This is a genomic window from Actinomycetospora sp. CA-053990, from assembly GCF_050948445.1.
GTDB lineage: Bacteria > Actinomycetota > Actinomycetes > Mycobacteriales > Pseudonocardiaceae > Actinomycetospora > Actinomycetospora callitridis.
Window position 1 is genome coordinate 2739715 of sequence record NZ_CP192043.1, and the last position, 217917, is coordinate 2957631.

The 217917-nt window shown below is 73.9% G+C and carries 245 protein-coding genes and 6 pseudogenes (2 of these 251 cut by a window edge); 120 read left to right on the plus strand and 131 right to left on the minus strand.

The genetic code is table 11. The features are described 5' to 3' along the window. Positions 1-675: the 5' end (the start) of a sulfatase-like hydrolase/transferase gene (locus ACQPYN_RS14015; protein WP_433037817.1), read on the minus strand. It extends 1692 nt beyond the left edge of the window; the window shows 675 of its 2367 coding nt (coding positions 1-675); it begins with the start codon at positions 673-675; its stop codon lies beyond the left edge, outside the window. Between the two features lie 226 nt (positions 676-901). Between ACQPYN_RS14015 and ACQPYN_RS14020 the strand changes: the two genes are divergently transcribed. After that, positions 902-1378, plus strand: coding sequence for a DUF7144 family membrane protein (locus ACQPYN_RS14020; RefSeq protein WP_433037819.1), 477 nt, complete (start codon positions 902-904; stop codon positions 1376-1378). Positions 1379-1460: 82 nt separating this feature from the next. On the opposite strand, the gene ACQPYN_RS14025 is transcribed toward ACQPYN_RS14020, so the two are convergent. Both ACQPYN_RS14025 and ACQPYN_RS14030 read right to left on the minus strand, forming a co-directional pair. Beyond that, complete coding sequence (locus ACQPYN_RS14025) at positions 1461-1793, minus strand: hypothetical protein (protein WP_433037821.1); 333 nt, start codon at positions 1791-1793, stop codon at positions 1461-1463. Between the two features lie 329 nt (positions 1794-2122). Next, a complete protein-coding gene (locus ACQPYN_RS14030; protein WP_433037823.1) occupies positions 2123-2971 on the minus strand; it encodes a hypothetical protein in 849 nt (282 codons plus the stop codon). Positions 2972-3271: 300 nt separating this feature from the next. On the opposite strand from ACQPYN_RS14030, the gene ACQPYN_RS14035 reads away from it, so the two are divergent. Both ACQPYN_RS14035 and ACQPYN_RS14040 read left to right on the plus strand, forming a co-directional pair. Further along, positions 3272-4384 carry an AI-2E family transporter gene (locus ACQPYN_RS14035; protein WP_433037825.1) on the plus strand — a complete coding sequence of 371 codons (1113 nt, stop codon included), beginning with the start codon at positions 3272-3274 and terminating at the stop codon, positions 4382-4384. Between the two features lie 22 nt (positions 4385-4406). Continuing rightward, positions 4407-4934 carry a potassium channel family protein gene (locus tag ACQPYN_RS14040; RefSeq protein ID WP_433037827.1) on the plus strand — a complete coding sequence of 176 codons (528 nt, stop codon included), beginning with the start codon at positions 4407-4409 and terminating at the stop codon, positions 4932-4934. Positions 4935-4938: 4 nt separating this feature from the next. On the opposite strand, the gene ACQPYN_RS14045 is transcribed toward ACQPYN_RS14040, so the two are convergent. After that, entirely contained in the window at positions 4939-5919 is a 981-nt protein-coding gene (locus ACQPYN_RS14045) for a DUF389 domain-containing protein (RefSeq protein ID WP_433037829.1), read from the minus strand. A gap of 187 nt (positions 5920-6106) precedes the next feature. On the opposite strand from ACQPYN_RS14045, the gene ACQPYN_RS14050 reads away from it, so the two are divergent. The 6 genes from ACQPYN_RS14050 to ACQPYN_RS14075 all read left to right on the plus strand — a co-directional run bounded on the left by ACQPYN_RS14050 (position 6107) and on the right by ACQPYN_RS14075 (position 9635). Further along, positions 6107-6604, plus strand: coding sequence for a DUF1269 domain-containing protein (locus tag ACQPYN_RS14050; RefSeq protein WP_433037831.1), 498 nt, complete (start codon positions 6107-6109; stop codon positions 6602-6604). Positions 6605-6656: 52 nt separating this feature from the next. Then, entirely contained in the window at positions 6657-7187 is a 531-nt protein-coding gene (locus tag ACQPYN_RS14055) for a hypothetical protein (RefSeq protein ID WP_433037833.1), read from the plus strand. Next, positions 7184-8002 (plus strand): chloride channel protein, encoded by an 819-nt coding sequence (locus ACQPYN_RS14060; protein WP_433037835.1) that lies wholly within the window; start codon positions 7184-7186, stop codon positions 8000-8002. The genes ACQPYN_RS14055 and ACQPYN_RS14060 overlap by 4 nt, the downstream gene beginning before the upstream one ends. A gap of 104 nt (positions 8003-8106) precedes the next feature. Then, on the plus strand, positions 8107-8427 hold the full coding sequence (locus tag ACQPYN_RS14065; RefSeq protein ID WP_433037836.1) for a DUF3040 domain-containing protein: 321 nt from the start codon (positions 8107-8109) through the stop codon (positions 8425-8427). A gap of 24 nt (positions 8428-8451) precedes the next feature. Continuing rightward, positions 8452-8721: a YrhK family protein gene (locus ACQPYN_RS14070; protein ID WP_433037838.1), complete on the plus strand. Its 270-nt coding sequence runs from the start codon at positions 8452-8454 to the stop codon at positions 8719-8721. Beyond that, the gene (locus ACQPYN_RS14075; RefSeq protein ID WP_433037840.1) at positions 8718-9635 is read left to right on the plus strand and encodes a YhjD/YihY/BrkB family envelope integrity protein; all 918 of its coding nucleotides are present in this window, start codon (positions 8718-8720) and stop codon (positions 9633-9635) included. The genes ACQPYN_RS14070 and ACQPYN_RS14075 overlap by 4 nt, the downstream gene beginning before the upstream one ends. A gap of 71 nt (positions 9636-9706) precedes the next feature. Here ACQPYN_RS14075 and ACQPYN_RS14080 read toward each other — a convergent pair whose 3' ends face one another. The 5 genes and pseudogenes from ACQPYN_RS14080 to ACQPYN_RS14100 all read right to left on the minus strand — a co-directional run. Continuing rightward, positions 9707-11560: an MFS transporter gene (locus ACQPYN_RS14080; protein ID WP_433037842.1), complete on the minus strand. Its 1854-nt coding sequence runs from the start codon at positions 11558-11560 to the stop codon at positions 9707-9709. Positions 11561-11617: 57 nt separating this feature from the next. Next, a complete protein-coding gene (locus tag ACQPYN_RS14085; RefSeq protein ID WP_433039194.1) occupies positions 11618-12184 on the minus strand; it encodes a ferric reductase-like transmembrane domain-containing protein in 567 nt (188 codons plus the stop codon). Further along, a complete protein-coding gene (locus ACQPYN_RS14090) occupies positions 12181-12729 on the minus strand; it encodes a hypothetical protein (RefSeq protein WP_433037844.1) in 549 nt (182 codons plus the stop codon). Before ACQPYN_RS14090 ends, ACQPYN_RS14085 begins: the two co-directional genes overlap by 4 nt. A gap of 33 nt (positions 12730-12762) precedes the next feature. Next, entirely contained in the window at positions 12763-12945 is a 183-nt protein-coding gene (locus ACQPYN_RS14095; protein WP_433037846.1) for a nicotianamine synthase family protein, read from the minus strand. A gap of 88 nt (positions 12946-13033) precedes the next feature. Further along, positions 13034-13792, minus strand: a pseudogene (locus ACQPYN_RS14100) (nicotianamine synthase family protein); the annotation flags it as partial. A 92-nt stretch (positions 13793-13884) separates the two neighbouring features. Between ACQPYN_RS14100 and ACQPYN_RS14105 the strand changes: the two are divergent. The 3 genes from ACQPYN_RS14105 to ACQPYN_RS14115 are packed head-to-tail and all read left to right on the plus strand — an operon-like array spanning position 13885 to position 15918. Next, complete coding sequence (locus ACQPYN_RS14105) at positions 13885-14250, plus strand: ArsR/SmtB family transcription factor (RefSeq protein ID WP_433037848.1); 366 nt, start codon at positions 13885-13887, stop codon at positions 14248-14250. 11 nt (positions 14251-14261) lie between these two features. After that, positions 14262-15377 carry an adenylate/guanylate cyclase domain-containing protein gene (locus tag ACQPYN_RS14110; protein ID WP_433037850.1) on the plus strand — a complete coding sequence of 372 codons (1116 nt, stop codon included), beginning with the start codon at positions 14262-14264 and terminating at the stop codon, positions 15375-15377. A gap of 19 nt (positions 15378-15396) precedes the next feature. Next, the gene (locus ACQPYN_RS14115) at positions 15397-15918 is read left to right on the plus strand and encodes a VOC family protein (protein WP_433037852.1); all 522 of its coding nucleotides are present in this window, start codon (positions 15397-15399) and stop codon (positions 15916-15918) included. Between the two features lie 119 nt (positions 15919-16037). On the opposite strand, the gene ACQPYN_RS14120 is transcribed toward ACQPYN_RS14115, so the two are convergent. The 4 genes from ACQPYN_RS14120 to ACQPYN_RS14135 form a co-directional block, all read right to left on the minus strand. Then, entirely contained in the window at positions 16038-16799 is a 762-nt protein-coding gene (locus ACQPYN_RS14120) for a hypothetical protein (protein ID WP_433037854.1), read from the minus strand. Positions 16800-17770: 971 nt separating this feature from the next. Continuing rightward, complete coding sequence (locus ACQPYN_RS14125; protein WP_433037856.1) at positions 17771-18547, minus strand: crotonase/enoyl-CoA hydratase family protein; 777 nt, start codon at positions 18545-18547, stop codon at positions 17771-17773. Further along, a complete protein-coding gene (locus ACQPYN_RS14130; protein WP_433037858.1) occupies positions 18544-19302 on the minus strand; it encodes an SDR family NAD(P)-dependent oxidoreductase in 759 nt (252 codons plus the stop codon). Before ACQPYN_RS14130 ends, ACQPYN_RS14125 begins: the two co-directional genes overlap by 4 nt. A 65-nt stretch (positions 19303-19367) precedes the next feature. Continuing rightward, complete coding sequence (locus ACQPYN_RS14135; RefSeq protein WP_433037860.1) at positions 19368-20549, minus strand: MFS transporter; 1182 nt, start codon at positions 20547-20549, stop codon at positions 19368-19370. An 88-nt stretch (positions 20550-20637) separates the two neighbouring features. Between ACQPYN_RS14135 and ACQPYN_RS14140 the strand changes: the two genes are divergently transcribed. The 5 genes from ACQPYN_RS14140 (at position 20638) to ACQPYN_RS14160 (ending at position 23840) form a co-directional block, all read left to right on the plus strand. Beyond that, complete coding sequence (locus ACQPYN_RS14140; RefSeq protein ID WP_433037862.1) at positions 20638-21522, plus strand: SDR family oxidoreductase; 885 nt, start codon at positions 20638-20640, stop codon at positions 21520-21522. A 22-nt stretch (positions 21523-21544) separates the two neighbouring features. After that, positions 21545-22000 (plus strand): MaoC family dehydratase, encoded by a 456-nt coding sequence (locus ACQPYN_RS14145; RefSeq protein WP_433037864.1) that lies wholly within the window; start codon positions 21545-21547, stop codon positions 21998-22000. A 113-nt stretch (positions 22001-22113) separates the two neighbouring features. Further along, positions 22114-22974, plus strand: a complete 861-nt coding sequence (locus tag ACQPYN_RS14150) for an esterase/lipase family protein (protein ID WP_433037866.1) — start codon at positions 22114-22116, stop codon at positions 22972-22974. A 114-nt stretch (positions 22975-23088) separates the two neighbouring features. After that, complete coding sequence (locus ACQPYN_RS14155) at positions 23089-23385, plus strand: WhiB family transcriptional regulator (protein WP_433037868.1); 297 nt, start codon at positions 23089-23091, stop codon at positions 23383-23385. 38 nt (positions 23386-23423) lie between these two features. Next, entirely contained in the window at positions 23424-23840 is a 417-nt protein-coding gene (locus tag ACQPYN_RS14160) for an OsmC family protein (RefSeq protein WP_433037870.1), read from the plus strand. Between the two features lie 44 nt (positions 23841-23884). Here ACQPYN_RS14160 and ACQPYN_RS14165 read toward each other — a convergent pair whose 3' ends face one another. The 3 genes from ACQPYN_RS14165 to ACQPYN_RS14175 form a co-directional block, all read right to left on the minus strand. Next, a complete protein-coding gene (locus ACQPYN_RS14165; protein ID WP_433038883.1) occupies positions 23885-25060 on the minus strand; it encodes an alkaline phosphatase family protein in 1176 nt (391 codons plus the stop codon). A gap of 181 nt (positions 25061-25241) precedes the next feature. Further along, the gene (locus ACQPYN_RS14170; RefSeq protein ID WP_433037872.1) at positions 25242-25778 is read right to left on the minus strand and encodes an adenylyltransferase/cytidyltransferase family protein; all 537 of its coding nucleotides are present in this window, start codon (positions 25776-25778) and stop codon (positions 25242-25244) included. Then, entirely contained in the window at positions 25775-27019 is a 1245-nt protein-coding gene (locus tag ACQPYN_RS14175) for an acyl-CoA dehydrogenase family protein (protein ID WP_433037874.1), read from the minus strand. Before ACQPYN_RS14175 ends, ACQPYN_RS14170 begins: the two co-directional genes overlap by 4 nt. A 54-nt stretch (positions 27020-27073) precedes the next feature. Here ACQPYN_RS14175 and ACQPYN_RS14180 point away from each other — a divergent pair, with 54 nt between their 5' ends. Further along, positions 27074-27589 (plus strand): isochorismatase family protein, encoded by a 516-nt coding sequence (locus ACQPYN_RS14180; RefSeq protein WP_433037876.1) that lies wholly within the window; start codon positions 27074-27076, stop codon positions 27587-27589. Position 27590: 1 nt separating this feature from the next. Here ACQPYN_RS14180 and ACQPYN_RS14185 read toward each other — a convergent pair whose 3' ends face one another. The 5 genes from ACQPYN_RS14185 to ACQPYN_RS14205 all read right to left on the minus strand — a co-directional run bounded on the left by ACQPYN_RS14185 (position 27591) and on the right by ACQPYN_RS14205 (position 35482). After that, a complete protein-coding gene (locus tag ACQPYN_RS14185; RefSeq protein WP_433037878.1) occupies positions 27591-28979 on the minus strand; it encodes a PP2C family protein-serine/threonine phosphatase in 1389 nt (462 codons plus the stop codon). A 129-nt stretch (positions 28980-29108) separates the two neighbouring features. Further along, positions 29109-30470: an LLM class flavin-dependent oxidoreductase gene (locus ACQPYN_RS14190; RefSeq protein WP_433037880.1), complete on the minus strand. Its 1362-nt coding sequence runs from the start codon at positions 30468-30470 to the stop codon at positions 29109-29111. 7 nt (positions 30471-30477) lie between these two features. After that, positions 30478-31785: an MFS transporter gene (locus ACQPYN_RS14195; protein WP_433037883.1), complete on the minus strand. Its 1308-nt coding sequence runs from the start codon at positions 31783-31785 to the stop codon at positions 30478-30480. 191 nt (positions 31786-31976) lie between these two features. Then, on the minus strand, positions 31977-34619 hold the full coding sequence (locus ACQPYN_RS14200) for a LuxR C-terminal-related transcriptional regulator (RefSeq protein ID WP_433037887.1): 2643 nt from the start codon (positions 34617-34619) through the stop codon (positions 31977-31979). 188 nt (positions 34620-34807) lie between these two features. Continuing rightward, complete coding sequence (locus ACQPYN_RS14205) at positions 34808-35482, minus strand: GAP family protein (RefSeq protein WP_433037889.1); 675 nt, start codon at positions 35480-35482, stop codon at positions 34808-34810. A 279-nt stretch (positions 35483-35761) separates the two neighbouring features. Here ACQPYN_RS14205 and ACQPYN_RS14210 point away from each other — a divergent pair, with 279 nt between their 5' ends. Genes ACQPYN_RS14210 through ACQPYN_RS14235 form a run of 6 tightly spaced genes read left to right on the plus strand, consistent with a single transcriptional unit; the run spans position 35762 to position 42019 of the window. Next, positions 35762-35968 (plus strand): hypothetical protein, encoded by a 207-nt coding sequence (locus ACQPYN_RS14210; RefSeq protein WP_433037891.1) that lies wholly within the window; start codon positions 35762-35764, stop codon positions 35966-35968. Positions 35969-35986: 18 nt separating this feature from the next. Further along, on the plus strand, positions 35987-37525 hold the full coding sequence (locus tag ACQPYN_RS14215; protein WP_433037893.1) for an arylsulfatase: 1539 nt from the start codon (positions 35987-35989) through the stop codon (positions 37523-37525). Between the two features lie 2 nt (positions 37526-37527). After that, positions 37528-38457, plus strand: a complete 930-nt coding sequence (locus ACQPYN_RS14220; protein ID WP_433037895.1) for a haloacid dehalogenase-like hydrolase — start codon at positions 37528-37530, stop codon at positions 38455-38457. Further along, positions 38454-39401 carry a formylglycine-generating enzyme family protein gene (locus ACQPYN_RS14225; RefSeq protein ID WP_433037897.1) on the plus strand — a complete coding sequence of 316 codons (948 nt, stop codon included), beginning with the start codon at positions 38454-38456 and terminating at the stop codon, positions 39399-39401. Before ACQPYN_RS14220 ends, ACQPYN_RS14225 begins: the two co-directional genes overlap by 4 nt. After that, positions 39398-40597, plus strand: a complete 1200-nt coding sequence (gene serA / locus ACQPYN_RS14230; protein WP_433037899.1) for a phosphoglycerate dehydrogenase — start codon at positions 39398-39400, stop codon at positions 40595-40597. Before ACQPYN_RS14225 ends, serA begins: the two co-directional genes overlap by 4 nt. 45 nt (positions 40598-40642) lie before the next feature. Then, entirely contained in the window at positions 40643-42019 is a 1377-nt protein-coding gene (locus tag ACQPYN_RS14235; protein ID WP_433037901.1) for an APC family permease, read from the plus strand. Here the strand turns inward: ACQPYN_RS14235 and ACQPYN_RS14240 are convergent. Together ACQPYN_RS14240 and ACQPYN_RS14245 are read right to left on the minus strand one after the other, a co-directional pair. Then, positions 42007-42573 carry an NUDIX hydrolase gene (locus ACQPYN_RS14240; protein ID WP_433037902.1) on the minus strand — a complete coding sequence of 189 codons (567 nt, stop codon included), beginning with the start codon at positions 42571-42573 and terminating at the stop codon, positions 42007-42009. The two genes, ACQPYN_RS14235 and ACQPYN_RS14240, sit on opposite strands and share 13 nt — an antisense overlap. A gap of 76 nt (positions 42574-42649) precedes the next feature. Continuing rightward, the gene (locus tag ACQPYN_RS14245; protein ID WP_433037903.1) at positions 42650-43096 is read right to left on the minus strand and encodes a hypothetical protein; all 447 of its coding nucleotides are present in this window, start codon (positions 43094-43096) and stop codon (positions 42650-42652) included. 68 nt (positions 43097-43164) lie between these two features. Here ACQPYN_RS14245 and ACQPYN_RS14250 point away from each other — a divergent pair, with 68 nt between their 5' ends. Together ACQPYN_RS14250 and ACQPYN_RS14255 are read left to right on the plus strand one after the other, a co-directional pair. Further along, positions 43165-43716, plus strand: a complete 552-nt coding sequence (locus ACQPYN_RS14250; protein ID WP_433037905.1) for an alpha/beta fold hydrolase — start codon at positions 43165-43167, stop codon at positions 43714-43716. After that, entirely contained in the window at positions 43713-44396 is a 684-nt protein-coding gene (locus tag ACQPYN_RS14255) for a LysR substrate-binding domain-containing protein (protein ID WP_433037907.1), read from the plus strand. The genes ACQPYN_RS14250 and ACQPYN_RS14255 overlap by 4 nt, the downstream gene beginning before the upstream one ends. A 3-nt stretch (positions 44397-44399) precedes the next feature. Here ACQPYN_RS14255 and ACQPYN_RS14260 read toward each other — a convergent pair whose 3' ends face one another. From ACQPYN_RS14260 to ACQPYN_RS14275, 4 genes are all read right to left on the minus strand, one after another. Next, on the minus strand, positions 44400-45404 hold the full coding sequence (locus tag ACQPYN_RS14260) for a DivIVA domain-containing protein (RefSeq protein WP_433037909.1): 1005 nt from the start codon (positions 45402-45404) through the stop codon (positions 44400-44402). A 115-nt stretch (positions 45405-45519) separates the two neighbouring features. Continuing rightward, the gene (locus ACQPYN_RS14265) at positions 45520-46053 is read right to left on the minus strand and encodes a glutathione peroxidase (RefSeq protein WP_433037911.1); all 534 of its coding nucleotides are present in this window, start codon (positions 46051-46053) and stop codon (positions 45520-45522) included. 53 nt (positions 46054-46106) lie between these two features. Next, positions 46107-46787, minus strand: coding sequence for a DUF3159 domain-containing protein (locus tag ACQPYN_RS14270; RefSeq protein ID WP_433037913.1), 681 nt, complete (start codon positions 46785-46787; stop codon positions 46107-46109). A 92-nt stretch (positions 46788-46879) separates the two neighbouring features. Next, positions 46880-47878 (minus strand): aldo/keto reductase, encoded by a 999-nt coding sequence (locus ACQPYN_RS14275; protein WP_433037915.1) that lies wholly within the window; start codon positions 47876-47878, stop codon positions 46880-46882. Here ACQPYN_RS14275 and ACQPYN_RS14280 point away from each other — a divergent pair. The 7 genes and pseudogenes from ACQPYN_RS14280 to ACQPYN_RS14310 all read left to right on the plus strand — a co-directional run. Next, positions 47877-48173, plus strand: a pseudogene (locus tag ACQPYN_RS14280) (helix-turn-helix domain-containing protein); the annotation flags it as partial. The gene ACQPYN_RS14275 and the pseudogene ACQPYN_RS14280 sit on opposite strands and share 2 nt — an antisense overlap. Positions 48174-48179: 6 nt before the next feature. Continuing rightward, a complete protein-coding gene (locus tag ACQPYN_RS14285; RefSeq protein ID WP_433038885.1) occupies positions 48180-48827 on the plus strand; it encodes a transcriptional regulator in 648 nt (215 codons plus the stop codon). Between the two features lie 43 nt (positions 48828-48870). After that, positions 48871-49716 (plus strand): helix-turn-helix domain-containing protein, encoded by an 846-nt coding sequence (locus tag ACQPYN_RS14290; protein ID WP_433037917.1) that lies wholly within the window; start codon positions 48871-48873, stop codon positions 49714-49716. A 10-nt stretch (positions 49717-49726) separates the two neighbouring features. Further along, positions 49727-50677, plus strand: a complete 951-nt coding sequence (locus ACQPYN_RS14295; RefSeq protein WP_433037919.1) for an NAD-dependent epimerase/dehydratase family protein — start codon at positions 49727-49729, stop codon at positions 50675-50677. Positions 50678-50687: 10 nt separating this feature from the next. Further along, entirely contained in the window at positions 50688-51296 is a 609-nt protein-coding gene (locus ACQPYN_RS14300; protein WP_433037921.1) for a dihydrofolate reductase family protein, read from the plus strand. Between the two features lie 146 nt (positions 51297-51442). Beyond that, positions 51443-51604 carry a hypothetical protein gene (locus ACQPYN_RS14305; protein WP_433037923.1) on the plus strand — a complete coding sequence of 54 codons (162 nt, stop codon included), beginning with the start codon at positions 51443-51445 and terminating at the stop codon, positions 51602-51604. A gap of 132 nt (positions 51605-51736) precedes the next feature. After that, entirely contained in the window at positions 51737-51892 is a 156-nt protein-coding gene (locus ACQPYN_RS14310; RefSeq protein WP_274187030.1) for a DUF6131 family protein, read from the plus strand. 69 nt (positions 51893-51961) lie between these two features. Here the strand turns inward: ACQPYN_RS14310 and ACQPYN_RS14315 are convergent, their stop codons facing one another. Beyond that, on the minus strand, positions 51962-52852 hold the full coding sequence (locus tag ACQPYN_RS14315; RefSeq protein WP_433037925.1) for a DUF2188 domain-containing protein: 891 nt from the start codon (positions 52850-52852) through the stop codon (positions 51962-51964). 205 nt (positions 52853-53057) lie between these two features. Between ACQPYN_RS14315 and oxdA the strand changes: the two genes are divergently transcribed. Then, the gene (gene oxdA / locus ACQPYN_RS14320) at positions 53058-54116 is read left to right on the plus strand and encodes an aliphatic aldoxime dehydratase (protein WP_433037927.1); all 1059 of its coding nucleotides are present in this window, start codon (positions 53058-53060) and stop codon (positions 54114-54116) included. 8 nt (positions 54117-54124) lie between these two features. Here the strand turns inward: oxdA and ACQPYN_RS14325 are convergent, their stop codons facing one another. From ACQPYN_RS14325 to ACQPYN_RS14365, 9 genes are all read right to left on the minus strand, one after another. Further along, entirely contained in the window at positions 54125-56062 is a 1938-nt protein-coding gene (locus ACQPYN_RS14325) for an acetoacetate--CoA ligase (protein WP_433037929.1), read from the minus strand. A gap of 28 nt (positions 56063-56090) precedes the next feature. Then, on the minus strand, positions 56091-56498 hold the full coding sequence (locus tag ACQPYN_RS14330) for an ester cyclase (RefSeq protein WP_433037931.1): 408 nt from the start codon (positions 56496-56498) through the stop codon (positions 56091-56093). Then, the gene (locus ACQPYN_RS14335) at positions 56495-56905 is read right to left on the minus strand and encodes an NUDIX domain-containing protein (protein ID WP_433037933.1); all 411 of its coding nucleotides are present in this window, start codon (positions 56903-56905) and stop codon (positions 56495-56497) included. Before ACQPYN_RS14335 ends, ACQPYN_RS14330 begins: the two co-directional genes overlap by 4 nt. Next, complete coding sequence (locus ACQPYN_RS14340) at positions 56902-57294, minus strand: hypothetical protein (protein WP_433037935.1); 393 nt, start codon at positions 57292-57294, stop codon at positions 56902-56904. Before ACQPYN_RS14340 ends, ACQPYN_RS14335 begins: the two co-directional genes overlap by 4 nt. Further along, positions 57291-57974: a hypothetical protein gene (locus tag ACQPYN_RS14345; protein WP_433037937.1), complete on the minus strand. Its 684-nt coding sequence runs from the start codon at positions 57972-57974 to the stop codon at positions 57291-57293. The genes ACQPYN_RS14340 and ACQPYN_RS14345 overlap by 4 nt, the downstream gene beginning before the upstream one ends. Then, the gene (locus ACQPYN_RS14350; protein ID WP_433037939.1) at positions 57971-58390 is read right to left on the minus strand and encodes a nuclear transport factor 2 family protein; all 420 of its coding nucleotides are present in this window, start codon (positions 58388-58390) and stop codon (positions 57971-57973) included. The genes ACQPYN_RS14345 and ACQPYN_RS14350 overlap by 4 nt, the downstream gene beginning before the upstream one ends. 77 nt (positions 58391-58467) lie before the next feature. Then, positions 58468-59058 carry a TetR/AcrR family transcriptional regulator gene (locus ACQPYN_RS14355; RefSeq protein WP_433037941.1) on the minus strand — a complete coding sequence of 197 codons (591 nt, stop codon included), beginning with the start codon at positions 59056-59058 and terminating at the stop codon, positions 58468-58470. A gap of 19 nt (positions 59059-59077) precedes the next feature. Then, positions 59078-59713, minus strand: a complete 636-nt coding sequence (locus ACQPYN_RS14360; RefSeq protein WP_433037943.1) for an MSMEG_1061 family FMN-dependent PPOX-type flavoprotein — start codon at positions 59711-59713, stop codon at positions 59078-59080. Continuing rightward, on the minus strand, positions 59710-60318 hold the full coding sequence (locus ACQPYN_RS14365) for a TetR/AcrR family transcriptional regulator (RefSeq protein ID WP_433037945.1): 609 nt from the start codon (positions 60316-60318) through the stop codon (positions 59710-59712). The genes ACQPYN_RS14360 and ACQPYN_RS14365 overlap by 4 nt, the downstream gene beginning before the upstream one ends. A gap of 97 nt (positions 60319-60415) precedes the next feature. Between ACQPYN_RS14365 and ACQPYN_RS14370 the strand changes: the two genes are divergently transcribed. From ACQPYN_RS14370 to ACQPYN_RS14380, 3 genes are all read left to right on the plus strand, one after another. After that, positions 60416-61120 carry a molybdopterin-dependent oxidoreductase gene (locus ACQPYN_RS14370; protein WP_433037947.1) on the plus strand — a complete coding sequence of 235 codons (705 nt, stop codon included), beginning with the start codon at positions 60416-60418 and terminating at the stop codon, positions 61118-61120. A gap of 97 nt (positions 61121-61217) precedes the next feature. Next, positions 61218-61424: a hypothetical protein gene (locus ACQPYN_RS14375; RefSeq protein ID WP_433037949.1), complete on the plus strand. Its 207-nt coding sequence runs from the start codon at positions 61218-61220 to the stop codon at positions 61422-61424. A 29-nt stretch (positions 61425-61453) separates the two neighbouring features. Next, complete coding sequence (locus ACQPYN_RS14380; RefSeq protein WP_433037951.1) at positions 61454-62845, plus strand: NAD(P)/FAD-dependent oxidoreductase; 1392 nt, start codon at positions 61454-61456, stop codon at positions 62843-62845. 26 nt (positions 62846-62871) lie between these two features. Here ACQPYN_RS14380 and ACQPYN_RS14385 read toward each other — a convergent pair whose 3' ends face one another. Next, positions 62872-63870 (minus strand): RNA polymerase subunit sigma-70, encoded by a 999-nt coding sequence (locus ACQPYN_RS14385; protein WP_433037953.1) that lies wholly within the window; start codon positions 63868-63870, stop codon positions 62872-62874. 20 nt (positions 63871-63890) lie between these two features. After that, a complete protein-coding gene (locus ACQPYN_RS14390) occupies positions 63891-64883 on the minus strand; it encodes a zinc-binding dehydrogenase (RefSeq protein ID WP_433037955.1) in 993 nt (330 codons plus the stop codon). A gap of 180 nt (positions 64884-65063) precedes the next feature. Here ACQPYN_RS14390 and ACQPYN_RS14395 point away from each other — a divergent pair, with 180 nt between their 5' ends. From ACQPYN_RS14395 to ACQPYN_RS14410, 4 genes are read left to right on the plus strand one after another with little or no spacing between them, the layout of a single operon-like run. Continuing rightward, positions 65064-65894 (plus strand): DUF4397 domain-containing protein, encoded by an 831-nt coding sequence (locus ACQPYN_RS14395; RefSeq protein ID WP_433037957.1) that lies wholly within the window; start codon positions 65064-65066, stop codon positions 65892-65894. Between the two features lie 43 nt (positions 65895-65937). After that, positions 65938-66555, plus strand: a complete 618-nt coding sequence (locus ACQPYN_RS14400) for a class F sortase (RefSeq protein ID WP_433037959.1) — start codon at positions 65938-65940, stop codon at positions 66553-66555. Further along, positions 66552-67109 (plus strand): RNA polymerase sigma factor, encoded by a 558-nt coding sequence (locus tag ACQPYN_RS14405; protein WP_433037961.1) that lies wholly within the window; start codon positions 66552-66554, stop codon positions 67107-67109. The genes ACQPYN_RS14400 and ACQPYN_RS14405 overlap by 4 nt, the downstream gene beginning before the upstream one ends. Further along, entirely contained in the window at positions 67090-67797 is a 708-nt protein-coding gene (locus tag ACQPYN_RS14410; RefSeq protein WP_433037963.1) for an anti-sigma factor domain-containing protein, read from the plus strand. Before ACQPYN_RS14405 ends, ACQPYN_RS14410 begins: the two co-directional genes overlap by 20 nt. Before the next feature lie 15 nt (positions 67798-67812). Here ACQPYN_RS14410 and ACQPYN_RS14415 read toward each other — a convergent pair whose 3' ends face one another. Continuing rightward, complete coding sequence (locus ACQPYN_RS14415; protein WP_433037965.1) at positions 67813-69486, minus strand: GAF domain-containing sensor histidine kinase; 1674 nt, start codon at positions 69484-69486, stop codon at positions 67813-67815. A 99-nt stretch (positions 69487-69585) separates the two neighbouring features. Beyond that, positions 69586-70593: an ROK family glucokinase gene (locus ACQPYN_RS14420; RefSeq protein ID WP_433037967.1), complete on the minus strand. Its 1008-nt coding sequence runs from the start codon at positions 70591-70593 to the stop codon at positions 69586-69588. Positions 70594-70792: 199 nt separating this feature from the next. Here ACQPYN_RS14420 and ACQPYN_RS14425 point away from each other — a divergent pair, with 199 nt between their 5' ends. Then, positions 70793-71851, plus strand: coding sequence for a histidine kinase (locus ACQPYN_RS14425; RefSeq protein WP_433037969.1), 1059 nt, complete (start codon positions 70793-70795; stop codon positions 71849-71851). Between the two features lie 25 nt (positions 71852-71876). Here the strand turns inward: ACQPYN_RS14425 and ACQPYN_RS14430 are convergent, their stop codons facing one another. Then, entirely contained in the window at positions 71877-72632 is a 756-nt protein-coding gene (locus ACQPYN_RS14430) for an SDR family NAD(P)-dependent oxidoreductase (protein WP_433037971.1), read from the minus strand. A 161-nt stretch (positions 72633-72793) separates the two neighbouring features. Further along, a complete protein-coding gene (locus ACQPYN_RS14435) occupies positions 72794-73117 on the minus strand; it encodes a WhiB family transcriptional regulator (protein ID WP_433037973.1) in 324 nt (107 codons plus the stop codon). A gap of 228 nt (positions 73118-73345) precedes the next feature. Between ACQPYN_RS14435 and ACQPYN_RS14440 the strand changes: the two genes are divergently transcribed. The 7 genes from ACQPYN_RS14440 to nthA are packed head-to-tail and all read left to right on the plus strand — an operon-like array spanning position 73346 to position 78492. Further along, positions 73346-74194 (plus strand): alpha/beta fold hydrolase, encoded by an 849-nt coding sequence (locus ACQPYN_RS14440; RefSeq protein WP_433037975.1) that lies wholly within the window; start codon positions 73346-73348, stop codon positions 74192-74194. Then, a complete protein-coding gene (locus ACQPYN_RS14445; protein WP_433037977.1) occupies positions 74191-75150 on the plus strand; it encodes an alpha/beta hydrolase in 960 nt (319 codons plus the stop codon). Before ACQPYN_RS14440 ends, ACQPYN_RS14445 begins: the two co-directional genes overlap by 4 nt. Before the next feature lie 26 nt (positions 75151-75176). Further along, complete coding sequence (locus ACQPYN_RS14450) at positions 75177-76841, plus strand: alpha/beta fold hydrolase (protein WP_433037979.1); 1665 nt, start codon at positions 75177-75179, stop codon at positions 76839-76841. A 4-nt stretch (positions 76842-76845) separates the two neighbouring features. Further along, positions 76846-77256: a DUF302 domain-containing protein gene (locus ACQPYN_RS14455; RefSeq protein WP_433037981.1), complete on the plus strand. Its 411-nt coding sequence runs from the start codon at positions 76846-76848 to the stop codon at positions 77254-77256. Further along, a complete protein-coding gene (locus ACQPYN_RS14460) occupies positions 77253-77588 on the plus strand; it encodes a hypothetical protein (protein WP_433037983.1) in 336 nt (111 codons plus the stop codon). The genes ACQPYN_RS14455 and ACQPYN_RS14460 overlap by 4 nt, the downstream gene beginning before the upstream one ends. Then, entirely contained in the window at positions 77585-77884 is a 300-nt protein-coding gene (locus ACQPYN_RS14465) for an SH3-like domain-containing protein (protein ID WP_433037985.1), read from the plus strand. Before ACQPYN_RS14460 ends, ACQPYN_RS14465 begins: the two co-directional genes overlap by 4 nt. After that, positions 77881-78492, plus strand: coding sequence for a nitrile hydratase subunit alpha (nthA, locus tag ACQPYN_RS14470; RefSeq protein WP_433037987.1), 612 nt, complete (start codon positions 77881-77883; stop codon positions 78490-78492). The genes ACQPYN_RS14465 and nthA overlap by 4 nt, the downstream gene beginning before the upstream one ends. Here nthA and ACQPYN_RS14475 read toward each other — a convergent pair. From ACQPYN_RS14475 to ACQPYN_RS14505, 7 genes are all read right to left on the minus strand, one after another. Beyond that, entirely contained in the window at positions 78470-79153 is a 684-nt protein-coding gene (locus ACQPYN_RS14475) for a DNA-3-methyladenine glycosylase family protein (protein ID WP_433037989.1), read from the minus strand. The two genes, nthA and ACQPYN_RS14475, sit on opposite strands and share 23 nt — an antisense overlap. Beyond that, the gene (locus ACQPYN_RS14480; protein ID WP_433037991.1) at positions 79143-79748 is read right to left on the minus strand and encodes a pyridoxamine 5'-phosphate oxidase family protein; all 606 of its coding nucleotides are present in this window, start codon (positions 79746-79748) and stop codon (positions 79143-79145) included. Before ACQPYN_RS14480 ends, ACQPYN_RS14475 begins: the two co-directional genes overlap by 11 nt. Beyond that, positions 79748-80140, minus strand: a complete 393-nt coding sequence (locus ACQPYN_RS14485; RefSeq protein ID WP_433037993.1) for a cupin domain-containing protein — start codon at positions 80138-80140, stop codon at positions 79748-79750. The genes ACQPYN_RS14480 and ACQPYN_RS14485 overlap by 1 nt, the downstream gene beginning before the upstream one ends. An 18-nt stretch (positions 80141-80158) precedes the next feature. Next, positions 80159-81853: a helix-turn-helix transcriptional regulator gene (locus tag ACQPYN_RS14490; protein ID WP_433037995.1), complete on the minus strand. Its 1695-nt coding sequence runs from the start codon at positions 81851-81853 to the stop codon at positions 80159-80161. 71 nt (positions 81854-81924) lie between these two features. After that, on the minus strand, positions 81925-82794 hold the full coding sequence (locus ACQPYN_RS14495; RefSeq protein ID WP_433037996.1) for a helix-turn-helix transcriptional regulator: 870 nt from the start codon (positions 82792-82794) through the stop codon (positions 81925-81927). A gap of 582 nt (positions 82795-83376) precedes the next feature. Beyond that, a complete protein-coding gene (locus tag ACQPYN_RS14500) occupies positions 83377-84024 on the minus strand; it encodes a response regulator transcription factor (protein ID WP_433038887.1) in 648 nt (215 codons plus the stop codon). Positions 84025-84107: 83 nt separating this feature from the next. After that, complete coding sequence (locus tag ACQPYN_RS14505; protein ID WP_433037998.1) at positions 84108-86411, minus strand: sensor histidine kinase; 2304 nt, start codon at positions 86409-86411, stop codon at positions 84108-84110. A gap of 162 nt (positions 86412-86573) precedes the next feature. On the opposite strand from ACQPYN_RS14505, the gene ACQPYN_RS14510 reads away from it, so the two are divergent. Both ACQPYN_RS14510 and ACQPYN_RS14515 read left to right on the plus strand, forming a co-directional pair. Further along, positions 86574-86915: a response regulator gene (locus tag ACQPYN_RS14510; protein WP_433038000.1), complete on the plus strand. Its 342-nt coding sequence runs from the start codon at positions 86574-86576 to the stop codon at positions 86913-86915. Positions 86916-87030: 115 nt separating this feature from the next. Further along, positions 87031-88452 (plus strand): MFS transporter, encoded by a 1422-nt coding sequence (locus ACQPYN_RS14515; protein ID WP_433038002.1) that lies wholly within the window; start codon positions 87031-87033, stop codon positions 88450-88452. Here the strand turns inward: ACQPYN_RS14515 and ACQPYN_RS14520 are convergent. Together ACQPYN_RS14520 and ACQPYN_RS14525 are read right to left on the minus strand one after the other, a co-directional pair. Continuing rightward, positions 88433-89179 carry a ZIP family metal transporter gene (locus ACQPYN_RS14520; RefSeq protein ID WP_433038004.1) on the minus strand — a complete coding sequence of 249 codons (747 nt, stop codon included), beginning with the start codon at positions 89177-89179 and terminating at the stop codon, positions 88433-88435. The two genes, ACQPYN_RS14515 and ACQPYN_RS14520, sit on opposite strands and share 20 nt — an antisense overlap. Before the next feature lie 21 nt (positions 89180-89200). Further along, positions 89201-89965 carry an FAD-binding oxidoreductase gene (locus ACQPYN_RS14525; protein WP_433038006.1) on the minus strand — a complete coding sequence of 255 codons (765 nt, stop codon included), beginning with the start codon at positions 89963-89965 and terminating at the stop codon, positions 89201-89203. 221 nt (positions 89966-90186) lie between these two features. Between ACQPYN_RS14525 and ACQPYN_RS14530 the strand changes: the two genes are divergently transcribed. Then, positions 90187-90543: a hypothetical protein gene (locus ACQPYN_RS14530; protein ID WP_433038008.1), complete on the plus strand. Its 357-nt coding sequence runs from the start codon at positions 90187-90189 to the stop codon at positions 90541-90543. Here the strand turns inward: ACQPYN_RS14530 and ACQPYN_RS14535 are convergent. Beyond that, complete coding sequence (locus tag ACQPYN_RS14535; protein ID WP_433038010.1) at positions 90528-91136, minus strand: sulfite oxidase-like oxidoreductase; 609 nt, start codon at positions 91134-91136, stop codon at positions 90528-90530. The genes ACQPYN_RS14530 and ACQPYN_RS14535 overlap by 16 nt on opposite strands. A 158-nt stretch (positions 91137-91294) precedes the next feature. On the opposite strand from ACQPYN_RS14535, the gene ACQPYN_RS14540 reads away from it, so the two are divergent. Continuing rightward, complete coding sequence (locus tag ACQPYN_RS14540) at positions 91295-92320, plus strand: 6-phosphofructokinase (RefSeq protein ID WP_433038012.1); 1026 nt, start codon at positions 91295-91297, stop codon at positions 92318-92320. A gap of 28 nt (positions 92321-92348) precedes the next feature. Continuing rightward, a complete protein-coding gene (locus tag ACQPYN_RS14545) occupies positions 92349-92699 on the plus strand; it encodes a cupin (RefSeq protein ID WP_433038014.1) in 351 nt (116 codons plus the stop codon). Between the two features lie 15 nt (positions 92700-92714). Here ACQPYN_RS14545 and ACQPYN_RS14550 read toward each other — a convergent pair whose 3' ends face one another. From ACQPYN_RS14550 to ACQPYN_RS14590, 9 genes and pseudogenes are all read right to left on the minus strand, one after another. Continuing rightward, on the minus strand, positions 92715-92969 hold the full coding sequence (locus tag ACQPYN_RS14550; RefSeq protein WP_433039196.1) for an alpha/beta fold hydrolase: 255 nt from the start codon (positions 92967-92969) through the stop codon (positions 92715-92717). 278 nt (positions 92970-93247) lie between these two features. Then, a pseudogene (locus ACQPYN_RS14555) lies at positions 93248-93580 on the minus strand (alpha/beta fold hydrolase); the annotation flags it as partial. Continuing rightward, positions 93577-95058 (minus strand): class I adenylate-forming enzyme family protein, encoded by a 1482-nt coding sequence (locus ACQPYN_RS14560; protein ID WP_433038016.1) that lies wholly within the window; start codon positions 95056-95058, stop codon positions 93577-93579. The gene ACQPYN_RS14560 and the pseudogene ACQPYN_RS14555, both read right to left, overlap by 4 nt. Positions 95059-95060: 2 nt before the next feature. Then, a complete protein-coding gene (locus ACQPYN_RS14565; protein WP_433038018.1) occupies positions 95061-95543 on the minus strand; it encodes a (2Fe-2S)-binding protein in 483 nt (160 codons plus the stop codon). Between the two features lie 10 nt (positions 95544-95553). Further along, entirely contained in the window at positions 95554-96417 is an 864-nt protein-coding gene (locus tag ACQPYN_RS14570) for an FAD binding domain-containing protein (RefSeq protein ID WP_433038020.1), read from the minus strand. A 61-nt stretch (positions 96418-96478) separates the two neighbouring features. Beyond that, complete coding sequence (locus tag ACQPYN_RS14575) at positions 96479-98842, minus strand: xanthine dehydrogenase family protein molybdopterin-binding subunit (protein WP_433038022.1); 2364 nt, start codon at positions 98840-98842, stop codon at positions 96479-96481. A gap of 41 nt (positions 98843-98883) precedes the next feature. Further along, positions 98884-99648, minus strand: a complete 765-nt coding sequence (locus ACQPYN_RS14580) for an SDR family NAD(P)-dependent oxidoreductase (protein WP_433038023.1) — start codon at positions 99646-99648, stop codon at positions 98884-98886. A gap of 10 nt (positions 99649-99658) precedes the next feature. Beyond that, positions 99659-100450, minus strand: a complete 792-nt coding sequence (locus ACQPYN_RS14585; RefSeq protein WP_433038025.1) for an MBL fold metallo-hydrolase — start codon at positions 100448-100450, stop codon at positions 99659-99661. Positions 100451-100499: 49 nt separating this feature from the next. After that, on the minus strand, positions 100500-102110 hold the full coding sequence (locus tag ACQPYN_RS14590; protein WP_433038027.1) for a class I adenylate-forming enzyme family protein: 1611 nt from the start codon (positions 102108-102110) through the stop codon (positions 100500-100502). A gap of 100 nt (positions 102111-102210) precedes the next feature. On the opposite strand from ACQPYN_RS14590, the gene ACQPYN_RS14595 reads away from it, so the two are divergent. The 3 genes from ACQPYN_RS14595 (at position 102211) to ACQPYN_RS14605 (ending at position 104273) form a co-directional block, all read left to right on the plus strand. Further along, a complete protein-coding gene (locus ACQPYN_RS14595; protein ID WP_433038029.1) occupies positions 102211-102846 on the plus strand; it encodes a TetR family transcriptional regulator in 636 nt (211 codons plus the stop codon). 13 nt (positions 102847-102859) lie between these two features. Next, entirely contained in the window at positions 102860-103468 is a 609-nt protein-coding gene (locus ACQPYN_RS14600; protein ID WP_433038031.1) for a TetR/AcrR family transcriptional regulator, read from the plus strand. Positions 103469-103574: 106 nt separating this feature from the next. Then, the gene (locus ACQPYN_RS14605) at positions 103575-104273 is read left to right on the plus strand and encodes a Pr6Pr family membrane protein (protein ID WP_433038033.1); all 699 of its coding nucleotides are present in this window, start codon (positions 103575-103577) and stop codon (positions 104271-104273) included. A 5-nt stretch (positions 104274-104278) separates the two neighbouring features. On the opposite strand, the gene ACQPYN_RS14610 is transcribed toward ACQPYN_RS14605, so the two are convergent. The 8 genes from ACQPYN_RS14610 to ACQPYN_RS14645 form a co-directional block, all read right to left on the minus strand. Beyond that, a complete protein-coding gene (locus ACQPYN_RS14610; protein WP_433038035.1) occupies positions 104279-105349 on the minus strand; it encodes a homocysteine S-methyltransferase family protein in 1071 nt (356 codons plus the stop codon). Between the two features lie 165 nt (positions 105350-105514). Continuing rightward, a complete protein-coding gene (locus tag ACQPYN_RS14615) occupies positions 105515-105964 on the minus strand; it encodes an STAS domain-containing protein (protein WP_433038037.1) in 450 nt (149 codons plus the stop codon). A gap of 210 nt (positions 105965-106174) precedes the next feature. Then, a complete protein-coding gene (locus tag ACQPYN_RS14620) occupies positions 106175-106954 on the minus strand; it encodes a DUF4386 domain-containing protein (RefSeq protein WP_433038039.1) in 780 nt (259 codons plus the stop codon). Then, positions 106951-107715 (minus strand): DUF4386 domain-containing protein, encoded by a 765-nt coding sequence (locus tag ACQPYN_RS14625; protein WP_433038041.1) that lies wholly within the window; start codon positions 107713-107715, stop codon positions 106951-106953. Before ACQPYN_RS14625 ends, ACQPYN_RS14620 begins: the two co-directional genes overlap by 4 nt. Before the next feature lie 69 nt (positions 107716-107784). Beyond that, positions 107785-108813 carry an NAD(P)-dependent alcohol dehydrogenase gene (locus tag ACQPYN_RS14630; RefSeq protein WP_433038043.1) on the minus strand — a complete coding sequence of 343 codons (1029 nt, stop codon included), beginning with the start codon at positions 108811-108813 and terminating at the stop codon, positions 107785-107787. An 82-nt stretch (positions 108814-108895) separates the two neighbouring features. Continuing rightward, positions 108896-109516 carry a hypothetical protein gene (locus ACQPYN_RS14635; RefSeq protein WP_433038045.1) on the minus strand — a complete coding sequence of 207 codons (621 nt, stop codon included), beginning with the start codon at positions 109514-109516 and terminating at the stop codon, positions 108896-108898. Beyond that, positions 109513-110007: a hypothetical protein gene (locus tag ACQPYN_RS14640; protein WP_433038047.1), complete on the minus strand. Its 495-nt coding sequence runs from the start codon at positions 110005-110007 to the stop codon at positions 109513-109515. The genes ACQPYN_RS14635 and ACQPYN_RS14640 overlap by 4 nt, the downstream gene beginning before the upstream one ends. 49 nt (positions 110008-110056) lie before the next feature. Continuing rightward, on the minus strand, positions 110057-110539 hold the full coding sequence (locus ACQPYN_RS14645; RefSeq protein WP_433038049.1) for a hypothetical protein: 483 nt from the start codon (positions 110537-110539) through the stop codon (positions 110057-110059). Between the two features lie 118 nt (positions 110540-110657). Between ACQPYN_RS14645 and ACQPYN_RS14650 the strand changes: the two genes are divergently transcribed. After that, positions 110658-111398 carry a TetR/AcrR family transcriptional regulator gene (locus ACQPYN_RS14650; protein WP_433038051.1) on the plus strand — a complete coding sequence of 247 codons (741 nt, stop codon included), beginning with the start codon at positions 110658-110660 and terminating at the stop codon, positions 111396-111398. Positions 111399-111467: 69 nt separating this feature from the next. After that, positions 111468-111662 (plus strand): hypothetical protein, encoded by a 195-nt coding sequence (locus ACQPYN_RS14655; RefSeq protein ID WP_433038053.1) that lies wholly within the window; start codon positions 111468-111470, stop codon positions 111660-111662. A gap of 49 nt (positions 111663-111711) precedes the next feature. On the opposite strand, the gene ACQPYN_RS14660 is transcribed toward ACQPYN_RS14655, so the two are convergent. From ACQPYN_RS14660 to ACQPYN_RS14685, 6 genes are all read right to left on the minus strand, one after another. After that, a complete protein-coding gene (locus ACQPYN_RS14660; protein ID WP_433038055.1) occupies positions 111712-112296 on the minus strand; it encodes a hypothetical protein in 585 nt (194 codons plus the stop codon). A 71-nt stretch (positions 112297-112367) separates the two neighbouring features. Next, positions 112368-113132 carry an SDR family NAD(P)-dependent oxidoreductase gene (locus ACQPYN_RS14665; RefSeq protein ID WP_433038057.1) on the minus strand — a complete coding sequence of 255 codons (765 nt, stop codon included), beginning with the start codon at positions 113130-113132 and terminating at the stop codon, positions 112368-112370. Positions 113133-113144: 12 nt separating this feature from the next. Further along, positions 113145-113312: a hypothetical protein gene (locus ACQPYN_RS14670; RefSeq protein ID WP_433038059.1), complete on the minus strand. Its 168-nt coding sequence runs from the start codon at positions 113310-113312 to the stop codon at positions 113145-113147. Positions 113313-113342: 30 nt separating this feature from the next. Further along, positions 113343-114101 (minus strand): glucose 1-dehydrogenase, encoded by a 759-nt coding sequence (locus ACQPYN_RS14675; protein ID WP_433038061.1) that lies wholly within the window; start codon positions 114099-114101, stop codon positions 113343-113345. Then, the gene (locus ACQPYN_RS14680) at positions 114098-114499 is read right to left on the minus strand and encodes a (R)-mandelonitrile lyase (RefSeq protein ID WP_433038063.1); all 402 of its coding nucleotides are present in this window, start codon (positions 114497-114499) and stop codon (positions 114098-114100) included. The genes ACQPYN_RS14675 and ACQPYN_RS14680 overlap by 4 nt, the downstream gene beginning before the upstream one ends. 48 nt (positions 114500-114547) lie before the next feature. Then, positions 114548-115570, minus strand: a complete 1023-nt coding sequence (locus tag ACQPYN_RS14685; RefSeq protein ID WP_433038065.1) for a zinc-dependent alcohol dehydrogenase family protein — start codon at positions 115568-115570, stop codon at positions 114548-114550. A 188-nt stretch (positions 115571-115758) separates the two neighbouring features. Between ACQPYN_RS14685 and ACQPYN_RS14690 the strand changes: the two genes are divergently transcribed. Beyond that, positions 115759-116670 (plus strand): helix-turn-helix transcriptional regulator, encoded by a 912-nt coding sequence (locus tag ACQPYN_RS14690; RefSeq protein WP_433038067.1) that lies wholly within the window; start codon positions 115759-115761, stop codon positions 116668-116670. Between the two features lie 73 nt (positions 116671-116743). On the opposite strand, the gene ACQPYN_RS14695 is transcribed toward ACQPYN_RS14690, so the two are convergent. The 4 genes from ACQPYN_RS14695 to ACQPYN_RS14710 all read right to left on the minus strand — a co-directional run bounded on the left by ACQPYN_RS14695 (position 116744) and on the right by ACQPYN_RS14710 (position 119645). After that, the gene (locus ACQPYN_RS14695) at positions 116744-116980 is read right to left on the minus strand and encodes a hypothetical protein (RefSeq protein ID WP_433038069.1); all 237 of its coding nucleotides are present in this window, start codon (positions 116978-116980) and stop codon (positions 116744-116746) included. 169 nt (positions 116981-117149) lie between these two features. Then, a complete protein-coding gene (locus tag ACQPYN_RS14700; protein WP_433038071.1) occupies positions 117150-117947 on the minus strand; it encodes a DUF6544 family protein in 798 nt (265 codons plus the stop codon). Positions 117948-118525: 578 nt separating this feature from the next. Next, positions 118526-118759: a MerR family transcriptional regulator gene (locus ACQPYN_RS14705; RefSeq protein ID WP_433038889.1), complete on the minus strand. Its 234-nt coding sequence runs from the start codon at positions 118757-118759 to the stop codon at positions 118526-118528. A gap of 499 nt (positions 118760-119258) precedes the next feature. Continuing rightward, complete coding sequence (locus ACQPYN_RS14710) at positions 119259-119645, minus strand: YchJ family protein (RefSeq protein WP_433038073.1); 387 nt, start codon at positions 119643-119645, stop codon at positions 119259-119261. A gap of 127 nt (positions 119646-119772) precedes the next feature. Between ACQPYN_RS14710 and ACQPYN_RS14715 the strand changes: the two genes are divergently transcribed. After that, positions 119773-120264, plus strand: coding sequence for an SRPBCC family protein (locus tag ACQPYN_RS14715; RefSeq protein ID WP_433038074.1), 492 nt, complete (start codon positions 119773-119775; stop codon positions 120262-120264). Between the two features lie 596 nt (positions 120265-120860). Next, positions 120861-121331 (plus strand): DUF4396 domain-containing protein, encoded by a 471-nt coding sequence (locus ACQPYN_RS14720; protein ID WP_433038075.1) that lies wholly within the window; start codon positions 120861-120863, stop codon positions 121329-121331. Here ACQPYN_RS14720 and ACQPYN_RS14725 read toward each other — a convergent pair. Then, the gene (locus tag ACQPYN_RS14725; protein ID WP_433038077.1) at positions 121288-122082 is read right to left on the minus strand and encodes a methyltransferase domain-containing protein; all 795 of its coding nucleotides are present in this window, start codon (positions 122080-122082) and stop codon (positions 121288-121290) included. The two genes, ACQPYN_RS14720 and ACQPYN_RS14725, sit on opposite strands and share 44 nt — an antisense overlap. After that, positions 122079-122624: an ArsI/CadI family heavy metal resistance metalloenzyme gene (locus ACQPYN_RS14730; RefSeq protein WP_433038079.1), complete on the minus strand. Its 546-nt coding sequence runs from the start codon at positions 122622-122624 to the stop codon at positions 122079-122081. Before ACQPYN_RS14730 ends, ACQPYN_RS14725 begins: the two co-directional genes overlap by 4 nt. An 89-nt stretch (positions 122625-122713) precedes the next feature. On the opposite strand from ACQPYN_RS14730, the gene ACQPYN_RS14735 reads away from it, so the two are divergent. From ACQPYN_RS14735 to ACQPYN_RS14755, 5 genes are all read left to right on the plus strand, one after another. After that, complete coding sequence (locus tag ACQPYN_RS14735; protein ID WP_433038081.1) at positions 122714-123112, plus strand: ArsR/SmtB family transcription factor; 399 nt, start codon at positions 122714-122716, stop codon at positions 123110-123112. Next, a complete protein-coding gene (arsB, locus tag ACQPYN_RS14740; protein ID WP_433038083.1) occupies positions 123109-124227 on the plus strand; it encodes an ACR3 family arsenite efflux transporter in 1119 nt (372 codons plus the stop codon). The genes ACQPYN_RS14735 and arsB overlap by 4 nt, the downstream gene beginning before the upstream one ends. Then, positions 124220-124639, plus strand: coding sequence for an arsenate reductase ArsC (locus ACQPYN_RS14745; protein WP_433038085.1), 420 nt, complete (start codon positions 124220-124222; stop codon positions 124637-124639). The genes arsB and ACQPYN_RS14745 overlap by 8 nt, the downstream gene beginning before the upstream one ends. Before the next feature lie 91 nt (positions 124640-124730). Beyond that, complete coding sequence (locus ACQPYN_RS14750) at positions 124731-126089, plus strand: TrkH family potassium uptake protein (RefSeq protein ID WP_433038087.1); 1359 nt, start codon at positions 124731-124733, stop codon at positions 126087-126089. After that, a complete protein-coding gene (locus tag ACQPYN_RS14755; protein ID WP_433038089.1) occupies positions 126082-126744 on the plus strand; it encodes a potassium channel family protein in 663 nt (220 codons plus the stop codon). The genes ACQPYN_RS14750 and ACQPYN_RS14755 overlap by 8 nt, the downstream gene beginning before the upstream one ends. A 45-nt stretch (positions 126745-126789) precedes the next feature. Here ACQPYN_RS14755 and ACQPYN_RS14760 read toward each other — a convergent pair whose 3' ends face one another. Next, positions 126790-128049, minus strand: a complete 1260-nt coding sequence (locus tag ACQPYN_RS14760; RefSeq protein WP_433038091.1) for an FAD-dependent monooxygenase — start codon at positions 128047-128049, stop codon at positions 126790-126792. Between the two features lie 114 nt (positions 128050-128163). Further along, positions 128164-128619 carry a galactose oxidase early set domain-containing protein gene (locus ACQPYN_RS14765; RefSeq protein WP_433038093.1) on the minus strand — a complete coding sequence of 152 codons (456 nt, stop codon included), beginning with the start codon at positions 128617-128619 and terminating at the stop codon, positions 128164-128166. A 52-nt stretch (positions 128620-128671) separates the two neighbouring features. Between ACQPYN_RS14765 and ACQPYN_RS14770 the strand changes: the two genes are divergently transcribed. Genes ACQPYN_RS14770 through ACQPYN_RS14780 form a run of 3 tightly spaced genes read left to right on the plus strand, consistent with a single transcriptional unit; the run spans position 128672 to position 131284 of the window. Further along, positions 128672-129055, plus strand: a complete 384-nt coding sequence (locus ACQPYN_RS14770) for a hypothetical protein (protein WP_433038095.1) — start codon at positions 128672-128674, stop codon at positions 129053-129055. Next, the gene (locus tag ACQPYN_RS14775) at positions 129052-129483 is read left to right on the plus strand and encodes a hypothetical protein (RefSeq protein WP_433038097.1); all 432 of its coding nucleotides are present in this window, start codon (positions 129052-129054) and stop codon (positions 129481-129483) included. The genes ACQPYN_RS14770 and ACQPYN_RS14775 overlap by 4 nt, the downstream gene beginning before the upstream one ends. Next, a complete protein-coding gene (locus ACQPYN_RS14780) occupies positions 129452-131284 on the plus strand; it encodes a hypothetical protein (RefSeq protein WP_433038099.1) in 1833 nt (610 codons plus the stop codon). Before ACQPYN_RS14775 ends, ACQPYN_RS14780 begins: the two co-directional genes overlap by 32 nt. 629 nt (positions 131285-131913) lie before the next feature. Here ACQPYN_RS14780 and ACQPYN_RS14785 read toward each other — a convergent pair. The 5 genes from ACQPYN_RS14785 to ACQPYN_RS14805 all read right to left on the minus strand — a co-directional run bounded on the left by ACQPYN_RS14785 (position 131914) and on the right by ACQPYN_RS14805 (position 139629). Further along, positions 131914-133254 (minus strand): DUF1996 domain-containing protein, encoded by a 1341-nt coding sequence (locus ACQPYN_RS14785; protein WP_433038101.1) that lies wholly within the window; start codon positions 133252-133254, stop codon positions 131914-131916. Positions 133255-133813: 559 nt separating this feature from the next. Beyond that, positions 133814-135673 (minus strand): chloride channel protein, encoded by a 1860-nt coding sequence (locus ACQPYN_RS14790; protein WP_433038103.1) that lies wholly within the window; start codon positions 135671-135673, stop codon positions 133814-133816. Continuing rightward, positions 135670-136287, minus strand: coding sequence for a TetR/AcrR family transcriptional regulator (locus ACQPYN_RS14795; protein WP_433038105.1), 618 nt, complete (start codon positions 136285-136287; stop codon positions 135670-135672). Before ACQPYN_RS14795 ends, ACQPYN_RS14790 begins: the two co-directional genes overlap by 4 nt. Positions 136288-136291: 4 nt before the next feature. Then, the gene (locus ACQPYN_RS14800; RefSeq protein ID WP_433038107.1) at positions 136292-137482 is read right to left on the minus strand and encodes an FAD-binding domain; all 1191 of its coding nucleotides are present in this window, start codon (positions 137480-137482) and stop codon (positions 136292-136294) included. A gap of 188 nt (positions 137483-137670) precedes the next feature. After that, on the minus strand, positions 137671-139629 hold the full coding sequence (locus tag ACQPYN_RS14805) for a galactose oxidase-like domain-containing protein (RefSeq protein ID WP_433038109.1): 1959 nt from the start codon (positions 139627-139629) through the stop codon (positions 137671-137673). A 269-nt stretch (positions 139630-139898) separates the two neighbouring features. On the opposite strand from ACQPYN_RS14805, the gene ACQPYN_RS14810 reads away from it, so the two are divergent. Then, positions 139899-140408, plus strand: coding sequence for a nitroreductase family deazaflavin-dependent oxidoreductase (locus ACQPYN_RS14810; protein WP_433038111.1), 510 nt, complete (start codon positions 139899-139901; stop codon positions 140406-140408). 34 nt (positions 140409-140442) lie between these two features. Then, positions 140443-142227, plus strand: coding sequence for a BCCT family transporter (locus ACQPYN_RS14815; protein ID WP_433038113.1), 1785 nt, complete (start codon positions 140443-140445; stop codon positions 142225-142227). Between the two features lie 294 nt (positions 142228-142521). Here the strand turns inward: ACQPYN_RS14815 and ACQPYN_RS14820 are convergent, their stop codons facing one another. Next, on the minus strand, positions 142522-142995 hold the full coding sequence (locus tag ACQPYN_RS14820) for a MarR family winged helix-turn-helix transcriptional regulator (RefSeq protein ID WP_433038115.1): 474 nt from the start codon (positions 142993-142995) through the stop codon (positions 142522-142524). A 65-nt stretch (positions 142996-143060) separates the two neighbouring features. Here ACQPYN_RS14820 and ACQPYN_RS14825 point away from each other — a divergent pair, with 65 nt between their 5' ends. Beyond that, the gene (locus ACQPYN_RS14825) at positions 143061-143270 is read left to right on the plus strand and encodes a hypothetical protein (RefSeq protein ID WP_433038117.1); all 210 of its coding nucleotides are present in this window, start codon (positions 143061-143063) and stop codon (positions 143268-143270) included. Between the two features lie 381 nt (positions 143271-143651). Here the strand turns inward: ACQPYN_RS14825 and ACQPYN_RS14830 are convergent, their stop codons facing one another. From ACQPYN_RS14830 to ACQPYN_RS14840, 3 genes and pseudogenes are all read right to left on the minus strand, one after another. Next, positions 143652-144509, minus strand: coding sequence for a YhjD/YihY/BrkB family envelope integrity protein (locus ACQPYN_RS14830; protein ID WP_433038119.1), 858 nt, complete (start codon positions 144507-144509; stop codon positions 143652-143654). A 27-nt stretch (positions 144510-144536) separates the two neighbouring features. After that, positions 144537-145628, minus strand: coding sequence for a penicillin-binding transpeptidase domain-containing protein (locus ACQPYN_RS14835; protein ID WP_433038121.1), 1092 nt, complete (start codon positions 145626-145628; stop codon positions 144537-144539). A 257-nt stretch (positions 145629-145885) separates the two neighbouring features. Next, a pseudogene (locus tag ACQPYN_RS14840) lies at positions 145886-146626 on the minus strand (transglycosylase domain-containing protein); the annotation flags it as partial. A 123-nt stretch (positions 146627-146749) separates the two neighbouring features. Here ACQPYN_RS14840 and ACQPYN_RS14845 point away from each other — a divergent pair. Beyond that, positions 146750-147319 (plus strand): hypothetical protein, encoded by a 570-nt coding sequence (locus tag ACQPYN_RS14845; RefSeq protein ID WP_433038123.1) that lies wholly within the window; start codon positions 146750-146752, stop codon positions 147317-147319. A gap of 6 nt (positions 147320-147325) precedes the next feature. Here the strand turns inward: ACQPYN_RS14845 and ACQPYN_RS14850 are convergent, their stop codons facing one another. The 7 genes from ACQPYN_RS14850 to ACQPYN_RS14880 all read right to left on the minus strand — a co-directional run bounded on the left by ACQPYN_RS14850 (position 147326) and on the right by ACQPYN_RS14880 (position 152607). After that, positions 147326-147538: a hypothetical protein gene (locus ACQPYN_RS14850; RefSeq protein ID WP_433038125.1), complete on the minus strand. Its 213-nt coding sequence runs from the start codon at positions 147536-147538 to the stop codon at positions 147326-147328. Then, positions 147535-148908, minus strand: coding sequence for a sensor histidine kinase (locus ACQPYN_RS14855; RefSeq protein ID WP_433038127.1), 1374 nt, complete (start codon positions 148906-148908; stop codon positions 147535-147537). The genes ACQPYN_RS14850 and ACQPYN_RS14855 overlap by 4 nt, the downstream gene beginning before the upstream one ends. Further along, complete coding sequence (locus tag ACQPYN_RS14860; protein WP_433038129.1) at positions 148905-149600, minus strand: response regulator; 696 nt, start codon at positions 149598-149600, stop codon at positions 148905-148907. Before ACQPYN_RS14860 ends, ACQPYN_RS14855 begins: the two co-directional genes overlap by 4 nt. A gap of 99 nt (positions 149601-149699) precedes the next feature. Further along, the gene (locus ACQPYN_RS14865; RefSeq protein WP_433038131.1) at positions 149700-151292 is read right to left on the minus strand and encodes an alanine/glycine:cation symporter family protein; all 1593 of its coding nucleotides are present in this window, start codon (positions 151290-151292) and stop codon (positions 149700-149702) included. Positions 151293-151398: 106 nt separating this feature from the next. Next, complete coding sequence (locus ACQPYN_RS14870) at positions 151399-151734, minus strand: hypothetical protein (RefSeq protein WP_433038133.1); 336 nt, start codon at positions 151732-151734, stop codon at positions 151399-151401. Positions 151735-151871: 137 nt separating this feature from the next. After that, positions 151872-152276 (minus strand): hypothetical protein, encoded by a 405-nt coding sequence (locus ACQPYN_RS14875; RefSeq protein ID WP_433038135.1) that lies wholly within the window; start codon positions 152274-152276, stop codon positions 151872-151874. Beyond that, on the minus strand, positions 152269-152607 hold the full coding sequence (locus tag ACQPYN_RS14880) for a hypothetical protein (protein ID WP_433038137.1): 339 nt from the start codon (positions 152605-152607) through the stop codon (positions 152269-152271). The genes ACQPYN_RS14875 and ACQPYN_RS14880 overlap by 8 nt, the downstream gene beginning before the upstream one ends. Positions 152608-153200: 593 nt before the next feature. Between ACQPYN_RS14880 and ACQPYN_RS14885 the strand changes: the two genes are divergently transcribed. Both ACQPYN_RS14885 and ACQPYN_RS14890 read left to right on the plus strand, forming a co-directional pair. Then, positions 153201-154469, plus strand: a complete 1269-nt coding sequence (locus ACQPYN_RS14885) for a GAF domain-containing protein (protein ID WP_433038139.1) — start codon at positions 153201-153203, stop codon at positions 154467-154469. A 385-nt stretch (positions 154470-154854) separates the two neighbouring features. Then, a complete protein-coding gene (locus tag ACQPYN_RS14890) occupies positions 154855-155322 on the plus strand; it encodes a VOC family protein (RefSeq protein WP_433038891.1) in 468 nt (155 codons plus the stop codon). A 23-nt stretch (positions 155323-155345) separates the two neighbouring features. Here the strand turns inward: ACQPYN_RS14890 and ACQPYN_RS14895 are convergent, their stop codons facing one another. Next, entirely contained in the window at positions 155346-156599 is a 1254-nt protein-coding gene (locus ACQPYN_RS14895) for an APC family permease (protein ID WP_433038141.1), read from the minus strand. Between the two features lie 120 nt (positions 156600-156719). Between ACQPYN_RS14895 and ACQPYN_RS14900 the strand changes: the two genes are divergently transcribed. From ACQPYN_RS14900 to ACQPYN_RS14920, 5 genes and pseudogenes are all read left to right on the plus strand, one after another. After that, a complete protein-coding gene (locus ACQPYN_RS14900; RefSeq protein ID WP_433038143.1) occupies positions 156720-157460 on the plus strand; it encodes a helix-turn-helix domain-containing protein in 741 nt (246 codons plus the stop codon). Positions 157461-157463: 3 nt separating this feature from the next. Then, a pseudogene (locus ACQPYN_RS14905) lies at positions 157464-157878 on the plus strand (VOC family protein). 170 nt (positions 157879-158048) lie between these two features. Beyond that, on the plus strand, positions 158049-158981 hold the full coding sequence (locus tag ACQPYN_RS14910; protein WP_433038145.1) for a hypothetical protein: 933 nt from the start codon (positions 158049-158051) through the stop codon (positions 158979-158981). After that, a complete protein-coding gene (locus ACQPYN_RS14915; protein WP_433038147.1) occupies positions 158978-159205 on the plus strand; it encodes a hypothetical protein in 228 nt (75 codons plus the stop codon). The genes ACQPYN_RS14910 and ACQPYN_RS14915 overlap by 4 nt, the downstream gene beginning before the upstream one ends. Before the next feature lie 103 nt (positions 159206-159308). Continuing rightward, on the plus strand, positions 159309-161276 hold the full coding sequence (locus ACQPYN_RS14920) for a 3-oxoacyl-[acyl-carrier-protein] synthase III C-terminal domain-containing protein (RefSeq protein WP_433038149.1): 1968 nt from the start codon (positions 159309-159311) through the stop codon (positions 161274-161276). Positions 161277-161317: 41 nt separating this feature from the next. On the opposite strand, the gene ACQPYN_RS14925 is transcribed toward ACQPYN_RS14920, so the two are convergent. Continuing rightward, complete coding sequence (locus ACQPYN_RS14925; protein WP_433038151.1) at positions 161318-162064, minus strand: GAF and ANTAR domain-containing protein; 747 nt, start codon at positions 162062-162064, stop codon at positions 161318-161320. Positions 162065-162160: 96 nt separating this feature from the next. After that, positions 162161-162370: a hypothetical protein gene (locus tag ACQPYN_RS14930; protein WP_433038153.1), complete on the minus strand. Its 210-nt coding sequence runs from the start codon at positions 162368-162370 to the stop codon at positions 162161-162163. A 230-nt stretch (positions 162371-162600) separates the two neighbouring features. Between ACQPYN_RS14930 and ACQPYN_RS14935 the strand changes: the two genes are divergently transcribed. The 4 genes from ACQPYN_RS14935 to ACQPYN_RS14950 all read left to right on the plus strand — a co-directional run bounded on the left by ACQPYN_RS14935 (position 162601) and on the right by ACQPYN_RS14950 (position 165343). After that, positions 162601-163137 (plus strand): DUF308 domain-containing protein, encoded by a 537-nt coding sequence (locus ACQPYN_RS14935; RefSeq protein WP_433038154.1) that lies wholly within the window; start codon positions 162601-162603, stop codon positions 163135-163137. Between the two features lie 30 nt (positions 163138-163167). Beyond that, a complete protein-coding gene (locus ACQPYN_RS14940; RefSeq protein WP_433038156.1) occupies positions 163168-163998 on the plus strand; it encodes an STAS/SEC14 domain-containing protein in 831 nt (276 codons plus the stop codon). 75 nt (positions 163999-164073) lie between these two features. Beyond that, positions 164074-164487 carry an STAS/SEC14 domain-containing protein gene (locus ACQPYN_RS14945; protein ID WP_433038158.1) on the plus strand — a complete coding sequence of 138 codons (414 nt, stop codon included), beginning with the start codon at positions 164074-164076 and terminating at the stop codon, positions 164485-164487. Positions 164488-164536: 49 nt separating this feature from the next. Next, positions 164537-165343: a DUF6544 family protein gene (locus ACQPYN_RS14950; RefSeq protein WP_433038160.1), complete on the plus strand. Its 807-nt coding sequence runs from the start codon at positions 164537-164539 to the stop codon at positions 165341-165343. 40 nt (positions 165344-165383) lie between these two features. Here ACQPYN_RS14950 and ACQPYN_RS14955 read toward each other — a convergent pair whose 3' ends face one another. From ACQPYN_RS14955 to ACQPYN_RS14965, 3 genes are all read right to left on the minus strand, one after another. Next, positions 165384-166013 (minus strand): Hsp20/alpha crystallin family protein, encoded by a 630-nt coding sequence (locus ACQPYN_RS14955; protein WP_433038162.1) that lies wholly within the window; start codon positions 166011-166013, stop codon positions 165384-165386. A 219-nt stretch (positions 166014-166232) separates the two neighbouring features. Continuing rightward, complete coding sequence (locus tag ACQPYN_RS14960) at positions 166233-167189, minus strand: ion channel (RefSeq protein WP_433038164.1); 957 nt, start codon at positions 167187-167189, stop codon at positions 166233-166235. Next, a complete protein-coding gene (locus ACQPYN_RS14965) occupies positions 167186-167416 on the minus strand; it encodes a hypothetical protein (protein WP_433038166.1) in 231 nt (76 codons plus the stop codon). The genes ACQPYN_RS14960 and ACQPYN_RS14965 overlap by 4 nt, the downstream gene beginning before the upstream one ends. Positions 167417-167688: 272 nt before the next feature. Here ACQPYN_RS14965 and ACQPYN_RS14970 point away from each other — a divergent pair, with 272 nt between their 5' ends. Then, complete coding sequence (locus tag ACQPYN_RS14970) at positions 167689-169107, plus strand: M23 family metallopeptidase (RefSeq protein WP_433038168.1); 1419 nt, start codon at positions 167689-167691, stop codon at positions 169105-169107. 25 nt (positions 169108-169132) lie between these two features. On the opposite strand, the gene ACQPYN_RS14975 is transcribed toward ACQPYN_RS14970, so the two are convergent. The 6 genes from ACQPYN_RS14975 to ACQPYN_RS15000 all read right to left on the minus strand — a co-directional run bounded on the left by ACQPYN_RS14975 (position 169133) and on the right by ACQPYN_RS15000 (position 173027). After that, positions 169133-169453 carry a rhodanese-like domain-containing protein gene (locus tag ACQPYN_RS14975; protein WP_433038170.1) on the minus strand — a complete coding sequence of 107 codons (321 nt, stop codon included), beginning with the start codon at positions 169451-169453 and terminating at the stop codon, positions 169133-169135. A gap of 41 nt (positions 169454-169494) precedes the next feature. Beyond that, positions 169495-170280 (minus strand): sulfite exporter TauE/SafE family protein, encoded by a 786-nt coding sequence (locus ACQPYN_RS14980; protein ID WP_433038172.1) that lies wholly within the window; start codon positions 170278-170280, stop codon positions 169495-169497. Between the two features lie 117 nt (positions 170281-170397). Continuing rightward, entirely contained in the window at positions 170398-171795 is a 1398-nt protein-coding gene (locus ACQPYN_RS14985) for an MBL fold metallo-hydrolase (protein ID WP_433038174.1), read from the minus strand. A gap of 66 nt (positions 171796-171861) precedes the next feature. Further along, complete coding sequence (locus ACQPYN_RS14990; protein ID WP_433038176.1) at positions 171862-172128, minus strand: metal-sensitive transcriptional regulator; 267 nt, start codon at positions 172126-172128, stop codon at positions 171862-171864. 194 nt (positions 172129-172322) lie between these two features. Beyond that, positions 172323-172637: a hypothetical protein gene (locus tag ACQPYN_RS14995; RefSeq protein ID WP_433038178.1), complete on the minus strand. Its 315-nt coding sequence runs from the start codon at positions 172635-172637 to the stop codon at positions 172323-172325. Positions 172638-172724: 87 nt separating this feature from the next. Then, positions 172725-173027, minus strand: coding sequence for a hypothetical protein (locus ACQPYN_RS15000; protein WP_433038180.1), 303 nt, complete (start codon positions 173025-173027; stop codon positions 172725-172727). A 203-nt stretch (positions 173028-173230) separates the two neighbouring features. On the opposite strand from ACQPYN_RS15000, the gene trxA reads away from it, so the two are divergent. From trxA to ACQPYN_RS15020, 4 genes are all read left to right on the plus strand, one after another. Continuing rightward, positions 173231-173674: a thioredoxin gene (trxA, locus tag ACQPYN_RS15005; protein ID WP_433038182.1), complete on the plus strand. Its 444-nt coding sequence runs from the start codon at positions 173231-173233 to the stop codon at positions 173672-173674. 42 nt (positions 173675-173716) lie between these two features. Then, a complete protein-coding gene (locus ACQPYN_RS15010; RefSeq protein ID WP_433038184.1) occupies positions 173717-174127 on the plus strand; it encodes a DUF302 domain-containing protein in 411 nt (136 codons plus the stop codon). A 279-nt stretch (positions 174128-174406) separates the two neighbouring features. Next, complete coding sequence (locus tag ACQPYN_RS15015) at positions 174407-175135, plus strand: hypothetical protein (RefSeq protein WP_433038186.1); 729 nt, start codon at positions 174407-174409, stop codon at positions 175133-175135. 31 nt (positions 175136-175166) lie between these two features. Further along, positions 175167-177620 (plus strand): glycoside hydrolase family 65 protein, encoded by a 2454-nt coding sequence (locus ACQPYN_RS15020; protein WP_433038188.1) that lies wholly within the window; start codon positions 175167-175169, stop codon positions 177618-177620. Between the two features lie 18 nt (positions 177621-177638). Here the strand turns inward: ACQPYN_RS15020 and ACQPYN_RS15025 are convergent, their stop codons facing one another. Beyond that, a complete protein-coding gene (locus ACQPYN_RS15025; protein ID WP_433038190.1) occupies positions 177639-178304 on the minus strand; it encodes a DUF305 domain-containing protein in 666 nt (221 codons plus the stop codon). A 669-nt stretch (positions 178305-178973) separates the two neighbouring features. Between ACQPYN_RS15025 and ACQPYN_RS15030 the strand changes: the two genes are divergently transcribed. Next, the gene (locus ACQPYN_RS15030) at positions 178974-179285 is read left to right on the plus strand and encodes a hypothetical protein (protein WP_433038192.1); all 312 of its coding nucleotides are present in this window, start codon (positions 178974-178976) and stop codon (positions 179283-179285) included. Here ACQPYN_RS15030 and ACQPYN_RS15035 read toward each other — a convergent pair. From ACQPYN_RS15035 to ACQPYN_RS15045, 3 genes are all read right to left on the minus strand, one after another. Further along, positions 179272-180537, minus strand: coding sequence for an NRAMP family divalent metal transporter (locus tag ACQPYN_RS15035; RefSeq protein WP_433038193.1), 1266 nt, complete (start codon positions 180535-180537; stop codon positions 179272-179274). The two genes, ACQPYN_RS15030 and ACQPYN_RS15035, sit on opposite strands and share 14 nt — an antisense overlap. Continuing rightward, positions 180521-181411 (minus strand): hypothetical protein, encoded by an 891-nt coding sequence (locus tag ACQPYN_RS15040; RefSeq protein WP_433038195.1) that lies wholly within the window; start codon positions 181409-181411, stop codon positions 180521-180523. The genes ACQPYN_RS15035 and ACQPYN_RS15040 overlap by 17 nt, the downstream gene beginning before the upstream one ends. 66 nt (positions 181412-181477) lie before the next feature. Further along, a complete protein-coding gene (locus tag ACQPYN_RS15045) occupies positions 181478-183964 on the minus strand; it encodes a cation-translocating P-type ATPase (protein ID WP_433038197.1) in 2487 nt (828 codons plus the stop codon). Positions 183965-184164: 200 nt separating this feature from the next. Between ACQPYN_RS15045 and ACQPYN_RS15050 the strand changes: the two genes are divergently transcribed. The 10 genes from ACQPYN_RS15050 to ACQPYN_RS15095 all read left to right on the plus strand — a co-directional run bounded on the left by ACQPYN_RS15050 (position 184165) and on the right by ACQPYN_RS15095 (position 189755). Continuing rightward, on the plus strand, positions 184165-184893 hold the full coding sequence (locus ACQPYN_RS15050; protein ID WP_433038199.1) for a hypothetical protein: 729 nt from the start codon (positions 184165-184167) through the stop codon (positions 184891-184893). Continuing rightward, positions 184890-185399 carry a universal stress protein gene (locus ACQPYN_RS15055; RefSeq protein WP_433038201.1) on the plus strand — a complete coding sequence of 170 codons (510 nt, stop codon included), beginning with the start codon at positions 184890-184892 and terminating at the stop codon, positions 185397-185399. Before ACQPYN_RS15050 ends, ACQPYN_RS15055 begins: the two co-directional genes overlap by 4 nt. 133 nt (positions 185400-185532) lie before the next feature. Continuing rightward, entirely contained in the window at positions 185533-186171 is a 639-nt protein-coding gene (locus ACQPYN_RS15060) for a response regulator transcription factor (protein WP_433038893.1), read from the plus strand. Between the two features lie 76 nt (positions 186172-186247). Beyond that, a complete protein-coding gene (locus ACQPYN_RS15065) occupies positions 186248-186571 on the plus strand; it encodes a hypothetical protein (RefSeq protein WP_433038203.1) in 324 nt (107 codons plus the stop codon). Further along, entirely contained in the window at positions 186568-187104 is a 537-nt protein-coding gene (locus ACQPYN_RS15070) for a universal stress protein (protein ID WP_433038205.1), read from the plus strand. Before ACQPYN_RS15065 ends, ACQPYN_RS15070 begins: the two co-directional genes overlap by 4 nt. Positions 187105-187244: 140 nt before the next feature. Then, complete coding sequence (locus ACQPYN_RS15075; RefSeq protein WP_433038895.1) at positions 187245-187478, plus strand: universal stress protein; 234 nt, start codon at positions 187245-187247, stop codon at positions 187476-187478. After that, the gene (locus ACQPYN_RS15080; protein WP_433038207.1) at positions 187478-187744 is read left to right on the plus strand and encodes a universal stress protein; all 267 of its coding nucleotides are present in this window, start codon (positions 187478-187480) and stop codon (positions 187742-187744) included. The genes ACQPYN_RS15075 and ACQPYN_RS15080 overlap by 1 nt, the downstream gene beginning before the upstream one ends. Further along, positions 187741-188091 (plus strand): hypothetical protein, encoded by a 351-nt coding sequence (locus ACQPYN_RS15085; RefSeq protein ID WP_433038209.1) that lies wholly within the window; start codon positions 187741-187743, stop codon positions 188089-188091. The genes ACQPYN_RS15080 and ACQPYN_RS15085 overlap by 4 nt, the downstream gene beginning before the upstream one ends. A gap of 174 nt (positions 188092-188265) precedes the next feature. Continuing rightward, positions 188266-189177 (plus strand): universal stress protein, encoded by a 912-nt coding sequence (locus ACQPYN_RS15090; protein ID WP_433038211.1) that lies wholly within the window; start codon positions 188266-188268, stop codon positions 189175-189177. A gap of 59 nt (positions 189178-189236) precedes the next feature. Further along, positions 189237-189755: a MarR family winged helix-turn-helix transcriptional regulator gene (locus tag ACQPYN_RS15095; RefSeq protein WP_433038213.1), complete on the plus strand. Its 519-nt coding sequence runs from the start codon at positions 189237-189239 to the stop codon at positions 189753-189755. A 51-nt stretch (positions 189756-189806) separates the two neighbouring features. Here ACQPYN_RS15095 and ACQPYN_RS15100 read toward each other — a convergent pair whose 3' ends face one another. Further along, positions 189807-190367, minus strand: coding sequence for a universal stress protein (locus ACQPYN_RS15100; RefSeq protein ID WP_433038215.1), 561 nt, complete (start codon positions 190365-190367; stop codon positions 189807-189809). A gap of 194 nt (positions 190368-190561) precedes the next feature. On the opposite strand from ACQPYN_RS15100, the gene ACQPYN_RS15105 reads away from it, so the two are divergent. From ACQPYN_RS15105 to ACQPYN_RS15145, 9 genes are all read left to right on the plus strand, one after another. Next, a complete protein-coding gene (locus tag ACQPYN_RS15105) occupies positions 190562-191239 on the plus strand; it encodes a universal stress protein (protein ID WP_433038217.1) in 678 nt (225 codons plus the stop codon). Positions 191240-191476: 237 nt separating this feature from the next. Next, positions 191477-191845 (plus strand): Hsp20/alpha crystallin family protein, encoded by a 369-nt coding sequence (locus ACQPYN_RS15110; protein ID WP_433038219.1) that lies wholly within the window; start codon positions 191477-191479, stop codon positions 191843-191845. Between the two features lie 180 nt (positions 191846-192025). Then, the gene (locus tag ACQPYN_RS15115) at positions 192026-192220 is read left to right on the plus strand and encodes a hypothetical protein (RefSeq protein WP_433038221.1); all 195 of its coding nucleotides are present in this window, start codon (positions 192026-192028) and stop codon (positions 192218-192220) included. Between the two features lie 8 nt (positions 192221-192228). Further along, complete coding sequence (locus ACQPYN_RS15120) at positions 192229-193161, plus strand: universal stress protein (RefSeq protein ID WP_433038223.1); 933 nt, start codon at positions 192229-192231, stop codon at positions 193159-193161. Positions 193162-193926: 765 nt separating this feature from the next. Continuing rightward, positions 193927-194394, plus strand: a complete 468-nt coding sequence (locus tag ACQPYN_RS15125; protein ID WP_433038225.1) for a DUF7144 family membrane protein — start codon at positions 193927-193929, stop codon at positions 194392-194394. Between the two features lie 170 nt (positions 194395-194564). Further along, positions 194565-194813 carry a DUF1918 domain-containing protein gene (locus tag ACQPYN_RS15130; RefSeq protein WP_433038227.1) on the plus strand — a complete coding sequence of 83 codons (249 nt, stop codon included), beginning with the start codon at positions 194565-194567 and terminating at the stop codon, positions 194811-194813. Positions 194814-194931: 118 nt separating this feature from the next. Beyond that, the gene (locus tag ACQPYN_RS15135) at positions 194932-195819 is read left to right on the plus strand and encodes a universal stress protein (RefSeq protein WP_433038229.1); all 888 of its coding nucleotides are present in this window, start codon (positions 194932-194934) and stop codon (positions 195817-195819) included. 14 nt (positions 195820-195833) lie between these two features. After that, positions 195834-196739, plus strand: coding sequence for a universal stress protein (locus ACQPYN_RS15140; protein ID WP_433038231.1), 906 nt, complete (start codon positions 195834-195836; stop codon positions 196737-196739). After that, positions 196736-198262, plus strand: coding sequence for an AAA family ATPase (locus ACQPYN_RS15145; protein ID WP_433038233.1), 1527 nt, complete (start codon positions 196736-196738; stop codon positions 198260-198262). Before ACQPYN_RS15140 ends, ACQPYN_RS15145 begins: the two co-directional genes overlap by 4 nt. Before the next feature lie 17 nt (positions 198263-198279). Here ACQPYN_RS15145 and ACQPYN_RS15150 read toward each other — a convergent pair whose 3' ends face one another. Further along, a complete protein-coding gene (locus ACQPYN_RS15150; RefSeq protein WP_433038235.1) occupies positions 198280-198522 on the minus strand; it encodes an SHOCT domain-containing protein in 243 nt (80 codons plus the stop codon). A 215-nt stretch (positions 198523-198737) separates the two neighbouring features. Here ACQPYN_RS15150 and ACQPYN_RS15155 point away from each other — a divergent pair, with 215 nt between their 5' ends. Then, positions 198738-199736 (plus strand): zinc-binding alcohol dehydrogenase family protein, encoded by a 999-nt coding sequence (locus ACQPYN_RS15155; RefSeq protein ID WP_433038237.1) that lies wholly within the window; start codon positions 198738-198740, stop codon positions 199734-199736. On the opposite strand, the gene ACQPYN_RS15160 is transcribed toward ACQPYN_RS15155, so the two are convergent. Continuing rightward, positions 199708-200289: a hypothetical protein gene (locus ACQPYN_RS15160; protein WP_433038239.1), complete on the minus strand. Its 582-nt coding sequence runs from the start codon at positions 200287-200289 to the stop codon at positions 199708-199710. The genes ACQPYN_RS15155 and ACQPYN_RS15160 overlap by 29 nt on opposite strands. Further along, the gene (locus ACQPYN_RS15165) at positions 200286-200726 is read right to left on the minus strand and encodes a hypothetical protein (protein WP_433038241.1); all 441 of its coding nucleotides are present in this window, start codon (positions 200724-200726) and stop codon (positions 200286-200288) included. Before ACQPYN_RS15165 ends, ACQPYN_RS15160 begins: the two co-directional genes overlap by 4 nt. A gap of 152 nt (positions 200727-200878) precedes the next feature. On the opposite strand from ACQPYN_RS15165, the gene ACQPYN_RS15170 reads away from it, so the two are divergent. From ACQPYN_RS15170 to ACQPYN_RS15190, 5 genes are all read left to right on the plus strand, one after another. Then, a complete protein-coding gene (locus tag ACQPYN_RS15170; RefSeq protein ID WP_433038243.1) occupies positions 200879-201436 on the plus strand; it encodes a universal stress protein in 558 nt (185 codons plus the stop codon). 31 nt (positions 201437-201467) lie between these two features. Next, complete coding sequence (locus ACQPYN_RS15175; protein WP_433038245.1) at positions 201468-202367, plus strand: universal stress protein; 900 nt, start codon at positions 201468-201470, stop codon at positions 202365-202367. Positions 202368-202446: 79 nt separating this feature from the next. Continuing rightward, positions 202447-202929, plus strand: coding sequence for a universal stress protein (locus ACQPYN_RS15180; RefSeq protein ID WP_433038247.1), 483 nt, complete (start codon positions 202447-202449; stop codon positions 202927-202929). 10 nt (positions 202930-202939) lie between these two features. Further along, positions 202940-203386, plus strand: a complete 447-nt coding sequence (locus ACQPYN_RS15185; RefSeq protein ID WP_433038249.1) for a hypothetical protein — start codon at positions 202940-202942, stop codon at positions 203384-203386. Next, on the plus strand, positions 203383-204300 hold the full coding sequence (locus tag ACQPYN_RS15190) for a universal stress protein (RefSeq protein WP_433038251.1): 918 nt from the start codon (positions 203383-203385) through the stop codon (positions 204298-204300). Before ACQPYN_RS15185 ends, ACQPYN_RS15190 begins: the two co-directional genes overlap by 4 nt. Positions 204301-204347: 47 nt before the next feature. Here ACQPYN_RS15190 and ACQPYN_RS15195 read toward each other — a convergent pair whose 3' ends face one another. Both ACQPYN_RS15195 and ACQPYN_RS15200 read right to left on the minus strand, forming a co-directional pair. Then, the gene (locus tag ACQPYN_RS15195) at positions 204348-205352 is read right to left on the minus strand and encodes an Acg family FMN-binding oxidoreductase (RefSeq protein WP_433038253.1); all 1005 of its coding nucleotides are present in this window, start codon (positions 205350-205352) and stop codon (positions 204348-204350) included. After that, the gene (locus ACQPYN_RS15200) at positions 205349-205627 is read right to left on the minus strand and encodes a hypothetical protein (protein WP_433038255.1); all 279 of its coding nucleotides are present in this window, start codon (positions 205625-205627) and stop codon (positions 205349-205351) included. The genes ACQPYN_RS15195 and ACQPYN_RS15200 overlap by 4 nt, the downstream gene beginning before the upstream one ends. A 206-nt stretch (positions 205628-205833) precedes the next feature. Between ACQPYN_RS15200 and ACQPYN_RS15205 the strand changes: the two genes are divergently transcribed. The 3 genes from ACQPYN_RS15205 (at position 205834) to ACQPYN_RS15215 (ending at position 207218) form a co-directional block, all read left to right on the plus strand. Beyond that, the gene (locus ACQPYN_RS15205) at positions 205834-206052 is read left to right on the plus strand and encodes a hypothetical protein (RefSeq protein ID WP_433038257.1); all 219 of its coding nucleotides are present in this window, start codon (positions 205834-205836) and stop codon (positions 206050-206052) included. Continuing rightward, entirely contained in the window at positions 206049-206819 is a 771-nt protein-coding gene (locus tag ACQPYN_RS15210) for a universal stress protein (protein WP_433038259.1), read from the plus strand. The genes ACQPYN_RS15205 and ACQPYN_RS15210 overlap by 4 nt, the downstream gene beginning before the upstream one ends. Positions 206820-206945: 126 nt before the next feature. After that, positions 206946-207218, plus strand: a complete 273-nt coding sequence (locus ACQPYN_RS15215; RefSeq protein ID WP_433038261.1) for a hypothetical protein — start codon at positions 206946-206948, stop codon at positions 207216-207218. A 48-nt stretch (positions 207219-207266) separates the two neighbouring features. On the opposite strand, the gene ACQPYN_RS15220 is transcribed toward ACQPYN_RS15215, so the two are convergent. From ACQPYN_RS15220 to ACQPYN_RS15235, 4 genes are all read right to left on the minus strand, one after another. Then, positions 207267-208205 carry an amino acid ABC transporter ATP-binding/permease protein gene (locus ACQPYN_RS15220; RefSeq protein ID WP_433038263.1) on the minus strand — a complete coding sequence of 313 codons (939 nt, stop codon included), beginning with the start codon at positions 208203-208205 and terminating at the stop codon, positions 207267-207269. Beyond that, positions 208202-210508, minus strand: a complete 2307-nt coding sequence (cydD, locus tag ACQPYN_RS15225) for a thiol reductant ABC exporter subunit CydD (RefSeq protein WP_433038265.1) — start codon at positions 210506-210508, stop codon at positions 208202-208204. Before cydD ends, ACQPYN_RS15220 begins: the two co-directional genes overlap by 4 nt. A gap of 193 nt (positions 210509-210701) precedes the next feature. Next, positions 210702-211820, minus strand: coding sequence for a cytochrome d ubiquinol oxidase subunit II (cydB, locus tag ACQPYN_RS15230; protein WP_433038267.1), 1119 nt, complete (start codon positions 211818-211820; stop codon positions 210702-210704). A gap of 31 nt (positions 211821-211851) precedes the next feature. Continuing rightward, positions 211852-213252 (minus strand): cytochrome ubiquinol oxidase subunit I, encoded by a 1401-nt coding sequence (locus ACQPYN_RS15235; RefSeq protein WP_433038269.1) that lies wholly within the window; start codon positions 213250-213252, stop codon positions 211852-211854. 215 nt (positions 213253-213467) lie between these two features. Here ACQPYN_RS15235 and ACQPYN_RS15240 point away from each other — a divergent pair, with 215 nt between their 5' ends. Next, a complete protein-coding gene (locus tag ACQPYN_RS15240; protein WP_433038271.1) occupies positions 213468-214067 on the plus strand; it encodes an Rv1733c family protein in 600 nt (199 codons plus the stop codon). A 9-nt stretch (positions 214068-214076) separates the two neighbouring features. Here the strand turns inward: ACQPYN_RS15240 and ACQPYN_RS15245 are convergent, their stop codons facing one another. The 5 genes and pseudogenes from ACQPYN_RS15245 to ACQPYN_RS15265 form a co-directional block, all read right to left on the minus strand. Further along, the gene (locus ACQPYN_RS15245; protein WP_433038273.1) at positions 214077-215357 is read right to left on the minus strand and encodes a GAF domain-containing protein; all 1281 of its coding nucleotides are present in this window, start codon (positions 215355-215357) and stop codon (positions 214077-214079) included. 151 nt (positions 215358-215508) lie between these two features. Beyond that, entirely contained in the window at positions 215509-215682 is a 174-nt protein-coding gene (locus ACQPYN_RS15250) for a CBS domain-containing protein (protein WP_433038275.1), read from the minus strand. Between the two features lie 41 nt (positions 215683-215723). Next, positions 215724-215906: pseudogene (locus tag ACQPYN_RS15255) on the minus strand (CBS domain-containing protein); the annotation flags it as partial. Next, complete coding sequence (locus ACQPYN_RS15260; RefSeq protein ID WP_433038277.1) at positions 215903-216901, minus strand: acetate--CoA ligase family protein; 999 nt, start codon at positions 216899-216901, stop codon at positions 215903-215905. The pseudogene ACQPYN_RS15255 and the gene ACQPYN_RS15260, both read right to left, overlap by 4 nt. After that, positions 216819-217917, minus strand: the 3' portion of a protein-coding gene (locus ACQPYN_RS15265; protein WP_433038279.1) for a GNAT family N-acetyltransferase. Its footprint extends 698 nt past the window's final position; the window shows 1099 of its 1797 coding nt (coding positions 699-1797); the start codon falls outside the window, past its right edge; the stop codon is at positions 216819-216821. The genes ACQPYN_RS15260 and ACQPYN_RS15265 overlap by 83 nt, the downstream gene beginning before the upstream one ends.

The following is a 217917-nucleotide window of genomic DNA, read 5'->3' on the forward strand; positions in this document are numbered from 1 at the left end:
CACCCAGTCGATGGCGCGATCGGCCAGGTCCTCCGTGAGGTGGTAGCCCTCCTCCGGGGACTTCTCCGGCTCGATCGGCGTCGTGCCCTCGTAGAGAGCGGGGTAGTACTGGTTGTTCTCCCCGCCGATGAAGCCGTAGAAGTACTCGAAGCCACCCCCGCCCGTGGGCCAGGCGTCGAAGGGGCCGATCGGCGACGTCTGCCAGGGCGGTACCTCGTGGCACTTGCCGAACTGCGCGGTCGAGTAGCCGTTGAGCTTGAGCGTCGTGGGCACCGCCGCCTTCGTGTTCGGGCGCAGTCCGCTCGAACCGGGCGCGGAGGTCGCGGTCTCGGTGATCATCCCCATGCCCACGGAGTGGTGGTTGCGGCCGCTGAGCAGGGCGGCCCGCGTCGGGGCGCAGAGCGCGGTGGTGTGGAAGCGGTTGTAGGTCAGGCCGCCGCGCTGCAGCCGCTCCGCGGTCGGCATGCGCACGGGACCCCCGAAGGGGCTCCCGGCGCCGAAGCCCACGTCGTCGACCAGGACGACCAGGACGTTCGGCGCGCCGGCCGGGGGGAGCAGCGGTTGGATGGGCGGGAACGCGGTGTCGGGGTCCTTCGCGTCATAGGTGAGGACCCCGAGGTGCGGGCGGTCGGGGATCGGCAGAACCCCGCGACGTGCGCCCCGCTCGTCCACCATGTCGCTCTCCCTCGCCTCGGTCGGCCGTGTCGACCGGCCTCCAGGACAGCGGGAGGGTGGCGGCCGGGCATCCCCCGCTGAGGATGAGCGGTCCGCGCGCGCCGAGTCATCTTCCGTGGGTGACGCGCGCAGGTCGCCGCGGTACGACAGTGGCCTCCTCGCCCCCGCCACCCGACGGGAGCACGACGGAGCCGGCCCCGGGGCCGAAGCCGATGAGGAGTACGACATGACCGACGTGGACGGAGTGCAGAAGGAGGACCGGACCCCCACCTTCGGGGCACAGGCCGCGTATCTGAGGGAGCCGGCCCACTACGGGCACGACACCAACGACTTCAGCGGATGGGTTTCGTTCGCCGGGATCATGATGATCCTGCTGGGGGCCTTCCAGATCGTCGAGGGCCTCGTGGCGCTCTTCAGCCCGACCTACTTCCTCGTGGGCGAAGAGGGCCTGGTGCTCTCGCTGTCGTTCGCCGGCTGGGGCTGGGTGCACCTGCTCCTCGGCATCCTCATCCTGGCCGCCGGGTTCGCGGTGCTGGCGGGGAAGGCGTGGGGACGGTTCACCGGGATCGTGCTGGCGGGCCTGAGCGCGCTCGCCAACCTCGTGTTCATCGCCGCCTACCCGATGTGGTCGATCATCATCATCGCCGTCGACATCGCCGTCATCTACGCGCTGGCGACCGACCGCCGAGGCCAGCAGGCCTGACCGCGGTCACTTCGACCCACCCCCGGCTGCACCAGCGGCCGGGGGTGGGCGCGTTCGGGTCCCGCCGCGCCGACCGGTGGCCTCACCAGTCCGTGCGGCGCCGGACCGAGCTCGTCCGCCGCGTCTCGGGGGCGACCTCGCTGCGGACCGTGTCGTAGACCAGGAAGACCTCGTCGAGCGGGGCGTCGGACAGCGCGGCGAGGAACTCCGGCAGGGCCACGCCGACCACGTGCAGGGAACCGCCGTCGTGGGCGAGCTCGGCGCGGGCGCGCGCGAGCACCGGGAGCAGAACGGCGCCGTCCCACGAGGCGGTGAGGTCGACGGTCAGGACCCGGACGCCCACGGCGACCAGTCCCCGCACGATGCCCGACACCTCGGTGACCTTCGCGCGGTCCACCCGACCCGTCACGGTCACCGAGGGACGGTCACCGGAGTATTCGACCACGACGCCGGCGATCGCCGTGTCGTGCGGAGGAGGTGCCGGCTCGTCGGCCTGGGCACCGAATCGTTCGTGAACACGTTGCGCCATGGTCAGCCCCCGAGACTGTCCGCTCTTCGATGCGAGTGCGACGCGGGGTCCGGGCGTGGGCTCGGCCACAGACTATGCCTCGGACTCGGACGTCGCCAATCCACTCGGGACGGCGCGCACCATTCGAGGGAATGAGCGTTCATTCGGCTCCATCGGGCACGCCGTCACGCTCGACGATTCCCGAGAACCCCCGGGGATCCCTTCGGAAAGAGGGGTCACGACGTCGCTCTCACGTCGTCGTCCCGTTCGTGACCCGTCCCGGCGCCCGCTGACCCACCTCTGACCGACCCACCTGTGACCGACCCACCTCGGACCAGTTCGGCGCCGAGGACGGCGGACAGCACCAGCAGCCACCCGAGGACGACCAGCCACGAGATCACGGGGACGGCGACACCGATCAGCCCGTACTCGGCCGCCGCGCCGGAGATGGCCGGCGGCAGATAGGTCGCGGAGAGGGCGAACACCACGGCCTGACCGCACCCGTTGAGCGCGGCACCCGGCAGCAGGGCCCGCCATCCGATCCGACCGCCGACCAGGACCTGGAGGACGGGCCACCACAGCAGCGTGGCCACGACCGCGTTGACGATCACCGCGACCACGACGTGGCCGTCGAGGACGGCGAGCAGCGGTCCGACCGCCACGAGCGCCGCGAACACGAGGATCAGCGCCGCGGCGGCCAGGAACCCGCGCCCCAGGCCCCGGAGTCCGCTCGGCGGGAGCTCCCACGCCGAGACGTAGGTGCGCTGCAGCGCCCGGGTGAAGCCCAGGACCGACAGCACGAGCAGGGCACTGCCGATGATCGTCAACGGCTGGACCGCCGGTGGGCGCGTGACCAGCGACGTCAGCGCGCTGGCCGCGTCGCCGGTCAGCCCCAGGGCGGCGATCACCGCGGGCCCCACCGAGGCGCGGATCGGGCGCGGCGACAGCGCGGACACGGCGACCAGCACCGGGATGAGCCCGGCGAAGGCCTGCGCCGCCAGCGCCAGCGCCCGGTCGTACCCGTTGATCGCCATCATGCGGCGCCACACGCGCAGGACCAGCGCGCCCTCGTGGCGCGCGACCACGACGCCGACCCGTTGGCGGGTCCTGCCGACTCCGGTGTGCACGCGCCCCCCGTCCGGGACCTCGTCCCCCTGCCCCGGGCAGCGTGGCCCCCGGTCCCGAGGCCCGGCGTCACCCGCAACAGATGAAACCCGGTCGGGGCGGAATCATCTGTTGGAGGTGATGTGAGGGCGCGTCACCTGCCCACACTGAGGGGCATGACCACACCGCTGGAAGGCGTGGGGCCCTCAGCGGACCCACTCGAACCCGCTCACACGCCGCCGACCAACGGTCGGCACCGCCCGAAGCGGGAGTCCGCGCCCGTGTCGCCCGGGGGCTTCCCCCGCGGGTTGACCCTGTTGCTGGGCATCGCCGCCGCCGTGATCGCGGTCGCCGGCATGCGGGCCGCCGCGTGGCTGATCGGGCCGTTGTTCCTCGCCCTGATGATCGTCGTCGCGGCGCACCCGGTGCAGAGGTGGGCGCGGCGCAAGGGTTGGCCCACGTGGGCCGCCACGCTGGCGCTGATCGTGGTGGTCTACGCCGGCCTGCTCGCCCTGGCCGCGGTGCTGGCCGTCTCGGTCGGCCAGCTCGCGACCGTGCTGCCCCAGTACAGCAACCAGTTCGACGCGATGCTGGACGGGCTGAAGAAGACACTCGCCGGGTTCGGGGTCGGGCCGGCCCAGATCCAGTCGGCCACCCAGGGCATCAGCCTCAACTCCGTCGCCGCCTACGTCGGCGACGTCCTCGCCGGGTTGTCGGGCCTGGCCAGCGTGATCATCCTCGTCCTCGCGCTGCTGCTGTTCTTCATCGCCGACGCCGCCACCTTCGACAAGCGGCTCGACAGCATCGCCGGGGACCGCCCGCACATCGTCGGGGCCCTCGACACCTTCGCCCGCGGCACCCGCAGCTACCTCTTCGTCACCACCGTGTTCGGGTTCATCGTCGCGGTCCTCGACACCATCGCCCTCGAGATCATGGGCGTGCCGCTCGCGATCCTCTGGGGCGTGCTGGCGTTCATCACCAACTACATCCCGAACATCGGCTTCATCTTCGGGCTGATCCCGCCGGCGATCCTCGCGCTGCTCACCGGCGGCTGGTCGTTGTTCGTCATCGTCATCGTCGTCTACAGCCTGCTCAACGTGATCATCCAGTCGCTGATCCAGCCGCGGTTCATCGGCGACTCGGTCGGTCTCTCGGCGACCGTCACGTTCGTGACGCTGCTGTTCTGGGCCTGGGTCCTGGGTGGGCTCGGGGCGCTGCTGGCGGTCCCGCTGACCCTGCTGGCCAAGGCCCTGCTCGTCGACATCGACCCGGGTGCCCGGTGGGCGGATGCCCTGCTCCGGTCCGATCCGGGGGACCCGGAGGAGGACGGTGACGAGGAACCCGCCGAGGCCGCCGACGAGGTCGTGCCTCCCCCCGAGAAGGTCGCCCCGTGAGGGGTGACGTGGGGATGCGGAGGTGACCACCGCCCAGGCGCTCCCGCGCGGGCGGACCGCGGTCGCGCTCGTCCGGGCGCTGATCTACGCGGTCCTGATCGTCGTGGTCTTCTACGTCGTCCCGCTGCGGATGGCCGTCGACGTCGGGACCCTCGTCCGGCTGGTCGTCGGGCTGGCCGTCCTGGGCGCGCTCATCGGCTGGCAGGTCCGGGGGATCGCCCGGTCGCCCTACCCGTCGCTGCGGGCCCTCGAGACCCTGGCGGTGGCGCTTCCGCTGTTCCTGATGCTGTTCGCGGGGACCTACACCGTCCTGTCCCAGGTGGACCCCGCGTCGTTCTCCGAGCCGATGGCGCGCACCGACGCGGTCTACTTCACCGTCACGGTGTTCGCGACCGTCGGCTTCGGGGACATCTCGCCGGTGTCGACGGCCGCCCGCGTCGTGGTGACCGTCCAGATGCTCGCCAACCTGCTCCTGCTGGGCTACGTCGTGCGGGCGATCCTCAGCGCCGTCGACCGCGGGCGGGGCCGCCTGAGCTCGGCGACCGACTGACGCCTCATCCGGCGGGCAGGCTCCGGGTGCCGCCGAGGACGAGCGAGACCTCGACCGGCACGTCGGCGTAGCCCGCCGCGTCGAGCGCGCGGCGCAGCGGGGCGACGTCGGGACCCGGGGGCGGGCCGAGGGCCTCGATCCGGATCGCCGCCGCGGTCCCCGTGACGGACACGATCTGCGCGGAGGCCCCGGCCGCCCACTGCTCGGCCACCGGGCGCACGCCCGCGATCGTGGAGGCGTCGCGGTAGACCTGGTAGCTGCCCGCCGCGAGCGGCACGGCGACGAGCACCACGAAGCCCGCGACCACCGCGATCGTCCCCCGACCGAGCCGGCCGACCGGGCGGCCGGCCGCCTCCGCCGCCGGCCGGAGCCGATAGGCGAGGAGCAGCCCGGTGCCCGTGGCGACGATCGCCGCCACGTTCGACGCGAACAGCAGCAGGGCGCCGAGGGCCTGGCCGGGCTCGCCGGACTCGAGCGTCAGCCCGACGACGGCCAGGGGCGGCACGAGCGAGATCGCGATGGCGACGCCCGGCAGCGTGTCCGAGACGTCGTCGCGGACCAGGGCGAACGCGCCCACCAGGCCCGTGGCCAGCGAGGCGACCAGGTCGATGAGGTCGGGGCTGACCCGGGAGGCGACCTCGGAGTTGGTGGCGGCGACCACCGGTTCCGGCACGAGCAGCCCCAGCAGGAACCCGAGCGCCACGACGAGGGCGGCCCCCGTGAGGACGGTGGTGACGCCCCGCAGGATCCGTGCCCGGTCGGCGAGGACGACGGCGAGGGCCGTGCCCAGGATCGGGGTCATCAGCGGCGCGACGATCATCGCGCCGATCACCGTGGCGTCGGAGTCGGCGACGACCCCGGCGCCGGCGATGATCGCCGCCAGCGTCAGCAGCACCCAGAAGGCCGACTGCTGGCGCCGTCCCTCGAGGAAGAGCCGGTCGGCCATGCGATCGATGTCCGCACCCGACACCGCCACCACGCGCATCGGCCCAGCGTCGCGGGCGTCGACCGCCGACCGCCTCCCCCGCCGCGGGGGAGACGCGATCTCCGGTGCCCCGACATCCCCCGACTCATCCCGATGAGGTGATGCCAGGCGGCGGGTCCCGGCCGAGAGTCGCTGTCGGACGGCGGCGCCCTCGGGGCTCCGCACGGCACGGACGAGAGGTAGATCGATGGCGACTCTGACCGCGGTGAAGTTCCCGACGGCCGTGGGGGCGGACGAGGCCCTCCAGATCCTGGAGCGCCTGCAGCGAGAAGAGGCGATCAGGATCCACGACGGCGCCGTCGTCTCGTGGGTGGACGGGGCGAAGAAGCCGAAGACCCGCCAGCTGAACCACCTCGCCGGATCGGGCGCCCTCGGCGGCGGCTTCTGGGGCCTGCTCTTCGGGCTGATCTTCTTCGTCCCGATCCTGGGGCTGCTCGTGGGTGCCGCGATGGGCGCGGCGTCCGCCTCGCTGGCCGACGTGGGGATCGACGACGACTTCATCAAGGAGGTGCGGGAGAAGGTGACGCCCGGGACCTCCGCGCTGTTCGCGCTGACCTCCGACGGGGTGCCGGACAAGGTGGCCGAGGCCTTCCGGGGCGTCGACGGCGAGCTCCTGCACACCAACCTCTCGAGCGAGCAGGAGGCCCAGCTCCGCGAGGTGTTCTCCGACGCGCACGCCGTCTGACGGGTCGGGACGGAGTCGGGGGACAGCAGAGCCAGGGGAGAGGACGTGCGAGGTGACCGCTGAGGTCGCGCCGCCGGCGAGCACGGACGCGCCCGTCGCGCCGATGGACGTCCTGCGGTCGCGGCGCTATCTCGGCCTGCTGGGCCTGGCCGCCGTGCTCGGGGTCCCGATCTCGGCGCTCGCCTACGGGTTCCTCCTCCTGACGGCGGCGCTCCAGACCTGGGCCTTCACCTCGGCGCCGCTCGCGCTGGGGTACGCCACACCGCCGTTGTGGTGGCCGCTCATCCCGCTCGGGGTGGCGGGCCTGCTCGTCGCCCCCGTGATCCGGTACCTGCCGGGCCACGGGGGCGAGTCCCCGGCCGACGGCTTCCACGCCGGCGGTTTCCCGGCCGGGCGCGAGCTCGGCGGGATCGCCGCCGCGGCGCTCGCGAGCATCGGGCTCGGCGTGGTCGTCGGGCCGGAGGCGCCGCTGATCGCCCTCGGCGGCGGGCTCGCCGTGCTGGCCGTCCGCCTCGCCCGCGGGGGAACGTGCCGGCCGGCGTCGCCTCGGTGGTCGCGGCGACCGGGAGCTTCGCCGCCGTGAGCACGCTGTTCGGCTCCCCGCTGGCCGCGGCGTTCCTCATGATGGAGGCGGCGGGCCTCGGCGGCGCCACGGCGACGATGGTGCTGGTCCCCGGGCTGCTCGGGGCGGGGATCGGGTCGCTGGTCTTCGTCGGCCTCGGCTCCTGGACGGGCTTCGGGACCTTCTCGCTCGCCGTCTCCGGCCTACCGCCCGCGGACGACCCGACGCTCGGTGCGCTCGGGTGGGCCGTGGCGGCCGGTGTCGTGGCGGCCCTGCTCTGCTGGCTGATCCGCTCCGCCGCGCTCTGGGTGCGGCCGATGGTCGTGCGGCGCGCGCTGGTCCTGATCCCCGTGCTGGGACTCGGTATCGCGGCGCTCGCGATCCTCTACGCCGGGGTCACCGGCCACGACGTCGCCGAGGTGCTCTTCTCCGGGCAGAACGCCCTCGGCCCGCTGCTGAGGGACCCCGCCGCCTACGGCGTCGGCGCGCTCCTGCTCCTCATCGCGTGCAAGGGACTGGCGTACGCGGGGGCGCTCGCCGGCTTCCGCGGCGGGCCCACGTTCCCGGCGATGTTCATCGGGGCCGCCGGCGGCACCGCGCTCGCCCACCTGCCCGGACTCGACGCCCTCTCCGGCGCCGCGATCGGCATGGGCGCGATGACCGTAGGGATGCTCCGCCTGCCGCTGACCTCGGTCCTGCTGGCCACGCTCTTCCTGGGTGCCGACGGCCTGACCGTGATGCCGCTCGTGATCCTCGGCGTGGTCGTCGCCTACGTGGTGACGTTACGGCTGCCCGACCCCGGTCCCCGCGTCGCTCCCGCCCCGGAGGCGGCCTGATTCATCCCCGCCGGGTGACCCACCCGCGGGCGCGGGGCGCGACGCTCGTGGAGCGTCGGACCTCTCGGCGCGGGACCCGGGTGACGCCGGGAGAGGAGTCGACGATGCCGCTCGACGACGCGGAACGGTCGGTGCTCGCGGAGACCGAACGGTCCCTGGCCGCGGACGACCCCTCCTTCGCGCGCCGATGGCACCGCGCGTCCGGCCGCGGCGGCCGCGCGACGCGGATCCGGCTCGTCGTCGTGGTCGTCGGGCTGCTGCTGATCGTCGGCCTGTTCTGGCTGGGGCTCCCGGGCCAGGCGCTGCTCATCGTGCTCCTGACGGTCGGGGTGCTGCTCGGGGTCGGCTGGCGCCCCCGGCTGCCCCAGTCCCTCCGGGACGAGCTCACACCCCCCGCGCCCCGAGCCCCGGACCCCGGTGCCTGAGCGCACGGCCAGCGAGAGGCGATCATGCTGCTCTTCATCTACGTCCGGCACATCCGCCGCTACGCCCACGACATCCCGTGGGTCCACATGGGCGTCGCCCTGTTCGGCAACGTCGCGTTCGTCATCGGCAGCATCTTCTTCCTGTATCCCGCCCTGACCCGGGCCGGCACGTGGCTCTTCGTCGTCGCGTCGTGGGGCCTGCTCGTCGGCGTGATCGGCGAGATCTTCGCGCGGTACGAGGCCCGGCAGCGTGCCCAGGCGGTCGTCTCGGCGGTCGCCGACCGCGTCGAGTGACGACCGGGGACGCCGGCCCCTCGCCGCCGGCGCGCGGCGCGGAGCACGATCACGAGCTCCTGGGTCTGGGGCGGCTCCGACGCCACGCGTGGATCGACCACCTCGTCCGGGCCGCCGCGCAGTACCTCGAGCGCCACGGCGACCACTACGCCGCCGCCATCACCTACTTCAGCGTCGTCGCGCTCGTCCCGCTGCTGATGGTCGCCTTCGCCGTGGCCGGGTACGTCCTGCTCGGCGACCCCGAGCTGCTGGAGGATTTCCACCGGGCGGTGGTCGCGACGGTGGGGCCCGGACTCGCCGAGACGGTCGACCAGCTCGTGGCGGAGGCCCTGCGCCAGAGCGAGACCGTGGGCGTGCTCGGTCTGGTGCTGGGTGTGTACACGGGACTCGTCTGGATGTACCGGGTCCGCGAGGCCCTGTCCGCCCAGTGGGGTCAGCGCACCGCGGGCCCGCCCTACCTCGCGGGGGCCCTGTCCGACACCGTCGCCCTCCTCGGCCTGGCCGCGGTGCTGGCCGTCGCGGTCGGCCTGACCACGCTCGGCGACCTCCTCACCGGGGCGGTGGCCGGCGACGAGGGCGCCGGCGGGGTCCGGACGGTCGCCGCGGCGACGATGACGCTGGCGCTGTCGCTCGCCGCGAACCTGGTGGTCCTGCTCTGGGTGATCGCGCGCCTGCCCCGGGAACGGCTGCCCCTGCGGGTTGCCGTCCGACCCGCGCTCCTGGCCGCGGTCGGCTTCGAGGTGATCCAGCGGATCGGGACCGTCTACCTCGGCTGGGTCACCGGTTCCCCGGCCGGCCTCGTGTTCGGCCCGGTCCTCGGCCTGCTGGTGGCGATCTACCTGAGCGCGCGCCTCGTCCTCTTCGCCACGGCGTGGGCGGCGACCCGCCCCGGCGCGCCGCCGGCCGTCATCTGATGCGGGTGATGCGGGGGCCCCGGGGTCGGTCGACGGTGGGTGGACCGAATGCACTGGAGGTTCCCTTGTCCTCACATCCGGAACACCTCGTCAACACCCGCCTGCTGATGGGCGGGGCCGTGCTCACCGGCATCGGCGGCACGATCGCGACACTCGGCCTGGCGCTCGGGAGCGCGGCCGTGATCGGCGCCGGCCGGCGCTGGCAGCAGCGCACGGAGATGACCCCCGCCCAGCTCGCGAAGCACGCGATCGGCGCGGCGCAGGCCGCGACGAACGCCGGCTACGGCGCGTGGCGCGGACCGGCGCCGATCCCGGCGCAGCGTTCGTCGTCCGACCGGGTCGCGACGCCGGTGTCGTGAGGGCCGGCGCGCCCCGTCAGCGGGGCGCGCCGTCGGGCCGCGGGGAGCGGCCGCGACCAGGTCCCCGACCTCCTGCACCGGCACGGTGTGGGTGGTCGCGGCGGCCGCCGCCGCGTACTCCACGACGGCCGGCCCGCGCCGGGCGCGGCGGCGGGCGAGGACGGCGAGGACGATCCCGGTGGCCGAGAAGATCGCCAGGGCCAGCGACGCGGCCGCGAATCCGCTCGCGAGCGCGTCCTCCGGCGACTCGCCGACGCCCTGGCGGGCCAGGCCGACGTTGCCGTAGATCCCGGCGGCCACGGCGGTCATCACCGCGCCGCCGACGTAGCGGGCCATGTTCGAGATCCCGGACGCGGCCCCGACGTCGGCGGGGGAGACGCAGGACGTCGAGATCGCGGAGGCCGGCCCGTTGGACAGCCCCAGCCCGACGGCGATCGCGAGGAGCGGCAGGACGAACGTCGCGTAGGTCCAGCTCGGCTGCACGAACACGAGCGCGGCGAAGCCGCCCGTGAGGAGCAGGAACCCGGCCGAGATGATCGGGCGGGTGCCGAAGCGGCCCGTCAGGGGCGTGATCGCGGGGGCGACGAGAATGACGAGCGCCGCCACCGGCAGCGAGGCCAGACCGGCCGCGAGGCTCGACATGCCGAGGCCGGCCGGGTCCTGGAAGTACAGGCTCATCAGCAGCCCGAGGGCGGCGATCGCGCCGGCGCCGATGAGGATCGCAAGGGTCGAGCCGACCAGCGCCAGGTTCCGGAGCAGCCGCAGGTCGACCAGCGGGGCGGTCACCCGTCCCTCGACGACGACGAAGCCGACGGTGGCCGCCACCGAGACGACCAGGCAGGTCAGGGTCGGTACCGAGACCCAGCCCCAGTCGGCGCCCTTGGTCATGGCGAACACGAACGGCACGAGGATCCCCGCGATGAGGGCCGTCCCCGCGAAGTCGATCGTGCGGGGCCGGTTCGGGTCGGACGACTCCTGCACGGTGCGCAGGGTGAGCGGCACGCAGACGAGGGCGATGGCGGCGTCGATCCAGAACAGGCCCTGCCACCCGGTGGCCTCGTCGAGGAGACCGCCGACCAGCGGGCCGGCGGCCGCGCCGGCCGCGGCGGCGGCGCCCCAGAGCGCGACCGCGCGCATCTGCTGGGCCCCGGACGAGGCGACCGAGAGCAGACTCAGGCCACAGGCCAGGATCGTCGCGCCCGCGGCTCCCTGGATGACACGGCCGACCACCACCAGCGCGCCCGATCCGGCCAGGGCGATCAGCGCGCAGGACGCGATGAAGAGGGCCAGCCCGGCGAGGAACACCCGCCGTCGCCCCAGGATGTCCCCGAGCGCCCCGGACGTGACGATCACCGCGGCCCCCACCAGCAGGTAGCCGGTGACGGCCCACTGGAGCAGCTCGATGGAGGTGTCGAGGTCCGCCGCGATCGACGGCAGCAGGATGCTCACGGCCGACGTGTTCGCGTTCACCACGAACGTCGAGACGCAGGCGACGGCGAGCACACCTCGCCCTGCGCGCAGTCCGCCGACGGGGGCGGCCCCGGATCCGGCTTGGCCCTCGGTCATGGGTGCACTCTTCCGCCGGGCACGGGCGCGTTCCTCACCCGTAGGGGATGAGGTGGGTCAGGACGCCCGGCGCAGGACCGCGGTCAGTCGCCCCACCGCGCCGACCGCCCCGAGGCCGCCGAGCACGAGCAGCACGGCAGTACCCCACCCGTCGAGCGCGCCCTGGATGAGGACCGCGTGGCCGACGCCGAGCACGACGACGAGCGCGGCGAGGCTGCCGTGGAGGAACCGCCAGGTGGCCGGTGACCAGCGCAGACGCCGCCGCAGCACCCCGAGCAGGGTCACGACGGCGAGCAGGACGGTCGCGAACAGGGCCATGCGCGCCCGGGTCGGCCCGTCGGGCGACATCGAGAACAGGGCGTCGTCCGGGTCCTCCACGAACAGGGCGACGACGTGCAGGGCGACCAGGACCGCGACGATCCCGCCGACGCGGACGTGGACCCCGACGCGACGCCGGGTCAGCCAGGGCTGCACCGCGAGCGCGGCGACGGCGAGGCACGCCGCCAGCGTCGACACCACGAGCAGCACCGGTGCCCCCGCGAGGTGGGGACCCGCGAGGGCGAGGACGACGAGGAACGCCCCGCCGAGCGCCGCCGCGGCCCCGACGACCCGGACCGCGCTCACGACGACGGCACCAGCGTGAGGTCGACGACGGCCAGGGTGTCCTCGGAGTCGACGACGTGGCGCTGGAAGACGGCGCGCCACGGGCCGCTCACGTCGTGGGCCACGTGGACGTTCGGCTCGCCGAACTGGGCGACGGCCGGGTCGGTGTCCACGCGGTAGCGCCCGTCGGGCCCGGTGAGCACCGTCGTCCGGTTCTCGCGCTCGCTGCCCAGCGCGGTCTGCAGCCACACCTGCACCGGCACGCCGGGCAGCGGACGGCACGCCGTGTCGCGCACGATCCCGGTGATCACCAGGCCCCGTCCCAGCGGCACGTCCAGCGGGGCGTCGTCGTCGTAGTTGTTGCGTCCGCCGGGGTTGGTCACCGTGGGGGCGCAGGTCGCGCCGGGCGGCGCGGCGATCGGGGCGGGGGCCGCCTCCGTGCTGCCGACGTTCCGCGCCCCGGTCCCCGAGGCGTCGGAGTTCCACAGCGCCGCGGCGATCATCGCGGCCAGCAGCAGGACGGCCCCGACCGCCACGGGGTGCGGGCCGGTGCGGGTGGTGGGCACGGGTCCAGCCTGCCCTGCCCGGGTCGCGACGGCTCAGGCCGGGACGCGGGCCAGCACCACCGAGTTGACCACGTCGGTGTGGGGGTGCAGCACGGCCACCGGGTCGAGGCCGCCGAGGTCGCCGCCGGCCACCTCGAGCACGGGGTAGAGCAGGCCGCGCAACGAGTGGGCGCTGCGGGCGAGCACGAGGGCGCCGGGCCGCATGCGGGCGCGCACGTGGGCCAGGGCCGCGGCCTTCGCCGGGGTCGAGCCCGACGAGGGCGGCCACGCAGACGAGGTCGTAGTCGGCGAGGTCGTGGTCGGCGAGGTCGCCGAGGTCGCCGAGGTACAGGACGTCGCCGGCGGCGACGCGCACGTCGTCGCCGAGCGCCGCGGCGAGCCGGCCGCCGAGATACACGGCCTCCGGGTCGATGTCGACGGCGTCGACCTGCACGCCGTGGCGGGCGAGCAGCAGCGCCGAGAGCGGCAGCGGCCCCGAGCCGACGAACAGGGCACGACGCGGCGCGCGCGGGGCGTGACCGGCGACGGCGTGGTACTCGATGCGGGTGAGGTCGCGGTAGTTCTGCAGGTACGGGAACGCCTCGAGGGCGGCGTGCGGGTCGTCCGCGGCGAGCACCCGGTGGGCCCAGGCGCGCTCGAGGGCGTACTCGCCGGCGGCGCAGCGGGCGCGCAGGTCGGGGAGGCGCTCGGTGAGCCGCGGGTCGGCGAGCACCGCGTCCACCTCCTCCGGCGCGCGCGGCGCGACGGCGAGCTCGACGAGCGCGGTGAACAGCGCGTCGGTGCGCGGGCCCGGCTCGAGCGAGGGCTCGGCGGCCAGGGCGTCGTGGAGGGCGAGGATGTCGGCGAGGAGACCGGAGGGGCCGAGCTGTCCGCCGGGGCCGAGCTGTCCGTCGGGGCTGACCGGGCCCTCCTGGCTGTCGTGGCTGCGCTCCGTCCCGCAGGCCCGCACCGCGAGGCGCGACGGCAGGTCGAGCGCCCGCTCGCCGCCGGGCCGGGCGGACCCGCCCCCGGAGAACGGACGCGTCGCGGTCCGGGGGACCGGGCGGTCGAGCGGGCTGCTCATGTCGATGTCCTCCACCGGGGCGGGCGGTCGTCGTCGGGCCGGCGTCCGAAGGGATGCCAACACGGCTCCGCCCTCTGGCACAATACGTAAGCGTGTGCGCACACGACAACGTGCAACGGGGTGGGAGCTGGGCCGAGCTCCCACCCGCCGAGCACGTCGACGTGGCCGTCGAGGGCCTGCGGATGCTGGCCGACCCCACGCGTCTGCGGATGTTGTGGCTGCTCTGCGGCGATGAGCTGGACGTCTCCACCCTCGCGGGTCGCCTGGGGGCGACCCGCCCGGCCGTGTCGCAGCACCTCGCCAAGCTCCGCCTCGCCGGCCTGATCACCCAGCGCCGTGCGGGACGTCACGTCCTCTCGCGTGCGCGTGATCACCACGTCGGCGAGCTCCTCGGGGTGCTCGTCCACGACGCGGAGCACCGCCGGTCGATGACGGGTCACCCGTTCGGTGGTCCGTAGGCTCCCGCGCCGTGGGGGGACCCGAGGGACCGCTGGGTGAGGTCGCCACCGCCCTGGCCGCGGGGCGGACGGCCGCTCAGGTGATCGACGCGCACGGGCGTCTGGCCTGGGTGTCGGAGCAGATGCTGATGCTCGCCGGCGCGGACCACGACACCGACGTGGGCTACGGCGAGCACGTCGACGAGGTGCTCGAGCGCCCGCTGTGGCGTGACCTCCTCACCCCCGAGGCCGTCGAGACGCTGCGCCACGACCTGCACCCACGGCTCGACGACCAGAACGGCCCCGCGGCGCCGCTGTGGGTGCTGCCGCTGGACCTGCAGGTCGGGTCCCGCCGGCGGTCGGTGGGCATGCTCGGGGTCGGCCTGCGCCACGCCGACGGCTCGCCGATGGGCGCCGCGCTGATCTACGCGCCGCTGCTCCCGGCCCGGGTGCTCGCCCTGGTCAGCGAGGGCGACGAGGCCATGTTCACGCGGATGGCCGACCTGTCGGAACCGGCGCAGCGCCCGGCGGCCATCGTCTTCGCCGACGTCGACTCCTCCGGCCCGCTGTCCCGCCGCCTGCCGACGCCCGTCTACTTCGAGCTCATCCGCGGGATCACGACGGCGTTCGACGCCCTCGTCGCGCGGCACGGCGGCATCGTCGGCAAGCACGCCGGGGACGGGGCGAGCGCCTACTTCCTCACCGAGGGCCACGGCTCGGACTCCGACGCGGCGTCGGCGGCGCTGCGGGTCGTGCAGGGCCTGCCGAGCGCGGTGGCCGAGGTCGTCGCCGACCTCGCCGAGACCGGCGTCGAGGTCTCCCGTGAGGACTGCCGGCTCAACGTCGGCGCGCACTGGGGCGCGGACCTGTTCATCGGCCAGGTCGTGACCGGCGGGCGCCTCGAGGTGACGGCGCTGGGCGACGAGGTCAACGAGTGCGCCCGCGTCGAGCAGGTGGCGACCGGCGGGCAGCGGCTGGTCTCGAAGACGCTGGTCGAACGGCTCGACGAGGAGGCCGCGGCGGACCTCGGGCTGCGCCCGCGCAGCCTGACCTACCGCATGCTCGCCGAGCTCACCCGCGACGGCGGCGCGGCGGGCGGCAAGGCGGAGCGCGACGCGGGATCGTTGGCGGTCCACGATCTCGGTTGAACGGTCTACGGTTTGCGCCATGAGCGCGGACAAGTCGTCGTTGATCAGCGAAGAGGAGCGGCAGCGGCTGACGGCCGCCCGCGATCGGATCCGCGAGGAGTTCCTCGTCCCGACCGATCACCGTCCGCCGTCGACGGGCAAGGGCATCCACCACACCGCCCTGGTGTGCCGCGACGTGCGCACGACGGTGGAGTGGTACCAGAACGTGGCCGGCTTCCCGGTCACCGTGCTGTTCGAGAACCGCGACCTCGCGGGCTCGACGCACTTCTTCTTCGACGTCGGGAACGGCAACAACCTGGCGTTCTTCGACCTGCCCGGCGTCGACCCGAGCCCCTACGCCGAAGTGCTCGGCGGGCTGCACCACATCGCGATCTCGGTGCCCGGCAGCCAGTGGTACGGGATCAAGCGCCGCCTCGACGAACTCGGGATCGAGTACATGGTCGAGTCCGACGTCTCGATCTACACGCACGACCCCGACGGCGCCCGCGTCGAGTTCATCATGGATCCGCTCGGCGAGATGTACGGCGAGGACACCCTCTGAGGTGTGCGCTCCGCGCACCTCGAAGTGCTCACATGCGCGGAGCGCACCTAGCGGCCCTCAGTAGACGAGCAGGACGAAGCCGTCGCCGGGGTCGGTGCTCGGGGTGATCCGGGCGCCGGTCACCGCGGCGTCGGCGCAGGAGTCGCCCGCGCCCCCGCCGCCGCCCCCGCCGAACTCGCCGCCGTGGCTCCCGCCGTCGCCGCCGCGCAGGCAGCCGCCACCGCCTCCGCCGCCGCCCCCGCCGGTCCTCGAGGTGCCGCCGTCGCCGCCGGTGGGGCCGGGCCGACGGGCACCGGGTCCTCCACCGCCACCGTCACCGAAATCGCCCTCGCCGCGGGACCCGCCCCGGGCGCCCGCCGGACCCGGGCCGTCGCCCGCCTGCCCGCCGGCGCCACCGGCGTAGCGCGACCCGTTCGGTGCGCCGGTCGCGGTGCTGCCCCGGCGCCGCCCCCGCCGCCGGCGACGAGCAGCGACCGGTCGCCGGCGCGGATCGCGCTGGCGCCGCCGCCCCCACCTCCGTCGTCGGAGTCCGCGGGGCGGGCCGTGCCCCGGGAGCCGCCCCGGCCCAGGCCGTAGCCCGGTCCGCGGTTGCCGTCGCACCCGGTGGTGACGTCGAGGCGCCGCGTCGCGCCGGTGTCGAGGTCGCCGGCCACCCGCGCCCCGTGGCCCGGGGCGTGCCCCGCGGTGACGCCCGTCGGACGGCCGCCCTCGGCGCCGACGGCGATCGCGAAGACGCGTCCGACACCCGCGGGCACCGCCCACGGGACCGACCTGCGCTCGCAGTCGAAGCGGGTGCTCCCGGTGTAGCGCCGCAGCGTGACCGTGCCGTCCCCGTTGCCCGCGACCCCGCTGAAGGCCAGCGCTCGAGCTCCGCCGGCCACCGACGACCGTCCCCCGCCGCCCCCGCCGGCACCGCCGCACACCCCGTGCCCGGGGTGCCACCGCCACCACCACGCGCGTGGCCGCCTCCGCCGCCGCCTCCGCCAGGGCCCAGGAAGCCGGTCCGGCCCGCCTCGCCGCGCGTCGAGCGTGCTCCACCGCCGGGGCCACCGTCGCCGTGGAAGCCGACCTGGACGCCGCGGGTCCCGACGTAGCAGGCCCCGCTCCCGTCGTCCCCGTCGTCCGCGGGCGAGCCCCCCGAGCCGCCGTCACCGCCGCGGGTGCCGTTGTTCCCGCCACCACCGCCGCCCCCGCCCGCGACGACCAACGGGGTCGTGCCGGCCAGCACCGCGCTCGCCGCCCCGCCCGCCGCGCCGTCGTTCGCGGTGTAGCCCCGGCCCCGCGAACCGCCGTCGGCGAAGCCCTCGCCGACGGTCGCGGCGCCTCCACGGCGTCCCGGCCACACCGTGAGCACCTGCCCCCGTCGGACGGAGAACTCGGCGATGGTCTCGCCGCCCCCGCCGCCGGAACCGCCGCGGTCGGCGCCGGGGGACCCTCCTTCGCCGCCGGTCACGAAGGCGACGAGGCGGTCGACCCCGGCCGGGATCGTCACGGGGACCCGGCCGCTCGCGGCGGTGAAGGTGCAGCCCGCCGGTGCGGTCAGGTCGCACGGCGCGGCGCCGGGTGGTGTCGTCATCGGGAGGGTGCTCGCCGCTCCGTCGGCGACCCCACCCGCGGACAGCAGCGCCACCGCGACCCCCACCACCCCCAGGCGGGCCCGGCGCCCGACCGGACGCCGGGGCGGGCGGAGCCGATGGCGGGCGGGATCTGACGTGACCATGGAGAGCACCCATCACGAAGCGGTCGGCGCGGCTTCGTGATCACCGGAGCCGTCGACGCGCTCAACGAGCGCGGCCGCAGGGCCTCCCGGAGATCCACCCGGACGGGTGGATTCGTCTCTCTCGTGAGCTGGTCAGCGGCCCTTCCACTCCGGGGCGCGCTTCTCGGCGAAGGCGGCGGCGCCCTCGCGGGCGTCCTCGCTGTCCAGCACCGGGCCGAGGATCTCGCCCTGACGGCGCCACATGTCCTGCGCGCTCCAGTCGGGGGACTCGACGATCACCTGCTTGCTCGCCCGCACCGCCAGCGGTCCGTTCGCCCCGATCCGGGCGGCGAGCTCGCGGGCGCCCTCGAGGGCCCCGCCGGCGGGCGTGAGGTGGTTGACCAGCCCCCACCGGTGCGCATCGGCGGCACTCATCGGGTCGCCGGTGAGCGCGAGCTCCATGGCGACGGTGCGCGGGATGCGGGCGGGCAGGCGCATCAGGCCGCCGGCCGCGGCGGCGAGGCCCCGCTTGACCTCCGGGATCCCGAACGTCGCCTCCTCCGAGGCCACCACGAGGTCGCAGGACAGCACGAGCTCGCACCCTCCGGCCAGCGCCGGCCCCTCGACCGCGGCGATCAGCGGCTTCGACGGCGGGCGCTGGGTGATGCCGGCGAACCCGCGGTCGCCGACGTGCGGGCGCTCGCCCCGCAGGAAGGCCTTGAGGTCCATGCCGGCGCTGAAGAACCCGCCGGCCCCGGTGAGGATGCCGGCGACCAGCGCGTCGTCGCCGTCGAGCTCGTCGAGCGCCGCCGCGATCCCCTCCGCGACCGCAGTGTTCACCGAGTTCCGCGCCTTCGGCCGGTCGATGGTGATGACCAGCGTGGTGCCGTCGCGCTCGGTGCGGAGGACGGGCTCCTCGCCGGAGCTCATCGGGGAGCCATCCGGATCGCGCCGTCGAGCCGGATCGTCTCGCCGTTGAGCATCGGGTTCTGCAGCATCGAGACCGCCATCTGCCCGTACTCGGCGGGGTCACCGAGGCGGCGCGGGTTGGGCACCGACTCGCCGAGGGTCTTGCGGACGTCGTCGGAGAGCGTCGCGAACAGCGGGGTGTCGAACAGCCCCGGCGCGATGGTGTTGACGCGGACCAGCTTCGACGCGAGGTCGCGCGCGGCGCACAGCGTCATCGACACGACGCCGCCCTTCGACGCCGAGTAGGCCATCTGCCCGATCTGGCCCTCGAACGCCGCCACGGAGGCCGTCATGATCATCGCGCCGCGCTCGCCGTTCACCGGCTCGGTGCGCGCGATCGCCGCGCCGGCGAGGCGCAGCGCGTTGAACGAGCCGAACAGGTTGACGCGGATGACCCGCTCGAAGGACTCCATGTCACCCGGGTCGCCGTTCTTCTCGACGACGCGGGTGAGGCTGCCGATGCCCGCACAGTGCACGAGCGCGCGGAACGGGCCGGCGGCCTCGGCCGCGGCGACCGCGGAGCCCAGGGCGTCGGCGTCGGTGACGTCGGCGGCGACGAACTCGCCGCCGAGGTCCGCGGCGACCTCCTTGCCCTTCGACGACGGGAGGTCGGCGACGACCACCCGCCCGCCCGCGGCGGTGATCGCCTGCGCGGTGGCCAGGCCGAGGCCGGACGCGCCGCCGGTGACGAGGGCCGAGACGCCCTGGAGATCCATGATCGGGTTCCTCCCGTGGTCGACGAGGTGCTCCTGCGCACCATAAACAGTCGGAACTGACTGTGTCACCGGGTGCGGGCGCGCGTGACCGCGGCCGCGGCGGTCGCCACCGCGAGGGTGACCGCCGCCGCCGCGGCGATCGCGGCGGCCGGGGCGACGGTGTCGATCAGGACGCCGGACAGCGGCGAGGCGATCGCCGCGCCCGCCATGAGCGCGGAGCTGTGCAGCCCGATCGCCACGCCGCGTGCGCCGTCGGGGGCCAGGCGCCCCACGGTCTCGGTGGCCGACGCCAGCGCCGGCGCGCAGAAGGCGCCGGCGGGGATCAGCAGGAGCGTCACGGTCCACCAGGGCCCGCCCAGCGCGACCGGCAGCGACCCGAGCGCGAGCAGGGCCAGCAGCACCGCGGTCGGGGGCGGGCGCCGGGCCCCGCCGTAGATCCAGCCCCCCGTGAGCGACGCGGCGCACCACACGGCGTTGGCCAGGGCGAACCAGGCCGTCTCCCCACGGGCGGTGAGGCCGGCGACGACGGCGAGCTCGGTGGCCGTGAGCATGAGGATCGCCGCCCCCGTCGAGGCCAGGGCGACGAGCATCGGGCCGCGCAACCACGAGCGCACCGGGGGCGCGGCCCGGTCCTCGCCGGACGTGCCCGCCAGGCGCAGCGGCGGGTCCAGCCGGGCCAGCGCGGCCGAGGCGAGGACGAACGCCCCGCCCACGGCCCACAGACCGGGACGGCCGGGCAAGGCGATCGCCACGAGGGTGCCGAGCGCCGGGCCCACCGCGTAGGCGACCTCGGTGGACATCGCGTCGAGGGCGAACGCGGGGCGCTGGTGCTCGTCGGGCACCGAGGCGGCGAGGGACTGGCGCACCGCCGAGAACGCGGGCGGCATGAGCATCCCGGCCACGAACGCCGTGGGGGCGAGCGCCGTCACCGGCAGCAGGGACGCGACGCCCCAGAACGCGGCCTGCGCGAGCCCGCAGATCAGCAGGACGGGACGCAGCCCTCGGCGGTCCATCAGCCGGCCCAGCAGCGGGGCCCCGAGCGCGACGCCGGCCGTCACCGCCCCGCCGACCAGGCCCGCGGCGGCGAACCCGGCGTCGAGACCGACCGCGACGTGCAGCGTGAGCACCACGGCCGTCGCGGTGGCGGGGATGCGGGCCGCGAACCCGACCGTCACGAGCGGGGTGAGACCCGGGAGGCGCAGCACCGCTCCGTAGGTGGCGACGCCGCCCCCCGTCGCCACCCTCATCACCTCCATGGTGCCCGCCGCGTCGCGACTCCTACCCCTCGTGGACCGTGACGTCTGGACGACGAGCCGCACGGGCACACTGGCGCCCATGAGCGAGGCACCCGTCCTTCCCACCGCCACGTACGCCGTCACCGGCGCGACCGGTCACCTCGGCCGCCTCGCCGTCGACGCCCTGCTGCGCCACGGCGTCCCGGCCCGCAACGTGTTCGCGCTGGTCCGCGACACCGCCAGGGCCGACGAGCTGGCCGCCCTCGGCGTCGGCGTCCGCGAGGCCGACTACGACCGTCCGGAGACGCTCGACGCCGCCCTCGAGGGGATCGAGCGCCTGCTGCTGGTCTCCAGCCCCACGGTCGGCGAGCGCCTCACGCAGCACGGCAACGTCATCCGCGCCGCGGACGCCGCCGACGTCGGCTTCGTCGTCTACACGAGCGTGCTCCACGCCGACGAGACCGAGCTCGCGCTGGCGCCCGAGCACGCCGGCACCGAGGACCTCCTCCAGGCGTCCGGCCTGCCGTTCGCGGTGGCCCGCAACGGCTGGTACGTCGAGAACTACACCGGCCGGCTCGACGAGTACCTCGAGCGCGGCGAGATCGTCGGCGCCGCGGGCGACGGACGCGTCTCGGCCGCCACGCGCGCCGACTACGCCGAGGCCGCGGTCTCGCTGCTCCTCGGCGACATCGCCGACCAGCAGGGCTACTGGGAGCTCGGCGGGCCGGCGTTCTCCATGAGCGAGCTCGCCGAGGCGATCACCGAGACCACGGGCACGAAGGTCGTCTACCGCGACGTGTCGGCCGACGAGTACACCGACATCCTGCGCGCCGCAGGCGTGGACGAGGACACGGCGGGCTTCGTGACGTCCCTCGAGCTCTCGACCGCACGCGGGGAGCTGGAGACCGACAGCCCGGCGCTCGAGAACCTGCTGGGGCGTGCGCCGACCTCGCTCGTCGACGCGATCCGTGCGGCGCGCGTGTAGCCCTGCGCGGTAGGAATGCCGCATGGAGACCTTCCACGGGCGTGACGAGCTCGTCGCCTCACTGGGCCGCGAGCTGGGGCCGGGGGAGTGGCTGGAGATCGGCCAGGACCGCATCGACGGCTTCGCCGACGTCACCGGCGATCACCAGTGGATCCACGTCGACGCCGACCGGTCCGCCACCGGGCCGTACGGCGCGACGGTCGCGCACGGTTTCCTGACGCTCTCGCTCCTCCCGTTGCTGCTCGACGGCCTGCGCCGCGTCGAGGGCACGCGGATGGGCCTGAACTACGGGCTCGAGCGCGTGCGCTTCCCGAACGTCGTGCGGTCCGGGACGCGGGTGCGGGCGCGCTCGACGCTCGTGGACGCCACCGACGTCGGGGACGACGGGTTGCAGCTGGTCACGCGCGTGACCATCGAGGTCGAGGGCTCGACCAAGCCGGCCTGCGTCGCCGATCTCGTCACCCGCGCGTACTTCTGACGGGTCGCTCGATCGGGGTAGCCGGGTTCCGCCGGGCGTGTACGGGACCACGAAGGGGTACTAGACGGCCACACGGAGTCGCGTCGTGGCGACCCCGCGAGGAGGTGGTCGTGATGGACGCCCCCCGATCGACGTCGACGACGCGGCGTCCCGAGGCCGGCCCTGCCGGTGCATTCCTTCCCTTCCCCGCCTGGTGGCTCACGGTCACCGATCTCGGACGTGCGTCGGTCGAGACCGCCGCGTGGCACGCGGTCCGGCACGTCCTGCCCGGCAGCGGCCGCGGTAACGGACAGCCCGTGCTCGTGCTGCCCGGGTTCCTCACCAGCGACATCGCCACGGGCGCGCTGCGGGCGCACCTGCGCAACCGTGGCTTCCACACCCACCGGTGGACCCTCGGCCTCAACCAGGGCTTCACCGACACGATCCTCGACGGGCTGCTCGCGCGCTTCGACGAGCTGCACGCTCGCCACGAGCGCCCGATCGCGATCGTGGGCTGGAGCCTCGGGGGGCTCATGGCCCGGTGGCTCGCGCACGTCCGGCCGGACGCCGTCGAGCGCATCGTCTGCCTCGGGTCGCCCTGGCGGGCCGAGGCCGAGGAGAACCGGGTGACCGCCGCCTTCCGCCTCGCCGAGCAGCACTGGGGCTTCTCGGACCGCACGGGCGAGGTCGTCGACCTGGTCCGGCGCCCGGTGCCGGTGCGCTCGGTGGCGATCTACTCGACGTGGGACGGCCTCCTGCACGGCGACGGCTGCCGGCAGGACGACGGCGAGCTCTGCGAGAACGTGGTCGTCCCGAGCAGCCACTGCGGGCTCACCCACAACCCGGCCGCGCTGGTCGCGGTGGTCGACCGCCTCGAGGTGCGCCTGGAGGACTGGCGCCCGTTCGCCTGGGCGCACGCGCTCTCGACGGGCGTCGTCGGGCGCCGTCGGGACCGCCGCCGGACCCCCGAACCGACGGTCGCCGTCGCCGCCTGAACCTCGCCGGTTGCCCACGACCGGTCCGTCGCAGACGCCTCGGCGCGCGAGACGTGGATTACAGCGCCACGGTCGCCGCCGAGGTGTACGACGGTCGGTAGGAGGTGTGCATCAATGGCTGATGTCTCCCGGCTGCCGTGGGCGATCAACGACCACTGGGACTGGCAGCTCCACGCGGCGTGCCGCGGTATGAACTCCGAGGTCTTCTTCCATCCCGACGGCGAACGCGACCCCCGGCGCAGCCAACGCGTCGCCGCGGCCGCGAGCATCTGCTCGGGCTGCCCGGTGCGCGAACCCTGCCGGGACTGGGCCCGGCGCGTCGAGGAGCCCTACGGCGTCTGGGGCGGGGAGAGCGAGCAGGAGCGGCGCGAGCACCTCGCCCGTGCCCGTCACCACGATCGCTCCGCCTGAGCGATCTCCCGCCGCCGACCCGTGGAAAGGTGGGGTCCATGGACGCGCCGGCGGCGTGGGCCCGGGGTCGCCTCCCGGAGGGTGACGGACGTGTGGTGTCGCTCGACGTGAACGGGCTCGCGCTCGACTGCGTCGTGCCGACCGGGGACGGCGAGCCCGAGGGCGCGACGGCGTTCGGGCTGCTCGCGGCGTCGCTGTCGTCGTGCACCGCGATGTCGGTGCGCACGTTCCTGCAGCGCCACGACGTCGAGGCGTGCGACGTGGAGGTCGACGTCGCGCTCGAGGCCGGGCACCCGCCGACGGTGCACCGGCGCGTCGGCCTGCTCGCCGACCTCGACCACGACCTGCGCACCCAGCTCGCCGCGGTGGTCGACTCCACCCCGGTGACGGTCCTGCTCCAGGACGCCCTCGTGATCGTCACGCGCCTGGATGTGGGGCCCGAGCCGCGGGCATGACCGGCCCCCTACGTGAGTGATTTTCCCGGCTATAGCCGGGAAAATCACTCACGGGTCGGGGCGGGGTCGATCATCGGCTCCGGGTCGTCGGGCAGGGCGACGGTGCGCCGGGGGCCGGCGCGGTGCCCCAGGAACGCCGCCCGGTTCGCGTGGCCCATCAGCAGCGGGAGCAGCTCCCGGGCCGTGACGACGCCGTACCAGCCGGCGTGGGCAGCGGCCTCGCCGAACGCCGTCACCGCGTCGGGGCGCACCGTCGGGCCGGCGACGACGAGCGGCGTCGGGTCGCCGGTGTGCAGTACGCCGCCGGTGGACGGGGTGGCGTGGTCGCCGGTGACCGCGACGACGGCACGATCAGCGAGCTCGTGCAGGCCGGCGAGCCCGGTGTCGGCGGCCTCGAGGACGTCGAGCTTGGCCCGCGGGCGCTTGGTGTGCCCGGCGTCGTCGGTGGCCTTGATGTGGACGTGCACGACGCGCGCACCGGCGTCGATCAGGTCGTCGGCGGCGGCCAGGCGGGCCCGGAGATCGGCGGCGACGTCGTCGGAGGGCCGCAGGTGCCGCGACGCCATCCCGAGCACGGCGGCGAGGCCCCGGTAGAGCCCGGTGCTCGTCACCGCGGCGCCGGCGACGCCGTTGTGCTCCGTGAACGACGGGATCGGCGACCGCACGCCCGACCACTTCGTCGTCAGCACCTCCAGCGCGGGGAGGCCGCGGTCGGTGCGGGCGCGGTTGACGGGGTGGGCGCGCAGGGCGGCCCGGGCGTCGCGCAGCAGCGTCTCCAGGGCGGAGGCTGTCGGCGCGGCCCCAGGCTCCTCGGCCAGTGGCAGCACCCGCAGCCACGGATGGCGGTCCTCGAAGAACGGGTCGGAGTCGGTGACGGCGCCGCTCGCGTGCCCGGTGAGCGCGAGCAGCGCCTCGCCCCGGCGGGGGAGCGGGGTGAGCTGCGCGTCGTGCCTCCGGGCGAGCCCCGCCAGGTCGTCGAGCAACCGCGACGCGTCGTCGGTGTCGTCGGGCCCGACCCGCCCGGTGATCCACACCCGCCCCGCCTCGTCGGTCTGCGCCGTCCGCAGCGCCGCGTGGGTGATCGCGACCCCGGCCGGTACGTCGACCCCCGCCCCCAGGGCCTCCAGCACCGCGCGGCCGGGGAAGGGGACGTCGGCGAACCCGAACATCGCCCAGTGCGCGAGCTCGGACGACGGCGCGCGCCCCCAGCCGAAGGGCAGGTGCCAGCCGGACGCCCCCGGGCCGCCAGCGCGTCGAGGACGGGCGTGGCCGCGGCCTCGGACGGCGTGCGACCGCCGAGCTCGGGCACGGGGCGGTCGCCCAGCCCGTCGAGGACGACGAGCACCACGGGCAGCTGGTCGTCGTCGAGACGCGGCTGGGTCTCGCCGTACCCGGGCGGCCTCACGGCCGCGTCCCCAGGAGCTCCCGCAGCACCGGCACCGTGGACGGGAGCACCATCGCCTCCCACGTCCCGTCGGCGAAGCCGTCGCGGATGGCGGCGGCGTCGAGCTTGGTCGCGGGGTCGCCGTCGACGACGGTCACCGCGTAGCCGCCGTCGGCGAGCCGTCCCGCCTTGTCCTCCTCCCACGCCGAGAACGCGCGCACGAAGTGGCGGGCCCCCAGCGGGACGTACTCCGACCACAGCTGCGGGCGGGTGAGGTCGAACGGCACGACCGAGGCGCGGTCGGCCAGGCCCGCCCCCTCGAGCGCCGCGCGCAGCAGCCGCAGGCGCTCGAAGTAGGTGAACGGGTTGGCGGCGTCGGTGTGGCGGTGGGTCGAGGTCGCCGCCTCGTGGCGCGCCCCGGAGTCGGGGTTGGTGACGGCGACGACGAGGTGGTCGTGCTCGGCGAGCGCCAGCGCGAACAGCTCGAGGTGCTGGTGGTGGACGGGCTGGAAGCGTCCGGTGACCGCGGCCAGACCTCGGGGGCAGAGCGTCACTGCCCGCGCCGGAGCAGCCCGCGCGCGATCGCGTTGCGCTGGATCTCCACCGTGCCTGCGGGGATCTTCAGGTTGCGGGCGAGGCGGAAGAGCTTCTCCTCGGGTGAGCCCAGCCGCAGACCGGTGCCGCCGTGCACCTGGACGGCGCGGTCGGCGACGCGGAAGAACGCCTCGTCGTTGATCACCTTCACGAGGCTCATGAGACGCGGCGCGTCCGCGTGCAGCGGGATCCCGAAGGCGCCGCCCGGCATCGCGTCGAGCTCGGCCTGCGCCTGCAGCGACGCCGCGCGGGCCGCGTACACGTCGGCGTCCATGTCGGCGAGCATGTGCTGCACCGCCTGCAGCTCGGCGATCGGCCGCCCGCCCGAGGTCCGCTCCCGGGCGCGATCGACGGCCCGCGCCAGCAGCCACCCGCCCCAGCCCGCGCACATCCCGCCGCGGCAGAGGCGTCGCCAGTTGATCCAGGCCATGGCCAGCACGAACCCGTCGCCCACCTCGCCGACGACGTTCTCGGCGGGTACCCGCACCCCGTCGAGGTGGAGCTCGCCGGTGAGGCCGTCGTCGAGCATCGTCGGGATGTCGCGGCCGCGGGAGAACCCGGGGGCGGTCGCGTCGACGAGGAACATCGACAGCGATCGGGTGCCGGCGCCGGGCTCGGTGACCGCGGTGACCTGGACGACGTCGGCGAAGTGGGCGTTGGTGATCCAGGCCTTGGTGCCGTCGAGGATCCAGTCGGAGCCGTCGCGGCGTGCGCGGGTCTCCATCGCCAGGACGTCGGTGCCGACGGAGATCTCGGTGTTGGCGAACGCCGCGGTGATCTCACCGGCGATCAGCGGCTCGAGCCACTGCTCCCGGGCCGCGTCGGAGCAGTGCTCGATCGCCGGGTTCGCGCCCTCGGTCCAGCCCAGCGCGGCCAGGCCCAGGCCGAGCCCGGAGTGCCGGTACACGTACTCCTCGACGTGCTGCATCTCCGCGCGGGCGAAGCCCCCGCCGCCGACGGCCGCGCCGACGTGGGGGTTGTAGAGCCCGGCCGCGGCCGAGCGGCGCTGGACCTCCCGGCGCGCCTCCCAGACGGCGGGGTGCATGCGCCCGGCCTCGTCGAGGCGCGGGTTCCAGGGCGAGCCGACGTCCTGGCGGGCGAGGTCGGCCTCGAGGGGCTCGACCTCCGCGGTGAGGAAGGCGGCGAACCGCTCGGTGTACTCGGCGACGCGGTCGGTGGCGCCGGCGGGGGAGATCGTCACGGTCATGCCCTACGGCCGCTGGGGGTGCCGCGTCAACCGTCCTAGGGTCGGGGCATGCCGCTGCTGTCCGCCGAGTCCTCGGTCCTGCTCGTCGTCGACCTGCAGGAACGCCTGATGCCGGCCATCAGCGCGGGGGCGGAGGTGCTGCAGAACGCCGTGCGGCTCGTGCGCGGCGCCGATCTGACCGGCGTCGACGTCCACGCCACCGAGCAGAACCCGGCGGGCCTCGGCCCCACCGTCGGCGAGATCGCCGACCTCCTGCCCCGTCCCGCGCAGGCGAAGACGTCCTTCGCGGCGGACGTCGACCCCGGGCCGGGCACGATCGTCGTCGCGGGCTGCGAGGCCCACGTCTGCGTGCTCCAGACCGTCCTCGCCCTGCGCGCCCAGGGCCGGGACGTCGCCGTGGTCGCCGACGCCGTCGGCAGCCGCGCCCCGGCGAACCACGGCCGGGCCCTCGAGCGCCTGCGCGCTCATGGCGTCGACGTCGTCACCACCGAGATGGTGCTGTTCGAGTGGCTGCACGACAGCGACCACGCCGCGTTCCGCGACGTCCAGAAGCTGATCCGCTGACTCAGGCGCCGGGGGAGCGGACCACGAGCAGGAGCGTGTCGTCGTCGCGGTGCCCGTCGGTGTGCACGTCGACGGCCGCGAGGACGGCGTCGGCGACGGCGTCCGCGTGGGCCCCGGCCGGCAGCGCCTCGAGGGCCCGACGCAGCCGGTCCTCCCCGAACTGCTCCCGGCTGCCCGCCGCACGGGCCTCGGTGACCCCGTCGGTGTGGAGCACGAGCGCCGCGCCCGGCGGCAGCGTGATCGTCTGGGCGGCGACGTCGGCCTCGGCGCGGATACCGAGCACGCGACCGCCGCCGTCGAGCTCGGTGACCGCACCCCCGGGATGCCAGACGACGCCCGGGGGGTGCCCGGCGGCGGCGATCTGGACGGTCAGGCCGGCGGGCTCGGGGGCGTCGTGGTCGGTGATCTGGGCGTAGACGGCGGTGACGAAGCTCCGCGCGGTGTCGAACCAGTCGTGCAGGACGCCGTTGACGGCGGTGAGCACGAGGGCCGGGTCGGGCTCGCTGTGCCCGAGGGCGCGGGCGGTGGAGCGGGCGAGCGCCGTGGTGCGGGCGGCGTCGGCGCCGTGCCCGCAGACGTCGCCGACGACGACGCCCCAGCCCGTGGGCGTGGCGAACACGTCGTAGAAGTCGCCGAGGACCTCCCCGCTGTACGAGTGGCCGTCGGTGGGGCCGCGGTGCCGCGCGGCGATCTCCATGCCGGGGACGCGCGGGGGGTGCTGGGGGGTCAGGGACTGCTGCAGCGTCTCGGCGAGCTCGACCGCGGCACCCGCCTGCCGGCGCGCGGCGGTGGCGAGGGCGTCCGCGCGCTCGGCGCGGTCGTAGGCACGGCGGGCGTCCCGGTCGGAGGCGCGGGCGGCGCGGTCGGAGGCCTGCAGCCGGTGCGCGAGCTCGTCGGCCGAGCGCTGCGAGATGTCGAGGTCGGCACGCAGGGCCATCTCGTCCCCGGCCGCCCGGGCGATCCCCGCGAGCCGGCGGACCTGCTCGTCGGTCCAGGGCCGCGACCGGGTGTCGACGACCGTGAGCGAGCCCAGGACAGCGCCGTCGGTGTCCCGGATCGGGAACCCCGCCCACGCGCGGATGCCGACGGCGAGCACGGCCGCGGACTCCCCGTCGCGGGAGATCCCGTCGGCGTCGGGGACGACGACGGGATGTTGCGCGTCGGCGACGAGACGGCAGAGGGTCTCGGCGACCGGCACCTCCCGGTCGATGGGGTCCGCGCCGGGGGCCGCGTGCCACACCCGGACGCCGTCGTCGCCGAGCCGGCTCACCAGGGCGATCGGGGCGGACGCGACGTCGCAGGCCAGCTCGGTCAGGCGGTCGAACGGCTCCGCGGGGCCGGGCGGCGGGGTCGGGACGGGGGACCGGTGCTCCTCGACGTCACCACTCACCCGGCTCCACCTCCCTCACGACGACACCTGCGCGGTACCCACCCGACGACGGTCGCGCACAATCATTCCAGGCCTCCGCCGCGTCTGCCGACCCGTACGGGCGCTCGGCGCGGCGTTGCTCCCTGTGGATCAGCGCCGGTACGCAGCCGCCGGATGGGACGCGGCGACCCGAGGGCCCGCCCCGCCGAGGACCTCGCGCAGCGTCCCGGCCGCCGGGGTGGCGGGCATCCGCCCGCGGCGCCGCAGCTCGGGCACGACCAGCTCCGCGACGTCGACGAACGTGCCTGGCGTGACCGCGTAGGCGAGGTTGAAGCCGTCGGCGCCGGTCTCGTCGACCCAGCGCTCCATCTCGTCGGCGACCTCGCCCGGCGACCCCACCGCCACCGGACCACGGCCCCCGACGGCGAGGTGCGCGGTGACCTCGGCCAGGGTCCACTCCCGATCCGGGTCGTCGGTGGTGAACGACGCGAGCGCCGAGCGGCCCGCGTCGGTCTCGACGTGGCGCAGGGGCTCGTGCGGATCGACGCCCGAGAGGTCGAGGCCCGTCCAGCCGCCGAAGAGCGCGAGCGCGCCCTCGGTCGAGGCCACCGCGAGGTACTCCTCGTACTGCGCCCGCGCCGCCTCCGAGGTCTCGGCCACCACCGGCGCGAGCTGCACGAACACCGTCACCGACTCCGGGTCGCGCCCGGCCTCCGCCGCCGCCGCGCGGATGCCGGCCACCGACTTCGCGACCACCGTCGTCGACGGCCCCGAGACGAACACCGCCTCGGCGTGCCGCCCGGCGAACGCCAGGCCTCGCGGGGACGCCCCGGCCTGGAAGATCGCCGGGGTGCGCTGGGCCGAGGGCTCGCAGAGGAAGGGGCCCGGCACGTCGAACCAGGTGCCGTGGTGGCCGATGTCGTGGACCTTCGCCGGGTCGGTGTAGACGCCGCGCTCGGCGTCGCGCACGACGGCGTCGTCCTCCCAGGAGCCCTCCCACAGCTTGTAGCAGACCTCGAGGTACTCCTCGGCCATCTCGTAGCGCTGGTCGTGGGCGAGCTGCTCGCCCAGGCCGAGGTTCGCCGCCGCGCTCGCCAGGTAGCCGGTGACGACGTTCCAGGCCACCCGCCCCTTCGTCAGGTGGTCGAGCGTCGTGAAGCGGCGGGCCAGGGCGTAGGGGTGCTCGTAGCTCACCGAGACCGTGATGCCGAACCCCAGCCGCGACGTCGCCGCGGCCATCGCCGGCACGGGCAGCATCGGGTCGCCGAGCGGGACCTGGGTGCCGGCGCGCAGCGCGCCGTCCCGCGAGCCGCCGTAGACGTCGTAGATCCCCAGCACGTCGGCCAGGAACAGCGCGTCGAACCCGGCGTCCTCGAGCACCCGGGCCAGATCCACCCAGTGCTCGACGTCGGTGTAGCGGAACCCCTCGTCGCGCGGGTGGCGCCACAGCCCCGCCGACTGGTGGCCGGCGCAGTTCATGGCGAACGCGTTGAGGTGGATGCGGCGGGACACGTGCCTCCTAGGGTGCGAGCGGCTCGAGCGCAGTCTCCCGCGCCAGCAGGGCGGCGCCCGTGGTGAGCACCGACAGCACGGCGAGGAACGCCACGACCAGCCAGAACGAGCCCGTCGCGCCGACGAGGGCGGCGGCCACGAGCGGCGCGAACCCGCCCGCGACCACGGACCCGATGCCGTAGCCGAGCGAGGCACCGCTGTAGCGCAACCGCGTCGAGAACAGCTCGGCGAACCACGCCGCCTGCGGCCCGTACATCGCGTCGTGGGTGACGTTGATGCCGAGCACCATGGCCAGGACGATCAACGTCGTCGAGCCCGTACCGACCGCGAGGAAGAACAGGGCCAGCGTGATCGTGCCGCCGATCGAGCCGACGAGGTAGGGCGTCCGGCGCCCGATCCGGTCGGAGAGGATCGCCCACAGCGGCGTCGTGGCGAGCCCCAGCGCGGACGTGACGACCACCGCGAGCAGGCCCGCGCTGCTGGCCTTGCCCAGCTCGCCGGCGATGTAGGTCAGGCCGTAGGTCGTGAGCAGGACGAACAGGGCGATCTGCGAGAGCCGCAGCCCCGTGGTGAGGACGACGTTGCGCGGGGCGGCGCGCAGCACCTCGACGACCGGCAGGCGGGCGACGTCACCGCGTTCGCGCAGGGCCCGGAACTCCGGGGCGTCCTGGATGCGCAGGCGGATGAACAGCCCGACGCCGACGAGCACGATGCTCGCGACGAAGGGCAGGCGCCACGCCCAGGCCAGGAACGCCTCGTCGCCGGCGATCACGCGGACCAGGAACAGCGAGCCGGTGGCGAGCAGCATCCCGGCCGGCGACCCGAGCTGGGTGAAGCTGCCGAAGAACCCGCGGCGCCGCTCCGGGGCGTGCTCGACGGCGAGGATCGCCGCGCCCGCCCACTCGCCGCCCACGGCGAGGCCCTGGACGATCCGCAGGACCACCAGCAGCGCCGGGGCCCAGACGCCGATCGTGGCGTAGGTGGGCAGCAGCCCGATCGCCGTGGTGGCGACGCCCATCGTCACCAGCGCGGCGATGAGCACGGCCTTGCGTCCGAGCCGGTCGCCGAGGTGACCCGAGATCACCGCGCCGATCGGGCGGGCGCCGAAGCCCGCCGCGTAGGTCGCGAACGCCGCCAGCGTGCCGGCCGTCGGGCTGATCGACGGGAAGAAGAGCTGGTTGAACACCAGGGCGGTGGCCGTGGCGTAGAGGTAGAAGTCGTACCACTCGATCGTGGTGCCGATGGCGCTCGCGAGGGCGACGCGGCGCGGGGTGTGGGTGGACTCGGTCGACAGCGGGCTGGCGGTCGTGGACACACGGGCTCCCGGGACGGGGGAGGGACGGGGAGGCGTCGTGAGCCCGGGGCCGGGCTCGGTGTGTCAGCGACAGCCGGAACTGGCGACGCGCATGAGGTCGACGTGGAGTCGCCACGTCAGCACCCTGCGCTCACCCATGGCGGGGGATGTTCGCGACCCCCACCGCGGGAGTCAACCGCCGGGGAGCAGCGTCACGTCGTCCGGTGTTCCGGAGCGCCGGGTCCCTGCGGGGCGTCGATGAGCCCGACGTGGCGGGCGCGGGCCACGGCCTCGCGGCGGCTCCCGACGCCGAGCTTGTGGTAGATCGCGCGCTGGTGGGTCTTGATCGTGTTCAGCGAGACGGCGAGGTCCTGGGCGATCTCGACCGACGAGCGCTGGCTCGGGAGGAAGGCCAGCACGGTGCGCTCGCGGTCGGTGAGGGGGTCCCGGACCGCCTCGACGTCGGACGGGCCGCGGGCGAGGATCTCGTCGACGAGGGCGTCCAGGGCGCCGAACGCGCCGTGGTGGCCGGCGAGGTGCGCTCGGAGCGGCTCGGGGAGCGTAGTGAAGGGGCGCCGGAGGTCGAACCGGGCGGCGAGACGCAGGGCGCGGCAGAGCTGCTCGTGGACGTAGGCGTGCTCGTCGAGCGTGGCGGCGATCTCGGCGTCGAGCAGGAGGGCGTCGACGATGCCGAGCCCGGTCAGGAGGCGCAGCCGCCGGGCGAAGACCGGGGCGAGCAGCGTGCGGGCCCCGGCGTCGCCGGCGGTGCTCCACTGGAGGCGCGCGTGCAGGAGTGCCCCTTCCACCGAGCCCGCCAGCTGCGACGCGGCGGCGCGCGTCACCTCGGCCGCCTCCCGGGCCCGGCCCAGCCCGAGGGCCGCGTGCTGCTCGAGGTTGGCGGCGAGCGCGACCTGCGGGTCGGTCAGGGTGAGGTCGGAGGCCGCCCGCCGGATGCTGCGGAGGCGCTGCCAGCCGGCCAGGGGCCGGCCCGTGTCGTGGTCCACCGCCGCGCGCAGGACCTCGATCGCCGTCGTCACCTGGGGGTGGGTGTGGTCCGCGGCGACCTCCCCGGACGACAGATGGCGCAGGGCGGCGTCCGGGCGCCCGCCGAGGAGCTCGGCCGAGGCCACCACCACGCGGGCGCGCTGGTGCCCGGGGCTGCGGGGCCACTCCTGGCTCGTCGCGCGCGAGACCACGGCGCGCGCGTGCTCGAGTGACCCGGCCTTGTCGCTGCCGAGGAGTCGGGCGACCCCCAGCGAGCTCCGGGCCTGGACGGCGAGGTACGGCCACCCGTACCGCTCCGCGAGGGCGAGGGCCTCGGTCGCGTCGCGGTGTGCCTGCTCGGGCGCGGCGTACACGAGCCCGCTGGCCCGGGCCGCGAGCGCGAGGGCCCGCAGCGGGATGCCCGTCACGGACTCCGTCCGGATCGCGTGGGCGGCGGCCGCGACGTCCTCGATTCGTCCGCGCGCGAGCGACGCCCGCACGGCGACGATGCGCCGGAAGACGGTGACGTCGTCGCTCTCGCGGTCGGTCAGCTCGGCATCGGCGGCGGAGACGAGCTCGTCCGCGCGACCGAGGTCGCCGTTCTCCAGGGCCGCCAGCCCCAGGACGAGTCGGACCCGTGGGTCCGCTCCGGACCCCGCGATCATCTGTTCCGACTGCGCGAGGGCGTCGAACTCTCCGCGCCCCAGGAGCTCGACGGCGCGGGCACGGAGCAGGACCTCGGTGGTGTCGACGTCGCCCGCGAGGCGCGCGCACCGGAGGGCCTCGAGGTGGTCGCCCCGGGCGTCGTGCCATGCGGCCGCCCGCCGGTAGAGGCCGCGGAGGTGGTCGGGCCGGCCTCGCCGCAGCCGGGCGAGCGTGTGGGACCTCAGCAGCTCGTGCACGCGGTAGTACTCGCGACGCCGGTCGGTCGCGGTCACCATCGCCGTGCTCGTCGCGAGCCCGTCCAGGACGTCGCCGGCGTCGTCGTGACCGGTGAGGGCGACGGCGAGGTCGAGGTGCAGCGGCGAGGTGACCGTCGCGGCGGCCAGCACCGCGTGCTCGCGCTCGCCGAGGTGGGCCAGGACCTCGCCGACGAGGTAGTCGGCCACGGACCGGTCGTCGCCGGCGAACTCGCGGACGAAGGCGGCCGGGTCGTCGCGGCGGTGCAGGGACAGGCTCGCCAGCCGCAGCGCGGCGACCCAGCCCTCGGTGCGCGCGACGAGCGTCGCGGTCTGGTCGTCGTCGAGCTCGAGCCCCTCCCGACGGAACAGCTCCGCCGCCTGCGGCTCGGTGAACGCGAGCTGGTCGACCCGGACCTGCCCGAGACGGTCGTCGAGCCGCAGCCGGTCGATCCCCACGGGCGGGTCGTACCGGCTGGACAGCACGATGGTGAGCATCGGGAGGGGATGGCGCAGGAGCTCCTGCAGGCCGATCAGGGCGCTGTGGTCGACGATCGTCTGGAGGTCGTCGAGCACCAGCCGGACCGGGGTGGTGAGGCCGTCGAGGGCCTCCAGGACGTCGGAGACGATTTCGTCGCGCGCGGCGTCGTCGCTCCACGAGGGCGCGATCCGGTGCAGCGGGCTGTCCTCGGCGACGGCCGGGCAGGCCGTGAGCGCGGCGAGCACGGAGGCCCACCAGCGGTGCTCGTCGCGGTCGCCGGCGTCGAGCCCCACCCACGCGACGGCGACGTCCGGGTCGGCCCGGACCCAGTCGGTGACCGCAGCCGTCTTGCCGTACCCGGCCGGCGCGCTGACCAGGACGACGCGGCCGCGCTCGGGGGGCCCGCTCTGGGCGTCCAGGGCCGCCCGCACGGACGGGCGTTCCACGAAGCCGGGCGGCCGGAGCGGCACGGTGATCTTCGCTCGCCGCATGCCACCCCCCGCGACCGATCTGCTGCAGCCGTCCGAGCCGTTCTAGCGCGCCGGAGCGGGGAGTGGATCCCCGCCTGCCGACTGATCAGGTCGGATTCGCCGGATTGCCACGTGTGTCGCACCTGGTTCACCCGACATGGCGACACCCGAACGGTGGCCAGTCGTCCGTCTGCGAGCCCGGCGGTCGCTCAGCCGACGAGGGCCGAGATGCCGTCGCCGACGAGCTTCAGCCCGATGACCACCAGCAGCACGCACATGATCGCGGTGTTGTGCACGGCCATCCAGCCACGCAGGCGTTCCAGGATCCGCTGCGACCGCGCACCGAGGCCGACGTAGATCGCCAGCGGCACGCCCGGCCCGAGGGTGCCGAGCAGCACGAACAGCCCGAGGGCGACGGCCTGCCCGCCCGGGGAGACGCCGGCCTGGGCGATGGCTGCCGCGGCACCCACGGTGATGAGCAGGTTCTTCGGGTTCGCCGCCGAGAGGGCGAGGCCCAGGCCCGCCGACTTCACGGGGCTGAAACGGTCGATGCTCGCCATCCAGCCGGGGAGCGCGGCGGTCCCGCCGCGGGGACGGCGGCGCCACTGCAGCCCCGCGAGCACGATCAGCGCGACCCCGAGCAGGACGCTCACGACGCCGACCCACGTCGCCGGCCCGCTCCCGTCGCTCCCGCCGGATCCTCCGGAGAGGAGCAGGACGATCGTGCCGACCGCGGAGAGGCCGACCAGCCAGCCGAGCAGGAACGACGAGCCGTTCACCCCGCCGCGCGGGGTCGCCAGCATCAGGACGACCGCGATGATCGGGATCGGGCTCAGGGCCACCCCGAGGGCGAGCGGGAGGACCGCGCCGATCGCGCTACCCATGGTCGGTTCCCTTCTCGAGCACCCCTGGGGGACGGCGCGATCGGCCGGGTCGTGGCACGCCAGAGCCTCGGGTGCCGACGGTGGGGGCGCCTCACCCCCTGCGGGTGACCTCCCGTGACGCGCCCGGGCCGGGCGACGTCGTCGGCCTTCCTCCGCCCACCACGTCGCGACGTCCCGGCACCGCCCCGTCGTCCCGGCTCATCCCCGGCGGAGGAGGCGCACCCGCACCCGGGACGGCCATCGTCTCCCTCGATGACACGGAGCCCGGGGAGGCCGGACATGTCCAGCGGCCGCTACGAGTTCCGCGTCCAGGGTCGGCTCTCCGACGACGTCGCGGGCGAGTTCGACGAGCTCGAGGTGGCCGAGGCCGTGCCCGAGACCGTCATGCACGGCGAGGTCCTCGACGAGGCCCACCTCCACGGCATCCTCGCCCGCTTCCAGTCGCTCGGCCTGCGCGTGGTCTCGATGCGCGAGGTCCCCCGATGACCCCGAAGGAGCTCCTCCGTGCCTGACTCGAAGCCGAACATCCTCGTCATCTGGGGCGACGACATCGGGATCACCAACCTGTCCTGCTACAGCGACGGGCTGATGGGGTACCGCACGCCGAACATCGACCGGATCGCGGCCGAGGGGATGCGGTTCACCGACTCCTACGGCGAGCAGAGCTGCACCGCCGGGCGGGCCGCGTTCATCACCGGGCAGAGTGTGTACCGCACCGGGATGAGCAAGGTCGGGTTCCCCGGCGCCGACGTCGGGCTCGACCCGGCCGACCCGACGATCGCCGAACTGCTGAAGCCGATGGGCTACGCGACCGGGCAGTTCGGCAAGAACCACCTGGGCGACCTCAACAAGTTCCTGCCGACCGTGCACGGGTTCGACGAGTTCTTCGGGAACCTCTACCACCTCAACGCCGAGGAGGAGCCCGAGCTGCCGGACTTCCCCGGCAAGGAGCAGTACCCCCGCCTGCACGACATCCAGCTCCCGCGCGGGGTCCTGCACTGCTGGGCGACCGACGAGGACGACGACACGATCGACCCGAAGTACGGCCGGGTCGGCAAGCAGCGCATCGAGGACACGGGCCCGCTGTCGAAGAAGCGCATGGAGACGATCGACGACGAGACCACCGCGGCGTGCGCGGGGTGGATCCGCAAGCAGCACGAGGCCGGGACCCCGTTCTTCTGCTGGATGAACATGACCCACATGCACCTCCGGACGCACACCAAGCCGGAGAGCCTGGGCCAGGCCGGCTTCTGGCAGTCGCCGTACCACGACACGATGATCGACCACGACCGCAACGTCGGGCAGCTGCTCGACCTGCTCGACGAGCTCGGTCTCGCCGAGGACACCATCGTCATCTACTCCACCGACAACGGGCCGCACGCCAACACCTGGCCCGACGGCGCGACGACACCGTTCCGCAGCGAGAAGGACACGAACTGGGAAGGCGCGTTCCGCGTGCCCGAGGTCATCCGGTGGCCGGGCCACATCGCGGCGGGCTCCATCTCGAACGACATCGTCCAGCACCACGACTGGCTGCCGACCTTCCTCGCGGCCGCGGGCGACCCCGACATCGTCGAGGAGCTCAAGACGGGGCACCAGGTGGGCGTAAAGCAGTTCCGCGTGCACATCGACGGCTGGAACCTGCTGCCGTACCTGACCGGCGAGGTCGAGCACTCGCCCCGCCGTGGGTTCATGTACTTCTCCGACGACGCCGACGTGCTCGGTATCCGCTTCGAGAACTGGAAGATCGTGTTCATGGAGCAGCGCAAGGAGGGCACGCTGGGCATCTGGGCCGAGCCCTTCACCGTGCTGCGCGTGCCGAAGCTCTTCAACCTGCGCACCGACCCCTTCGAACGCGCCGACATCACGTCGAACACCTACTGGGACTGGTTCCTCGACCACGACTACATCGCGATGTACGGCACGGCGATCGCGACGGCGTTCCTCGAGACGTTCCGGGAGTACCCGCCGCGCCAGGAGCCCGCGAGCTTCACGATCGACCACGCGGTCGCGAAGCTCCACGCCTTCCTCGCCCGGGACTGACCGTGGTCGTCGGACTCGATTCCTGGAACGACACGGCGACCCGGGTGGCCGTCGAGGACTTCGTCGCGCGGGTCTGCGACGAGTCCGGGCCCGACTACGTCCCGCCCGAGGGACGCGTCGTCGTCGCCGACAACGACGGCACGCTCTGGTGCGAGAAGCCCATGCCCATCCAGCTCGACTTCACCATCCGCCGGCTCGGCGAGCTGGCGGCCGACGACCCGTCGCTGGGGGAGCAGCAGCCCTACAAGGCCGCCCGTGACCAGGACCTGCACTGGTTCGGCGCGGCGATGGTCAAGCACTACCAGGGCGACGACGGCGACATGTTGCTGCTCATGGCGGCCATCCCGCGCGCCTTCGACACGGTCACGATCGAGGAGTACGACCGGACCGTCTCGGCGTTCTTCGCCGACGCGGAGCACCCGACCCTGGACATCCCGTACCGCCGGTGCGCGTTCGCCCCGATGGTCGAGCTCCTCCGGTTCCTCGAGGCGCACCGGTTCACCGTCTACATCGCCTCGGGTGGCGACCGCGACTTCATGCGCCCGATCGCCGGCGAGCTCTACGGGGTCCCGCCGGAGCGGGTCATCGGGAGCGCGCTGGGCCTCACCTACCGTGCTGGGGACGGCCGCGCCGACCTGCTCTACAAGGCCGAGATGGACTTCTTCGACGACGGCGACGAGAAGCCGATCCGGATCTGGAGCCGGATCGGGCGGCGGCCGATCCTGTCCATCGGGAACTCCAACGGGGACCTGTCGATGATGGAGTTCTCCGGCGCACCGGACGGTCCGGCGCTACGCCTGCTCGTCCTGCACGACGACGCCGAGCGGGAGTTCGACTACACCGCGGGCGCCGAGGACGTCCTCGCGCGCGCCCGGGACCAGGGGTGGACGGTGGTGAGCGTGAAGGACGACTGGACCACGGTCTTCGCGTGAGCGTGCCGACGACCATCACCGGCGACCTCGTCCGCGTCGGGGCGCAGACCTCCACCCTCGGCTCGGACGACTTCTACCCCGAGGAGGCGCCCGCGCGGCGCGTCGCCGTCGGCGCCTTCGCGATCGAGCGCCACCCCGTGACCAACGCCCAGTTCGCCGCGTTCGTGCGCGAGACGCGCTACGTCACGGTGGCCGAGCGCCCCCTCGACCCGGCCGACTTCCCCGGGGCGCCGCCGGAGAACCTGCTGCCGGGCTCGATGGTCTTCACCCCGACCGCCGGCCCCGTCGACCTGCGGCACCTCGACCAGTGGTGGACCTGGACGCCGGGCGCGCACTGGCGCCGCCCCGAGGGTCGCGGCTCGTCGCTGGCGCAGCGGGCCGACCACCCCGTCGTCCACGTGGCCCACGAGGACGCCGAGGCCTACGCCGCCTGGGCCGGCCGGGCGCTGCCGACCGAGGCCGAGTGGGAGGCCGCCGCCCGCGGCGGGCTCGACGGCGCCGCCTACACCTGGGGCGACGACCCGGAGGGGCCCGGCGAGCGGCGGGCGAACTTCTGGCACGGCGCGTTCCCCTGGCGCGCCGACCCCGGCTACGGGCGGACGTCGGCGGTCGGGTCGTTCCCCGCCAACCCCTACGGCCTGCTCGACATGGCCGGCAACGTCTGGGAGTGGACGGCGGACTGGTACGCCGAGCGGGCCGCGGCCGGCGCCCCGTGCTGCGTGCCGAGCGATCCCCGCGGCCCCGCCGTCGACACGAGCTACGACCCGCACCAGCCGCAGTTCGCCGTGCCGCGCAAGGTGGTCAAGGGCGGATCGTTCCTGTGCGCCGACAGCTACTGCCGCCGCTACCGGCCCGCCGCCCGGCGCCCGCAGATGGTCGACACCGGCATGAGCCACATCGGGTTCCGGTGCGTCGTGCGCGCCGGGCCTACGCTCGCGGCGTGAAAGCCCTGCTCCTGGAGAACATCCATCCTGTCGCCGCCGAGGCCTTCCGTGCCCAGGGTGTCGAGGTCGACGCGCGTTCGGGCGCGATGAGCGGACCCGAGCTGGCCGATGCCCTGTCCGGGGTGTCGGTGCTCGGGATCCGGTCGAACACCACGATCACCCCCGACGTGCTCGAGGCGGGCAAGGACCTGCTGGCCGTCGGCTGTTTCTGTATCGGCACCAACCAGGTCGACCTGGGTGCGGCGGCCGAGCGCGGGGTGGCGGTGTTCAACGCCCCGTTCTCCAACACCCGCAGCGTGGTGGAGCTGGTGCTCGGGGAGATCATCGCGCTGGTCCGGCGCCTGCCGGAGAAGACCCAACGGATGCACGAGGGCATCTGGGACAAGTCCGCGCGCGGCAGCCACGAGTTCCGCGGTCGCACCCTGGGCATCGTGGGGTACGGCAACATCGGGACCCAGCTGTCGAACATCGCCGAGGCGGTGGGCCTGCGGGTGATCTTCTTCGACACCGCCGACCGGCTCGCGCACGGCAACGCCCGCAAGGTCGAGTCGCTGGAGGCGCTGCTGGCCGAGGCCGACATCGTGAGCCTGCACGTGGACGGGCGGCCGGGGAACGCCGGGCTGTTCGGCGCGGAGCAGTTCGCGCTGATGAAGCCGCGCTCGATCTTCATCAACGCCTCGCGCGGCATGGTGATCGACGACGAGTCGTTGCGGGAGCACCTGCTCTCCGGTCACATCGCCGGCGCGGCCCTCGACGTGTTCCCCGTCGAGCCCAAGGCCCAGGGCGACGTCTTCGAGTCGCCCCTGCGGGGCCTCGACAATGTGATCCTGACCCCGCACGTCGGTGGCTCCACCCAGGAGGCGCAGGAGGAGATCGGTGGGTTCGTCTCCACCAAGCTGCTGCAGTTCGTCGGCACGGGCGTCACCGCCCTGTCGGTGAACCTCCCCGAGGTGGCGCTGCCGGCGGCGCCGGGCAGCTCCCGGCTGGGCTACCTGCACACCAACACCCCCGGCGTGCTGGCCGGCATCAACCAGCTGCTGCTCGACGCCGGGGTGAACGTCGTCAGCCAGGCGCTCTCGACCCGCGGTGAACGCGGCTACGTGCTCACCGACACGGAGTCGGCGATCCCCGAGGACGCGCTCGCCGAGTTGCGCCGCTCCCCGCACACCGTGTGGCTGCGCACCTGGACGTCCTGACGCCCGACCCGCGGATCGGCCGCGTGTGGGCGACGATGCTTCCCCATGAGCGACGGGGGAGCGACGACCGGATCGACGGATGAGGACACGAAGCTCGCACGCACCGTCGGCACGGTGCTGCTCTTCTTCTTCATCGTCGGGGACACGCTGGGCGCGGGCATCTACACGCTCGTCGGGACGATGGCCGAGGACGTCGGCGGCGTGCTGTGGCTGCCACTGGTGATCGCCCTGGCCGTGGCGCTCCTGACGGCCGGGACCTACGCCGAGATGATCAGCAAGTACCCGCACGCCGGGGGCGCTGCGCGGTACGCGGAGCGGGCGTACAGGACGCCGTTCCTCACCTTCCTCGTCGGCTTCTTCATGCTCTCCTCCGGGATCGTCACCGCTGCCCTGCTGGCGAACGCGTTCTCGGGTGACTACCTCGCGGCGCTGGTCGACCTGCCGGTCGTCCCGGTGACGATCGTGTTCCTGCTGCTCCTGACCGCCATCAACCTCCGCGGCGTCCGGGAGTCCCTGGCCGCCAACGCGGTCGCGACGATCATCGAGACCAGCGGGCTCGTGCTGGTGATCGTCGTCGCGGCGATCGTGTTCGGCAGCGGCGGCGGCGACCCGACGCGCGTCCTCACTCCCTCGCCGGACCAGCCGCTCCTCGTCGGTGCGTTCGCCGCCTCGGTGGTCGCGTTCTTCTCCTTCCTCGGCTTCGAGGCGGCGGCGAACATGGCCGAGGAGGTCAAGCGGCCGAGCCGGGCCTACCCCCGTGCGCTGTTCGGGGCGGTCGCCACGGCCGGCCTCGTCTACCTCCTCATCGCGCTCGGGGCCGCGATCGTGGTGGAACCGAACGTCCTGGCGACGTCCACCGGCCCGCTGCTCGAGGTGATCACCGCGTCCGGGCTGCCGATCCCCGGGTGGCTGTTCTCGCTGGTCGCGCTGGTCGCGATCGCCAACGGGGCGCTGCTCTTCATGGTCATGGCCAGCCGCGCGACCTACGGGCTCGCCGAGGCCGGCCTGCTGCCGTCGGTGTTCGGCCGCGTCGCCTCGACCCGCCGCACGCCCTGGGTGGCGATCGTCGTCGTCGGCGCGGCCACGATCGGCATGAGCTTCGTCGGCACCATCAGCACGCTCGCCGACACCACCGTGCTGCTCCTGCTGTTCGTGTTCATCTCGACGAACGTCTCGTGCCTCGTGCTCAAGCGGGACGAGGTGGCGCACGAGCACTTCCGGGTGCCCGTCGTCGTCCCGGTCCTCGCGATCATCGCCAGCGTCGTGCTCCTCACCCAGCAGTCGCTCGAGATCTGGCTGCTCGGTGGCGCCTTCGTCGTGGTGGGCACGGTGCTGTTCCTGCTCGCTCTCGTCGGCAGGCGCCGCGTGGAGCAGCAGGGAGCCCAGGACACGATGTCAGGTTCCCAGCGTCACTCCACGTAGGTCGGCGTCTGCCCGCGCAGGTGGCGCAGGGCGTGGTCGAGGCGCCGGTGCACCGAGGGGTGGACGGGCAGGGTGGCGAGGTCGTCGAGCTCCACCCACCGGGCGTCGTCGGTCTCGCGGTGGTCGGGGCGCGGTCCGGGGACCTCGCCGGGTGCGGGGACGGCGTGCAGGAGCGTCACGTGCTGCTGGCGCGCCTGGCCGGACCCGGGGTAGACGATGACGTGGGCGGGGTCGCAGAACACCCCGGCGAGCCCGCTCACGGCGATCGCCACGCCCGTCTCCTCGAGCACCTCGCGCGCGGCGGCGCCGGTGGCCGTCTCGCCGGGCTCGATCGCGCCGCCGGGCAGCTCCCAGTTGCCGGTGTCGATCCGGCGGGCCAGCAGGATCCGCCCGCCGGGATCGCGGACCACCGCGAAGGCCAGCGCCACCACCACGGTCGCCGGCGGCGGGTCGCCCCAGAACTCCACCCGGCGCGGCAGCGGCAGGCCGCGCGGCGGAGCGGGCGGCGGGGACGACCCGCCGACGGCCTCCTCGGGGGCGGCGTCGTCGTCCACGCCCGTCAGCGTCGCCGCCCCGGGTGTACGGCGGGCGTCGTCAGGGCGAACACCGTCGCGCCGGATCGGGTCGGGGTCAGGCCCGGGTATCGACGGCCGTCATCAGCAGGGTGGCGAGGTCGGCGTGCACGGCGAGCACCTGGCCGGGCACCACGTCCAGCTCGTGGAACGCGCCGGTGCGCCGGTGGACGGCGTAGAGGGCGCTGCTGCCCTGGGCGAGGACGAGGTGCTCGTCGAGCTCGCCGCCCTCGACGTCGCGGGCGACGTCGTCCAGAGCAGGGAGCACCGCGCCGTGTGTGAGGCGCCGCGCGGTGGTGCCGAACACCCGGAGCCCGTCGGCCTCGAAGCCGTCCTGGTCGCGCAGGAGGGTGAGGTGGTCGGCCGGGACGGTGGCCCCGAGGGCGGCGACGCGGCGGACGAGGGCTGCGATCTCCTCGTCCGACGCGCCGGGCAGAACGTCCTCGCCGCACTCACCGGCCAGCCGGCGCAGTGCGACGGCGACGTCGGCGACGGTCGGGGTCACGGGCGCAGGGTGACACGCGGTCCTACCCTCGCGACGTCCTCGACCCCGACCGTGAAGGCAGGCGCGCCGTGGAGATCGTCACCGCCGGGGTCCTCGCGACGGCCTACGTCGAGGACGGGCCCGCCGACGGGTGGCCGGTCGTGCTCTCCCACCGCTTCCCCTACGACGTGCACGCCTACGACGAGGTCGTGCCGCTGTTGACGGCGCGCGGCGCGCGGGTCGTGCGTCCGTACCTGCGGGGGCACGGGCCGACGCGCTTCCTGGCCGCGAGCACGCCGCGCAGCGGGCAGCAGGCCGCGCTGGGGTCCGACCTCCTGGCACTGCTCGACGCCCTGGGTCTCGATACCGCGATCCTCGCCGGCTACGACTGGGGTGGGCTCTCGTTGTGCGTCGTCGCCGCGCTCTGGCCGCACCGGGTGACCGGACTGGTGTCGCTGGCGAGCTACGACATCATCGACGTCGCCCGGTCCCCGGTCAGGTGGTCGAGCTCGAGGGGACCGCCGTCGCCTGAGGTGACGACCGGGGTGCGATCGGTGCGATCCGGGCGGCCATCGTGGGTACGCCGTCACCCGTGCCGCGGTGCGACGACGTGCCGCACGACCCCCAGGAGGACCGCATGACCGCCCCCGACGACATCGCCGAGCCCGTCGACGTCGACGACCCGTACGCCTCGGCCACCGCCGTGGCCGTGTCCGCGAGCAGCATCCCGGGCGAGTTCCTCGTGCCCGACCTCGTCGAGACGTTCACCACCGATCACCCCGAGGTGGTGGTCGACGCCGTGGTCACGGACTCGGCCGGGGTGTTCGCGGCCCTGCGCGACGGGAGCGCGGAGGTGGGGTTCGCGGGCGCCGAGCCCGACGGCGACGACCTGGACGCCGAGGTCATCGCGGCCGACGAGATCGTGCTGGCGGTGCCGCGCGGGCACGCGCTGGACTCCTCGGCGCCGGTGAGCGTGGCGCAGCTCGCCGCGACGCCGCTGGTGGAGCGCGAGGAGGGGTCCGGCACGCGGCGCTCGTTCACCGATGCCCTCGCCACCCGGGGCACCCCGCTGATCTCCGACCAGGAGTGGGTCATCCGGGACACGAACGAGGGCGTGATCGAGGCCGTGGCCGCCGGCGAGGGCGTCGGCGTCGTCAGCTCGTGGGCGCTGGAGCGTCACACCCGCAGCGACGTCCACCTCGCCCGGCTCGAAGGCGACCCGATCGAACGATGCCTCTACCTCGTGCTCCGGCGCGACGACACCCTCGGCCCGGCGGCGACGACGTTCGTCGCCCACGCCCGCGAGCAGGCCCAGGTCTGACGGTCAGGCCACGCCCTGGTCGCCACCGGCGGCCACGAGCACCGGGGGGCTCGCCGGGTCGTCGTCGGCGGGCTCGTCGAGGGCCTGCCGGTCGAGCGCCCGCTTGAGCTCGGCGAGCTGGGTGGCGGCCCGGCGGCGGCGTTCCTCGAGGGCGCCCACCGCCGTGGCGGCGGCGTCGACCCGGGTGGCCGCCTCCTGCTCGGTCGCACGGGCGCGCTCCTCCGCCCGACGGCGCCGCTCCTCGGCGTCGGCCAGCGCCGCGGCCGCCTCCGCCCGTCGCGCGGTCAGGGCGGCCTCGACGTCCTCCTCGACGCGGTGCCGGCGGGTCTGGGCGTCCTCGTCCCGTCGCCGCCGGTCGGCCGCCGCCTCGTCCTCCAGCCGTGCGACCTCGGCGCGGGTCCGCTCGAGCAGCTCCTTCTGCTCCGCGACGAGCTCGTCGTGCCGGCGCTCGAGGTCGTCGCGGGCGCGCTCGGCCTCCCGGCGCAGCGCCCGGGCCTGCTTCTCGGCCTCGGCGACGATCAACGCGGCCTGCTCGGTGGCGTGGGTCAGGCGGGCGCGGCTCCGGCCGTCGGCGTCCGAGACGATGCGATCGGCGCGCGCGAGGGCGTCCGCCTCGGTGGCCCGGGCACGGTCGCGGACCCGCTCGGCGACCGCCCCGGCGTCGGCGGCGGCCTGCTCGCGGACCTCGTCCGCCTCCTCCTGCGCGAGCCGCAGCAGGTGCTGCAGTCGGGTCGACACCCCGTCGAGGGAGAGGGGCGCGCACACCATCCGGTCGACGTCGCTCCGGGCCTCCCGGAGCTCCGCGCGGACCTGCTCCTCGGCACGCACCATCGCGTCGCGGTCGGCGGTCATCACCCGCAGGTCGGCCTGGGCGCGGTCGAGGGCCGCCTCGACCTGGTCGCGGTCGTACCCCCGGCGCACCACGTCGAAGCCGACGCCCCACCACGGGATCCGCCGGTCCTTCCCCGGGGCCTCCACCCCGTTCCCGGTCGCGCCGTCGTCCACCATCGCGTCCTCCCTGTTCGCCCCCGACACGGATGTGGTGACGAGCCTCGTCCGGGGGCCGGAGGCGGGGTAGAGCCGATGGGTGCAACCGCCGGTCACGGTCCGGGAACGACGCCGGCTAGAGCAGCTCCTCGAGGTCGGCGGCGATCTGGTCGGGCAGCACCGGGGGCTCGTAGCGACGCAGGACCCGGCCGTCGCGGCCGACGAGGAACTTGGTGAAGTTCCACGCCACCTCGCCGGGGGCGGCGTCGGGCCGCAGGCGGCTGATGGCGTCGTAGAAACCGCCGTAGCCGGGGCCGAAGTCACCGGGCGCCTCGGCGCGCAGGAACCCGAACAGCGGCGAGGCCTCGGGACCGTTGACGTCGACCTTGGCGAGCACGGGGAACGTGACGTCGTAGGTCGTCCGGCAGAACTCCTGGATCCCGGCGTCGGTGCCGGGCTCCTGGTCCATGAACTGGTTGCAGGGGAAGCCGAGGATCGTGAGCCCGCGCTCGTGGAAGCGGCGGTGGAGGGCCTCGAGGCCCTCGTACTGGGGGGTGAGCCCGCACCTGCTCGCGACGTTGACGATCAGCAGCACCCGGCCGGCGTAGGCCGCGAGCGGGGTCGCCGCGCCGTGGGTGTCCGAGACGGTGAAGTCGTGGACGGTGCTCATCGTTCTCCCGGGCTCGTCGGATCAGGGACGGGGTGGACTCGGTGCCACGGTGCTCACGCCGCATCCTCGCCGAGCAGGCGCGCGCTCGTCCGGCGGAACGCCCAGACGACGACCAGACCGGCCAGGATCGTCAGCGGGGTGCCCAGGGCGAGCTTGGCGACGGCGAGCCAGGTGGTGGAGTCGGCGAGGTAGAGCCACTCCGTCACCACGAACCGCGCCCCGAACACGGCCGCGGCGCACAGGGTCGCGATGTCGTGCCCGCGCCGCACGGTGCGGTCGGCGCGCCAGTCGTGGGTGCCGCCGTGCACGAGGTTCCAGACGACCCCGGTCAGCGGGCGGCGGGCGAGCACCGAGCCGACGGCGACGACGAAGCCGGCGAGGGCGGCCCAGATGCCGATCACGAAGAAGTCCTTCGCCGACCCGGTCCAGGCGACGACGCCCACGGCGGCGGCGAGGCCGGCGAGGCCCCCGACCGCGCTGGTCACGCGCTCCCCGCGCACCAGACGCAGCGCGGTCAGGGCCAGTCCGACGGCGACCGAGACCCCGATCGTCACCGGCAGCGGCAGGAACGTGTTCGCGGCGACGAACACGACGACGGGCACCGAGGAGTAGACGAACCCCCTCGGGCCGCCCATCTGGTCGAGGACGGTGGGCGTCGTCGAGGACGCCGGCGCGGCGGCCGGCAGTGGGTCGGTCGGGATCTCGTGGTCGCGGTGCTGCGGTGTCACGGTCATCTGGTCCTCCCGGTGGCGTGTGCCGATCCAGGACACGCCGTGCCGTCACGGCACACTCAAGGCGCTGTGACCGGCAGCACGAGCGCAGGCGATCAGACGGTCGTCCGGCGCTCGCTGTCCAGGTCGGCCATCGCGGACGCCGGGTACCGCTCGCCGGCGACGGCGCCGCGCGGGATCAGCGCGGCGAGCTCTTCGGCCTCCGCGGCGGACAGGGCGACGGGCTCGAGCATCGTCGTCACCTGCGCGACCCGCCGTGCGCCGACCACCGGCACGATGTCGTCGCCGCGCGCCGCCACCCACGCGAGGGCCAGCTGCGCGACCGTGACACCCCGGCGCTCGGCCGACTCCGCCAGCCGCGCCACCAGGGCCTCGTTGTGCTGGCGGTTGCCGTCGGCGAAGCGGGGCGTGATGCGACGGCCGCCCTCGAGCGTGCCGCTGCCGCCGATGAGGCCGCGCGAGAGGACCCCGTAGGCGGTGATCCCCACGCCGAGCTCGCGACAGGTCGGCAGGATCTCGTCCTCGAGGTCGCGCTGGAGCAGGGAGTACTCGATCTGCAGGTCGCTGACCGGGGTCACCGCGGCCGCCCGCCGGATCGTCGCCGCCCCGACCTCGGAGAGCCCGACGTGGCGCACCCAGCCCTGCTCGACGAGCTCGGCGATCGCGCCGACGGTGTCCTCGATGGGCACGGCCGGATCGAGACGGGCGGGCCGGTAGACGTCGACGTGGTCGACGCCGAGGCGCTGCAGCGAGTAGGTGAGGAAGTTGCGCAGCGATGCGGGGTGGGCGTCGACGCCCTGCAGCGTGCCGTCGGGCCCGCGCCGGGCGCCGAACTTCACCGAGAGCACGACGTCGTCGCGGTCTCGGTCCCGCAGCGCGCGGCCGATCAGCGCCTCGTTGTGGCCGCTGCCGTAGAAGTCGGCGGTGTCGATCAGGGTGCCGCCGGCGTCGAGGTAGGCGTGGATCACGCGGACGCCCTCGTCGTCGTCGACGGCGCCGTACGCGCCGGAGAGGCCCATGGCGCCGAGGCCGGGCGAGGTGACCTGCGGGCCGGTGCGGCCGAGGCGGCGGAGACCAGGGGAGGGCGTCGTCATGGCTCCACCGTGCGTCGCAGAATACCGGACGGGCAGGGTCGACCCATCCAGGGAGCGGTCGACCCTGGCTGGGGACGCCCCGGGCGCCGATGCTGGGGGACGTGATCGACCGCGCCGGGCTCGCCGACTTCCTGCGTCGCCGCCGCGAGCTCCTCCGCCCGGCCGACGTGGGGCTGCCGCCGGGGCGCGGCGCCGCACGCCGGGCCTGCGCCGGGAGGAGGTCGCGGCGCTCGCCGGGGTCTCGGCGGACTACTACACGCGCCTCGAGCAGGCCCGCGGGCCGCACCCGTCCGCGTCCGTCGTGGCAGCGGTCGCCCGGGCGCTGCGCTGCGAGGTCGACGAGCGCGACCACCTGTTCCACCTCGCGGGCCTCACCCCGCCGCCACGCCGGGCCGGCCGGCACATCCCCCCGGGCCTGATGCGCCTCGTCGACCACCTCACCGAGGTGCCCGTGCTGGTGCTCAGCGACCTCACCGAGGTCCTCTGGCAGAACCGGCTCGCCGACGCCCTGACCGGCCCGCTCGCGCCGGAACCGGGGCGCGCCAACAACGGGGCGTGGCGCTGGTTCACCGACCCGGTCCTGCGCGAGATGTGCCCGCCGGAGGACCGGGCGGGCCTGTCCGCGTCGCACGTGCGCGACCTGCGAGCGGTGTGGTCGCGACGGGGCGGGGACGCGGACGTGACCTCGCTGGTGACCGACCTCCGCGCGGCGAGCGCCGAGTTCGCGACACTGTGGGAGCGCCACGAGGTCGCCGAGCGCCGGGCCGACCGCAAGCGGTTCCACCACCCCGAGGTCGGCCTCGTCGCGGTGACCTGCGAGGTCCTGCTCACCCCGGAGTCCGACCTCGCGCTGCTCGTGCTCTTCCCCACCGAGGGCACCGACGCGCGGGAGAAGTTCGACCTGCTGCGCGTCATCGGCACCCAGGAGCTGCACCCGACCCGGCCCTGATCCGCGTCCTCCGTCGCGGACGCGACCGCGAGAGGATGTCGGCGTGGCCCCGGGATCGTCGTACCTGGATCGCACGCCGGCGCCGGCTCTCGCGGGCCTCGCGTCGTCGGTGTGGATCCAGCGGGTCGGTGCGGAGCCGATCGCGCAGCGGTCCGTGCCCCACGGCGGGGCCGAGGTGCTCTGCGTCCTCGGCGACGAGCCGCGGCTGCTCGGACCCCTGACGGCGGCGAGGTACCGGCAGCTCCCGGCCGGTGGCACCGTGGTCGGGGTCCGGCTGCGTCCGGGCGTGCTCGGAGGGCTGCTCCCCGGGATGCCGGCCGACGAACTGGCCGACGAGGACGTGTCGGGCGCAGAGGTGTGGCGGGACCTCGCCCGCCTGACGGACGTGCTCGGGGACGCCCCCTCACCGCACGCCGCGCTCGACCGGCTGCAGGCCCTCCTCGCCCGCTCGATCGGTGAGCCGGACCCGGTGGTGGGCGAGGCCGTGCGGCACCTGATGCCGTGGCGTGGCGGAACCGCGGTGCTCCCGGACCTGCTGCCGGTCTCGGAACGCCAGCTGCGGCGTCGCTGCCGTGCCGCGATCGGGATGGGGCCGAAGGAGCTCCAGCGCACCTTGCGCTTCCACGGTTTCACCGCCCGCGTGCAGGCAGCGGTCGACGCGGGCGCACCGGGGGACCTCGCGCTCTGGGCGGTCGAGGCGGGCTACCACGACCAGGCGCACCTCACGCGGGAGTGCCGCAGGCTCGCGGGCGTGACGCCCGCGGAGTTCCTCGCGCAGTACCGCGCGGCGTGCGGTGGCGCCGACGACCACGACCACGCCGCCGCCTACCGGCCGATGCTGGGGCGCGATGGCCGTTCCGTACAAGAGCGGACGGCGCCACCGACCTAGCGTCCTGACCATGATCCTCGTGACCGGCGGCCTGGGTTCGATCGGGTCGCACACCGCACGGGCGCTGCTCGACCTCGGGGAGTCGGTCGTGCTCACGTCCCACCGCTCCACCCGGGTGCCCGACTTCCTCGCCGACGAGCCGGACGACCGGGTGATCGTCGAACCGCTGGACACCACGAACGGGGAGGCCTTCCTCGACCTCGGGACGCGGCACCGGATCACCGGGATCGTGCACCTCGCCGCTGCGCCACACGACTCGCCCGACCCCGTCGCCTACCTGCGCGCCGAGAGCACCGCGCTGCTCAACGCGCTGGCCGCCGCGACGGCCTGGGGCGTGCGGCGGTTCGCGGTGGCCAGCACGATCGCGGTGTACCTCGGGGTGGACGGCTCCCCGTGGCGCGAGGACACGCCGCTCCCGGTGATCGCTCCGCACCAGATCCCGGTGTTCAAGAAGGCCGCCGAGCTCTTCAGCAGCCTCGCCGCCGCGCACGCCGGGTTCGACGTCGTCAATCTGCGCATCGGCACCATCTGGGGCCCTCTCGGGCTGCCCGACTCGCCGTTCTTCGCGCTCCCGCGGCTGCTGAGCGCCGCGGTGCGCGGGGAGGACCCGGACCTGACACCACCGCGCCCGCCCGCACACGCCGACGACGCCACCGACCTCTGCTACGTGAAGGACTGCGGCCGGGCCGTCGCGCTGCTGATGCTCGCCGATCGGCTGGAGCACAGCGTCTACAACGTCTCGAGCGGACGGCTCGTGCGGTACGACGAGGTCGTCGCCGCGATCAACACTGCCGTCCCGGGCGCGGACCTCGCCCTTCCGGCGGGCCACAGCACGGGGCGTCCGCCCGAGGGCCACCTGGACATCACCCGGCTGCAGCGCGACACCGGATTCGTCCCCGAGTACGACGTGGAGCGCGCCGTACCGGACTACGTCGCCTGGCTGCGGAACCACGAGGCGTGAGGAGCGGGAGATGGCACGAGTCGTGATCCAGGCCGTGGTGTCGGTGGACGGGTTCATCGCCCTCCCCGACGACACCGTCGGCCCCCTGTTCGACTGGTACTTCAACGGCGACACCACGGTGACCGCGCGGCCGAGCGGCTGGACGTTCCCGGTCTCGCGAGCGTCCTCCGAGTACCTCCAGCCGTTCTGGGACGCCATCGCCGTCACCGTGATCGGCCGCCACCTGTTCGACACGACGAACGGGTGGGACGGCAAGCCCGCCGCCGGCGACCACCTGGTGGTCGTCACCCACCGGCCCCTGCCCGAGGACTGGCTGGCGGCCCACCCGGGCGCCCCGTTCCACGTCGCCGACTCGGTGGAGGCCGGCCTGGCGCTGGCGAAGGAGCTCGCGGGGGACGGGCTCGTCGCCGTCACCGCCGGCGACCTCGGGGGCCAGGCGTTCTCCGCGGGCGTCGTCGACGAGGTCGCCATGGACGTCGCCCCGGTGGTGCTCGGCGAGGGGGTCCGCTTCTTCGGCTCCCACACCGGCACCGTGCTGCTGGACGACGCCGACCGGATCGTCCAGGGCGACCGTGTCCTGCACCTGCACTACACCGTCGCGAGAGGCCCCGGGCACTAGGCCGTTCCGACGTGCCCGCTCGACGACACGCGCGCAGATGCCACCTGCGACTCTTGATCGTCCTCGGCGGCCCGCGCTGTGGTGACGACCCCCGGAGCCACCGTGAACCCTCCTCGCGACGCCGTCGAATCCCCCGGCGCCGCCGGGTGACCGTCAGCGGTTCCCTGCGGGACGTGCTCGCCGACGTGCTCGATCTGACGAGCGAGGTCGTGGTCGCGGCCGCCGTCCTGGCCGCACGACGAGTCGACTTCCCGGAGTCGACCGCCCTGTCGTGGCACGAACCCGACGAGGACGACACGCCGGGCTGAACACCCGGACGGCGTCGGTGCGCCTCGACGTCCCGGCGCCCTCGCTGTGGTCCCATCCGCCGCACGGGCTGCCTCAGCGCGTGACGAATCGACTACTGCGGGCACCGCTGCCCGAGTGAGGAGCAACCGCTCGTGATCATCCTCGGTGTCATCCTGATCATCCTGGGCTACGTGCTCAGCATCCCGATCCTCTACACGATCGGCATCATCCTGGCCGTCGTCGGCCTGATCCTGACGATCCTGGGTGCGGTGGGACGCGGCGTCGGAGGCCGCAAGACGTACTTCTGACCCCGGTCCGCCCGCCGGGCGCCGACGGTCTGCCGGCGCCCGGCGCGGAACGCTCCCCGGCGGGGTCCGTCAGCGCGGCGCGACCTTGCGGGCGCCGCGCTGGGCGGCCGCAGTGCCGCGGGACGCGCCGCGCCCGACGAGGGACAGGCCGCCCGCAGCCACCACGCCGACCACGCGGCCGGCGACGCGCACCGGGTTGAGCGCCTTCGCGAGCTGGTCGAGCGGCGCGGCGGCCGACTCCGTGACGGCGTGGATCTGCTTGCCGACGCGGTCGGCGGCCGTCTCGGCCTGCTCGCCCACGCCCGCACCGATGGTGGCGGCGCGGTCGGCGCCCGACACGAGCTGGTCACCGGCCTCGCGGGCGGTGGCGTCCACGCGGGCGGCGGCACGGCGGCCCGCGGCGCGGGTCTCGCCGGCGACCTCACGACCGGTGCGGTCGATCTGGTCGGTGATCTGCGCGCCGGCGGTCTCCGCGATGGTCGCGGCGTCGTCGGCGGCGGCCTCGAGGCTCTTCTCGCCACGGCTCACGGCGTCGACCTGCTCGCCGATCCCGGAGGCGGCGGCGTCGGCGGTGGCCCCGGCGTGCTCGGCCCCGGTACGGGTGTGGCCGGCCACCTTCTTCGCGGTCACCGACGCGTCGTCGGCGACGTCCTCGGCGGTGTCGGACACCTCGGCCGCGGCGGCCGAAGCGGTCGTGCGCGCGCCTTCGCCCGCCGCGCTCGCGGCGAGGGCGGCCGCGGTGCGAGCCGTGTCCTGGGCGTCCGACGCGACGGTGCGGGACTCCCGGACCTTCCCGTCGGTGCCGTGCACGACGACCTCGCCGCCGCCGTCGTTGGCGACGATCTCCACGGCCCGCTTCACGGCCTCCGCCTGCGTCGGGGTCTTGGCGCTCGGACGCTGGGCGTCGGGCTTCTCGACGGCCCAGCCGTCGTCGGTGGGCTTGACGTGACGATCGGACACAGCGGGCTCCTCAAGCAGGGGTACGACATCGGACTGCCCCGAGGACGAACGGGTAGGCCTGTTCGTCACCGGATCACCTGGTGACCCTGGACTCACCGTGCGTCGTCGCGGTCGCTCTGCGGTCGCTCTGGGGTCGCTCTCCGGCCGATCGATGGTGAGATGGCGACCGTCCCCCGCCCCGCACGGACCGCCCCGGGAGGCGCGCGTGGAATCCGCGATCGACACCCACCTGCAGTGTCCGCGCACGTTGTCGCGGCGGGCGGGGGAGGACTACCGGCCGCCGTTCCCGGTGTGGGTCGCGCGCGGCGCCGAGGACCTCACGCAGGTGGTGATGGGCTACTTCGGCGTGCAGTACCGCGGCGAGGAGCACCGGGACGAGGCGCTCGCGGCCCTGCGCCACCTCGTCGACGGCTTCGGGCTGGACGACGGCCCGGGCGCCTGGGACACGACCCACCACGAGGACGCGGCCGGCTACGACAACCTCGTCGCGGTCGGCTACTGGCGCGATCCCGACACCTACGGGCGCTGGCTCGCGCGGCCCGAGGTCGCCGGGTGGTGGGACTCGGACGACCGGCTCACCGCGAACGTCGGGTTCTTCCGCGAGATCGCCTCCCCGCGGGTCGACCAGTTCGAGACGCTCTACCCGTTCACCGACCGCCTCCCCGGCGTCGGCGGGGTGATGGACGGCGTCAGCGACGAGGTCGAGGAGCACGCCTACTGGGGCTCGATGCGCGACCGCATCCCGCTCTCCCAGACCGACCGGATGCGTCCGGCGGGAGAGCTGTCGGCGGAGGGCGACCCGGCGCGCGGCGGCCGGGTGATCGTCCGGGGCCACGACAACGTCGCCCTGATCCGCTCCGGCCAGGAATGGCCGGACGCCGACCCGGACGAGCGGGAGCTGTACCTGACCGAGATCGAGCCGGCCCTGCGGGCGGCCATGGACTTCCTGCGTGACCGCGGGCACCGGCTCGGCTGCTACAGCAACCGCTACGTCCGCGGCATCGACCTCGACGGTGTGCCGATCGACAAGACCTACGCCATCTCCCACTGGCGCTCGCTCGACCGGCTCGAGCAGTGGGCCGAGACCCACCCCAGCCACCTGCGGGTCTTCGTCGCGTTCGTCAGCACGGCGAAACGGCTCCCGACCCTGCGGCTCTACCACGAGGTGTCGGTGTTCGACGCGGGCGAGCAGTACTACGAGTACGTCAACTGCCACCCCGCCACCGGCCTGCTCCGCGACGCCGTGGCGGCACCCGGGACCTGAGCCGGTCGCTACCGCCGGTAGGCGTCCCGGAAGGCCGGCACGGCGTCCGCCCCGCTCACCGCGTCGGGGCTGATCACCTCTTCGACCGGACGGCCGCGCAGCACCTGCTTGACCGGCCGTTCGAGCTTCTTGCCGGTCAGGGTCCGCGGCACGGCCGGGACGGCCGCGATGAGGTCCGGGACGTGGCGCGGGGACAGGTGGCGACGCAGCCCGCTCGCGATCCGGGACCGCAGGTCGTCGTCCAGCTCCGCGCCGGGAACGAGGGCGACGAACAGCAGCAGCTCGCCTGATCCGCCCTCGTCGTCCTCGAGGTGCACGACCAGGGAGTCGGCCACCTCCGCCATGTCCTCGACGACGTCGTAGAACTCGGCCGTGCCCAGCCGCACGCCGCCGCGGTTCAGCGTCGCGTCCGACCGCCCGGTGATCACGCAGCTGCCGCGGTCGGTGAACCGCACCCAGTCCCCGTGCCGCCAGACGCCCGGGTAGGTGTCGAAGTAGGCCTCGCGGTAGCGCTCGCCGTCCGGGTCGTTCCAGAACCCGACCGGCATCGACGGCATCGGCGCCCGCACCACGAGCTCGCCCAGCTGCCCGACCACCGGGTGGCCGTCGTCGTCGAACGCGGCGACGTCGTGGCCGATGCCCGGCCCGGACATCTCCCCGCGGTAGACGGGCTGCCAGGTCCCGCCGCCGACGAAGCCGCTGCACACGTCGGTGCCGCCGCTGAACGGGTTGAGGATGACGTCGGGCCCGAGGTGCTCGTAGACCCAGTCGAACGCCTCCGGCGGCAGCGGCGCGCCGGTGGTCCCCAGCTGGCGGAGCTCGGGCCACCGCGGCGGGACGACGCCCTCCTTGCGGCAGGCCGTGAGGTAGCCGGGGCTGGCGCCGAGCAGCGCCACGCCCGTCTCGGCCGCGAGCCGCCACTGCGCCTCGAGGTCCGGCCAGAGCGGGTTGCCGTCGAGCAGCACGACGGCGCCGCGGTGCAGCAGCACCGAGATGGTGATGTTCCACATCGCCCAGGCGGTGGTGGTGAACCACAGCGTCCGGTCGCCGGGGCGGATGTCGAAGTGCAGGCCGAACAGCCGCAGGTGCTCGAGCAGGATGCCGCCGTGGCCGTGGACGATCGCCTTCGGCAGCCCGGTGGTGCCCGAGGAGAACAGCACGTAGAGCGGGTGGTCGAACGGGACCTCGTCGAAGGACAGCTCCCCGGGCTCGGCGAGCAGCTCGTCCCACGCCATCGCGTCGGGCACCGGGTGCGGCCCGTAGTCCAGCCCGACGACGTGACGGACGCTCGGCAGCCCCTCGCGGATCGTGGCCAGCTCGTCGCGCTGGTCGATCTCCTTGGTGCCGTACCGGTACGACGCGACGGCGAGCAGCACCGTCGGCTCGAGCTGGCCGAGTCGGTCGACGACGCTGCGAGCGCCGAACTCCGGCGCGCACGCCGCCCAGACGGCTCCGAGGCTCGCGGCGGCCAGGAACACCACGATCGTCTCGGGAACGTGCGGCAGGTACCCGACGACCCGGTCGCCCCGGCCGACGCCGAGGCGCTGCAGGCCGGCGCGGGCGCGTCCCACCTGGTCGCGCAGCTCGCCGAACGTGAGCTCCCGCGGCCCGCGCGTCTGGGAGCGGGCGATGATCGCGGTGCGGTCGGTGTCGGCGTCGGTGCCCATCATGTGCGCGGCGTAGTTGACACGGGCTCCCGGGAACCACCGCGCGCCCGGCATCGACGACGAGCCGAGCACCCGCTCGTAGCTCCCCGGCACCCCGTAGTGATCCCAGATCGACGCCCAGAACGCCTCGGGCTCGGCCACCGACCAGCGCCAGAGGTCCCGGTGGTCGTCGAACTGCAGGCCGCGCGTCGACGACAGGTGCTCGAGGTAGGCCCCGAGCCCGGTCCCGTCCACCGGGCCCGCCGGTCGCATCAGCGTCGGTCCCCCGGGAGCGCCCATGCTCGGAGATGGTGCCGTGGTGGGTGCGTCACCGCGAGGGTCGCGCGCGGTCCCGGAGCTGGGCCGCGATCGACCAGCGATCGATCAGCGAGGTCACCGCGGCGATGCGGCCCTCGTCGAAGCGGTAGAAGACGTGCTCCGCGAAGGAGACCGGCTCGCCGTCCGGCGTGAACCCGAGGAACGTGTCGGTGGGCGTGCACCGGAAGACGAGGCGGCACGCCACCCGGTCCCCGGAGACGACCACGAGGTGCGGGTCGAACACGAGGTCGGGGACGGCGGCGATGTCGGCGGCGATCATGTCGCGGTACCCGCGACCGGTGATCTCCTCGTCGTTGTAGGTCAGTCGCTCGTGGACGAGGTGCACGAGGTCGTCGAGGCGCCGTTCGTTGAGGACGGCCAGGTAGGCGAGGTAGCGGGCCTCGAGATCGTCGTTCATCGTGTCGGCTCCATCGCTCTCACGAGCAGCGGACGGTACCGATCACTGGCGAGGCGCTCGGCGTCGAGGTCGGCGCGCGTGAACCAGGCGATGCGGTCGTGCTCCTCGGGGGCGGTGTTGGTGGGCACCCCGACCCACGCCCGCACGGTGAACAGGGTCAGCTCGACGCGCGGGTCGCCGGTGTCCACGGGGACCTCCGTCGCCTCCAGGAGCCGGACGCCGAGCTCCTCGCGGCACTCGCGGTCCACCGCGGCCCGCGCCGTCTCGTCGGGGCCGACGTGCCCTCCGGGGAGGTCCCAGACGTCGGGGTACCACCGGCGGTCCGGTCGACGGTGGCACAGCAGGACGCCCCGGTGGTCCACGAGCGCCGCGGCGACCACCACGTGTCGCTCGCCCTCCGGGGTCATCGCGGACCCGCGGACCGGGCCACCGTCAGGGCCCAGGCCACGAACGCCGTGTTGCCGACCAGGCGCAGCGTCACCCCGGTGGGGCGCTCGATCCAGCGCGCGCGATCCCGTCGCGTCCGCACCGCGGCGTCGACGTGGGTGACGAGGAAGACCGCGATGAGGCCGGCGGCACCCTGCGCGCCCCGCCGCCGGGTCGCGGGGTGGAGCAGGGCCCCGCTGACGGCCAGCTCGGCGACACCCGAGACGGCGACGACGGGGCGTGCCCACGCGGCCATCCACGGGGGGACGACGGGGTGGAGGACGGTCGGCGCCGCGAAGTGTGCGACGCCGGCCGCCGCGAAGATCGCCGCCAGCGTGTCGGTGTCCCGGGGCCGCGGGCCGCGCGTCATGACCGGGACGCCGCGAGGACCCGGGACCGGTCGTCCGGCTCCCGCAGCCACGACACGCTGACCGCCAGGATCCACACGACGAGCAGCCCGAGCGGCGCGGCGATCCCGCCGAGGACGCCGTTGCCGGAGTTCCACGGGCCCGTCAGCGTGCCGACCCCGCCGACCGCGCCCACGTTGGCGACCACCCCGACGAGCGCGAGCCACCCCGACCACCGGGGCAGGACGGCGGAGGAGAACGCCACGACCGTGACCGCCACGAAGAACGCGACCCCGGCGAACGCGGCCGGCGCGGCGAGCACGAACCCGCCCACGTGCAGGGCGTACGCGCTCGCCGGGTCGACGCCGGCGACCAGGCCGGCGGCCAGGACCAGGCCGATCGCGACGTTCAACGCCGTCGTGAACATCCACGCCGCGCCGACGGCCGTCCAGGACCACGCGCGGACGCGGACGTCGGTGGCGAGCCGTTCCGCGAGCGCGCCCAGGAAGACGAGCAGGAAGAGGTAGCCGACGCTCACCGAGAGCGCCACGACCTGCATCGTCGCCAGGTCGGTGGACCAGTAGCCGACCACCGTGCCCGCGGACCGCAGGTCGGGGAACCGCGGGACCGCCACCGCCATCGGTGCCCAGCACAGGCAGAGCAGGACGCCCGCCCACGGTCCCCAGCGCACGCGCCCGGTCATCGCCCGCACCCCGGCGCGAGGAACCGGGCGAGGCGCTCGGGGTCGGCGTGCAGCATCGTCGATCGCACGACCACCCCGTCGCGGACCTCGTAGATCCCGACCTCGTCCTCGTCGAGCCGCAGGCCCCGGGTCCCGTCGACGGCCCGGTGCCGGAACACCGCCACGACCCGCCCGTCGTCGGTCTCGCCGACGCTCGCCCCGAGCGGCTCCCGCCGATCCCGGTACGGACCCCACGCCCGGACGAACGCCTCGGCGTGGTCCCGGGCCCCGCGCCGGCCCCGGTACACCCCTCCGTACGGCAACGACGGCGCCTCGCGGATCTCGATCCCGTCGCCGTAGCAGTCGAGCAGCGCCGGCAGGTCCCCGGCCTCCACGGCCGCGAAGAGCCGGCGCACCACGTCCGATCGCTCCGACACCGTGGACCTCCCTCGTCGCGCGACCGCTGTAGTAGACCAGATCGTCTAATAAAACGGCACCCCTCCGACCGGAGTCCTCACGCCTGCGCCAGGGCGGCCCGCACCGCGCGACCGAGGGGCGCACGGAGCTCCGGGGGCGGCGGGCGGCGGGCGAGGAGATGACGGCGGATCGCCCCCAGGGGGAGGTCGACGACGGCGAGGACCGTCTGCTCGACCGCCGCGCGGGTCGCCCGGCCGTGGAGTCGGGTCGTGAGGTCCTCCAGCGCGCGCTCGAGCGGGGCGTTCACCGTCGCCAGTTGCCGCGCGAGCTCCTCGTCGCGCCGGTGCCGCCCGACGTCCTGCTGTCGGAGGAGGATCAGCAGGGCCGCGTCGTCGGGCTCGTCGCGGGCGAAGTCGTAGAGGCTCAGGGCGGCCGCGACCCCGACGGTCGTGGCGTCGTCGCCCTCCAGCGCGGCGAGGAAGCGGGCCTGCGAGGCGCGGACCGCGCGCAGCCACATCGTGGCCAGCAGGTCGTCCACCGTCCCGAAACGGTGGTAGATCGACCCCTTCGGCGCCCCGCTCGCCACGACGATGCGGTCGACCGTCGCGGCGCGCAGGCCCTCGCCGAGCACCAGCTCCCGGGCGGCGTCCAGGATGCCGCCCGCCGGATGACGTTCCGCGCGGCCCACCCGGCGCAGTGAACCAGAGTCAGTACAGGAGCTTGCGGTAGTTCTCCGGCGCGTAGCGGCTCTCGAGCTCGTCGAGCGAGGAGTCGGGGCTGGTCCGGTGCGCGATCTCGGCGACGCTCGGGAGGTCGACGGCCGGCCACGCGTCCGGGTCCCAGAGGTGGGAGCGCATGAGGGCCTTGGGGCAGTGGAAGAAGACCTCGTCGACGGTGACCTCGGTGAGGATGCGCGGGCGGTGCCCGCGGATCTCGAACGCCTCGGCCTCGTCGGGGTCCAGCAGGAGTCGCGCGCGCCCGTTCACCCGCAGGGTGTCGCCGCGGCGCGGGACGAGGAACAGCAGCGCCACGTGGGGGTCGTCGAGCAGGTTGATCATCCCGTCGACCCGGCGGTTGCCGGGGCGGTCGGGCAGCAGCACGGTCCGGTCGTCGGCCACGAGCACGGCACCCGCCGGGTCGCCCTTGGGGGAGACGTCCAGCGAGCCGTCCGCGCCCGTGGTGGCCAGGAAGTGCAGGGTCGAGCAGGCGATGAAGGCGCGGTCGACGTCGTCCAACGTCGCGCGGACCTTGGTCCGCGCGCGGGCGATCGGCTCGCCGACGACCGCCCGCAACTGCTCGAGACTGGTGATCTGCGTACCGCCGCGCGTCCCCGACCCCGTCATCCTCCCGACGGTAGTGACCCGTCCCCGCGATCCGCGAGCACGACCGGCGACCCCGGCGCCGGCGTGAAGAGCTGCCGCCGGACGGCCTTGCGCACGTCGGAGCGCGTGCGTGTCCCGTGGTCGGCGGCGATGAGCCGGTCGGCGATCGCCACCGAGAAGGCGATCAGGCAGCGGGCCTCGAGGTCCTCGTCGTCGGCGCAGACCGGCCGCAGCAGCGTGCGGAGGTAGGCGATCCGGACGTCGTCGACGCGTCGCAGGCGCTCGGCGACCGCGGTGTCCCGGCGGGCCCAGTCCCGCACCGCGAGGTCGATGGGCCGCAGCTCGGGGCTGAAGGTGAGCTCGGCGGCCCGGCGCGCCCGGTCCATGGCGTCGCCACCCTCGTGCTCGACCTGCTCGAGGACGCGCTCGGTGCTCCGGGACTCCCAGGTGTCGAGCACCTCGTCCAGCAGGGCGCGCCGGTCGGCGAAGTAGCCGTAGAAGCCGCCCTTGCTGACGCCCAGCGCCCGCGCCAGCGACTCGATCTGGACCGCGTCCGGGCCGCCCGCGGCCAGCGCCTGCAGCCCCTCGTCGATCCACCGGTGCCGGGCCGTGCGGGCCACCGCCATGAATCGCCCTCTCCGTCGGACTCACTTCTATACGGCACCGTACACATGCTGGTAGCGTCCCGAGCTCGGTATACGGCGTCGTATAGACGGGGTCACCATGAGCATCACGACGCGCCACGGCCTGCGGATGCCGCCGGGCCAGCGCCCGGTCGAGGGCTTCCCGAGGTTCGGCACTCATCTCCACCACCCGCCCCCGGAGGTCCCTCCCGACCACGCGATCGAGGTCGGCGGGGCGGTGAGCGCCACGGTGTCGTTGACGTCGGCCGACCTCGCCCGGCTCCCGCGCTGCGAGATCCGCGCGGATCTCCACTGCGTCGCCGGGTGGTCGGCGGTCGACCTCCGGTGGGAGGGGGTGGCTTTCGAGACCGTCTTCCGGGAGGTCATCGAGCCGGTGCTCGACCGGAGCGCCCCGGTGACCCACGTGGCCTTCGTGGGACTGGACGGCCACCGGTCGGTCGCGACCCTCGAGGATGCCCTGGCCGCGAACGTCCTCATCGCCGAGAACCTCGACGGCCGGCCGCTCGACGCCGACCACGGCGCGCCGGCCCGGCTCGTGAGCCCGAGCCAGTACGGCTTCATGAGCACGAAGCACCTGAGCCGCATCGAGATGCGCACCACCGGACGCACGGGCGCGCCCCGGTCCCTGGGGGATCGGCTGCTCGAGGAGCACCCGCGCGCCCGGGTCTGGGAGGAGGAGCGCCACGGCAGCCTCCCGGGGCAGGCGGTGCGGCCGATCTACCGGTTGCTGATCCCGCCGATCCGGTACCTGAGCTCTCTGGGTCGGAGCACTCCTGCGGAGTAGCCCCGCCGACCGCCCGTGACGATCACCACCGTGCCGTTCGCGGCCCGCCGCGTGTCCCACCTCCGGAACGGAGCCGAGTCCAGGAGGAGTGGGCACGATGATCACGAAGAACGTCGTCGCCGGGTTCGTGACGGCCACCGTCGCGCTCGGCGCCTCCGTCACCGTCGGCGAGCGCACGGCGTTCGCGGTCCTGCTCGGGCTCACCTGCGTGGGGCTGGCGATCGGTCGCTGGCGCGGGCAGGCGGCGCGGGCCTCGACCGTCGCGCACCGCCCCGTGGCGGCGCCGAGGTGTCGCCCCGTGTGATCGACGCGCTCGCCGGGGAAGCCCGCCCCATGACGCGGAGACAGCGGGGAACGGGTGCGGCCACACCGCGGGCGGGATCACGGCCCCGCGTGATCGTGGTCGGCGGTGGGTTCGCCGGCTACAACGCGGCCCGCTCCCTGGCGCGCACGACGGGCGACGCAGTGGAGATCGTCCTGGTCAGCCCGACCAACTACTTCCTCTACCTGCCGCTGCTCCCCGAGGTGGCGAGCGGCGTCCTCGAACCCCGGCGGATCTCGGTGTCGCTGGACGACACGCTGCCGGCCCCGGTGACGCTCGCCCAGGGCGAGGTCGACGAGCTCGATCTCGCGCAGCGCACGGTGCGGTGGATGGACCCGGAGGGCCGGCACCACACCACGACCTACGACCGCCTCGTCCTGGCCGTCGGCAGCGTCCACAAGCTCATGCCGATCCCCGGGCTCAGCGAGTTCGCCCACGGCTTCCGTGGCATCCCCGAGGCGCTCTACACACGCGACCACCTGATCCGCCAGATCGCGCTCGCCGCCGGCAGCGACGACCCCGACGAGCGCCGTGCCCGGTGCACCTTCGTCGTCGTCGGCGCGGGCTACACCGGCACCGAGGTCACCGCCCAGGGCCAGCTGTTCACCCGCGACCTGGCCCGCGCTCGCGGGCTGGACGAGGACGACGTGCGCTGGGTGCTCGTCAGCCGGGGCCAGGTGCTCGCCGGTCTCGATCGGCACCTCTCCGCGACCGCCGACCGGGTCCTGCGCGAGCGCGGGGTCGAGGTGCGCACCGGTGAGACCGTCGAGCAGGTGACCTCCGACGGGGTCCGGCTGGACAACGGCGAGCACGTGCCGACGCGCACCCTGATGTGGTGTGTCGGTGTCCGCCCCGACCCGCTGATCGAGGACGTCGGCCTCGAGCTCGCCGAGGGACGGGTCGTCGTGGACCCCACCCTGACGGTGCCCGGGCACCTCGAGGTGTTCGCGTGCGGCGACGCCGCGGCCGTGCCCGATCCCGGCAGGCCCGGGCAGTTCACCGCGATGACCGCCCAGCACGCCGAGCGCCAGGGCCGGCTGGCCGGCCGCAACGTCGCGGCGTCCCTCGGCCGCGGCCGGACCCGGCGCTACCGCCACCGCGACCTCGGGTTCCTCGTCGACCTCGGCAGCACCGACGCCGCGGCGAACCCGCTGCACCTGCGGCTCTCCGGGCTGCCCGCCAAGACGATCACCCGCGGCTACCACCTGCTGTCGATGCCCGGCAACAGGCTGCGCACCGCGGCGGACTGGGTGCTCGACGCCGTCCTGCCGCGGCAGTCGACCCAGCTGGGCCTGGTCCGCTCGGTCTCGGTGCCCCTCGACACCTCGTCGCCCGAGGTGCCGCACCATCCGCAGATGGCCTTCCCGCCCGAGCGGTCGAGCCGCGACGCGGCGTCCGGCTGAGACCCGTATCGGGTCCCGGACGCGACTCAGGTCGCGAGCACGTCCGGGAAGCCGAACATCACGACGAGCCCGGGGTCGTGGAACTTGACCACCCGGGAGACGCCGCCGGCCGTGGGGACCAGGACCACCACGCCGTCGGCCCTCGGGGTGCCGTCGGGATCCCGGCGGTACACCGCCGCGGCGGGGTGCCCGTTGGCCGTCGTGGCGATCATCCGCCAGTCGCCCGGCGTCCCGAGCACGTAGGTGTCGAGCACGTGGAGGCACATCGCCCGGCCCGACTGCCAGTCGCGGAACGGCGTCGCCTCGAGGGTGGCGTCGGTGCGCAGCACCTGTTCGAGCAGGCGGGCATCGGAGTGCTCGAAGGCCGCGATGTACCCGTCGAGCAGGGCGCGGGCCCGCCGGTCGGTCGGTGGGAGCAGTCCGATCGGCTCCTGCTCGACCTCGTCCAGCCGCGCGCGGGCGCGCTGGAGCCCGCTCTTGACCGCGGCGGTGGTGGTCTCCAGGACCTCGGCGGTCTCGGCCGCGGAGAACGCCAGCACGTCACGCAGGAGGAGGATCGCGCGCTGGCGGGCGGGGAGGTGCTGCAGGCCGGCGACGAGCGCCAACCGCACCGTCTCGCGGGCGACCACCACCGCGGCGGGATCGTCGGCCGGTGGGGCGATCCACGCGTCCGGCAGCGGTTCCAGCCACGAGACCTCGTCCGGCGGGACGGGACCGGGCGGGCCCGTGGTGCCGTCGTACGGCCCGGTCAGGCCGGACGGCAGCATCCGGGGGCGGGCCGCCGAGGCCGACAGGCAGACGTTGGTGGCGATCCGGTAGAGCCAGGTGCGGAGCGACGACCGGGCCTCGAACCCGGAGTAGGACCGCCATGCCCGCAGGTAGGTCTCCTGCACCAGGTCCTCGGCGTCGTGGGCCGAGCCGACCATGCGGTAGCAGTGCGCCAGCAGTTCCCGGCGGAACTGCTCGGTCTCCTGCCCGAATCGATCGTCGCCGAACCGATCGTCCGTGCGCAGCTGCGACGCCACCTCGCGAGGGTACGGGGGTGTCAGGGCAGCAGGGCCGTCTTGCCGACGGTGGCCCGGCTCTCCAGGTCCGCCAGCACCTTCGGGCCGTCGGCCAGGTCGTACGAGGTGGGCCGGCCGGGCGTGATCACTCCGGCGGCGACGAGCGCGCAGAGCTCCCGCATGACCTCTCCGAAGAGGTGCGGCGCGGCCTGGATGAACGTGCCGAGGTTGAAGCCGACGAGGTGGACCTGGTGCCGGTACACCAGGTCGTGGTTCGTGACGGAGGCGTCGCCGCCCGCCAGGCCGTAGACCACGACACGGCCGGTGACCCGCTTCGCCGCGGCCAGGCTCGCCGCGAACGCGGCCCCGCCCGCCGACTCCAGGACGACGTCGACGCCGGCGCCGTCGGTCAGGCGCAGCACCTCGCCCGCGAGGTCACCGCCGCGGGAGTCCAGGACGTGGTCGGCGCCCAGGGCGCGCACGACGTCGTGCTTGCTCGGCGACGCGGTGGCGAGGACCGTCGCGCCGAGGTGCGTGGCCAGCGTGACCGCGGCCTGACCGGTGGCGCCGGCCGCGGCCTGGATCAGCACGCTCTGCCCGGCGGTGACGCCGCCCAGGTGCCGCAGGGTCGCGAGAGCGGTGGGCCAGTTCACGACGAGGCCGAGCGCCTGCTGCTCCGTCCATCCCGCCGGCACCGGCATCGCCGCGGCGGCGGCGAGCACCACGTACTCGGCGAAGGCGCCGTCACCGACGCCGACGACATGCGTCCCCACGTCCGTGCCGGTCACCCCCTCACCGCGGGCGACGACCTCGCCGGCGGCCTCGAAACCGGCCAGGTACGGCGGCCTCGGTCCGTCGGCGAACGTGCCGTGGGCCTTCGAGACATCGGCGAAGTTGACCCCCGCGGCGCTCACGCGGATCAGGACCTCGCCCGGGCCGGGCTTCGGCACCGCCGCATCGGTGACCAGGTGCATGTCCTGCGGCCCGCGCAGGGACGTCTGCTGCAGCGCGCGCATCGTCGTGGGGAGGCTCATGGCGATCCGTCCTTCGGGGTCGGCGTCTCCGGGAAGGCCGACCCGTCCTGCGGTCGCGCCTCACACCGGTAGACCGCCGCGACCCCGCAAAGGAATCGGTCGCCCGGCGTTCTGCCGCATCCGTATCGGGCGTAGCGGACGTAGTACTCGCCAACACCGTCCGCCCGAGGTTGGAGCTCCATGATCCCGACACGCAGGATCCTCACGGTCGTCGCCGCGGCGACCCTCGCCCTGAGCACGTCCGTGGGTCTCGCCGGAGCCGCGTCCGCGGCAGAGGGGGAGGGTGACCAGCCGGCGCAGGTCTCGGTGGTGCACGGCATCCCCGGGCAGGCGGTCGACGTCTACGTCAACGGCACCGAGACCGTGTCGGACTTCGCGCCGGGCACCGTCGCGGGCCCGCTCGAGCTGCCCGCCGGCACCTACGACCTCGCGGTCCGGGCGGCGGGCGCACCGGCGTCGGAGGCCCCGCTCGTCGCGGCCGAGGACGCCGAGGTCCCGGCCGGGGCGAACATCAGCGTCGTGGCGCACCTGTCCGAGCAGGGCCAGCCGACCCTCACCCCGTTCGTCAACGACGTCGCCTCGGTGCCGGCCGGTGACGCCCGGCTCGTGGTGCGGCACACCGCGGCGGCCCCCGCCGTGGACGCCCGCGTCGACGGCCGGGCGGCGCTGACCGGGCTCACCAACCCGAACAGCGCCCAGGCCGACGTCCCCGCCGGCACGGTCTCGGCCGACGTGGTCCTCGCCGGGACCGACGACGTCGTCATCGGGCCGGCCTCGCTCGACCTCGGCGAGGGCACGGTCACCGTCGCCTACGCCATCGGCTCGGCGAGCGACGACACGCTGCAGCTGGTGACGCAGACGATCACCGGTGCGCACAGCGCCCCCGGTGGCGTGGCCGGTGGCTCCGGCGGCCTGGCGGACGACGGCCTGCCCGTCGGCCTCGGCCTCGGGGTCCTGGGTCTGCTGGTGCTCGCGGGCTCCGGCGCGGCCTGGGTCCGTGCGCGCTCCTGACACCTCACGCCCGACGCCGCCCCGCCCGGGGCGGCGTCGCCGCGTGTCCGCCCTGACCGGCGTCGCCGTCGGCGCCCTCCTCCTGCTCGCGGGCGCCTTCTGGCCGGCGACCGACCAGGTCTCCTCGTCCCCGGCAGCCGTGGCGGCCGTCGCCGACCCGGTGCCCGCGCCCCGCGTCACGGCGGCCTCGTCCGCGCCGCGCGCGGGCACGGCGCCGGTCGGTCTCCGGATCCCGGCCCTCGGCGTGGACGTGCCGGTGCTCCCGGTCGGCGTCGACCGCGAGAGCGGCGGCATGGCGATCCCCGAGGACGTCGCGACCGTCGGCTGGTACCGCTACGGCCCCGGGTTCGACGCGGAGCAGGGCTCGACGGTCCTGGCCGGCCACGTGGACCGTGCCGGGCAGGAGGGGGCGTTGTTCGACCTGCGGGAGCTCGAGCCGGGGTCGACACTGGTCCTCGCGGGTCCGGACGGTCAGGTCCGGTCCTACGCGGTCGTGGCCCGCGACCAGTGGTCCAAGGACCAGGTGCCCCTCGATCGGCTGTTCGCGCGGACCGGTGCCCCTCGCCTCGTCGTGATCACCTGCGGCGGCCCGTTCGACGAGAGCACCCGGTCCTACCGGGACAACGTGGTGGTCACCGCGGTTCCCACGGGAGGGCCATGACGTCCGACGACGAGGTCCGGCTCGCCGAGGGCTTCGTCACCGGCGACGAGGCCGCGCTGCGCGCCGCCTACGACCGGTGGGGACGTCTGGTGTTCGCCCTGGGCCTGCGCAGCCTGCCCGACCGGGTCGACGCCGAGGACATCACCCAGCAGACCTTTGTCACCGCGTGGCGCGGCCGGCACACCTTCGACCCGCACCGGGGCACCCTGCCGGCGTGGCTGCTCGGCATCGCGCGCCGGCAGGTCGCCGACCGCCTGCGGGTGCTCCAGCGTGACGCCCGGCTCCAGCGCGTCCTCGAACGAACTGAGGACCCCTCCGCGCCCGAACCCTCGGCGGACCGCGTCCTCGACCGCATCGTCGCCGCCGACGAGCTGACCCACCTCGTCCCCCAGCAACGGCGCGTCATCGAGCTCGCGTTCTACGACGACCTGACGCACGCCCAGATCGCCGCCGTCACCGGTCTACCCCTCGGTACGGTCAAGAGTCACCTCCGGCGGGGGATCGAGCGTCTCCGGACGAGGAGGGAGGTGGAAGGTGCCGCATCCCGACCGTGAACGGCTGACCCTGGTCGCCCTGGGCGAGCAGCCCGTCGTCGACGCCCTCTCCGCCCATCTCGACCAGTGCGCGCAGTGCCGCAGCGAGGTGACGGCGATGCGCGACACGGTCGCGCTCGCCCGCGAGGCCGGACCGGCACCGCTGGAAGCACCCCCCGACCACGTGTGGTCCAGCATCGCCGCCGAGCTCGCCCTCGAGGCCGACCCCCCGCCCGCCGCCGTCCGTCCCGTCCGGCCGCCGCGACGACGTCGGGGCCTCGTCGTCGGCGCGCTGGCGGCCGCCGCCGCACTCGTCGCCGCGGTGGCGATCGCGGCCGCCGGTGGGTTCACCGACGGCCCGCCCGCGACGGAGGAGATCGCGTCCGCGTCCCTGTCCGCCGTCGCCGCCGGGCCGCCCGGTGCCACCGGGAAGGTCAGCGTCGTCGAGGCCGGCGGCGAGCGGCGCATCGAGGTGAGCGCGACGATGCCGCCGGCGCCGGAGCAGGGCTACTACGAGGTCTGGCTGCTCGACGAGCGCACCGACAGCATGATCGCGATCGGCGCCCTCGGCGAGAACGGGCACGGCACCTTCACGATGCCCGCGGGCCTGGACATGACCGGCTACTCCGTCGTCGACGTCTCCGCCGAGCGCTACGACGGCGATCCGGCCCACGCGTCGAGCGTGCTGCGCGGGAACCTGTCGTCGTGATCCGTGGGGCCGCCCTCACGGTCCGGCGTGCCCCCGAGGCCCGGGTCCGCACGGCAGGGTGGCCCGCACGGTGGTGCCGATCCCGGCCGAGCTGGTGATCGCGAGGCTGCCCTCCGCGGCGTCGACGCGGTCGAGCAGCCCGACGAGTCCGGTGCCCAGGGTCGGGTCGGCGCCGCCGACGCCGTCGTCGCGGACCTCGATGAGGAGGTCGTCGCCCTCCAGGTCGACCTGCACGCGGGCCCGGCGGGCGCCGGCGTGCTTGACCACGTTGGTCAGGGCCTCGGCGACGACGAAGTAGGCGGTGGTCTCCGTCGCCGCGGGCAGGCGGGGCGCGGTGACGCCGACGTCGACGGGGACCGCGATGTCGGCGACGAGTGACTCGATCCCGGCGCGCAGGCCCCCACGGGTGAGCGACCCCGGCAGGATGCCGTGGACGAGGTCGCGGAGCTCGGCGTTCGCGCGCTCGGCGTTGGCCAGGGCCTCGTCGACGAGGTCGGCCGCCGAGGAGCCCGTGGCGAGGGCGTCCCTGGCCAGCTTGAGCGCGATGATCGTGTGGACGAGCCGCTGCTGCGCGCCGTCGTGCACGTCGCGCTGGAGGCGCCGGCGGGTCTCGTCGGCGGTGGCGACGACGCGCGCCCGCGAGGCGGTGAGCTTGGCCCGGGCGTCGGCGTTCGCGATCGCCACGGCGGCCAGCTCGGCGAACTGGGTGAGGCGCGCCTCCACGGCGTCACGGGTCGCGGGCAGGGTGTTGCTCGAGACGAGCGTGGCCCGCACCCGGCCCTCCACCGTGATCGGGACGGCGGTGGTCGAGGCGATGCCGGCCTCCCGGGCGATGCTCGCCATCGGGGTGCCCTCGTAGGTGTCGACGTGGGCGGGCCGCCCGGTGCGGTACAGCCGGTCGACGGCCGTGCCGGCGCTGAACGGCACGTGCAGGCCCACGGGCGCGGGGCAGTGGCAGGTGGCGACGACCACGGCGCCGGTGTCGTCGTAGAGCATCAGCGCCACCGGGAGGTCGCCGAACAGGGCCGACGCCTCGTTCGTGACCGCGACGAACACCTCCTCGGAGGCCGTCCCGCGCGCCACCAGCTCGGCGACCCGGCGCAGCGCGGCCTGCTCGGCGGCGAGCGCACGGAGATCGCTGCGTGCCTGGCTGGTGCCCAGCGCCGCGGCGACCAGCCGCGCGAACTGCTCGAGGCGGGGACCGGTGTCCTGCGGCAGGGGGCGGTCGCCGGACGTGGCGGTGAGCATTCCCCACACCTCGCCGGCCACCGTGACGGGCGCGGACACCGCCGCGCCCAGGCCGAAGGAGGCGGCGAGCTCGGCGTCGGGTTGCCCGGTGTAGTCGTCGACACGGACCACGCCCCTGGTCCGCAGGACCCTGTCGGGCAACGTGTCCGGCCCGAACGCGATGTGCGCCCCGACCGGTGCGGGACCCGCGGGGGCGGCCACGACGGCGAGCGCGGTGTCCCCGTCGAACCGGGTCAGGGTGGTGGCCTGGCCGTCGAGCAGGCCGGCGGCCTCGGCCGCGACGGCGCCGAAGACGTCGGTGGCCGGTGCGCCGTGCGCCACGAGCTCGGCGACCCGGCGCAGCGCGGCCTGCTCGCGGCCCAGGCGGTGCAGGTCGTCGCGCGCCGAGACGTGGTCGTGGAGGTCGCCCCGCCCCGGCGATGACCTCGTGGCCCCATCCATTGCACGACCCCGGAGAGGAGGCGGAACGCGCCGTGGACGACGAGGACCGGGAGCGGCACCCGCTCACACCGGCAGCGTGTCAGCCCCGCCCGGACAGGGCTACCCCGACGCGGCCCTCAGGCCGGGACCGGCGACGTCGCGGGCCAGGTCGGCCGCGCCGATCATCCCGGCCTCGGGGCCGAACGCGGCCATCTCGATGCGCAGCAGCGGGCGGTGCCCCCGTCCCGTGAGGTTCTTGGCGTAGGCGTCCCGCACGCGGTCGAGGAGGAGGTCGCCGGCCGCCGACACCCCGCCGCCGAGGACGACGATGCCGGGGTCGAGGACCGCGGCGAGCTGTGCGATCCCCCGACCGAGCCAGACCCCGACCTCGTCGAAGACCTGGAGCGCCGCGACGTCGCCGGCCCGCGCGGCCTCGGTGACCATCCATCCCTCGATGTGGTCGGTGCGCCCTCCGGCCCGGGCCAGGAGGTCCCCGGCGAGCACCGGCGACGTCGTCGCCACCTCCTGGGCCCGTCGCAGGAGCGCGTTGCCGCTCGCGTACTGCTCCAGGCAGCCCTGGAGCCCGCAGGGGCAGGGCCGTCCGCCCGGGACCATGACGACGTGGCCGACCTCCGCACCCGCCCCGAACCGCCCTCGTTGCACCCGGCCGTCGACGACGACCCCGCCGCCGATCCCCGTGCCCACGGTCAGGGCCACCAGGTGGCTCTCGCCCCGCCCCGCGCCGAAGCGGGCCTCGGCCCAGGCCACCGCGTTCGCGTCGTTCTCCACCACCGCCGGCAGACCCGTGCGCTGCTCGATCTCGTCGCGCAGCGGCTCGTCGCGCCAGGCCAGGTTGGGGGCGAACATCACCACGGCACGCTCGGCGTCCACGAACCCCGCCGCAGCCACGCCCACGGCGAGGACGTCGTGGGTCGCCCGCAGCTCGCGCACCGCGTCGACGACGGCACCGAGCGTCTGCGGCGCGTCGCCGGCGGGGCTCGGGCGGGTGGTCGAGGTGAGGATCCGCCCGTCGTCGTCGACGACACCGGCGGCGATCTTGGTGCCCCCGACGTCGACACCGATGTGCAGAGGCCCGGAGGCGGGCGCCGGCGAGTGGTTCGTGGTCATGTCGACTCCAGGTCGGGGAGGGGTGGCGTGCAGCCCCGTTCACCATGGCCCCTCGCGACGCGGGACGCCTCGGTCATCTCACTGCCGATCTCGTCGGGGCGCCCGCGTATCGGTCGGCGGCCGTAGAGTCGTCGCCAGCGGCCGCCGGGGAGTGACCACCTCCCCGGAGCCGCAACGGGCGTGCCCGGAGGGGGTGGGAGTGGAGCCGGCGGCAGACTTCCTCGCCCAGATCCTGACGGACGCCCCGCAGCCCGTGTGGGTCCTCGACGAGCAGGGACTGATCGTCTTCGCCAACCCCGCCGCCGTCGCGGCCCTCGGGTACGACCACCCGAGCGACCTGTACCACCGCCACAGCCACGACACCGTCCATCGCCTGCCGGACGGCTCGCCCTACCCGCGCGGCCACTGCCCGATGCAGGAGCCGTTCCGGTCCGGCGACGCGGCGCACGGCGCGGACGAGTGGTTCGAACGCCGTGACGGCTCCCTCTTCCCGGTCGACTGGTGGGTGGCGCCCATTGCGCTGACCAGCGGGCCGGGCGCCGTGCTCGCGTTCACCGACGTCTCCGAGCGCCGCGCCGCGGAGCAGGCGGTCCGCGAGCGGGACGCGGCCGCGATCCGCGAGGCCGAGAGCCGCGCGGCGCAGCGCAGGATCGTCGAGGCCGCCGCGGTCGTCCGCCGTCAGGTCGCGCGCGACCTCCACGACGGCGCCCAGCAGTCCCTGGTCAGCGTGCTCATCAGCACCCAGCTGGCCCGCGAGGAGGTGGCGCGGGATCCCGCCCGGGCGGGGGAGCTGCTCGACGAGGCGGTCGCGCACGCGCAGGAGGCCATCAACGACCTCCGCGAGATCGCCAGCGGCCTGCACCCGCCGATCCTCACCCACGGCGGCCTCGTCACGGCGGTGGAGGATCTCGCGACGCGGGCCTCGCTGCCGGTCACCGTCGACGGGTCGTTGCCGCGGCGGCTGCCCGAGGTCGTGGAGAACAACGCCTACTTCTTCGTCGCCGAGGCCCTGACGAATGCGGCGAAGCACGCCGCCGCCACCTCCGCGAGCGTGTCGATCCGGATCCACGACGCCGAGCTCTCCGTGGAGGTCCGCGACGACGGCGTCGGTGGCGCCCGGGCCGGGGGAGAGGGGAGCGGTCTGTCGGGTCTCATGGACAGGGTCGGCGCCCTGGGCGGCCGCATGGTCGTGCGCTCGCCCCGGGGCCGCGGGACCACGGTGCGGGCGGAGATCCCCGTGCGGCCCCGGATCGGCTGACTCCTCGAGCACGGTGTCCCCGCGCTCAGGCGGCGTAGGTCTGCACGTCGCCGCCGTCGATGAACAGCTGGCTGCCGGTCATGAAGCTGGACTGGTCGGAGGCCAGGAACAGGGCGCCGTTGGCGATCTCCTCGGGGCGTCCGGGCCGTCCCAACGGGAGGCGCGCGGCCTCGGCGTCGAGGAGGCCCTGGGCCTCGCCCGGGGACACCAGGCCGAGCAGGCCCGGGGTCTCGGTCGGGCCGGGGACGATGGTGTTGACCCGGATCCCGCGCCCGGCCAGCTCGGCGGCCCACACGCGGGCGAACTGGTACACCGCGGCCTTGCTGGCGGAGTAGACGCCGAAGGCGGGCACGCCGCGGCCGGCGGAGGTCGACCCCGTGACGATCACCGAGGCTCCCCGGTGGAGCAGCGGCAGGGCCTTCTGCACCGTGAACACCGTGCCGCGCACGTTGATCGAGAACGTGCGGTCGAACTGCTCGGGCGTCAGCTCCTCGAGCGAGGCGAACCCGCCGCCGCCCGCGTTGGCGAAGAGCACGTCCAGCCCCCGGCCGCGAGCCTCGATCGCGGCGTAGAGCCGGTCGAGATCGGCGAGGTCGGAGACGTCCCCCCGGATCCCGGTGACGTGCTCGCCGAGCTCGTCGACGGCCGCGTCGAGCTCGGTCTGCCGACGCCCCGTGATGATCACCTCGGCTCCCTCCGCGGCGAACCTCGCGGCGGTGGCGAAGCCGATGCCGGTGCTGCCGCCGGTGACCAGCGCGGTCTTGCCTGCCAGCTGTCCCATGTCTCGCTCCCGGTTCGGGTGGGGCTCTCGGATCGGACGTCGTCGTGGCGTCACGGCGACTCCGCGACGCCGGCACGGGACCCGCGCCGGCACTCGCGACGGTCGGGGCGCGAGGTCCACGAGGTCCCACAACACCCCGAGGTCCCGCCCCATCAGCAGGCTCATCGGTGACGACGTCCCCGCTGCGAACGCTGGGCGGCGGAGGTCCCGCCGGCGACGCCGTACCGGCGGTGCGCCCGAGACTCGTAGGCCATCACGTCGGCCAGGCACTGCTCGCGGACGACGCAGCCGGCGCACACGCGCTTCGCCGCCCGGACGGTGACCGCCTGGAGCGTGCCCCCGGTCTCGGGGAAGAACATCGAGGTGGGCGCCGACGCGCACGCGGCACGCTCGTGCCAGCTCGGGACCGGTCCTCCGGCGAACAGCACGGTCCGGAACCGCGAACGGACCGCCGCCGTCGCTCGCTCGGCATCGCTCACGCTCATCATCGCTGCGCTCCTCGGACCGGTGTGCACCTCTCGGCGGGGCAGGGCCCAGCCAACGTCGGCCGGGCGGACGGCACATCGGTCAACTGACCGTGCTCGCGAGCCGTCCTCGGTGCACGCCCATGGACAGATGACTGATGTGCGCCCCTGCTCCGCGCCCGATGCTCGGTGCCAGGCCTTCTCGCCCCGGGACGGGCCGGGCGAGGCCACCGAGCAGAGGAGTTCCGGATGGGCACGATCACCGTGGGCCAGGAGAACAGCGCCCCGATCGACCTCTACTACGAGGACCAGGGGAGCGGGCGACCGGTCGTGCTGATCCACGGTTGGCCCTTCGACGGGCGGTCGTGGGAACCGCAGCTGCACCCGCTGCTCGCCGCCGGCTACCGCGTGATCAACTACGATCGGCGTGGCTTCGGGCGGTCGAGCCGGCCCGCCGTGGGCTACGACTTCGACACCCTCGCCGCCGACCTCGACCGGCTGCTGACCGAGCTCGACCTGCGCGACGTGACCCTCGTCGGGTTCTCGCTCGGCACCGGCGAGCTGACCCGGTACATGGGCCGCTACGGCACCGACCGCCTGCGCAGCGTCGTGTTCATCGAGAGCCTGGCCCCGTCGTTCACCAAGTCCGCCGAGAACCCCAAGGGCGTCGACGCGGAGGCCGTCGCCGGCGTCCAGCAGGGCATCCTCGACGACCGGTTCGCGTGGCTCAGCGGGCTGATCGGGGACTTCCTCAACCTCGACGACTACCTCGGCAAGCGGGTCAGCGAGGACACCGTCCGCGCGCTGTGGAACGCCGGGGCCGAGGCGTCCGCGTACGCCACGTGGGCCTGCGTGCCGACCTGGCTCGACGACTACGCCGCCGACCTCCCGCACGTGGACGTCCCGGCCCTGATCTTCCACGGCACGGCGGACCGCATCCTCTCCATCGAGGGCCAGGGGCGACGCCTGCACGCGGCCCTGCCCGCCGCCCGGTACGTCGAGATCGACGGCGGACCCCACGTCATGTGCGTGACCCACGCGAGCGAGATCAACCAGGAGCTCCTGGCCTTCCTCGCCGACCCCTCCGCCGCACGGTGACCGGCACCCCGCAGGTCGTCCTCGAACCCGCCGCGCAGGATCTCGTCGAGGCCACCGGCAAGCCCCCGTTCCTCTACGACCTCGGTCCGGAGGGGGCCCGCAAGGTCCTCGACGACCTGCAGGCCCAGCCGGTGGACAAGCTGCCCGTCGACGAGGAGTGGGTCACCGTGCCCGCCTCGGTCGGCGACGTGCGCGTGCGGCTCGTCCGGCCCCGCGACGCCGGGTCGGTGCTGCCCGTCGTCGTCTACATGCACGGCGGTGGGTGGATCCTCGGGAACGCCGGGACGCACGACCGCCTGGTGCGGGAGCTGGCCGTCGGGGCCCGCGCCGCGGTGGCGTTCGTCGAGTACACCCCCTCGCCCGAGGCGCGCTACCCGGTGGCGATCGAGCAGGGCTACGCGACCGCGCAGTGGATCGTGCGCGAGGGCGCGGCCCGCGGCCTCGACCCCACCCGCATGGCCGTGGCCGGCGAGTCGGTCGGCGGCAACATGACCGCGGCCCTCGCGCTCATGGCCAAGGACCGCGGCGACGTGACCTTCGTGCAGGTGTCGATGTACTACCCCGTCACGGACGCCGCGATGGACACCGACTCGTACGACCGGTTCGCCACCGGCTACTACCTGAGCCGCGCGTCGATGGAGTGGTTCTGGGACGCCTACGCCCCCGATCGCGCCCGGCGCTCCGAGATCACGGCCTCGCCGAACCAGGCGACCGTCGAGCAGGTGCGCGGCCTGCCGCCGACCCTGCTGATGGTGGACGAGGCCGACGTCCTGCGGGACGAGGGGGAGGCCTACGCCGCGAAGCTCCGCAGCGCCGGAGTCCCGGTGACCACCGTCCGCTACGACGGCACCGTGCACGACTTCATGCTGCTCAACTCGCTCACCGACACCCGCGCCACGCGCGCGTCCGTCGCCCAGGCCACCGCGTTCCTGCGCGCTGCCCTCGGCACGGCCTGACGGCCACCGAGGAGGAAGGAGGGGCCGTGTTCGAGAGGTTCACCGAACGCACCGTGGCGACGGGGCGGGGCACCGTCTTCGCCCGGGTCGGCGGCAGCGGTCCGCCGATCCTGCTGCTGCACGGGTATCCGCAGACCCACCTCATGTGGCACACCACCGCGGCGCTCCTGAGCGATCGCTACACCGTCGTCGTCGCGGACCTCCCCGGGTACGGGGCCTCCTTCCGGCCGACACCGACCCCCGACCACGCCGCCCACTCGAAGCGGGCGCTCGCGCTCGACCTGACGGAGGCGATGTCCGCGCTCGGGCACGACGCGTTCGCGGTCGTCGGGCACGACCGCGGCGGTCGTGTGGCCTACCGGATGGCGCTCGACCATCCCGAGCGCGTCACCGCGGCGGCCGCGCTCGACGTCGTGCCCACCGGGGAGGTGTGGGCGCGTGCCGACGCCGCGATGGCCCTCGGCTACTGGCACTGGGCGTTCCTCGCCCAGCCCGCCCCGTTGCCCGAGCGGCTCATCGGCGCCGATCCCGACGCGTTCTTCGACCTCCACGTCCGCGCCCTCGGTCTCGGGGCTGCTCCGGACCGGTATCCGCCCGACCTGATGGCGGCCTACCGGGAGCTGCTCGACGACCCCGGGACGGTCGAGGCGATCTGCGAGGACTACCGCGCCGGGGCCGGCATCGACCGCGAGCACGACGAGGCGGACCGCGGGCGGCGGTACATCGAGTGCCCGCTCCTGGCGCTGTGGAGCGCGCGGGGCGCGCTGCCGCGGTTCTACGGCGACGTCCTCGACGTCTGGCGACCGTGGGCCCGCCGCGTCGCGGGCCGGGGCGTGGACGCCAGCCACTTCCTCGTCGAGGACCAGCCCGAGCAGGTGGCCGAGATCGTGTCCGGCTTCCTCGTGGGATCGGCGCCCGCCCGGCGACGGTTCCGTCGCCCCCCACCACGCCCGCACACCCTGGAGGAGAGGACCGAGATGACGCCCACGATCGTGCTCGTGCACGGAGCCTATGCCGAATCGTCGAGCTGGGACGGCCTGCTCGACCGGCTGCCCTCCGAGGGCCGCGTGATCGCCTTCGCGAACCCGCTCCGGAGCTTGGCCTCCGACACCGCCCTGCTGACCGACCTGATCAGGACCCTGGACGGGCCGGTCGTGCTGGTCGGCCACTCCTACGGCGGGGCCGTCCTGTCGGGGGTCCCCGCGGACGCCGGCGACGTCGTCGCGCTGGTCTACATCGCCGGGTTCGCCCTCGCGCCCGGCGAGAGCGCCGGCGACGCCTCGGCGCTCGTCCCGGGGTCGACCCTCGGCGACACCCTGGTCCCGGTGCCCCTGGCCGGCGGCGGCACCGACACCTACATCGCCGAGGACAAGTACCACGCCCAGTTCTGCGCCGACCTGCCGGCCGACCAGGCCGCGCGGATGGCGATCACGCAGCGCCCCGTCACCCAGGAGGCGTTGTTCGAGCCCGCCGGGCAGCAGGCGCTGTGGCAGACGGTCCCCAGCTGGTTCGTGTTCGGCGAGCTCGACCACAACATCCCCGTCGGTGCGCACCGGATCATGGCGGAGCGCGCGGACGCCCGGCGCACCGTCGAGATCGCGGGCGCGTCCCACGTCGTGGGCATCTCCCACGCGGAGGAGGTCGCGAACGTGGTGCTCGACGCGCTGGACCGCACGGCCGTGGCGAGCTGAGCCCGTGGCGCCACCACTGACGGTGGTCGAGGCCGAGCTCGACGTCGCCGGCGTCGTCGCACGGCTCGAGCGGGCGCTGGAGGAGGCCGGGATCGCGGTGTTCGCCCGCATCGACCACGCCGCGGCCGCCCGTGCGGTCGGTCTGGAGCTCCCGGACGAGGTCGTGCTCGTGTTCGGCGACCCGGCGGTCGGCACCCGGCTGATGCAGGCCGACCCTCGGGTCGGCCACGACCTGCCGCTGCGCCTGCTGGTCTGGGCGCAGCCCGGCGGCCGGACCGCCATCGGGTACCGCGACCCCCGCGGACTCGACATCGACCCGGGCGCCGACCCCGTCCCCACGATCCTCGAGCGGATGCACGGGCTGCTCGAGCGGCTGGCGCACGACGCCGCCTCGTCCGAGGAGATCGCCGGATGACCGACAAGAGCGAGCTGATCGTACGGCCGACCCACGACATGGGCGGGCGGCTCCCGGGCGGCCCGGTGACCCGCGACGACCACGAGATGACGCCCTTCGAGAAGACGTGCCACGCGCTGCTCAACGTCCTCGACGCCCACAAGCTGGTGAACACCGAGGAGAAGCGGCGCGGCGTCGAGGACCTGGGCGGGCAGATCCTCTCCTCGCTCACCTACTACGAGCGGTGGGCGGTCTCGGCCTCGAAGGTGCTCATCGAGAAGGGCCTGATCACCTCGGAGGAGCTGGGCGAGACGATGGCGCAGGTCCGGCGCCGGCTGACGGCCGACCCGTGACGGCGGCCTTCGCCCCGGGGCAGCGTGTCCGCATCGCCGACCGTGACGCCCCGGGACACGTGCGGACACCGGTCTACGTGCGCGGAGGGGTCGGCGTGATCGAGCGGGTGCTGCCGCGGTTCCTCGACCCCGAGCGCGAGGCCTACGGGGTCAACGCCGGGACCGAGGTGCAGCTCTACCGCGTCCGCATCCCCCAGGTCGCCCTGTGGCCCGACTACCGGGGAGCTCCCGAGGACGTGCTGGAGCTGGAGATCTACGAGCACTGGCTGGAGCACGCCGAGGAGGACGCGCGATGAGCGAGGCCCACGCACCCGTCGAGTCCGCCGCCGAGGAGCCGGACTACTTCGAGGTGCTCGTCGAGTCGATGCGGGAGCTGCTGGTCGCCAAGGGCCTCATCGGCGCCGGCGAGGTCCGGGCGATGGTCGAGACCCTCGATGCCCACGACCCGACGATCGGCGCCGCGCTGGTGGCCCGCGCGTGGGTCGACGCGGACTTCCGGGCCCGCCTGCGCGACGACGCCACCGCGGTGGTCGAGCAGTCGGGCATCGACAACTACGACCAGGCCCGATTCGTCGTCCTCGAGCAGACCCCGGACACGCACAACCTCGTGGTCTGCACGCTGTGCTCCTGCTATCCGCGCGCGCTGCTCGGGTTGCCGCCCGACTGGTACAAGAGCCGGCCGTACCGGTCGCGGGCGGTCCGCGAGCCGCGGGCGGTCCTGGCCGGGTTCGGCACCGACGTCGCCGACGAGGTGCGGATCCGGGTGCACGACAGCAACGCGAACATGCGCTACCTCGTGATGCCGATGCGTCCCGCCGGCACCGACGGGTGGACGCAGGAGCAGCTCGCCGCCCTCGTCACCCGGGACTCGATGATCGGGGTCAGCCGCGCCCGGACGCCGTGAGCGGTGCGTCCGCGGCCGGTCGCAGCGACGCCCAGAGGAGCGCCGCGGCGTAGGTCCGGTAGGGCCGCCATCCGCGGCCGAGCTGTGCGACCTCCGCGGCCGACGGGAGAGCGGAGCCCTGCTCCTGCCACCGCCCCGGCCACTCCGCCCCCACGGCGTGGCGGATGCCGAGGTCGCCGGCGGGCAGGACGTCGGGACGGCGCAGCTGGTGGATCAGGAACATCTGCGCCGTCCACGGCCCGACCCCGCGCGCGGCCGTCAGGGCCGCTGTCACCTCGTCGTCGGAGGCACCCGCGAAGCGGTCGGTGTCCAAGGTCCCCGCCAGGTGCCTCTCGGCGACGCCGACGACGGTCGTGGCCTTGGCCCGCGACAGTCCCAGCTCGCGCAGCCGATCCGCGCCGAGCCCGACGACGCCCTCCGGGTCGAGCGTGCCGCCGGCGGCGCCCTCCACCCGGCGGAACAACTGCACGGCGACCACGGTCGAGATCTGCTGGCTGATGACGTGCAGGAGCAGGCTCGCGAAGGTCGTCCGCGCGGCGTCGTACGCGGGCGACCACACGAAGGGGTCGGGGCGTCCGTGCCGGCGGACGAGATCGGCCAGCACGGCGTCCAGGGTGCCGAGGCGCGCGTAGATCTCGGACAGCTCCCGGTCAGCCGGCATCGACGTCCTCGGTGCCGGCGTCCCGCCCCAGCAGCGACTCGAGCTCGACCGGGCTGAACCGTGGGGTGATGTGCTGCGGACAGTTCCAGTCGAAGGCCGCGATCGTCACGACGACCGCCTGCTCCACGACGGCCCGGTAGCCGGGGACGGTCAGCCCGGCGAGGAGGTCGGGGTCGTCGCGCGCGCCCACGATCCGCGCGTGGCCGAACACCTTCAGGCGCGCGCGGTGCGGATAGTCCATGAAGAACAGCGAGACCCGGTCGTCACCCTCCACGTTGCCGGTGCTGATGTACTGCCGGTTCCCGCGGAAGTCGGCCCACGCCAGCGTGTGGGGGTCCGGGGTGTGGACGAAGCCCGGCGGGCCGCCCCGGAACTGGACGTACGGCCAGCCGGTGCTCGAGACGCTCGCGAGGTAGAAGCCGTCGCGGTCGCCGACGAACTCCTGCTCCGCCGCGGTGAAGCGGTCGCGCGGTTCGGGGTCGGTCGAGGAGCCCTGCGTCCGCGCCCGGCGCGCCACGGCGGCGCGGCTGCCGAGGCGCTCCTGGGCCGAGCGCACCTCGTCGGTCTCGGCGATCGAGAAGTAGCCCTGGCTCATCAGGTCTGCGGAGCGTCGACCAGCGTCGTGAGGGGTTCGCCGATCCCGACGATGTAGGTCGACAGCATCCGCCCCGTGTCGGGCCCGAGGTCGAGTGCGTTGTGCGGCGTGCGCGGCGGGATGAGGAAGCCCTCGCCCGTCCGGAGCGTGATCGTCGGCCGGTCCTGGATCCTCATCTCGACGGTGCCGGCCGCGATGTAGCCGACCTCCTCGCCCGGGTGGAAGTGCCAGCCGGACTCGACGCCGCAGGGGATCTCGGTGAGCACCTGGACGATCTCGCGGCCGGGGATGGTCGAGGACTCGTGCTGGAGCACGGTGCGCTTGAGGGTGGTCGAGAGGTCGTCGACGGCGTCGGTGGTCCCGGTGGTCCCGGTGGTGGGCTCGGATGTCATGGCGTGCTCCTCGGGGGCTCAGCTTCGGGATCTCGGGCTGCCGGATCTCGGGCTGTCGGATCGCGGGATTCCAGGCTGCGCCGCCGGCTCCGGCGGGGCATCCGTGTATTGACCTGCGCTTGCCTGCCGGTCGCCCAGACGGTCGAGGGCGTCGCGCAGCGCCGCCCTCCCGGTGATGTCCAGCTTCGGGAACACCCGGTACAGGTGGGCGTCGACCGTGCGGCGGGAGAGGTGCAGCCGGTCGGCGATCTGCCGGTTCGTCATCCCGGACGCCGCCAGACCCGCGACCTCGCGCTCCTGGGCGGTGAGGGACGGCTGCCCCGCCCTCGGGGGTCCGCCGACCCCCCGGTCGGTGGCGTGACCGGCCGCGCGCAGTTCGGTGCTCGCCCGGGCGACCCACGGGCGGGCCCCGAGATCGGTGAAGGTGTCGAGCGCGAGCAGGAGCTGCTCGCGCGCCGCCGTCGTCGATCGGGCACGCCGGAGCTGCTCGCCGTGGGCGAGTCGGAGGCGGGCGAGGTCGAACGGCCACCGCTGCGCGTGGGGCAGGGCGAACGCGGCCTCGTAGAGGGCGCCGGCGCGGTCGTCGGGCGCCGCCATCGCGGTCGCGCCCGCGGCGAGGAGCGCGAGGCGCGGGCTGTGCGCCGGCGTGAGGGCGGCGCGTACGGCCGCGACGTGGGCGCGCGCCTCGGGGAACCGGTGGGTGCGGACGGCCGCCTCGACCACGTCGAGGGTCGCCCACTGCGCCGGGCCCTGGGCCCGGAGACCGGCCGGGCCGGCGGCGGTGGCCTCGCGCCAGGCGTCCTCGAAATCGCCGCGTCCGAGGGCGGCCAGGGCCCGGGCCTGGCCCGCGTGGACGACGAGCTGCCGTGCGCCCCGGGGCACGGCCCAGGCGGTCAGCTCGTCGGTCAGGGCACCCACGGCGGCGTCGTCCCCGCGGGCGGCGGCGACGAGGGCGAGACACCATCGCGCGGGTGCGGCGAGCAGCGGGAGACGGCGGTCGGTGCAGGCCTCGAGCGCTTCGGTGGCGAGGTCCTCGGCCGCGGTCCACCGTCCCTCCCGGTAGGCGTCCAGGGCGAGGATCCGCAGTGCGGTGACCGCCGAGGCGACCGCCCCTCCGGAGCGCCCGTCCGCCACGACCCGCCGGAGCGCGTCCCCGCACCCCGCCCCGCGGTCGAAGTCCGACGCCGCGGTGGCGACCCGGACGATGCGCCGGGGATCGCGTTCGTCGGCCAGGCCGTCGACGGCGGTGAGGACAGGGCCGAGGGCGGTCGCCGTACCGCCGGGGACCCGGAGGGTGTCCGGCAGCAGCGGGCGCAGGCGCTCCAGGAGGCGGAGCAGCGGGGCCCACAGCTCGTCACGACCCCCGGTCGCGCACACGTCCCGCAGGAGATGGAGGGCGTCGACGACGTCGTCGTCGAGGCGGCCCTCGATGTCGCCGTCGAGGAGGCTCGACTCGAGGGCCTCGAGGATCACCCGGTGCGACGTGTCGATGTCGCCGTCCCCGTGGAGCTGCTTCGCGGCCGCCGCCGTCACCCACGTCAGGCCGGTGGCGGCGTGGGGATCGGCCCGGCGGGCGTCGGCGAGCAGCCGGGGCACCGCTGCGAGGTCCCCGGTGACCTCTGCGCTCCGGTGCGCGGCACGGCCCAGGCGCCGGGCGCGGGCCGGTCCGGCGGGGGTGAGGTCGTCGGCCTGCCGCAGGACGGTCCGGAGCACGGCGGGCGTCGGCCCGCGGCCGCACGGTGGAGCGTCTCCCTCGTCGTCCCTCCGCGCGGGCGAGGGCGCGGTCACGACGTCCGTCGCTCGTCCGCGACGGCGAGGTCCGTCAGGGCGTCCCGGAGGCCGGCGCGGGACGTGACCCCGAGCTTGGGGAAGACCTGGTAGAGCCGCGCCGAGACCGTGCGGGGCGAGAGATGGAGTCGCCGGGCGATCTGCTTGTTCGTGAGGCCGGACGCCGCGAGCGAGGCGACCTCGTGCTCGTGCGGTGCCAGGGACGGGCGTCCCCACCCCCGAGCCGACGCGCCGGTCCTCGCCCCGACGGCCCGGAGCTCGTCGCGGGTCCGCTCGGTCCAGGGCTCGGCGCGGAGCCACCGGAAGGTGGCGAGGGCCGCGTCGAGGTGGTGCCGGGCCGGCGCGGTGCTCCGGTTCCTCCGGAGATGGCGGCCGTAGGCGAGCTGGATCCGCGCGTGGTCGAAGGCCCATCGCTCACCACCGGCCGTGGCCAGCGCCTGCTCGAACAGGTCGGCGGCCGCGGCGCCCGGGGAGGTCGCGACGGCCTCCGCGCCGAGGGCCAGCATGCCGAAGCGCGGGGAGAGCGCGGCGAGGGACGCCTGCCGCATGGCGCGGGCGTGACGGGCCGCCTCGCCGGTGCGACCGGTCCACTGGGCGACCTCGACGAGGTCCAGCGCGACGGCGAGGGCGGCATGGTTGCGCGGAGGCAGCGAGCCCGCGGGGCTGATCGCGTGCGCGTGCTCGTGGGCCCGCTCGAGGTCGTCGTCGGCCAGGGCCGCCAGCGCCGCGACGCGGTGACCGTCCCGGCCCAGGGCGTGCTCCCCCGGGTAGCGGCGGCCGGTCCGAGGTCCCCCCTCGCCGCCGCGACGAGAGCCCGGGCCAGGCGCAGCGGGCCCGCGAGCAGGCGGTGTCCGTGGACCGCGCACAGGGCGGTGCCCTCGTCCGCGAGGCGGAGGCACTCGTCCCATCGGCCGGTGACGAAGCCGTCGGCACACAGCAGCGAGATCGCCCTGATGCCCGCGGTCACGTCGCCGCCCTCCCGGCCGTTCTCGACCACCGTCCACAACGCCGCCCGGCACTCCGAGCCCCGGCCCAGGGCGAGCGCCGCCGTGGCCACCCGGACGACCCGGGCGGGATCCGTCTCCCGCCACAGGTCGCGGATCTCGCGGTCCAGCGCCTCGACATCGCCCGCGGCCGCCCGCGCGGGATCGGACGAGATCGCCAGGAGCGGCGGCAGGGCGGGGGAGACGTGGTCGCGGTGGAGCAGCAGCCAGGCGGACGAGGCGGGCGGCGGGGCCTCGGCGCGCGGTGACCGCTCGATGAGCATCGGACTCCCCCGCCGTGGCGCGCCGGTCGCGCTCGACCGGCCCGCCCAGCCTGGCCGAGGAGCGGCGCGGAACGCTGTGGAGCGCACACGTCGGTCGTGCACGGGTTGGCCCACCGCCCGTGGGTGCCACCCCTCAGGCCGTGGTGGGCATCCGGAGCAGCTCTGTCGACCGAGGGGACGGTCAGTGCTGGAGGTACTTGAGCACCGCGACGACGCGACGGTGGTGCTCCGCCTCCGACGGCAGGAGGCCGAGCTTGGTGAAGATGCCGCTCACGTGCCGCTCCACGGTCGGGACCGTCACGGTGAGCGCGTCGGCGATCGCCGTGTTCGATCGTCCCTCCGCCATCAGGGCCAGCACGCGTCGCTCCTGGGGCGTGAGGTCGTCCAGGGGCCCGGTGGCGCGCCGCCGACCGACGAGGCGGGCGATCACGTCACGGTCCAGCGCCGACTGACCGGCCGCCACGCTACGCACGGCCTCGAGGAGGATCGTCCGATCGGCCACGCGTTCCTTGAGCAGGTACCCGACCCCGTCCGCGCGCTCCCCGACCAGATCGAGGACGTAGCGGTCCTCCAGGAACTGCGACAGGACGATGACGCCCATCCCCGGGTAGAGCTCGCGGATCTCCATCGCCGCGCGCAGCCCGTCGTCGGAGCGGCCGGGCGGCATCTGGATGTCGGTGATGATGACGTCGGGCTGGTGCTGCCGTGCCTGTCGCACGAGGTCGACGGCGTCGACGGCGGCGCCGACCACGGTGAGCCCGGCGCTCTCGAGCATCCGGATGATCCCCTCGCGCACCAGGGCCTGATCCTCTGCGACCACGAGACGCAGGGACGACTCCACGGGCGAACACTAGCCGGTGCCGGGCCTCCACCCCGTGCTGGAGAAGGGATTCCGGAGCGGATTTCGGACCGTCAGGTCGAGCCCGGCGGAGCGGCGGCCGCCGGGCCGGACCCCGCGGTCCACCGGATCGGCAGGGTCGCGTGCACCGTCGTTCCTCCGCCGCGGGGGCTCGAGACGGCGAGCGAGCCGTTCATCGCCTCGACCCGGTCGGTGAGGCCGACGAGCCCGCTGCCGCCTCCGAAGGTGGCCCCGCCGACACCGTCGTCCCGGACGTCCACGGTCAGCGCCTCCGTCCCGGCCGCGACGGTGACGCGGGCCTCGCCGGCCTGCGCGTGCTTGACGACGTTCGTCAGGGCCTCGTTGACGACGAAGTAGGCGGCCACCTCGACGTCGCCCGGGAGCCGGCCGCTGGGGTACCGGCTGATGTCGAGCCGCACCGGCAGCGTGTGGTCGGCGATCAGTGTCTCGAGGCCGGCGCGCAGGCCGCCGCGGGTGACCGACGCCGGGAGGATCCCGTGGACGATGTCGCGCAGCTGGGTCGTCGCACTCTCCGCGTGCTGGAGGGCCTCGCCGACGAGACCGACGGCGTCCTCTCCCTCGTCCGCCGCATCGAGGGCCATCCGCAGGGTGAGGACGGTCTGGACGAGGCGCTGCTGGGCACCGTCGTGCACGTCCCGCTGCAGCCGGTGTCGCGTCTCGTCCGCCGTGGCCACGACCCGTGCTCGCGACGCCCGCAGCTTCTCCCTGTTCTCGGCGTTCGCGATGGCCGCGGCGGCGAGCTCCGCGAGCTCGGCCAGTCGCTCCTCGGCGTCGGGGGGCGGCGGGTGTCCGGAGGTCACGGTCGACAGGACGCCCCACACGCGGTCCTCGACGACCACCGGCACCGCCACCTCGGTCGGCACCGCGGGGTCCCACCGGACCGGCGACCCCACGGGCACCCCGCCACCGGACTCGGACACGGCCGTGCAGGTGCGGACGTCGTCGTAGCGGGCGAGGTTCGCGGGCAGGCCCCCGAGGAGCGTCGACGCCTCGAACGCGACGGCGTCGAAGACCTCCGGGAGCGCGGCTCCGCGCGCCACCAGCTCCGCGACCCGGCGCCGGGAGGCCTGCTCCCGGCCGTAGCGCTGGAGCTGGGTGCGGGCCTGGACGTTCGCGATGGTCACGCTGATCAGCTCGGCGAACTTGACGAGACGCTGCTCGGTGCCCGACGGCAGGCGACGGCCCTCGGTCAGCGTGCCCAGGCATCCCCAGAGCCGGCCCTCGACGATGATCGGGATCGAGACGCTCGACCCGACGTCGAACTCCCGCAGGGAGTACGACCGGTCCGCGATGTCGGCGTGACTGTCGCGCCGCGCGGGCCGCAGGGTGCGCAGGACCTCCGCCGACGTGCCCTCGTCGTCCTCGGGGATCGTGTAGCGCACACCGACCGCCGCGGGCCCGTTGCGCTCCGCGAGGACGGTGAAGGTGCGCCCACCCTCGTAGCGGACGAGCGTCGTCGCCTCGTCGCCGACGAGGCCGGCCGCCTCCGTCGCCACCGCCTGGAAGACGACGCTCTCCGTGGCACCGCCGGCCACCAGCGCGGCGACGCGCAGGAGCGCGGCCTGCTCGTCGGCCAGGGTCCGCAGACGGTCGCGGGCCTCCACACTCGCGATCGCGGCCGCGGCGACCTCGGCGAGGAGGGTCAGGCGGTTCTCCGTGCCGCGCGGCAGCGGCCCGACCGTCGACGACGCGCCCAGCAGGCCCCAGAGGTTCCCGCCGACGACGAGGGGCACGGCCACGGCCGCCCTGTGGCCGCGGTCGATCACCACCTCGGCGCCGTCGACTCCGGTGTAGTCGTCGATCCGCTCGGCGCGACCGGACCTCACCATGCGCGCCGCGATGCTCGTCCCGGTGACCGCGAACCGGACGCCGACGGCGATGTGGTCGCCGGTCTGCGCCACGATCGTCCCGTGGTCCAGGTCGTCCTCGAACTTGGCGAGCGCCAGGAGCGGGCAGCCCGTCAGGGCGGCGGCCTCGGTGGTCACGGCGCCGAACAGCGCCTCGGTCGGACCGCCGTCGGCGGCGACACCGGCGACACGTCGCAGCGCGGTGCGCTCGGCGTTCGAGGGGCGTCGGTCGACGGGACCGTGGGCGGGGGCCGTCCCATCGATGCGGTTGCTGATCGACGCCCCCCATCCCTCGCCGGCTCCGGCAGCCGTGACCGGCAGGGCATCGGATCGCGCTCCCGCGGCCGGAATCCGGGGTGCACCGTCTCCGTGCGAGGCACGGAACGCCACCTGCCGGTGCGCTAGTGTAAGACCGTGAAAAGGGCTCCGGGCGCACTGCGCCGGACGCTCGGCCTGCCTTCGCACACCCGGCCGTCCCACTCCCGCCACGCCGGTCTCGCCATGGCGTCCCCGATCCGCGTCTCGGACTCCCGTGGGGCAGCGGACGGCGGGGATGCGCGGTCGGGGCCGCCGCTCGCGGACGGCCCGAGGCCCGCCGGAGGGCGCTCGGCGCGCGACCAGGGTGATCCCCCGGCGAGGACGACGGGGCTGGTGCTCGTCGTGGACGACAACGCCGGCTTCCGCGGTCTCGCCGCCCGCATCCTCAGCGGCTGGGGCTACGAGGTGATCGAGGCCGGCACCGTCGCCGAGGCCGTGGCGTGCGCGGTCGAGCGGCGCCCGCACACGGTGGTCGTCGACATCGGCCTGCCCGACGGCGACGGGTTCGGGCTGACCGAGCAGCTGGTGGCCCTCCCGTCGCCCCCGCGCGTCGTCCTGATCTCCACCGACGCCGATGCGGGGAACCGGACGGCGGCGCAGCGCGTCGGCGCGGTCGGGTTCCTGCCGAAGGACGAGCTGCTCGGTGGCGCCCTGCAGGGGCTGATCGACGGGTAGGACGCGCGTCGGCCGACTACGCGCTCGGGCCCGCAGTCACAACACCGATGCGCCGGCCTCGAGGCGCCGAGAGCCTCGAACTCTCCGGTGCATGCCCCGGCAACCAGGAGCGGCCATGTCGTCCCCGTCCGCTCGCCCGTCGCTCTCCGGGGCCGCGACGTCGTCCGTCGTCGGGTTCCTCGTCGTCCTGGAGCTGGCCTCGGGGGTCCTCCAGGCCTGGCTCCCGCCGCTGCTGCCGAGCCTCCTGGAGCGCTACGGCGTCACTGCGGGGGACCTGAACTGGGTCAGCGCGGTCTTCCTGATCTCGACCGCGGTCTGCGTCCCCCTGATCGCCAAGCTGGGGGACCTGTACGGCCACCGCCGGCTCCTCGTCATCTCGGCGGCCCTGGTCGCGGCCGGTGCGGTGCTCGTCGCCGTGGCGCCCACCTTCGGACTCCTGCTGGTGGGGCGCGCGATCCAGGGCCCCCTCCTCGCGTTCCTGCCGCTGGAGTTCGCGATCGTCCGCGAGCGCGCGGGCGAACGGTCGGGACGGGCCGTGTCCCTGCTCGTCGGTGCGCTGGCCATCGGCGGGAGTGTCGGCTTCCTCCTCAGCGGGGTGGCCCGTCAGTACCTGAGCCTGTCGGTGACCCTGTGGATCCCTGCCGTCGTCATGATCGCCACGGTCCCGGTCACGCGGCTGCTCGTGCCGGAGACCACGTTGCGCAAGGACGGCCGCGCCGACCTGGCGGGCGCCGCCCTGCCGGGTCTCGGCCTGGTGCTGTTCCTGGCGGCGATCGGGAACGGGAGCAGGTGGGGCTGGGGGAGCGCGCTGGTCCTCGTGGGGATCGTCGGCGGGCTCGCGGTCCTGGGGGTGTGGGTGGCGGTGGAGCGTCGGGTCGACTCCCCGCTCGTCGACCTCGCGCTCGTGCTGCGCGGTGGACTCGGTGTCCCGCTCCTCGCGGGGTTCTTCTTCGGCGCCGAGCTGTTCGGCGGGCAGCCGGCCACGGCGCTGTTCCTCGGGCTGCCGAGGAGCAGCGGTGTCGGGCTCGGGCTGGGGCCGGGAGCCCTCGGCGCCGCGCTGCTCACGTTCGGGGTGGCCGCCTTCGGCGGCACGCTGGTGGCGCCCCTGGTCGCCGAGCGGTGGGGGAGTCGCGTCGCCCTCGTCGTCGGGTCCCTCCTGACGGCGGTGGGCTATCTGCTGACGGTGGTCGCGCACGCGTCGGCGGCGGGGTTCGTGGCGTGGCAGGTCCTGATCGGTCTCGGGAACGGCCTCGTCATCTCGGCGCTGTCGGCGTACGTCGTCCGGCGTGCCCCCGCCGACTCGGTCGGGATCAGTTCGGGGATCGTCAACACGGCACGCACCGTCGGCGGGGCGGTCGCGGGCGCGGTCTTCGCGGCGGTGATGGCCGGGATGGTGACGACGGTGCCCGGTGCCGCGAGGCCGGTCTCGTCCGAGGCGAGCTTCGTCGTCGTCTGGCTCGTCTGCGCCGCGTTGGCGCTCACCGTGGCCGGGCTGTCCGGTCGGCTCGGGTCCCGGCCTAGGGGCCGAGCGTGGTGATCAGCCACATGGCACCGACCCCGACGACGGTGAGGAGCACCGTGGTCCTCGCGGGGTGCGCCGCGTGTGCCTCGGGGAGGACGTCGGTGGTCGCGATGGCGAGCAGCACCCCGGCGAAGTAGCCCAGGTAGAGCCCGAGGACGCCGGGTGGGAACCGGATCGCGGTGCCGATGACCGCGCCGACGACCGGCGCCACGGCGTCGAGCCCGAGCAGGAGGAAGGCGCGCGCCCGCGAGTTGCCGTAGAGCTCGGTGAGCGTGAACGTGTTGAAGCCGTCGGCGAGGTCGTGCGCGATCACCGCCACCGCCACCGGGATGCCGACGCTGCTGCCGCCCTGGAAGGCCGCCCCGATCCCGACGCCGTCGAGCGTGCTGTGGAGCACCAGCGCCCCGGCCGCGGTCAGGCCGATCTTCTCTCGTCCGTGCTCCTGCGCGTGCTCGTGCTGATGCTCATGCCCGTGCTCGTGAACAGCTCGATGGCCGTGGTGCAGGGCGATCGCCCGTTCCGCGACGTGCAGCGACAGGAACCCCGCGGCGAGGGCGAGGGTGAAGGCGGGCGGTCCGGACCCGGAGGCTGGGGACAGCTCGATGGCCTCGGGCAGCAGGTCGAAGAACACCACGCCGAGCATCACGCCGGCGGCCAGGCCGAGGACGAGATGGCGTTCGTCGCGCAGCCGGACGGCCCGCGCCCCTCCGAGGAGCGTCGCGACGAACGATCCGAGTGCCACCAGGACGGCCATGCTCGGTGATCAACCGCCGGTGGGGCCGAAGCGTTCCACGCGGATGCTGCCCTCGGGCTGGCCGGCGTCGACGAGCAGCGTCTCCATGGCGCCGGTGAAGCGCGCGGAGCCGCACAGGTAGACCGTGGCCGCCGGGTCGACCAGCTCGGCGATCGCCGCCGCGTCGAGGCGTCCGGCGTGCTCGCCCGGTGCGCGGGTGAGCGCGATCCGGGCGCCGGCGGCCTCGAGCTCGTCGGCGTAGGGCAGGCGGGCGCGGGTGGTGGCGCTGACCGCCAGCCGCAGGCGTTCCGGGTGCCGGAGGTCGCTGACGTGGCGCAGCATCGCGACCAGCGGGGCGACGCCGCTGCCGCCACCGATCGCGACGGCCGGGGTGCGCCCGGTCCAGACGAACCAGCGCCCGATGGGGCCGCGGACCTCGAGCTCGTCGCCGGGTTCGACGACGTCGGCGAGGTAGCCCGACACCTCGCCGTCGGAGATGCGCTCGACGAACAGCTCCACGAGGTCGTCGCCCGGGGCGGACGCGACCGAGTACGAGCGCTGCGCGGTGTAGCCGTCGGGGGCACGTAGGCGCACGACGTAGTGCTGGCCGGGGTGGTGCTGGACGCGCTCGGGCACGGCCAGGCGCAGGACCACCGCGTCGACGGCCGGGTGCGCGACCTCGACGACCCGCGCGTCGCGCCACTTCGCGGCCGCGCGTCGGTCGTTCGGGCCGCCCGCGCGATCGTCGGGAACGCGGAACCGGTCGTGGATCCCTGCCGACGCGCTGCTGCTCACGTCCGGGGTCACCTCGCTCGTGATCGCCGTTCACCTCCTGGAGGTCGTGCTCGCCATGGTCCGGCAACGCTCGCCCAGGCTGGAGCCTGCACTCTCGCCGGGCATCAGTGAAACGGCCACGGCGATCGACCGGGGCCCCGGCGCGGGTCGGATCACTGATGCCGACGACGAGCCGGCTCGCAGACTCGGCCCTCGGAGCACCGGCGAGGTGGAGGCGGTCAATGGGTCACGGCGGAGCCGGCGCGGGCCGCGGGCCCCAGGACGGACCGCAGGCGCGCCCGACGGTGCTGGGGGGCCGGGACGCCGTCGCGAACCCGCTCGGGTTCCCCATCACCGGACCGACCGCCAAGCTGGCGGCGCGCGGGTACCACCTCCTCGCGCTCCCCGGCGTGGCGAACCGCGTCCGGCTGGCCGCCGACTGGCTGCTGGATGCGGTGCTGCCGCCCCAGTCGGTGCGGCTCTCCGGCATCCGTCCCGAGGACGCGGTCATCGCCACCGCGCAGAGCACGGACATCTACCCGGTGCTCCGCCCGGCGGACGACGGTCGTCGAGGACGGCGGGATCAGTCCCCGTCGTAGCGCTGCTCACGCCAGGGATCGCCTCGCTCGTGATAGCCGTTCACCTCCCAGAAACCGGGCTCGTCGTGGTCCAGCAACGTGATCTTCGAGATCCACTTCGCGGACTTCCAGAAGTACAGGTGCGGCACCAGCATCCGCACCGGATCCCCGTGCTCCCGGGCCAACGGCTTGCCCTCGTGCTCCCACACCAGCCACGCCTTGCCGCCGGTCACGTCTGCGATCGGGAGGTTGGTGGTGTAACCGGTCGTCGAGGTCTCCACGATGAACGTCGCCTCCGGGCGCACCCCGACCGCGGCGAACAAGGTGTCCACCGAGATCCCCGTGAAGTTCGTGTCCAGCTTCGACCACGTCGTCACACAGTGGATGTCGCCGGCGTACACCGACGGCGGCAACAACCGCAGCTCCCGCAGCGTCCACGTCGTCGGCGTGTCCACCAGCCCGTCGACGGTGACGCTCCACTTGTCGGCGTCCACCCGCGGGGTGGCCTCGGCGGTCAGCACCGGCCACCCCGCCCCGACGTCGTACTGCCCCGGAGGCAGACGCGGATCGCGCTCCTTGCGCCGCCCCAGGAAACCGCGCGTGGTCGCCACCATCATCACTCCGTCTCACGTGCGTTCCGGCCTGGACTTCACGCTAGGGCGCGGCACCGCCGCCGCGCTTCGGTCAAATGACCACGGCCGCGAGGCGGAGCTGAACCGGTCCAGGTGAGCTGGCACACTGGCGCGCGGCGACTCTCGACGAGGAGAACATCGTGCGTATCGGGATGCTGACCGGCGGCGGCGACTGTCCGGGGCTCAACGCTGTCATCCGGGCCGTCGTGCACCGCGCCGATGCCTTCGGCGACGAGGTCATCGGTTTCCGGGACGGCTGGCGGGGGCCGCTCAAGGGGGCGTCGCGGCCGCTGCACCTCGCCGACGTGGCCGGGATCCTCGCGCGGGGCGGCACCATCCTCGGCTCGTCGCGCACGAACCCCTACGCGCAGGGCGAGGGCGGCGCCGACGCCGTGCGCGCCACGATGGCGGCCCAGGGCGTCGACGCGCTCATCGCGATCGGTGGCGAGGACACCCTCGGCGCGGCGGCCCGGCTCGCCGCGGAGGGCGTCCGGGTGGTCGGGGTCCCCAAGACGATCGACAACGACCTCGCCGCCACCGACTACACGTTCGGCTTCGACACCGCGGTGCACATCGCGACCGAGGCGATCGACCGGCTGCGTACCACCGCGGAGTCGCACCGACGAGCGCTGGTCTGCGAGGTGATGGGGCGCCACGCCGGCTGGATCGCCCTGCACGCGGGCATGGCCGGCGGTGCGAACGTGATCATCGTGCCGGAGCGGCCGTTCACGGTGGCTCGCGTGTGCGACTGGGTGAACAGCTGCTTCCGCAACGAGTACGCCCCGGTCATCGTCGTCTCGGAGGGCGCGGTGCCCGACGGCGGCGACGAGCTCATCGCCGCCGGCGGCACCGACGCCTTCGGCCACCGCCGCCTGGGCGGGGTCGGCACCTGGCTGGCCGACGAGATCGAGCGGGAGACCGGTGCGGAGTCCCGCGCCGTGGTACTCGGTCACATCCAGCGCGGGGGCACGCCCACCGCGTACGACCGTGTCCTCGCGACACGGTTCGGCGTCCAGGCCGTGGCGGCCCTGCATGACGGGGACTCCGGCGTGATGGTCGCGCTGCGCGGCACCGACATCGTGCGGGTCTCGCTCGACGAGGCCACCGCCGAGCTCAAGACGGTCCCCACGGCCCGCCTCGACGAGGCCGAGGTGTTCTTCGGCTGACGGCCGGTCGTTGTCCTAGGTTCCGTCCGTGACCCACTACAGCGTCGACGCCGCCGACCTCGGTGTCGGTCGGGGACCTCATCCCGCGGCGAGTCCGTTCGAGAAGCGCGTCGGTGAGGCCCTCGGGCTCACGGCCTTCGGCCTCTACCAGATCGAGCTGCCCGCCGGGGAGGAGACCGTTCCCCACGACCACGTCGACGACCACGCCGAGGACGCCTACGCCGTCCTCCGGGGTCACGGCTGGGTGGTCGTCGACGGGGAGGAGATCCCGGTCGGGCCCGGGCAGTACGTCGCCGTCACGGTGGACTCGTCGAGGTTCCTGCGGGCGGGCCCGGACGGCCTGGTCTTCATCGCGGTCTGCGCCGCACCGTCGTCCTGACGCCGACCCCGCTCGTCACCGCGTCGAGGAGCCCCCGAGCCCGGCGACGAACGTCCGCACGAGGTGGTCGAACAGGTGCGGGTCCTCGAGGTTGGTGAGGTGCCCGGCGCGGGGGAGCACCGCGAGGCCGGCGTCGGGCAGCGTCCCGCGCAGCATGAGGTTGGCGTCGATCGCCTCCGCGTCCTCGTCGCCCACCACGAGCAGGGTCGGCACGGACATCGTGGCGAGGTCGGCACGCAGGTCGAACAACGACGGCCGCGCGGCCTGCACCCCGCGCATGGTGAGGGCGGCGCCGACGGGATCGTGCTCGGCGAGGATGCGCAGGTGCTGCTCGTGGGCAGCGGGGTCGCGGCGACGCAGGGCCTGGCGGGCGGGGCGGTGGCCGTACTCGGCGGCGACCGCGGCGGCCCCACGCGGTCGTAGGCGTCGGCGAGGGCGAGCGCGTCGGCGCGGAAGGCGTCGGCGTGCTCGCGGGCGGCGCCGTAGCCGCAGCCCGCGACGACGAGGCCGAGGCAGCGCTCGGGATGGCGCAGTCCGAGGTGGAGGGTCGCGAACCCGCCCATCGAGTTGCCGACGACCACGGCGCGCTCGGTGCCGGAGGCGTCGAGGACCGCGAGGGCGTCGGCGACGGCGCGGTCCTGCGAATACGCCGCGGGGTCGGTCGGCACGTCGGAGGGCGGGTAGCCGCGGGCGTCGTAGGTGACGCAGCGGTGGGCGCGGGAGAAGTCGGCGACCTGCGGATCCCACGAGCGGTGGTCGCCGCCGAACTCGTGGACGAACAGGATCGGCGGACCCGGCCCGTCGTCAGCATCGGAGTCGGCGTCGGTCGGTGCGGTGACGTGGACGGCGAGGCCGACGCCGTCGTCGGTCGTGATCCTCACGGGTGCTCCTCCGTGCCGAGAGCGGTGCGCACGATCTTGCCCATGGCGTTGCGGGGCAGCGCGTCGACGAACCGGACGGACTTGGGGACCTTGTAGCCGACGAGCTGCTCGCGGGCCGCCGTGAGCAGCGCGTCCTCGTGGGGCGCCGGGTCCCCGGGGACGACGAACGCGGTCACCTCCTCGCCCCACCGCTCGCTCGGCAGCCCGGCGACGGCCACCTCGACGACGCCGGGCTGCTCCTCGAGCACCACCTCGACCTCACGGGGGACCACGTTGTACCCGCCGGTGATGATCAGCTCCTTGAGGCGACCGACGATCGTCAGCCGGCCCTCCTCGTCGAGCCGACCGAGGTCGCCGGTGCGGAACCAGCCGTCGCGCAGGAAGGCCTCCGGGGCCGCCCCGTCGAGGTACCCGGAGATCACCTGGGGGCCACGGAGCTGGATCTCGTCCTGCTCACCGAGGCGCAGCTCGATGCCGGGCAACGGGAACCCGACGGTCCCGGCGACGCGGGGGCCGTCGTAGGGGTTCGAGACGTCGAGCCCGCTCTCGGTGAGCCCGTAGCGCTCCAACGGCACCTGCCCGATCGCGGACGCGACGCGATCGGAGAGCGCGGCCGACAACGGCGCCGAGCCGGACACCGCCAGGCGCAGCGAGCGCAGGGCACCGATCCGGGGGTGGTCCACGAGGCGCGCCCAGATCGCCGGCACCGCGAACAGGACGGTGCCGTCGGTCGCGAGGAGCCCGTCGGGGTCGAACCGGGAGGCGATCCGGGCGGTGGTGCCGGCGATCAGCGTCATGTGCAGCCCGCCGAGCCCGTGCTGGTGGAACAGGGGGAGCGCGTGCACGAGGACGTCGTCGTCGGCCCAGCGCCACGCGGCCATCGCGGCGCGGGCCGAGGCGAGCAGGTTGGCGTGGGTGATGGGCACGCCCTTCGGTGCGCCGGTGGTGCCCGACGTGAACGCGAGGACGGCGACGTCGCCGGGCCGCGGCTCGTCGCCGACCGGCACGGGATCGGGCTCGTCCGCGGCCTCGAGGACCAGGTCGCGCAGCGCCGTGCCGTCGAGGACGACCCGGGCGCCGGCGAGCCCGGCGATGCGGTCCCTCGCGGCCACGGGCTGGGCGGGGTCGAGCGGCACGACCGTCGCGCCCAGCCGCAGGACGGCGAGGTAGGCGACCACGAGGGCGAGGGACGTCCCGGCGACGAGCACGACGGCGTCACCCCGGCCGACGCCACGGGCTCGCAGGCGTGCCGCGACGCGCCCGGCCACCGCGTCGAGCCGCGCGTGGGTGAGCACGTCGCCGTCGACCTCGACCGCGGTGCGGTCGCCGGCCCGGGCCGCCGCGGCCTGCGCGGCAGCGGGCAGCGACCCCGCGGCCAGCTCCCGGCGCAGCGCCGGCGGATCGCAGGCGCGCCCGAGGTGCCGGGCCCACGCCCGGACCGCGGCCGGGTCCGTGTCGACGGACTCCGTCGGGCCCACCGTCAGGCCTCGGTGGCGAGCTCGCGCTGCTGGGCGGCGGCCGACTCCACGGCGTCGACGATGCCGACGTAGCCGGTGCAGCGGCAGATGTTGCCGGCCATCTCGGCGCGGATGCGGTCGCGGCTGGGCGCGGGCTCGGTGTCGAGCAGGTACAGGGCGGTCATGAGCATGCCCGGGGTGCAGGCGCCGCACTGCAGGCCGTGGCAGCGCGAGAACGCCTCCTGCAGCGGATGCAGGGTGCCGTCGTCGGCGGCGAGGCCCTCGACCGTGGAGATCGCGGCGCCGTCGGCCTGGACGGCGAACATGAGGCACGCGCGGACGGGGCGGCCGTCGACCACGATCGTGCAGGCGCCGCAGACGCCGTGCTCGCAGCCGAGGTGGGTGCCGGTGAGCCCCAGGTCCTCGCGCAGGGCGTCGGCCAGGGTGCGGCGGGGCTCGACGTCGACGCGATGGCGCTCGCCGTTGACCGTGAGGGAGATCTGCACGTCGGCCTCCTCAGGCGGGGACGGGGCTGCGGTCGCTCGTCGGGGTCCCGGCGAGCTGGGCGAGGGCGCGGCGGACGACCTCGCGGGTGAGGGCGCGCCGATAGTCGGCGCTCCCGTGCAGGTCGGAGGCCGGCTCGACGCCCCGGGCGGCGGCGTCGGCGATCTCGGAGACGCGGTCGCCCTCGACCGCGCCGGAGACGGTCAGCAGGTCGGGGGCGCTGTCGGGGGGCGGGACGAGGTGCGGGACGCCGGCCACTCCGCCGACCACGACACGGAGGCGGTCGCCGAAGCGGACGGCGACGGCCGAGACGACGGCGAAGTCGCCGTGGCGGCGGGCGAACTCGGAGAAGCCCCAGGCGTCGGGGACGGGCAGCTCGACCTCGGTGATCATCTCGGCGTCGGCCAGATCGGTCTGGAGCGCGCCGACGAAGAGGTCCGCGGCGCCGACCCGCCGGGTCGCGCCCGGTCCGGCGACGTGGACGGTGCCGTCGCACGCGAGCAGGACCGACGGCAGCTCGGCCGAGGGGTCGGCGTGGGCGAGGCTGCCGGCGACCGTGCCGCGGCTGCGGATGGCGGTGTGCCCGATCCAGCGGGCGGCCTCGGCGAGCAGGGGGTGCTGGTCCTGCTCGGCGAGGGTCAGATGGCGGACGAGGGCGCCGAGGTGGAGCGCGTCGCCGCGCCGCTCGAGCCGGTCGAGGCCGGGGACGTGGTTGATGTCGACCAGGACCTCGGGGCGGGCCATGCGCAGCGCGAGGACGGGCATCAGGCTCTGGCCCCCGGCGAGGATCTTCCCCTCGCCGTCGGCGGCGTCGAGGACGGCGACGGCGTCCGCCACGCCGGTCGCCCGGTGGTAGTCGAAGGGTGGGCACTTCATCGGGTCCTCCCGGGAGCGGTGGTCCGTGGCCGCCGGGGCCCGGCGAGGCGGTCGTCGCGGATCACGGCGTCACCCCCTGCAGGAGCGTCCACACCGACGCCGGGGTGACCGGCAGGTCGTCGACCTCGACCCCGAGCGCATCGGCCACCGCGCCCGCGACCACGGCGTTCGGGGCGAGCGTGCCGCCCTCGCCGACACCGCGGACGCCGGTGGGGTTGGCGGCCGGGGTGCTGACGTGGCCGATCGTCAGCTCGGGGATCTCGCCCGAGGTCGGCATGAGGTAGTCGAGCAGCGTGCCGGTGGTGAGGTTCCCGGCCTCGTCGTAGACGAGGTGCTCGTACATCGCCCCGCCGATGCCCTGGGCGATCGAGCCGGCGATCTGCCCGTCGACGATCACCGGGTGGACGATCCGCCCGGCGTCCTCGACGCACACCCAGCTCAGGATGCCGATCTCGCCCGTGGCGGGATCGAACTCCAGCGCGCCCAGCTGGACGCCGGCGGCGAAGGCACCACGGATCGGGTCGTAGAACTTCGTGCCCTCGAGCCCCGGCTCGAAGCCCTCGGGCAAGCGGTCGGACTGCAGGTAGGCGACCCTCGCCACCTCGGCCAGCGAGATGATCGGCTTCTCCTGCCCGGCCATGTAGACCTCGCCGCCGCGGAGGTCGAGGTCCTCGACGGGGGCCTCCTTCAGCGCCGCGGCCAGCGCGAGTGCCTTGGCGCGGACGTGCTCGCCGGCGAGGTGGGCGGCGCCGCCGCCGATGACGGCCTGGCGTGACGAGAACGCGCCGAAGCCCCAGAGGGACTCGTCGGTGTCGCCGATCCGGACCTCGACCGCGTCGTACGTGACGCCCAGGGCGTCGGCGACGACCTGCGCCATGGTCGTCTCGAGGCCCTGCCCCTGGGAGGTGACGCCGGAGAAGACGGTGACGGCACCGTCGGGGTTGATCCGCACGGTGCAGGCGTCGTGACCGGTGCGGAACGCCATGCGGGGGCCCGCCGACGCGGCCCGCCCGAGGCCGGTGAGCTCGTTGTAGATACCGATCCCGATGCCGAGCGGCTTCCCGCCGGCGGCCCGCCGGCGCTGCTGCTCGGCGCGCCAGCCCTCGAGCCCGAACGTCTCGAGTGCCTGGTCGAGGCAGGCCTCGTAGGCGCCCGAGTCGTCGACGAGCCGCGACGGCATCCTGTAGGGGATGTCCGCGGGCAGGATGAGGTTGCGCCGCCGCAGCGCGATCGGGTCCATCTCCAGCGCCCGCGCGCCGGAGTCCATCAGCGCCTCCATCGCGAACACCGTGGAGGGTCGGGCGACGCCGCGGTAAGGGCCGGACGGGCTGGTGTTGGTGGTGACGCCGCGGACCGTGCACTCGTAGTGCGCGAGCTTGTACGGGCCGGTGAGCAGGCCACCGGCCATGAGGGGCTCGATGCCGGCGGTCCACGGGTAGACCGAGTAGGCGCCGGCGTTGCACCACGCGTCGGCCTTCACCGCGAGCAGCTCCCCGTCGGCGGCGAACCCGGCGCGCAGCACGTAGCGGTGCTCGCGGGCGTGGGTCGCGGACAGCAGGTGCTCCACGCGGTCCTCGACCCACTTGAGCGCGACCCCGGGCATCGCCATGGCCATCAGGCACAGGGCGACGTCCTCGGGGTAGAGGACGGCCTTGACCCCGAAGCCGCCGCCGACGTCGGGGGCGATGACGCGGATGTTGCCCTCGGGCAGGGCGAGCAGCTCGGCGAGCTGGGTGCGCACGATGTAGGGGACCTGGGTTCCGGACCAGAACGTCAGCTTGCGGTCGGCGATCTCGTAGCGCGCGACCCCGGCTCGGCACTCGATGGGGTTGCCGCCGTGCCGGTTGGTGGTCACCTCGCGGTCCACGACGACCGCGGCCTCCGCGAGCGCCGCCTCGACGTCGCCCGCGCGGAAGGTGCGGGAGAGCAGGACGTTGTCCGGTGCCTCGTCGTGCACGGGGTCGGTGATCCGGTCCGGGTCGGCCCACGCACAGACCTGGGGAACCAGCGGCTCGTACTCGACGTCGACGCCCTCGGCGCCGTCCTCGGCGTGGTAGCGGTCGTCGGCGACGACCGCGGCCACCGCCTCGCCGGCGAAGCGGACCTTGCCGCGCGCCAGCGGCGGCTGGTCGGTCTCGACGTAACCCGGGAGCCCCGACTGCGCGCGCAGCGCCACCGACGCCAGGGCGGGGTGGTCGCCGGTGAAGACCGCGCTGACGCCGTCGGTCCCGAGGGCCTCGCCGACGTCGACCGAGGTGATCCGGGCGTGGGCCAGCGGGCTGCGCACGAACGCGACGTGACGCATCCGCGGCAGCGCGAGGTCGGAGACGTAGCGGCCGCGGCCGGTGAGGAGCCGGGCGTCCTCCTTGCGCCGGACCGCGGTCCCGCTGGCGGTCGGCTCCGGTGCCGGTGACGTGGTGGTCATGGTCCTTCTCTCGCTGGTGCGTCCGTGCGGAGCGAGGGCGATCAGGGCATGGCGAAGCCGCCGTTGACCGAGACGACCTGGCCGGTGGTCCACGCCGAGCACGGCGAGGCGAGCAGCAGGATCGTCGGGGTCACGTCCTCGGGGCGGCCGAGACGACGCAACGGGTAGAGCGCGGTGATCTTCTTGAGGCGTTCCTCGTCGGTCCCGCCGGCGTGGTCGGAGAACCGGTCGGTCTGCACGAGCCCGATCGACACGGCGTTCGCTCGGATGCCGTGGCGGGCGAGCTCCTTGGCCAGCGACTTGGTCAGCCCGAGGGTGGAGGAGCGGGCGGTGGCGGTGACCGTGAGCCCCGATTCCCCGACGCGTCCGGAGTCGCCCATGAGCGACACGATCGACCCGCCGCCGCGCTCGGCCATGCGCTGCGCGACGGCGTGGGAGATGCGCAGGGTCCCGGTGACGGTCACGTCGATCTCGGCCGCGAAGTCGGACGCCGACCGCTCGAGGAAGCGGCCGCGGCTGGTGACCGCCGCGTTGTTGACGAGCACGCCGATCGGCCCGAGCTCGGACTCGACGGTGTCGAGCGCGCGGGCGACGCCGGCGTCGTCGCGGGTGTCGACGGCGACCGCGGTGGCCTTGAGGCCGGTGGCCCGCACGGCCTCCGCCGCGGCCTCGGCGCCCTCGGCGGAGGTGTTGTAGCCGAACGCGACCTGCGCGCCCTCGGCGGCGAACGCCTCGCCGATGGCGCGGCCGAGCCCCTGCCCGGCGCCGGTGACCAGCACGGTGGTGCCGGCGAGCTGCAGATCCATGGGGTGCTCCTCAGACGGTAACGAAGCGGCGGCGGTCGCCGAAGGTGACGATCCGGCCGTGGGCGAGGCCGGGGAGGTGGGCGGGGACGACGAGGTCGGCGGTGTCGGTGACCTCGTGGACCAGGGCGTTGCGCATCGCTTGCGCGGCCCGGGGATCGACGTCGAACGTCGCCTCCCAGTCGGGCTCCTCGAGCTCGACGACCGAGTGCGCGACGTCGCCGACCAGCAGCGCGCGCTCGCTCCCGCCGGACACGACGTAGGTGCTGGACCCGGGCGTGTGGCCCGGGGTGGGACGGGCGTCGAGACCGGGCGCCAGGGTGGTCTCGGTGTCGAACACCTCCAGACGGTCCTGCAGCGGGGCGAGCTTGCGCACCGCTCCGGGCTCGGCGTCGGCGGCGTCGACGAAGTGCGCCCAGTCCGCGGCGTGCACGCGGTACGTGGCGTTGCCGAACACCACCTCGCCCTTGCTGGTGGCCCACCCGACGTGGTCGAAGTGCAGGTGGGTGAAGACGACGTCGGTGACGTCGGCGGGGGAGACGCCGTGCCCGGCGAGCGCGTCGAGGAACCCGCCGCCGGCGTAGTGGTCGTTGTGGATGCGTCCGACCCCGGCGTCGACGAGCACGGTGCGGTCCCCGGTGCGCAGCAGGAACCCGCCGAGGGTCAGCTCGAGGTCGCCGCGGGCGTCGAGGTGCTCGGGGTGGCAGGCCCACCGGTCCTCTCCGGGCACCGAGAGCACCTCGCGCGCGTTCTCGCGACCGGTGCCGTCGATCACCGGCAGGATCTCGATGTCGCCGACCTTCACCGTCGGGCCCCCTCGTCGGGAGGCGAGGCCGGTCTCGCGAGATCGTTGCTCAGCTCCATGTCACGACCTCCTGGTCGAGGCTCCGGGGTGCGGGCACCGGGAGCGCCGGCCCGGCGACGTCGTCGAGGCGCCGGGCGAGCTCGAAGCGCTTGATCTTCCCCGAGCCGGTGCGGGGGATGGTGTCGGTGAGGTGGAAGCCGTCGGGGACCTTGAACCACGCGAGCTGGCGGCGGCAGTGCTCCCGGAGGGCCTCGACGTCCGGTCCTCCGTCGGTCCCGGGGTCGGCGACCACGAACGCCACCGGCACCTCGCCGAGATCGGGGTGCGGCCGTCCGACGACGGCGGCGTCCGCGACGCCGGGGGCGTCGAGCAGGGCGTTCTCGATCTCGGCGGGGTAGATGTTCTCGCCGCCCCGGATGATCATCTCCTTGGTGCGGCCGCTGATCGTGAGGTAGCCGTGGACGTCGGCGCGGGCGAGGTCGCCGGTGCGGTACCAGCCGTCGACGAGCACGTCGGCGGTCTGCTGGGGCTTGCCGTGGTAGCCGCGCATGATGCTCGGGCCCCGCACCCACAGCTCGCCCTCGCCGCCCGGTGGCGCGTCCACGCCGGTGGCCGGATCGACCAGCCGGACGGCGAGACCCGGGATCGGCAGCCCGCAGGAGCCGTACGGACGGGCCCCGTGCGGCCAGTTCATCACCACCATCGTCGAGGTCTCGGTGATCCCGTAGCCGTCGAGCAGGGTCGCGCCGAACAGTCGCTCGAACGCCTCGTTGACCGCCGCCGGGAGGATCGCGCCGGCCGAGACCGCGACGCGGAGCCGGTGCGCGGGGGTCCCGCCGCCGTCGCGCGCGGTTGCGGCCTGCAGGAGGTAGGAGAACGTCGTCGGCACACCGGGCAGGACCGTGTAGGCGCCGGTCGCGAGCAGCTCGAGGACGCGGCTCGAGGAGAACCGGGGCAGGATCCGTTCGCCCGCTCCCGTGGCCACGACCCCGAGCACGCACAGGTCGAGGGCGTAGGAGTGGAACAGTGGCAGCGCGGACAGGACGATGTCGTCCGGGCCCAGGCCCATGATCGGCGCCCAGCAGGCCGCCACGACCCACAGGCAGCTGCGCAGGCTCAGCTCCACGCCCTTCGGACGCCCGGTGGTGCCCGAGGTGTAGAGCATGAACGCCGTGGCGTCGAGGTCGTCGGGGTCGGGCGCCGGCACGTCCGGCTCGCGCCCGATCAGCTCGGCGTACGACGGCCACTGCCGCGTCGTCCCCCCGACCAGGACCACCGGGACGTCCGGGGGGACGAGACCGGAGACGACGTCGGCGTGGGCGACGTCGGTGACGACCAGGCGCGCACCGCAGTCGCCGAGCATGTACTCGAGCTCCGCGGGCCCGGCGTCCGGGTTGAGGCACACCGCGACGGCTCCGGCCCGGGGCACGGCGAGGTAGGTCTCCGCGGTCTCGACGGCGTTGGCCATCACCATCGCCACCCGGTCGCCGGCCCCGACGCCGAGGGCGGCGAGGTGGCCGGCGAGGCGGGCGGTGGTGCGGACGAGCTCGCCGTAGGAGATCTCGCGGTCCTCGTCGGCGAACGCCGTCGCCTCGCCACGTGTGCGGGCGTGGCCCTCGAGCAGCACGTGGAGCGGCCGGATCATCTCGGTACGCAGCATCGCGCCTCCTCGACCAATTAACGCTCGTTAGTGACCGTAGGGGTGTCGGTGGACCAGAGCAAGGCTCACTAACGCTCATTCGTCATGGCACGATGTGCCCGTGGGCACCTCCTCGCCGGACCTCGCGCCCCGGCGCGCCACCCGCGCGGCGCTGACCCGGGAGGTCGTCCTCGACGCCGCCCTGACGCTCTTCGCGCAGCGGGGCTACCACGGCACGGCGCTGAGCGAGATCGCCGAGGCCCTGCAGGTGCGGACCCCGAGCCTCTACAACCACATGGACTCGAAGCACGAGCTGCTGCGCACCATCGTCGACCGGACCACCGCGGGCGTGCTGGCCGACTTCCACGAGGCCGTCGACCCCGACGACCCGCCCGTCGAGCAGCTCCGGCGGGCCGCCGAGGTCTACGCCCACCGCCACGCCACGCACCGCCGGGAGGCGCTCGTCGTCAACCGCGACACCGGCAGCCTCGAGGAGCCGGCGCGCAGCGACCTGCAGGCGCGCCGTCGCGAGCACGAGCACGCCCTGCGAGCCGTCATCGCCCGCGGCGTCGCGCAGGGCGACTTCCACGTCGAGTCGCCGGCCCTCGCGTCGTTCGCCATCCGGGAGCTGTGCGTGAGCATCGCGCGCTGGTTCTCCGACGACGGCGAGCTCACGGCCGGGGCCGTCGCCGATCAGTACAGCCGGTTCGCCCTCCGGATCGTCGGTGCCTCGGGCGCCGGGCTCCCACCGCGCTGAGACGATGACGACCGTGAGTGCCCCGGCCGCGCCCGGCGATCGCGCCGCCGTCACGCCCGCGACGGTGCGCGACGCGGCGACGACCCTCTTCGCGGAGAAGGGCTATCACGGAACGGCGCTCAGCGAGGTGGCCGCGCGCCTCCGGATCCGGACGCCCAGCCTCTACAACCACATGAGCTCCAAGCAGGAGCTGCTGGCCGAGATCGTGCTGCGGACGTCCCGGGAGGTGTGGGACGAGTTCGAGGCCGCCGTCGACGGTCGTGACGACGTCGTGAGCCGCCTGCGTGAGGCGGCGAGGGTCTACGCGCTGCGCCACGCCACCCACCGACGCGAGGCGCTGATCGTGAACCGGGACGTCGCCAGCGTCGACGAGCCCGTCCTGTCCCAGGTCCTCGAGCTCCGCCGACGCCACGAGCGCGCCGTCCGGGACCTGATCGAGGAAGGGGCGGACCAGGGTGTGCTCGTCGTCGAGACCCCTCGGGTCGCGTCGTTCGGGGTGCTGGAGATGTGCGTCAGCGTCGCCCGGTGGTTCTCACCCGGGGGCCCGTTGACGGCCGAGCAGGTGGCCGAGCAGTACAGCGACTTCGCGCTCCGGATCGCGGGCTTCGTCGCCCCCTCCTAGTCAGGGCGTTCCGGCGCGGGCACTTTCGTGTCGCGACGTTCACCGTCCGCCGTTCCTCGTGAAGAGTCCGGATCACCCCTGCTCGACGACCACGAGGCGCACACCCATGACCGCCACCACCACGCGACCGACGTCGACACCTGGCCGGGCCGGTCAGGCGTCCCGCCTCTGGCACCTGCTGATCGTCGTCGACGTCGCGGCCGCCCTGGTCATCCAGCTGGGGCTGATTCTCACCGGCGGCCCCGATCCCAACACCGGCGAGGCCGTCGGCTCGCTGGGGATCGGGACCCGGATGATCCAGACGCTGAGCTACTTCACCATCCAGAGCAACATCCTCGTGCTGATCGCCGCGGCCACCCTGGTGGTCCACCCCGCCCGGGACGGACGGATCTGGCGCATCCTCCGGCTCGACGCCCTGCTGGGCATCACCATCACCGGCCTGGTCTTCGACCTGGTCCTCGTCCGCTACGTCCACCCCACCGGCTGGCAGCTCGTCGCCACCATCGGCTTCCACTACATCGCCCCCTGGGCGACCCTGCTCGGCTGGCTGGTCTTCGGCCCCCGCCCTCGCATCGACCGCAGGACCATCGCCTGGGCGTTCCTCTGGCCGATGCTCTGGATCGCCTACACCTTCATCCGGGGCGCGCTCGTCGGCTGGTATCCCTACCCGTTCCTGGACGTCGACGAGATCGGCTACGGGGCGTCGATCCGCAACACCGCGTTCGTCCTCGTGGTGGCCGTCGTCCTGGTGGCGATCTTCAAGGGCCTCGACCGGTTCCGCAGCGTCGGCTCGAGTCCTGGGTGAGGTGGTCAGAGCAAGGTGCGGTACTCCTGGTTCGACGGCCGCAACCGGGGGTCGGCCCCGAGGTAGACGTGCTTCGACATGTCCGGTGAGTACCGGCTGGCCGGCGGGGTGCGCCCCAACGTCTCGGCCATCGCCCGCAGGTGGTGCGGCGCCGCGCCGCAGCACAGGCCGAAGTAGCCCACGCCGGCGGCCCGGGCCCGGCGGGTGAAGTCCGCGATCTCGTACCGGTGGCAGGTGAACGGGTCGAGCGCCGTCGGGAACGGGAGGTCCTCCGGGAGCGCGGTCGGCCCGTGGTCGCGCAGCGCGTGGAACGTCGGCTGCTCGGGGTGGGTGCGGTAGGGCACCGGCAACGCGGCGACCGGGACGTCCACCGCCGCAGCGATCGGTCCCAGCAACGGCAGCATCGTGGCCGGTCCGCGCACACAGTTGAGGCCGACCACGTCGGCGCCCCGAGCGGCCAGCTCGCGGCACGCCTGCGGGATCGCGACCCCGTCCCGGGTCACCGGCTCCTGCCCGGCCACCAGCAGCAGCACCGAGGGCAGTGACGCCGCGCGGATCACCTCGAGAGCGATCTCGGCCTCCCCGAGCCACCGGAACGTCTCGCCGATGACGAAGTCGACGCCGGCCTCCGCGGCCCAGCCCACCTGCTCGGTGAACATCTCGCGCACGGTGGCGTGCGTCGCGGGATCGGCCGGGTCGTAGACCCCGGTGTTGCAGATGTTGCCCGCGAGCAGCGTGCCCGTGCCGTCGGCCACCCCGCGGGCGATCTCGAGCGCCTGCCGGTTGAGCGGTTCGAGGATGTCGCCCTTGCCGATCACACGCAGCTTCTCGCGGTGGGCGTAGTAGGTGAACGCCTCGACGACGTCCGAGCCCGCGTGCACGAACTGCCGGTGCAGCGCGGCGACCTCCTCGGGATGGTCGAGGACCACCTCCGGGACGAAGGCACCGGCCTGCAGGTAGCCCCGCCGCTCGAGCTCGAACAGGTAGCCCTCCCCGCACACGACCGGCCCGGCCGCCAGGCGTTCGGCGAGGCCGGGACCGCGGAGGGACTCCGGCACCGGCTGGGGAACTGTCATGGTGACCTCGCTTCGCCGTCGTGGATCTCCCCAGGGTCGCGGTCGGCGGGGGAGATGACCCCGTCCGGTCGATGCGCAGCGTCACTGATTCGAGAAGGCGCGCCTTATGAGGCCCTCGCCGGGTTCACATGACGATGCGGGTGTGCAGGGCCGAGGGCGTCGTGGCTAGGGGGACCAGTCGACGCGTCGCTGTACCGACGCCATGGGGGCGGAGTGCCTGTCCTCGGCGTTGCTGCGGACGGCGTCGTAGACGAGGAACACCTCGTCGAGCGATGCGGCGGTCAAGGCGGCCAGGAACTCGGGCAGCGCCACGCCGACCAGCCGGAGTGTCCCCCCGCGCTCGGCGAGGTCGGCGCGGGTGCGGGCGAGGACCGACAGCAGCGCGGCGCTGTCCCAGGCGTGGGTGAGGTCGACGACCAGCTCGTCGACCCCGACCGCGAGCAGGCCGCGGACGGTGCCGGACACCTCGGTGATCTTCGCGCGGTCCACCTGGCCCGTGACGGTCAGGGTGGGCCGGTCACCGGTGTAGGTGAGCTCCACGCCCGGCTGGCGGAGCCGGTCCGAGGGCGTGTCGCCCGACGTCGGCGTCGACGGTTCGTGGATACCCTGCGCCATGTTGCGGCCCCCCAGCCTGGTTGCCCGTCGGTGCGAGCATTCGGCGCCGGGGTCCGGGGCGTCACAGAATTGACGGAATCCTAAGCCGTGGGTCACGGCGGTGCCATTCGATCAGGACGCCCACGCGGCCGCGAACCCGAACGGGTCGGCGCAGCAATTCCTGCTGCAGTTCGACGAAGAGGGGTCTGCCGTCCGAGGTCTCGCGAGAGATCAGGCGGGCTTCGTGACGCGGGGTGGCGGCGGAGAGCCGGCGTTTCCCGTCGCGCCGGTGAGAGGCGAAGGTGTGAAACCCTTGATCACGAGCCAGAGGCCCAGCGACAGCTCCCAGAGGAAGATCGGGATGGTCGCGATCGCCGACCAGACGGAGAGCTGGCTGTAGGCGCCGAACAACGTCGCTGTGCTCGACGCGAGCAGCAGGGGCGCGCCGACGAGTCCCAGGGCGGGGATGACGCGGGGCACGAGTCGGGACCGTAGGAGCAGGCTGCCGAGCAGCAGGGCGTTCACGCCCGCCATGAATCCGGGGCCGAGCAGGAACGTCCAGGTGTGGACGGCGACCAGGGCCTCGGCGGTGACGACGAGCGAGGTCGCCTCGGCTCCGGTGGCCCCCGCGAGGTCCTGCCGCAGGGTCACCACGGCGAGCAGCGTCACGACCCCCACGACGATGGTCGCGGCCTCGAGGGTGCGGGAGGCGACGAAGCCGAGCGCCGTCGCCTCGTTCTGGCGCCTGAGGACCGGGAACAGGACGATCGCCGTGCCGATGCAGGCCAGCGCGGTGATCACTTCGAGAAAGCCGCCCCAGAGGATGCCGACGTCGGGTCCGGGCCCGAGGACATATCCCGGGTCGCCGAGGACGGGGCCGTAGAGGGCGAGCGCCGGGATCGACGCGATGAACGTGATCAGGTAGAGCGTGCCCGCGAGGAGGGCGGTTCTCCGCGTCGAGCCCCTCGGGGCTGAATCTGCGGCGGTGGGGGGATCGGCGGTGAGGGTCATGTCGCGTTCCCCGGGAAGGCGAATCCTCGGGCGAGCAGCCAGATCGGGAGGATGAGCTCGAAGAGGCCGCCGGGGACCAGCGCGACGAGTCCGGCGCCCTGGGTCACGTCGGCGAGGCCGTAGAGGTCGAGGACGCAGCCCAGCAGCAGGGTCGGGTAGCTGATCAGGCCCAGGATCGCGAGCCAGCGCGGGATCAGCCGCGAGCGATAGAGCAGCGTGGCCATGCACATCCCGGCGACGGTGGTGACCAGGTAGATCAGCAGGGTCGCCACGCCGTACTGCGCCTGCAACAGCGCTCCGAGCGCTGGGGAGACCGACGCGTCGACGCTGCCGTCGCGCAATACGGCTCCCAGCTCGATGACCAGCAGCGGGATGGCCAGGTAGAACAGGCTCGCCGCGAGCTCGGCGATCCGGAAGCCGACGTGGGCCAGGGCCAGCGACTCGCCGTAGGGCCTGAGCAGGGGGAAGAGCAGCACGGCGATGCCGACGACGCCGAACTGCCCGGCGACGAGCACCGCGCCGGTGGCCAGGGCGCTGGTGTGAGCGGAAGCGCCGAGCAGGAAGTCCGACCGGGACAGGATCCCGCCGTTGATCGTGTCCGCGGCGATGAACGCGGCGGTGGCGGTGAGGAAGAGCAGCCCGACGAGGGCGGCGGTCCTGCGGGTCGAGGCGGTCGTCGGGCCACCGGGGGGTGCCGGACCGGTCGGTGGCGTACTCGGGATGGATGTGGTGGGGACGGGCGGGATGTCGAGGGTCGACATGTCGGTTCCTTGCTCCGCGAGCGGGCCTCCGGCCGACGATGAGGTGCCGGATGGGACGGGGCGGGCGCCTCACATGGCGACGACGACCTTGCCGCGGGCATGGCCGTCGCTCACGTGACGGATGGCCGCCGGCGTCTCGTCCAGCGGGAAGGTCCGGTCGATCACCGGTGTCACCGACCCGGCGTCGACGAGGTCGCGGAGCGCCACCAGGTCCGCGGCGTTCTCAGCGATCATGAGCGGGACGAGGGTCTGGCCGACGACGCGAGAGAGCAACGGGGCCCGCAGGGAGCGGTCGAAGCCTCCGAGCCACCGCCCGCCGGTCTCCGACCCGACGACGACGAGCGTCCCGTGCGGGGTCATCGCCCGCCGGAGATGGGTGAGCGAGCGGTGTCCGCCGATGTCGATGACGACGTCGTAGCGGTGCCCGGAGTCGGTGATGTCGGAGAGGGTGTGGTCGATGACGTGATGCGCGCCGGCGGCGCGGACGATGTCCACCTTGGAGGTGCGGCACACGCCCGTGACGTCGGCCCCGAGGGCGACCGCGATCTGCACGGCGAACGTCCCCACGCCACCGGACGCCCCGATGACCAGGACCTGGTGCCCGGGCTGCACCCGCCCGGAGTCGCGCACGCCCTGCAGGGCAGTGAGGGCCGAGACGCTCGTGGCGGCGGCCTGTGTGGCGGTCTGGCTCGGGGATCGGTGGGCGAGCTTGTCCGCCCGAGCACAGGCGTACTCGGCGAAGCAGCCCTCGCCGACGCCGAACACCTCGTCGCCGACGCGCAACGAGGTCACACCCCGGCCGACCTCCTCGATCCGTCCGGACACCTCACGTCCGCGTACGCGGTCCTTGGGAGCCCGGAGGCCGTAACCCGCGAGGCGAACCGGATAGGGCAGCCCCGCCGTGAGGTGCCAGACGCCCCGGTCCACGCCGGCCGCGTGCACCCGCAGCAGCACCTCCCCGGCGGCCGGGACGGGGCGGTCGATCTCCTCGATCCGCAGGACGTCCTCGGCCTCGCCGTAGGAGTCCTGCACGACCGCGGTCATCGTCGCGGGAGCGCTGATCGCGGGTCGTTCCGGCGCCGGTTGCTCGGTGGTCATCAGGGCGTCCTCGTGTCGTGTCGACGATGTCGACGAGCTGTCGGGTGGTGCGGGTCCCGAAGACCACGTGCCGGGGCGGCGCTCACGGAGACCGCCGGGGCAGGGTGGGGGAGGTGACGTCGGTGGGGAAGCGGGGGCGGACGGCGATCAGTAGCAACCCCGACAGTGCGCTATAGGTCAGAGCGCCGTAGGCGCCGAACACCGTGTACTGGCTCTCGACGTCGATGCCGCCGAGGGTGGTGGCCGTCCAGCCCAGGGCCCAGAGCGCCGGAGCCGCAGCGGCCCACAGCCAGCGACGTCGTCGAGCTGTTCCGCCGGGCAGGGCGAGCGCCTGAGCGGGCCCGAGGACGACGCCGGTCAGGGCACCCTGGACCGCGAGATCGCCGAGGCCCGTGCGGTATCCGACCGCGACCGCACCGATCAGGAGCCCGAGCCCCATGCCGGCGCCGGTGGCGACGGTCCAGCGCAGCGCGGGCGGTCGCCGCCGCGACACGAGGGCCTGGGCGGCGCCGATGACCAGGCCCGCGACGGCCCCACCGAGCACGGCGGCGAGTGGGTCGTCGACGCGGCCCACGACGGCGGTACCGGCGAGTCCGGCCAGCGGGAAGGCGACGAACCCCGCGGTCCAGAGCGCCCACGTCAGCGCCACCGAGCGTGCGCCGGCCGGGCGTGACGCGGCGGGCCGAGGAGGGGCGGTGGTCATGTGATCGGAACATCTCTTCGCGTCGCCGCGGGAGCGGGCGGTCGCGGCGGATCGGCGATCTGATCGGGGCGCCACCGGTCCCCGGGCGCGGTCACGTAGTGGGAGAGCACGAAACGCCAGGGGATGACGGCGACGATGACCAGGACCCAGAGGCAGGCGAAGAGCACCTGCCCGGTCGCCTCGTCGATCCGACCGGCCGACCAGAGCGGGAGGGCGACCGCGGTGACCCAGATGAGCTTCCAGAGGCACTCGAGCAGCAGGACCGGCAGCATCCGCACCGGGTAGCGCAGGCCCAGCAGCGCGAGCAGGGAGAACGCCACGAGGATCGACGTCTCGATTCCCTCGAACAGCGGCCAGGCCAGGTCGTGGCCGATGAGCAGCGGCCATTTCGTCACGACGAGTCCGACGGCGAAGAAGAGATAGCCGGCCCTGAGGGCGTAGAGGCGCGGAAGCGAGAGTGAGGCGTCGGCATCGGCTCGGATCGGACCCATCACGACCTCCTTCGATCGGTCGGCGTCGTCCCGTGGCGGGACGCGTGTGTCAGGCAGGGAGGGGCCGGGCCGTCGGGCCCGGTGCAGGTGCGGCGGGGGCGCGGAAGGCTCCGCGCCACACCAGGACGCCGAACCAGACGATCCACGCGCTCCACAGGAGGAAGCCGGCGAAGTTCGTCGCGTCCGCCCCGGGAACACCCAGCGGGACGAGCAGCCCGGCCAGGATCAGCACGGCGGACACGAGGCCGACGACGGCGAAGAGCCGGGGCAGGGCGAAACGTCGCCGGAGGTCGACGAGGATCAAGACCGTCCACGCTGGCCGTGCGGTGCCCAGTGCGATGGGGGCCAGCATCGCCGCCCCCAGGGCGAGCAGGGCGAACAGGCTCCCCACGAGCCAGGGCTGAGCGCCGAAATCCGCCAGCACCTGACCGGCGGGCTCGCCCAGGACGTCCGGGTCATCGAAGGCCGAGCCCAGGCCGGCGAACGCCAAGGTGACCACGACCGCGCTGGAGACGAGCAGCGCGCCGGTCAAGCGGGGTCCTGGCGGCGCGATGGCCATGGCGACTTCCCGACTTGTACAGTGTCCAGAGATTGGACGATGTCCAGAGTCTGGACACTGTCCGGAGTCGCGTCAAGGAGTCGATGCACGGATGGCCCAGCGCTCTGGAGTTCGACCGGGGCCCCGGCGGTCGCTGACCGAGGGCGACATCCTGGCCGCCGCGGTCGGGCTGCTCGACCGCGGCGGGGCCGACGCCCTGTCGATGCGCGCCGTCGCCGCCGCCGTCGGAGTGGCCCCCAACGCGCTCTACACCTACTTCCGGACCAAGACCTCCCTGCTGCACGCCGTCACCGACGAGCTCCTCGGGCAGGTGGACCGCGGGCTCCTCCTCGACCCTGCCCGTCCCTGGCGCGACCGGCTGGCGCGCTACGCCGTCGAGGTGCGGGCGACGTTGCTCGCCCACCCGGGGTCGGCGCCGCTCCTGCTGAACTCGCCGCTCGACGGCCCGCACGCGCTGGCGGCGGGGGAGGCGCTCCTCGAGGTCCTCGCCGACGCCGGTCTCACTGGCGAGGACGCGGCGCGGGCGTCGTACCTGCTCATGACCTATGTGCTCGGCGCCGTCGCATTCGGTGTCGCCGACCTCGGGCCCGACACCGACCCCCTCGACGACGCCGACCGCACGGCCGCTCGACGTGCGGCCCTCTCGATCCCGTCCGATCGCTACCCGCGCGCCGCCGCCGAGGTCGAGGTCATCGCCGCGTACAACAGCGTCGAGCAGTACCTCTGGGGCCTGGACCGTCTCCTCGACGGTCTCGACTCCCGAGGGGTCGGCGACGTGCCGACATCCGGCACGCACGCCTGCCCGGCAGGCGCAGGTGATCCTTTTCCGTGATCGTTTTGGTCCCTTGCCGGTTGCTGACGGTGGCGGGATGGTGACGCCACCGAGCGCGAGGGAAACACCATGACGCAGGACGACCCGGCACTCCCCAAAGTTCTCGACGGTCGGCGGTACCGCGCGTGGGACGGCTCGGTGTGGTCCGACCGGGACAGCCGCGACGTCCACAACCACACGCACCCGTCGGGCGGGGTGCCTGGCTTCGCCCCGGTGTCGTGGAACGACGACGAGCGGTGGGGCTCGATCGAGGCGAGGCGCTAGCCGGGGACCGGCGTGGCCCGGCGTCGAACTCCTCCGCGATGGAGGCCGATCAGCGTGCTGACGACTCCTCGCGTGACGCCTCGCGACGCTGCTCGCCGTCGTAGGCAGCAGCCTCCACCGCGGCATCGCTGTCGAGCCCCGAGCCGACGGCTCCCGCGACCGTCGCGAAGCCCGTGGCCAACCACGCCAGCCGCATGTGGTCGACGAAGCCCGGCCACGTGGCGGCGTCGCTGGAGTAGACCGGCGGCTCGAGGAAGAACACAGTCACCACGATGTTGAAGGCCAATACGGCCACCGCCATCGTCACGACCCCGAGCAGCAGGGTCAGGACGGTGGACGCGTTCCACAGGAACGGATCCCAGCCCTCGCCCAGCTCGTCCCGGCGCCGCCAGAGGTGGTGGGCGCCGATGATCCAGACGACCATCATGATCACGGCGGCCACCATGGTCACGATCAGCTTGGTCAGGCTCAGCGAGCTGGCGAGCTGCCAGATCGTCGAGGTGATCACCAGGTAGGCGCTGGTGGCCATCACCGCCGCCAGCGCGCTGCGCATGCCGAGCACCAGACGCCATGGCCGGTTCGCGATCACCATCCCGGCGAGGAGCCGCAGCCGGCCGGTGCGTTCCGGTGTCATGGGCGACATGCTGCACGATCACGGAGAGAGCGCTCCGCGCGCCGGGACTCCGGCCAGCGATCCACACGGGATCAGACGGCGGTGTAACCGCCGTCGACCGGGAGGGCGACGCCGACGACGAAGGCGGCGCCCGGGCTGCACAGCCACAGCACGGCAGCGGCCATCTCTTCGGCGGTCCCGAGGCGGTTGATGGGTTGGTTGGCCTCCGCCTGGACGCGGTCGAGGTCCCCGGAGTCGATCATGCGAGTGACCATCGGGGTCTCGATGGTGCCGGGGCAGATGGCGTTGATGCGGATGCCGCGAGGGGCGTACTCGACGGCGGCGCTGCGGGTCAGGCCGATCACGCCGTGCTTGGAGGCGTGGTACGCGGCGCGTCCGGGCAGGCCGACGAGCCCGCCGAGCGAGGAACAGTTGACGATCGCGCCGGAGCCCTGACGCCGCATCTGTCCGAGCTCGTGCTTCATGCTCGCCCAGATGCCGCGCAGGTTGACGCCGTTGACCCGGTCGAAGACCTCGGCGGTCTCGTCGGCGGCGTCGGTGACCGGCGACTGGATGCCGGCGTTGTTGTAGGCCAGATCGAGGCCGCCGAATGTCTCGACGGTGCGGCGCACGGCGGTGGTGACCTGGTCCTCGTCGCTGACGTCGCACGGCACGGCGAGCACCCGGTGCCCGGCGTCGCGCAGCTCGTGCTCCGCGGCGTCGAGCGCCTCCCCCGCGAGGTCGGCGAGCGCCACCGCCGCACCGGACTCGGCGAAGGCCCGCGCGGTGGCGAAGCCCATGCCGGAGCCGGCGCCGGTGACGAAGGCGGTCTGCCCGGAGAAGTCGTACGTCGGCATGGCGATGCCCTCTCAGGTCGTGGGGGAGATGGTGATCGTGGTGCCCTCGGCGAGTCCTGCGAGCAGGCCCGCGCCGTCTGGGTCGAGCCGACCGGGCCGTACGAGCCCCACGGAGTAGGCGACGGCGCGGGGGAAGTGGGCCAGGTCGTTCCACGCCGGGGCGAGCGGGTTCTGGGCCATGGGTGGTCCCTCCTGGATCGGGGTGCGGAACTAGACGGTCTGGCCGCCGTCGACGACCATCGCGTGCCCGACGGTGAAGGTGGCCTCGTCCGAGCAGAGCCAGAGCACCGCCGCGGCGATCTCCTCCGTGCGACCGAGGCGGCCGATCGGTTCCTGGGCGACGACCGACGCGTAGCCCTCCTCGGTGCCGCCGGTGAGGCGGCCGATCATCTCGGTGTCGATGATGCCGGGGCAGACGGCGTTGATGCGGATGCCCTGCGCCCCTTGCTCGAGGGCGGCCGAGGTGGTCAGGCCGATCACGGCGTGCTTGGTGGCGGCGTAGGCGGCCTGGTCGCGGAAGCCCCGGACCCCGGCGCCCGAGGCCATGTTGACGATCGCGCCTCCGCCGGTGCGCGCCATGAGCTCGATCTCGCCGCGCATCGTCAGGAAGGTCCCGCGCAGGTTGATCGCGACGAGGCGGTCGAACTCGTCGTCGGAGACCTCGGTGACCGCCTTGCGGGGCTGCTCGACCCCGGCGTTGTTGAACGCGACGTCGAGGCCTCCGAAGCGCTCGATGACGGCGACGAGTGCCGCGTCGACGTCCTCGGCGCGGGAGACGTCGCAGGCCACGGCGAGGGCCTGACCGCCGTCCTGTTCGATGAGGCGGGCGGTCTCCTGCGCTCCCTCGAATCTGATGTCGGCGACCACGACATGGGCGCCCTCGCGGGCGAACGCCACGGCCGTGGCGCGCCCAATGCCGGTGGTCGCGCCGGTCACGAACGCGACCCTGCCGTCGAACCGCCCGGTCACGTCGTGGCCTGCTGGTACTGCTCGTCGGTGACGGGCTCGAGCCAGGTGGTGCCGTCGCCGTCTCCGGTGCCTTCGAGCAGGGCGTAGTGGCACATCAGATGGGCATCGGTGGCGCCGTGCCAATGCTCCTCGCCCGGCGGGGTCCAGACGGTGCCGCCGGGGTGCAGGCGGATGACGGTGCCGTCACGGGAGACGACGAAGCCCTCGCCGTCGGTGCAGTGCAGGGTCTGGCCCAGGGCGTGGGAGTGCCAGTTCGTCCGCGCGCCCGGGGTGAAGCGCACCAGGCTGCCGATCAACCGGGAGGGCTCGCGCGGGGTGTGGAAGATGTCGACGTAGACGTCGCCGGTGAAGCGTTCATCCGGCGCCTTCGCGGTCGGAGCAACGGGTTCGAGTTCCATGGACCTCTCCTCGGGATGGAGTGGGTGCCCGGGTCGGGAGAGACCCGCCTACGGGGTGAGCAGGGTCTTGATGGCGCGTCGTTCATCCATGGCGCGGTAGCCCTCCGCGGCCTGGCCGAGGGGCAGGGTGAGGTCGAAGACCTTGCCCGGGTCGATCTCGCGGCGGGTGATGAGTTCGATGAGCTCGGGAAGGAAGCGCCGTACCGGGGCGGGGCCGCCATGCAGGTGGACGTGCGAGAAGAAGAGCGGCAGGCCGGGCAGGGAGACGTCGTGGGAGACCCCGACGTAGCCGACGTGCCCGCCGGGGCGGGTCGAGTTGATCGCCTGCATCATCGATTCCTGGGTGCCGACGGCCTCGATCACCGAGTGCGCACCGAACCCGTCCGTCATCTCCTTGATGCGCGCGACGCCCTCGTCGCCGCGCTCGGCGACGATGTCGGTGGCACCGAAGTCCCGGGCGAGCTGCTGACGGGGCTCGTGGCGGCTCATGGCGATGATCCGCTCGGCCCCGAGCTGCTTCGCGGCGAGAACACCGAGCAGCCCGACCGCACCGTCGCCGACGACGGCGACGGTCTTGCCGGGGCCGGCCTCGGCGGCGACGGCGCCGAACCAGCCGGTGCCCAGCACGTCGGAGGCGGCGAGCAGGCTGGGGATGAGATCGTCCGACGGGGTGCCGGGGGTGGCGACGAGAGTGCCGTCGGCCAGCGGGACGCGCAGGTGCTCGGCCTGGGCACCGAGGGTGCCCATGATCTCGGCGTGCGGGCAGGAGGGCTGGTAGCCGGCGCGACAGATCTCGCAGGTGTTGTCCGAGGCGAAGAATGAGCCGACCACGAACTGCCCGGGACGGATGTCGCGGACCTCGTTGCCGACCTCCTCGACCACGCCGACGTACTCGTGGCCCATCGGCGCCGGTGCGGTGACGTCCTCGATGCCGCGGTAGGGCCACAGGTCCGAGCCGCACACGCAGGTTGCGGCCAGGCGGATGACCGCGTCGGTGGGCTTCTCGATCGTCGGGTCGGGACGGTCCTCGACGCGGACGTCGCCGGGGGCGTGCAGTACTGCTCCTCGCATAGCGGTTCCTTCTCGGTGCGTGTGGTGATCCCGGCGCGATCCAGATGGCCGCTCCGGCGACCTCGAGACAACGCCTTCTCGCAGGCCCGTGGGAGGAGCCATCGACACAGGTGCCAGCAGGGGGGTGCTGCCAGCACCCCTCGTGGTGGCACCCCGCACGGTCGGCGAGCCGGACCTACCGTGGAGCCATGAGTGGTGCCGACAACCGTGTCGAGCTCGGCGAGTTCCTGGCCTCCCGGCGAGCCCGGATCACCCCGGACCAGGTCGGGCTGCCGGTGTACGACGCCGGCAAGCGCCGCGTGCCCGGGCTGCGCCGCCAGGAGGTCGCGACACTCGCGGGGCTGTCGATCGACTACTACACCCAGCTCGAGCGAGGCAAGGCCGGCGGCGTGTCCGAGGCCGTGCTCGACGCCATCGCCCGTGCCCTGCAGCTCGACGAGGCCGAGCGGGCCCACCTGGCCGACCTGCACCGGAGCATCGCCACCGGCCCCGCACGGGCACGCCCCCGAGCCCGCCGCTCGAGCATCGTCCGGCCGATGGTCCAACGGTTGCTCGACGCGATGACCGTGCCGGCGATCGTGGGCAACGCCCGCCAGGACCTGGTGGCGGCGAACGCCCTGGGCTATGCGTTCTACGCCCCGCTCTACCCCGACCCGCAGCACCCCGATCCGAGCGTGCCGGTGAACTTCGTGCGGTTCTGCTTCCTCGACCCCCGGGCGCACGAGTTCTACCCGGACTGGGAGTTCATGGCCGACGTCGCGGTCAACAATCTGCGCACCGAGGCCGGGCGCGACCCCTACGACCGCGGCATCTCCGACCTGGTCGGAGAACTCTCGACGCGCAGTGAGGAGTTCCGGGTGCGGTGGGCCAAGCACAACGTGCGCCTGCACCAGACCGGCACCAAGCGCTTCCACCACCCCGTCGTCGGTGACCTCGAGGTCGGTTACGAGACCATGCCGATCCCGGCCGATCCCGGTCTCGTCCTCACCGTCTACAGCCCCGAACCGGCCACGCCCTCTGCCGACGCGCTGTCCCTGCTCGCCAGCTGGACCGCGACCCGGCCCGCGGCCACCAGCGAGCAGGACGACATGTCGCGCTGAACCCGGGGCGCGGTGCCCTTGCCGACGGTGGCGGTCGGATGCCGTCAGGTCCGGACCGTTGTTGGTGAGCCGGCTACGGCCATGCCGGGGGTCGCGAGGGCTGCCCCGGGACGTTGTCGGTCGGGGTCGGCTCGGATTCGACCGCGAACACCGACGTGAGCGGGCCGGTGATGAAGCGACAGGTCGCGATGAGTTCGCCGTGCTCGCCCTCGACCGGCACGAGCTCGGCGAACCCGAAGCTGTGGCCGTCCAGCTCGAACGTCCGCTGTTCCACCAGGTGCCACCCGTCGGCGAGGAGCACACGGGTCACGTCGGGCTGCTGTCGTCGTGGTATCGCGCTCATCGTGTCTCCTCGGGATGCTGCTGCGCGGTCGGTGGCCAGGGTTCTCGACAGCGATGTCCACGACCGCACGGCCTCCGGAGGGAGTTCCTCTCTCTCTCGCCGACGTGCCGGAGTGACGAGGAGATGTGGAGCTCGCTCACGCGGTGGAGAAGCCTGCCGCGACGACCGGGTCGAGGCTCGTGATCTGGAAGCGGAAGAACTCGCCGGCGTCCCATCGGGTGGTGCCGTAGTGCCATCCGACCCGTCCGGTGGTGGGGATGGTGAGTCCGTGGAGTGTGCGGTGGCCGCTGAGGTCGCCGCCGAAGCGGTGCCAGCCCCAGGTGCCCGTGGAGTCGGGGTCGCCCCAGCGGTCGAAGGCCAGCGCGGTGATGTGCCCGGCGGCGTCGAGCTGGTAGGTCACCTCGGTTGTGGTGGCCCCGATGTGGTGGCTGACGGTGATCTGGTCCGGGCCTTGCACGGTCCATCGGGTCCCGGTGCGGGGGAGGAGCGCGGTCGGCAGCCAGATCGTCTCGCCGGCCAGTCGTCCGGCTGCGCTGCGGGTCACGTCCGTCCCGGCGGCACGTACGAGCGGTAGTCCGAGCAGGCTCCATCGCATGGCGCCGACGCCGTCGACGTAGCGGTCGGAACCGGCGATGACTCGCGCGACGCGAGCGCGCCAGTGGAAGCCGCGGTGGGGGCTGAGGGTCTGCTCGGCGTGGAAGGGCAACCACCGGCGGACCTTGATGTGGCCGCGCATCCGTAGACGGGCGGTCTGGGCGAGGGTGGTGCCCGGGACGATGGCGGCGCGAAGGCACCGTTGGACCGGTTCGGGGAGCCCGGTGAGGTCGCCGGCGGCGAACCCGCCCGGCTCGGGGGCCTGGAAGAGTCCGGCGCAGACCCCGTCGTCAGGGAGTCGCGCGGTGCATCGCGCCGGTCCTGGACCGTCCCCCGTCATCGGCGCGCGCTCGGGGGCCCGAGATCGCGACCCAACGCGATGCCGACTCGATCGAGCAGGGCGTCGACCTCGTCCCACTCCTGGTCACCGGCGTGGGAGCGGGCGAGGACTCGCACACGAGCGATGTCGCCGGCCACGCGGCGACACCGCGCTCTCCATGCGGCCTGGTCGTGATCCTTGCCGGGTCCGCTCCCGTCGGCGCCGGCCTCTCGAGGAGCTCGCAGGTACGCACGAGGCGCAGGCCGCCGAGCAGGATCTCCGAACCGGGTGGGGTCGATCAGGGTCACGTGGTCACCTGTTGCTGTCGCGTCGTGCCTGCCGCGAAGCACCGGGGACCGGGGCGCCGAACGATGTGTTCCGAGGCTAGCCCCCGCAGCCACGCGCACGATCCACCTTCGGTCGACGGCTGCGGATGTTCCTGGCGTGGAACCACCCCGACGCCACGATGAGGGGCACGTGGATCGCCGGCAGGTAGCGCGCGAACCAGCTCGGTAGGTAGTTGTCGGTGACGGCGATGTCCTCGGCCCCGAGGCGCTGCGCGACGTCGGTGGGAGGGCAGCGTCCCGGCCTACGCGACCTCACCCGTCGCGCTGACCGGCGATGGTTCGCCGCGCCTCGTCGAGCTGGTCCTCGAGGACCACGATGCGGCACGCGGCGTCGAGGGCGGTGCCGTGGTCGAGGAGCTCCCGGACACGGGCGGCCAGCCGGAGCTCGTGGCGGGAGTAGCGGCGGTGGCCTCCTCCGGAGCGCTGGGGGTCGAGGAGCTTCGCCTCGTCCAGGCTGCGCAGGAAGCCGGGGGTCGCGCCGACCATCTCGGCGGCACGGCCGATGGAGTAGGCGGGGTAGTGCTCGTCGTCGAGCCGTTGCGTCACGGCCTCGGACTCTCGGGCCAATATCACCTCCGACAGACGAGGGGCCCCGGCGCCTCTGCGCCGGGGCCCCTGGGGGATCAGGTCTGCACACTGTCGGCCGGCTCGGGAGCCGGCCTCGTACCGCAGGAACCGACGAGCGGGTGCTGCGGGGATCGGGGGAGCTCGATAACCGAAGATCACCATCCGTTCCGACGAGTCGGTGAGTCCGGGTCACGATGACCCGGACGAGCTGACGGTGCGCCGACCTCCCTTCCCCGGTGTTCGTTCGCGTCGACGTGCATCACGGGCAGGTACGCGATCTCCCGTGTCTCGTGATCTTCTCGTTGCGCGACAGGGAAAGTACACCTGTCGTTCCGAGCATGTCTAGCGTGGCCGAGGGAGATTTTCTCGGGCGGGCGATCGGGCCCTCGTACCGGCTGCGTCCGGACCGGCCTTGGGATCAACGGGCCGTCCCGTCCCGGTAGAACCACTGCGCGCTCTCCCGGACGAAACGGCTGCGTTCGTGCAGGACCCCGCTCTGCGGACCCTCGCGGTGGTGGGCGCGGAACTCGACGACCCCGTCGCTGTCGAAGAGGCCGCCGCCCACGCGATCGAGCACCTCCAGCTGCGTCCAGCGGATCGCGGGGTCGAGTGTCAGGTGCGTCGGACGGGTCGACGGGTGCCAGGTCCGCAGCAGGTGGTCGGCGTCGCCGCGTGCGAAGGCCGTGTAGCGCGACCGCATGAGGGCCTCGGCGGTGGGAGCTGCGGTGTCGGAGTCGCCGAGATACCGGCCGCAGCACGCGTCGAAAGGTTCGGGCAGGCCGCACGGGCACGGTCGGGAACGCACGACGCTCGAGTATGCCGCCCCGGCGAACGAGGCCGAGGCGCGCGGTGCGCTCTTATAAGACTGGACTAATATAAATCGCGGCCGCTAGTGTGCCCTGGTCGTCGAGGACAGCCTGGAGCACTCCGCCATGAAGTACACCGTGTCGATCGAGATCGCCCAGCCGCGGGAGAGGGTGGCCCAACTGCTCGCCGACCCCGCACATCTGCCGATGTGGCTGCGCGGCCTGGTGCTGCACGAACCGATCAGCGGGACGCACGGGCAGGTCGGTACCGAGTCGCGCGTCGTGATGCAGATGGGGCGGCAGACGATGGAAGCCACCGAGACCATCACGCGTCGGGAACCGGCGAGCCTGCACGGGATTCCGCGGGACAGCGTCGTCCAGTTCGACCGCGAGATCGTCGGCAAGGGCATGTGGAGCGCCGCGCGGGAGCGGCTGACGGAAACCGGTCCGGAGACGACGCTCTGGGAGAGCGAGAACGAACACCGGTTCGACGGGATGGCGATGCGGCTGGTGGGGCTCGTCATGCCCGGCGCCTTCCGCAAGCAGACGCGCCGGCACATGGAGGACTTCAAGGCGTTCGCCGAGCAGGGAACGGACGTCCGCGAAGCGAAGGGCTGACGCCTCATCGACCGGCGCGGCCCGATGTCATGTCCGGTCGCCGGGCCTCGCTCGTTCGTCTCGGCGCCGCTGCTCGACCCGGTAGCCGGCGACGACATGAGCGAGGCCTGCCAGGGCGAGCACGATCGCAGCCAAGGGGTAGACGGCGGCCGCGACGCACGTGACGACGGCCCAGAAGCCGATCACCAGGAAGAGCGCCCGGTGATACCGCTGCCGCGCACCCCACGGGCCGAGGCGCTCGGGCCCTCCGGCCCCCTGCTCGCCCGGATGCGGCTGACCCCAGGCCAACAACCGCGAGAGCGGAACCTCGAAACGAGACGACACGCCCAACCCCCGATGGACCGCAAGGAGGGTCCCCCGACCCACTCGGTGACGGTAGCGGGACACGCGGTCCCACCGGGCGTTCTCGGCCCTCGACCACCCACACGCGCGTCCGTGGCGCCGCATTCGTCGACGCGGATCGGCGCCCCGGCTCCCTGTTCGGCGGTCGCCCGAGATCGCGGCCGCCGAAGGGTTGTCGTGGGACACGTCGAGGAGTATCACTGGATACCCCTGGGGGGTATCTGTACGGATGGATCCGGCGTGGGAGGCACGCGATGGACGACCAACACGACGGAGCCGGTGGCTGGGCGTCGGTGTCCTGGTCCACGGCGGCCCGGGCCACGGCGCACTGCCTGACCGGGTGCGCGATCGGGGAGGTCCTCGGCATGGTCATCGGGACCGCGCTGGGGCTGCACAACGTCGCGACCGTGGTCCTGGCGGTCGCGCTCGCCTTCGTCTTCGGCTACGCCCTCACGATGCGCGGGGTGCTGCGGGCCGGCGTCGGGTTCCGCCAGGCGCTCCGCGTCGCCCTCGCCGCCGACACGGTCTCGATCATCGTGATGGAGATCGTCGACAACGCCGTCGTGCTCGGCGTGCCCGGGGCGATGGACGCGGGCATCACCAGTGCCCTGTTCTGGGGGGCGCTCGCGTTCGCGCTGCTGGTGGCCTTCGTCGTCACCACCCCGATCAACCGGTGGATGATCAGTCGGGGAAAGGGGCACGCCGTCGTGCACGCCTACCACTGAGCGAGATCGGGCGCGAGGCTCGAACGATCGCGGAATGGACGTGGGTGGCGACCCTGACGGTGGGGATGATGGTCACCGCGGTGAGGCCGGCCGCGAGGAGTCCGGAGCGGTAGTCGGGCCGGGTGAGGACTCCCGTGATCGCCCCGGCCGAGGCGGCGGCCTCGGCGAGGGCGGCCGGATCGGTCTCGTCGTCGCCGATGAGATCGGAGACACCGACCCGCCCGCCGGGTCGCAGCACGCGGGCGATCTCGGCGAACACCGCCGGCTTGTCGGGAGACAGGTTGATCACGCAGTTGGAGATGACGACGTCGACCGAGGCGTCGGGGAGTGGGATGGCCTCGATGTGGCCTCGGAGGAACTCGACGTTGGTGGCGCCGGCCTCCGTGGCGTGCCGGCGGGCGAGGTCGAGCATCTCGTCGGTCATGTCCAGCCCGTAGGCGAACCCGTCGGGCCCGACGCGGCGGGCCGAGAGGAGCACGTCGAGGCCGGCGCCGGAACCGAGGTCGAGCACGGTCTCGCCCTCGAGGAGCTCGGCGACCGCGAGCGGGTTGCCGCAGCCCAGACTGGCCGCACCCGCACCTCCGGCGTCCGCGAGCTGAGCGGGGTCGTAGGCGTCGCCGCACATGCCGGCCGGGTCGGTCTCGGAGCAGCTCGGGGTCAGGCCGGCGCGGACCTGGCCGGCCGCGGTGGCGTAGCGGGCGCGGACCCGCTCGCGCGCCACGGCCGACCGGTCCCCGTGATCGGTGGTCACGCGACGCACCCGCAGCCGGCAGCGGTCTTGGCCTCGGTGACGGTCACCCCGGGCTCGGTGGACTGCTCGTCGTGCGAGCAGCACGCGGTGACCCCGCAGCACGCCGAGGCCTCGCGGCTCTCGGTACTGACGTCATCGGGCATCGTGCTGGCGACCCCGTGGGTGCCGAAGTCCTGGGAGTCCTCCTTGACGGTGTAGACCTCCCACGGCTCGTGGCCGGGGCCCTGCACCCACACCTTGTCCTGGCGGGCGTAGCAACAGGTGGTGTCGTCCTCGACCTGCGTGAACAGGCCCAGCTCCGACAACCGCGCGGTGGCGTCGTGGACCTCGTCGGTGGACCCGACCTCGACCCCGAGGTGGTCCATGACCGTGGGGCGGTCGGCCTCGCCCTCCAGCAGGACCAACTTCAGGGGCGGCTCGGCCACCGCGAAGTTGGCGTAGCCGGGCCGGCGCTTGGCCGGCTCCACCCCGAACAGCGAGCTGTAGAAGCGGATCGAGCCCTCCAGGTCGGAGACCCGCAGGGCGAGCTGCACACGGGACATGACGTCCTCCTCGAACTCCTCCGACGCCTGCTTCGACGTCGGTCGAACCAGACGTTGCACCCTGGTTCGACGCGTGTCAAGGTAGACGCATGTCGAAGCAGGGTGACGAGGAGCGGGTGCTGGCTCAGCTCGCCGAGGTCGTGGGGTGCTGCGAGCCGCTGGCGCGTGAGCCCCTGTCGGCGCAGCAGTCGATCGAGCTGGCACGGGTGTTCAAGGCGATGGGCGACCCGGTGCGACTGCGGCTGCTCTCGCTGATCGCCTCCCACGTCGGCGGCGAGGCGTGCGTCTGCGACCTGACCGACGTGTTCGACCTGTCCGGGCCCACGATCAGCCACCACCTCAAGGTGCTGCGCGAGGCCGGACTGATCACCGGGGAGCGACGCGGGACCTGGGTGTACTACCGCGTGCGCCCCGAGCTGCTCGCGACGGTGTCCGCGGTGCTCGTGCCCGGAACGGCGGAAGAGGCCCTCCCGGTGGTCGAGGCGTGAGCGCCGAGAACACCACCGCCGCGACCGACCCCGGAGAGGCAGGCGTCGTCGCGAAGCTCTCCACCCTCGACCGGTTCCTGCCGATCTGGATTCTCGCGGCGATGGTCGTCGGGCTGCTCGCGGGCCGGCTGATCCCCGGGCTCGGGGAGGCGCTGGGCGCGGTCGCGATCGACGGGGTCTCGCTCCCGATCGCTGTCGGTCTTCTGATCATGATGTATCCGGTGCTGGCGAAGGTCCGCTACGACCGCCTCGACACCGTCACCGGCGACAAGCGGCTGCTGGTGTCGTCGTTGGTGCTGAACTGGCTGATCGGGCCGGCGCTGATGTTCGCCCTGGCCTGGCTGCTGCTCCCGGACCTGCCCGAGTACCGCACCGGGCTGATCGTCGTCGGGCTCGCCCGCTGTATCGCCATGGTCATCATCTGGAACGACCTCGCCTGCGGCGACCGCGAAGCCGCCGCGGTCCTGGTCGCGCTCAACTCGGTGTTCCAGGTGATCGCCTTCGGCGCCCTGGGCTGGTTCTACCTCGCCGTGCTGCCCGGCTGGCTCGGGCTCCCCACCGCCGGGCTCGACGTCTCCGCCTGGGCGATCGTCCGCTCGGTGCTGATCTTCCTAGGCGTCCCACTGCTGGCCGGCTACCTCACCCGCCGCCTCGGGGAACGCGCCCGCGGCCGCGACTGGTACGAGTCCCGCTTCCTGCCGCGGATCGGGCCGTTCGCGCTCTACGGGCTGCTGTTCACCATCGTCATCCTCTTCGCCCTCCAGGGCGACGCCATCACCAGCCGGCCCCTCGACGTCGTCCGGATCGCGCTGCCGCTGCTGATCTACTTCGCGCTGATGTGGGCCGGCTCCTACGCCCTCGGCCGCGCCGCCGGGCTCGGCTACGAGCGCACCACCACGCTCGCGTTCACCGCCGCGGGCAACAACTTCGAACTGGCCATCGCGGTCGCCATCGCCACCTGGGGCGCCACCTCCGGCCAGGCCCTCGCCGGCGTCGTCGGCCCGCTCATCGAGGTGCCGGTGCTGGTGGCCCTGGTCTACGTGTCTCTCTGGCTGCGCCGTCGACTCTTCCCCGCCACCCATCCCGCGCTCGAGGAGGAGACCCTCCGTGCCTGAGCGACCTGAGGTGCTGTTCGTCTGCGTGCACAACGCCGGGCGTTCGCAGATGGCCGCCGCCCTGCTCGCTCACCACGCCGCGGGTTCGGTGCGGGTGCGCTCCGCCGGCTCCGCGCCCGCCGACTCGATCAACCCCGCGGTCCGGCAGGTGATGGACGAGCTCGGGATCGACCTCTCCGGCGAGGTCCCGACCAAGCTCACCACCGACGACGTCGAGGCCGCCGACGTCGTCATCACCATGGGCTGCGGCGACGCCTGCCCCGTCTTCCCCGGCAAGCGCTACCTCGACTGGGAGCTCACCGACCCCGCCGGCAAGGACGTCGACGCCGTCCGCCCCATCCGCGACGACATCGATGACCGCGTCCGGCGACTGCTCGCCGAGTTGATTCCCGACGACATCCTCGACCAGTAGGAGCGGCACCTCGAGGACGTCCGCGTCCAGCTGTTCAGCGGCTGACGCCATGGGGTGGGACCGGAGGTCCCCGACGGGGTAGTAGCTGGCGGTGGTGAAGGTCCGTCGGCGCCCGGGTGGTCATCGCCCGCGTGCGGGCAACCCGGGACAGATCATCGCCGGGGCGTTCGCCGTGGGCATCGCGATCGGCACCGGGTTGCTGCTGTTGCCGGTCTCGTCCGCCGGCGAGGAGGCGGCGTCCGTCCTCGACGCCGTGTTCACCGCGACGTCCGCGGTCTGCGTCACCGGGCTGGTCACGGTGGACACGGGCACGGCGTGGTCGACGCCGGGCCACGTGGTGATCCTCGCCCTGATGCAGGTCGGCGGGCTGGGCATCATGACCGTGGCGTCGCTGCTGGTGGTGCTGGTGTCCCGGCGTCTGGGCCTGCGGGCCCGGTTGGTGGCGCAGGCCCAGTCCGGCAACCTCGACCTCAGCGACGTGCGCCGGGTCCTGCGCAACGTCGTGCTCTTCAGCCTCGCCGGGGAGGCCGTGACGGCGGTGGCGTTGGCCCTGCGGCTCGCGACGGCGTACGGCGTGGCGCCGGCGACGGCGATGTGGGAGAGCGTGTTCCATGCGGTGTCGGCGTTCAACAACGCGGGCTTCGTGCTGTGGTCCGACGGGATGACCGCCTTCGCCGGCGATCCCTGGATGCTGCTCCCGGTGGCCCTCGCCGTCATCGTCGGGGGCCTCGGGTTCCCGGTGATCTTCGAGTTGGTCCGCGCGTGGCGGCCCCGGTCGTGGTCGGTGACGACGCGCATCACCCTCATCACCTCCGGGGTGCTGCTGATCGTCGGGACGGTGCTGCTGATCGTGCTCGAGTACGGCAATCCGGCGACGCTGGGCCCGATGGGCGTGGCCGGGAAGGTGCTGGTCGGGTTCTTCTCCGCGGTCATGCCGCGCAGCGGCGGGTTCAACGCCGTCGACATCGGGGCGATGACCCCCGAGAGCTGGCTGGCCACCGACGTCCTCATGTTCATCGGCGGCGGCAGCGCCAGCACCGCCGGGGGTATCAAGGTCACGACGTTCGGGCTGCTGGCGGCGGTCCTGTGGGCGGAGATGAGCGGGGAACGCGACGTGGACGTCGGCCGTCGCCGGATCCCGAGCGCCAACCAGCGCCAGGCACTGGCGGTGGCCCTGCTCGGCGTCGGCCTCGCGGTGGCCTCCACGTTCGTGGTGCTCGGGGTGAGCGACGAGGGCCTCGACCGCGTGCTCTTCGAGGTCCTCTCCGCGCTGGGTACGGTCGGGCTCTCGACGGGGATCACCGCGGAGCTCCCGGCGGCCGGACAGGTGGTGCTCGTCGTGCTGATGTTCGTGGGCCGGCTGGGGCCGCTCGCGCTGGCGTCGGCGCTGGCACTGCGCGAGCGGACCCGGCACTACGAGCGACCGGAGGAGAGGACCATCATTGGCTGACACGCACCACGAGCCGGTGGTGGTCATCGGGCTGGGGCGGTTCGGCACAGCGATCGCGCTCGAGCTCGAGCGGCAGGGCACCGAGGTCCTCGCGATCGACAGCGTCAACCGGACGGTGCAGAACCTGTCGTCCCAGCTCACCCACGCGGTGACCGCCGACTGCACCGACGTGGAGGCCTTGCGGCAGCTGGGCGTCGGCGACTTCCACCGGGCCGTGGTCGCGATCGGGGACCACCTGGAGGACAGCATCCTGGTGACCTCGCTGCTCGTCGACCTCGAGGTCGACGACATCTGGGCCAAGGCCACGAGCGCCCACCACGGACGGATCCTCGAACGGATCGGCGCGCACCACGTCGTGTTCCCCGAGCAGGACATGGGCCAGCGGGTGGCCCACCTCGTCTCGGGCAACGTGCTCGACTACATGAAGATCGACGCCGACTTCGCCCTCGCCAAGCTCCGTCCTCCCCGGGAGATCCTCGACGTCCCCCTGAGCGAGACGGAGATCCGCAGCAAGCACGGCGTCACCGTCGTCGCGGTCAAGAAGGACGAGGGCTCCTTCACCTACGCGACCAACGAGACCGTCGTGTCCCGCGACGACGTCATCCTCGCGGTCGGCCACAACGACGACATCGAGCACCTCGTCGATGGTCCCTAGCGCCACGGCACGCCGTTCACGCGAGAAAGCTGCGGAAGACCTTCTCTAGGGTGCCAACGCCGGGTAGTCGCGGACCTCGATCGACTCGTGGAGGCCGAGATCACCGCTCCCGAGGGCGACGAGCCGGCGGCCCAGGGCCGTCGGCAGGTGGGTGAGCAGTGAGGTCCCGGCGATGAGCATCCACGCGCCGGCCCGCGTCCCCGGTACGAGGCGCCGGGCCATCGTCGTCGCGAACCCGCGGCTGCGCTGGACGTAGTCGCGCATCGCCGCTTCGTAGGCGGGGTAGGCGATCGCGGGATCACTCCCGGCTTCGGCGAGCTCGCCGGCGAGGGTGTAGGCGCCGACGACGGCGAGGCTGGTGCTGCCCCCGACCGCGGGGCCGGGGCAGTAGCCGGCGTCGCCGACGAGGGCCACCCGACCCCGGGTCCAGTGGTCCATGGCGAGCTGGGTGATCGCGTCGAAGTAGAACGCCGGCGCCCGGTCGACCTCGTCGAGCAGACGGGGCACCTCGCCGTCGAGGTCGCCGAAGGCCTCCCGCAGCAGCTGCTTCTGGCGCGGGACGTCGCGGTGGTCGTAGGCGAGCTCGGCGCCGGGCCGGAACAGGAAGAACGCGCGGGCATCGGTCATGTGGCGCGCGCTGTACAGCCCGACCATGCGGTTCACCCCGAGCAGGGTGGTCATGTGGCCGGCGAGGTGTCGGTCGCGTGGGATCGAGGCGACGGCGATGTAGCCGCCCAGCCAGCGCGAGTACTCGGTCTCGGCGCCGAACGCGAGCCCTCGCACCCCGGAGTGCAGCCCGTCGGCGCCGATCACCAGGTCGAACCGCCGCGCGGGTGCGTGCTCGAAGGTGGCGACACCGTCGTCGGTGAGCCCGCTGATCCGGTCGCCGAAGACGTACTCGACGTCCGCCCGGGTGGCGTCGTAGAGGATCGCGCCCAGGTCGTCGCGCAGGATCTCGACGTGACGGTCGGAGAGCGCGCTCATCAGCCGGGTCATGTCGATCGTGACGTCGCGGCGCGTGTGCTCGCGCCGGACGGTCATGCGCTCGATGCCCGTGCCCCGGTCCTGGACCGCCTCGAGCACTCCCATCCGCTCGATGACGTCCATGGCGGGGGTGAACAGGTCCACCGCGTGCCCACCGGGCCTGCGCCGCGGCGGTGACTGCTCCACGACCGTGACGTGGTGGCCCGCGCGGTGCAGCCAGTAGGCGGTCACCGGACCCGCCACGCTCGCCCCGGAGACGAGGACGTCCAGGGCGGCACCTCGGGCGGCCACGGGCTCGGGGAATGCGGCGTCGGTGGCCATCTCGGATCAACCTCCCGGTCGCGGGCAGCAGGCTGTCGCCGCCGACCAGGCTTCCCGGCACACCACGTGTCATCCTGCTCCGTCCCGGCGGGAAAGTCAGGGCCCGGGGTGCTGTCATTCCGCCGGGTCGGCGCTGTCCCCTCCGACCCGGAGGATGCGCCCGGTGGAGGGGACGCCGCGGTCGTCGACGAGGAAGAGCTGGTAGAAGCCGGTCGGGACGGTGTGGATCGAGGCCGGGATGTCGAGCGCGAGCCTCGGGCCGGTGCGTCGTAGGTCGAGTGCGACGGAGCGTTGGTCGACGCTGGTGACGTGGGTCGAGCTCGCGAGCCGGACCAGTCGGGCGCGGTCGATGCGCTCGGGGTCGGGGGTGGTGACGGTGAGGGTGTCGCCCCGCTCGGCGGAGTCCGGGGCCTCGCCGATCTCGGGCCGTGGTCCCTGGAAGAGGTAGGGCGGCGAGTAGATCTCGAGGCGTTGCTCGAAGGTGCCGGGCACGGTGTTGTTCTCGTCGTCGAACAGCACACCCTGCGACAGGCACGGCGGGTCCGCCGATGCTGCGGAACATCGTGACACGGGATCTCACGCCTTCTGTGTGACCGCATCCCGTCCACTCCGGAGGAAACCGATGCCAAGCGCATCCCGTTCGACCACACCCGTCGGTATCGACCTGGACGTCGTCGAGGGCCGGTACGCCGAGCTCGATGACCACACTGTCTCGTTCGAGACGTTCAAGCAGGACCTGGACGTCGCGCCGTACTTCCGCGGTCTGCCTGGCGATGCCTGCACCTGCCTGCATCTCGGCTACGTCACGGCTGGGCAGATCACCTTCCGGTGGCCGGACCACGAGGAGACCTACGTCGAGGGCGACGCGTACGTCGCGCCGCCGGGACACCGGCCACTGATCGCCGCCGGGACCTCGATCGTCGAGTTCAGTCGTACCGGCGATCTGCGACCGGTCATGGACGTCATCGGCCGCAACATCACGGCGGTGTCCGGGGCGCAGTCGTGACCGCCCCGATCGGCGCCGCAGTTCGGCCGGACGACCAGCATGCCGAGCTGGCCGACCGGCTGGTGCGGTGGCTGCAGGTCGGCGTTCGGTGTGACGACCTGTTCACCGAGGACGTCTTCGTCGACCTGTCCTTGCCGCACTGGCGGGTCCAGGGCCGGGGCGTGGACACGATCTTCGGGATCCGTGAGAGCGAGCATCCCTCTCGGGGGACCGTGCGGGTCGAGGCTCTGGACCGGACATCCCGCGGTTTCCTGATCCAGTTCGAGGAGCGATGGACCGCCGAGGCCCAGCAGTGGTACTGCCGCGAGCTGATCCACTGCATCGTCCGCGGCGGTCGGATCAGCGAGCTGTCGGTCTACTGCACCGGCGACTGGGACGAGGCCCTTCAGCTGCGGCATGCCGAGGAAGTGCCTCTCCTCCGGCCCTGACCGTAACCTCCGACGAATGGACCCCACAGCGGCCTCGGCGAGCATGATTGCTCGTGCCGAGGCCGCGTGGCAGCGCGGTAACGGAGAGGCCGCGATGGCCTTCTACGGCCGGGCGGCCGATCTCGCCGAGACCGGAGGCGATCTCGACACCCGGGTCGCGGCCGTGCTCGGGCTCGCCCGTGGACAGCAGTACAACCTCACGCCCGGCCTGCTGCCGGTGCGGCTGCACGCCGCGTACGAGATGGCCGCCGACCCGGCGGCTCGGGTCCGTCTCGCCGCCGCACTGGCCCGCTGTTGGTCCTACGCGAACGAGCCGCTGCGAGCCCGCCCCTTCGCCGACGAGGCTCTGGCCGGCGCCGAGCGGGCGAGCGACATGGTGCTGCTCGCGGACGCCCTGGATGCGGCGCTCACAGCGCATTGGGGTCCCGACGAGCTCGCCCGCCGGCAGGATTGGGCGTTCCGACTCGGCGACGCAGCGGCGCACCTGGTCGACCCCGACGCCCGGCTCCAGGCACATCTCTGGGGCCTGACCGTGGCGTGGGAGGTGCTCGACCTGCCGCGCATGCACCGCTTCATGCGCGCCCTCGAGGTGCTGGGCGAGGAGTCAGCCCGAGCACGGTTCTTCGCGGCCAGCCGGCGGCTGGCCCTGGAGATGCTCCGCGACCACGTTCATGTCGGGCCTTTGCTGATCGAACAGGCCGAGACAGCGGCGAAGGCCGCGGCGATCCCGGACTCGGAGAGCGTGCTGCACGCCATGCGCGGCTACCTGGCGTGGTGCAGCGATGACGCCGAGGGATGTGCGCTCGAGGCGCCGGAGTACGAGCACTTCGCCCTCGACCACGGGGTCGCGGTGGTGCGTGCCGAAGCGGCCGTGATGTGGATCGGGGCCGGGCGTCCGGACAAGGTGCGGGAGATGATCGGCGGCTTCACGGCCGAGACGCTGGCCGAACTTCCCCGTGACTCCGACTGGTTGCTCACCCTTCAATGCGTCCTCGAGGGGGCGCTCGCGGTGGGCGATCGGGAGGTGACAGCGGCCGCGGCCGGGCTGGTGGCACCGTATGCCGGACGATCGGTCCTCAACGCCGGCGCCGTCATGTGGCACGGCGTCACCGACGACACGTTGGCCCGGGCGGCCGCCCTGCTCGGTGACCACGACACCGCGGCCCGGTATCGCGCCGCCGCTCTCGCGACCTATGAACGCGTCGGGGCGACGTGGTGGCGCGACCGGCTGCTCGCGCGGGGGCCGACCGAGCCGCAGACCGCGGCCGACGAGGTCGTGGTGCGTTTCCATGAGCAGCCCGGCGGGCTGTGGATGGTCGGACGTGTCGGCGCCGAGGTCGTGCTGCCTCGCGTGCGCGGACTCGAACACCTGCACACCCTGTTGCGGCACGCCGACTCAGACGTGCCCGTGCTCGCCCTTGCCGGCGGGGGTGTGGTGGTCGAGCAGGGCGGACTGGACATCCTCGATGAGGAGTCCCGGCGAATGCTCCGGGGCCGGCTCGCCGAGCTCGATGCCCAGCTCACGGTCCACGAGAACGTCGACCGGCGCCAGGAACGTGGGGCGATCGCCGACTACCTCGTCGGCGCGACCGGGCTTGTCGGCCGCCGCCGCACGACCGGGTCGCACGACGAGCGCGCGCGGGTGGCCGTCCGCAAAGCGATCGTCGGCGCTCTGGCCCGGATCGCTGAGGCGGACCCCTGGTTGGGTCGCCACCTGCATGATCGGGTTCGCACGGGACGGCTGTGCCGATACCAGTCCGACCCCGACCATCCGGTCCGGTGGCTGCTCCAGCGAAGCTAGGGCCACGCCGCCCCCCGACTGCCCGGTGCCGCCGAGTCGGCGTTGCCTGGACGTCACGGGCTCGAGCGCGCGAGCTCAGCTGATCGACCCGTGTCATTGAGGGTGGGGCCGCCGCAAGGTGCGCATAGACCCTCGAAGCATGTACTGATCAACCCGGGGCGGCAGGGTTCCCCTCAACGGGAGGACCTGTCGACGGACGCGGCCAGCCCGGCTGATGCACTTCTGCGAGCAGCGGCATATTTCTCTATGGCGTCGACGGACGGTCGTTCGGGTTCCGCGAGCAGGGTGACGTCGACATCGAGGGGATTTTCGAGATCACCAGGATCGAGAGCGATCGGGCCGCAGACGCGAAATGAAGTGTTGGATCGATCTATCCCGGAAGGGCTAGGTCAGCCGGGCTTGGTGGACCCCGTGCCAGGGCGGTCGACGGTCGTGTCTGAGCCATCGAGACCGCGCTCGGCGCCCCGCTCCGGTCATTCCCTCCGCTCGTGACGTCGGCGTCACTTCGTGGTGCGCCAAGCGAACTCCGCGATCGACGACCGCCTATGAGGCGACGCCCCCTGCTCGGTCTGAACGTCCACGGGCCGCCCAACCATGGAGTTGGGCGGCCCCGTGAACGTCGAATGAGGTCAGCAGGCCTGTCTGGAGTTGATGCAACTGACGGCGCGGTCCATCAGCCGGGAGGGCATCAGGTTGATCGAGCTGGCGTGGTCGGTCACCGGGTTGTGCTGCTGGTCCGGGAAGGAGTCCAGGGCGAACGCCCGACCGTCGGGCCGGTCGTAGGTCAGCGTCATCCGCAGGGCCGGGATCGGCACCGTGCCACGGTCACAGGTGCCGTCCTCCTCGGGGAACCCCACGTGTGAGCGGTGGTCGTCGGAGTCGGTGTTCTCGCCGTCCCAGCAGCTCGGGAAGTCGAGGATGCGCACGAGGCTGCTGCCCTGGGGGCAGAGCGGGTACCGGGTGGTCGTCCGGTCCTCGAACCCGGTGCAGGTCCACTTCGCGTTGGCGTTCTCCTGGCCGTTGGTGCCCGCCTTGGCGTCTCCGGTGGCCAGGCGCAGTCCCTGGGGTGCGGCGACGACGTCGTCGGTGGGGTTGCCGTGGAAGGTGAGGTCGACCGACGCGGCCGGGAGGACCGAGCCGAAGTTGCCGTCCAGCCCGCCGCCGTCGTCGAAGGCGTCGGGCCCGGTGCTGTTGAGGTCGCGGATCACCGGCCAGTAGTAGGTCGACCGGTCGCCGTTGGTGCAGGTCGTGCTCGCCGAGCGCAGTTCCTCGTCCGAGGACGCGAAGGTCGTGGCGGTGGTGCCGACGTAGTCGTGGACGTGCTGAGCGGCGTTGCGCTTGCCGGGCCCCAGGACGATGTTGTCGCTGTTGCGGTGGGAGCCGTCGGCGTTCGTGCCGCAGTCGACGCGGAAGGTGCCGGCTGCGGAGAAGCGTCCGCCGTCGCCCTCGGAACCGGGATCGACCTGCCGGATGTCGACGAAGTCGGAGGCGTCGGGCGGCGCGGCCTGGTCCCGGCCCTTGAACTGCTCCTCGGCCCGGCCCTCGTCCCCGTCGTCGTTCCCGTCGTTCCCGTCGTTCTTCCGGTCCTCGTTCTGGTCGCCGTTGTGGTCGCCGCTCTGGTCCTGGTCGCTCCGGTCCTGGTCGCCCCGGTTGCGGTCGTCCCTCCGGTCGTTGCCGGAACCCCCCTCCCGGTCGCCCCGGTCGCCCCGGTCGCCCCGGTCGCCCCGGTCGCCGGAGTCGGAGTCGGAGTCGGAGTCGTCGCGGTCGCGGTCGCGGTCGCTGGAGTCGTGGTCCGTGCGCTGGTTCTCCGAGCTCTGTTCGTCGGATCCGTCGGATGCCTGGTCGTCGTTTCCGCTCGTGCCGAGTGACTCGGTGAGCCTGCTGACGAGGCCGGAGCCGTCGGTGGAGTCCGACCCGGTGTGGGCGGACGCCGAGCCGGCGGCCACGACGACGCCGCCGGCCACGAGCACGGCGGCAGCAGCGGCGACGATGCGAACGGGTCTGGTGGTGCGATGTCTTCCGCGTCGGGGCACGGGAACCTCCTGGCCGCCACGGCGCGGAACGGCAGACGTGCTGAGGGAGCCCGTCCCGCGCTCGAGGGTGTGGTTGTCCTGGTCATCTCGTCGGAGTCGGGCGACGGGTTCGGGGGAGAACGACGACGCTCGGCGAGCCGATGGCGAGGAACCGTAGGAAGAACACCCGCAGGTGGCATCGAGCCTGAGAAGAAATGGTGGGAGCGGGCGCTCGCGGGTCCGTCGAGCGCGACCGACGGCATTTTCCTGCTGCGAATAGTCGAATCAGCGTGAACGCGGGATCGCGCCCCTCTCAGACGGGCGTCCGGCGATTGTCAGGAACCCGCAAGCTTCTCTGCTCGCTATGGACCGTGGGGCCGGGATACGGACGCTTTCGGTGCGGGCATGTCGCTCTCCCGAGCTCTGTCAGGTCCGCTCGACGAGTCGTGCCCGGGGTTCGCGGCGGCGTGCCGGGTCCGCACCGACTCAACCCGCCGCCGTCGCTCCCGCGAGCCCGCTACGGGGTGGGGGTGGGTGGGTCGCCGGTGGTGCTGGTGTCGCCGGACTCGTCGACCGGCGGCGGAGGGGTGAGGTCGGCGATCAGACGGTCGAGGTCTCGTCGTGGACCCAGGAGGAGCGTGGTCCCCTCCGGCCCGCTCAGTCGCACGAAGCCCCGGGGAGGTTCCCAGCCGGGCGGAGCAGGTTCGGCCAGCTCGACGACGCAGCGCGGATGCTGCTCGTCGTCCCCCTCGCCGTCGTCCGCGGGCGCGTCGTGATGGTGGAGCAGATCGGGGATGCCCACGACGGCGTGCAGGCGTGACCCGTCGGGGTCGAGCACGGGGAGCGTCGCGGACCCCGATCGCTGCAACGTGTCCACGGCGGCACCGAGACCTCCGTGGTGCTCGAGCACGGGGGACCAGCGCACGACGCCGCGCTCCCGGCCGACGCCGTCGAGGCCCGTCGGGGGTGCAGCCGCGTCGGGGAGCACGTCGCCGACGGTGCGGCGGGCCCACCGAGGGGTACCGGGTGGCGCCAGTCGGATCCCCCGTCTGGCCAGCTTCTCGGTGTAGATCGTCTCGGTCTGCAGCTGGCGGCTGACTGCGGTCGCGGCGGCGACACCGATCATCAGCGGGAGGACGAGAGCCCACTCGCCGGTGATCTCCGCGACGATCACCACGGCGGTGATCGGGGCGCGGGTCGCCCCGGCGAGCACGGCGGCCATCCCGACGAGGGCGACGCTGCCGGTCGAGGTGCCCGGGCTCAGGAGACCGAGTCCGTCGGCGAGCAGGGAGCCGGCCATCGCTCCGAGGAACAGCGACGGCGCGAACACGCCACCGGAGCCGCCGATGGCGAGGGTCAGGCTCGTCGCGACGAGCTTGCCGATCAACAGGATCGCCAGGAACCCTGCCGCGTAGCCACCGTTGACGGCCTGCTCGAGGACCGGGTAGCCGACCCCGTACATCTGGGGCAGGGCGAACAGCACGGCGCCCAGCGCGATCCCGCCGACGGCGGGCCGCAGCCACTCCGGTCCACGCCAGAGCCGGTCGACGAGGTCCTCGGCGCCATAGAGGGTTCGCGTGAACACGACCCCGACGAGACCTCCGACGATGCCGACGGCCGCAAACGCCAGCAGTTCCCACGCGGAGCCCACGCTGAACGGTGGCAGCGACAGGAACGTCTGCGCGCCCTCGAACCCGCGGGCCACCGTGTTCGCCAGCACCGAGGCCAGCGCGATCACCACGAAGGACACCACGGAGAAGTCGAGCAGGATGATCTCGAGGGCGAAGAAGACGCCGGCGACCGGCGCGTTGAACGTCGCCGAGATTCCTCCGGCCGCTCCGCAGGCGACCAGGAGACGGAGCCGGCTGTCGGACAGGCGCCACCACTGGCCGATGCTCGAGCCCAGGGCCGACCCGATCTGCACGATCGGGCCCTCCCGGCCCACCGAGCCCCCGGAGCCGATGCACAGGGCGGACGCCAGCGACTTGACCACCGCGACGCGCGGGCGGATCCGTCCGCCCCCCTCGGCGACCGCGAGCATCACCTCGGGCACGCCGTGACCACGGGCCTCGCGGGCGAAGCGGTAGACCAGCGGCCCGTAGAGCAGCCCACCCACCACCGGCACGGCCAGGAGGAACCACCGGCCAGCCCCCGGCCACCACGGCAGTGGCGCTCCCGGGACAGCGGTGTAGTCCTGCTGCCCGGTGAAGAGCCGTGTGAAGCCGAAGATCAACTCTCGGAAGACGATGGCGCCGGCCCCGGCCCCCAGTCCCACGACCACCACCGCGACGACGAGCACCGCGGGGTCGCGCCACCGGGCCCATCGCGGAGCAACTCCGTCGCCGGTTCCCCGATCGAGCCCACGCAGCCTACTCATGGTTCCAGGGCTCCGCGGATCATGGTGACGAAGGTGTGGATCAGCCGCTGCCGGGTGTCGGGATCGGGTTGCTCGGCCACGAGCCATGTGTCCATGGCCTGGCCCATGCCGACGACGACCGCGACCAGCAGACCGGAGGGTAGGTCGGCGCGGATCGCGCCGAGGTCCTGTCCGGCCGCGAGCGTCCGTTCGATCCAGGGCAGCGCCACCCGTTCCATCTCCTGCTGCGCGGTGCTGAGGGCCGGGTTGCCCGACGCCGCGAGCCAGCCCCGCGTCAGCGCTCCGAGCTGCGGGGAGGCGGAGAAGGCTGCCATCACCTCGACGTAGTAGCCCTCCAACCCGGACCAGAAGTCGTCGGGACCGCCATGGACGGGAGCGTGAAAAGGACCCAGACCGGCGAAGAGACGCTCGAACTCCAGGCGCGTGACGTACGTGTAGAGGTCCTCCTTGCCGTCGAAGTAGTAGTACAAGGAGCCCTTGGACACCCCGGCTGCCTCGATGACCCGATTCAGGGATCCGTCATGGAAGCCGTGGGTGGCGAACTCGTCGACGGCGGCACGCACGATCGCCTGCTGCTGCTGGTGTGCGAGGTTGAAGAACCTCGGGCGGACCATGCGCTCAGGGCGACGGCTGGAACGTGGCCGAGGCGGGGAGCTCGACGGCATCCCGGAAGCTCTTGCCCATGACCCGGTCGGTCACCCATGGCAGTCCCATCAGCTTCATCCCGGTGTTCCGGACCAGAAGTTGGAACCGGCTCTTCGGTGCGAACGCCAGGCCCAGCCCCCGCGCGGCGTCCTGCTTGGCACGGAGCAGCGGCGCCAGCCGAGCGCCGTAGCGGCCGAACGCCTGGACGTGGTCGCCGGTCGAGCCGGCCAACTCGGCCGCGAGCACGTACGCCTCGACCATCGCCAACGCCGAGCCCTGCCCGGCCAGCAACGACGGGCACGCCGCCGCGTCGCCGACGAGCCCGATCCGGCCACGGGACCACGTCGGCATGCGGACTTGGCTCACACGGTCGAAATAGAACGTTCTGGCATCCGACATCACCTCCAGCATCTCGGAGGTCTCCCACCCACGTCGCGAGAGCCGATCCCGGAGCAGCCTCTGCTGCTGGGCGAGGGTGTCCGCACGAACGTCCCGCTCGTGCCGGAGGGTGATGAGGAACATCGTGACGTCGTCCGGCAACGACAGCCGGACGACCTGGAATCCGAGGCCCGCGTACATCATGGCGACCCGTTCGTCGCGCGGGCGATACCCGGTCACGTCGAAAGCGGCGACCACGATCCCGAGGTATCTCTCGAACTGCTGCTGGGGACCGAAGGCCAGCCGGCGCACCCGGGAGTGCAGCCCGTCCGCGCCGACCACAAGATCGAACTCCCGCTGGAGCCCGCTCTCGAAGGTCGCGTGCACGCGGTTCCCGTCGTCCTCGACCGCACTGACCGTGTCGCCGAGGATGGTCTCGGCCCGTCCGTCGAGGGCTTCGTAGATGACCTCGGCGAGATCGGACCGGCGGATGCTGACATAGCGGTCGTCCGAGCCCATGACCGCGGACGGTGTGAACGACGCGATGCGCTGCCCGCTCGATCCGACGGCACGAGCCTCGGCGAAGCGATGTCCCCGACGCCGGAGCTCCGGGACGATGTCCATCCTCTCGGCGACGTCGAAGCCGGCACCCCAGAAGTCGACGAGATGGCCGCCGCGCCGCAGTTCGGGAGCGCGCTCGACGAGCGTGGGTTCGTGCCCGGCGCGCAACAACCAGTAGGCCAGCGTCGGTCCCGCGATCCCCGCGCCCACGACGAGCACCTTCATGATCAGGCCCTCCGCGCATCCTGACCGGTGGTTCGACCACCAGTCTAATTCGACGCACGCGTTTCAGGAAGAGCGGCCGTCCGTCCGCCACTGGGGGACTTCGGCCGCACATGCGGTCGGGCCCTCGCGGCCTGCACCGGCTGCTGGACCGGCTGCCAGGCGTGCGATCTGTTGAGAGCGGTCGGTGGTCATTCCGCCGGGTCGGCGCTGGCCCCTCCGACCCGGAGGATGCGCCCGGTGGAGGGGACGCCGCGGTCGTCGACGAGGAAGAGCTGGTAGAAGCCGGTCGGGACGGTTTGGATCGAGGCCGGGATGTCGAGCGCGAGCCTCGGGCCGGTGCGGCGTAGGTCGAGTGCGACGGAGCGTTGGTCGACGCTGTTGACGTGGGTCGAGCTCGCGAGCCGGACCAGTCGGGCGCGGTCGATGCGCTCGGGGTCGGGGGTGGTGACGGTGAGGGTGTCGCCGCGCTCGGCGGAGCCCGGGGCCTCGCCGATCTCGGGCCGTGGCCCCTGGAACAGGTAGGGCGGCGAGTAGATCTCGACGCGTTGCTCGAAGGTGCCCGGCACGGTGTTGTTCTCGTCGTCGAACAGCGGGTCCGAGCCGGCCGTGAGCACGCGCCCGTCGGGGAGCAGGAGCCCCTCGGTGTGGTAGTTCCGCCCCACCTCGGGGTCGGCGGCCACGGTGAGCGTCCCGCCGTCGGGTCCGGGGTGATAGATACGTGCGAGCAGGTGGTCGGAGGCGCCCTTGCCGCGGTAGTCGCCGGAGCCGTTGCTGATGAGCAGGGAGTCGTCGGGCAGGGTCACGAGGTTCGGGTAGCGGGTGGGCACGGGCAGCTCCGGGCCCGGGATGAAGCGCGGCGAGGGGTCGTCGAGGTCGACGAGGTCGATGCGGGCGGTGGCGCGGGGGCTCTCACCGATGCCGCCGCCGCCCACGACCGCCATCCGCTGCTCCTGCACGGGCCCGACCCAGGCCGCACCGGAAGTCTCGAGCAGGTCCGGGTCGCGCAGGCCCGGTACCGGCTCGAAGGCGTTGTCGTCGAGGTCCCACAGCCCGGGGACCCGGCCCTGGTCGGCGGGCCCGTAGCCGGCGGTGGTGCCGGTGTAGAACATCCGGTCGGGCGCACCGGTGGTGAACAGGCCGGGATAGGTCGGGAAGTAGTGCGTGAGGTCCTTGCGCTCGGTCCAGGTGTTCGTGGCCGGGTCGAAGATCTCGGTCTGACCGTTGAGGACCTCGCCGACGCCGTCGAGGCCGGAGGTGGCCATCACACGTCCGTCGACCATCGGGGTGAGGGTCGGATACCAGCGGGCGAACGCCATGTCGCCGACCCGCGACCAGGTCTCGGTGACCGGGTCGAACGTGAAGGCCTTGTCCGTGCCCTGGTAGTCCTGCTTGTCCAGCGTCATCGGGGCGCCGAGGCCGTAGAGGTTGCGGCTCTGCTCGGGAGGCAGGCCCGCGATGGCGTACTGCTCCCGGTCGGGATTCTGTGCCGCGGGTCCGGGCACCACGGCCTCCACGAACACGGTGACCTCGCTCGCGGTCACGGTCGCCCCCGCGCCGGTGGTCGACTTGGCCGCCGGCGGCACGAGGGCGTCGCGCGCACTGCGATACCGCTGCCCGGCGGGGGAGACGAACTCGGTGCCGGCGGGCACGGAGCGGGCGACGTCCGGGTTCTCGTTCTTGACCCGCATCGCGCCGGCGGCGTGGGTGACCGCGCCGGAGAGCTTCTCGTAGCGGGCGGTGCCCCCGGCCACGAGCAGCCGGCCGTCGGGGAGCAGGGTCTGGCCGCCGCAGAACATGTCGTCGGGGACCGGGATCATGCGCGTCGAGCCGTCGCGGGGGTCGTAGAGCAGGCTCTTGAGCGCCTTGGTGGCGAACAGGTCCTCCTTGTTCCCCGAGCCCGCGATCAGCAGCACCTTGCCGCTCGGGAGCAGGGCGCCGTGGATGGCGTTGACCCGGTCCGCGGGAGGAACGTCGACGACGTCCCACCGTCCGTGCCGCTGCATGTACGGCAGGCTGTTGACCAGCCGGTCGTGGCGCCACTGCGCGACGTAGGAGAAGGCGGGCGGCAGGTTCACCCCCAGCAGCACGGCCGCGGCGAGCACACCGAGCAGGATCGACGGGCCACGGCGTCGAGCGGAGCCCGGCACGCCTAGGACCTCCCCACGACCTCGCCGGGGCGATCGGTGGCGCGGTGGTCGTCCATCTCGGTTCTCTCCTCGTGACGGGTGGCAACGGAGGGGACGGTGCGCCGGCCGCCCCCTCGCCGGCCGCGCACCGTCCCCTGGTGTCAACGAATCCGACCCCTGTGCCGTAAGTGCTCACCGCCTTGCGATCGCCTGACGACACCCGGAGACCGATGGCGAGGCGGACGATCCGGGGGTGCACTCGTTCCCGGACAGCGAGCGAGGAGGAGTGCATGCCGACTGCCGGCCTGGCACATCGAGGGCTGTCCCGCGCCCTCGTCCGGGCGCCGATCCTCGCCTACCGCTGCGGCCTCGGGGCGCTTCTCGGACGTCGCTTCGTCTTGCTGACCCATGTCGGGCGCACGACCGGACGTCCGCGACAGGTGGTGCTCGAGGTCGTCGGACGGGGTGAGGCCCCGGGCTCCTACCTGGTGGCGTCGGGCTACGGCGCGAGGGCGCAGTGGTTCCGCAACGTCCTCGCCCATCCCGAGGTCAGCTACCAGGTCGGGCGGCGTCGCCGTGACGGGTGGGCCGACCCACTGCCGTCCGCGGAGTCCGGTCGCCGCCTCGCCGACTACGCCCGACGTCACCCCCGGACGGCGGCCGCGCTGATGGCGATGGTGGGCCACGACATCGACGGCTCGCCCGAAGCCTACGAGCGCCTCGGCGCCGACGCCGAGCACGGCGTCCCCCTCGTCCTGCTCAGCCCCTCACCGGCGCCGCCCGGCGCCGGCGACCCGTGACCGGCTTCCCGCGGCCGGAGGAGGGATCCATTCCTTGATCCGCTATTTCCGCGAGCACACCAGCCCGCCGGTGTTCATCTCCTCGGCGCTGATCGCGCTCGCCCTCGTGCTCTGGGGAGTCCTGTCGGCGTCCTCGCTGTCGACGGCGGCGAGTGCGGTGAACTCGTTCATCGTCACGAACTTCGGCTGGCTCTACATCTTCAGTGCCAGCGGGTTCCTGATCTTCGTCATTGTGCTGATGGCGTCGCGCTACGGCCGCATCCGGCTCGGTCCGGCGGACTCGAAGCCCGAGTACGGGACCATGTCGTGGTTCGCGATGCTGTTCACCGCGGGCATGGGCATCGGTCTCGTGTACTACGCGGTGAGCGAGCCGGTCAGCTACTTCCAGGAGCCTCCCGTGGGTGCCGGGGGGACACCCGAGGCCGCGCAGAACGCGATGTTCCTGACCTTCTTCCACTGGGGCCTGCACCCGTGGGCGATCTACATCGCGCTCGGTCTGGCGTTGGGCTACTTCGCGTTCCGCAAGGGCCTCCCGCTGCGTCCGGCGTCCGCGCTGTACCCACTGCTGGGTGAGCGCATCAATCGCTGGCCTGGCTTCCTGGTCGACGTCCTCGCGGTGTTCGGCACCCTGTTCGGCCTGGCCACCTCGCTGGGCCTCGGGGCCCAGCAGGTCGGCGCCGGCCTGGAGACCCTGTTCGGCATCTCGAACAGCACGCCGCTGCAGATCACGCTGATCCTGGGCATCACCGCGATCGCGGTCGCGTCGGTGATGCTCGGGATCGACAAGGGCATCCGGAACCTGTCGCTGATCAACCTGTGGCTCGCGTTCGCGCTGATGGTGTTCGTCTTCGCCTTCGGGCCCACCCGCGACCTGCTCAACACGACCGTCAGCAACGTCGGCAACTACCTCCAGAACCTGCCGGCGCAGAGCTTCCAGACCTACCCCGGCGACCCGGCCGCCCAGGAGTGGCAGGCGAGCTGGACGCTCTTCTACTGGGGCTGGTGGATTTCCTGGTCGCCGTTCGTCGGCATGTTCCTGGCCCGGATCTCCTACGGGCGCACGATCCGCTCGTTCATCGCCGGTGCGCTGTTCGCCCCGGTCGGCGCCTCGATGGTGTGGCTGACCATCTTCGGGGAGAGCGCGCTGAACCTGCTGGAGCAGAACCCCGCCAACCCCCTGGCCGAGGCGTCGACCGACACCGGCATGTTCGTGCTGCTGCAACAGCTCCCGGTCGGGGCCATCGCCTCGGTGCTCGCCTCCGCGGTCGCGATCATCGTCGTGGTGCTCTTCTTCGCCACGTCGTCGGACTCCGGGTCGCTCGTGGTCGACATCCTCACCAACGGCGGCGACCCGAACCCACGCTGGCAGCAGCGCCTGTTCTGGGCGGTGATGGAGGGCGTCATCGCAGCGGTCCTGCTCGCGGCGGGCGCCGCGAGCGGGGCGGACGCCCTCAGCGCCCTGCAGACCGCCTCGATCCTCGCCGGCCTGCCTTTCTGCCTCGTGCTCATCGCCATGTGCGTCGGCTTCCTCAAGGCGCTGTCGACCGAGCGGTTCGTCGTCCGGATGCGGACCGAGGCCTCCCCGATGCCCGGCCTGCGGGCGGCGGCGCGGCCCGCGGGGTCCGTGCTCACCGCGACGGGCAACGGCAGGCACGCCCAGGAGGACGGCGCGGACCTCGAGGAGCCGGCCGAGGGATCGGGACTCGCCGACGCCGACGAGGAGCTCGACCCCTCGCTCGGCGAGACCACCGTCGCCGAGCTCTCCCAGGTGCCGGTGTCGGTCGGGGGCCGGTCGACCACGGTGAACCGCACCGAGTAGCCGCACGACACGACCAGTCGAGGAGGAGTGATGAGCCAGGAGAACGAACGGGCGGCTCAGCGCGCCCACCGCAACGTCGGGCTGCCCGACGAGGAGTACGACGACGAGGGACGTCCGGCTGCCGCCCGTGCGCGTGACGCGGACCCGCCACCGGGAGCGCGGAGCCGGAGCGGTCGGACGAGCCGGAGGACGGCTGAGCCTCGCCGTGGCTCGGCGACGTCGGGTCCGGTGCCTGGGGCGACGGTCCGTTCGAGCGTGCTGAGCGCTCGATCAACGGATCACGACGGTGGTCGCTCAGGTCGGCCGGCGTCGGTGACGTGCTGCCAGAGCCCGGATGAACGTCGTGATCGCCTCTTGCTCTGAGGCGCTGTGGTCTTGGGCGAGCTCTTCGACGTCTGCAGCACGTTCGTCCAGCTCCTGGAGCACCCGCCGGTGCGACGCCTCGGACACGGCAAGGACTCGCCGTCGACGGTCCCGTTCGTGAGGGTGACGGGTCACGTGGCCGGCTTCCACCAGGCGGTCGACCAATGCTGTCGCCGAGCCCGAGGACATCCCCAGCAGGCGGCCCAGTTCCGTGGGACCGAGTTCATGAGGACGCAGCAGAACGTGCTTGACGGCCAGGTAGTCCCCGGGAGTGACCCCGAGGACGGCGCTCATGGCGACGTCGGCCTCGGCGATCGCGACAGCAAGGTCGTGCACGGCCCAGGCGAGCAGGTCGGCCCGCGGACCCGCGGGCGTGGTCGGGCGCTTCGCCGGTTGCCGGGGCACGGCGCGCATCCTACGGTCGCTTGAAAGTAGAGTCACTCGATATTCAAGCGACAGGGGGCGTGCCGATGCGGGAGAACAGAGGGTTGCTCCGGGCCACGACCACGCTGGTGCTGGCGACGGCGCAGCCGTTGTCGACCCGGGCGGCGCGGTGGACGGGTATTGCCGTGAAGGCGCTACGACGCCGACAGGCCCCGGTCGCGACCGCCGCCGTCCTCGGCGGCGTCACCCTCGCCACCAGCAGCGCCGTCGGGCGGACCGTCACCGCACGACGGTGAGGGGGGTGGCTCGTCATCGCTCCCGCCGTGCCGGCGACCGCGGGTGCTCACGAGCACCGGCCGTCGGGTGAGGAGCCGTGCCGCGCCGTCGGACCCGCCGGCCGCCGGCGGGAGGAGATCCCGTCGACGTCACGGCTCCGGGCGCGTCCGCCGGCGGGAGGGGTGTCGGGGGGAGGGCACGTCCATCCACCGTCGGGCGGCTCGCCGAGGAGATCGCGCAGATTGCCGAGCAGCAGGCTCATCGCCGGAGGTCCTCGTCGTCGGGGAAGTCGTTCCGACCGACATCACCACGGACGAGGTGAACCTCGCCGCAGAGATCCCTTGCGGTGGGCTGACGACGGAGGAAGGGATCGGGGTGCGGGTCGTGCGCTCGGGGGCGTGTCAGTCGGGGACACGTCGCCGCCCGCGTTCCGCGTCGCCGGGCTCGGACAGCTCCCGGACGATCTCGGCGGCGACGTAGAGCGAGAGCGTGAGCAGGTAGAGCCATACCAGCAGGATCAGACCGCCTCCCAGGGCACCGAGGCCTGCGGTGAGCCGCCCGACGACCGAGACGTAGAGCGGGAAGAGGGCGCTGGCGGCGAGCCAGCCCCCGACGGCGACGATCGCGCCGACCGCCGTGACGCGCCAGGTCCGCCGCCCCGGCCGCATCCCGGTCCGCAGCACCAGCACCGCCCACCCGAGGAGGGCGACGACGACGGCCGGCCACCGCAGGAAACGCCACAGCAGGTGCCCGGCGGGGAGGTCGAGCACCAGCAGCGGGTCCTGCACGGCCGCCGCCGTGACGGTCGCGCCGCCCAGCAGGAGCAGCACGGCGAGTCCCACCGCGGCGCGCCACGAGCGGGGCGCACGCCCGGCGATCGTGGCCAGCGCGTACAGCACCGAGCGGAGAGCCCGGACCAGCAGGACCAGCGCCGCGAGGGAGCCGACGGTGAGGAGCCCGGTGGTGCTGGTGGTCAACAGCGTCGCCGCAGCGTCGGCGGCGGCACTGCCGCGGGTGGTGAGCACCGCCCGCAGCAGACGGGTCATCCCGTCCGCCGCGGCCGCATCGGCTCCCGCCCCGAGCGCCGGCCCGCCCGTGCGCAGGATCGCGACGACGGTCAGCAGCGCGGGGAAGACCGCCAGCGCGGTGAAGAACGCCGACTCGCCCGCGAGTGCCGGGACCCGATGTGTCGACGCGGAGGCGAGGACGCGTCGGAAGCGTCCGCGTGGCGGCCGTCCGGGTCGGCGGAGGAACCTCACATCCGTGTCTCCCTCGGGGTGGGTGGATCAATCCTCCTCGCCGTCGGGTGGGCGGTGCGTGTCGGCCCCGGCGTCCGTGGTGCTGCGGTGCAGCGGCGCCATGAGGTCGAACCACGTCCCGGCCGGAACGGACCCGCCGGTGAGGTCCCCGTCGGAGCAGGTCCGGACCGGATCGACACAAACGGGCGTCGGGGCCCCGGTCGAGAAGGTCATGACCGCCCCGGCGTAGCGGTCGGTGGCGCCGACGTAGGCCGCCGACGTCGACCGCTGGGTGGTCCCCGTCTTGCCGATCATCGGGCGGTCCCAGTCCGCGTCCTCGGCGGCCCCGGACGCAGTCCCGTCGACGCTGCCGTCCGACAACGCCGTTCGCAGGTCGCCGGCCACCCCGGCGGACACCGCACGCTCGCATGGAGGGAGCGGAGGGGTGACGTCGCGACCGTGGCGGTCGGTCACGCGGGTGACGACCGTGGTGGGGCACCACATGCCGCCGGCGGCGATGGTGGCGGCGACGTTCGCGAGGTCCAGCGGGCTCGTGGGATCGGGTCCGAGGGTGAACGAGGCCTGCTCGGTCTCGCGCACGCGCTCGGCCAGCGGTCGCCCGTCGGGACCGGGAGCAGCGAGTGTCGTCCGTAGCCCGAGACGGCGTGCCACGTCGACGACCGGGTCGACCGAGCCGAGGCGGTCAGTGAGGGCGACGAAGGGGGTGTTGGGTGATTCGGCGAGCGCTCGGCGCAGCGTGAGCTCGTCGTCGTGGGAGCCGAGGTTCTCGACGGTGTAGTCGTCGCCGGCGTCGTCGAAGACGCGGGAGGTGTAGCGCTCGGGGACGTCGAGCTCGGTGTCGGGCTCCACCAGGCCCCGCTCCAGGGCGGCGGCCACGGTGAAGATCTTGTAGACCGATCCGGCGCCGCGCAGGGGAGCGGTGGTGAGCGGCAGCGCCGTCTCGCCGGCCGCGGCGTCGTTGCCGTAGGTGCGGTTCGCGGCCAGGGCGAGCACCGGGCGCCGGTCGGTCTCCGGCGCCACGACCGCCGCGACGGCGGCGACCTCCCGGTCGGGATCGATCGCGTCGAGCGCTGCCTCGCGCGCCTCCGCGGCGACGCGGGGATCGAGCGTCGTGCGCACCGTGTACCCGCCGGTGGCGAGCCTGGAGGGGTCGAGTCCGGACGCGGCGAGGCGCTCGACGACCTCCCGGCAGAAGAAGCCGGTGCCCGGTCGCGCTCCGACGCACCCCTCGGCCGGCAGCGAGGGTCGGGCCGCACCCCGAGCGGCGCGGCGCGTGCCGTGGCGGCCCGGTCAGGCGTGAGCGAGCCGACCTCGGTCATCGCGGTGAGCACCTGGTCGCGGCGGTCGCGGGCCGCTTCGGGGTGGTCGATCGGGTCGTAGCCGCCGGGGGAGCGCACCATCCCGGCCAGCAGGGCCGCCTGGGGCACGGTGAGCGTCGCGGCGCTCGTCCCGAACCAGGTGCGCGCCGCCGCCTCGACCCCGTAGGCGCCACGCCCGAAGTAGACGAGGTCGAGGTAGCGGGTGAGGATCTCGTCCTTCGTGAGCCGATCGGAGATCCGGTGGGCGAGACGGACCTCGGTGAGCTTGCGTCCGACGGTGTCGGCGGTGGCGGCGCGGCGCTCCTCCGGGGTGTCGGCCAGGGCGTAGAGGCGCTGGTTCTTGACGTACTGCATCGTGATCGTGGACGCGCCCTGACCCTCGAGCGGCGCCCCCGACACCGCGTTGGTCACGATCGCGCGGGCCACCCCCCGGGGGTCGACGCCGTCGTGGGTGTAGAAGCGCTGGTCCTCGATCGCGACGATCGCCGCTCGCATCGTGTCGGCGATGCGCTCCGCGCCGACCGGCAGGCGGAACCGGCGGTAGAGCAGGGCGATCGGTGCTCCGGCCGCGTCCGTCACGACCGTGGCGGCGTCGGCACCGTCGTCGACGACGCCGGTGGACGTGGCGTCGACGCCGGTCGACGCCCGCGCGAGGAGCGTGCCGGCGCCGATGGCGACCGGTGCCATCAGCACGGCGACCAGCAGGCCCGCCAGGGCCACGGCCACGGCGCCACGGAGGAGCAGGACGGGCCGGTCGACGGCAGGACGGTCGTGCTCCTCGCCGCCGTGTCTCGCCATGCAACCACGTGATCACGTCCTGCTCCCCGAGGCGACCGTGACCTGCTGACGATCGCCTGACGATGCCCCGAGACAGCGATTCGGCCGCGCGGGCGGGGGCACGCCTCGAGAGTGCGCCGCTACGTGATCCCACTGCTCCTCGTGGCCCTGGGCCTCCTCACCGCCTGCTCGAACGGGGTCGAGGCCGCCCCGCCGCAGCCCCGCCCGCTGGGCCCGGAGGACCCGTCCGGCAACCCGACGCCCGAGACGTGGCTCGCCGAGGTGTGCACCGCGCTCACACCGGCCGTGATCGCGGCGCAGCCCGTGCCCGAGATCCGGCCGGACGACCTCCTCGCCTCGCGCGGGCAGATGTCGGCCTACCTCGATGTCCGGATCGCCGCGTTCGACGCGGCCGCGGACGGGATCAACCGCGCCGGGCCGCCGCCCGTCGAGGCGGGGCAGATGGTGACCGAGCCCGTCGTCGGGCTGCTGCGTGAGCGCTCCGAGCAGATGGCGATGCTCCGCGAGGACCTGCGCGCGGTCCCTGAGGTCGCCGACGACACACTGCTCGCCGTCCTGCAGAAGGCCCGGGGGCGGTTGGTGCTCGCGGGCCGTGCCGTCTCGCTGCCCGACCTGGCTCTGCCGCCGTCGCTCGGGGCGCAGGCCGCGGCCGTTCCGTCGTGTCGAGCCCTCGCCACCGGCGCTCCGGGCTGAGCCGGCTCAGGGCGTCGGTGCGACGGTGCTCGTCGGCTGCGAGGTCGAGGCGGGCGTCGTCGACGGGGGATCGAGGCCGGGTTCCCGGGTGACCGAGGGCGGCAGCACCACCGGGGTCGTGGCGGGCAGGGGTTCCGGCGCGTCCTGGGGCTCGACCCCGCAGCTGACGGCCGAGGCCGCGCCGAATGCCACCAGGAGGGCGACGGTGCGGCGTCTCATGACGGCACCTCGGGCAGGGCGACCACGAAGCGCGCCCCGCCTGCGGGCCGGTCCTCGACCCAGACACGACCGCCGTGACCCCGGACGTGCTGGGCGACCAGCGCGAGCCCCAGGCCGGTGCCGCCGGTGTAGGCGCCGTCGCGTCCGGCTCGGGGTCCGCGGGTGAAGCGCTCGAAGACGCGGTCCCGCTGCTCGGCCCGGACCCCGGGGCCCGCATCGTCCACCTCGATGACGGCCCACCCGTCCCGGCGCCGGACGCCGAGGCGCACCAGGCCCCCGCCGTGGTGGCGCGCGTTCTCGCAGAGGTTCGCCACGACTCGGTCGAGGCGCCGCCGGTCGGCGGACACCAGCGGTGTGGGGCGCTCGATGTCGAGCACACCGCCCTCGACCAGCGATTCGGGCACGTTCTCGACGACCACGGCGAGATCCACCGACTCGACGTCGTCCTCGTCGGGGGTCTGGATCCCACGGGAGATCTCCAGCAGGTCCTCGACCATGTGGTGGAAGCGCCGGACATCCGCGGTCAGGAGGTCGACCGCGCGCCGGGCGGTGTCGGGCATGTCGTCGCGGCGACGGCGCAGGACCTCGCCGGCGTTGATCATCGTGGTCAAAGGGGTCCGGAGCTCGTGGCTGACGTCGCCTGCGAACCGCGCGTCACGGTGCACCCGCTCGGCGAGGGCGTCCGCGGTGGCGTTGAAGCGCGTCGCGATCGGGGCGAGGTCGGCCTCGTGACGGTCGGGGAGCCGTGCCGTCAGATCGCCCTCGGCCATGCGGCCCGCCGCATCGGTGAGCTCGGTGAGCGGCAACAGGGCCCGTCGGGCGGTCCACCAGCCCAGCAGGACCCCGAGCAGCCCCGCCAGGATCGTTCCCGCGACGAGGACGGAGGAGACGAACCGCAGTGTCTGGTCGAGCTCGGTGAGCGGCACGAGCAGGACGAACAGGTCACCGGCCGGGGTGACCGGGAGGGCGACCGCCAGCACCGGCGCACCGTCGAGAACCAGGCGCTGGCGCGCAGGCGCCCCCGCGAGCAGGGCGACGGGCACGTCGTCCACGTCGACCTGGCGCCCGGCAGTGGTCCATGCTCCGCCGGCCCGCAGGAGCACGCCGGCCCCGGTCTCGCCGGTCAGCCCCACGAGCAGGGTGGGCAGGTCCTCCGAGCCGCGCTGGAGGCTGTCGGCGACGAGCCGGGCGTCGACGACGGCCTGGCTGGTCGCCCCGCGCTCCCGCTGCTCGAGCATGTAGCTCGACGCCAACTGCCACGTGACGATCGACAACAGTCCGGCGATCGCGGTGGTCACGAGTCCGAAGGCCAGGGCGACGCGCCAGCGCAGTGACACCGAGCGCCAACGTCGGGCCAGCTGGTCGCTCACGGCCCGGCGCGATATCCGGAGCCGCGCACGGTGAGCACCAGCTCCGGGTCGTCGGGATCCGGCTCGATCTTGCGTCGCAGGCGACGCACGTGGACGTCGAGTAGACGGGTGTCACCGAAGTAGTCGTATCCCCACACCCGCTGCAGCAGCTGCTCCCGCGTCACCACGTTCCCACCCGCCGAGGCCAGCTCCAGCAACAACCGGAACTCCGTCCGTGTCAGGTGCAGCGGGGTCTCGCCGCGCGTGACCGCCTCGCGACCGGGATCGATCGTGAGGTCCCCGAGGTGCCACCGGCCGGCCTGGTCCTCCTCGGACGGCCCGCCGGAGGTGGGGCGGCGCCGTCGCAGCAGTGCCCGGATGCGCGCGGCGAGTTCTCCGGCGACCAGCGGCTTGGTGACGTAGTCGTCGGCGCCTGCCTCGAGTCCGGCGATGACGTCGGCGGTGTCGGACCGAGCGGTGGCGATGATGATCGGCAGGTCACCGCGTGAGCGCAGTGTCGAGCACACCTCGATCCCGTCGATGCCGGGCAGCATGAGGTCGAGGAGCACGATGTCGAGGTCGGGGTCGACCAGCTCGAGCGCCTCCTCCCCGGTGGCGGTCTCGACGACGTCGTAGCCCTCGTCGGCCAGGGCCAGCCCGAGGGCCTGGCGGACACGCTCGTCGTCCTCCACCAGCAGGACGCGGGTCGCCATCACAGGTCCTCCCCGAGCAGACGGTGCGGCGACGCTACCCGTCCGCTCGAGGACGGTCGTCCTGCTGGAGCACCGGGCGGCCCCGTCGTCAGACGATCGTCAGGTTCGCGTCACCGCGCGACGCTCCGCGGGCGCCATCTCGACGACGTCGCCGTTCCGGCGAGCAGCGCGGAAGGCCTCGACCTCCTCCTTGACCACGGGCGCGAGGAGGTACAGGCCGGTGATGTTGAACAGCGCGAGCAGGAACAGGACGGCGTCGGCGAAGTCCAGGACGGCACCGAGGGTGAGGACCGACCCGACGACGACGAACAGGCAGAAGATCACCTGATAGACCCGCTCGGAGACGGCGGTGCGGCCGAACAGGTAGGTCCAGGCCTTCTGCCCGTAGTAACCCCACGTGATCATGGTGGAGATCGCGAACAGGGCGACCGCCAGGGTGAGGACGTACGGGAACCACGGCAGCACGGTCTCGAACGCCGATGAGGTCACCGTGACCCCGGCCGGGTCCTCTCCGGCGAGGGCAGCAGCCTGGGCCTCACGCCAGTACGGGGTGTCGGCCACGACGATCGTCAGGGCGGTCATCGTGCAGATCACGACGGTGTCGACGAAGGGCTCGAGCATGGCGACGTAGCCCTCGGTAGCGGGGTGGCGGGTCTTGACCGCGGAGTGGGCGATCGGCGCGGAGCCCAGCCCGGCCTCGTTCGAGAAGGCTGCCCGCTGGAACCCGACGATGAGCGCGCCGATGACACCACCGGCGACGCCGGCGCCGGTGAACGCGCCCGCGAAGATCGCGCTGATGGCGGCCGGCACCAGCGGGAGGTTCACCAGGAGCACGGTGAGGCAGGCGAGGACGTAGATGATCGCCATCGCCGGCACCAGGCGGCTGGTCACGCGGCCCACCGACCGGGCCCCGCCGAAGATCACCAAGCCGACGACGAGGGCGAGCAGGATCCCGAAGATCAGAGCTGCACCGTCGCCGCCGAGCAGACCGCTCTCGCCGCCGGTCACCTCGGTGAGCTGCGCGAACGTCTGGTTGGCCTGGAACATGTTCCCGCCGGCCACCCCGAAGAACAGGATGAAGATCGCGGCGAGGCCCGCGAGGACCTTGCCGAGGTTGCGGCCGAACACCGAGGGGAACCGCTCCGCGATCCCGCGGCGCAGGTAGTGCATCGGACCACCCGAGACGGTGCCGTCCTCGTGGTGCTCCCGATAGCGCACCCCGAGCGTGCACTCGACGAACTTGGTGCACATCCCCAGCAGGCCGGCGCAGATCATCCAGAACGTCGCGCCCGCGCCGCCGATGGTCACCGCCACGCCGACACCCGCGATGTTCCCGAGCCCGACGGTGCCCGACACCGCCGAGGTCAGGGCCTGGAAATGCGGGATCTCCCCCGGCTCGTCGTCGCTGGTGTAGCGGCCCCGGGTGATCCCGATGGCGAGCCGGAAGTTGCGGAACTGGGGCGCCCGGAAGTACACCGTGAAGATCAGCGCCGCCAGGATGAGCCACCCGACGATCCACGGGAACGAGACGCCGAACAGCGGGATCTCGGCGAAGACGAGCGCCGACAGGCCTTCGGAGAGCGGCGTGAACACCGCGTCGATGGCGTCCTCGATCGCGGCGAAGGTGCCGCTGGAGGCGCCGCCCGAGGCGAGGAGATCGACGGCGCCGGCCGCGGATGCTGTGACGGACATGGCGCTCAGCTCAGGGGAGGCACCTCACGGAGCCAAGACCCGTCGGGTTTTCGTCAGGCGAACGTCAGCCGCGGCGGTCGAGTGCTGCCCCGAACGGCCGGTGCGGTCAGTCCGAGCGCGTCGCCCGGTCGAGCGCACGCATGGCCAGAGCCGTGTGGAAGGCGAACTCGTCGGACCGCAGGGTCGCGCGGTGCGCCTCCGCAGCGCGGCGGGATGCGTCGAAACGCGGGGCCGGGTCCTCCGCTAGGGCGACGAGCTCGCCGGCCAGCAGACCCGTCAGGACCCGGACGTCCTCGATCATGGCCCGCCGGCGGTCCACCAGCGATCCTCCGACGGCATGGGTGACGTCTCCGTCGAGGTGGTCGCGGGCCAGGAGGGCCCGCATCGCGGCTTCGCTCGCCGAGACCCCGGTCTCCGGGCAGATGATGGCCGAGAAGTCCATCCGAGCGCCCCTCCGTCCCCGGCTGCGTGGTCGCCGTGACCATGGAATCTCCCGCACACGCGGGGTGGAAGGACGCGCAGCTTGCGATGTCCTGTCGACGTGCCGGTGCTCGCCGCCTCCGGAGCCGGCGCGGGGTGCTAGACGCCGAGAACGGTCACGCGATCCGATCGCCAGCGGTCCGACCCCGGCGGGAGCTCCCGCAACCCGTCGCACACGTACTCGCCACTGCGCTCGTCCCCGCCGGTCTCACGCACCTCCAGCGCGCCACGGATCACCCACGACCGATCCGGTCGGAGCACCTCGGACGAGTTCCCGCCGTCGAATCTCACGGCGTCCAGGTCCCCGATCCGGTCGATCACGAGTGCCTGGCACTCGTTCCGTGCGGTCGAGCTGCGCGGGACCGGGTCGTCGTCGTAGAGCGGGGTCACCCGGAACGCCCCACTGAGCACGAACCCGACCACCACGAGCAGCCCGAGGCCGGCGGCACCGAGCATCGCGTCGAACACGCGGGACCGGGGCTGTCTCGTCACCGGCTCAGCCACCGAGAGCCCGCTCCAGGTCGAGCAGGTTTGCGAACGCGTCCATCTGGCTCGCTTCTCCGGAGTGCTCCGGGCAGGCGGCCCGAACGGTGGCCGCGGCCTGCCGCAGCATCCGCTGCCCGGCCTCCGAGGCGCCGGCCGCGCCATAGGCCGTCCGGGTCGCGCTCAGCGCGTCCTGCCCGTCGTCGAGACCCTGACAGACAGCCGGGGACGCCGCGGAGAATCCACTGACCAGCAGCCCGACGACCACCCCCGCGACGATCAGGACGGCGAGGATCGCCCAGAGCCGGCGGCGACGCCGGCCCGTCGTCGGTTCCTCCGTCGGGAACGCCACCGATCCGGGCCGGTAGCCGGGCGGCAGGCCGCCCGCTCCGATGCGCGGGGTGGGGGGACCCGGGGCCGTCGAGCTCGAGGTAGGCGTCAGGGAGTCATCGCGTCGGCGTGTCGTCAGCGGGATGTCCCTCGGCACCGGAGGAACGGCCGGCGGCGGGTGGGACGACGTCCCAGGGTTCCCGCCCTCGGTCCGGTCCTCGTCGTACTCATCGGGCCGGGGCGGCGGTTGGTCGTCGTGACGAGGGAAGGCCACCGACCCGGGACGGTAACCGGGCGGAGGACGGTGCGGACCGAACCGGGGAGCAGGATCGTTCACGGATGTCCTTCCGGGCCCGAACTCACCGACGGAGTCGAGCCCTGTCGAGGTCTCGGGGAAGGTTCGCTCACCACGGACGGATCGTTAAGCCCTCAACCTTGCGTTCACCTGACGCTCGAGTCGGCGGGGCGATGACCCTGCCGAACGGCGCCGGTCGCCACCGACGTTCGGAGCAGGCGCACGGTGTCGCGTCTCTGCCACAGTGACCGTGTGCGTACGAGTGTTTCCGGGACGCGTCCCCCCGGGCAGGGCCCGTGGCCCTCGGACGCGCACTCCCGATGACGGAGGCCGCGGGTGTCGGTACGGGGCTGCAGCGGCTCCGTGCGGCCACCGAGGCGTTGTGGAGCGGTGGCGACGAGGAGGACGACCTCCCCGGGCGGATTCTCGAGGCGGTCTCGGTACTCGTGGGCGATGCCGGCGCCGTAGCGCTCGGGATGGCGCCGTCGGGCGGGGAGGGCGTCCGGGTGGTGCACCGCGGACTGAGCGACGATCTGCTCGAGCGGCTCCGGCGCCTGACCGTCGGTGACCTCGTCCTCGACGAGATCGCCGACGGTCGAACCCACGTCCCGCTGCCCCGCGCGGCGAGCATGGACATCGACCGTGCTTCCGCGCCGCCGCCATCGTCGAGGGTGGTCAGCGCTCCGATCCGCGCCGCCTCGGGCATCTACGGGCAGCTCTACGTCGTCGAGGACGGTGGTCCCTCCGGCGAGGTGGATGCGGAACTCCTGGCCGTGTTCGCGACGATCGCCGGGCAGGCCGTCTCCGGGGTGCGGTCGCAGCGCCACCTCGGCCAGCAACGCCGGTGGGAGGCCGCGGCGCTGCGACTCCTGGCGTGGCTGCTGCGCCAGGCCGACGATGACGAGGCCGGAGCCTGGCACCAGCTGGTCAGCATCGTCGCGGAGACCACGGACGCGCACGGTGTCGCGATCACCGTCGTCGATCCCGAGGATCCGGCGACCGTGCAGATCCCGGCCTCGGTGGGCGGCATGGAGGCGTGGTCCGGACGACGGATCCCTCGGAAGAACTCGATCACCGAGGTGGTGGTGTCGAGCGGCCGCCCGCTGGTCATCCCCGATGCCGCCGCGGACCCACGCACGGCGGGAGTAGCCGAGCGGGCACCCGAGGTGGGTCCGATCGCGGCCGCCCCGGTCGTCGATGGGGCCGCGGGGACGCTCGAGGCCGCTCTGATCGTTGCCCGCACCCGCGAGCAGGCCCCGTTCGACGACGCGGAGAGCGACATGGTGTGCGTCTTCGCCGCGGAGGCCGGCGCCGCTCTCGCGCTGGTCCGCGCACGCCGCAACCAGGCGCGACTACGACGGTTCCAGGAGCGCGAGCAGCTCGCCACGGAGCTCAACGAACGCACCCTGCAACGACTGATCGGGGTCGAGATCGCTCTGTCGGGACTGCTGGCGACGAGCCCGGCCGGGGACCACCGCCGACGCCTGCATCGGCAGTTCGACGAGGTCAGCGATCTCGTCAAGGACATGCGCAGAACCGTGTTCGAGGCGATCAACCACCTCGACCCGCCCGACGACGGGCGCCCGTGAGCGTCGGCGTCCGTTCTCACCGAACGGAAACGGGTCCACCCACCAGCCTCACCTCGGCCACCGGGGAGTGGACATCTTTTCTCACCGTTTCCGCCGTCTCCTTCGTCGTTGCGTTGACCGCTTTCGGTGTCGCCTAGAAAGAAGACCGTTTCCTCCCTGTCTCTCTGGATGAGTTCGGGCGAGATCCTTCAGGTTCCTGGCGGTGAACAGCGGCCGCATCGACGGACGGTCGGGGGCGCGAGGCCGACACAAAGTGCCTGCGTGTGTGCCCTGGGTCAGGTGAGTGACGCGGACGAGGAGGAGGGCCAGACTATCGGGATCGCGATCTCTCACACCTTTCGACGAGGAGCCTGCGGTGGGTATCGGCATCACGAAGGTCCTGCACGTGAAGATTCCCGTGACCGATCTCCAGCTCAGTGTCGACTGGTACTGCCGGTTGATGGACCTCACGTTGACCTACGAGTTCATCGAGAACGGTGAGCTCCGCGGGGCGGCGGTGCGGTCGATGGAGGGCGGATTCTCGTTCGCTCTACGCCTGAGGCAGCACTGTTCCAGCACGCCCCATCTGGACGGGTTCGACATCGTGGCGCTGCACATGAGCAGCCGGGAGAGTCTCTCCGTCGTCCAGGAACGGAGCGAGATGCTCGGGGCCGACTACACGCCGGTGGAGGATCGTGGGCCGCACGAGGCTGTCGTCGACGTGACCGACCCGGACGGCACGCTGCTGCGCTTCTACTGGGTGGACCTCGCCCAGGAGCCGGGTGCCTTCCTCGCGTTCGCGTTCAGGGACGACGGCCCGCCCGAGTTCATCCGTGAACCGCGGTTGCGGGCGCCCAGCGTTCTCGGCCGCTAGGCGGACGGCTGGTTCTGTCGTCGTCATCGTCGAGCGACGGCCAACCTGACGCCGCGGTACGCGACGCCGACGGCGTAGACGAGCAGTCCGGACAGCACGGCCTGTCGGGGCAGCGTGGCCACGAGGAGCAGGCATCCGGCGGCCCCGACGACCTGGAGCCCGCGCGGGTACCGGCGTTGGTCGGGCAGCTGGGTGAAGGCCGAGAGGTTGGCGATCAGGTAATACACGAGCACGCCGAACGACGAGAAGCCGATCGCGTCGCGCAGGTCCACCGTGAGCACGAGGACCGACACGACGACGGCGATCGCGATCTCCGCGCGGTGCGGGACCTCGTGGCGTGGGTGGACCGCGGCGAGCCACCGGGGGAGGTCGGCCCGACGGGCCATGGCCAGGGTGGTCCGACCGACTCCGGCGATCAACGCCAGCAGCGCCCCGAGCGCCGCCGCCGAGGCCCCGACGGCGACCACCGGCACGGCCCAGGCCCAGCCCGCGCCGGCCACCATGTCCGCCAGCGGAGCCCGCGACGTCGCGAGCCGCTGCGGACCGAGCACGAGCAGGAGCGTGACCGCGACGACGGCGTACACCGCGACCGCGATGGCGAGGGCCGTGACGATGGCGCGCGGGATCGTGCGCCGGGGGTCGCGCACCTCCTCGCCCATGGTGGCGATGCGGGCATAGCCCGCGAAGGCGAAGAACAGCAGTCCCGCCGATTGCAGGACCTCGAACGGGCTCGGCTCCTCGACCGCATCCGCGACCGGGCCGGCGGCCCCGGCCGTCCCTCCGGCGAGCCCCGCGACGACCGCCACGGCCAGCGCGACCAGCACGACGCCGACGATCACGCGGGTGAGCCGGGCGGTGCGGGTGATCCCTCGGTAGTTGATCGCGGCGAGGACGACGACGGCGCCCACGGCCGCGGGACGCTGCCACGAGGCGGGCACGGCGTAGGCGGCGAAGGTCAGGGCCATCGCGGCGCAGCTGGCCGTCTTGCCGATGACGAAGCCCCAGCCGGCGAGGAACCCCCACCAGTCCCCGAGCCGCTCGCGGCCGTAGACGTAGGTCCCTCCCGAGACCGGATACTGCGCCGCGAGCTGCGCCGAGGCGGTGGCGTTGCAGGAGGCGACCGCTGCGGCGACGGCCAGACCGATCAGCAGCCCGGCACCGGCGGCCGATGCCGCAGGCGCGAACGCCGAGAACACGCCGGCGCCGATCATCGAGCCGAGCCCGATCAGCACGGCGTCGGTCACCCCGAGCCGGCGCGCCAGCCGTGGGTCGGTCACCTCGGCCCCCCTCGGTCGCCCGACGGGAAATGCATCAACTGTGTTTGATGCATTGCCCGGACGGCGCGCATACTGCTGCCCGTGTCGTCTCCGGGTCAACAGGCCGCACCACCGGCGTTCGTGCAGCTCGCAGCGCACCCCGTGCGCTGGGGGCTGATGGCCGAGCTCGCCGGGAGCGACTTCCGCGTCCGGGAGCTGGCGACGCGGCTCGACCAGCCGCAGAACCTGGTCTCCTACCACCTGCGGTTGCTCCGCGACGGCGGGCTCGTCACCGCCACCCGCAGCTCCGCCGATCGGCGGGACAGCTACTACCACCTCGATCTCGATCGCTGCGCCCGCGCGCTGGCCGGCAGCGGCACGGCGCTCCATCCGGCGCTGCAGCCGACTCACCCGCCGTCTGACCCCGCTTCTCCGCAGGGGAGTGGCCGGCCGCTGTCGGTCCTGTTCGTCTGCACCGGCAACAGCGCGCGCTCGCCGGTGGCCGAAGCCCTCCTCACGCTCCGCTCGGCCGGCGCGGTCCGGGCGACGAGCGCGGGCAGCCGACCCAAGGAGCGCCTGCACCCCGGCGCCGTCCGCGTGCTGCGCGGCCGCTTCGACGTCGACGTCTCCGCTCAGCGACCCCGGCACCTGAACGAGGTCGCCGCCGAGTCGTTCGATCTCGTCATCACCTTGTGCGACAAGGCGCGCGAGGTCTGCCCGGGCTTCTCCGGCCCCGCCCGACGGATGCACTGGAGCATCCCGGACCCCGCGACGGCCGACGCATCGGGCGACGAGGCCTTCGAGCGCGCCGCGGACGAGATCGACGCGCGCGTCGGGCACCTGCTTCCCGTCCTCGCCACGACACCGTCACCGAGAGGGTGAGCCATGAACCCACCAGAGCAGTACGCCAGCGTCCGCTACCTCGTCGACGACGTCGGGGCCGCGATCGACTTCTACACCGGGCACCTGGGCTTCACGCTCCACATGAGCGCCGCGCCCGCCTTCGCCGACGTCCTCCGTGGTCGACTCCGGCTCCTGCTCTCGGGCCCCGCGAGCTCCGGTGCCCGGGCGACACCCGCGGACGCGGCGACACCGGGGGGGCAACCGCATCCATCTCGTCGTCGACGACCTGGACGCCGAGATCGCCCGCCTCCGCGCCGCGGACCTGCCCTTCCGCAGCGACCTCGTCGCCGGCCCGGGAGGCCGCCAGGTCCTGATCGCCGACCCGGACGGCAACCTCGTCGAGCTGTTCCAACCGGCGCGCCCGCGGGAGGTCACGCCGACGACCGGGACCGCCTGAGGGTGCCCGTGGTGGCGGGCAGGGGCAGACGGCTCACCGAGTCAGGAGCGTGAGGACCAGGGAGAACGTCCTCGTGGGGCAACTCTCGGCTCGGTAGCGCGGGGAGCGCTTGGGTGCCCGTGAGGAGGGGGAACGTCGACGCACCGACGACTCGACGAGGACGGTGTGCCATGCCCGACGATCCGCACGAGAGCGAGAACGACGGCACCGGTAGTGACGACGCCCCGGACGTGTTCCTGGACGTCCCGCTGCTCAAGGTCGACGAGATCGACCTCGAGGTCGAGGACCTGCGGGCCCACGTGTCGCTGCAGGCCGAGGTGCTCGACCTGCTGAAGCTCAACGTCGGCGTCGACGCCACCCTCGGACGGGTCCAGCTGAACATCAAGGGCGTCGAGGCGCAGGCGCAGTTGCGGGTCCGGCTCGACGAGGTCGGATCGATCATCGCCCGGGTGCTGGACTCGGTCGACCGCCATCCCCAGATCCTCGAGCAGGTCACCCGGGGGGTCGGTCAGGCCGCGAGCGATCTCGGCCGGGGCGTCGGCGATGCCGTCGACCAGGTCGGCGAGGGCGCCGGAGAGGCCGTCCGAGAGGTCGGACAGGGAGCGCGTGGTGCGACCCAGCAGCTGGGCCGGAGCGTGGGCGGCGCGGTGGAGGACGTCGGCGAGGGGGCCGGGTCGGCCACCGAGACGGTGGGCCGGGGCGCAGGGCGCACGGTCGAGGAGGTCGGGAGCTCGACCGGCGACGCCGTCGGTGCGGTGACGCGCACGGCGGGCGACGTCGGCCGAGCGGCGCGGGACGCCGTGGGTGCCGGCGACGACGAGGACGCCGGCGACAGCACCGACGCCGGAAGCGACAGTGCGTCGGGTCAGGAGGAGGACGCCGACCAGCAGGACGACCAGCAGGACGAGGCCGCGAGCGGACGGCCGCGAGCCCGGCGCCGCGCGTCGGAGGGCCGCAGCGCCTCGGCGTCGGGCCGGACGCGGTCGGAGGGTCAGGCCTCTCGCCGGGAGTCGGGCACGGAGCGCCGTACCGCCGCCCCGCGTCGCCGGGCGTCCGGCACGACGACGAGGTCGAGGACGCGGGACGAGAGCGGCGAGAAATGAGCGACGACGGGCCGATCTCGTTCAGCAGCTCCGTCCGCGCGGACGAGATGACGTTCCACGACGTCCGCGACGACGAGGTCACGTTCCACGGCGACGCGGGACCGGGATCGTGGGCCGGGACGCGGCGCGAGGGGCTGCCCGACGAGGTCACTCCCGGCGTCACCTACCGGCAGGTCCAGGTGGACTTCCGCATCGCGACGGAGCTGGAGCCCGACGAGCGATGAGGAGCGCACGCTCGCGCAGGCCCCGCAGCGTCGCCACTCTTCTAGAGTCGGCGACGACGTGGCTGACCGGCCATCGATCGCGCAGGACGCCGAAGGTGATGCCGTGAAGCCGTTCGTGATCAACCGCAGTGGTCGCCTCGTCTTCCCGGCCAACTTCTTCGGCGAGCTGGACTTCACGGTCCTCGACACGCTCGACCAGTTCACCGCCGTCATCGAGCGGGACTTCGAGGCGAAGGCCCCGACGGGGACCGACATCCTCCACCGGGTGGAGAGCGGCTCCTACCCGAGCCGCTTCGAGCTGCTGCGCGACCTCGGCCAGAACCTGTTCTGGGTCAACCGGTACTCGATGACGATGTTCGACAAGCGTCCGATGCGGTGGCGTGACGTGCCCCGGCATCGCGACGACGTCTTCCTCCCGGTGCTGACCCCGTGGGAGGACCGTGACCGCAAGGTCGCGGCGGTCGAGCGTGCGTTCCACGAGCTGCCGTCGCGCTGGGTCGCCGATACCGAGGACCGGATCTTCGCCCTGCTGTTCGACGTGTTCCGGCACAAGCTGCACCACGCCACCGAGCTCCCGGCGATCAAGCCGACCGTCGCCGAGTTCCTGGCGCAGCCCGACGCCCTGACCTTCGTCATGCCCGACCACGATCCCGACCACCACCTCTTCCCGGTGGACGAGATCCTCGATGCCGAGGCGGAGGTGCCCGAGCTCGAGGCCCTTACGCGCTGGGCGATGGTGCTGCACAACCTCTACCCGTGGGACGGCTCCCGGACGACGCTGCGCCACCCCGCCGACATCGGCCCCGACGACTTCGTCGTGACCTTCCACCCGCGCAACCGCGACGTCATGGCGTTCATCGACCGGGTCAAACAGGCCCGCGACACGGGCCCCGCCGTGGCGCAGACGCCGAGCGTCCCGGTCGAGACGGTGTCGCCCCGGACGCCGTACCCCCCGGTGCGGGTGCGTGAAGCCTTCGCGGTGCGGCCCGCACTGGAGGCCCTGGCCGTGGTGCGCGGTGAGCACGTCTGCGACAACGTCGACGTCATCCGCAACGCCAGCTTCTCGTGGTCGCCGATGAGCGCCGACGAGATCGGCCGCAAGACCGGGATCCGCCAGCGGCGCTACACGTCACGGGAGCCGCAGCTCCTCGCGCTGGACGCCGCGCGCGCGGCCCTCGCGAAGTCCGGCCGGTCGCCCGACGAGATCGGCGCGGTCCTGGTCAGCACGTGCACCAGCAACCGCCAGATTCCGTCCATCGCCTGCTGGGTCTCCGGCGAGCTGGGGCTGGCGCAGACCCACACGTCGATGGACATGGTCGCGGCCTGCGCCGGGCTGCCCTACGGGCTCGCCGAGGCGGTCCGGCAGATCCAGGAGGTCCGGCGGCCCGTGCTGCTGGTGTGCGTCGAGAAGTTCTCCGACAAGATCGGGAGCGCGCGCACGTCGAGAATGATCTTCGGCGACGGGGCGTCGGCGATGGTCGTGGCCCCGGCCGCGGAGGGCGCCCCGGTCGACGTCGAGGTCCTGCAGACCTACGCGAGCGGGCCGGCGTCGGAGGTCAATTCGATCATCTGGCCGAACCCCGAGTTCGACAACGACATCACCGTCTACGGCCCCGAGGTCAAGTCGTTGGTGCAGCGCTACCTGGACCAGATGCTCGGCGAGCTCTCCGAGCAGACCGATCCCGACGACCCCGGCCGCAGCCTGCTGGAGAGCATCGAGCTGATCGTCCCGCACCAGGCCAACAAGACGATGATCCTCGACCTGGCCGCGAAGGCGGGGCTGTCGGCCGACCAGCTCTACTTCAACATCGAGTCGATGGGCAACGTGTCGGCCGCGAGCATCCCCATCGCCATCCACGACGCCGTGCGCGACGGCGTGATCGACCGCCCCTCGAGGATCTTCGCTCCCGGCTTCGGGGCCGGGGCCGTGGGTGGCTACGCGGTCCTCCGCGTCGACCCCGCGATCGTGGCCGACGAGGTGGTGCTCGACCCCGTCGAGACCGAGCGCGGAGGTCCGGCACGCCGGGCACCGACCACCACCGACGACGTCCGGGTGGCCTTCGGCGAGTAGCGCCCGGTCCGCACGGGGTCGCAGCGGCACCCGAGGGTTCGCTAGGCGTGGCGGCCGCTGCCCTGGGGTCGGCTCGTCATCGGGTCGACGGTGCCGTCCAGGAACTTGCGGGCGACCTCGGTGAGGCGCTCGCCGTGGTTCCGGGCATAGCTGCGGAGCAGCGAGAAGGCCTCGTCCACCTCGACGCCCCCGCGTTCGGCGAGCATCCCCTTGGCCTGCTCGATGATCACCCGGCTGTCCAGGGCGGTCTGGAGCTGTTCGACGAGCTGGCTCAGCGTGTCGGCGGTGCGGTCCTTGATGATGCTGATCGTCGCGATGTCCGCGAAAGCCTGAGCGGTGAGCAGGTCGGTCTCGGACACCGCGCCCGTCTGGTCGCCGAAGAGGTTGAGCGCGCCGATCACCGTGTCCCGGACCCGCATCGGTCGGGTATGGACCGATCGGTAGCCGCGGTCGTGGGCGTGGGCGCTGAACGTCGGCCACCGCCCTCTCGCACGGTCCAGGTCGAGGCAGGTGACGGGCTGGCCCTGGCGGAAGGTGTCGAGGCAGGGGCCCTCGTTGTTCTGGAGCTGGAACAGCTCCAGCAGCTCGGTGCGCTCGTGGGAGGACGCCACCGTGTGCAGCGAGCCCTTCCGATCGGTCACCATGATCCCCGCGGTGTCGACGGCCAGCAGCTCGACACAGGCGGTGCTCAGGTTGTACAGCAGGTCGATCACGTCGTAGTCGGCAACGAGGGTGTCGGCGAGGCTGACGAAGACCTCCCCGAGCCGCTGCTCGCGTGGCTTGCCCATGACGGCATTGTGGCGGAGTCCTGAGTGATCTTCCGCCTGGACCGGACCCGAGGGCACCACGGGTCGGGCGCGAGACGACTCCGTCGACAGGGACGGTCAGGTGTCCCCGGCCGAGGCGAGTGCGGCGGTCATCAGCTCCGGGTCCACCCAGCTCGTGGTGTCGATACCGTTCTCACGAGCCCGGTCCACCAGGTCCAGGAGGCGCGCGGCGTAGGCGGTCGCTTCGTGGGGGAGGCCCTCGCGGCGGGCTTGCCGTAACCCGTCCTGTGCCCGGGTGATCCCTTCGTGCAGGGCCGTCTCGAACATCGACACCCATCCTCTCCGGCTTCGAACCAGCACGGCGCACGGCCTGACCGCGGGCCCGACCACCATCGAACGCCGGGTCGAGCGGGGTGGCGAGAGGCTCTCGGGCCCGAGGGACCGGGCCTTCCGGCCCGGAGGGGGACCGACGCCCCCTCACGACCGGGTCCGAAAGCCCCTACCGGGAGCACCCGCCCCCCAGCATCGTCCCCGCCACGGAGCGGAAGGAGATGGTCATGGCGACCGTCATGGAACGACGCAGGACCGGCTGGGACGTCGCGCTCGGGATCCTGTTGCTGCTGGCCGGGTTGTTGGTGCTGGGCAACGCGGTGGTCGCGACGATCCTGTCCGTGCTGCTCCTCGGCTGGATCGCGATCGGATCGGGTGTCGTGACGCTGGTGGGCGCCTTCGTCCGCCGCGAGTCCGGCGTCTCCTGGTCCGCCGCGCTCGGCGGGGCCGTGCTCATCGTGCTGGGCGTGATCATCGTCCGCGACCCGCTGGCGGGCGCCGCAGCGCTCACGTTGCTGGCAGGCGCGCTGTTCCTCGTCGTCGGCGTGACCCGGCTGTTCGCCGGGGCCCAGGTGCCACAGGCCCGATCCCTGCTGATCGTCAGCGGAATCCTGTCGATCATTCTGGGTCTGGTCGTGCTGTTCAACCTGACCATCGCCGTCCCGTCCCTGCTGGGCCTCCTGCTGGGCATCCAGATCGTCATCGAGGGCGTGACGCTGCTCGTCGCCGGCCGGCTGCGGCCCGGCCCCGTGGCGGCACGCTGACGGAGGGCGGTCGAGACCGACGGAGGAGACATGATCGAGAAGCTGTCCGACGTCCCGCCCGAGATCGACGGCGTCCGGGCCGGCGGTCTGCTCACCCGTGAGGAGTACGACGCCGTCGTGCTACCTCTGCTGCAGGAGGCCGAGCGCGCGGACCGACGGCTCCGGGTCCTCTGCCAGATCGAGGACGACTACGCCGGAGTGACACCCGCCGCGCTCTGGGAGGACCTGCGGCTGGGCGCCCGCGCCATCGGACGCTTCGCGGCCTTCGCCGTGGTGACCGACCTCGCCTGGATGCGGGTGGCGTGCCGCGTCGCGGCCTTCGCGGTGCCGTATCCGCTGCGCGTGTTCGGGATCCGGCAGCGGGACGAGGCCGTCGCGTGGCTCCTGGCGCTGCACGGAGGTCCCCGCATCCACACCCGGACGTACCCCGCGACCGGGGTGGTCGTCGCGGAGGTCGACCGCGCACTGCGTACCGAGGACATCGATGCGCTGGCGGCCGCCGTCGACGACGAGCTGCGGTCCGCGCGCGAGCTCCGCGGCCTGGTCGTGCACGCCCCTCGGATCCCGGGCTGGGCGAACCTCCCGGCGCTGTGGCACCACCTCGGCTTCGTGGCGGGGCACGAGTACCGCGTCCGGCGCCTCGCACTCGCCGTCGACGGCGTCCTGCCCGCCGCGGGCGCGGCCGTCGCCGACGTGGCCCTGCACCCGGAGGTCCGTCGGTTCCCCTACGACGACCTCGACGTGGCGATCGGCTGGGCCGGGGCCGGGGCCGAGGACGCGGGCGTTCCGGCGGCCGGCGACGCACGCTCCGGGGCCGAGGTCCGCGGACCCCGGGACCACCGGGCGAACGTCCACCCCTGACCCCGGTCACCGCGGCGGGCCGTCACCGCCACCCGACGCGCCATCCCACAGCAGGACCGATCGGAGGAGGAGACGATGCTGGAGACGATCCCGGACATGCCCCAGGGCATCGTGGCGATCAAGGCCGTCGGGACGATCACCGCCGAGGACTACGCGAGCGTGGTCGGGTCGATGCTCGACGAGGCCCAGGCGGACGGCCGACGTGTGCGCGTCCTGCTGCAGCTCGGCCCGGAGTACGAGGGCTTCACCGCGGGCGCGGTGTGGGAGAAGGCCGGGACGTGGATGCGGCATCCCGGCCTGTGGCACGAGATCGAGGGGTACGCCCTCGTGAGCGACATCCACTGGGTCGCCGAGCTGGTCCACCTCGCGGGTCTCCTGGTGCCCTTCCCGATGCGCGTGTTCGGCAACGACGCCCTCGACGAGGCCGCCGCCTGGTTGGCCTCTTCAGCCGAGCGCAGCACCCCGGCGGACCTTCCGCAGGGAGCCTGACGTCTGTGGAGACTGCCGACCGGGTGGCCGACACGCAGGAGGTCGTCGGATGATCACCGAGCGAGACCTCGACGGCCTGTTCGGCCCCGGGGCACAGGCCGCGACACCCGCTGACCCGTCCCCGCCCGCCGGCCCCGCCGCGCCCGAGCCGGCGGTGTTCTGGCCCTGCGACCTGCGCGACCGGGTGCCGCCCGCGGTGGTGCGCTACTTCGCGGGATCGCTCCTCCCGGGGGCGCCGGTGGTCCCCGCGGTACGCCTGCGGATGCGGGGATGGCTGCGGCTCGGACCGCTCTGGCTCCCGCTCCGCGCCGAGGAGGAACTCGCCCCACGACAGGGTTTCCACTGGTCGGCGACGGTCGGTGGGCTGATCCGCGGTGCGGATACGGGAGGCGCCGGCGCCGGTCGGATGCACTGGAGCCTCGCGGGCCGGGTGCCCCTGGTCGACGTCGAGGGGTCCGACGTCGCGCGCAGCGCCGCCGGACGCTGCGGTGCCGAGGCGATCTGGGCGCCCGCGGCTCTGCTGCCGGCTCCGGATGTCGTGTGGACCGCCATCGACAACCGACACCTCCGCGTGCGGTTCCCGGTCGGCGAGACCCCGGTGGACCTCCATCTCCACCTCGACGAGTGCGGCCAGCTGCGGGCCTTCCGCACGCTGCGGTGGGGCGACCCCGGAGGGACCGGACGCTGGGGCGCGCACCCGTTCGGCGGTCGGGTGTCCGCGATCAGGCGCTTCGGCACCTCGATCGTCCCCGCGAGAGGTGCGGTGGGCTGGTATCCAGACGGGCCCGACGCCCGCCGACGGGAGTTCTTCCGGTTCCGTCTCACCGCCCTGGTGCCCACGACGCCCGGGCCCTGACGCCACCTCACCGCCCGTCGGCGCGGCTCGGGGGTCGCGCTCAGGACGGACTCCCGTCCTCCGTGTCGCCGCCCGGGGCCCGCTCGACATGCCGTACGGGGATCTCGACACGCTCGGTCGGCGTCCGTGGTGCCGGCAGGTGCATACGGACGGTCAGCACGCCGTCGGCGTAGGACGCGGTGATCGTCGACGGGTCGGTGTCCGGCGGGACGGCGAGCTCGCGGTGGAAGGTGCCCGTGCGCCGCTCGCGACGGCGCAGGCCGGCGGTGTCCGACCGATCGGTCCCAGGAGCGGCCTCGCGCACCGCGTGCAGGAGCAGTCGACCGCCCTCCGCGGCGACGGTGATGTCGCCGGGGGCGAAGCCGGGCAGTTCCGCGTCGACGACGACGGCATCGTCCTCGACGCGCTCGTCCACTGCGATCGCGGTCATGCGCGGGTGCCGGCCGAGGAAGCCGTCGGGGACGGGCGCGCTCAACGTGTCGACGACCGCACGGGCACCGCGGAGGAGGGCGCCGGTGATGCCGCCCGACGGTGCGGGCTGTGCGGTGTCGGTCGCGCTCTCCGCCGTGGCGGTGGTGGCGGTCTTCGTCGAGGTGCCCGCCGCCGTCGCTGCTGCGATGTCGGTTCGTTCGGGGGTGCCGGCGCGTCGGCCCCGCGTCGTGGAAGCCATGGAGCTCCTCCTGTCGTCGAACCCGGCCGCTCGGGCCGGCAGACCAGATCGCCACCGGGAAGCCCCGTCGAGCAGGGCCGGTGGGCCCGGCGGGACGCGACCGAGGGCCCGGAGATGCCTGGGCGCGGTCGTCCCGCCCCGGCACGGCGCCCTGATCGGCCTACGCATCGGGGGCTGGCACCGCGTCGGTCCGCTGAGCCGGCGGCTCCCCTGTCGAACCTACGACCCCCGGTCCTCCGGGAGGCGGTGGCCGCCGGGAGGAGGCGGCCCCGGGGTATCGATACCCGAGCCGACGCCTCCGACGGCGTGGTCGCGGGCGTAGGCCTCGAGCACGTCCCGCGTCGAGTCGCCCGGGAGCCCGAAGCGGCCGACGATCCCGGCGGCGAAGTCGTCGATCGCCCGCAGCAGCAGCCCGCCGTGGAAATGGGCGTCGGGGCAGGTGCTCTGTCGGCGGGCCTGCTCGGCGAGGTCCAGCAGATGGCTCATCACCGCCGGCAGCGCGAACCGCACGTCGTCGTCGTGGAAGTAGTAGGTGATCGGGAAGGTGACCAGGTCGCGCTCGCTGGCCACCAGCCGCGAGGTCAGGTCGGCGTACACGCTGGGGGGCAGCGGTTCCGGCGGGCCGGGGTCGGCGCTGTCGTTGCCGACCTCCTGCAGCAGGCGGATCTCGTAGGCCAGGGCCCGGCGCCGGGAGAGCACGGGGAAGATCGAGAGCAACCACGACACGCTCGCGGTCAGCAGCCCCAGTCCCAGCAGGGCCTCCAGCGGGGCGGCCAGGCGCAGCAGTCCGTGCGCGGGCGAGACATCGCCGTAGCCGAGCGTGCTGAGGGTGACCAGCGAGAAGGACAGGGCGTCGAGCAGGCTCGTGCCGACGGCGCCGAGCTCCGTCGCGTGCAGGAAGCCCTCGGGCATCCACGGCCAGTACACGAGGGCCCAGCCGAACCCCAGGAACGTCGTCCAGCTCGCCACGACGACGAGGAACGAGAGGGGGCCGGCAAGTGCCAGGGTCCGCGAACCCGGCAGGTGATGACACACCGACCACGTCGCGCTGATCTCCGTTCGGCTCAGCGAGTGCCGCCGCGGGTGCGAGAACAGGGTGGCGAAGACGTCGAACAGTGCGGTCGCGATCAACGCCACGCCGACGCCCGAGCTGAGCACCACGCTCGTGGGCGTCATCGCGTCTCGGGCCCGCGGGGTGCCTGCGGGAGCGGGTGACGTCGCTGCAGCCGGTGCACGTAGGCGGTCAACGCCGCGAGCAGCACGACGGTCGCGACACGGCGGGCGGTCTCCTCGCCGAGCCGTGGCTGGAGGACCGTGCCCCGGACCGTGCCGTTGAGCACGGCCAGCAGCAGCAAGCCCAGCCAACTCGGGAGCCAGAGGCGATAGGCCGTGGACGATCTCATGACCGGAAGCGTTCCTCGCCGGTCAGGGTTCGCGCAGGGCCGTGCGACCTCGGTGGGACGGTCGTGGGGCCCGTGGCTCCGGTCGGAACCCCGCGAGGAGCGGGAGGAGCGTCCGGGAGTGGACCTTCGGCCCGGAGCGGGGGGACCTTCGCGGGCTGCGGCGAGCGGCGCGGACACGACAGGGTCGCCTTCGCGAGAGGCAGAGATGGTCGTCGGCTCCGCGGCGTGCGGCGCACACAGCAGGGTCCCTCTCCGACCGCGGAGGTGTGACCATGTCGACGACGCAGGTACGTATCGCTCGACGCCCCGATCCCGGCAGGTCCGCCGGGGCGCGGTGGTGTGCCGGCGCTCTGTCGGTGATGTGGTTCGCCGCGACCGCCCTCGGGGTGCTCGACCTGCCGGCCTTCGCGGTCGTGGTCGTCCTGGGTGTGCTCGTCATGCTCTCGATCGAGCCCGACGTACGTCATCGGCATCGCGGCGTCGCCGCGACCCGGCGCAATCTCGTCCTGGCCATTCTCACGGCGTCCGCGTTCGTCCCGGTCGCAGTCGGCGCGGATCTCCTGGTCGGCCGGTTTCCCTTCGAGTCCGTACCCGTCGTCCTGGGCGCGGTGGCGTCCGTGTGCGTGGCGATCCCGCGTCTGGCCGAGACGCGCGAGTTCCCCGCCCCGGCCGTCCTCGGACACCGCGAGCTGATCCTGGGGGTCACGGGGCTCGTCTCCGGCGTCCGCGCCTACCAGACGGGCGAGACGGTGATCGCGATGGTCGCGTTCGCCGTCGTCCTGCCCGTCGTCATGGTCGTTCGCCGGGTCCGTGCCGGCGCAGGCTCACCGCGCTCCCTGGCACGGCGGACCTTCGGGCTCCAGGCCGCGAACCTCTGGCTCTTCCTCGCGGTCCTGGCCGCCGCCGGACTTCCCGGCACGTTCTTCGTCTGGCGGTCCTACCTCCCTGGCGCCGAACCGTTCGTGACCGCGGTGTTCTGGATCGGCCTGGCCGTCGCGGCGGTCCTGGTCGCCCTCCCGCTGCAGCGCATCTCCTTCGCGACCAACCTGCTGGCCCTGCTCGGCACGGCGGTCCTCATCGCCCAGCTCGTCGGCACCGTGACCGCCCCCCGCGACCCCGTCGTGGTCGGGCTGCCGCAGGCCGGTCGGTGGGAGGCCATCTCGGCGGGGCGGAGCGCGCTGGTCAACAACCACTGGACGCTCGCCGTGCAACGTGACGCCATCGACTTCGTCGAGGTCGTCGACGGCCGGACCCACGACGGAGACGGGAGCCGTCTGGAGGACTTCCTCATCTTCGGGCAGCCCGTTCTCGCCGTCTCGGACGCGCGGGTCACCGAAGCCTCGGACGGTCTCCCCGACCTCCCCATCGGCGGGTACACGCGGCGCGACATGGCCGGCAACCACGTGATCCTCGACATCGGCGGCGGCCACTACGTCCTCTACGGGCACCTGGAGCAGGGCAGCGTCCGCGTCCGGGCGGGCGAGCAGGTCCGGCGCGGCCAGGTGATCGGCCAGGTCGGTGACTCCGGCAACTCGGGCGAGCCCCACCTGCACCTGCAGGTGCAGAACAGGCCGTCCTTCGACGTCGAGGACCGGAGCATCCGCACCTTCCCGATCCTGTTCCTCGACGCCACCGTCGCCGACGTACGGCGTGGCGACTCCGTGGCACCGTCGGCCGGTGCGGCACGGTGATCGGCAGGGTCCGGGGCCAGGTGCATCAGCCGACGTGGGTCGGCCGGCCCGTCGCGGTCCAGGCGCTGGTTCCGCCGGCCACCGACACGGCGCTGATCCCGGCGGCACCGAGAGCCTCGGCCGCCTCGATGCTCCGGCGTCCGGAGCGGCAGATGGCGGCGATGGGTCCGACGTGGCGCAGCTCGCCGACGTGACCGGGGAGCTCGTCGAGCGGGATGTTGAGCGCGCCGGGGACGTGCCCGGTGGCGTACTCGTCGCGGCCGCGGACGTCGAGCACGACCGGGGGCGCCACGTCGTCGCGGGCGGCGGCGAGCTCGTCGACGGTGATCTCTCGGACGGTGGCCATGGTTGTTCCTCTCCTGGGGGTGGGGGCGTGGTCGGTGGGGTTCACGCGGTCACGGTGACGAGGACCTGCGTGGTCACGCCGACGGCGACGAGCAGGACCAGCACCGCGAACCCGCGTCGCAGGCGGGCGGCAGGAATGTGGCGGGCGAGCCGCGCGGCGGGGAGGGACGCGACGATGGCGGCCAGGGCGAACGTGGCGATGACCGGCCAGTCGAATCCGACGCCGGCGTCGGCGCCGATGAGGTAGGGCGCGAGCCCGGCGGCCGAGTTGACGACGATGACGACGAGCGAGGTCGCCACAGCGATCGGGGTGCGCAGTCCGAGGGCGATGATCATCGCGGGTACGAGAAGGAATCCGCCGCCGACGCCGAGCAGACCGGTCAGGAACCCGACGGCGAGCCCGGTGGCGATCGCGCGCGGCAGGCAGCGTCGCCACGCGACCCCGCCGTCGGGTAGGTCGCAGACGCCGCCGGACTCGTCGGTGGCGCGCAGCATCCGGACCCCGGCGACGATCATGATGGCGGCGAAGGCCAGCAGGAGGATCTGCTGGTCGAGCCGGTGGTTGACCACGCCGCCGAGCAGGGCGGCGGGTACCCCGGCGGCCCCGACGATCGCGGCCAGGCGCCAGTTGACGTCCCGGCGGGCGCGGGGAGCGACGGCGACCGCGGATGCCAGTCCGATGACCACGAGCGAGGCCGGGACGGCCGCGGAGAGCGGGAGCCCGAGCCCGTAGACCAGGGTGGGGACGGCGAGGATGCCGCCGCCCCCGCCGACCAGGCCCAGCAGCGCGCCGACCACGGCGCCGAGCAGCGCCGCGAGCCCGAACATCGCTCAGCCTCGCGGGGCCCGCGCCGGCACGCGGGCACGGGCGTCGTCGGCCCCTGTCGTCGGGGCGGCGCCGGGGGTCATGGGGAGTCCTCTCGAGTCGTCGGGGTGCGTACTCGCTCAGCCGACGGGTGCGGGTGCCTGGTCGTGGGCGATGGGCAGTCCGGACTCGGCGGCCTCGGCCCAGTCGTCATCGATCACGACCAGCTCGCGGTCCCGACCGGCCTCGGTGGCGAGCAGGGAGGCCGCGACCGCGGCGCGGTAGCCGGACCCGCAGTAGATCCACACCTCGCCATCGGGAACCTCGTCGCGTCGGGCGAGCAGCTCGTGCAGCGCGATGTGCAGCGATCCGGCCACGCCACCGCCGGCGCGCTCGTTCTCGGTGCGGGCGTCGACGACGGTCACCGTCGCCGGGTCCCGGGCGAGCAGGCCGGAGAAGTCCGAGACCCGGTAGGACGCCAGGGTCGCGTCGCTGGCGAGGGTGTCGATCGGGCCGGTGGCCGCACCCGCGAGGCGGTCGATGCCGATCCGCGCGAGCTCGCGCCGGGCGTCGGCGATCTGCTCAGGTGTCTCGCCGACGAGGGTCAGCTCGGCGTCCTCGGGCAGCAGCCATCCGAGGTAGGTGACGAAGGGCTCGGCGAGCTCGAACGAGAGCGAGCCGGGAAGGTGCCCGGCGGCGAACGCGGTGCGCTCACGCAGATCGACGACCCACTGGCCGGCCCCGATGCCGGCCTCCAGGCGGGCGCGCAGCTCGACGGGCCCGACCGGCTCCGGCGCCGACAGGTCGACCGGCGCGGGGCCGGCCGCGTTGGTGGGCCCCATGCGCGCGTAGTAGGCGGGGTAGGCCCCGAGCCCGGCGATCAGGGTGTCGACGAAGTCCTGCTCGTCCCGGGTCAGCGCCGGGTTGGCCGTCCGCTGCTCGCCGACCGTGGAGGCTTCGGCCGTGGGCGGGGTCGCCGAGCAGAAGCTGCCGAATCCGTGGGTCGGGTACACCACGGCGTCGGCCGGGAGCCGGTCGACCAGGCGGCGGACGGAGTGGTACTGGGCGTGGGTGAGCTCGACGGTGTCGGCGGGGGAGACCAGGTCGGTGCGCCCGGTGGTGCCGTAGAGCATCGAGCCGCCGGTGAACACCGCGTGCACGGCACCCGACGCGTCTGCCAGGGCGTAGGACAGGTGGTGGTGGGTGTGGCCCGGGGATGCCAACGGTCGAAGCCGTATCGCCCCGACGACGATGTCGTCGCCCTCGCGCACCGGGGTGCGGTCGAAGCCGACGTGGTCGCGGGCGTCGACGAGGTAGGTCGCGCCGGTGCGGCCGGCGAGCTCGAGGCCGCCGCTGACGTAGTCGTTGTGGATGTGGGTCTCGGCGACATGGGTGATCCGCACGCCGAGCTCGTCGGCCAGGGCGAGCACGCGGTCGATGTCGCGCTGCGGGTCGACGACCAGCGCGACCCGTCCGTCATGGGCGAGGTAGCTGCGGTCACCGAGGCTCGTGGTGGCGATGATCTGCACATCGATCATGATGGTTCCCTACCCGGTAGGGTATCTACCGTTGCTGCGTCGGTCTGGAAATCGTGGCGGGCGCGGTCAGGCGAGGGAGAGGAAGAGCTTCTCCATCTCCGCGACGTCGACGGAGCGCTCGCCGTCGTCGGTCTCGGTCATGCAGTGCCGCAGCCCGGTCGCGATGATCTTGAAGCCCGCCTTGTCGAGAGCGCGGGACGCGGCTGCCAGCTGGGTGACGACGTCCTTGCACTCGCGGCCGTCCTCGATCATGCGCACGATCCCCGCGATCTGACCCTCCACCCGCCGGAGCCGGCTGACCACGTCGGTGAGCTCGGCGGCCTGGACCTGCATGGTGGGCTCCCCTCTGGCGTCCCGGTCGGGACGCTGTACCACTACTATACCCCTGGGGGTATGAGACGGGCCGTCCGCGCGCACACGTTCACGGTGATCCCGGCCATCGGTTCGGACGACGCCGTGGGCGCTCGGGGCAGCGTCGGCGTCGGCGGTGTCCGAGAGGTCGGCGCGCAGCAGCAGTCTCCATCACGTCACTTCGAGCTCGTCGCGGTAGCGCCCGGCTGCTCCGCTTCATCGTCGAGTCGGGCGAGGTCGACGTCGGTGGTCGCCTCGGCGCGGGCCCGGACCCCGCGCAGCATCTGGCGGGACATGACGAAGTCGGCAGGCACGACGAGCGCCCGGTACAGGCCCGCGACCCACCACGGCCGCAGTCGGGCCCGGGTGCGGAAGACGAATCGCGTGCGGTCGACGCCGGCGGGTTCGAGGACGAAGGCCCAGGAGAAGTCGATGCCCGCGCGGTAGCGCTCGGCCCAGCCCGGTGGCAGGTGCTCGGTGGAGTGCAGCACCAGGTGCTGCGGCGGGTCGAGCCGCTCGACGACGAACGCGCAGAGCGCCTCGGGTGGACCGTCGAGGATGCGGTCGCCGACCGCCAGCTATTGCAGCTCCGGGCGCAACGTCTCGGCACTGGGGCCGTTGGCGGGAAACAACAGCCGGTCGACCCAGCGGGCGGTATACCACTGGCCGCGGCCCCAGCCCAGCTGAACCAGCCAGGGCCACACGTGGGACGGGGGCGCGTGGATCGTGGTGGCGTGCGTGGTGACGATCTGCGGCTCGGGGCAGAGCTCGTCACCGGGGAGAAGGCGGTGCCGTTCTGCGCTCGTGCTCCCGAAGGACCGGCCGAGACGCTGCAACGCGACGTAGCCGACGCCGGTCAGCGCTGCACCGGCGACCAGCACGCGCTGCCTCACCGGTCGCCGATCGGGAGGTGGGGCGACCTGTGCGGGTCGTCCGCGCCGGCCTTCGGTGTCCATGTCGGCACGGTGCGAGGTGCCGGTGGCCGTGCACAGGGACCCCGGGTGGTCGGTCGCACGCCCAAGGGCCCGGCTCGGACGCCCGGACGACCCTGGCCCGGCCCCCGCGGGCGAGGGACGCTCCGAGCGTGTCCTTGCCCGTGTCGTGCCCCCAGTGCGGGCGTGCCAACCGCATCCCCCCGACCGCGGCCGGCAGCCCTCGGTGTGGTCATTGCCGCGCCGCGCTGCCCTGGATCGTGGACGCCGACGACCACGACTTCGCCGACATCGCCGAGGGCGCTCGCCTGCCCGTACTCGTCGACCTCTGGGCCGCCTGGTGCGGGCCGTGTCGCATGGTCGCTCCGGTCGTGGAGCGTGCGGCGCGGGAGTACGCCGGGCAGCTCAAGGTGGTCAAGGTCGACGTCGACGCCGCGCCCTCCGTCGCCGCCCGCTATGAGGCCCGGAGCATCCCCACGCTCCTGCTGCTGCGTTCCGGTCGCGTGGTCGGTCGTCAGGTCGGCGCACCACCGGGCGACCGGCTCCTCGCGTGGGTGGGTGCAGAGCTGGACCGGGAGACCACGGAGCACCACTGACCCGGCCGTCCACGGGCCGGAGCGAACGACGAGAGGACGACGATGGAGACGAGCGAGATCCGGCTCGACATGCCCTACATCGACGCGGTCGCCCGGGTGCGCGAGGCGCTCGCCGCCGAGGGGTTCGGCGTCCTCACCGAGATCGACGTGAAGGCCACGATGGCCGCGAAGCTCGGCGTCGAGTTCGAGGACTACGTGATCCTCGGTGCCTGCAACCCGGCGCTCGCACACCGCGCGCTCGAGGTCGACCGGTCGGTGGGTCTCCTGCTGCCCTGCACCGTGACGGTGCGCGCGGAGGCGGACGGCGCCCGGAGCATCGTCGAGGTGCTCGACCCGCAGGTCATGGTCGCGATGACCGGCATCGCCGGCCTGGCGCCCGTCGCCGACGAGGCCGGCGCCCGCCTGACGCGCGTGCGGGAGGCACTCGCGGGGGCGACCACGGCGCGGTCCTGAGCGCCGCCGCCGCCCGGGACTCGCCCCGGCCCGCGCGCCGATCACCTCGACGACGGCACGGCGAGGCCCACGCACGCGCCGCGCGCGGCACATCCGGGGCAGAGATCGTCCTCCTGGTCTCACCCGCCGATCCGCCATGAGGGTCTCGGCCGTCGGCGCCGGCAGCGGTCGGTGAGGTCGGTCGACCTCCTCGGCGCGGGTCGGGCGACTCTGCCGACCTGGATGTACCGAGCCCATCATCGGGGGGTCCGCGCCACCCGTCAGGAACGAGCCGTCGAGATGACCTCGCCGTCCGGATCGACCTCGCTCCCGCTCGAGGCGATCCTCAACCTCGCCCACTTCCACGGGGAGCACGAGCGGTTCTACTCCTCCTCGCCCCTCGAGACGGCCCTGCGTCTGCAGCGTCACGGGCGCACGCTCCAGGCGTTGGCTGACCGCTGGTCGACCGTCGTCCCCACGCCCCGGGCCGCGATGAACCCGTACGAGGGGGCGGACGACCTCAACAGCGAGGCGGCCATCGCCCTGGACGGCGCCCTGTTCATGGAGGGCGGAGGCCGGCCCGTCGAGATCACCGCCATGATCGCGGAGCTCCGGACGCATGCCGACGGCTTCGCACGGGGCGGGGAGTGGCTGGCCGCCGCGATGCAGAGCAGCTGGGAGGTCGCGGCCTCCCTGCTCGAGGTCGATGCCCTGGCCGACGTGATGGGGGAGCGGCACCGCATCATCACCAACGACTGGCTCGCCGCCCACATGCAGTCGGTGATCGCGGTGCTCCTCCTCCGCGCCGCCGAGATGCTCGACCACGTCGATCTCACTCCCGACGCGCTGAGAGCCGACCTGGCCGCCGACCGCGTCAGCCCGTCCCGGATGAGGTCGGCGGCCGAGGTGATCGCACGCGCTGCCGATCTCTGCTGCCAGTCCGCCGAGCTGGTCCACGACAACGAACGCCGCTGGCGAATGTTCCGGGAACGGACCGAGCAGATCGTGTCCGACCTCGCCGCGGGCTGATCGCGCGGACCGACGGACCGGAAGGGGCGACGTGGCGGACGCGTGGACCGTGGAGTGGCACGGCATCGATCTCGCGGACGAGGGCCGACGCGAGGCACTCTGCACCCTCGGGAACGGGCGTTTCGCCACGCGGGGAGCCGCCCCCGAGTCGGTGGCCGACGGTGTGCACTACCCGGGCACCTACGCGGCCGGCTGCTACAACCGGCTCAGCGACGAGATCGCCGGCGTCACGATCGAGAACGAGAGCCTGGTCAACCTGCCCGACTGGACGGACCTGCGGTTCGCGATCGAGGACGGTGAGTGGATCCAGCTGTCCGCCCGGAACGTCGTCGAGCACCGGGTGGCCCTGGACCTGCGGCGCGGCCTGCTGATCCGCGTGACACGCTTCGACGATCCGAGGGGTCGACGCACGACGATGCGGCAACGACGTTTCGTGCACATGGCGCAGCCCTACCTCGCGGGGCTGCACACGGTGTTCACGGCCGAGAACTGGGACGGCAGGCTCCGGATCGCCTCCGGACTCGACGGCCGCGTGGTGAACTCCGGGGTGGAGCGCTACCGCGACCTGGCGGGCCGGCATCTCGAGACGATCGGCACCGGGCACCCCGCACCCGGCACGGTGTTCCTGGCGGCGCGGACCACCTGGTCGCAGGTGCTGGTCGCCGAGGCCGCCCGGGTCACGGTCGTGCCCGGGAGCGGCACCCGGAGTCCGGCCCCTCGGCTGTGTGCGCAATCGGACTCGGTGTGCCTGGAGTTCGATCCGGAGCTACGCCGCGGCGAGCCCCTCGCGGTGGAGAAGATCGTGTCCCTGGTGACCTCGCGGGACCCCGCGGTGGCCGAGCCGACGACCGCCGCCGTCTCCGCGCTGGCGGACGCGCCGACCTTCGACGAGCTCCTGGAGACCCACGAGCTGGCGTGGCACCAGTTGTGGCGGCGCTTCCGACTCGACCTCACCGACGGCGAGGAGGCCACGACGGACGAGACGCTGCGCAGCCTGCGCCTGAACCTCTTCCACGTCCTGCAGACCCTGACGGAGCACAACCTCGACGTCGACGCGGGCATCCCGGCGCGTGGCCTGCACGGGGAGGCCTATCGGGGGCACGTGTTCTGGGACGAGCTCTTCGTCTTCCCGGTGCTGACGCTGCGTCTGCCCGGGCTCGCGCGGGCGCTGTTGCGCTACCGCACCCGCCGGTTGGATGCGGCGCGACGTGCTGCCCGTGCCGACGGTCACGCCGGGGCGATGTACCCATGGCAGTCCGGCAGTGACGGTCGGGAGGAGAGCCAGCGGGTCCATCTCAACCCGCGCTCCGGGAGGTGGATGCCGGACACCAGCTCCCTGCAGCGCCACGTCGGGCTGGCCGTCGCGTACAACATCTGGCAGTACTACCAGGCCACCGCCGACCTCGAGTTCCTCGCCGACCACGGGGCGGAGGCGATGCTCGAGATCACCCGCTTCTTCGCGGGCCTCGCCACCTACGACGCGGCCCGCGACCGTTTCCGCATCCGCGGGGTCATGGGGCCGGACGAGTTCAGCAGCCGCTACCCCGGCGCCGAGACGCCCGGGCTGGACGACAACGCCTACACGAACGTCATGACCGTCTGGCTTCTGGGACGGGCCCAGGACGTGCTCGCCGCGCTGCCGACCGCCCGTCGGACCGAGCTCGTCGAGCGGCTCGCGATCACTCCGACCGAGCTCCTGCGCTGGCGCGACGTCGCACGCCGCATGTACGTCCCCATCGCGCCGGACGGGATCATCAGCCAGTTCGAGGGCTACCGGGATCTCCCGGAGCTGGACTGGGACGACTACCGGAGCCGCTACGGCGACATCCGACGACTGGACCGCATCCTGGAGGCGGAGGGCCGCTCGGTGGACGAGTTCCAGGCCTCCAAGCAGGCGGACGTGCTCATGCTGTTCTTCGTCTTCTCCGCCGACGAGCTCCGCGCACTGCTCACCGGCCTCGGTTACGCACTCCCGCCCGAGGTCATCCCGCGCACGATCGAGTACTACGTCGCCCGCACGGCGCACGGCTCCACGCTCAGCGCCCTCGTGCACTCCTGGGTCCTGGCCCGGGCCCACCGGGCGCAGGCACTCGAGCACTTCGAACAGGCACTGCAGAGCGACATCGCCGATGTGCAGGGCGGGACGACCGCCGAGGGTGTGCACCTCGGCGCGATGGCCGGATGTGTCGATCTGCTGCAGCGGTGCTTCGCCGGGCTCGAGACGAGGCACGACGCGCTCTGGTTCAACCCCCACTGGCCACGCCGGTTCGGCCGGCTGGAGTTCTCCCTCCAGTACCGCGGCCGACCGGTGGACGTCGTGGTGTCCGGGCGCGAGGTCCAGGTGTCCGCGGGGCCGGGGGCCTACGGGCCGGTTCGGGTCGGGTGTGGCGACCGCGTGCTGGCGCTGCACCCCGGCGAGTCGGTCCGCTTCACCGCGGTCGGGGTGCTGGAGGACGCCGACGCCGACGCCGCCGCAGAGGGCTGAGACGTGGCCGACCCGCCGCTACCGCGGCCACCCACCGCCCTGGCCCATCCCGCCCTGGCCCATCCCGCCGGGGCCCATCCCGCCGGGGCCGGTCGAGGTCGGGAACCAGCTGGTCAGGTACCCGCGCATCAGGACGATCTCGCTGCGCTGTACGTCGCGCACCGTGCCGGCGAACCCGAGGACCTCGGGGTGGAGGGGTCCGCCGGCGATCAGGACACGTTGGGACATCATCACCGCGCTCATGTGGTGGGGGATCATGTCGGTGAGGAAGGCCCGGTCGAGGTCGTCGCCGGACAACGCGGAGAGGTCGCGCATCATCGGGCGGTACTCGGGTCGCGGTTGCCGGGGGTACCACGTCGCCAGCCACCCGGTCATCTGCTGGATCTCGACGCTCTGGGTGGCGACGATGCGCTGCCCCAGTGCGCGCATCTCGGGACGGGGCGATCGCGCGAGCTGTGTCGCGGCAGCGACGGCTTCCTCGTGGTGGGGGATCATCTCGGCGAGGTAGCTCGCTTCGTCGACACGCGGCCCTCCCATCATCGGCATCGGTACGTCGAGGCCGCCTGCCGTCGGCGCGACCGAGGTCGTCGGGGGCGTACCACAGGCCGTGCCGGCGAACGCCGTGATCACGATGATCAGCAGCCCGCCGAGCACGGGCCGGCGACCCCGCTTCCACTGCACCATGACCACACGGTGGTCACCGCGTCGGCAGACCCTCAGGGCCGAAGGGCCCGAGCTCGCGGTCCGACCGGACTCCGACGTCGAACCCCTTCCACGCCGTGGTGGTGCCCTTTCGCAGGGCCGTGTGCGGAAGAGCAGGCTGCCGAGCAGTATCACCACGACGAGGAAGACGTGAAGGTCCTCGACGATCCCGATATCCCGCCACCGCATCTCCTCGAGTGCGAGGCGCCCGTGAATGGACGCCGCCGGAGGCCATCGATGGCCGGTCTGACACCACCTGATTGCATGGCACTGATTCAGGTGCCCGAATGTGATTCAGGGGGCATTGCGACCTCGACCCGGTGAGGTCCATCGTCACCGTGTAGTCATCAGGCCCAGCCCCCGTCGTGGTGGCGACCGTGCCTCTGCGCCGGCGCTCCGACAGGAGGCCCGTGCGCAGCGCACTCCACGACGGCGCCGACGCGTCCGTCGAGAGCCCGACGCTGTCCCGGAGCGCGACCCATGAACGCTGCAGCTCCACCCCGTGTCGTGAGGGCGAGTCCCTCGGATCGTCTCGTGCTCCTCCAGGAGGACCTCGGTCCCAGACTCGATCATCTCCTGCGCGAGCTGATTCGAGACGGGCTGCACCTGCGGATCGAGAGTCAGAACGGCCAGGGTCCCGCGTCCTTTCCCGTGGACGGCGGACTCCGGCTGTACGGCGACGCGGGCATCCTCAACACCAGGACCGTTCGCGCGGTGCTCGAGTGCGCGATCGAGGGCGCGGGCGACGACTTCCAGCTCGACCTCGACGGCCTCGACTACCTCGCGCTGATGACCTGGGCCGCCGTTCTGCAGGTCACCCAGGACTTCCGGAACCAGGGGGGCGTCCTGCGCGTTCACGCCCGGCGGAGGACCAGACGGCTCCTCGCCATGTCGACGGTCCTCGAGTCGGACCGCACGAACCTCCGGATCTCATCGCTGGCCGCCACTGCTACGCCACGCTGAGCACGAACAGCGCTCCGACGCACAGGGCGATGACGGCGATGGTGGCGAGGTAGAGCGCGGCCGCGGGCCGGCTCGCGGTGTGGTCGCCCATCAGGTCGCGGTCGCGGGCGATCCCGTACATGAACACCAGGAGGGGTAGCAGCAGGACCGCGTTGAGGACCTGGGAGAGCACGAGGATCGGGATCAGCGGTGCGCCGGGGAGGAGCACGATCAGCGCCGACACCCCGATCACCACGACGTAGGAGAGGTAGAACGGCCTGGCGTCCGTGAACCTGTCGTCCAGGGCTGCCTCGGAGCCGGTGTACTCGCAGATCGAGTAGGCCGTGGACAGCGGGAGGATGGCCGCGGCGAGCAGCGCCGCCCCGATGAGCCCGACCGCGAACAGGGCGCTCGCGAGGCTCCCGGCGAGGGGCTCGAGCGCGCCCGCGGCGTCGGCGGCGTCGTTGATCGCGACCCCCTGGACGTGCAGGGTCGCTGCGCAGGCCACCACCACGAAGAAGCCGATGACTCCCGTGAGCACCGCGCCGGTGGCGACATCGATCCGTTCGTAGCGCAGGTCGGCGACGGTGAGCTTCTTGTCCACCGCATAGGACTGGATGAAGCTCAGTCCCCACGGCGCGAGAGTGGTACCCACGGTGGCGGTGGCGATCAGCACGGCGTCGCGGGTGAGCGGCATGGTGGGGACCACCAGGCCGTGCAGGGCCTGTCCCCAGTCGGGGCCGGCGAGAATCCCGGCGGCGACGTAGGCGACGAACACGGCGGACAGCCCGATCAGGATGTGCTCGACGCGGTGGAAGTTGCCGCGGTTCACCAGCACCGTCACCGCCACGGCGGCGACGGGCACGGCGACGTAGCGGCTGACCCCGAACAGCTCGAAGCCCCCGGCGATGCCGGCGAACTCGGCGCAGGTGGTGCCGACGTTGGCCGCGACGAGAACGACGAGCGCGATCCCGCCTGCGCGGACGCCGTAGCGCTGGCGGATGAGCCCGATCAGCCCCTGCCCCGTGACCACCCCCATCCGCGCGCCGAGACTGTGGAACACGATCAGGGCGAGCGTGGAGAGCAGGAGCACCCAGAGCAGCTGGTAGCCGTACTGGGCGCCGAGGACCGAGTAGGTGGTGATGCCGGCCGGGTCGTCGTCGGACAACCCGGCGAGCAGGCCGGGCCCCAGGACGGCGACCAGCGCCAGGAGCCGGGTGCGGCGGCCGGTGCGCACGCTGCCGCCCGGCGCCCGGTCACCGGTCGAGGTCACGGCCGCCCTCCGGGTCGGGACGGTGGTGCGCGGCACGGGCGGTCGGCGGCCCGTGCCGCCGCCACCCCCGCAGTCGCCGGAACCGGCGCCCGCCCAGCGGCGACTGCGAGCTCACCACGGTCCGGTACCGCTCGTGGGCGTCGGCGGGAAGCTCGTCGATCACGCTCTTGGCGTCGGCCGGTTCGAGCGCCAGCATGATGCTCCGGCCGACGGCCGGGTGGGCGCGAGCGACCGCGCCGGCGGCCCGCCGGGGTCCGACCGCCTGGACGACCTCGGCGGCACTCGTGACGTCGAGCCGGGTGAGCAGTTCGGCCAGATCGTGCGCATCGAGCTGGTGCACGGCGGCCGTCGTCGTCGCGAGGTGGACGTCGTGACCCCGCGCGGAGGTCAGGTGCAGGTCGCGCCAGTCGACGGCCCGCAGGGGCAGCCGCTCGCCGAGCCGCCGCAGCCCGAGGCGGCGGACCACCGCACCGCTACCGACCTCGACGGCGGCGACCTCGAGCCGACCGTCGGCCAGCCGGGTCATGACCACGTCGGACACGCGCGAGAGCCGGTGGCCGGCCACGTCGACGATCTGGGTGTCCAGCACGTCACGCACCAGCAGGAGCTCGTCCTCCTCCAGCGGGTCCTCACCGCGCCCGATCACGAACCGGTCCCACGGCCCGACATCGCGCAGCCGGACCTCGGAACGCTCGAAGGAGGCGACGGCGCTCCACGGCACCAGGTGCGTGATCTGTCGTCGGGAGCCCACCGCCAGCCGGGCGACGACCGGGTGCTCGGCTCCGAGCCGGGCGGTCAGGTCCCGCAGGTGCCCGACGACGCTGCCGTCGGCGGCCCGGACGCCCTGACCGGTCTCTCGGCTCAGGACCAGCACGGCCGGAGCCTAGGCGAGTCGGCGAGGCTGCGGGACGACCGTCACGGGCACGCCCGGAGGGACGATCTACGTCACTCGGCGCCTGCCGACCCGGCGGGCGACGAGACCCGCGATCACAGCCCCGCCGAGGGCCACGGCCAGGCTGCCGGGCGCGGGTGTCGTCGTCCGCAGCAGCGTCATCAGCGGGGGCACCGTCACCGCCGCGATCTGAGCGAGGACGGCCGCGGCCACGGCGATCGACAACCAGTCCCGCCCGTGCCGTGGCAAGCCCCGCGGTCGTCGGGCCCGCAGCCCGACAGCCGCACCGAGCTGGCCGAGGCCGAGCACCAGGAACGCGACGCTGCGCGGGTCGTCTCCACCGACGAGGAGCATGGCGCCCACGGTCAGCGCGGCCACCGACGCACCCACCACCAGTACCGCGAGCCAGAGCCCGCCCGCGAGCACGGACGCGCCGGGCCGTCGCGGCGGGGCCGCCATGACGCCCGGCTCGGACGGCTCGGTGCCGAACGCGACCCCGGGCAGGCCGTGCGTGAGGAGGTTGATCCAGAGGATCTGCCCCGGGAGCAGCGGCAGCGCCACACCGATCACCGGGCCGACGAGCATCACGAGGACCTCGGCCAGCCCTCCCGCGAGGGCGTAGGCGAGGAAGCGCCGCACGTTGGCGTGGATGCGCCGCCCCTCGTCGACCGCCGTCACCACGGTGCCCAGGTCGTCGTCGGCGAGCACGAGGTCGGCGGCCTGCCGCGCGACCTCGGTGCCGCGCCGGCCCATCGCCACCCCGACGTCGGCCCGCCGGAGCGCGGGTCCGTCGTTCACCCCGTCGCCGGTCATCGCCACGACCTCGCCCCGGGCCTGCCAGCCGACGATGAGGTCGAGCTTGCGCTCGGGTCGGCATCGCGCCACGACGTCGGCGTCGAGCAGCGCGCGCTCCCGGTCGCCGGTCGACCCGTCGGCCTCGTCGTCGGGCTCGTCGGGAGTTGCGACCCGGGCGGGCCGCCCGCCCCGGCCGGTGAGCCCCACCTGCCCCGCGACGATGGCGGCCGTGGAGGGGTGGTCGCCGGTCAGCACCACGGTCCGGATCCCCGCCCGGTGACAGCCCTCGAGGGCGGCGCGGGCCGCCGCTCGGGGGCGATCCTGTAGCGCCACGACGCCCACGACATCCAGACCCTGCTCCACCTCGGCGACCGCGGGCAGCGCCGTGCGACGGGCGGCGGCCACCACGAGCACCCGCAGCCCACGCGCGGCCGCGTCCTCCGCCCAGTCGCGCGCCCGGTCGGCCCGGACCGAGATCCCGGGCGGGGGGAGCAGGGCCTCGGGCGCGCCCTTGCCGACGACCAGGAACGACTCCGCATCGCCGCTGTGCCAGGTCGTCATCCGCCGGCGGACGGCGTCGAAGGGCAGCGCACCCAGCCGAGGATGGCGGGCCCGGACGGCCGCCACGTCGATCCCGCGGCCGCGGGCCCAGTCGACGAGCGCGGCGTCGATGGGATCCGCGCCCGGCACGGACCCATCGGCCCCGTCCGAGCCCTTCTCGGGCGCGTCGTTGGCCAGCACCGCGGTCCTGGCGAGCTCCTCGGCGGCGTCCTGCTCGGGGTCGGTCCAGGTCTCGGCGACCCGGAGCCTGCCCTCGGTGAGCGTCCCGGTCTTGTCGGTCGCGAGCAGGGTCACCGCCCCGAGCGTCTCGACCGCCGGCAGGCTACGGGCGACCGCGTGCCGCGCGGCCATGCGCCGGGCCCCGAGGGCGAGCCCGAGGGTGACGACGACCGGCAACGACTCGGGCACGGCCGCGACCGCGAGGCTCAGCGCGGCCACGAGCATCAGTACGGGGGGCTCGCCGCGGGCGATGCCGAGGACGAACACGATTACGCACGCGACCGCGATGACGAGCGCCAGCCGACGGCCGAGGACGGCGAGCTGGCGCTGCAGCGGGGTGCGGCGCGACCGGGTGCGCACCAGGCCCTCGGCGATCCGCCCCATCGCGGAGGCCGGCCCGGTCGCCCCGACGACGATCTCGCCCCGTCCGCGGATGACGACGCTGCCCGAGAGGACCTCCGTGCCGGGGCGGTGCGACTCCACGGGCATCGACTCGCCGGTGATCGCGGCCTCGTCGAGCTGCAGCGACTCACCCCACACCACGGTGCCGTCCGCGGCGAGGACGTCGCCGGCCGCCACCACGAGGACGTCCCCGGGCACGACCTCGCGGGCGGGGACGGTGCGCACGACTCCACTGCGCCGGACCCGTGCCCTCGCGGCCCCGAGGCGGTCCAGGGCCTCGACGGCGCGGTCGGCCCGGATCTCCTGCACCACCCCGACAGAGGTGTTGCCGACGATGACGAGCAGGACGACCGCCGCGTCGGTGTGGTCGCCGATCGCGACCGTGACCACCGCGACCCCGACGAGGACGAGGACCAGAGGATCGACCAGCTGCGCGCCCACCCGTCGCACGACCGAGCGTCGGCGGGGGCGCGGCAGCTCGTTCGGTCCCTCCCGAACGAGAAGCGCGGCCGCCTCGACGTCGTCGAGACCCTGGCCGGGTGGCGCGGGCCTCGTCATGGGGCGCGACGGTGTCGGCGGGCGGGCTCCCCGCACCAGGGCCGGAGGTCACGGCGGAGGCCGCCGAGAGCCCGCCGGTCCCGGTCCGAGGACCCCGGCGGACCGGACCTCGGTCCCTGTGCCGGAGATGCTCGGCCCGGCAACGTCTCGGGTGGACGGGACGTTCGGCACGACCCGTGGGAGATCGTCGGGGAGGAACCATGGGGCACCAGGAACGGGCTCTGCTGCGGCGGTGGGTCCCCGTCGTCGCCCTGGCGGAGGTCCTCGGGTTCGCCCTGGCCGCGGTCGTCGGGGTGCTCACTGTCGGGTCCCCCGTGGTCCTCTCCCTACCGTTGCTGGTCGCGGCCGGGGCGGTGGAGGGAGCGCTGCTCGGCACGGGGCAGGCCCTGGTCCTCCGGAGCGCCCTCCCCGCGATCTCGGTGACCCGCTGGGTCCTCGCGACCGCGGGGGCCGCGGCCGTGGCCTATCTCCTCGCGCTCCTGCCGTCGACGACGGCGACGGTCACGGCAGCCTGGCCCGCTCCCGTGCTGGTCGTGTCGACGGTCGCCCTGGGCCTCCTGGTCCTCCTGACGATCGGCCTCGCCCAGTGGTGGGAGCTCCGCCGTCACGTCGAGCCCGCCGCCGCGTGGATCGGTGTCACCGCCCTGGCGTGGCTGCTCGGCCTCGGGATCTTCCTCGCCGTCGCGACGCCGCTCTGGCACGCCGGCCAGGCGGTCCCCGTGACCGTTCTGGTCGGTCTCGTCGCCGGCGGTCTCATGGCGCTCGTGATGGCGGCGGTCACCGGCGTGGGGCTGGTCGTCCTCCTCAGGGGCCCGCAAGGGCGGGCCACGGGTCCCGGGACCTCCGGAGAGACGTTCGGCCCTGGGGTCGGGCCGGCCGAGGGCGGATCGTCCGGCGCGATACCGGTGCGACGCGGGGAGCGATCATGAAGGTGTGGGAGGACGGCACCCGGGTGCCGGCGCGTGAGGGAGGCCGCCCGACCGTGGTCGTGGGGGTCGACGGGTCGCCGGGCTCGCGTGCGGCGCTGGTCGACGCGATGCGCTCCGCGTCCCGGCGAGGCGCCCGCCTGCACGTGGTCGCGGTCTACGAGCCCCCCGAGTGGCGGCTGGGCCCGACCCCCGGCGCGCCCCTGCCGAGCCGCGCCCAGATCGAGACCGAGTTGCTCGCCGCGGTCCGTGGGATGGTCACCGACGTCGCCTACGAACTCGGCGGGGAGCACCTGCGGCGTCCCGAGGTCGATGTCGTCGCGCTTCCCGGCGATGCCGCCGAGGTCCTGGTCGAGGCGGCCGAGGGTGCCGACGAGCTGGTCGTGGGCCACCGCGGCCGCGGCGCGGTCGCCAGCGCGTTGCTCGGCTCGGTCGGGCTGGGCTGCCTGCTGCACGCGCCCTGCCCGGTGCGGGTCGTGCCTCGATCCTCGCCGCCGGGCGACACCTGATCGTCGGGACCTTCGACCCTGCCCGTCGCCGCCGCGAAGGACGATGCTGGCGATCACGGATGTCGTCGCGTTCACGCTCGTCGGCCCCGGTCCGTCCCCCGAACCCGACGAGCTGCAGGAGAAGGAGCGTGTCGTGACCACGGTGTTCCTGGTGGATGATCATGAGGTGGTGCGGCGGGGGGTGGCGGACCTGCTGGACGGTCACGAGGATCTCGAGGTGGTGGGTGAGGCGGGGTCGGTGGCCGAGGCCCTGAGTCGGATCCCGGCGCTGCGACCGCAGGTGGCGGTGCTCGATGTGCGTCTGCCGGACGGCACCGGGATCGAGCTGTGCCGGGAGTTGCGGTCCCGGATGCCGGAGTTGGCGTGTCTGATGTTGACCTCGTACACCGATGAGCAGGCGATGTTCGACGCGGTCCTGGCGGGGGCCGCGGGTTATGTGATCAAGGACGTGCGGGGCAACGACATCGTGAACGCGGTGCGAGAGGTGGGGGCAGGAGGGTCGTTGCTCGACGGACGGGCGGCGAGCGCCCTCATGGGTCGGTTGCGGTCGCGGAGTGAGGCTCCGGATCCGTTGGCGGAGCTGACGGTCAAGGAGCGGGAGGTCCTGGGCTTCATCGGGGAGGGGCTGACGAATCGGGAGATCGGACAGCGGATGTACCTGGCGGAGAAGACGGTGAAGAACTACGTGTCGGCGTTGTTGGCGAAGTTGGGGATGCAACGCCGGGTGCAGGCCGCCGTCCTCGCGAACAAGGTCAAGCCCGAGGAGTACTGACGGGCCCGATCGCCAGGGCCTCTTCGGGACCTTCGACCCTCACGGGCCGTCGCCCGGGGCGTCCAGGGTCGATGTCATGACGGCACACGAGCTCCTCGCCTCGGACGGCAGCGCGTCGGAGACGACGGGGACGACGGAGAAGCCCCGCTCCGGTCCCGAGCGGGTCGGGGACGTCCTCGACCGTGGCGTGTACCGCTCCGCGGTCGCGATCGACCGGCTCCGGGCGCGACTTCCGGCGAACCCCGTGCCGATCTACCTCGGTGTGGCTGCCCTCGCCGTCACAGGTGTGGTGAGCTGGCCCGTCGCCGTGGCGGCCGGGTGCGGCTACGCGGCGTTCCGGCGGTGGGAGCCCCAACCGCACGGCGTCCCGCACCCGGCGCCGGCGCCGGTCCTGGCGTGACCGTGTCTCGCGGCCGCCCCGACCGTGCCCCGCAGGTCCTGTGCGGGGTCAACGGCTCGACCAGCTCACGGAGAGCCCTCGCCGAGGCCGTCCGCCGAGCCTCGGCGTGTGGCGGCCGGCTGACGGTCGTCACGGCGTGCGACGCCGCGGGCTACTTCTGGGGCGCCCTCGCCGCGCTGCCCGGGGGCGACCTGCTCCCGGTGCCCGACCGGGCCGCGGTCCTGGAGGCCGAGGAGGCGACACTGCGGGACTTCGTCGACGACGTGCTGTCCGACCCCGCGCTCGCGCCGCTCGCCGCGGAGGGCCCGATGGCGATCGAGACCCGGGCCGTGCCCGGCCGTCCCGTCGACGTGCTCGTCCGGGAGTCCGCCGAGGCCGCCGCCCTCGTCGTGGGCCACGGCGAGGACGCGCGCACCATGACGTCGGTGGCCGCCGGGTGTCTGCGCCGGGCCCACTGCCCGGTGATCGTCGTCCCGGGAGAGCTCACGAGTCTCCCCGTGCCGCCGAGCACGAGGTCGCGTCGGGGGTCGTAGGTCCCCGAGCCGCGGGACCGTCGGGCGGGCCTTCGCCCCTGATCGACGGCGGCAACGCGGACGACCCTGGGGTCGCCGGGTCCGTCGGACCTCCCGGCCGACCGGCGCCGCCGCTCCGGGAGGAGGGAAGGGTGATCGGGATGTCGGAGGAGAGACCGCTGGTGGTCGTCGGGGTCGACGGCTCCGAGCACGGGGAAGCGGCCCTGCGGAGAGCGCTCCGCGAAGCGTCCCGGCTCGGAGGGCGGCTCGAGGTCGTCTCGGCCTGGGAACGTCGCGGTCTGACGCTCGCGGAGTACCTCGACCTGCCGTTGGGCAACGAGGGCGAGCTCCAGGCGGAGCTGGACCGGCGGGCCCGCGCCCTGTCGACCGGGTGATGGCCACCGAGCCCGACCACGGGGTGGAGGTGCAGGTCCGGGCGCACGCCGGCCGCCCGGCCGAGGTACTGATCGAGGCCGCGCGCGACGCGGACCTGCTCGTCGTGGGACACCGGGGCCGCGGGGCGTTCCGCAGCGTCGCGCTGGGTTCGGTCGGTCTGGGCTGCGTGCTGCACGCTCCCTGCCCGGTGCTGGTCGTACCCGTCCCGACCACCCCGCCGACCGCCCCGACGGCCGGCACAGCGACGGTCCGGACCGCGCGATGACGCGGACGGGAGTCGGGCCCGGTGCCCCTCACCGCGGCCGGGCGGGCCGGGCGTCGCTCGTCCTGCTCCTCGTCGCGGCGGCTCTCCTGCTCGGTGGGTGCGCAGCCGTCGCCGACGACGGCGCCCGCCTCGCGGTGCCGCCCGTCGCCGGGTTCTGGCTCGGGCTCTGGCAAGGGCTGATCCTCCCGATCACCTTCCTCGTGTCGCTGTTCGAGGACGGTGTGGGCATCGACGAGGTGCACAACGATGGAGCCTGGTACGACGTCGGCTACGTCCTCGGCGTGGCGCTGGTCTTCTCCGGGCCCGCCCGCATCGGTGGTTCCGCCCGACGGTCGGGACGGCCGTGACGGCGGCCGTCACCCCGGTCCGCGTCGGTGGACCTCCTCATGGCCGAACGGCCTCGGGCGCCGCGCTCCTCCGGGTGCGCACGACGGCCGGCCGGCCCGGGTCACCAGGCCTTCCGACCCTGGCCGTCGCTCGCCGAACGGCGTGACCCTCGCGGTAGGACGAGGAGGTGGGCCGTGTCGGATCCGATGGTCTCCGCGCCGGCGGTGGGCGACCCCGCCACAGCAGCGCCGACGCCGAAGAGGATGGGCGCCGACGTCGTGGTGGGCGTGCCGCTCGGAGGACGGGCCGGAGCCGCCGTCCACTGGGCCGCCGCCGAGGCCCGGGACCGCGGCGTCGCGCTCCGGCTGGTGCACGGGCTGGTGGTCCCTCGCGGCGGCTATCCGGGGCGCTCGTTCGTCGGCGTCGACGCCGAGCAGGGCCTGTTCCTGCTGGCCCGTCAGGAGCTACGGGAGATGCGGCTCGTAGCCCGCGACGTCGCCCCGGACCTCCCGATCGTCGAAGACCTCGTCGAGAGCGATCCTGTCGCCGTGCTGCGGGCCCAGGCGCGCGTCGCCTCGCTGCTCGTCCTCGGCAGCGACGGATTCGGCAGGCTCGGGGAGCTCGCCCTGGGCAGGACCACCCGGGGCCTGGCCGGGGAGGTCCCCGTGCCGGTCGTCCTCGTGCCGCACCACTGTGACGCGCGGGCGCGCGAGAGGGCGGAGGGCCACGCCCCCGTCGTGGTCGGGGACGACGGCTCGGAGGGCTGCCGGGAGGCTCTGGGGTTCGCCGCTCTCCGGGCCGAGTCCCGCGGTGCTCCCCTCGTCGTGGTGCGGGCAGGCAAGGACGTGCGGCTGCTCGGCGAGGACGTTCCCGAACTGGGATCGGCGCGGCCGGCCGACGTCCGTGTCGTCCTCGCCGAGGAGCGCGCGGACCGGGTGCTGGCCGACCAGGCCCGCGACGCGGAGCTCGTCGTGATCGGGGTGGGGGAGCACGGCCGGCTGCGGCATCGCCGCCCGCAGACGCGTCCCGGGCTCGTGCGGAGGGCGACGTGCCCGGTCGCGATCGTGCCCCCGGGTACGGGCGGGGGCTCCCGGGCCGCACGGTAGCTCCGGCTCCCCGTGCCGCTCCGCCGACCGCCCGCCCGACGTCGAGAGTGCGAGGTGCCGTGGACACCAGTCGGACGGACATGCCCGACCGGATGCGCGACCTCGTCCTGGCCGTCGACGCCTACCGCAGGGCCTTCGCGGACGTGCTCGGGCTCGGGGTCGGTGAGGTCCTCACGCTGGCGGACCTCGGCCGGCAGGGCGCCGTGCCGGTGTCGCTGCTCGCCGTCCGACTGGGGGTGAGCGCGCCGGCCGGCACCGCGTTGGTCGACCGGATGCAGACGCGGGGTCTGGCGGTCCGCCGTCCCCACCCGACCGATCGACGCAGCACGCTCGTCGACCTGACTCCGCGCGGGCGCCGCGCCGCCGCGATCATGGGGCGGCTCTTCCGGGAGGACGTCCACGCGGCCCTCCAGGACGTCCCGGTCGAGCACCTCGACGAGCTGGCCGACATGCTCGACCGGCTCGCCGCAGCCCTCCGCCACCGTGCCGGCGACGTCAACCACCTGCGTCGTCGGCTCCTGCGCGAGGACAGCGCCGAGCCCGGCGTGCCCGACCCGGACGAGGGAGCACCCGCGTGATCGGTACGTCCGCGGCGTCCGGGTGCCGGCGGGGACCGGTCGGTCGGACGATCACGGCTCGTGTCGTCGGCCCACGGCGACCGGCTCGGGGCCCGCGGACCGGACCATGCGGTGCGGGATCACGAGCACCGGGACCGACGAGTCGCGCACGCACCGGGCGCTCACGGAACCGAGGACGGCCGAGGCGGCGCGTCCCCGTCCACGGGACCCCACGACGAGGATGTCCGCGTCGGCCGCCGCGTGGAGCAGGATGTCCGCCGAGTCGGGCCCTTGGCGCAGGTGGAGGTCGACGTGTGCGGCGTCGAGGCCCAGGAGGTCGGTGAGGACGTCGGTCAGGTGGCGTCGTGCGACGTCCTCGAGCTCGGCCAGGTGAGGGCCGGAGTGCTGGTCGTCGGCGGCCACCGCCGTGTCCCAGACGTCCCGGATCTTCCAGGCCCAGACGACCCGGAGGGCGCTGCCGGTCCGCCGTGCCAGCGAGGCGGCCCAGCCCACGGCCTCGACGGCCTCCTCCGAGTCGTCGTAGCCGGCGACGACGAGCGCGATCCCCTCGGCGCGAGCGGTGCGCCCGCTCGCGGTGGCGTGTGCGTGACGGCCCGGAAGCTCATCGTCCATGGGGTCAGGGTGTCCGTCGACGCCGGCCGGGGGCAGGGTCGATCGGCCGGTGTCGACCGGGTCCCGTAGCCCTGCCCGGCCCGCAGGGGGAAGGACGGCCCGGCGGATCGGGACCGGAGCCCCTGACGCCCTGGGTGGGTCGGCGCGAGGGTGCGGGGGCCGGGATCGCACGTCGCCCGTTCTGAGGAGCCCGCATGTCCACCTTCACCGTCGGCGTCGTCGTGTGGATCGTCGCGGGGGTGCTGGCGGCGTTCGTCCTCCTCGGCCGGCAGGGCTACCGCGACTGGCGCTGGTACGTCCTCGGCGCCGTGTTCGGCCCGCTGTTCATCCCGATCGCCGCCGAGCGGGCGAACCGATCCGTGGCGGTCGTCGAGGGCGCCGAGCCGGCCTCCCGCAGCGGCACGTCGATCGTGGTCGGCGTCGACGGATCGGCCGGCGCGGACCGGGCGGTACGCCTCGCCGCGACGTTGTTCGACACCGCGCGGGTGCGCGTCGTCCTCGTGGGCGTCGTGGATCCCGACGCGGCCGACGGTGCGGAGGACGACCCGCGCCGGGTGCGTGCCCGGGCGATGCTCGTCGAGCGCGCGGCGTGGTTCGAGCCCGCCGCGCCCGCAGGTCACGTGGCGATCGAGGTGGTCGCGGGTCAGCCCGCCCGGGCCCTCGAGGCCGTGGCCGAGGCGGAGGGCGCTTCCATGATCGTGCTGGGACGTCGCGGGGCGGGCCTGACCCGGCACCTGCTTGGTGACGTGGCCACCCGGCTCGGCCGGCACGCGTCGGTTCCCGTCCTGCTCGCCGGTCCTCCGGACGGCTCCCGCCTCGGCGACGCGGGCTCGGACGGGCGCGGGACGGTCGTCACGCACCGCCCGGTGTGACGCCGTCCGCGCCCGGGGCGTACCGCGCACGGCCGCACGCCCCGGGCCCGGAGGGCCGGACGACGCCGGTCGCGGGTCCTTCGACCCTGGGGGTGGGTCGGGCCGGGTCCGAACGTCGGGTCCGGAGGTGGAGAACATGTCATTGATCCGACGCCAGACACCCACGACCTCGGCCGACGTCTTCCGGCAGTTCGACCGGATGTTCGACGACTGGATGCGCGCCCTTCCCGTGCGGGCATGGGGGCGCCCGCGATGCGGGCCCCCGAGGAGGTGATCAAGGTCGACGAGTACCGGGAGAACGGTGACCTGGTGATCAAGGCCGAGATGCCGGGTATCGACCCGGACAAGGACCTCAGCCTGACCGTCGCCGACGGGATGCTCGACCTCCGCGCCGAACGCAGGATCGAGGAGGACACCGAGGACAAGGGGTACCACCGGCACGAGCTGCGCTACGGCACCTTCGCCCGACGCCTGCCCCTGCCCGACGGTGTGGACCCCTCCACGGTGGCCGCGTCCTACAAGGACGGGATCCTGACGGTCCGGGTCCCGATGCCCGAGCCGGCCGCGGGCGCGGAACCCACGACCGTCGCCATCGAGAAGGGCTGAGTCCCGCCACCCGGGCCGGGCCGCCGACGGCGGCCCGGCCCGGGCGTGTGTGCGGGAGGTGGCGCGGAGCCAGCGACCATCGGCCCGCCCGACGGGGCCCGGAGGACCCGGGTGTCGGCGGACGTCACGACCGACCCTCGACTCGGACGAGGAACGCCCCGTCGAGGTGAGGAGCGCACGATGGACGCGGAACGCAGGGTGGCCGACCACGGCGGAGTGGCGATCGGCAGGGTGGACGCCGAGGGCGACGTCCGGGACTTCGCCGGTGTGCGCATCGGGCGGGTCCTCGGCGACGGTGTCGTCGAGGACTTCGCCCACGTGCACATCGGGGCCGTCATCGCGACGCGGGCCCCCCGCCACGCCGCGGCCGCCTGATGGCCGACATGGCGAGCGACGGCCCCGGGACGGGCCGGCCCGTGGTGGTGGGTGCCGACGGCTCCGAGTCGTCACTGCGCGCCGTCCGGTGGGCGGCCCGCACCGCAGCGTCCCGAGGCCGGGGCCTGCACGTCGTGCACGCCTACGGCGGGGTCGACCCCTCTCTCGTCGCCGACGCCTCGCTGTGGCGTCGCTACCAGCAGGATCTCCTCGACCACGCCCGCGAGATCGCCGCACGGGCCGTGGCGGTGGCGCACGAGGCGGCCCCGTCGGTGACCGTCACGACGGAGGTCGTGGACGGCGCGGCCGCACCGGCCCTGCTCGAGCGGGCGGACGACGCCCTGCTCGTGGTGGGTGAGCAGGGCTCCGGCGGACTCGGCGGCACGCTCGTCGGGTCGGTGGCCTCGTCGGTGGCCGCCCACGCCGTGGACCCCGTCGTCGTGGTCCGCGGCGACGAGCCCACCGAGCCCGCCGCACCCGTGGTCGTCGGGGTCGACGGCTCGCCGGCCAGCGACGCCGCGATCGATTTCGCCGTCGCGGCCGCGGACCTCGCGAGCTGCCCGCTCGTCGCGGTCCACACGTGGTGGGACCCGCTCTTCGACCCGGTGACGGAGCCGCTGCTGGGCTGGGACGCGATCGTCGACGACGAGAGGCGGCTGCTTGCCGAGCAGCTCGCCGGCCGGTCGGCGGCGTATCCCGATCTCGCCGTGTCCTCCGTCGTGGAGCGCTCCCACCCCTCCCGGTCGTTGCTCGACCGCGCCCGCGGTGCGCGCCTCCTGGTCGTCGGGTCCCGCGGCCGCGGTGGGTTCACCGGGCTCCTGCTCGGTTCGGTGGGCCGCGCGATGGTGCACCGGGCACCCTGTCCCGTCGCGGTCGTCCCCCCACCCGGTCGCGGGTCCGCGCGAGGGTCCGAGGTGCGTGCCGAGGTCGCCGCGCGGTGATCCGAGCCGGGGTCCCGACGGCCGAACGCGCGCCTCCCTCCACTCGGGACGTTCGACCCTGCCGACCCGGGTCCACCCCGTCCACGGTGACGTGGTCGCCACGGCGTCACCGACCGGCGCCGTCCCGGGAAGGACCACGACAGGACGCGATGAGTTCTCGACGCCCGCCCGGCCCCGAGCCGGACGCACCCGTCCGCACCGCCGCGCCCGGCGGCCACCACGACGACGCCGCCCACGCCACCGCGGGCGCCGTGGCACGCCTCTCCGTGGAGTTCCCGGCCCAGCGCGCCGCGGTCGTGTCCCGCACGGTGGATCAATGCCGGCGTGACCTCGACGGGGCGCCACCCGGTGCGCTGCCGGAACTGCTCGAGAGGCTGGCCCGGCAGCGGCTGCAGGACGGCGTTCCCCGGGGACTCCCGCCGCGCGATCCGACCCGACCCGGACCGTCGGCCGCTCTCACGGGGGGAGGCGAGCGCAGCCGACGGCCCGGCGGTCGCCGGACCACGGGGCCCTCGGCGACGGAGGAACTCTAGGTCGGCCCTCCGCTCGCCGACGATCACCCGAGGGCCGCAACTCCGGCCAAGGATCTCCGCGGGGACGGAGGCGCGCGCGCAGTGCGTCTCTCCACCGGTCCCACATCCGGGCGAGCGGAACCGGGACCGTGGGGCGCCCCCGGAGGGGCCGTTGGTCCCTGCCCGGCCCCCGGGGGTGGCGGGACGGTCCTCTGGACGAGTGTCCGTCGTATCGCCGGGAGGTGGAGACGTCATGACCCAGCAGACCGATCCGAGGGAGTACCGAGGGGCACCGAGTACCGGTGCTGGTCCGGCCCCGACCGGACCGGAGCGGAGTGGGGCGGCCGCATGGGTTCGCTTCGGGGCCGTCGTGATGATGATCGTCGGTGTCTTCGGTGTGATCGAGGGCCTGGTCGCCGTGCTGACGCCGTCGTACTACGTCACCGTCGGCGGCGCGGTGTTCGTGCTGTCGCTGGCGGGGTGGGGATGGGTGCACCTGGCGCTCGGCGCACTCGTCGCGATCGTCGGGGCGAGCCTGCTGGGTGACGCGCCGAGCTGGGCCCGTGGGACGGCCGTCGCCCTCGTGGCGCTCTCCTCGATCCTGCACCTGACGTTCGTCGCCGCCGCGCCGGTGTGGTCGATCCTCGTGATCGCGCTCGACGTGATCGTGCTCTACGCGCTGATCACCACCTGGGACGAGCCGCTGCGCGCGCGGCGCTGACGTCCCGGTCGGTCCGGTCGGCCCGTGGCCGGCCGGACCGTTCGCGCATTCCGGGTGCCCGGCCCCTGCCGGAGGTCCCGAGCGAGCCGGTGCGGATGGCCCTGGTCGGCGCCCCGTCGGTGTGAGGACCTCGAACAACCACACGGTGACGGCGGCGAGGGAGGCTCGGGATGAGGGCGCAGGTCGGGAACTGGCTGATCGTGGAGGGGCTGACCGACGCGTCGTCCCGCCGACAGGGGGAGATCGTGGCGGTCACCCACGCCGACGGCACGCCGCCGTTCTGGGTACGGTGGCTCGACGACGACCATCGCAGCCTGGTGTTCCCCGGCCCCGATGCGCGGGTCGAGCCCCACCCCGTGCCGCAGCCGCCGGGCTCCCCGGTAGCGCCCACGCCGGCGTCGGTCCGGGCGACGCCCTGAGGACCTGCCGGAAGTCCCGTTCCATCGCGCCGTCGGGCCCTGACGCGGGGCGGGGAGGCGGCGGGAGCGTGGTGCGCGGGCCGCGACCGCGGCGCCGTTCCCTCCCGAGGAGGCCCGCATGATCGACCACTCGACGCCACCGGCCGGCGTGCTCGTCGGCGTGGACGGCAGCCCCGCGACCGCCGGCGCGGTCCGGTGGGCGGCGCGCGAGGCCGCCCGTCGTCACCTGCCGCTCGACCTGGTCCAGGTGCTGCCACCCTCGGAGCGTCCGCACGACGAGCTCCGCAGCCCGTCGGGGCGTGCCCACGCGCTGCTCGAGCAGGCCCGCCAGGTCGCCGGCGCCGTGGCATCGGAGGTCCCGGTGCGACTCTCGGTGGTGGACGGTGTCGCCGGGCCTGCGCTCGTCGCGACGGCCGCCCGCGCGCGCCTGCTGGTGATCGGCGCCCGGCCCGGGAGCGGGCTCGCCGACACGGGCGTCGGTCGGACCATCGCCCACGTGATGGGCCACGCCCCCTGCCCCGTGATCGTGGTGCCCCCGGACTGGGCGCCCGCCGAGGACGAGGCCTCGCGAGGGGTCCTCGTGGGCGTCGACGGCTCGATCGAGGCACGGGGCGCGATCGCCTTCGGTGCCGACGTCGCGGACCGGTCCCGCAGCACGCTCGTCACCGCGAGCGTCACCCCGCGCCTCGGTGGCCCCGACGAGGAGACCCGGCGCCGCGACCTCGCCGAGGTCGGGAGCGGCCTGGCCACGGCGCACCCGGAGCTGGTCGTCCAGGAGGTGGTGCGGCGGGGCGCGCCGAGTGAGGCGCTCCTCGACATCGCCCGCTCGGGCGTGAGCCTGGTGGCGCTCGGCTCGCGAGGGCGCGGGGCCGTCGGGGGCGCGCTCCTGGGGTCGACGAGCCAGCAGGTCGTCCGCTTCGCGCCCTGCCCGGTCGCGGTGCTGCCCCCGCAGGCGGCCGCGACCTGGGCGCGTCCCGAGCGCACCTACGCGGGTGAGGGGGCCTGATGACCGTGACGTCGATGGGCGCGAGGGTGACTCCTCGCGTCCCCTCCGTGGTCGTCGGCGTCGGCGACGGCCTGTTGCGGACCCGGGTGCTCGACCGCGCCGTGGCCGAGGCCCGCCGGCGGGACCGCACCGTCCGCGTCGTGCACGCCGACGCCCCGGCGGGGTCCGAGGCACCGTCGTACGGCGACGCCGGCGAGCGGGCCGAGAGCTACCTGAGCCGGACCGCGCCCGACGTCGAGGTCCGCCGCACCTGCGCCACCGGCGACCCCGCGAGCGCGATCGCCGCGGCCTGCCGAGCCTCGTCGTTGCTGGTGGTCGGGGACCGCCACCGCCGCCTGGGCAGCGCGGCCGGCCGGACCACCGAGGAGCTGATCGCGATCGCGCCCTGTCCCGTCCTGGTGCTCGGCGAGGACCGCGCGCCCTCGGCGGTCCCCGTGCCCCCGCGGGCCGTGGTCGTCGTCGGGCTCGACGAGGGCCCGGGCGCCGCGGTCGTGCTCGACCGCGCTCTGCGGATCGCGGAGATGTCGGCGGAGCCGGTCGAGGTGGTCCATGCGGTCGACGAGGTCACCTACGACGCCGGGCGGGTCGCCCGCCGTCGCGACGCCGACCTCGATGACGAGGAGACGGACGCGCGCGCCCGGATCGAGGGCCTCGTCAGCGCGAGTGAGTACCGGTTCCCGGACGTCGCGACGAGCGTCGTGGTCGCCGAGGACCGACCGGCCCGGCTGCTGGTGGAGCGTGCCCTCGGGGCGGACCTGCTGGTCGTCGCGCACCGGTGCCACGACGCCGAGGACCTCGTCGGCCTCGGCTCGACGACCCGGTCGCTGCTCCTGGCCGCGCCGTGCCCGGTGCTCGTCCTCGGTCCTCTGGCCGGTGCATGGGCCGACGGTCCCCGCACCGGGGCGGGCGTCGTCCGATGACCGACCCGCTCGGCGCCGCCGCCCGGAGCGGACGGGCGCCCGACGCCGACGGGCTCGCCGTCGGCGTGCGCGAGACCCACACCGCGGTGCTGTGGTTCCTCGGCGACCGCGTGCACAAGATGAAGAAGCCCGTCGACCTCGGCTTCTGCGACTTCACCACGGTGGAGCTCCGTCGGGAGGCCTGCCGGCGGGAGATCGCGCTCAACCGGCGTCTCAGCCCCGAGGCCTACCTCGGACTCGAGACCGTCCTCGGGCCGTCCGGCGAGGCCGAGGACTACCTGGTGGCCATGCGCCGCATGCCGGCCGACCGCAGCCTCGCGGCGCTCGTGCGCGCGGGCGAGCCCGTCGAGGAGCACCTGCGGGCGGTCGCCCGACGGCTCGCGGGATTCCACAGTGCCGCGGCGCGGGGACCGGCCGTCACGCGCGAGGGCTCCCGCGAGGCGGCGCGGACCCGGTGGGAGGGGGTCCTCGATGGCCTCCGTCGCCACGCGGGCGCGCTGCTGCCTCCCGACGTCGTCGACCGGGTCGCTCGCGAGGCGACCGCGTTCCTCGACGGCCGCGCGGACCTGTTCGCGGCGCGCCGGGCCGAGGACCGCGTCGTCGACGGCCACGGTGACCTGCTGGCCGACGACGTGTTCTGCCTACCCGACGGACCCGTCCTGCTCGACTGCCTCGAGTTCGACGACCGGCTGCGCTACGTCGACGGGCTCGACGACGCCGCGTTCCTCGCCATGGACCTCGAACGGCTCGGCGGGCCGGAGCCCGCGGCCCGGTTCCTGGAGCTCTACGCGGAGTTCGCCGCCGACCCGGCACCGCCGGCCCTGAGCCACCACTTCGTCGCCTACCGGGCCGCGGTCCGTGCGGCCGTCACCTGCCTCCGCGTCGACCAGGGTGGCGGGGACGCCGCGGAGGCCCGCGACCTGCTCGACCTCGTCGACCGCCATCTGCAGGACGCCCGGGTCCGTCTCGTGCTCGTCGGCGGCCTGCCGGGGACGGGCAAGACCACCGTCGCCGGCGGCGTCGCCGACCGGCTCGGGGCCGTGCTGCTGTCCACCGACCGGGTGCGCAAGGAGCTGGCCGGGCTGACCCCGACGGACCCCGCGGGCGCGGAGTACCGCGACGGCCTCTACCGGCAGGAGCACACCGACGCCACCTACGCGGCCCTGCTCCACCGCGCCGGGGAACTGCTCGGTCGGGGCGAGACGGTCGTGCTCGACGCGTCGTGGACCGACGCCCGGCGGCGGGACGGGGCGGCGGCGCTCGCCGCGCGGACCTCGTCGGAGCTGGTGGCGCTGCGCTGCGACGCCCCACGGGACCTGGCGGACGCGCGCCTCCGCGCACGCCGCGGGTCGGCCTCCGACGCCACCCCGCTCGTCGCCGCGGTGATGTCGGCCGACGCCGACCCCTGGCCGGAGGCGACCACGGTCGACACGTCGGGACCCGCGGAGGACTCCGTGGCGACCGCCGTGACGGCCGTGCGCGCCCCGGGGCGCCACGGGTCCTGGACCGTGGTCGAGGTCTGACGCCCCGGTTCTGGCCCTCAGCGCTCGGTCATGGCACGCCGGCGAGTGGCGTACTCGTCGGCGTCGATCTCGCCACGGGCGAAGCGGAGGTCGAGGATCTGCCGGGCGTCCTGCTGTGGTCCGGCGCCGGCCTCCGACATCCGCCACCACCGCAGCACGGCGAGGACGACCGCGATCACCAGCACCCACCAGAGAACGAAGCTCACGCTCATCAGCGGGACCATCCATCCCACCGCCCAGCCGCCGCCGTCCCACATCATGGCGCGCCTCCTGCCCTCGGGGGCGCCGGTCGGTCCGCCCGGCCGGTCGGGCCCGGGCCCACGGTGGCGCCGCGAGCCGGTGCCGGGCAGGTTCGGTGGGCCCCTTCTCGAGCGACCACCGGCGCTCACGGGTGTGCCTCCGGTCCCTGGCGCCCCGCGGGGCGGCGGGCAGCGTGAGGGACAGGCGTCGATCGTTCCCGGCCGAGGAGGACCGCGTGAGGGCATTCCGGGTGCACCGTCCGGGACCGGCTGCCGAGGGCCCGCTGGAGAGGGTCGAGGTGGCGACTCCGGCGCCCGCGCCCGACGAGCTCCTCGTCCGGGTGCTCGCCTGTGGGGTCTGCCGGACCGACCTGCACGTGGCGGAGGGCGACCTCCCGGTCCACCGACGGGACGTCGTGCCGGGGCACGAGGTGGTCGGCCGGGTGGTGGGGGTCGGGGAGCGGGTCCGCGGGTTCGTCGAGGGCGAGCGCGTGGGTGTGGCGTGGCTGCGCCGCACCTGTGGCGAGTGCCGTTTCTGCCGCCGCGGTGCCGAGAACCTCTGCCCGCGGTCGCTCTACACCGGCTGGGACGCCGACGGCGGCTACGCCGATCACACGACCGTGCCGGCGGACTACGCGCACCGTCTGCCGGAGGGCTACACGGACACGGAGCTCGCGCCGCTGTTGTGCGCGGGCATCATCGGCCACCACGCGCTGCGACGCGCCGAACTCCCGGCCGGCGGCCGCCTCGGGGTCTACGGGTTCGGGGGCAGCGCCCACCTGGCCACGCAGGTCGCGCTGGCGCAGGGAGCCACGGTGCACGTGATGACGCGCAGCCCGGCCGCCCGGGAGCTGGCGCTGCGTCTCGGCGTCGCGTCGGCGCAGGACGCGGCCGACCGACCCCCGGAGCCGCTCGACGCGGCGATCCTCTTCGCGCCGGTCGGGGACCTGGTGCCACGGGCGCTCGAGGCCCTCGACCGCGGCGGGACACTGGCTGTCGCCGGCATCCACCTCACCGAGGTCCCGCCGCTGGACTACCAGCGCCACCTGTTCCAGGAGCGCACGCTGCGCAGCGTCACCTCGAACACCCGGACCGACGCCCGCGCGTTCCTGCGCCTCGCCGGCGAGCACCACCTCGAGGTCAGCACCGTCCCCTACCCCCTCGAGCACGCCGGCGATGCCCTGGCCGACCTCGCCGCCGACCGCATCACGGGGGCCGCGGTCCTGGTGCCCTGAGGCGGGCGCCGCCCGGCGACGGGACCCCGTCCGGCGCTCCGGCGCCCACCGGGCCGAGCAGATCGTCACGATGTCGGCCCGGGAGGACCGTGTAGTCGATCGAGCCCGGCACGCTCACCAGCGCGAGCACCCGCCACAACGCGCGGGCGTAGGCCCGGGCGCGGTCGGCGCCGTCCCACTCGTAGAGACCGCGGTACACCCCGTGCTCGTCGGCGGCCAGCCACCACTTGGCGACGAACCCCGGGAAGCCGACGAACAGCGGGGTGTTGAGCAGGCTCTCGGCCCGGAACACCCTGTGGGCGGTCGGCCCGCGCACACCCCGGAGACGGAAGCGCACGACCAGCGCACACGGGGACTCCGCGACCGCCCCGCGGACGACCGTCTCCCGGTAGATCCACGCTGAGGTGCCGTCGGCGAACCACACGCGGGTGCCGACCCATCGCCCGGGCAGACGCAGACGCCGGCGCAGCAGCAGGCGGACCGACGCGAGCATGCACCGCAGGAGGGCGCGCGCCGCCTCGGGACGGGGGAGGGGTGACTGCTCGTCGGTCACGGTGACGTCCGTCCTGCCGAGGTCGCGGGTCGCGTGTGCCGGACGCCGGCGACGAGCAGGATCGCGGCGGCGACGAGCAGGACCACCGGCTGGAGCACGAAGTAGCGCTGCATCACCAGCAGCTGCACCGCGATCCACCCGACCTGTGACACCCCGGCGAGCACCGACGCCGTCGGGGCCGCACGGTGCCCCCGCAGCTCGAGGAACGCCGCGCCGAGCATCGGCGCGGCGACGACCAGCAGCAGGGCCACGCCCGGGACGACCCAGTCGGCGAACGGTGTCCCCACCAGCCAGTCGTCGGACATGCCCAGCGTCCCGGCGAGCAGTCCGACGGCTCCGTAGACCGCGCTCCCGCCGAGCAGGGCCTCGAGCACGACCAGGACAGCGCGGGCCGGAGCCCTCGTGGGTGTGCCGCGCGGGGGAGACGTGGCGACCATGACGACCTCCTTCCGGACCACGACCGAGCCTGTGGGGAGGCGCCGTCGGAGGGACAGGGGCCCTCGGGCCGTCGAGTCGGGGCCGTGGGTCCCTGCCCGTCGCCCGCCGTCGCGCCGCACCGTGGCCCGCACACGGAGCGAGGAGGCGCGTGATGAGCGCTGGAGCAGGCACGGGCGGGGCGGGTGCGCCGCGGATGGTCGTCGGGTTCGACGGCTCGGTGGGGTCGCGGGCGGCCCTGAGACACGCACTGGACGAGGCCCGTCGACGGGGGGCGCGGCTCGAGGTCGTCGCGGCCTTCATCTCCCCCGAGCGGCTCGCGGTCGTGAACCGCCTCCCGATCGTCACCGAGCGCGAAGCGGTCGCCGCGGCGGCCGAGGCGGCCGCTCGGACCGAGGTGGACGAGGTCGTCGCCGGAGACCTCGCCGAGCACCCCGAGGCCGCCGCGCCCCCGATCGCCGTACGCGCGGTCGCGGGCGATCCCGGTCCGGTCCTGACCGAGGCGGCCGTCGGCGCGCAGTTGCTCGTCGTCGGCCACCGCGGACGGGGCGGCGTCGCGAGCACCGTGCTGGGTTCGGTCTCCTGGTGGTGCCTGCGTCACGCTCCCTGCCCGCTCACCGTCGTCCCTCCGCCGCGCGAGCACCCCCGGGCAGCGTCCGCCGACGACCGGGTCACGGCGGTGTCCGCGGGGGTCGCCGGGAACCTCCGGTGAGCCCGCTCGACGAGCACCCCTGAGTGCCGGCATGACGATCGACTCGTCCGGCCCGACCGGGGGTGGGGGTCCGACGCCCGACCCCGGGATCGTCCGGGCGTTCGCCCCGCCCGGATCGGGACGGCACGCCGTCGTCGCCTGGGCACGCCGGCACGCGCGTCGGACCGGGGCCCGGATCGAGATCCTGGTCGATCCCGACCTCGCGGCTCCGCCCGACCGGCCCACCGACGCCCACGCCGGCCCGATCGCGCTGGTCGGTGTCCTGCTCGGGCACGTGTGGGCGCTGTTCGTGGACCCGGGGTCCCTGACCGAGCGGCTGGGTCGTGCGTCGGCGGGAGCACGGTTGTTCGTCGTGCCCCAGTCGCTGCCCGAGGTCGACGTCCTCGTCGACACCGCCTACGAACCGGTGACGGTCGTGCCCACCGATCCGCCGCACCCGCAGGGAGCCGTCGTGCTCGCCCTGGCCCACCGCACGACCGAGGAGACGATCGGCGCGGCCTTCGACGCCGCCGAGCAGCGGGGCGCGCCGGTCCACGTGCTGCGCCTCCGTGATCCCGCCCGGTGGACCGTCGTCACCACCGAGGACGCCGCCGCTCGCGCGGACGAGGAACGACAGGACTGCGCGGACCGACTGTCCGCCTGGCGCATCACCCACCCCTCGGTGCCCGTCGAGGTACGGGTCGGCGAGGGCGACGTGACCGTCGAGCTCATCGGTTCGACGTGCGAGGCCCGGCTCCTCGTGGTCGGACGCTCCGCGCGGGGCCGACTCCTCGGCACGGTCACGCCCTCACCCGTGGCCCGGACCGTGCGGCGCGCCCGGTGCCCCGTCCTCGTCGTCCCTCCGCCCGGGCCACCCCGGCGCTCCTGGTGGTCCCGAGCCCGACCCCTCCCGCTCGGGACCTTCGGCCCCGGTACTCGGGACGAGACGTGACCGTCCGGCACTGACCGGGGACGACCCCTGCGCCCCACGGTGGGACGCGGCACGAGGCCGCACCGAGCGAGGGAGCACCATGACCGACGACGACGCCCGGGGCGGCGTGATCATCTGCGGGATCGACGGCTCGAGCGGGGCGCGTCGCGCCCTGCAGGAGGCGATCCGGGCCGCGGCCCGGCGCGGCGCCCGGGTCCGGGCGGTGGCCGTCTACGAGCCGCCGGAGATGTGGGCGGCCTGGGGCTACGGGGCGACGTCCGGCGTCGCCCTGCCCGATCCGGACGCGCTGCACGGGGACGAGCTGAACGCCGCGCGCGCGATGGTCGACGAGGTCCGCGCGGACATGCAGGACGAGCTGACGTTGCCCGAGATCGAGGTCGAGACGCGGGCCGGCCGGCCCGCCGAGGTGCTGGTCGAGCTCGCGGGGGACGCCGACGAGCTCGTCGTCGGGCACCGCGGTCGCGGCGCCTTCGGGAGCGTCGTGCTCGGCTCGGTCGGCCTGGGGTGCGTGCTCCACGCGGCCTGCCCCGTGACCGTCGTCCCCGAGCCCGTCGCAGCCTGAGGACCTGGTCGTGTCCACCGCACCGCCCCTGTCCGCTCCCGGGTCCCCGGTCGACCTCGACGCTCCGGTGGACACGGTCGCCCGTCCCGCGACCGTTCTCGAGGAGACCACGCCGCTGCCCGAGGCCTGGACCCGCCTGCACGAGGACCACGTCCGGTGCGGCGTCGTCGTCCGCGACGGCCTGCCGATCGCCGTCGTCACCGCCGGCGGCCTGGCCGAGCGCTGGCCCGCCGGAGGGCCGCTCGTTCAGCACCGGCGGACGCTCCACGAGCTGCTCGACCGCCCCTGCGGTGTCGAGGTCCTCGACGAGAACGACACGGTGCGCCACGCCGGGCACCGTCTGCTGGCCACCGGCCTGCCCGCCCTGCCCGTGCGTTCCGTCCGCGGCGGGCCCCTGCGGCTGGTGACCACCACGACGGTGCTGCGCACGGTGCTCGGGGGAGAGCCTCCGACATGACCGGACCTGTGGGCGTCGTCGTCGGGATCGACGGATCGCCCACGGCGGCTGCCGCGCTGATGACGGCTCTCGAGGAGGCCGCCCGGCGCGGGGAGGCCGTGACGGCCGTTCTCGTCTATCCCGCGCCGGGGTCGTGGGGCGCGACGGGGAACGCCGATGGCGGCGAGCCGGACCGGCTGGCGACCGCCGTGCTCGAGGAGGCGCGCCGGTTCGTCGACGAGGCGACGATGCCCCTGCCCGCGACGCTGCGCGGGGTCCCGCTCGAGCTCTCGGTCCGGGCCGGGTCTCCCGCCCCGCTGCTCGCCGAGGCGGCCCGCACCGCCGCGCTGCTGGTCGTCGGCCACCGCGGGCGCGGGATGGTCGGCCGCGCGGTCCTCGGCTCGACCGCTCTGCGTGTGCTCTCGCTCGCGTCCTGTCCGGTGCTGGTGGACCGGCCCCGAGAGGCGGAGGCGGACGGCCCGGTCGTCGTCGGGATCGACAGGTCGGTGGCCTCGGCGGTGGCTCTGCGCTACGCCCTGCAGGACGCGACGCGGCGTGGTGTCGGGCTGGTCGCGGTCACCGGGACGGCGCCACCGCCGGTCATGGTCGGCTTCCGCCCGATGGGTGCCGCGACGCTGAGCGAGGTGCGCCGTGCCCTGCAGCCCCGGGTCGAGCAGTTCGTGGGCGAGGTCGTGAACGAGGTCGTGGGGGAGGACCGGCGGTGCCATCCCGCCCCGGAGGTGGACGTCGTGGTCCGTGGGGAGGATCCGGCGGAGGCCCTGGTGGACGTCGCCGAGCAGCGCGGGGCGCCGGTCGTGGTGGTCGGACGCACCGGGCACGGCGGGTTCACCCGGTGGCTGCTGGGGTCCGTCGCCCACGGGGCCGTGGTGCGCGCGCCGTGCGCGGTGGTCGTGGTCCCCGTCGAGCAGACGTAGCGAGATCGATCCGGACGTGGGTGGACGAGAGAGCCCGTCCGCTCCGGTCAGTCCACCTCGGTCAGCACGTGATCGAGGGGCCGCCGCGGTGTCGGGTGCAGGGCGTCGCCACGCTCGGAGGGCCAGCCGATGCGCAACGCCACGACGGGCGGGCGGTGGGCGCCGACGATCAGGTGCCGGAGACGCTCGCGCGTCTCCTCCACCTCCAGCACCTGGGTGATCGGTGTGGTCGCCAGGCCGAGCGCGGTGGCCTCGAGCAACACCGCGCTGAGGGACTCCCCGGCACGCAGGACGGAGACGGGCTCCTCGTCGACCGCGGTGAGGATCGCCAGCATCGACGCGTCCTCGTGATCCATCCCGCCGCGCGGCTGGCGGAGCGTCCCCCGTGGGAACCACCGCAGGACCAGGTCGCGGTAGGACGGTGGCGGCCCCTCGAGCCGGGCGGCGGCCGGGATGCCGTCACGGGCCCCGGCGTAGCGGTGCGTCCACCGGTACAGCTCGGTGGCGTAACCCTCCTGCTCGGGCTGGCGCTCGGCGGCCTCCCGCATGGCCTCGGCGAACAGGGTGCGGTGTGCTCCGAACGCCACGTGCAGGACCCCGCCGAACGGACGCGCCGCGTCGGCGACGGCGCCGAGGACGTCCGGGGGCACCGAGCGGCCCGAGAACCGGCGGCGATCCGTGTGCCGCCGGTCGATGGCCGCGGCCTGCCGGTGGGCGTCTCCAGGGACGGCGGCCCCGGCCGGACGGATCCGCACCCGGGCGAGCGGCCGTCCCTCGGGGTCCTCGGGCTGGTGACGCACCACGGCGTGCCAGCCGCGGTCGGCGAGCGCCACCCGCAGGTGGTGCAGAGCGCACCCACAGCCCAGGAGCACGCCGTGGCCGCGCTCGTCGGTGAAGGGCAGGCGACGACTCCGGTCGATGTGGAGGTCGAGGTGGTCGGGCCCGAGAACCCACCGCCACGGCTGCGCGTTGTGCTCCGAGGGAGCGCGCAGCGACGTGGCGACGGCGTCGCGCAGCGCCGTCCGGACGGCGTCCGTGGTCGGGGTGGTCATCGCGCGTCGTCTCCTGACGGGGGCTTGGCCAGGTCGTGCGCGGCGGCCCGCAGGGCGGCGTCGATGCCGGCGTCGGGCTCGCCGTGCTCGAGTGCGCCGACGATCCAGGTGAGGGTGCGACGGGCGTCCCGGCACGGCTCGTGGTGCAGGGACCTCCGGGCCTGGTCGAGGGCGGCGAGCAGGGTCACGTGCGGCACGCGGCGCCGACGCAGATCGACGGCGTGGGCGACGAGCTCCCAGGCCTCGGTGCTCCGGCGGTGCGGTGTGGTCTCCACGGCGGCTCCTCTCGACCGCACCAGCTCACCGTGGGGGTCCCTCGCGGTCGAGGTCCGGAGGTCACCTCCTGGAGAGACGCAGGTCCCGAGACCACGACGGGCGCCACGACGCACGCCCTCCGGTATCCGGGCCCTGTGTCACTGCCGCCGCCGACCTCGCCCGGGCAGCGTCGGGAGCGTCCGCAGCGCAGGAGGAGGTGGGCCGGATGGCCCGTGCCCTGGTGGTCTTCGAGTCCATGTTCGGCCACACGGCGGAGGTGGCCCGGGCGGTGGCGGCCCGCGACCTCGACGACCATGTGCCGACCGAGGTCGTGGAAGTCGGTGCCGCGCCGGCGCGGCTCGCCGACGGCGAGGCGGCGCGTGCCGAGGCCTGGGATGACGAGCTCGGGATCGCGCTCACCGCCGCTCTCCGGGGGGCACGGTGAGTGCGCCGGTGGTCGTCGGCGTCGGAGGGCCGCACGACGAGCGCACGGTGCGGTGGGCGGCGGTGGAGGCCCGGGACCGGGGACTCCGCCTGCGACTGGTCCACGCCCTGACGCCCCCGGTCGGCGGCCACCCCGGCCGGGCGGCCGCGGCGGCGCCGGGGCTGCGGCGTCTCGCTCGCGTCGGGCTCGACACCGCCGAGGGGGTCGCGCGGGAGGTCGTGCCGGAGCTCGAGGTCGAGACCGCCGTGGTCGAGGGCGGGGTGGTGCGGGTTCTCCACGCGGAGGCCGCCCACGCCGCACTGCTGGTCGTCGGCAGTGAGGGGCTGGGCCGCATCGGCGATCTCCTGATCGGCGGCGTGGTCCGCGGGCTCGCCGGGCACGTCGACGTCCCCCTCGTGGTCGTCACCGCCGACTACGACCCGTTGGCGCCGCGAGGGGACCACGCACCGGTGCTCGTCGGGGACGACGGCACGCCCGGCTGCGAGGGCGCCTGGCGCTTCGCCGCCGACCGCGCGCAGCGACGCGGCGCGCCCCTGGTCGCGGTGCGGGTCACCGGGGAACACGTCGACCGGGCGCTGCTGGACCGCGCCCGCGGGGCCGAGGTCCTCGTCCTCGGCGTCACCGGCGCGTGGTTCCACCACCACCGCGCGACGCCCGGCGTGGTGCGGCGCAGCACCTGCCCCGTCGTCGTCGTCCCACCGCTGCCCCTCCACCGTGACCCCGGCGAAGGCCCGGCCGTCACCACCGCGGCGTCGTCCGCCGAGTGATCGGGACGGCCTTCTCCGGGCCGTGCGGGACCTTCGGCCTCGACCGTGGCCCGTTGGTCGCTGTCGGGACGCGCCCCGACGCGCGTGGATGATCCCGTCGACCGATCAGGACCGAGGAGCTCTCATATGACCGCCACCGATCTGACCCGCCCGAGCACGCCCGACCCCCTCCGGACCGTGCACACGCGGCGGAGCACGGAGGGCTGGCGGGACGAGCTCGTGGAGCTCCTGGTGCTGTCCGAGCACGGCGACGCGGTCGCCGCGCGCACGCTGCGGACCTGGATCGCCACCGACGCGGCGGTGCGGAGGGTCCACGCCGCGATCGTCCGTGACGTCGTCGCCGTCCGGGCGGCCCGGACACCGGCGGGCCCCCTCGGCGCCTCGTCGCTCACGGCCTGACGGCCCTCGGCCGGCCCTCCTCCACGGCGAGTGCGCGTGGGGGAGGGGTCAGGCCGGTCGCGTGGCCGCGCGCGCGGTGGTCTCCGGCCGCGGTCCGGGCACGCTCGGCGCGGTGCCGGAGCCGACCGTGACCACCGGGAGGTCGGGGAACTCCCCCGGGCGGTGGGACACGACGATCGCGGTCCGACCGCGACTGAGCTCGCTGATCTCGTCGGCGAGCGCGGCGGCAGTCGGGGCGTCGAGGTGGGCTGTGGGTTCATCGAGGGCGAGGATCGGGCGGTCGGCGACCAGGACCCGGGCCACCGCGAGGCGCTGGCGCTCGCCGCCGGACACCGCCCCGCCGTGGTCCCCGAGGGCCGTCTCGAGCCCGTCGGGCAGCGAGGCGAACCAGGCGCCGAGGCGGGCGTGGCCCAGCGCGACGACCAGCTCGTCGTCCGTCGCACCCGGGCGGGCCAGGCGCAGGTTCTCGCGCAGCGTGCTGTCGAACAGGTGCGCAGCGGGGCCGCACCAACCGAACCGGGCACGGACGTCCTCGGCGGCCATCGTCGCGGTGTCGTGCCCGTCGAGCGTGACGGCACCGCGGGCGGCGGGAAGGGACCGCAGGAGTGCGGCAAGGACGGTGCTCTTGCCGGCCCCGGACGGGCCCGCGAGCACCGTGCGCCCGCCGGGCGGGAGCACGAAGGTCACGCCGCTGACCGCCTCGGACACCGCGTCCGGCCAGCGCACGGCCAGGGCCTCGGCGGTGACGGCCGGGTCGGAGGGCACGGGTGCGGGCCGTGCGGGATCGGCCACCGGCGCCGGCCGGGATTCGAGCTCGGCCAGCCGCCGGGCGGCGGGCCCGGCCTCGGCGAGGCGGGCGGCGGCGTCGGGGAGCCCGGCGACGAGCTCGGCCGCGGCGAGCGGCGTCAGCGCGAGCACGGCCAGCGCCGTCGGAGCGAGCCGCCCGTCGGCCAGGGCGAGCACGCCCGCGACGGTGGCGCCGATCATGGCCAGCCCGTTGCCGAGGATGCCGAGCCCGGCGCCGATCCCGGCGCCCCCGCCTGGGCCACGGTCCGCGCCGCGAGGTCGGCGTCGTGGTCGGCGAGCCGCCGACGTCGCCGGCCGGCCGCGCCGAGGACGAGCAGGTCCGCGGCACCCTCGAGCAGCTCCAGGGTGCCGGTGGCGACCGCGGCGCGGGCGGCGGCCGTCGTGCGCGCGGCCCGGCGGCCGGCGACCACGCCGAGCAGCGGGGCCACGACACCGGCGAGGACCAGACCGAGCGCGAGCACGAGGGCGGCCTCGGGCAGCAGGACCGCGAAGAGGCCGACGAGGCCCGCACCGACGAGCAGCGCCGAGCCGGCGGGGACGAGCCCGCGCACGAGGACGTCCTGCTGGGCGTCGACGTCGCCGGTGAGACGGGCGAGGAGGTCGCCCCGGCGCTGCGTGGCGGTGGCCGCCGGGCCCCGCCGGACGAGGGCCTGCCAGACCCGGACCCGCAGGTCCGCGCCGAGGCGCAGGGCGGCGTCGTGGGACGCCAGCCGCTCGAGGTAGCGCAGCACGCCCTTCGAGAGGCCGAACGCGCGGACCGCGACGATCGCGACCATCAGGGTGAGCAGCGGGGGCTGCAGCGCCGCCGCGGAGATCAGCCAGGCCGAGGTGGCCGCGAGCGCCACGCCACTGCCGAGAGCGCCCGCGCCGAGCACGACCGCGCCGGCGAGCCGGGTCCCACGGGGACGGACGGCGGCGGCGAGCCACCGCAGCGCACCGCGGATGGTTCCCTCGGGCAGGACCCGCTCGGGCGAGGCAGGAGGAACGAACGCCGGTGCGGCCGGCCGGACCGCCGGAGTGGGTGCATCTCCGGGGGTGACGCTGCTCGACCCCGCCGGCGTACGCCGGTGGGGCAGGGCGACGACGCGGTCGCAGGCGGCCAGGACCTCCGGCCGGTGGCTGACGACGACGGCGCTCCGCCCGGCGAGTGCCTCGGGCAGGGCGGCCAGCAGCGCCGTCTGCGTGTCCGCGTCGACCCCCTCGGTGGGCTCGTCGAGCAGCAGCAGGGGGCGGTCGGTGACGAGCGCGCGGGCCAGCGCGACGCGCCGCTGCTGGCCGGTGGACAGACCGGCGCCCTGCTCTCCGACCGGGGTATCGAGGGCGAGATCGACCCGCGCCACGGCGGCGGCGCGTCGGACGGCGTGATCATCGGCGTCGGCAGCCCCGAGGAGGATGTTGTCCGCGACACTCCCGACGACGAGCACCGGTCGCTGGGGCACCCAGGCGATCCGCGCCCGCCAGGCCTCCGGGTCGAGGTCGTCGAGCCCGACGCCACCCACCGACACGCGTCCGCGGTCGGGCCGCCGCAGCCCGGTGACGAGATCGAGCAGGGTGGACTTGCCTGCCCCGCTCGGCCCGCGCAGCCCGACGGTCTCGCCGGGTCCCACGGTCAGGTCCACATCGTCGAGGACGGATCCACCGCGACCGTCGACGCCGACGCCCTCGAGGCGCAGTGGCACCCGCGCGGGGTCCGGCGCCGGGCGGCGGGCCCCCGAGCCGTCCGCCGTCGGGGTCTCGAGCACCGCGAACACGTCGTCGGCCGCGGCCAGGCCCTCCATGCTGTCGTGGAAGCGGGCGCCGACCGCGCGCAGTGGAAGGTAGATCTCGGGCGCCAGCATGATCACCAGCAGCCCGGTGGCGAGGTCCAGACGGCCGCCGGCCAGGCGCAGCCCCACCGAGACGGCCACGAGCGCGACGGAGAGGGTGGCCAGCACCTCGAGCACCAGTGCCGACAGGAACGCCACCTGCAGGGTCCGCATCGTGGTCCGCCGGTACTCCTCGGCGACCACCCGCAGGCGTCCGCTCTGGGCGCCGGCCCGGCCGAAGGCGACCAGGACGTCGAGCCCGGCGACGAGGTCGAGGAAGTGGTGGCCGAGCACGGCCATGGCCCGCCAGCGGCGGGCGGTGTCGTCGCGGGTGCGCAGGCCGACGAGCACCATGAACAGGGGGATCAGCGGCACGGTCACGGCGACGATCACCGCCGCGAGCCAGTCGGCGGTCAGCAGGCGCACCCCGACCAGCAGCGGGACGGTCGTCGCGAGCAGGAGGGTGGGCAGGTAGCGGCGCAGGTAGCCGTCGAGCGCGTCCACCCCGCGCGTGGCGAGGGTGCCGAGCTCCCCGGCCGACGGCAGGCGGGGATCACGCGGTCCCAGGCGCAGGGCGTGGTCGATGAGGTCGGCGCGCAGCTGCCCGGTGACACGAGCGCTGGCGCGGACCGCCGCGGCCTCGCTGGCCCAGGCCAGCAGGGCGCGTCCCGCGACCACGACGGCCAGGCCGACGAGGAGGGCGGCGAGGGCGGCGAGGGTGCGCGGTCGAGGAAGGCCCGGGCCACGATCCGCGAGAGCAGATCGGCCTGGGCGACGACGAGGCCGGCCGTGGCCACGCCCACCGCGGCGGTGAGCACCACGAAGGTGCGCGCCGGGCGGACGTGGCGCAGCAGGCGGGGGTCCAGCGGCTTCACCGCCGGACCTCGGGCCGTTCTTCCTCGAGGTCCCCGGACCGCTGCTCCGGAACGGTCGCCGGCACCTCGGGCTGGACCCCGGCACGGGTGCCGCGGGGCGGCAGGCCGGTGGCCGCGGGGATGTCGTCCCGGGTGAGACGGCGACGGAACACCCAGTAGCTCCAGGCCTGGTACGCCAGCACGATCGGGGTCACCGCCAGCGCCACCCAGGTCATGATCTGCAACGTGTAGGGCGTGGACGCGGCGTTCGTCGTGGTCAGCGTGCCGGCGGGGTCGGTGCTCGACGGCATCACGTTCGGGTAGAGCGAGCCGAAGAGCGTCACCGTGGTGGCGACGATGGTCGCGGCGGTCAGGGTGAACGCCCAGCCCTCGCGGCCCCGGCCGACGAGCACGACGGCGCCGACGAGCGCGCCGGCGGCCACCGCGACGCTGACCAGCGTCCAGCCCTTGCCGTGGGCGAGCTGGGTCCAGACGAGGAAGGCGGCGGCGACCGGCACCGCGACCAGGCCGAGGCGCAGTGCGAGGCGGTGGGCTCGCGCCCTCAGGTCCCCGTCGGTCTTGAGACTGACGAACACGGCGCCGTGCATCAGGAACACCAGCAGGGTGGTGAGCCCGCCGAGCAGGGCATAGGGGTTGAGCAGCGTGACGAAGGTGCCGGTGTACTCGTGGTCGGCGTCCAGCGGCACACCCGCCACGATGTTGGCGAACGCGACGCCCCAGAGCAGGGCGGGCACCGCGGAGCACCCAATGATCACGGCGTCCCACCGCCGGCGCCAGCGGTCGTCGTCCACCTTGCCCCGGTACTCGAAGGCGACCCCGCGACCGATCAGCGCGACCAGCACGATCAGCAGCGCGAGGTAGAAGCCCGAGAACAGGCTCGCGTACCACTCGGGGAACGCGGCGAACGTGGCGCCGCCGGCGACGATCAGCCAGACCTCGTTGCCGTCCCAGAGCGGGCCGATGGTGTTGACGACCCGGCGGCGGTCGGTCTCGTCGCGGCCCAGCACGCCGAGCAGCGCGCCGACGCCGAAGTCGAAGCCCTCCAGGACGAAGTAGCCCGTCCAGAGCAGGGCGATGAGCAGGAACCAGATGTCGGTCAGGGCGAGCCCGAACATGATGTCCTCGATCTCCGTGGGTCGGGCGGGGTCAGTAGGCGACGGCGAGCGGGCGCGGCGCGTCCTCGGTCGGTGCCGCCTCGTCGGGGGGCGGCAGCGGGTCCGGTCCCTTGCGGGCGTAGCGGACGAGCAGGGTCACCTCGACCACGGCGAGCACGGCGTAGAGGACCGTGAACACGATCATCGACGTGGCCACGGAGGCCGGACCGACCGAGGGGCTCACCCCGTCGGCGGTGCGCATGGTCCCGTAGACGACCCACGGCTGTCGGCCTATCTCGGTGAAGATCCAGCCCACCGAGTTGGCCACCACCGGGAACCCGATGCCGGCGAGGGCGGCGTAGGTGAACCACCGGGCCGTCGGCACGCGTCCCCCGCGCTGCAGCCAGGCGCCGGCCAGGGCGAGGAGCAGGGCCAAGGCACCGAAGCCGACCATGACGCGGAAGGTCCAGTAGGCGATCGGGACGTTGGGTGTGTAGTCCCCGGGCCCGAACCGGGCCTCGGAGTCGCGCTGCACGTCGTTGATCCCCTCGACCGTGCCGTCGGGGTCTCCCGTGGCCATAAACGACAGGACCTTGGGCACCCGGACGCTCCAGACCTCCTGGGAGCCGTCGAGGCTGCCGATGGTGAACAGGGAGAACGAGGCCGGCGAGCTGGTGTTCCAGAGGGCCTCGGCGGCGGCCATCTTCATCGGCTGCTGCTGGGTCATCAGGCGGGCCTGCAGGTCGCCGGTGACGACGACCCCGACCCCGGCGATCAGCACGGTCACCAGCGCCATGCGCAGCGACGACCGGAAGACCCGCGTCTCGTTCTTCCGCGCCAGGTGCCAGGCCGAGATGCCGAGCATGAACATGCCCGCGGAGAGGAACGCCGCGGTGATCGTGTGCGTGAAGGCGCCGACGGCCGTGGAGTTGGTGAGCACGGCGCCGAAGTCGGTGAGCTCGGCGCGCCCGGAGGCCGGGTTGACCGTCGACCCGACCGGGTGCTGCATCCAGGAGTTCGCGGCGAGGATGAAGTACGCCGAGAGCACGGTGCCGATCGCGGCCAGCCAGATCGTGGCGAGGTGGACCCTCTTCGACAGCCGGCCCCACCCGAAGATCCAGAGCCCCAGGAACGTCGACTCGAGGAAGAACGCCAGCAGGCCCTCGATGGCCAGCGGCGCCCCGAAGATGTCGCCGACGAAGCGGCTGTAGTCGCTCCAGTTCATCCCGAACTGGAACTCCTGGACGATCCCGGTGACCACGCCCATGGCGAAGTTGATCAAGAAGAGCTTGCCCCAGAACTTCGTCATGCGCAGCCAGCGCTCGTCACCGGTGCGCACCCACGCGGTCTGCATCATCGCGACCAGCAGCGACAGGCCGATGGTCAGCGGGACGAAGAGGAAGTGGTAGACGGTGATCACGCCGAACTGCCAGCGCGCCAGATCCAGCGCCATCTCGATGCCCTCCCGCGTCGGCCCCGCGTCGCAGCAGGGTTCGCCGACAACGGTGCGCTCCTCGGCCGGTGGTTGATCAGGGCCCAAGGTCCCGCCGGTGGTCCCCCCGAGTGGGGGCCGCACGGCCGCCGGGAACGGGTCTGCGGCCCGTGCCGGAGCCGCTGTCGGCTGTCCACCCTCGACGGGACGGCGGTACGACCGGAGGGGCGACGACCATGGGCACGACGGGAGCGGTGTCCCGGGCGATCGGCCTGTTCCTGCCGAAGCGCTCGTCGCTCCGGCGGCGCAGCGACGGGATCGAGCTCACCTCACGCTGGGTGCTGCTCCTCGTGGGCCTGATCATCGTCCCGGTGGCCCTGACGATCGGCAGCGAGGTCACCGCGGCGCTCGCCCCCCAGGTCGAGGAGCAGTGGGCGGAGCGTCACCAGGTGACCGCGACCGTGGTGGCGCGGCCCGAGAACCACAACTCGGCCCGCAGCGACGTCACCGCCGACGATCTGCGGGCGCCCGTGCGCTGGAGGGCGGCCGACGGGACCATGCGCGTGTCCGAGATACGGGTCGGCCCCACGGCGCGGCCGGGCGATTCGCGGGTGCTGTGGGTGGACCGAGAGGACCGGCCGACCCTCGCGCCGATCACGGCCTCCTACCCCGTGGAGCAGGGACTCCTGACCACGGTCGCGATCCTGCTCGGGGACCTCCTGATCTCCCTTTCCCTGCTCGTCGGGCTGCGCTGGGTCCTGGACCGGATGCGCCTGCGCGCCTGGGAGGCGGCCTGGCGCCGCTTCACCGGCCCCGACCACGAGAGCATGCGCTGAGCAGAGTCTTCAACGAGGGAAGACCGTGTCGCGCACCGCGCGCGCCACGTCGTCGAGCTCGGCGACCTGGGCGAGCAGGTGGTCGCGCAGAGCGGGTTCGGCGCCGGAGGCCGTACTGGTCAGGGCGAGCCCGACCCGCTGGACCCGCTGGAGGACCTGCTCGGACAGCGAGAGCACCAGCCGCTCCCGGTCCTCGAGAGCCCGGACCGTCTCGCGGTCGCGCCGGCCCCGCGCCAGCTCGACGGCCGTGGTGGCGTGGACCGCGAACCCGAGCAGCATCTCGGCCTCCACCGTGCCGAAGACGTCCCCGCCGGCGGCGCGCGTCAGGACGAGCACCGCGCGGGTCCCGGGCCCGCCCCGTGAGGCGGACAGGGGCACCGCGAGGACCGACCCCACTTCGGGGGCCCGGTCGACCACGCCGGTCGTGCGCGCGTCCGACGCGGCGTCGGCGATGAGGACGGGACCGCCCGCGTCGAGGGCGGCCTGCGTGATCGAGCCCGGTGTGGCGACCGTCCGACCGGCCCAGTCGTCGAGCTGGCCGGCCGCGGCGGTGACCGTCGCGCGTCCCGGATCGGCGTCGGTGACCTCGGTGATGGCGGCCCCGTGGGCCCCGGCCACGTCGACCGCGGCCCCGAGCAGATGCTGGAGCTCCCCCTCGGGCGGGAGCTCCCCGGCGAGCAGGTCGCCGGCGAGGCGCGCCGAGGCGGCCTGCCACGCCTCCCGGCGGCGGGCGGCGTCGAGGAGCAGCGCGTTCTCCACGGCGATCCCGGCCGCGCCGGCCAGGGCGGTGAGGAGCTGCTCGTCCTCCGCCGAGAAGGCGTCGCCGCGCTCGCTCTCGGTGACGTAGAGGTTGCCGTAGACGGTGCCGCCTGCGCGGAGAGGCACCCCGAGGAAGGAGTGCATCGGCGGGTGCTCCTCGGGGAAGCCGACGGCCGCTTCGTGGGTGCTCAGGTCTGTCAGGCGCAGGGGCTTCGGGTCGTCGATGAGGCAGCCCAGGACCCCCTTGCCCTGCGGGAGCGCGCCGATGCACGCGACGGTCGCGGGCTCCATGCCGACGTGGACGAAGCGGATGAGGCGGCCGTCGCGCACCACGCCGAGCGCGGCGTAGCGGGCGCCCACGAGGGCCCGGGCACTCTCGACGATCCGCTGGACGAGGTCGTCGAGCTCCAGACCCGCCGTGATGTGGTGCGTCGCGTCGAGCAGGCCCCGCAGCCGACCCTGGGTGAGCTTCACCTCGGTGGCGCGGGTGATGAGCTGGTCGAGCAGCTCGTCGAGCTCGAGCCGCGCCACCGAGGGGAAGGAGAGACCTTCCGAGGGGACCGAGGAGTCGGGGCGGTCCGGCACTGCCCACCCTCTCTCGGACGGCATCCCGCATGGCGTACCGATACCATCCTGGACTGCGGCCGCGCGGAGTCAAGCGCCTGCCGGCCGGGGCGCGTGGTCAGGTCGTCGGCTCCCCGGCGAGGGCCGCCAGCGCGTCGGTGGCGGTGACGATGCCGACCACGACACCGTCGTCCACCACGAGGGCCGCGTCGAGCCCGCCGGCGAGCACCGCGCGGGCGACGACCGGGGGCGGGTCCCCGGGGGCCACCGTGGGCACGGGGAGCGGGCCCACGGGGCGACCGGTCCCGTGACACCCTCGACGGCGGCGGCCACGACGTCGCGGTCGACGAGCACGCCGACGCACCGGCCGCCGGTGACGACCGGCAGGTGGCGCACCCCCGCGACGCGCATGACCTGCAGGGCCTCGGCGACCGAGGTCCGTTCGTCGACCACGCGGACCGGGCGGCTCGGGGCGATGTGCTGCGGTTCCGAGGGCGGCCCGGAGGTGGTGGTCATCGGTTGTCTCCTGTCGTGACGTCGTCCCGAGGCCCGGGCGGGGGAGGGCCCGTGACCGGGGCGACCCGGACCCGGGCGTCGACGAGCCGGCACGCATCGGGCGTGCAGACCACGGGGTTGAGGTCCATCTCGGCGATCTGCGGCAGGAGCTCGGCCAGCCGGGCGACCCTGGCGATCACCACGGCGAGTCGGTCGCGGTCGACGAGCCGGGCCGCGATGCCGCGGTGCAGGGGGAGCTCGTCGAGCAGCTCGGCCAGGTCCGTCGTCGTCATCGGGACGAGGCGGTGCCAGCGCCGGTCGGCGACGTCGGTGCCCGTCCCGCCGACGCCGGCGGTCACGAGCGCGCCGAAGTCGGGGTCGCCGGCCACCCCCACCAGCATCTCCGCCCCGGGCGGGGCCATCGGCTGCACGACGGTGCCGTGCCACGCGCTCCCGAAGAGCCCGGCGAACCCCGTCACCGCTGCGCGCACGGCGTCGTCGCCTTCCACCGAGAGGATCACCCCGCCGCGCTCGGACTTGTGCACGACGCCCTCGGCCACGGCCTTGAGCGCCACCGGCCCGCCGTAGTCCCGCGCCGCCGCGACCGCCTCGTCCACCGTGCGGGTGGTCCGGCCGGGCAGGAGGTCGAGACCGGCCGCGCGCAGCAGCGCCGCGCACTCGTCGGGCTCCAGCCATCCTCCCCCGGGGCGCGGGCGAGCACCGCGCCGACGACGTCGCGCGCCGCCGCGAGGTCCACCGGGTGCTCCCCCGCGGGCAGCGGGCGCCCGGGGTCGCGGGCGAGGTCGGCTCCGCGCCGCACGAGGTGGGCGAGGGCGTCGACGGCGTCGGCCGGGTCGGCGAACGACGCCGCGACCGGACGTCCGTCCGGGGCGGTCACCGCGGCGACCCGGACCCGCTGGTCGAGGGCGACCGTCAGGACGGGAACGGGACGCCGGCCCGGCCGGGCGAGCTCCCGGCCGAGCGCGGTGCCCGGGTCGCCCAGCGCGGTGGGGCACACGACGGCGACGACCGCGTCGATCTCCTCGGCGTCGCGCAGGACCTCCAGACAGGCGGCGAAGGTCGCCTCGTCGACGGCGGCGGTGGTGTCCACCGGTCCGGCGGTGGCCGCGGTGGCGGGGAGCAGGGCGTCGAGCCGTTCCCGGGTGGCGGTGGCCAGCAGGGGGACCCGGAGCCCGGCCGCGACGCACGCGTCCGCGGCGAGCACGTTGGTGCCGCCGGCGTTGCCGAGCACGGCGACCCGGTCGCCGGGTGACGGCGGACTCCAGCACAGGGCGGCCAGCGCGCCGGACAGCTCGCCGAGGTCGTCGACCGGCTGCACCCCGGCCTGCCGGTAGAGCGCGTCGCGCCGCACGGCGGGGTGGCCGAGGCGGCGGTGTGCGACGCCGCCGCCCGGGCTCCGACGTCGCTGCTGGCGGCGCGGACCGCGAGCACCGGGATCCGTGCGGAGACGCGGCGGGCGAGGCGGGAGAACGCCCGCGGGTTGCCGAAGGACTCGACGTGCAGCACCGCGACGCTGGTGGCGGCGTCCCCGGACCACCAGGCGAGCAGGTCGTTGCTGCTCACGTCGTACCGGTCGCCGACCGAGACGAGGGTGGAGACGCCGAGACCGAGGCCGCGCAGGGCCTCGAGGACGGCGATCGCCACCCCACCGGACTGGGTGACCACGCCGACCGTGCCGGACGGCGCCGCGCCGGGGGCGAACGTGGCGTCGAGGTGCACCTCGGGGTCGGTGTCGACCAGCCCCAGGCAGTTGGGTCCGATCAGCCGCATCCCGTGCCGGTGCACCGCGGCGAGCACCGCCCCGTCCACCCCGGCGGCGGCCAGACCGGAGGTGACGATCAGCAGCGCGCGGGCTCCGCGCCGCCCACACGCCTCTGCCAGCGCGGGGAGGGCGTCGGGAGGGGTCGCGAGGATCACCAGGTCGGGGGCCTCCGGGAGGAGCTCGACCGACGCCACCGCGGGGATCGTCCCGATCATCGGCGCGTCGGGGTGGACGACGTCGACCCGCCCG

Coding starts and splice junctions, on each gene's coding strand:
- ACQPYN_RS14020 (WP_433037819.1), top strand. CDS start 902: ATGACCGACGTGGACGGAGTGCAGAAGGAGGACCGGACCCCCACCTTC.
- ACQPYN_RS14045 (WP_433037829.1), bottom strand. CDS start 5,919: ATGCGCGTGGTGGCGGTGTCGGGTGCGGACATCGATCGCATGGCCGAC.
- ACQPYN_RS14050 (WP_433037831.1), top strand. CDS start 6,107: ATGGCGACTCTGACCGCGGTGAAGTTCCCGACGGCCGTGGGGGCGGAC.
- ACQPYN_RS14065 (WP_433037836.1), top strand. CDS start 8,107: ATGCCGCTCGACGACGCGGAACGGTCGGTGCTCGCGGAGACCGAACGG.
- ACQPYN_RS14070 (WP_433037838.1), top strand. CDS start 8,452: ATGCTGCTCTTCATCTACGTCCGGCACATCCGCCGCTACGCCCACGAC.
- ACQPYN_RS14080 (WP_433037842.1), bottom strand. CDS start 11,560: ATGACCGAGGGCCAAGCCGGATCCGGGGCCGCCCCCGTCGGCGGACTG.
- ACQPYN_RS14115 (WP_433037852.1), top strand. CDS start 15,397: ATGAGCGCGGACAAGTCGTCGTTGATCAGCGAAGAGGAGCGGCAGCGG.
- ACQPYN_RS14125 (WP_433037856.1), bottom strand. CDS start 18,547: ATGAGCTCCGGCGAGGAGCCCGTCCTCCGCACCGAGCGCGACGGCACC.
- ACQPYN_RS14130 (WP_433037858.1), bottom strand. CDS start 19,302: ATGGATCTCCAGGGCGTCTCGGCCCTCGTCACCGGCGGCGCGTCCGGC.
- ACQPYN_RS14135 (WP_433037860.1), bottom strand. CDS start 20,549: ATGAGGGTGGCGACGGGGGGCGGCGTCGCCACCTACGGAGCGGTGCTG.
- ACQPYN_RS14140 (WP_433037862.1), top strand. CDS start 20,638: ATGAGCGAGGCACCCGTCCTTCCCACCGCCACGTACGCCGTCACCGGC.
- ACQPYN_RS14145 (WP_433037864.1), top strand. CDS start 21,545: ATGGAGACCTTCCACGGGCGTGACGAGCTCGTCGCCTCACTGGGCCGC.
- ACQPYN_RS14150 (WP_433037866.1), top strand. CDS start 22,114: ATGGACGCCCCCCGATCGACGTCGACGACGCGGCGTCCCGAGGCCGGC.
- ACQPYN_RS14155 (WP_433037868.1), top strand. CDS start 23,089: ATGGCTGATGTCTCCCGGCTGCCGTGGGCGATCAACGACCACTGGGAC.
- ACQPYN_RS14160 (WP_433037870.1), top strand. CDS start 23,424: ATGGACGCGCCGGCGGCGTGGGCCCGGGGTCGCCTCCCGGAGGGTGAC.
- ACQPYN_RS14180 (WP_433037876.1), top strand. CDS start 27,074: ATGCCGCTGCTGTCCGCCGAGTCCTCGGTCCTGCTCGTCGTCGACCTG.
- ACQPYN_RS14200 (WP_433037887.1), bottom strand. CDS start 34,619: ATGCGGCGAGCGAAGATCACCGTGCCGCTCCGGCCGCCCGGCTTCGTG.
- ACQPYN_RS14205 (WP_433037889.1), bottom strand. CDS start 35,482: ATGGGTAGCGCGATCGGCGCGGTCCTCCCGCTCGCCCTCGGGGTGGCC.
- ACQPYN_RS14210 (WP_433037891.1), top strand. CDS start 35,762: ATGTCCAGCGGCCGCTACGAGTTCCGCGTCCAGGGTCGGCTCTCCGAC.
- ACQPYN_RS14235 (WP_433037901.1), top strand. CDS start 40,643: ATGAGCGACGGGGGAGCGACGACCGGATCGACGGATGAGGACACGAAG.
- ACQPYN_RS14255 (WP_433037907.1), top strand. CDS start 43,713: ATGACCGCCCCCGACGACATCGCCGAGCCCGTCGACGTCGACGACCCG.
- ACQPYN_RS14260 (WP_433037909.1), bottom strand. CDS start 45,404: ATGGTGGACGACGGCGCGACCGGGAACGGGGTGGAGGCCCCGGGGAAG.
- ACQPYN_RS14265 (WP_433037911.1), bottom strand. CDS start 46,053: ATGAGCACCGTCCACGACTTCACCGTCTCGGACACCCACGGCGCGGCG.
- ACQPYN_RS14270 (WP_433037913.1), bottom strand. CDS start 46,787: ATGACCGTGACACCGCAGCACCGCGACCACGAGATCCCGACCGACCCA.
- ACQPYN_RS14275 (WP_433037915.1), bottom strand. CDS start 47,878: ATGACGACGCCCTCCCCTGGTCTCCGCCGCCTCGGCCGCACCGGCCCG.
- ACQPYN_RS14295 (WP_433037919.1), top strand. CDS start 49,727: ATGATCCTCGTGACCGGCGGCCTGGGTTCGATCGGGTCGCACACCGCA.
- ACQPYN_RS14300 (WP_433037921.1), top strand. CDS start 50,688: ATGGCACGAGTCGTGATCCAGGCCGTGGTGTCGGTGGACGGGTTCATC.
- ACQPYN_RS14325 (WP_433037929.1), bottom strand. CDS start 56,062: ATGGGCGCTCCCGGGGGACCGACGCTGATGCGACCGGCGGGCCCGGTG.
- ACQPYN_RS14330 (WP_433037931.1), bottom strand. CDS start 56,498: ATGAACGACGATCTCGAGGCCCGCTACCTCGCCTACCTGGCCGTCCTC.
- ACQPYN_RS14335 (WP_433037933.1), bottom strand. CDS start 56,905: ATGACCCCGGAGGGCGAGCGACACGTGGTGGTCGCCGCGGCGCTCGTG.
- ACQPYN_RS14340 (WP_433037935.1), bottom strand. CDS start 57,294: ATGACGCGCGGCCCGCGGCCCCGGGACACCGACACGCTGGCGGCGATC.
- ACQPYN_RS14345 (WP_433037937.1), bottom strand. CDS start 57,974: ATGACCGGGCGCGTGCGCTGGGGACCGTGGGCGGGCGTCCTGCTCTGC.
- ACQPYN_RS14360 (WP_433037943.1), bottom strand. CDS start 59,713: ATGACGGGGTCGGGGACGCGCGGCGGTACGCAGATCACCAGTCTCGAG.
- ACQPYN_RS14365 (WP_433037945.1), bottom strand. CDS start 60,318: ATGGCGGTGGCCCGCACGGCCCGGCACCGGTGGATCGACGAGGGGCTG.
- ACQPYN_RS14370 (WP_433037947.1), top strand. CDS start 60,416: ATGAGCATCACGACGCGCCACGGCCTGCGGATGCCGCCGGGCCAGCGC.
- ACQPYN_RS14375 (WP_433037949.1), top strand. CDS start 61,218: ATGATCACGAAGAACGTCGTCGCCGGGTTCGTGACGGCCACCGTCGCG.
- ACQPYN_RS14380 (WP_433037951.1), top strand. CDS start 61,454: ATGACGCGGAGACAGCGGGGAACGGGTGCGGCCACACCGCGGGCGGGA.
- ACQPYN_RS14390 (WP_433037955.1), bottom strand. CDS start 64,883: ATGAGCCTCCCCACGACGATGCGCGCGCTGCAGCAGACGTCCCTGCGC.
- ACQPYN_RS14395 (WP_433037957.1), top strand. CDS start 65,064: ATGATCCCGACACGCAGGATCCTCACGGTCGTCGCCGCGGCGACCCTC.
- ACQPYN_RS14405 (WP_433037961.1), top strand. CDS start 66,552: ATGACGTCCGACGACGAGGTCCGGCTCGCCGAGGGCTTCGTCACCGGC.
- ACQPYN_RS14415 (WP_433037965.1), bottom strand. CDS start 69,486: ATGGATGGGGCCACGAGGTCATCGCCGGGGCGGGGCGACCTCCACGAC.
- ACQPYN_RS14420 (WP_433037967.1), bottom strand. CDS start 70,593: ATGACCACGAACCACTCGCCGGCGCCCGCCTCCGGGCCTCTGCACATC.
- ACQPYN_RS14430 (WP_433037971.1), bottom strand. CDS start 72,632: ATGGGACAGCTGGCAGGCAAGACCGCGCTGGTCACCGGCGGCAGCACC.
- ACQPYN_RS14435 (WP_433037973.1), bottom strand. CDS start 73,117: ATGAGCGTGAGCGATGCCGAGCGAGCGACGGCGGCGGTCCGTTCGCGG.
- ACQPYN_RS14440 (WP_433037975.1), top strand. CDS start 73,346: ATGGGCACGATCACCGTGGGCCAGGAGAACAGCGCCCCGATCGACCTC.
- ACQPYN_RS14460 (WP_433037983.1), top strand. CDS start 77,253: ATGACCGACAAGAGCGAGCTGATCGTACGGCCGACCCACGACATGGGC.
- nthA (WP_433037987.1), top strand. CDS start 77,881: ATGAGCGAGGCCCACGCACCCGTCGAGTCCGCCGCCGAGGAGCCGGAC.
- ACQPYN_RS14475 (WP_433037989.1), bottom strand. CDS start 79,153: ATGCCGGCTGACCGGGAGCTGTCCGAGATCTACGCGCGCCTCGGCACC.
- ACQPYN_RS14480 (WP_433037991.1), bottom strand. CDS start 79,748: ATGAGCCAGGGCTACTTCTCGATCGCCGAGACCGACGAGGTGCGCTCG.
- ACQPYN_RS14485 (WP_433037993.1), bottom strand. CDS start 80,140: ATGACATCCGAGCCCACCACCGGGACCACCGGGACCACCGACGCCGTC.
- ACQPYN_RS14515 (WP_433038002.1), top strand. CDS start 87,031: ATGTCGTCCCCGTCCGCTCGCCCGTCGCTCTCCGGGGCCGCGACGTCG.
- ACQPYN_RS14530 (WP_433038008.1), top strand. CDS start 90,187: ATGGGTCACGGCGGAGCCGGCGCGGGCCGCGGGCCCCAGGACGGACCG.
- ACQPYN_RS14535 (WP_433038010.1), bottom strand. CDS start 91,136: ATGGTGGCGACCACGCGCGGTTTCCTGGGGCGGCGCAAGGAGCGCGAT.
- ACQPYN_RS14570 (WP_433038020.1), bottom strand. CDS start 96,417: ATGAAGTGCCCACCCTTCGACTACCACCGGGCGACCGGCGTGGCGGAC.
- ACQPYN_RS14575 (WP_433038022.1), bottom strand. CDS start 98,842: ATGACCACCACGTCACCGGCACCGGAGCCGACCGCCAGCGGGACCGCG.
- ACQPYN_RS14580 (WP_433038023.1), bottom strand. CDS start 99,648: ATGGATCTGCAGCTCGCCGGCACCACCGTGCTGGTCACCGGCGCCGGG.
- ACQPYN_RS14590 (WP_433038027.1), bottom strand. CDS start 102,110: ATGCTGCGTACCGAGATGATCCGGCCGCTCCACGTGCTGCTCGAGGGC.
- ACQPYN_RS14605 (WP_433038033.1), top strand. CDS start 103,575: ATGACCGCCACCACCACGCGACCGACGTCGACACCTGGCCGGGCCGGT.
- ACQPYN_RS14610 (WP_433038035.1), bottom strand. CDS start 105,349: ATGACAGTTCCCCAGCCGGTGCCGGAGTCCCTCCGCGGTCCCGGCCTC.
- ACQPYN_RS14615 (WP_433038037.1), bottom strand. CDS start 105,964: ATGGCGCAGGGTATCCACGAACCGTCGACGCCGACGTCGGGCGACACG.
- ACQPYN_RS14620 (WP_433038039.1), bottom strand. CDS start 106,954: ATGACCCTCACCGCCGATCCCCCCACCGCCGCAGATTCAGCCCCGAGG.
- ACQPYN_RS14625 (WP_433038041.1), bottom strand. CDS start 107,715: ATGTCGACCCTCGACATCCCGCCCGTCCCCACCACATCCATCCCGAGT.
- ACQPYN_RS14630 (WP_433038043.1), bottom strand. CDS start 108,813: ATGACCACCGAGCAACCGGCGCCGGAACGACCCGCGATCAGCGCTCCC.
- ACQPYN_RS14635 (WP_433038045.1), bottom strand. CDS start 109,516: ATGACCACCGCCCCTCCTCGGCCCGCCGCGTCACGCCCGGCCGGCGCA.
- ACQPYN_RS14640 (WP_433038047.1), bottom strand. CDS start 110,007: ATGGGTCCGATCCGAGCCGATGCCGACGCCTCACTCTCGCTTCCGCGC.
- ACQPYN_RS14650 (WP_433038051.1), top strand. CDS start 110,658: ATGGCCCAGCGCTCTGGAGTTCGACCGGGGCCCCGGCGGTCGCTGACC.
- ACQPYN_RS14655 (WP_433038053.1), top strand. CDS start 111,468: ATGACGCAGGACGACCCGGCACTCCCCAAAGTTCTCGACGGTCGGCGG.
- ACQPYN_RS14660 (WP_433038055.1), bottom strand. CDS start 112,296: ATGACACCGGAACGCACCGGCCGGCTGCGGCTCCTCGCCGGGATGGTG.
- ACQPYN_RS14665 (WP_433038057.1), bottom strand. CDS start 113,132: ATGCCGACGTACGACTTCTCCGGGCAGACCGCCTTCGTCACCGGCGCC.
- ACQPYN_RS14670 (WP_433038059.1), bottom strand. CDS start 113,312: ATGGCCCAGAACCCGCTCGCCCCGGCGTGGAACGACCTGGCCCACTTC.
- ACQPYN_RS14680 (WP_433038063.1), bottom strand. CDS start 114,499: ATGGAACTCGAACCCGTTGCTCCGACCGCGAAGGCGCCGGATGAACGC.
- ACQPYN_RS14685 (WP_433038065.1), bottom strand. CDS start 115,570: ATGCGAGGAGCAGTACTGCACGCCCCCGGCGACGTCCGCGTCGAGGAC.
- ACQPYN_RS14690 (WP_433038067.1), top strand. CDS start 115,759: ATGAGTGGTGCCGACAACCGTGTCGAGCTCGGCGAGTTCCTGGCCTCC.
- ACQPYN_RS14700 (WP_433038071.1), bottom strand. CDS start 117,947: ATGACGGGGGACGGTCCAGGACCGGCGCGATGCACCGCGCGACTCCCT.
- ACQPYN_RS14705 (WP_433038889.1), bottom strand. CDS start 118,759: ATGGTCGGCGCGACCCCCGGCTTCCTGCGCAGCCTGGACGAGGCGAAG.
- ACQPYN_RS14715 (WP_433038074.1), top strand. CDS start 119,773: ATGAAGTACACCGTGTCGATCGAGATCGCCCAGCCGCGGGAGAGGGTG.
- ACQPYN_RS14720 (WP_433038075.1), top strand. CDS start 120,861: ATGGACGACCAACACGACGGAGCCGGTGGCTGGGCGTCGGTGTCCTGG.
- ACQPYN_RS14730 (WP_433038079.1), bottom strand. CDS start 122,624: ATGTCCCGTGTGCAGCTCGCCCTGCGGGTCTCCGACCTGGAGGGCTCG.
- ACQPYN_RS14735 (WP_433038081.1), top strand. CDS start 122,714: ATGTCGAAGCAGGGTGACGAGGAGCGGGTGCTGGCTCAGCTCGCCGAG.
- ACQPYN_RS14760 (WP_433038091.1), bottom strand. CDS start 128,049: ATGGCCACCGACGCCGCATTCCCCGAGCCCGTGGCCGCCCGAGGTGCC.
- ACQPYN_RS14770 (WP_433038095.1), top strand. CDS start 128,672: ATGCCAAGCGCATCCCGTTCGACCACACCCGTCGGTATCGACCTGGAC.
- ACQPYN_RS14780 (WP_433038099.1), top strand. CDS start 129,452: ATGCCGAGGAAGTGCCTCTCCTCCGGCCCTGACCGTAACCTCCGACGA.
- ACQPYN_RS14790 (WP_433038103.1), bottom strand. CDS start 135,673: ATGAGTAGGCTGCGTGGGCTCGATCGGGGAACCGGCGACGGAGTTGCT.
- ACQPYN_RS14795 (WP_433038105.1), bottom strand. CDS start 136,287: ATGGTCCGCCCGAGGTTCTTCAACCTCGCACACCAGCAGCAGCAGGCG.
- ACQPYN_RS14800 (WP_433038107.1), bottom strand. CDS start 137,482: ATGAAGGTGCTCGTCGTGGGCGCGGGGATCGCGGGACCGACGCTGGCC.
- ACQPYN_RS14810 (WP_433038111.1), top strand. CDS start 139,899: ATGCCGACTGCCGGCCTGGCACATCGAGGGCTGTCCCGCGCCCTCGTC.
- ACQPYN_RS14825 (WP_433038117.1), top strand. CDS start 143,061: ATGCGGGAGAACAGAGGGTTGCTCCGGGCCACGACCACGCTGGTGCTG.
- ACQPYN_RS14850 (WP_433038125.1), bottom strand. CDS start 147,538: ATGAGACGCCGCACCGTCGCCCTCCTGGTGGCATTCGGCGCGGCCTCG.
- ACQPYN_RS14860 (WP_433038129.1), bottom strand. CDS start 149,600: ATGGCGACCCGCGTCCTGCTGGTGGAGGACGACGAGCGTGTCCGCCAG.
- ACQPYN_RS14865 (WP_433038131.1), bottom strand. CDS start 151,292: ATGTCCGTCACAGCATCCGCGGCCGGCGCCGTCGATCTCCTCGCCTCG.
- ACQPYN_RS14870 (WP_433038133.1), bottom strand. CDS start 151,734: ATGGACTTCTCGGCCATCATCTGCCCGGAGACCGGGGTCTCGGCGAGC.
- ACQPYN_RS14885 (WP_433038139.1), top strand. CDS start 153,201: ATGACGGAGGCCGCGGGTGTCGGTACGGGGCTGCAGCGGCTCCGTGCG.
- ACQPYN_RS14910 (WP_433038145.1), top strand. CDS start 158,049: ATGCCCGACGATCCGCACGAGAGCGAGAACGACGGCACCGGTAGTGAC.
- ACQPYN_RS14915 (WP_433038147.1), top strand. CDS start 158,978: ATGAGCGACGACGGGCCGATCTCGTTCAGCAGCTCCGTCCGCGCGGAC.
- ACQPYN_RS14925 (WP_433038151.1), bottom strand. CDS start 162,064: ATGGGCAAGCCACGCGAGCAGCGGCTCGGGGAGGTCTTCGTCAGCCTC.
- ACQPYN_RS14930 (WP_433038153.1), bottom strand. CDS start 162,370: ATGTTCGAGACGGCCCTGCACGAAGGGATCACCCGGGCACAGGACGGG.
- ACQPYN_RS14935 (WP_433038154.1), top strand. CDS start 162,601: ATGGCGACCGTCATGGAACGACGCAGGACCGGCTGGGACGTCGCGCTC.
- ACQPYN_RS14940 (WP_433038156.1), top strand. CDS start 163,168: ATGATCGAGAAGCTGTCCGACGTCCCGCCCGAGATCGACGGCGTCCGG.
- ACQPYN_RS14945 (WP_433038158.1), top strand. CDS start 164,074: ATGCTGGAGACGATCCCGGACATGCCCCAGGGCATCGTGGCGATCAAG.
- ACQPYN_RS14950 (WP_433038160.1), top strand. CDS start 164,537: ATGATCACCGAGCGAGACCTCGACGGCCTGTTCGGCCCCGGGGCACAG.
- ACQPYN_RS14955 (WP_433038162.1), bottom strand. CDS start 166,013: ATGGCTTCCACGACGCGGGGCCGACGCGCCGGCACCCCCGAACGAACC.
- ACQPYN_RS14960 (WP_433038164.1), bottom strand. CDS start 167,189: ATGACGCCCACGAGCGTGGTGCTCAGCTCGGGCGTCGGCGTGGCGTTG.
- ACQPYN_RS14965 (WP_433038166.1), bottom strand. CDS start 167,416: ATGAGATCGTCCACGGCCTATCGCCTCTGGCTCCCGAGTTGGCTGGGC.
- ACQPYN_RS14970 (WP_433038168.1), top strand. CDS start 167,689: ATGTCGACGACGCAGGTACGTATCGCTCGACGCCCCGATCCCGGCAGG.
- ACQPYN_RS14975 (WP_433038170.1), bottom strand. CDS start 169,453: ATGGCCACCGTCCGAGAGATCACCGTCGACGAGCTCGCCGCCGCCCGC.
- ACQPYN_RS14980 (WP_433038172.1), bottom strand. CDS start 170,280: ATGTTCGGGCTCGCGGCGCTGCTCGGCGCCGTGGTCGGCGCGCTGCTG.
- ACQPYN_RS14985 (WP_433038174.1), bottom strand. CDS start 171,795: ATGATCGATGTGCAGATCATCGCCACCACGAGCCTCGGTGACCGCAGC.
- ACQPYN_RS14990 (WP_433038176.1), bottom strand. CDS start 172,128: ATGCAGGTCCAGGCCGCCGAGCTCACCGACGTGGTCAGCCGGCTCCGG.
- ACQPYN_RS15010 (WP_433038184.1), top strand. CDS start 173,717: ATGGAGACGAGCGAGATCCGGCTCGACATGCCCTACATCGACGCGGTC.
- ACQPYN_RS15015 (WP_433038186.1), top strand. CDS start 174,407: ATGACCTCGCCGTCCGGATCGACCTCGCTCCCGCTCGAGGCGATCCTC.
- ACQPYN_RS15025 (WP_433038190.1), bottom strand. CDS start 178,304: ATGGTGCAGTGGAAGCGGGGTCGCCGGCCCGTGCTCGGCGGGCTGCTG.
- ACQPYN_RS15045 (WP_433038197.1), bottom strand. CDS start 183,964: ATGACGAGGCCCGCGCCACCCGGCCAGGGTCTCGACGACGTCGAGGCG.
- ACQPYN_RS15050 (WP_433038199.1), top strand. CDS start 184,165: ATGGGGCACCAGGAACGGGCTCTGCTGCGGCGGTGGGTCCCCGTCGTC.
- ACQPYN_RS15055 (WP_433038201.1), top strand. CDS start 184,890: ATGAAGGTGTGGGAGGACGGCACCCGGGTGCCGGCGCGTGAGGGAGGC.
- ACQPYN_RS15065 (WP_433038203.1), top strand. CDS start 186,248: ATGACGGCACACGAGCTCCTCGCCTCGGACGGCAGCGCGTCGGAGACG.
- ACQPYN_RS15075 (WP_433038895.1), top strand. CDS start 187,245: ATGTCGGAGGAGAGACCGCTGGTGGTCGTCGGGGTCGACGGCTCCGAG.
- ACQPYN_RS15080 (WP_433038207.1), top strand. CDS start 187,478: ATGGCCACCGAGCCCGACCACGGGGTGGAGGTGCAGGTCCGGGCGCAC.
- ACQPYN_RS15085 (WP_433038209.1), top strand. CDS start 187,741: ATGACGCGGACGGGAGTCGGGCCCGGTGCCCCTCACCGCGGCCGGGCG.
- ACQPYN_RS15100 (WP_433038215.1), bottom strand. CDS start 190,367: ATGGACGATGAGCTTCCGGGCCGTCACGCACACGCCACCGCGAGCGGG.
- ACQPYN_RS15105 (WP_433038217.1), top strand. CDS start 190,562: ATGTCCACCTTCACCGTCGGCGTCGTCGTGTGGATCGTCGCGGGGGTG.
- ACQPYN_RS15110 (WP_433038219.1), top strand. CDS start 191,477: ATGGGGGCGCCCGCGATGCGGGCCCCCGAGGAGGTGATCAAGGTCGAC.
- ACQPYN_RS15115 (WP_433038221.1), top strand. CDS start 192,026: ATGGACGCGGAACGCAGGGTGGCCGACCACGGCGGAGTGGCGATCGGC.
- ACQPYN_RS15120 (WP_433038223.1), top strand. CDS start 192,229: ATGGCGAGCGACGGCCCCGGGACGGGCCGGCCCGTGGTGGTGGGTGCC.
- ACQPYN_RS15125 (WP_433038225.1), top strand. CDS start 193,927: ATGACCCAGCAGACCGATCCGAGGGAGTACCGAGGGGCACCGAGTACC.
- ACQPYN_RS15130 (WP_433038227.1), top strand. CDS start 194,565: ATGAGGGCGCAGGTCGGGAACTGGCTGATCGTGGAGGGGCTGACCGAC.
- ACQPYN_RS15135 (WP_433038229.1), top strand. CDS start 194,932: ATGATCGACCACTCGACGCCACCGGCCGGCGTGCTCGTCGGCGTGGAC.
- ACQPYN_RS15140 (WP_433038231.1), top strand. CDS start 195,834: ATGGGCGCGAGGGTGACTCCTCGCGTCCCCTCCGTGGTCGTCGGCGTC.
- ACQPYN_RS15145 (WP_433038233.1), top strand. CDS start 196,736: ATGACCGACCCGCTCGGCGCCGCCGCCCGGAGCGGACGGGCGCCCGAC.
- ACQPYN_RS15150 (WP_433038235.1), bottom strand. CDS start 198,522: ATGATGTGGGACGGCGGCGGCTGGGCGGTGGGATGGATGGTCCCGCTG.
- ACQPYN_RS15165 (WP_433038241.1), bottom strand. CDS start 200,726: ATGGTCGCCACGTCTCCCCCGCGCGGCACACCCACGAGGGCTCCGGCC.
- ACQPYN_RS15170 (WP_433038243.1), top strand. CDS start 200,879: ATGAGCGCTGGAGCAGGCACGGGCGGGGCGGGTGCGCCGCGGATGGTC.
- ACQPYN_RS15175 (WP_433038245.1), top strand. CDS start 201,468: ATGACGATCGACTCGTCCGGCCCGACCGGGGGTGGGGGTCCGACGCCC.
- ACQPYN_RS15180 (WP_433038247.1), top strand. CDS start 202,447: ATGACCGACGACGACGCCCGGGGCGGCGTGATCATCTGCGGGATCGAC.
- ACQPYN_RS15190 (WP_433038251.1), top strand. CDS start 203,383: ATGACCGGACCTGTGGGCGTCGTCGTCGGGATCGACGGATCGCCCACG.
- ACQPYN_RS15195 (WP_433038253.1), bottom strand. CDS start 205,352: ATGACCACCCCGACCACGGACGCCGTCCGGACGGCGCTGCGCGACGCC.
- ACQPYN_RS15205 (WP_433038257.1), top strand. CDS start 205,834: ATGGCCCGTGCCCTGGTGGTCTTCGAGTCCATGTTCGGCCACACGGCG.
- ACQPYN_RS15215 (WP_433038261.1), top strand. CDS start 206,946: ATGACCGCCACCGATCTGACCCGCCCGAGCACGCCCGACCCCCTCCGG.
- ACQPYN_RS15220 (WP_433038263.1), bottom strand. CDS start 208,205: ATGATCGGCGCCACCGTCGCGGGCGTGCTCGCCCTGGCCGACGGGCGG.
- cydB (WP_433038267.1), bottom strand. CDS start 211,820: ATGTTCGGGCTCGCCCTGACCGACATCTGGTTCCTGCTCATCGCCCTG.
- ACQPYN_RS15235 (WP_433038269.1), bottom strand. CDS start 213,252: ATGGCGCTGGATCTGGCGCGCTGGCAGTTCGGCGTGATCACCGTCTAC.
- ACQPYN_RS15240 (WP_433038271.1), top strand. CDS start 213,468: ATGGGCACGACGGGAGCGGTGTCCCGGGCGATCGGCCTGTTCCTGCCG.